Origin of the sequence: Sphingomonas jatrophae (genome assembly GCF_900113315.1) — a bacterium.
Lineage (GTDB): Bacteria > Pseudomonadota > Alphaproteobacteria > Sphingomonadales > Sphingomonadaceae > Sphingomonas_P > Sphingomonas_P jatrophae.
In genome coordinates this window covers 1-226,984 of sequence record NZ_FOZG01000002.1, presented here as the reverse complement: position 1 = coordinate 226,984, position 226,984 = coordinate 1, and the positions used below count along the sequence as shown (strand labels likewise).

The following is a 226,984-nucleotide window of genomic DNA, read 5'->3' as shown; positions in this document are numbered from 1 at the left end:
CGCCGCGCGGGCACGTCGGATGAGGTCGCGGCGCTGGTGCTGTTCCTCGCCTCGCCGGCCGCCTCGTACATCACCGGGCAGAATTTCGTCGTCGATGGCGGCATGATGGCGCATACCGGCCAGCCGGACTTCCTTGCCGCTGTCGGCATGTAGGCAGGCAGCGAGCGTCCGCCTAAATGCGGATCGGATGGCCAAGAAGAAGCGCTACCTGACCGCGATGATGGCGGACGGCTATGTGAAGACGATCGGCCCGACCGCATCGCCTTTCACGCATTACTGGCGGATCGTGGCCCATCTGGAGGATGGCCGGACCGAGGTGTTCTGGGGCCACGCCAAGTCGCTGAAGGAGGCGACGGGCAAGAAGGCCGCCACCGCCGATGCGGCGCGGCAGCGCGGCTGGCGACGCTATGACTTCGAGGTGGTGGAACTGGTGGAGACGTCGGAACCGCCGTCCGATTGATGGAGCGATGCGCTCGCGCACCCGCGCGCCGTTCCACTAGCGGGCTGCGCATGCCGTTGGAAGAATGTCACTTCTCTCCGCCAGGGCCATCGCTACACAGGCGGCAAAGGGAAGAGGGTTTCACATGTTCAAGGCGTCCATCCGTTCCACGCTCGCCATCGCGCTGATGACGCCGCTGCTCACCGGCGCGCAGGCGCAGGTTCCGACGGTAGCCGCACCGGCGGAGGATGCGCGGCTCTATGCGTTTCTCGACCGGGAGTTCGCCGAGGATCTCCGCCAGCGGCCGCAGCTTGCCACGCAGCTGGGTGAGAAAGAGGGGCAGGACCGGCTGGACGACATCAGCGACGCGGCGATGCTGAAGCGCCTGGAATGGCGCCGCGCCAGCGTCGCGCGGATGAAGGCGCAGTTCGACCGTGCCAAGCTGTCGCCCGAAGCGCAGACCAATTACGACATCTGGGCGCTCGAGCTCGACCGGGCGGAGCTCGGCTATCGCTTCCGCCGCTGGGCGCCGCCGCTCTACTCCTTCCTCTACTCGGCCCACGCGCAACTGCCGAACTTCCTGATCAACACGCACACGGTGCAGGATGCCGCCGACATGCGTGCCTTCGCCGCCCGCGTGCGGGGGATCCCGACGGTGCTGGACGAAGCCATCGCACAGAGCCGCATGTCGGATGCCGCGGGCGTGCGCGCGCCGCGCTTTCAGATCGAGCGGGTGATCGAGGGCAGCCGCGCGATCATCACCGGCGCGCCGTTCGACAACGGCCCTGCCTCACCGCTCTGGGCGGATGCGCAGACGAAGGTCGAGCGCCTGCGCGCGCAAGGCAAGATCGCCCCGGCGGACGCGCAGGCGCTGCTGGGGGAGACCCGCACGGCCCTGCTGTCGATCAAGCCGGCTTACGAACGCGTCATCGCCTGGGCGCAAGGGAACCTCGCGACCGCGCCGAGCGGGCGGGTAGGTGCGATCTCGCTGCCGGGCGGCGCGGACTGGTATGCGGCGGCCCTCCGCCTCAACACCACGACGGACCTCACCGCCGATCAGATCCACCGCATCGGCCTGGACGAAGTGAAGCGGATCGAGGGCGAGCAGGATGCGCTCGCGCGGCAGGCCGGGTTCAAGGACCGTATCGCTTTCTATGCCGATCGCGCCCGTCGCAATCCGCCCAAGCCGTGGACCGACGCGCTCCGCGCCGATTACCTGCGCGATGCCAATGCCGCGATCGCGCGCAACCGCACGCTGCTGCCCCGCTTTTTCAACCAGCTGCCTGCCTACAAGATGGAGGTGGTGCGCGAGCCATCATTCAGTGAGGTGGCGGGCGGCGCCGCTCACGCCGCTGCGCCAAGCCGCGACGGCGTGCGGCCGGGGCGCGTCTACGTCCACCTGCTCGGGACGACGGACGATCCGTCGCCGGACGCGCTCGTCGACCTGATGTGCCATGAGGGCGTGCCCGGGCATGTCATGCAGGGCGACATCCAGGTCCGCCAGAGGGGCGGCCCACGCTTCCGCCAGGCGGCGCGCTACGTCGCGTTCGGCGAAGGCTGGGCGCTCTATGCGGAGGCGCTATGCAAGGAGATGGGCGCCTTCCCGGACGTAACGGCCGACTTCATGCGGCTGGAGGCGGAACTGTTCCGCGCCGCCCGGCTGGTGGTGGATACCGGCATCCATGCCAAGGGTTGGACCGAGCAGCAGGCGATCGACTATATGGTCGCCACCGGCCGCGCCTCGCCGGACCAGGGGCGCTCCGAGGTGCGGCGCTACATCACGCTGCCGGGGCAGGCGACCGGATACAAGATCGGCATGCTCAAGATCATGGAGCTGCGCCGCAGCGCCGAGCGGACGCTTGGCGATAAGTTCGACATCAAGGCGTTCAACGATCTGCTGATCGGCTCCGGCTCGCTGCCGCTCTCCATCCTGGAGCGCCGCGTGAACGACTGGGTGGCGCGGCAGCGTTAGTCCGTCGATCGGACGAGCGGGGCTGCCGCTCGTCCGATCCGGCCTGGATCAAACCTGATCCGGCGTCCGAATTACCGCCGCTCCGCGGTGTTATTCGGCTGCTGCCTTGTTGGTGCCATCTGCCGCGGCGCCGGCGACCAGCGCGTCGAGCGTTCCGCCGTCGAAGCCCAGCTCCTTCATCAATCCGTCGATCACCGGGGCCTGCGCGCGGTAACGCAGCGCCGCTGACACCGCCGAGCTTGCAAGATTGCCGTCGTTCGCGACGACCTGCGAGCCGCCGGCCCCGCCACCGCCACCCAGCCCGTCGACCTGCACGATGCGGATGCTGTCGATCGCCTCCATCGGCTTGGCCGCCTCGCGGATCAGGTCCGGCATGACCTTCAGGAGCGCGAGCTTGGTCTGGAGGGACACCTGATCGGAGGAGAGCAGGTTCGCCGCCTCGTTCACGGCGCGCTGGCCGGCGGCTTCCACCTCGAAGCGGACGCGTGCCGCCTCGGCGCGCAGCTTCTCCGCCTCGGCTTCGCCCTCGGCGGCGGCGCGCAGCGCGGCGGCACGGTCGGCCGCAGCCTGCTTTTCGGCCTCCGCCTGCACCCGCACACCGATAGCGGCACGCTCCGCTTCACGCGCGGCGTCGATCAGTTCGATGCGCTTCAGACGCTCGGCCACCTCGGTCTCGCGCGCAGTGCCGACGCGCTCCTCGGCTGCGACCGCTTCGGCGCGGGCCTGATCCGCTTCCGCCTTGGCCTGGCTTTCCTCGCGGCTCTTGTTCTGCACCGCGATCTGCTGCTCCTGACGGGCGATCTCGATCGCCTGTGCCTGGGCGATGCGCGCCTGCTGGATCGCGCGGTCGGCCTCGATCTGGGCGGAATCGGTCTGCTGCTTGGCCACGATGCGCGCCTGATCTGCCTCACGCTGCCGCTCGGACTGCTGGCGGGCGACCTCGGACGCCTGCTCGGCACGGCGAACTTCCAGCTCGCGCTCCTGCTCCAGCCGTGCGAACTCGGTATCGCGGGAGATCAGGAAGGACTGCCGCGCCGCCTCCAGGTTCTTGGTCTCGATCTGGACACGGGTATCCTGCTCGATGTCGTTGCGCGCCTTCTTCCGCAGCTCGATCTGCTCGGTCAGCTTGGTCAGGCCTTCGGCGTCGAAAGCATTGTTGGCGTTGAAATGCTCGATCGAGGTCTGGTCGAGGCCGGTGAGCGAGACGCTTTCCAGCTCCAGCCCGTTCATCGCGAGATCGGCGGACGAGACCTGCTGCACCTTCTGGACGAAGTCGCTGCGCTGCTCGTGCAGCTGGTTCATGGTCATGCCGGCCGCGACCGAGCGGAGCGCATCGACGAACTTGCCTTCGACCAGTTCCTTCAGCGCCTCGGGATGCATCGTGCGCTGGCCGAGCGTCTGCGCCGCCGTCGCCAGCGCCTCGCGATCAGGCCGCACGCGGACGTAGAATTCGGCGCGCACGTCGATGCGCAGCCGGTCGAGCGTGATCAGCGCATCGCCGTTGCGCCGCTCGACCGCCAGCCGCACCGTGTTCATGTTCACCGGCATCGTTTCGTGCAGCACCGGCAGCACCAGCGCGCCGCCGTTCATCACCACCTTTTCGCCGCCGAAGCCCGTGCGGACGAAGGCGATCTCCTTGGATGCGCGCTTGTACAGCCGCGCCATCAGGATGCCGATGATGACCAGCGCGAGCAGCGGCACGCCCGCATAGAGCACAACGCTCGTCAGGCCGGCAGGAATGATGTCGTTCATCGGTCGATCCAGTTGGAGAAGGGGGCGGGATTGTGGGGGATCGCACGAAAGATCCCGTTTTCACGGCGGACGAGGAGCACGATTTCGCCTTCGTTGAGCACGGTGGCGGGTGCATCGGGCTCCACCATCACGTTGTGCGCCTGGCCATGCGGATCGATGACGCGGGCGCGAGCGGGGGAGCCGCGCTCGGCCCGACCGACCAGAATGGTGCCGGATAGCCCGGCTAAGGCCTCGACGGGAAAAGCCGTGGTCTCGTCATGCGGCAGGATGCGGGCAAGTCCGCGCGCGGACAGGGCGGTTGCGGGCAGCGCGAGCATTAAAGCCGCAGGAATGCCGAATGAGGCAGGCAGCATCATCCCGTACATCGCCGCGATCGTCTGCTGGCCGGCGAGGCCGATGACGCCGAAGCAGGCGAGAAAGGCGATCAGCAGAACGATGAAGGGCACGCGACCCACGCCCAGCCAGCCGAGCGGGCCATCATGATCGACATGCAGGCCGAGATCCACGTCGAGCCCGCTCGCACCGAGCCCGACGGCCTCGACGATGCCGATCAGCAGCATCAGCATGAGTGCCGCCGTGAAGGCGATCACCTCCGGCGCGAACAAGACCCCCAGCACGCGACTCTGTCTCCCCCGCACCGGAGCCTAGAGGGAGACGGCCGCTGGTCAACTGCTGCTGACCCGCTCGCGTCCTGCCGGCCTATTCGGGCCGAAGCGAAGCGCGTCAGTCGATCGCCACCACGGCCGACATCTCGACCAGCAGGCCGCTGAGCGCCAGCCGCTCGACGCCGATCACCGCGGAGGCGCAGCTCGGGAATGGCTGGCCGCCCAGCGATGTCGCCCATGCCTGGGCGAACTGCTGAAAGCGCTCGTCCGACAGGCCGACGATGTAGAAGGTCATGTGGACGACATCATCGGGGGTCGCGTTCAGCGCGTCGAGCGCGTGGATGACGTTGTCGACGGCATGCTGGACCTGCTCGGCAAAACCTTCGGCCTGGATCTGGAAGCCGGCGTCGAGCGCGGTCTGCCCGGCGACGAAGGCGAGGCGCTTGCCTGCGGGCGGAATGGAGATCTGGCCGAAGCCCGGCAGCTTGAACAGGGTATCCGGATTGACATGCTCTACGCTCATCGACCCCTCCGTCAGATGATCATTGTTATGCCGCAAGGCGGCCGAGGATCGACAATATCGACCGCCCGGTCCAGCGGGTGAGGCAAGTGCGGGATCTACGAGCAGGTGGAACGCAGCCGATCTTGAGTGGCGCGTCGCGAGGCATGATCGCGCAGCTTGCGACAGCGGCCCGTTCGCGACAGAAATGCCCTGAAGGGATGCAGTGATACGCTCCCGCTCAGGAGGATTGTCGTGACTGTGCATCTCGATCGCTTCGCCGGCCGCCGCATCATCGTCACGGGCGGGGGCTCGGGCATCGGTCAGGCGACCGTTGCACGCCTGCTGGCGGAAGGCGGCATCGTCGTGGCGGCGGACGTCAACGAGGCAGGGCTGGCGGCGACGCGCGAGCAGGCGGAGGCCGCGGGCACGAGCGAGCGGTTGAGCCTGGTGGCGGTGGATATCGCCAGCGAAGCTTCGGTGCAGGAGGCTATCGGCGGCGCGATCGAGCGGCTCGGCGGGCTGGAGGTGCTGGTCAATGCGGCGGGCATCCTGCGCTCGGCCCACACCCACGAGACGACGCTGGAATTCTGGAACCGCATCGTCGGCATCAACCTGACGGGCACCTTCCTCGTCACCCGCCAGGCGCTGCCCGCGCTGCTGGCGTGCGGGAAGGGCGTGGTCGTCAACTTCAGCTCGACCTCAGCCGCCTTCGCCCATCCCTATATGGCGGCCTATGCGGCCAGCAAGGGCGGCATCCAGGCGTTCACGCACACGATCGCGCTCGAATATGCCAAGCAGGGGCTGCGCGCGGTGGCGGTGGCGCCGGGCAGCATCCAGTCCGGCATGACGAGCGATCCGGGCATCCCGGCGGATGCGGACCGATCGCTGTTCATGAAGATGTCGCCGGCGCTGGGCGAAGGGTTCGCGCCCGCTGCGGCTGTGGCCGGCATGATCGCCGCGCTGGCGTCGGACGATGGCTTCTTCGTCACGGGGACGGAACTGCGCATCGACGGCGGCACGCATATGTGACGCCGGTCAGGGCTTCGGGAAGAACACCGCCGGCGCACCGGGAGACCATGGCATCTCCCGCTGCATGATGCTGGCGAACAGATCCGAGGCGAGATGACCGGACAGCCAGCGGTGGAGATGCGGCAGCGGCTGCGCCTTGAACCAGGTGGCGTCTACCGCGGCGAACTGCCGCACGAACGGCATGATCGCCGCGTCCGCCAGCCCGCGCCGCGCCCCGCACAGCTGGGCGGAGCCGCTTAGGCGCTCATCCAGCCGGCGCAGGAAGGCCAGCCCGCGGGCGCGATGCTCCAGCGGATCGCCGCCATGCCGCTCGGGATATTTGTACCGGTCCAGATCCGACTTGAACCCGGCATCGTTCGCGCTGATCAGCGCCGCGTCGTCGCGTTCCAGCCAACCTTCGGGATCGTGGCGCATCAGTGCGTAGCGCATGATGTCGAGGCTCTCGTCGATCACCGCTCCAGTCGGTAGCAGCAGCACAGGCACCGTGCCCTTGGGCGATGCCGCCAGCATTGCTGCGGGCTTGGCACGCAGCACCACCTCGCGCAGCTCACATCGCAAGCCGGCCACCGCCACTGCCAGCCGCGCCCGCATGGCGTAGGGACAGCGGCGAAAGCTGTAGAGGATCGGATCAGACGTCCGTATCATCCGGCCGTCCCGGCAACACCGCTCCGACATGCACGCGCCCTTCGGCTGCGGCGAGCGCTTCCTGGCGGTGACGCTCGCGATAGGAGGCGCGCTGATCGTCCGACCGCTCGGCATGGCACGCGGCGCAGCTGACCCCGGCCTCGTAGAGCGGGTGGAGCGTGTCCGCCGCGCCGACCGGGCGGCGGCAGGCGCGGCAGAGCGTGTAGCTGCCGGGCGTCAGCCCGTGTCCGATCGCCACGCGTTCATCGAACACGAAGCACTCCGCCTGCCACAGGCTCTCCTCCGCCGGCACCTGTGCCAGATAATTAAGGATGCCGCCCTTGAGGTGGAAGACCTGCTCGATGCCCTCCTGCTTGAGGAAGGCGGTCGATTTCTCGCAGCGTATTCCACCGGTGCAGAACATCGCCACCTTCGGCGGGCGACCCCGCCCGAGCAGATCCTCTCGCCTGCGGCGGAACCAGGCGGGAAAATCGCGGAAGCTGTCCGTCTGCGGATCGATCGCACCGGCAAAGCTGCCCACCGCCACTTCGTAGCGGTTGCGCGTGTCGATCACGATCGTGTCCGGATCGGCGATCAGCGCATTCCAGTCCTGCGCCTCGACATAGGTGCCGACGCTGGCGCGCGGATCGATGCCGGGCTGGCCCATGGTGACGATCTCGCGCTTGAGGCGCACCTTCAGCCGATGGAACGGCATGGCCGTGGCCGAGGAGAGCTTGACGTCGAGATCGGCACAGTCGGGCAGCGCGCGGATATGGTCGAGCACCGCGGCGATGCCGTCGTGCGGACCGGCGATCGTGCCGTTGATCCCCTCCGCCGCCAGCAACAGCGTGCCACGTATGCCCTGCGCGCGGCAGATCCGCTCCAGCGGCGCCTGGATGGCGGCGGGATCGGCGAAGCGGGCAAAGCGATAGAGCGCAGCCACGCTCAGCGCGGGCTGCGATGAAGCCGGATCGTTCATCGCCCGTGCCATAGCGCCAACGGGCGGAGGGGTCAGCAGCCGATTAGTCGTCGGGATGGGTGGTGCTCCACGCAGTCTCGGGTGGCGTGAGGCACGCCGCCAGACCCGCCGCAGCGGCCTTCTGCCAAACTGATCGGAAAAGGCTTGCGAGCGATTTGCATTAGCAGGGAGGTGGGCATAAGCGGCTCCCGTCGATGATCGGGGGCAGCATTGAAGGCGATTTGGAAAGCAGGCAGAACGGCAGGATGGATGGCGTTCGCCACGTTGGCGACGCCGGCAGTCGCTCAGGCATCCCAAGACAAGGCTTCTGACGAGATCGTCGTCACTGCGCAGCAGCGGCAGAAACAGGTCGTGAGCGACGGCAGCGTCGGCGTGCTTGGCGATAAGAGTGCGCTTGAGACGCCGTTCAACGTCACCAGCTACACCGCCCAGCTCGTGCTGGATCAGCAGGCTGAAACGCTGGGCGATGTGCTTGAGAACGAGCCCTCGGTGCGCACAACCCAAGGCTTCGGCAATCAGGCCGAGTTGTTCGTGATCCGCGGCTTCGCGCTTAACGGCGACGATGTTGCGATGGACGGACTGTTCGGCATCACCCCGCGCCAGCTCGTCTCACCGGAGCTTTACGAACGGGTCCAGGTGCTGAACGGTGCCAATGCCTTCCTGTTCGGTGCGGCGCCGGGTGGCTCGGGCGTAGGCGGCAGCATAAACCTGATCCCAAAGCGTGCGACGAAGACGCTGCTCCGCGCTACCGCCAGTTACAGCCAGGAGAGCGTGTTCGGTGGGAATGTCGATCTCGGCACCCGCTTCGGCGACGAAGACACGTTCGGCATCCGCGTGAACGGAGTCTATCGCAGCGGTGATTCCCCGATCGACCGCGAGCGTCGCCGTGTCGGTGTGGCGGGTGCCGGCTTCGATGTTCGCCGTGGCCCGGTCCGCTTCACGCTGGATTTCGGCTATGAGGATCAGCGCGTCCATGTGCCGCGTCCGCAGGTCCGGCTGGCGAACAGCGGCGTCGCTGTGCCTCGGGTGCCGGGTTCGACCGCGAACTATGCGCAGAACTGGGCCTTTACGAAGCTTCGCGACGTCTATGCGCTGGCGCGAGTTGAGGCGGATCTCGCCCCGGGCTTGCTGGCCTACGCGTCGGGCGGCTTTCGCGACGGCCGGGAGGAGGGCGATTACGCGACCATCACGCTGACCAATGGCGCCACCGGTGCAGGTACTCAGTCGCGCCTCTATGTTCCCCGTGAGGATAATAATGAGGCGGGGCAAGCGGGCGTTCGCGGCAGCTTCGAAGCGTTCGGCGTTTCGCATGAGGTGAACGCCGGCGGCTCGGCGAACTGGCAGGAAAACCGCAACGCTTTCGCATCCGGCAGCTTCCCCGCTGCTTCGCGAACGCCGTGCGGTGCGGCCGCGACGGCCTTCTGCACCAACCTCTACAATCCGGTGCTCGTGCCGCGTCCTGCCGACTCCGGGGCGCAAGGAAACTTCAGGGATCCGCCGCGGGTCTCGCGGACCGTGTTCAAGAGCCTGTTCCTTTCGGATACGCTCGGCTTTGCGCAAGATCGGGTGCTGCTCACGGTCGGCGCGCGACGCCAGTGGTTGGATATAGACAGCTACGCACGGCTAACAGGCCTGCGAACTGCCCGCTACGAAAAGGCGGCCACCACGCCAGTGATCGGCATCGCGGTTCGTCCGACTGAAACCTTCACGGTCTACGCGAACCGTATCGAGGCGTTGGTGCAGGGACCGACCGCGCCCAACAACGCCAACACGCTGAACGCCGGCGAGATCTTCGCGCCGTTCCGCTCGAAGCAGTATGAGGTGGGCGGCAAGCTTGCGGTCCGCGGCCTTACCGCAACCCTGGCCTTCTTTCAGACCCGGCAGCCGAACAGCTTCAATCAGCCCACGCCAACGGCGACCAACCCGGCCGCGCTGACTTTCGTGGTTGAAGGACAGCAGCGCAATCGGGGTATCGAACTCAGCCTCAATGGCGAGCCCGCCGAGGGCGTGCGCATCATCGGCGGCCTCGCGATCAACGATGCGAAGCAGGTTCGCACCCTGAACGGCACGAATGACGGCAACAAGGCGATCGGCGTGCCTGATTATCAGGCGAATGTCGGCGTCGAGGTCGTTCCGCCGTTCCTCAAGGCTGCAACGCTGACCGCCCGCATGGTGAAGACGGGGGAACAGTTCGTCGACGTTGGCAACCTTCAGCGGCTCCGGGGTTGGACCCGCTTCGATCTCGGCGCGCGCTACGTGGTGGTGGCAAACGGCCATCCGGTGACGCTGCGGCTCTCCGCCGAGAATATCGACAATCGCCGGTTCTGGTATTCAGCGTTCGGCGGCTATCTGGTCCAGGGCGGCCCGCGGACGATCAAGGCCTCTGCGACCTTCGAGTATTGATCATGAGAGCCGGGACGATCAAGGCTTGGTATCTCGTCCACAAGTGGACGAGCCTGGTCTGCACGGTTTTCCTGCTCATGCTGTGCGTGACAGGCCTGCCGCTGATCTTCAGCGACGAGATCGATCGACTGAGTGGTGAGACGCGGCAGTTCGGCATGCCGGGGGTTGGCTCGTCCAGCAACGCACCCGGCCTGCTGCCCCTCGATACAATGATGGCGAGGGCACTTGCAGCCCGGCCGGGCGAGGTGCCGCTGTTCATGGCGTTCGACAACGACCAGCCGTCAATGACGATCACGACGGGTCCAAAGCCGGACTCTCCCGGGTCCGAGATGACCATCCAGCTGTTCGACCGGTCGACGGGCAAGAGCCTCGGTAAGGAAGAGGAGGGCGGGGTGATGCACTTCCTTCTCGACCTCCATACCGACATGTTCCTGGGTCTGCCCGGCATGCTCTTCTTGGGGGCGATAGGCCTGCTGTTCACCGCCGCGCTGGTGTCTGGCGTGGTGCTCTACGCACCGTTCATGCGGAAGCTCGCCTTCGGCACTCTGCGGACGTCGCGAAGTTCGCGGCTGAAATGGCTCGATTATCACAACCTGCTCGGCATCGTCGCGCTGGCCTGGATGACGGTCGTCGGCGTCAGCGGCGTCATCAACACGTTGGAAAATCCGATCAACAAACTTTGGCAGCGCAACGAGCTCGCCGCGATGACGCGGGCCTATACAGGCAGGAAGGCGCTGGATCCGTCACGCTACGGCTCACTCGACAAGGCGATGGCAGAGGCGCGCAAGGCCTTGCCCGGCTACAATCCGCAGTTCATCGGCTTTCCAGGCGGCCGCTTCAGCTCGAAGCAGCACTATGCGGTGTTTTTCCAGGGGGACACGCCGTTGACCGAACGGTTGCTCACGCCGGCGCTGATCGATGCCGAAACCGGTGCCTTCACCACCGCGCGGGCGATGCCGTGGTACAACAAGTCGCTCTCGCTCTCCCGACCCCTGCACTTCGGGGACTATGGTGGGTTGCCGCTGAAAATCCTCTGGCCGTGCTTGATGTCTTCGCGATCGTGATCCTGGGAAGCGGGATCTATCTGTGGCTCGGGAAGCGCCGGGCCTCCACCGCAGCCCACGTACGTGAGGTGGAAACGGGCGGGACCGTGGTCCCGAGCGTATGAGGCAACTACCCGCTGGGCGCAGCTTGGGCGCGATCTTCGCCGTGCCTCTGGCGATCACAGCACTGAGCGCGGTGGCTCTGGTCGCCGCGCTCACGGGAGACGGATGGCGTGACGCCCTGGCTTGGGTGGGACTCGCCGCGCCCGTGGCTGCCGTCGCATGGGCGATGGCGGTCCGCCGCTCTTGAACGAACAGCCAGCTGTGACTTCACCGGTCCGGATTGAGCGAGCGCACGGTCGAGGCAGTTGCGCGCCGAGGCAAGCTATATCCACAGCCACCGAGACCTAATTCAGCAGGCATCCCGACAGGATCGTTGTGCCACCAAGGCTGCGCACCGACTGACAAGAGACGGTGATGAACTGGCCCTTCGAGAGCAGCGCGAGCTGCTCGCGATAGCCCGCAGGGAAGTTCACGACCATGTAGTTGAAGCGCGTACGTCCCTCCATCGACAAAGCGGGCGTCGGACCGGGTTGGACCATGGTGGCAATCGTGCCCGCTACCCGGATCGGCCCGGCATAGCGCATCGCTGCTCCGTCGGGATTGCTGAAAAATGCCGAGTCGAGGACCGGTGCCGAGACCGTTCTCGACGCCGCGCGCGCTTCCGCCGCAGCGGCATCTGCAGCCTCGCGCGCGATAGCGGCGCTGCTGGCTGCGTCGGACTTCGTGCGATCACCGCCATCCGCATCGGATGCCTCGGGAACCGCCTTGTCCTCGGATATGGCACCACTCGAAACATTATTGCGCAACGGCCTCGGCGCGAGAAGAAGATAGGCGATTGCCAGCGCTGCGATGCCAATCAGAACCGGCAAGATCCAGCCAAGCCCTCCTCGGGTGCCGCTTGCGATCGCCTGCTCGCCGGGGTGCTGAACCGACGGGGAAGGGGGTGGCGCGGGACGGGCCTGCGTTGCGCTTGCGGTCGAAGCGCCGGCACCAACCTGGGCGCCACATGCGGCGCAGAATTTGGCGCCTGAGGGAAGCTCGGTACCGCACTGGTCGCAGAAGGCCATCGCTGTCTCTCCTTTGTCGCAAAGACGACGCGCGTCATCCGCGCTCGTTCCTCTGCTGTATCGATTTTCGCGGCTGCACAATAATGATCACTGTTCAGATACCGTTAATTGAGCGGCGCATATTTAATCTGTGTGGCCGGTCGCAGGCCGCAGGGCGGCCCTTCTCGAGATCGTCAAACCAGGAGAATGATCATGAAGCGGATGACCCTGATCGCCGCCGCACTCGTCGCCTCCATCGGCGTCGCCGTTGAACCGGCCGCAGCCTACGAGATTGCGACGACCGGACGGACCCTCGCCACGCCGCGGCTCGCCGTCGATGTCCTTCGGGACATTTCGGCATACTCGAAAGCGACCGGCGGTTGCTCGTTCATCTATTCGGCCGCGATGCGGATCGAGCCGCAAAGCTTCACGCCGAACGGCGGCCATGCGGAAATCTGGACGTTGAACGTCTGCGCCGCCAAGCAACGGTTCCGCATCACCATGCGGCCGTCGCCGCGCGGCGGAAGCGACTACACCATCCAGCCGATGACCGGCCGCATGCCGCTCTACGTCCAGTGAGCGCAAAGCCCTTCCAGAACGTTCCTCATTAGCACTGTGGGAGACTTGTCATGTTGAAGTCGATCATCAGCACCGCCGCGCTCGCCTCGGCATTCCTCGCGCTGATCGCTGCCAGCCCCGCCGCCGCGCAGGGCATTGCCACCTGGCGCGGCACCTATGTGTGGGAGGAGCCGCTCGGCCGAATCGGCGGCGAAGGCGCGGACGGCGTGGCGATCTTCGTCACCCATACGCTGACGCTCGGGCCCGGTGCGGGGAGCACCGGCTGCCGCCTGGATGCAGAGGGCTACCAAACCAACATGCACGTGAAGTGCACCGCGACGCCCGAGCCCGGACGGGTCATCATCAAGCTCTACAAGTTCCGTCCGACCGACCCCGGTCAGGGCCCTTCGGGCACCCGCATGTTCCGCATGGTTCGCACCAATTCCGGGCTCACCACGGCGCTTGAGGCGTATGGCCCGACTGGCGACCTGACCCCGCGCGTCGGCAGGCTCTTCCGCCAGGTCGGCTAATCCGCCATCCAGGTGCGGTCGCTTCCGATCGGGAGCGGCCGCCCAATCGACGTCGGGCGGCCCATGATGAGCAGACGATCAGCCCTGAGGCGCGATCAGTTCACCGCGAGGGTCTCTCTGGGCGTTGCCGCTAGGTCGAACGCAAGCCGGCACGACCCGGACACTGCCGCGCTCACCTGTGTCCGCCAAGCCTTCACCGTCACCCGCGAGCACGGCCGATAGGAGCCCCATCATGGCGACCACTGCTCAGTTCCGCCGCCTTCACCGCCGCGTCGGCATCGACCGCGTCGCCGGCCTGCCGCCGCAGTTCGAGCGATCCGGCGACACCTGGCTGTTTCGCCGTCACGGGCACGGCCCGGCCGTGCGGATCAGCGACGACGAGTTTCAAGCGTCAATGCGTGCAGGGCTGCGGGCCGTTCTCGTCCACGCGCTTGTGCTGCCGTTATTCGCTTGGCTTGGCTGGCTGGTGCTTGAGCGGCTGCTGCCCGACGGGAGCGTCAACGCGCTGGCCGCGCTGTTCGGCGTGGTCCTCTCGGTCATCGGGCTCGCACTGTTCGGCTCGCTGCGCCACTATGCCGACGCGCCAGGACGCGCGTTTGCCGGCAGGCCGCAGGTTGCGCCCGCCCGTGATCCTAGCGACGCCACGCAGCCCGGCTGGACGACCATCGTCGCTCTGACCTTCATTCTCCTGACCGCGGCGGCACTCGGCACGCGCCAGCCGGCCGCTTTCTACATCGCCTTCGCTACAGCGTCGGTGATGCTGGGGCTGATCCTCGCCGTTCGCCGGCTTCGGTTCGATGCTGCGCTGACCGTTGTCCAACGGGAGCGCCTGCGCGAGCAGCGCGCCGTCGAGCGGCAGCGGGAGGTGGCCCGCCTCGGCAGGCAGCCCGACGTCCACTGGTGGCAGTTGCCGCTGCTGGTGCTTTTCATCCTGCTTCAGCTCGCTTTCCTCGCGCTGGGCGTGATCGTCTGTGTCGGCGTCGTCCTCGGGATCACCGGCGAAACGTCGACCGGAATGTCCTTCGGCCAGTTCATCGCGGGGTTCCTGCCGGGCCTTGCTCTCGGCTACGTCCTGTTCATCCCGCTCGAGCGGCTGTGCAAGCGCTGGACCGGCGTCTCCGCCGTGCATGCGTTGGACTGGCTTCCGCCAAGTTGGTAATCCGCAAGGATCAGCAGCCGTCTCCCGCGGTGATCGAGCGGATCAGTGCGCGATCGCCAACCCTGGTGGTGCGCACGGTGGCACGTCCGTTGCAGCGGATGCCGGTGCCTGCGTAGCGATACGTGACCCGGTACGTGTCATCTTCAAGCTGGCGGATCCCGGTCAACTGCAGGGGATCGGACAAGCGGCCGTAGAAGCGGGAGATCGCGTCCGCGGAATAGGTACGGCTGGATCGCTTGGCCGGGATGATCTGCGCCGAGGCGAGCGCACCATCACCCGCGCCGAGGGCCTCGTAGAAGGTGCGGACCGTCTGCTCCCCCGCATGCTCGGTGTCTGCATGGTCAAGCGTTCCTCCACGCGTCCCATCCCGGTTTGAGCGCGGCGTCGGTAGCGTCGCATCGTGTGGTTGAGTGGCGGGGATGTCAGGCGGAGCCGCCAGCGGATCGTCTTCGGCGCTCGCGAGCAGGGTGGCCGAGGGTTCGGCGTCGAGTGCGGGCAGGGGGCGGTAGGTTGCATCAGGAAGATCGAACGCCGCCAGCTTGCTGACGATCGGCTCGGCCCCGGTGAGGACATAAACCAAACCGCTACCATCCGCGGCAGCCTGTGCGGTGTAGGTGATCTCGGCGATCAGGCGGCGCTCGCCGCCGAGCGCCCGTTCGGAACCGGGTGGAACGTCGAGAACCAGGCGGCCCTTGCAGCGCGTTATGTCGAGCGCCGGATCTCGGCCGATGACGACGGGATCCTCCATCCTGATGAATGAGAAGGACTCGAGCGTGTCGAGATTTGTGCGGTGGCTGCTCCGGTCGCTGCGGGCTTCGTTGAAAAGAACCCGCTTCAACCGGTCATACGCGCTGCTCGACGCACATGCATCCTTGTAACGTCTGGCCTCCGCACGAGTTTGCGCCGTTTCTTCGGGCTTGTTCTGCTTGATCTTACCGCAACCACTGAGTGTGAGCGCGACCATAATAAAAGCCGTGGGGCCGTATCTGGTCGGTCGACGCATGATCACTCCCGAAGCTGCATGGCAATCGCTCAACTGCCTTCAACGGGTTCTGGTTCACCCGAGGGGTTCAGCGCCGAGCCTCGTCCGCGCTGCTGCTGAAAGAGCCAGCCTTCCTTATCGCGCCTGAGGAACGAGGAGCGTTAGCCTTGTTGGGGCGCGACGGTAACGACGTCGGCAGGTCCGGATGCAGCGAATAGGCCGCTTTGAACGGCGGTCTGTAGCCCATGAAAAGCAGCGCGACCTTGAAGCTGGGGTTGATTGGCAGAAGCGATCAACCTCATTGCGTCACTTCGTTTCGGTACGCCTGCCACTCCCGCTAGGCTTCGTTGGAAGTTCGGCGATGGCCGATTATCTGCGTGAGCACCGACGAGAGGAGAGACAATCATGGCTGACCGCGATCCCACAGGCTGCCCGATGCACGCGGGCGCTCCCGGTGTCACCGAGGCTCGCTCGCTGCTCGGGCGAACCAACAGGGATTGGTGGCCTGAGGCGCTGCCCGTCGATGTGCTGCACCAGCATGGCGTCTCCCCCGACCCGATGGGTCCGGACTTCGATTATGCCGAAGCGTTCAGCCAGCTCGATTATCAGGCGATCAAGGCCGATCTCACCGCGCTGATGACCGACAGCAAGCCGTGGTGGCCGGCCGACTTCGGCCACTATGGCCCGTTCATGATCCGCATGGCGTGGCATGCCGCAGGCACGTACCGCGTCACCGACGGCCGCGGAGGCGCCAACTCCGGACAGCAGCGGTTCGAACCGCTCAACTCCTGGCCGGACAACGGCAATCTCGACAAGGCACGCCGGCTGCTCTGGCCGATCAAGCAGAAATATGGCCGCAACATCAGCTGGGCGGACCTGTTCATTCTGGCCGGCAACGTCGCGATCGAGAGCATGGGTGGGCCGGTGTTCGGCTTCGGCGGCGGGCGCAAGGATGTCTACCAGTCGGAAGGCGACACCTTCTGGGGTGCCGAGGAGATCTGGGTCGACGAGGGCGCCCAGACCCGGATCACCGACGATCTGCCCGAACTCGAGGGCCCGCTCGCCGCGATCCAGATGGGTCTCATCTACGTCAACCCGGAGGGGCCCGGCGGCGATCCCAATCCGCTGCTCTCCGCACGCGACATGAAGGCGACCTTCTCGCGCATGGCGATGAACTCGGAGGAGACGGTTGCGCTCACCGCCGGCGGGCACGCCTTCGGCAAGGCTCACGGGGCGAAGCCGGCCGAAAATTTCGGTAAGAACCCCGCCGCCGAGGCGGTGCACATGCAGGGGCTCGGCTGGCTGACCGATCAGGAGGAGATCGGCCGAGGCCACATCACCACCTCGGGGATCGAGGGTGCATGGACGAACAATCCCACACGCTGGGGCGGCGACTATTTCCGCCTGCTGTTCAAATATGATTACGAGCTGACGACGAGCCCGGCAGGCGCCAAGCAGTGGACGCCGGTCAACCCCGATCCGGAGGATATGGCGCCCGACGCGCGCGATCCGAACAAGCGCGTGCCGACGATGATGACGACGGCGGACATGGCGCTGAAGATGGACCCCGAGTTCCGCGAGATTTCGCTGCGCTTCAAGGACGATCAGGCCGCCCTCGACGATGCCTTTTCGCGGGCGTGGTTCAAGCTCACCCACCGCGATCTCGGGCCGAAGATCCGCTACCTCGGCAACGACGTCCCGGCCGAGGACCTGATCTGGCAGGATCCCATCCCAGCCGGCGTCGCCCCGTCCGACGCGGAGGTCGCTTCGTTCAAGGGGCGGGTGCTGGCGAGCGGCCTGAGCGTGTCCGAGCTGGTCAGGACGGCGTGGGCCTCCGCCTCGACCTATCGCAAGTCGGACCATCGCGGCGGGGCGAATGGCGCGCGGATCGCGCTGGAGCCGCAGCGCAGCTGGGCGGTGAACGAGCCCGACCGGCTGGCGACGGTGCTGGCCAAGCTGAACGAGCTGCGCGGCTCGATCAGCCTTGCCGATGCGATCGTGCTGGCCGGCTCGGCCGCAATCGAGCAGGCAGCGGCAGCGGCCGGCTTCACGGTGGAGGTGCCGTTCACCGGCGGTCGCGGGGATGCGACGCAGGAGATGACCGATGTCGACAGCTTCGTCTGGATGGAGCCGCAGGCCGATGGCTTCCGCAACTATCTGAAGTCACGCCAGCGGGTGAAGACCGAGGAGCTGCTGCTCGACAAGGCGTCGCTGCTCGGTCTCTCGGGGCCGGAGATGACCGTGCTGGTGGGCGGTCTGCGCGTGCTGGGCGCCAACCACGGCGACCGTCCGGAAGGCGTTCTGACGACCCGTCCGGGTCAGCTCACGAACGACTTCTTCGTCAACCTGCTCGACAACGAGACCTTCTGGGATCTGGTCGATGCATCCAGCGACGAGGAGTTTATCGGCTATGATCGGGGTGGCCGGCACGAGAAGTGGCGGGCGACGCGGACGGATCTCATCTTCGGCTCGAACAGCCAGCTTCGCGCGACTGCGGAGGTCTATGCCGAGCGGGGTCACGAGGAAAAGTTCGTCCGGGACTTCGTCAAGGCCTGGGTCAAGGTGATGAACGCGGACCGGTTCGATCTGACGGCCCGCCGGTCGGAGGACGTGATCGACGACGTCGCCTGATCCGCTGCGAGGGACTGAGCCAGGCGGCTCAGTCCCTCGTGGACTGTCTGCAAAGCGGAGCAGGGCGGGGCTGAGAAGGTCCTCGGGCGGCTTGGCTTCATTTGGATGTAGCTCTTTACCGGCGGTCGGCTACGGTGGTGCCAGAAGGCGCCCATTCGTCGCGGAGGGGCCGGTAAAGGGGGATGTGATGAGCGAGACGCCGGCTGCTGCAAAGGCGAGGAGCCTGCATCGCACCATCTGTGCTCTATTGGCGATCGGTCTGGCCTCGCCGGCTCTGGCCCAACCCGCGGCGGTATCGGTCGATCCCGTGCGCGTGCTGGTCAAGCGCCTCGATCTCGAGCGCTACAAGGCCACCATCAAGGCTCTCACCAAGTTCGGCGATCGCCGTCAGGGCACCGCGCGCAACCGCGCAGCGACCGACTGGATCGAGGCGCAGCTGAAAAGCTACGGCTGCACGAACACGGAGCGGTTGAAGTACACGTTCGGCGAGGAGCCCGTGCACCGGGTCGCGCCGGCGAAGGCGGTGGTCGCCGCCGGCTCAGAGGAGCCGGGCTTGTCCGTCGGCGGCGGGCGTTCGCGCGGTTTCACGCGCCCGACCGGCGTGAACAGCGATCCCGCCGCTCAGCCCGATGCCCGGCTGAGGGCGCTGAATGCTCCGCCTGCGGTGCCGGGGATGCGTGAGCAGGTTTATTGCACCAAGATCGGGACGGCCCATCCGGAGGAGATGTACATCGTCAGCGCCCATATGGACGGGATCGGCTTTGGCGAGGCGGCCAATGACGACGGCTCCGGTACGGCGCTGGTGATGGAACTGGCGCGCGTGTTCAGCAGCCCCGACGTGCAGACGGACCGGTCGATCCGCTTCATCTTGTGGAACAACGAGGAGACGGGGCTGAACGGCGCCAAGGCTTATGTCGAGCAGCGCGCCGCGTTGCAGGGCCGGGAGTCGCCCGCCGGATCCGGCCGCTATCCAGAGCCCAAGTGGCTTGGCGTCATGCAGCACGACATGATGCTGTTCGATCACGGCATGCCGGGGGCCGACGGCAGCCTCAGCCCGGTGCAGCGTCCGGAAGCGGACGTGAACATCGAGTACCAGGCCTCATCGAAGCTCGCGGCTAGGTCGCAGGAGCTGGCCTGGGCTCTGCAAGCGGCGAACGAGCGCTATGCCAGCGACTATCCGGCGGCCGTTGGGCGGCACATGACCAACACCGATTCCACGCCGTTCATGGATCTGGTGCCGGCCGTGAGCCTGCGCGAGAATGAGCGTGGCGCGCAGGTGGGAAGCGGCTGGGATCCGCAGTGGCACCAGCCGACTGATCTCTACGCCACCTACAGCGACAAGGATTTCCTGCTCGGCCTGAACGCGGCGCAGACCACACTTGCCGCGACTGCGAGGCTGGCGGGCGCGACCCTTCGGTAATTGCGCCCGGCTACCCCGCGTATCACAGCGCGCGGGGGGACGCCCCAGGCTCGATGATCGTCCATGGCCTGGGCTGGCCGCATAGCGCGTCCGGAGGTCATTCTCGTATCTGCCGCCGGGCAGCATCCGATCGTCGCGCTACCCGTTCTGTGGCTTCCTATCGCTCGATCAAGGCACATCATGAAGCGCAGTGCGGCCGCCTCCGAGATGCATCGGCATGAGTTCGTCGCGTTCGTCGCGGCGGTGATGGCCGTGAACGCGCTCGGCGTGGATCTGATGCTGCCGGCGCTTGCGGACATCGGCCGCGATCTCAGCGTGACGACCCCCAACCATCGCCAGTGGATCGTCACCATGTACCTGGTCGGCTTCGGTGCCGGCCAGTTGATCTACGGTCCGCTGGCGGACCGATTTGGCCGACGCCCGATCCTGATCGCGACGCTCGCCGGCTTCGTTGCATCGAGCATCTTCGCTGCCGGCTCGACGACCTTTGCTGCCCTGCTGGGTGCGCGTGGGCTGCAAGGCCTCATGTCGGCATCCACGCGCGTGCTGGCGGTGGCGATCGTCCGTGATCGCTTCTCGGGTCGGCAGATGGCGCGGACGCTGTCTGTCGCGCAGATGATCTTCTTCCTCGTGCCGATCCTCGCGCCTACGATCGGGCAGGGTCTGCTGGTAATCGGTCCCTGGCGGTTCATCTTCTACGCACTGGGCGCTTTTGCAGCGCTTGTGCTTGCATGGACGTTCGTGCGCGTGCCGGAAACGCTACCGCCTGAACGGCGCGTGCCGCTCTCGCTCACCGAGCTGAAGCGATCCTATCGGCAGACGCTCACCAATCGCTTCTCGGCGGGCTACGCACTGGCGGCGTCGCTCACGTTCGGCGGCATCGTCGCGTTCGTCGCCTCCGCCCAGCAGATCTTCGTCGACGAGTTCGGCGCCGGCAGCCGCTTCACTTTGTTGTTCGGCGCATGCGCCTTTGCCATGGCATGCGCATCCTTCGCCAACAGCCGGCTTGTCGAGCGCCTGGGCACGCGCCTCATCTCGCAAAGTGCGGTTATCGCCCTGATCGGCTTGTCGGTGGCGCATCTCGGCGTGATCGCCGCCGGCGCGGAGTCGCTGTGGACCTATGTCCTGTTCCAGGCCCTGAGCATGACGTGCATCAGCCTATGCGGCTCCAACTTCGGTGCCATGGCCATGGAGCCGGTCGGCCATATCGCCGGCACGGCCTCCTCGGTTCAGGGCTTCATCACCAGCGCCGGGGCGGTGGCGGTCGCCTCCGTGATCGGGCAATCCTACAACGGCACGACCTATCCTCTTGCCATCGGCTATCTTTGTATCGGGATTGCCGTCGCGGTGATCGTCGCCTTCGTCGAGGGTGGGCGGCTGTTCCGGCCTCGCCTGATCGACGGGTGATCGGCGAGTTCTCAGTCCGCAGCGCACCTCGCTGAGGGCTGTGTGACACGCCAGCTCAGTTCGTATGTGACCAGAAAGCCGTCATGATCGGATAGGGCCGGGCCGCTCGGCCCGCCGTCGAACAGGGCTTCGACCTTGATGGGGCGGATCGTCACGCCTCGCCCGCTCTGGAAGAACTGCAAGTCTTGCGTGTCCTTCCACGGCTCATCGCCGTCCCATGACATCCGCACGTCGCACTGCCCAGCAGGCGTGGCGCAGATGCGGTGAACGAGCTTGAGCTGGAGGCTTCGCGAAAAGTGCTCCCAGCGGCTGTCGGAATGCTTCATATTGAAGTCCCCCGCCAGGATCGCTGCACCTGCATGATCGCGCGTCCGCCCGACGAATGCGGCGATGGCGCTGGTCTGTCGCTCATGTGCTGCGATCCGCCGGGCCTCTGGCGCACGCGATGCCGCCTGCGAATTCATATGCGTGTTGTAGATGTCGAGAGGCGCAGGCAGGCCGGGCACGTAGACTCGCGCCAGAACGACTCCCTTGTTGCTGAGGCAGTCAATGCCGGCACACGCCCGTGGGCCGAAGGCGCGTCGCGTGGTAAAGGTGATCGGGTAGCGCGAGGCGGTGACCAGACCGCTGCCAACAAGGTGCAGGCCCAGCTCTCCCCGCTTGAGCTTCGGTTTTCCGGGCAGCGGAGCCGCAGGAGCGTCAGCGGAGGCGCGCGTCGTCCGGCCCGGCCCGGGGATCATAGCCGGATAGCCGGAACGATGGACAGCGCGCTGCGCGGCGCCGCTGAACACCTCTTGGAACAGGACGATATCTGGAGCGGCGCCTGCCTCCCGAAGCGCTGCGAGACGCGTGCCGATCTCGCGCAGCTTGGCGGCCCTGCCCGTGCGCGCAGGCCAGCCAAGCCCTTCGACGTTGTAGGTGAGGACCGACAGGCGTGTTCGCGCTGTCCCATGATCCGCCGTGATCGCCACGGAGGGGGAGGGCGCTGCGCTGCACGACAGCGCCCGATGCGGAGGTGCTGTGGTGCAGGCAGAGGCCAGTAGCACAGCGATCGACATTGGCGCGCCCGCTCGTCTCACTCCGAACCCCTTCACCTCCGCTTCCCGCGCCAACGCGGCACCGCTTGCGATGATTCTCTCAGCGTCGTTGTGTGGCACTCTGCGTTCTTACGGCCTTGAACTCCGACCCGTCGCGCCACTCCGGCCATGTGGTGCCATTGGCGAGATCGAAGCCGATCCGACGAAGAAGCTCCACATCCGCAGCCGCACCTCGCAGGTCCCAGTCCGCCGACCAGGTGTCGCAGGTCTGGTGATAGCAGCGCATGTACCCGTCCAGCCACGCCTGCCCCGCGGCACGTCTCCCGGTGACGAGGTCCGGAGCGCCGCTGATCGCCATCAGCAACAAGGTCGGGACACCCCGTCGTGCGAGCGAAAAGTGGTCGGCACGGTAGAACAGGCCGCGCTCCGGCAGCGCCTCCGGCGTAACCACGCGCCCTTGCGACTGCGCAGCGGCGGCGAGCGCATCTTCCAGCGCATTCTGCCCGGCGCCGACCAGCAGCACGTCTCGCGCGGGTCCGGCGGTCTGGAGAATGTCGAGCGTGAGGTTGGCGACGGTTTTCGCGGCCGGATAGATCGGGTTCGCCGCATAGGTTTCGGACCCCAGCAGCCCACGCTCCTCGCCGGTCCAAAGCGCGAAAACCTGGGTGCGGGCCGCCGGCGGCGCCTTTGCGGCGGCGCGCGCAATGGCAAGGACACCGGCCGTGCCCAGCGCGTCGTCATTCGCACCCGGCCGCGTGCGCCGCCCCTGTGCGTCGGGTGCGCCCTCGCCGTAGGCATCCCAGTGCGCCCCGTACATCACGACTTCGTCGGGGCGGGTCATGCCCGGCAGTTTTGCCAGCACGTTGCGGCTCTCCGCGCGCTCGACGGTGACCGGCAGGTCGGCGGAGAAGCCGTCGCCCTTAAGCGGGACGGGGCGGAAGTCGGCCCGGCGCGCCGCGACCCGTTGCTGCGCCAGATCGAGGCCGGCGTCTGCGAAAAGGCGTGTCGCGGCCTCGACCGCGATCCAGCCCTGCAGCATGACCCGCGGGGCAGGCGGCTTGGCCACGTCGTAATTCTCGCCGGCGGGCGCAGTGACGGTCGCCCAGCCATAGCCGGCACCCGGCGTATCATGGACGATCAGCGCGGCCACTGCGCCGCGGCGCGCCGCCTCTTCAAATTTGTACGTCCAGCGGCCGTAATAGGTCATGCGGCGGTCGCCGAACTTGCCCTTCGCATCGTCGCCGGCTTCCGCCTCGAAGTCGGGATCGTTGACAAGGAAGACGGCGACCTTGCCCTTCAGGTCCACGCCCTTGAAGTCGTCCCATCCGCGCTCGGGTGCGGTGACGCCGTAGCCGACGAAGACCATCGGCGCGTTCGTTATGCTCGCGCGATTCACCGGGCGGACGGTGGAGAGATAGACCTCCTTCCCCTGCGTCCAGTCGCCTCCGTTCGCACGGATCTGCCCCGACCCGAGCTGCGTGCGGACGAGCGGCACGGCCTGCGTCCAGCTGCCGTTCGCACCGCCCGGTTGAAGGCCTGCCGCCTTGAACTGCGCGACGAGCCAGTCGACCGTCTTCTGCTCGCCCGGCGTACCGGGCGCGCGACCGCCGAAAGCGTCGCTCGCGAGGATCTTCACGTCTGCCGACAAGGCCTGCGGCAACAGCGGGTCCGGCGCGGCCGCTGCTGCGACAAAAGGGAGAGCCACGAGGGCGAGAAGGGGTTTCATGGATTCGGGCTCCTCAGTGGCAGGCGTCTGCAACTCCTAGCGTCGAGGCGGCTCGTTGACGATGTCGCTTCGGAACCGGCCCGGTGAGGAGCGCCGGCCTGTTATCTGCCCCGCCTATGTCTCGCTCGGACCTGAGGCTGAGTGGATCGCTGCGCCTATCGCTTCGGGACGAATGGCTGCCATCATGCGGCGAACCGCCCCACCTGCTCTGGCCGCAGCGCGTCGGCGCGTGCACGGCAGCGGGCAGAAAAAAGGGGAAATGCGTGTTGCGTTCAGCCGTGTTGCGTTCGGCCGTCATCATCGCCGCCAGTGGAGCGGTAACCGCCTGCGTCCCATCTGCGCGCCCCCCGGTCGAGCGCCCGCGCGTGGCGCCGCCAGCCGTCGTGCGTCCCGCGCCTCCTCCGCCACCGCGGGTGAGGGCCCAGCCGACGACCGAGTTCCTCAACAGCATCCAGGCGCTGGGCAGCGGCTTCGCAGGCGATGTCGGGATCGCGATCCGCGATGTCGATGAGGGCTGGACCGTGGCGTTCAACGCCGACACCCCGATGCCGCAGCAGAGCGTGAGCAAGCTGTGGGTCGCGATCACGGTCATGGACGCGGTGGATCGCGGTACGCTGTCGCTGAACGAGACGGTGACGGTGCGCCGGTCCGATCTCACCGTCTTTCACCAGCCGATCCGCGCGCTGATCGGCCCCGACGGCTATACCACGACGCTGCACGAAATCCTCGAGATGGCGATGACGCGGAGCGACAATACCGCGAACGACGTGCTGCTGCGCCGCGTCGGCGGGCCGGCGGCGATCCGGCGGATGCTGGCGGACAAGGGGATTGCCCGCGTGCGCTTCGGCCCTGGCGAGCCGCGCCTGCAGGCGAACACGGCGGGGCTCGAGTGGCGGGACTCGTGGGCAGGTGGGGCGGGCTTCCTCCAGGCACGCGCCGCGCTCAGCTACGAGGCGCGGGCCAAGGCGTTGAAGCGCTATCTCGCCGATCCGGAGGATGGCGCGACCGCCAGCGGCATTGCCGACGGGCTAGCGCTGCTGGCGCAGGGCCGGCTGCTCTCGCCGATGTCGACCGCCAACCTGCTGGGTCTGATGCGACGCAGCAAGACAGGGCCGCTGCGGCTACGCTCAGGGCTACCCGCGGGCTGGTCGCTCGCGCATAAGACGGGCACGGGGCAGGATCTCAACTCTTGGTCGACCGGCTATAACGACGTCGGGCTGGTCGCCGCACCCAACGGACATCGCTACGCGGTGGCGGTGCTGATCGCGAGCACGCGCCAGCCGATCCCTGCCCGCATGCGCCTGATGGGCAACGTGATGCGCGCACTTGTTCGTGCAGTGGGGTAGTGGCCGCGAACCGACGGAGGGGCGCTCGGCGGTGCGCTTCGCGGCTGATAGTTGCTCCAAAGACGGTGCGCCCGCTCGACGTGACATATGACCCGACAAGAGCCGATCTTGATCTACGCTAACAAACTTGGCGCCTAGTCCGAATGGGTGATGGCGGCGCTGCCGCCCCGCGGTAGGCGCATGAGGCCTCCTGATGACCTCGGGGCAAACCCGCGCGATCAACAGGGAGCCGGCATGAGTGGTGTAGAACAGGTCGACATCCTGATCATCGGCGCAGGCTTTTCCGGCCTGTATGCGACCTACCGTTTCCGTCAGAGCCACAATGTGATCTGCCTTGAGGCTGGCGATGGTGTAGGCGGCACCTGGTATTGGAACCGCTATCCGGGTGCCCGGGTCGACATCGAGAGCGTCGAATATTCCTATGGCTTCGATGAGGAGCTGCAGCAGGAATGGAGCTGGCCTGAATATTTCTCGGCCCAGCCCGATCTCGAACGCTATGCTAACCACGTCGCTGACCGGTTCGACCTGCGGCGCCACATCCGCCTGTCCACCCGTGTCGAGCGGATGACCTTCGACGAGGCGGCGGATCGTTGGCACGTTCACACCTCGCGCGGCGATCATATCGTCTGCCGCTATGTCGTGGCCGCGACCGGCAGCCTGTCGGCTGCCAATACGCCGCCCTGGCCCGGTCGCGAGACGTTCCGCGGCGAGATCTACCACACCACGGAATGGCCGCGGGACGGCATCGACTTCACCGGCAAGCGCGTGGGCCAGATCGGCACAGGATCGACCGGTATCCAAGCCGCCCCGATCATCGCGCGAGAGGCCGAACATCTCACGATCTTCCAGCGTACTCCGGCGTTCAGCATGCCTTCCGGCAATCGGCCGATGGATCCGGAGCATGAGCGCGATTGGAAGGCCAATTACGCTGGCCGCCGCAAGCAGATGCTCGAAAATTACGGCGCATCGCTGATGGTGCGGCCGGAACAGTCGATCCACGACTGTTCACCCGAAGAACAGCGCGCGGTGCTGGAGAAGGCGTGGAATTCCAAAAGCGCGTTCCAGCTGATGCTGTCCTTCAACGACATCATGTCGGACAAGTCCGCCAACGACATCGTGGCGGATTTCGCCCGCGAGAAGATCCGCTCGATCGTCAAGGATCCGGTGACCGCGGAGAAGCTCTGCCCCAAGACCTACCCGATCGGCGGCAAGCGGCTGTGCATCGATGCCGGCTATTTCGAGATGTACAATCGCGACAACGTCTCGCTCGTCGATGTCGCGGCAGCGCCGATCGTCGCCTTCACCGAGAAGGGGCTGCGCACCACCGACGCGGAGTATGAGCTGGACATCATCATCACCGCAACCGGCTTCGATGCGGTGACCGGCGCGATGTCCCGCATCGCGATCGAGGGGCGGGATGGCGTCATCCTTGCTGATAAGTGGGCGGACGGGCCTTCCGCCCATCTCGGCCTGATGGTGGCGGGCTTCCCGAACCTGTTCATGGTCCACGGCCCGCTGACACCTGCCGCGCAGGCGCAGATGATCACGACGGGCGAGTGGCAGGTGAACTTCATCGGCCGGATTATCGATGAGCTGGATCGCGACGGCCTCACCCGCATCGATGCTACGCCCGAGGGGGAGCAGAGCTGGGCAGACGAGGTGGAGGCGGTCTCGCGCTTCACCGTTCACCGCCTTGCCGACAGCTGGTACAATGCCAAGAACATCGAGGGGAAGAAGGGGGGCTTCATGATCTACGTCGGCGGCTTTCCTCGCTTCGCACAACTCTCGATCGAGGCGCTCGACCAGAATTACAGGGGTTTTGTCCGCAGCTGAGCCGCTACGGTGCGCCTTAGCGAACGGCTCAGCTGGCCAGCACAGCGTCGGCCGCGCGCTCGGGATCCGGGCTGCGGCCTGCGTAGCGTTGAGCGATTGCGGCGCAGGCGAGCAACTGGAGTTGGTGGAAGATCATCAACGGCAGGATGATCGCGCCAACCTGTGCGGCGGGGAACAGGACACCGGCCATCGGCACCCCCGATGCCAGGCTCTTCTTCGATCCGCAGAACACGATCGCGATCTCGTCAGGCTTGGAGAAGCCTGAGCGCCGCGCGATCATCGTTGCACCCACCATCACGACTGTCAGCAGCATCGCACACAGCAGGATGATCGCGGCCAATTGCCAGCCCGGCACCGCGCTCCATAAGCCTTCGACCACCGCCGCGCTGAAGGCAGTGTAGACGACCAGCAGGATCGATCCACGATCAACCAGCGACAGCACCGCCTTGTGGCGCTCAACGGTGCAGGCGGTGACCGGGCGGGAAAGGTGGCCGAGCAGGAATGGCAGCAACAATTGCAGCGCGATCATGCGCACCTCGGCGCCGCTGACGCCGCCGCTCCCGCCTCCGTCCATCAGAAGCGCTACCAGCAGGGGCGTGAGCGCGATCCCGATCAAGTTGGAAGCGGATGCGCTGCACACGGCGGCGGGCACGTTGCCGCGGGCGATTGCGGTGAACGCGATGGAAGATTGAACCGTCGACGGCAGGAGCGTGAGGAACAGCATCCCCGCAGCGAGGGACGGCGCCACCACCCACGTCGCCAGGCTGTGGAACGCGAGGCCAAGGACCGGGAAAGCCGCGAACGTCAGCGCCAGCACCACGAGGTGCAGCCGCCAATTGCCCATACCCGCCAGGATTGCGGCGCGTGACAGTTTCGCACCATGCAGGAAGAAGAGCAGGGCGATGGCCGCCATGGTCGTCAGATGAAAGGCGTCGGCTACGCTGCCCCTGCATGGCAGCACCGTGGCGACCAGCACGGTGCCGAGGAGCATAAGGCTGTAGCGATCGATCCGCCGGACGATGTTCAGCATGCGGTTCCTTTCGTGCGCCCTGTCCCTCTCCAGTGAGGATGGTCGCAGGCGTGCGCAACTCCGATGGAGCGAGGCTCCGCTCCGTCGGCTGATCGCCCGACACGGTGAGCTTCAGCGCTTCACCGGTGCCCAGCTGCCCGTGGCAGTTTTGCTCCCGGCAGCCGACCTCCGGAAAAACCTTCAGGGCTCCGGGGAATAATCGTCGCGGCGCAGCGTACACCCCTTGTGAAATCGAGACGCCCCCTTGATGTAGCCAGGCACCTGCCGGCGCTGTTGCGGTACGCGCGGTCGCTGACGCGGGACGATGCGGCGGCGGAGGACCTCGTCCAGCAGACGTTGGTCCGCGCGATCGAGCGAAGCGACAGCTTCCGCCGCGACGCGGCGCTGGAGCCATGGCTGATGGCTCTACTGCACAACCTGTTCGTAGACGGCACCCGTCGCGTCGCACGTGAACGCCGCGCTATGGACGGGTTGGAGGGTGCGACGCCAGCAGGCGCCTCCCTGCTGCCGCAGGAACAGCAGCTTTACCTCGACCAGATCGCGTCACGGTTCGACGCATTGCCTGAGGAGCAGCGTGCGGTGCTGCACCTCGTCGCCATCGAGGGTCGAACTTATGCCGAGGTGGCGGGCACGCTGAACCTGCCCATCGGCACCGTCATGTCGCGGCTGAGCCGCGCACGCGCCGCCTTGCGCGACGCTGCGCTGGATCGTGCCGCCGATCCGAAGCTGCGGATCATCGGAGGAACGGATGCAGGGTGAACCCGTCAGCGCTTTCGAGCTGGACGCCTATGTCGATGGCGAGCTGGATCTGGAGCGGCGGCTTGTCGTCGAGGATCATCTCGCCCGCAATGCTGACGCCTCCATGCGGGTGATGGCCGACCTGCGCGCGAGGACGGCGCTCCGGCTCATCGATGCCCAAAGGTCCGAGCCTTCGGCAGAGGCGCAGGCTCTGGCCGCACGGCTGACTGCGCACCTTGCCGGACGTGGCCGGATGGGTTGGTTCGGGCGCGGCGGCCTCATCGCGGCGACCTTCGCGGCGAGCATCGGGCTGGCCACGCTGCTGCCGACGCGCGAGGTGCAGGCAAGCCCTCCCTCCTACATTGCCGACGCCGTCATGTCTTACCGCACCAGCCTGCTGCGGATGGCGATGGCTTCGCAAGCCGAGAGCCGCGTCCTCGATGCGAGGGATGTGCGGCGCTTCACCCGCATCCGCGTCCCGACCTTGCCGGACGGCTGGCAGATCCAGGACGTGCAGATCTTTCCCTCGGACGAAGGGCCTGCGCTCCAGTTGCTGGTGCGCACGGCAGACGCGCAGACCGTATCCATCTTCGCCGTGCGCTCGAACGAGGCCGCGCCTGTGCGTCCGACCACGATCCGGCGCGGCAACACGTCCGTCGCCTACTGGCGACACGGCCCCGTCGCATACGCGCTGACCGGCCTCGAAGCGCCGGAAGCGCTCGACGTCGCGGCCGAAGATCTCGCGGACAATCGGCTGCACTGAAATCATGCACATCGACCTGAATGAGATTGCACCCGTGCGGCTGCGCGCAGACGTGGCGGTGATCGGCGCAGGCGCCGCCGGCATCACGGCGACGCGTCGGCTGCTGTCGCATGGCCTTAGCGTCATCCTGCTGGAGAGCGGGGGGCTTGACTATGAACGCGATACGGCCGCGCTGAACGACGGCGACGTGGTGGGCGAGCCCTATTACGACCTGGAGGATGCGCGCCTGCGCTTCTTCGGCGGTACGACGGCGATCTGGGGTGGCCGCTGTGCCGAGTTGGACCCGATCGATTTCGAGCGCCGTTCCTGGATACCGCATTCCGGCTGGCCAATCGCCTATGACGAAGTGCGGCCCTACTATGCCGAAGCGAGCCAGGCGCTCGGCCTTGCGCCTGGGCTGCGCACGCCCCCGCCACTCGCCTTCGACGACAGCGAAATCGCGACGCCGCGCTGGCTGTTCGACGAACAGTTCGATCGTTTTGCCTTCACCCGCTGCCGCGACGTGGTGGAGCATCCACGCTGCACCATTCTGACCCACGCGACAGTGCGCGAGATCGTTGCCGCGCCGTCCGGCCGTGGGATCACACGATTGGCGGTCGTGAACCACAATGGGCGGTCGGTCGACGTGCAGGCGGCGGATTATGTCCTGGCGGCGGGCGGGATCGAAAATCCTCGGCTGTTGCTCGCCTCGCGGTCTCTGATGCAGGCCGGGCTCGGCAACGACCGGGATCTGGTCGGCCGGTTCTTCATGGAGCATCCCCATGCGCGCGGCGGGCGGATCGTCGGAAAGGCGGCGTGGCAGTGGCTCTCCGCCTTCGGCTTCAAGCGCGCGGCGGACGGCAGCAGCTACGCGCACCTGATCGCGCCTTCCCCCGCACTGCAGCGGCGCGAGGGGCTGCTCAACACGTCGCTGACCATCGCCGGCCGGCGCCCGGCCATGGGCAAGGAGGCGCTGCTCATGCGCGCCTATCTGCACGCCAAGCACAGCGCCGCGCCGACACGGTCGGGCAGGGCCTTGTGGAAAGCGACCAAGAAAACGGTACGCCGGGTCCAGAGTTTAAGCGAACCGCTCCGCCCTTGGCTGCTGCACAAGACGGGGCAGCTGGACGTGGCGCTGGTGGTCCGTGCGGAGCAATCGCCAAATCCCGACAGCCGCATCCGCCTCTCCAACGACAAAGACGCTTTGGGCATGCCGCGCGTGCAGCTCGACTGGAGGTTGAACGAGCTGGATGTACGCAGTGTCGCGGGGCTCGTCGGGGCACTCGGCCGTGAGGCGGAGCGGCTTGCGCTCGGCACTGTCGAGGCTGCCGAGTGGCTGAGCCGACCGGAGGCGGGATGGCAGACCGATCCATTGATCAGCGCGCATCCGATCGGCGGCTTCCACCATCTCGGCACCACGCGGATGGCGGACGATCCGGCGCAAGGCGTCGTGGATCGCGACGGGCGCGTTCACGGGATCGGCAACCTTCATGTCGTCGGCAGCTCGACATTCCCGACCGGCGGTTGGGCGAACCCGACACTGACCATCGTCGCACTCGCGATGCGGACCGCGGATCGGCTGGCGGCCTGCCGCAGCAGCGCTGCGACCATCCGGGCTCAGGCAGCTAATGCGAGTGCGAAGGGTGCGATGGACGAAGCCGAGCACGTCAAGCTGCGACGGGTGAGCCGGGGCTAGGTTTGTCGTTCACCCCGCTTCGCGCGCCTGATCGTACGCGACAACAGCCGCCGCGAACGCCGCCTCGTGATCCAGTGCCCACGAGCAGAGAGCTTCGAACGGTCCGCGGAGTGAGTGACCCAGCGGCGTAATCGCATATTCAACGCCGATCGGGCTCGTCGGCAGCACCGTGCGCGTGATGAGCCCATGGCGCTCAAGGCGCTTCAGCGCGTCGGCGAGCGACTTGTGGGTGATGCCATCCAACCGCCGCTTGATGTCGTTGAAGCGCGCGGGTCGAGGGCACAGCACCGTCAGGATCATGATCGTCCACTTGTCCGCGATCTTATCGAGCACGGGCCGGATGCGAGGCACGTCCATCATCGCCTTGCATGACAGCGCCTCGAGGTCGGTATCGGTCGCCATATCTACTCACTTCCAGGTGCGTTCTTGATAGCAGATATGCTTCATATATCTGAAGCGCCATCTTGAACGAGAGGACGGATAATGGCTCGGATGGCAGGCAAGGTCGCACTGGTGGTCGGCGGCGCGAAGGGTATCGGTCTCGCGACGGCCCGTGCGCTCGCCGAGGATGGGGCGACCGTGCTCCTGACCGGGCGGAGGGCGCAGGAGGTTGCCGCTGCGGCTGAAGGCATCGGTCCCCTGGCGCAGGGCATCGAAGCCGATGCGGCCTTGCAGGCCGATCTGGAGCGTGTCGTCGCCGAGGCGAGGCGCCTGCACGGCCGTGTCGATGCGCTCGTGCTGAACGCCGGATTGTCGGAGCCGGCGACAATCGCCGAGGAGTCCGCCGAGCATTTCGACCGGCATTTCGCCGTCAACGTGCGCAGTGCGCTGTTCGGGATCCAGGCGGCCTTGCCCGTGCTGAGCGATGGCGCGTCGGTGGTGCTGGTCGGGTCGATCGCCGACGTCATGGGAGTGACGCCCTTCAGCACCTACGCCGCAACTAAGGCGGCGCTGCGCTCCTATGCGCGCAGCTGGGCGGCGGAACTCGCGCCCCGCAATATCCGCGTCAACGTCGTCGCGCCGGGCCCGACGGACACGGACATGATGGCTGCCGTCTCGGACGAGATGCGGCAGACGCTGATCGCGCCCATTCCGCTCGGCCGCATGGCGCGAGCTGACGAGGTCGCAGCCGCTGCCCTGTTCCTGCTCAGCGACGCCGCCAGCTTCGTCACGGGTGCCGAGCTCTGTGTTGACGGCGGTATGCGGCAGGTTTGACGAGCTCCGACGCTCGGGACAACAACGACGCGCCAGACATCCTCTGGAGCACGCGAGTTAAACTCAAGCGATCTGCACTTCGAAGGCGAACCATGCCCCGTGCGCGTGATCGTACAGCTGCACCAGCCGCTCGGTCACGTTGGCGGTGAAGTGCCCGGCCGAGCCCCTGTCGAAGCCGTTCGCCGTTGCGCCTTCGATCTGCATGTGGACGGACGCGTCGGCGGCACGGAGCTCGGGAAGCGTGCCGCCGAATCTCACGTCATGATCGCCGTCATAGCCCTGCAGATGCTCACCGCGGGCCTCGGCCGCGATCCGAAGGTGCCGACCTGCCGTGTGATCGTACAGGCCGGCGACCTTCTTGCCCGTGACGAACGCGTGGGCGGAAGCGGCGATGATGGCGCGGACTTGTGGCTGCATGGCTCCGCGTGACATCTGCTCGACCGCGGATCAACCCTCTCCCGCATCGCCGCGTGCAGGCCGGTCGGGCCGGTGTGTGGCTCAGCTTACCGTCACGCCTTTCCAGAAAGCGATGCGGCCGCGGATGGTCTCCGCTTCCGGCTTGGGCTCCGGATAATACCACGCAGAGTCGATGTTGTCGGCGCCGTCGACATGCAGGCTGTGATAAAGAGCGACACCCTTCCACGGGCAGATTGTGGTCGTGTCGCTCGGCCGAAGGAGTGCGGCGTCCACGGCATCAGCTGGGAAGTAGTGGTTGCCCTCGACGAGGACGGTATCGTCACTGCGCGCGACCAGCTGGCCGTTCCATCGTGCCTCAACCATCCTTGTATCTCCTGAGCAGGTTCGTCTCACCGCGGCTCGGCATACGTGCCGACGATCTCCCCGGTCGCGAGCACATGGCCGGACGTGGCCGCCAGCAACTGGTCGCGCGTCGCGCCGAGCGGCAGGGTCAGCATGCGATCGAGCGCCAGCACCTGGAAATGATAGCGGTGCGGCCGATCGCCCTTCGGCGGCCGCGGACCGTACCAACCGACCGAGCCGCGTCCGGTCACACCCTGCATGATGCCGTCCAGTTGGGTGCCACTCAGCCGGTCGCGCTCCTGCAGGCCCGCGGGCAGGCGCGTTGTGCCGGCGGGGATGTTCCAGGCGACCCAGTGGATGACCGGCTTGGCGGCGCCGTCAGGATCCTCGACGACGATCGCGTAGGATGCCGCGCCCGGCACCGCCGACCAGCTCAGGCCGGGCGAGATGCCGAGGCCATACTCGCTCTGCTCGCGTGGGATCGTGCCACCGGCCCTGAAGCCGTCAGCAGTCACCGTCAGCCGCGTAGCGCCGGTGGCGAGTGCCTCCGGCCTGGTGAGCGCCAGCGGCACGTTGTTGCCGCGTGCCGCCTGCTCAAGCATCGGGCCGGCGGGTGGCGCCAGTGGCTCAGCCTGACCGGCCGCGCCGTCATAGGTGATACGGTAGATGATGCCGTTGGCGTCGTCCGACAGCAGGATCGACCCGTCGCGCATCACCGCGACGCCGCAGGGGCGGCCATAGTGGCCGCTGCCGTCCCGGTTCATGAAGCCGCTGACGAACGGCTCGATGCGGGTCGGCTGCCCGCTCGCGTCGAAGCGAATCCGCGCGAGCTCGTAACCGGATGCGGGCTTGCGGTTCCAGCTGCCGCGCAGTGCGATGAAGGCGTCACCACCCGCATCGGGGCCGAAGCCACCGCCCGGATGGAACGCCATCTGCATGCCGGCGGAATGCGCGACATGCATCAGCACCGGGTTCGTAGATGCGGCTGCCCATTGCGCGCCGGTGATGCCGCCGGGCGGTTCATCCTGCGGATTGAGCTTCCCGTCCTCGAACACGTATGGCCAGCCATAACGCTTGCCGCGCTCGATCTTGTTGACTTCCTCGCGCTGCAGGTCGTTGCCGAGCCAGTCGATGCCCTGATCCCAGCCCCACAGTTCTCCCGTGCGTGGGTGCCAGCCGAAGCCGATCGTGTTGCGCAGACCGGAGGCCCAGATGCGCCGGCTCTTGCCGTCCAGGCTGGCCCGGATCAGCGTCGCATTCTCCTGGCTCGATTCGTCGCAGGCGTTACAGGTCGAGCCTGCGCTGATGTAGAGCATCTTGTCCGGCCCGACCGCGAGCGTACGGTTGAGGTGCTGGCCAGCATCCGGCAGGTCATCCATAAGCGTCTCGACCGCACCGATGCCGCCATCGGGGCGAAGCGGTGCGCGAAACACCTCCCGCGCGGTCATGAAATAGAGCATGCCCTCGTGGATCGTCAGACCATGCAGGCCCGGCCGGTTGACGATCACGGTCGGCGGTCCATCCGCGCGCCCGTCGCGATTGGCGTCGACCAGACGGATGATGTCCGCCTCCGAGCGCCGGCTGACATAGACGGCGCCGTCGGGCGCAACCGCCATGACGCGCGTATTGCCAAGATCGCCCGCCCACACGGCCGCACGGTAACCGCGTGACAGCTTCAGCGAAGCGGCGAAGCTCGGCCCCGGCTTGAGCGGCGTCAGCTCATTGAAGTAAGCCTCGACCTTGCGCTTGTCATTGTCCTCGGGACTGCTCTGCGCAGCGACGCCAGTGGCTGATAGAAGCAGCGTCGATGCGAGCAGGGCTGCCTTCACGTATGTTCTCCCGGTTCTTGCGGGAGGTGAAATGCGCGACCTTCCTTCACGGGCCCAAGGGGCGGAAACCAGCAATCATCGTGCTTCCGCAGGCTGCATCACGGGGTGCTCAGCGGCGGCCCGTTCACGACGAACGCGATCTCGCTCGAACGCAAGGATGGGAATGCCGCCACGCTCCATCATGCCGGCGATCGCCCGTGTCGAGACGCGTCAGTGCCGGCTGGCGCCTACCGCACCAATGCCCGTTTCCGCCCGCACCCGCTGCGCGGCGTAACGTTGCCGGTCCACGATCGCCCTCCCGCTTCGATCGAGGCGGGACACGATCCAGATCACCAGGAGCGCCGCGGGCATCGAGAACAAGGCTGGCGAGCTAAAGGGGAACACCGCCTCCGCGTGGCCGAGGACGGTGACCCAGATGGCTGGCGACAGAAATGTCAGGACGAGCGCGAGGGTGAGGCCGACGGCGCCACCGGCAACCACGCCGCGGGTCGTGCAGCCCGGCCAAAGCAGTGAGAGGAGAAGCACCGGGAAATTGGCCGAGGCTGCAAGCGCGAAGGCCAGGCTGACCATGAAGGCCACATTCTGCCGCTCGAACAGGATGCCGAGGCCGATCGCGATACCCGCCAGCACGACCACGGTGACGCGCGAAACGAACAGCTCCGCGCTCTCGTCGGCGCGTCCGCGGCGCCAGACGCTCGCATAGAGATCGTGGCTCACCGCCGATGCGCCCGACAAGGTCAGGCCGGCGACGACCGCCAGGATGGTGGCGAAGGCGACAGCCGACACGAAGCCCAGGAACAGGTCTCCCCCGATCGCATGCGCCAGGTGCACCGCCGCCATGTTGCCGCCGCCGCGCAGCGCCCCGGCAGGGTCGAGATAGGCTGGCTCGGTGCCCACCAGCACGATTGCGCCGAAGCCGATGACGAAGGTCAGCAAGTAGAAATAGCCGATCCATCCTGTCGCCCAGAGCACGGATGTTCGCGCAGCCTTCGCATCGGGCACGGTGAAGAAGCGCATCAGGATGTGCGGCAGCCCCGCCGTACCGAACATCAGCGCGAGCCCGAGCGAGATCGCGGAGACGGGATCCTTGATGAACCCACCGGGTGCCATGATCGCGCGTCCTGCCGAGGCGGCGGCAGCAGGGGGCGCGCCGGCCTTAGTTGCGGCAGCGCTCTTCACGTCAACCGCGCTGGCGAACAGCGCCTCCGGGGAGAAGCCCAAGCGCCACAGCACCGCGCCGGCCATGAAGCTGGCCGCACCCAGCAGCAGCACCGCCTTGACGATCTGCACCCATGTGGTGGCGAGCATGCCGCCGAACAGGACGTAGAACGTCATCATCACGCCGACGATCGCGACGGCATAGGGGTAGGGCAGGCCGAACAGCAGCCGGATCAACTGGCCGGCGCCGACCATCTGCGCGATCAGGTAGAACAGGACCACCATCAACGTCGACACCGCAGCCAGCGTGCGGACCGGTGTGGGTGCGAAGCGGAAGGAGGCGACATCGGCAAAGGTGTAGCGGCCGAGATTGCGCAGCCGTTCCGCCATCAGGAACAGCAGGATCGGCCAGCCGACGAAGAACCCGATCGAGTAGATCAGCCCGTCGTAACCGTCGGCGAAGATCTGCGCTGAGATGCCGAGAAAGGATGCGGCGGACATGAAGTCTCCCGCGATCGCCAGGCCGTTCTGGAACCCGGATATGCCTCCCCCGGCAGCGTAGAAGTCGTCTGCGGTGCGCGTGCGCCGCGCGGCCCAGCGCGTGATGCCGAGCGTCAGCAGCACGAACGCTGCGAACATCGCCAGCGCGGGCCATCCGGTCCCCGCCGTCATGCGCTCGCCTCCGCCACGATCGCGGCGATCTCCCCATCGAACTCGCGGTTCGCCCGCCACACGTAGAAGCCGGTGAGCGCAATCGCGAGCAGGATGACGCCGAAGCCCACCACGATGCCGACCGAGGTCGCTCCGCCGTCAAGCGAGCGGCCGAGCCAATCCTTCGCGAAGGCGACCAGCAGGATGTAGCCGAGATAGACCACCAGCATGATCGTCGTCAGCACCGCTGCCAATCGCCCGCGTCGCTTCACCAGGCGCCGATATCTCGGGCTCTGCGCGACAGCCTCGAGCTGATCGTCCCCCATGGTCGTGGCTCCTCCCCGCACGGACCATAGGAGATGGCGCAACATTGGCCACCCCGGTTGACGCGATGGCCAACGGGTGGCGTCAGGTTCGCCCGCCGCACCTCTCACTTGTGGAGCAAGGCCGGCGTCATCGCCCAGGTATCAGGAGGCAGACAGGCCGATGTTCGGGCGAACGCCGCAGGTCAGCGGCGTGCGGCGAGAAGGTCGCGCTGCTGCTGACCCTGCCGCTCCTGCATCCAGCCAGGATACTCGCTCGCCAATTTGCTCGCTGTGTCGAGCGAGGCGAGCTCTTCCCCGGTCAGGTCGATCTCGGTCGCGGCCAGATTGTCGGCCAGCTGGTCCGGCCGCTTCGCGCCCACGATCACGCTTGTCACCGCCCGCTGGTGCAGCAGCCAAGCGAGCGCAATGCGTGCGACCGAAACGCCGTGCGCCTCGGCGATTGGGCGCATCGCTGCAATTACGCGGTCGCCACGCTCCTGATCGACCGGCGGAAAGTCGAACCCCGCGCGGCGACCATCCGCTGCCCCGCCGTCACTATATTTCCCGGACAGGAACCCGCCTGCCAACGGGCTCCACACCATCAAACCGACATCTTCCGACAGGAGCATGGGCGCGATCTCGCGCTCCAGTTCGCGTCCCACCAACGTGTAATAGGCTTGCAGCGAGGCGAAGCGGTGCAGCCCGAGACGCTCGGCGATGCCGAGCGCCTTGGCGATCTGCCACGCCGCCCAGTTGGATACACCGACGTAGCGGACGTGGCCGTGCTGGACGAGCGTATCGAGCGCGCGCAACGTCTCCTCGATCGGCGTCGCCGGATCGAAACCGTGAATCTGGTAGAGATCGACGTGGTCGAGCTGCAGCCGCTTCAGGCTCGCCTTGCAGGCATCCAGCAAATGGTAGCGCGAGGCGCCGCGCCCGTTCGGACCCGCGCCGGTTGCGCCAAAGCCCTTGGTCGCCACCACGATTTCGTCGCGCTTGACGCCCAGGTTGCGGATAGCCTGACCGGTAATCTCCTCCGATCGGCCCTCGGCATAGACATCGGCCGTGTCGATGAAATTGACTCCCTTCTCCATGGCAAGGCCGAGCAGCTTGTCCGCCTCATCTTGGCCGAGCTGTCCGATCTTGCTCCACATGTCTTCATCGCTGCCGCCGAACGTCATCGTCCCCAGGCAGAGTTCGGAGACGAACAGGCCAGTGCGGCCGAGCTTGTTGTAGCGCATGAGCGGAGAACTTTCTGTCGATGGGCAGGCAGCGGTAGAACGCGCTTGAGCGGCTTATGGCGCAATGCTCTCGGAGGTGGGCTTGGCGTGGCCGGGCGCATGGGTGCAGATGGCCCGGTCAGCCGGAGAGGGATGCGAACATGCTGCGCGAGATGATCTTGGCCCTCCTGGTTCTGGCCGCGGCCACTCCCGCGCAGTCCGGCACGGCGGCGGACGTCGATCCGTTCATCGGCACGGGCGGGGAGGGGCATACCTTCCCCGGCGCTGTGGCCCCGTTCGGAATGGTGCAGCTGTCGCCCGACACCGACACGCGCTGCGTGCTTCGCGACTGCTACAGCCATGCCGCAGGGTATCGGCACGAGGACCGGACGATCGAGGGGTTCAGTCACACGCACTTCTCGGGTGCGGGCCACTCGGATCTTGGCGACCTCCTCATCATGCCAGTGGCCGGCGACGAGGTGCCGTTGAACCCCGGCACCCCCGACAAGCCCGGCTATCGCTCTGCTTTCCGCCACGCGACGGAGCAGGCGCGTCCCGGCTACTATGCGGTGACCCTTGACGGGCCGGGCGTGCGGGCAGAGCTCACCGCCGGCACGCGCGTGGGCGTACATCGCTACGCCTTTCCGGCCGGCAAGGCGGCGCACCTCGTCGTCGATCTGCGATCGTCGCTCTACAATTATCCGGGCAAGATCCTCTGGTCCGGGCTCCGGCTCCGCCCCGGCGGGATCCTGACCGGGTTCCGCGAGACACGCGGCTGGGCGCCGGGGCGCAAATTCTACTTCGCCATGCGCTTCTCCGCGCCCCTCGTCGGCCACGCGCTGCTGAACCGCGAAGGCGAGGTCCCGTACAAGGGATTTCAGGCGCCCGGGCGCGGGAGCGACGCGGTCGCGCAGCTTCTAGGGCGGGCGCTGGTCGCGCGGCTGGACTTCGGCAGGATCGACCGGCCGCTGGAGGTGAAGGTCGCGATCTCGGGCGTGGACGAGGAGGGCGCGATTGCCAACCTCGCGAGCGAGCCGGGAGACTTCGGTGCGATCCGCCAACGGACCGGCGAGGCGTGGGACAAGGCGCTGGGCGCAGTCGAGATCGAGGCCGCGCTGCCGATGCGCCGGATGGTCGCGACCGCCCTCTATCACTCGCTGCTCGCGCCAAGCGTCTGGAGCGACAGCGATGGCCGCTATCGCGGTCCGGACGATCAGGTGCATCACGCAGACGGCTTCACCTTCCGCTCCACCTTTTCCCTGTGGGACACATTCCGCGCGCAGCATCCGCTGCTGACGCTGATCCAGCCCGAAGCGGTCAATGCGGAGATCGTCCGCTCTTTGTTGGCGAGCCGCGCCGAAAGCCCCGACGGCATCTTGCCGGTGTGGCAATTCCATGGCCGCGAGACGTGGACGATGATCGGCTATCACGCGGTTCCGGTCATCGCCGACGCTTATCTGAAAGGCATCAAGGGGTTCGACGCGGATGCAGCGCTCGACGCTATGATCGCGAGCGCCAGCTATGCGCCTTACGGCGGTCTCGGCGACTATATGCGTCTCGGCTACGTTCCGATCGATCGCGAGCCCGAGGCCGCATCGAAGACCGTCGAATATGCCTATGACGACTGGACGATCGCCCGCATGGCATCGGCGTTGGGGCGGCGGGATGTGGCTGCGACGTTCGCGAAGCGAGCGGGCAACTGGCGCAACAGCTTCGACGCGGGCACCGGCTTCCTGCGGGCGCGCAAGGTCGACGGCAGCTGGCGCACACCGTTTGATCCGACCGCGATCAACTATGGCTCTGACTATACGGAAGGCAATGCCTGGCAATATAGCTGGTTCGTGCCGCATGATCAGGCCGGTCTGTTCCGGATCATGGGTGGCGATGCCGCGGCCGTGGCCAAGCTGGACCGGATGTTCGATTACGATAATTCAAAGATCGACTACAGTCACGCGGAGGACATTGCAGGGCTGATCGGGCAGTACATTCACGGCAATGAGCCGAGCCACCATGTCGCCTATCTCTACAGCTATGCCGGCCAGCCATGGCGGACGCAGGAGCGGCTGAAGCAGATCGTCGACAGCCAGTACAAGGCGGTGCCCGACGGCCTCTCCGGCAATGACGATCTGGGTCAGATGTCCGCTTGGCTGAGCTTCACCGCGCTGGGCTTCTACCCCGTCGCGCCTGGAACGAACGAATATGTCATCGGTCGGCCGTTCGTGAACCGGGCCGCGCTGAATCTGCCGAACGGAAAGCGCTTCATCATCACCGCGTCCGGGATGAGCGACACCAACCGCTATGTCGGATCTGTGCGCCTGAACGGACAACCGCTGACGCGCGGTTATATCCGCCACAAAGAGATCATGGCCGGCGGCACGCTCGAGTTCCGCATGACCGCGCAGCCCAATCGCACGTGGGCGACGGCAGAGCGTGATCGGCCTTTTTCAGAGACGCGATGATGCGGGGCTGCCTGCGAAGGGACGCAGGCAGGGATCACCGTGCCTGATCATCGATGCAGAGCGCTCCCACGCGGCCGATGGCGGACATGGCGACGGGATAGAGCCGCGATATCGTTGATGCCTGCAAGCATCAGGGTGCGCTCGAACTCCTGCCTCATTAGCGTCAGCAGGTGATCGACGCCCGTTTCGCCGGCCGCTGCCAAGCCGTAAAGATAGGGGCGGCCGATCGAGCAGGCCGTCGCCCCGAGTGCAAGCGCCTTGACCACGTCCGAACCCCGCCTGATCCCGCCATCGCAGATCACGTCGGGAGCGTCGCCCACGGTGTCGCGCACGGCTGCGATCTGATCTATCGGCGCGGGCGCGCCGTCCAGCTGACGTCCGCCATGATTTGAGATCATGACACCGGTCGCCCCGGATGCGATCGAACGGTGAGCGTCCTCCGGCGTCATCACGCCTTTTATCGCGAGTGGCCCGTTCCATTCGCGTGCGAGCCATTCCACATCGCGCCAGCTGACCGACCGGTCGAACTGGCCTCCGATATAATCGAACAGGCTCATCGGCCCCGCCGCCAGCGCATCGACCTTGTGGCTGACATTGGCAAGATCGAACTTGGATCCGGTCAGTGCCGGAATCGACCAGGAGGGATGGAGCGCGAAGCTGAACATCGATCGAAGCGTCAGCTTCGGCGGCAGCGAAAGGCCGCTGACCCGATCACGTTCCCGGTTGCCGGCGACGGGGGTGTCGACGGTCAGGGCAAGGCCGTGGAAGCCGGCCTCTCGACAGCGCGCTACGAACTCGGCGGTCAGACCGCGATCCTTGAAGATGTAGATCTGGAAAACTTTCGGTCTGGCGAACGCCTGCGCGAGATCTTCCAGCCGTGTCGTGCCCATGGTCGACAGGCTGTAGAGCAGGCCATGTCGTGCTGCCGCGCGGGCAACGGCGAGCTCGGCATGCCCGTGGAACATGCGGGTGAGCCCGGTCGGCGACAGCATTAATGGCCAACGCGACGGCTGCCCGAAGATCGTCGTTTCGGTGCGCACGTCGGAAACATCGTTCAGGACGTCAGGAACGAGCTCATAGTCCTTGAACGCAGTCACGTTGCGACGCAATGACACTTCATCATCAGCGCCGCCATCGATATAGTCGAAGATGGGCCGCGGCAGCCGGCTACGCGCCAGCAGGCGCAGGTCGGCGACATTGTGCGCCCGTTCAACTCGCTTCATCGAATTTGTGTAACTTGGCGGTCGGAGACCGTCAAAGCTGTCTTCTCCAAGATTCTGCGGTGAAGACCTGGTGCAAAGCCAAATTGCTGCAGGGCACATGCGGCACCCTGGTCGCCAAATGGCTTACAGATGACGGCGTGCGCTCTCGAAGCACATCGAACAAGCGGCTCAACGCTCGAAGCCGAAGCGATGCATCAGCTCCGCCCGGGTCGCCCGCTCGGCTTGCGCGGCTGGGGCGCCGCGACCGCGAACCTGTTCGAACAGGTCCGGTCCGATCTGGCGCCACCAGGGCAGATCGATCGGCCCGGCGCGCTGCTTCAGATGGGCAAGATAGGCGTCGAGCGTCGCGAAGCGCTGGCCGAAAGCGTAGGGCAGGGGCGCATCGTTCATGGGGGCTTGCACCTCCGCCTTGTCCGACCGACCGGGCTGCGTGCGCGGCACGTACGGCTCCGCCGGAAGCGGTCGAAACGGCGACAGTGCGGCAGCCGCCGCAATAGTGAGCAGGCCGGCTATCATGCGGTGAATGATGCCGAATTCGCGTCCGGCTGTCTAGCCAATGCCGGAGCCCTATGATCTTCTGACCTCAATAGATAAGGATTGGAGGATCCTCATGGCATCGCCGCTCGTGCGCTTCGATTCATACGGCTCCATCCTCGATGAAGGCGCGCAGAAGGGGCGCCCGGTCGAGGGTTTCAACCTGACGGCACCGCCCAAATCCGCGGCGCCGCGCAACGTCATCGCCGCCGATGCGGACGCCGTCGTCCCGGGCAGCCTGTCCGGCACGGAGGGATATGACCTGATCGCGGTCGAGCTGGTCGCGGGGCAGACGTACAGCTTCGCCTATCGTGGCACGCCGACCGGCGGGATCGAGGACCCCTATCTCGCGCTGTTCGACACGACGCTGAGCACGGTGCTGGCGGAGGATGATGACGGCGGCGCGGGGCGCAGCTCGCTGATCACGTTCACCGCGGCGACCACCGGCACCCACTATCTCTATGCAACGTCCTTCTACACGCTGGACACGGGCGATCCCTCGATCGACACGGGCAACTATACGATCGACGTCTGGTCGGCCGATCCTGCGAAAGACGCGCCGGCCACCTTCGCGGGTGCCGAACTCATCGGTGCAGGCACCACCTTCGGCTTTCTCGACTCGGCGGCGGACGTCGATACCTACCGGATCGACGCGAAAGCGGGGCAGCTCTACACCTTCACCTATGCCGGCGGGATCGCCGGATCGGCCGAACTTGCCGATCCGATCCCGGGCGACAATATCGGCGTGATCGACATCTTCGACGCGCGCGGCACGCTGGTCGCCTCCGCGGTCGATTACGAGACGGGTGCCAGCTTCTTTGCGGAGCAGGCGGGGACCTACTACGTCCAGGTCTCGCCCTACGATCCCTCGCTGCTGGGTGGCTACACACTCGACGTGAGCGAGATCGATCCGGCCGACTATGATCCGCTGGATTCGATCGATTGGCGCGACGCGGACAACGTGCCGTTCGTCGACGTCAACGGCGTGCCGACCGCCTATGTCTATTTCGCGCCGGCAGGCGAGAATTTCGGTGAGACAGGCGATGACGGCGTGACGCCGATGGAGACGTTCGGTTGGCAGCAGTTCCAGATCGACGGCGTGATGAACGCGCTGAACGAATATGAGAAGATCCTCGGCGCCAATTACGAAATCACCACGGACCCGAGCAAGGCGACCTTCCGCCTGCTGACCACCGAGTCCGAGCAATATGGCGCCTTCTTCTACCCGCGGGATCCTGCCTACGGGACGCAGCAGGGGATCGGCGCATTTAACCTGCTGAGCGGTGGCTTCACTTTGCCCGAGAGCCTGCAGCCGGGTGGCTATTCCTATGGCGTGATCCTGCACGAATTCGGCCACGCCCACGGCCTTGCCCACCCGCACGATACGGGCGGCGGATCGGACCTGATGCTGGGCGTCTCGGGGCCGGACTCGCTTGGCGTCTACGATCTCAACCAGGGTGTCTACACCGTCATGTCCTATAATGACGGGTGGGAGACGCATCCGGACGGCGCCTTGCCGTTCACCCGCGCGACCGTCGGCTATGGCTGGTCCGGCTCGCTGAGCGCATTCGACATCGCTCAATTGCAGGAACGCTATGGCGTGCACGAGGCGGCCACGGGCAACACCACCTACACGCTGGACGATGTCGATGCCGCCGGTACCTTCTATCAGACGATCTGGGATACGGGCGGCACCGATACGATCCGTTATGACGGCGCCCGTGATGCGCGGATCGACCTGCTCGCCGCGACGCTCGACTATACGCCGACCGGTGGTGGTGTCGTTTCCTACGTTGACGATATCCACGGTGGTTACACCATCGCCAACGATGTCGTCATCGAGAACGCCACGGGGGGCGCGGGCAATGACGCGCTACTCGGCAACAGCGCCAAGAATGTGCTGACCGGCAATGCCGGCAACGATGCGCTCCTCGGACGTGAGGGCAATGACCGGCTGTACGGCGGCGCAGGCGAGGACACGCTGACCGGCGGCACCGGGCTCGACCTGTTGTTCGGCGGCGCCGGCAACGATGTGTTCCTGATGGAACTCGACGAGCCGGCGAACAAGCGCAAGTTCACGCTGGATGTGATTGGCGATTTTGCCAAGGGCGACCGCATCGATCTGAGCGGGATCGATGCGAACCTGAACCGCGACGGCGACCAGGCCTTCACCATGGCCGGCAAGTTCCAGCTGCTGCCGCAGATCGGCCAGATCAAGACGGTGTCGTTCGGCAGCGTCAGTGCGGCGGAACGCTCGCTCGGCTTCGATCTGGGCGATCAGAAGGCCGCAGCGGGGCACGGCGCCGTCACCGTGCTGCTGGGCGAGGTGGATGGCGACATCCTGCCGGACTTTGCCGTGCTGATGTTCGGCTCCAGCACGGTCGGCGTGTCGGACCTGATCCTCTAGGAAGGCGCCGGCAGCGATGCCGGCCGATGATCAGAAGCGCAGCATCGTCTCCGCCCCGACCATGTGAATGGGACGGGCGGGGCCGGTCTCGCGCAGGAATTGCCCGGCGGTGAACAGCGAGGCGCTGAGGGAGAAGGACAGGATCGTGTTCGCCTGCCAGCCGACCAGCAACTCGATCTGGTTGCCGATGTGGCGCGCGTTGCTGTCTCCCGGAGCCCGGATCAACTGTCCGGGCACATCGTAGAGGCCGTCCCTCCGGCTTGCTCGCCAATAGGCGATGCCGGCCAGTTCGGCGGTGAAGCCGCGGCCGAGGTCCACGTCCACGCTTGGATGCAGATTGACGATGTTGCGCGGGCCGATCGGCGACAGCTCTCCAAAATATTTGCCCTTTGGAAAAAGCGCGTTGAACGTGCCGAGCCGATCGTCATTCCGGTCGCGGTCGCCGCTGGCCATGTTGGCGCGAAGCCGGAAGCGCGGGGCGAGCGGCGCGGAGAAGGCGTAACTCGTCTCGCTGGCGATGGACCATGCGCGGATGGTCGCCGAGCCGAAGCGTCCGCCCTGCAGCATGGCTTCCCAGTTCCAGCCAAGGGCACCGCGCCGTCCGAACAGGCGCAGGCCGTAGGTATCGCGCCGCTCATGCGCTGGCGCAGCGCCAAACCGGGCGCGGTCGTCACGATAGCCCAGCCAGTAGAGATCTGCGGCGGCGCCGTCGGCGAGCGGCACCGTCGCGTAAACGCCGTTCAGGCGCTTGGTCGGGGAGGTTCGATCATCGAAGTCGCCCGGGCGCACCGAAACGGGGCGCGTGTGCAGCGCCTCCACGCGCACACCGCGTTGCTCAAGCGAGAGGCGCACGCCGTCGAACGGCTGCGGGATGTTCGGGCCATAGCGCAGCCCGACCAGCCGCTCCGAGCCGAGGCCGATCAACTCGCGCCCACCGCGTAGAGTCAGCGCTGCATCGTCGCCGAGGGGCAGGCGGACATCCGCGAAAGCCTGCAGCACATCCAAGCCTGTCGCATCCGCGGGCCCAGCGCCGGGCCGGACGCCGCGTGCATAGCCGGCAATCCCCTGCACGAAGGCGCGCACCGGCCCGGCATGCAGGTCGGCCAGCGGCATGAAGCGCAGCCAGAGATAGCCATCGTCGGGTGCAGGCGGTTGCCCCCAATTATTGTTGTCGAACCCCTCGTACCGAGCCCGCGCTTCGGCGCCGAGCGTCACATAGACACTGCGGTCGGCGGAGAGCGGTCGATCCTTAAGCCGCTCCCACCAGTGGGCGTCCCGGTTCGGCAGGCCGCGAGCGGCTGACCAGTCCTCGTCATAGCGCAGGTTGGTCTGTGCGACCTGCGCCCCCGCGGGCAGCGGCAGCGCCAGCAGCAGCGCGCCGGTCAGCCGGGCGATCACCGCGCGACCATGTGTCGCACCAGCGGCGGGGCGGCGTCCTGCTGGAAGGCGCGCAACGCCTCCTGCTGCACCCGATCCGCGTTGGTGACGCGATCGTGCTGGCGCAGATGCTCAAGCCAGCTTTCGACGGTGAACGTCTCGGTGACGCGGCCGGGCTCGGCGACATCCTCGTACAGCCCCCAGTGGATCGCGCCGTCGCGGCGGCGGATGCGGCGCATTCCCTGCATTGCGTCGAAGAAGGCGGGCACGCGTGCCGGATCGACGTGATATTCGATGGTTACGAGCACCGGGCCGCGATCATGCTCGATCTCGGTTTCGAATACAGGCGCCGGCCAGTGCAGCGACGGCGCGAGATCAAGTTTGGCCATGCCGTCCAGCGGGCGAGCCCATCCGAGCAGCAGCGTGGCGGCGGCCAGCAGCGCGGCTGCGAGCACCAGCGTGGCGGGTACGCCGATCGCGCCGGCGACACCGCCCCACAGGGTCGAGCCCGCCGTCATCGATCCCTGGAAGACGAGCAGATAGATGGCGAGCGCGCGCGCCTTCACCCAGGCGGGGGAACTCGCCTGCGCACCGCCGTTAAGAGATGCCATCATTGCAATCCATGCGAAGCCGCCAGCCGCCAGTGATGCCGCCGCCGCGGCAAAGCTATGCGACGCTGCGAGTGCGACCATCGCGCCCGCCAGCAGCAACGAGGCCACCACCGTCGTGCGATTGGCCCCGAGGCGAGCGCGCAATCGCGGCATCAGCATCGCCCCCGCAATGGCACCCAGCCCCATGAAGGTCAGCAGCCCGCCATAGCCGGCGGGCCCCAGCCCGAGGTCACGGCGTGCGACGATCGGCAGCAGCGCCCACAGCGCACTAGCGAACAGGAAAAAGCCGATCGAGCGAACGAGCACGGCCTTCAGCTCGGGGGCACGCAGGGCGAAGCGGACGCCCGCGCGCATCGCACCGACGAAGTGCTCCGCCGGCAGGTGGCGTTGCGGCACATCCCGTCGCCAGCGCGCGATCACGGCGATCACGCCGACTACCGACACCGCATTGAGCGCGAACACCGCACCCGTTCCCGCGGCCGCGATGATCACGCCGCCCAGTGCCGGGCCGATCGCCCGCGCGATGTTCACCCCCAGGCTGTTGAGCGCCACCGCCTGCTGCAAAGCGGGGGCAGGCACCAGCTCCGGCACGATCGCCTGGAAGGTCGGCGCCGAAAGCGCCGCACCGATCGCGATCGCGGCGGTGAGCGCCAGTAGCAGAGGTGCGGTGGTGATCCCGCCGAATGTAGCCAGCGCGAGCAGCGCGGTCGCGACAAGTCCGAACAGCTGTGCGCCGATCAGCATCCGGCGGCGATCGACGATGTCGGCCAGCGCCCCGGCGGGCAGCGCCAGCGCGAACATCGGCAGCGTCGTCGCCGCCTGCACCAGCGCGACCATCAGAGGATTTGTCGAGAGCGATGTCATCAGCCAGCCCGCCCCGACATCGTGCATCCAGGTGCCGATGTTCGACACGATGGTGGCGATCCACAGCGCGCGGAACACGGGGCTGGAAAGCGGCTTGGCGGTGTCGGTCATCGTCTTGCCTCCCGCACGATCGCCGCGAGCATCAGCCCGCCGACCAGACCGGCATGTTCAAGGAAGGTGTTGCGCTCGTGAAAGCGCGCGATCGGATCGAGCACGCGCCAGAACGGGTGTGCGATCAGCGTAGCGAGAGCGGTGAAGACACCCAGCGCGCCGGCACCGAGCCACGCCCAGCGTCCGGCAATCAGCAACAGCGAGCCGCCGATCTGGACGAGGATCGTCAGGCCGACGACCGCCGCGGCTGGCTGGAGACCGAAATGCCCCGCCTCTGCCAAAGCGCCATCAAGATCGAAGAGTTTGCCCAGCCCGCTCGACCAGTAGGGCAGCGTCAGCAGGAGGGTTGCGGTGATCGCGAACCGCTCATCGCGAAGCAGCGTGTGGACGGGGTTCCGCATCGCTCAGACTGCCCAGCAGCCGCAGCCGAACGCACCCCAGAAGCTCTGGACGTCGGCCGCGGGAACGGCGGCGCCCAGTGCGGCCGCATGATCGTGGCCATGCACGCCGCAGGCGGAGACGCAGCCGCAGGCGGACGCCATCTTCCGCGCCGTCTCGGGTTTGCGGTGATAGCCGCCGAAGGTTGCGACCGGCGACCAATCGGGCATGGGCCGGGGCAGGGCAGGGGCGATCCCGGCGAAGTCGCCCTCGCCATGAACCACCCGGCCGCCGAGCAGCGTCAGGACGGAGCGCAACTGGGCGATCTCTCGCTCAGGCACCGCGAAATAGTCATCGGAGAGCAGCGCCAGATCGGCGAGCTGCCCCGCCTTGATCTGCCCCTTCTTTCCTGCCTCGTTGGAGAACCAGGTGTTCCGCTCGGTCCAGAGCCGGAGCGCCGTCTCCCGATCCATGCGGTTGCGCACCGGGTAGAGCGCCAGGCCGCCGAGCGTCCGTCCCGTGACGAGCCACGACAGCGACACCCACGGATTGTAGCTCGCCACCCGCGTCGCATCGGTGCCCGCACCGACCGGCACGCCCGCCTCCATCATGCGGCGGATCGGCGGGGTCGCCTCCGCTGCCTTGACGCCGTAGCGCTCGACGAAATACTCGCCCTGGAACGCCATGCGGTGCTGCACCGCGATCCCGCCACCCAGCGCGGCGATGCGGTCTATGTTGCGCGCGCTGATCGTCTCGGCATGGTCGAAGAACCAGTTGAGCCCTTGCAGAGGCACGTCGCGGTTGACCTTCTCGAACACGTCGAGCGCGCGGCCGATCGTCTGATCGTAGGTCGCATGCAGGCGCCACGGCCAGCGCCGCTCCGCGAGCAGGCGAATGACCGGCTCCAGATCGCCTTCCATGGACGGCGGCATGTCCGGCCGCTCGACGCGGAAATCCTCGAAGTCCGCCGCCGAATAGACCAGCATCTCGCCCGCGCCATTGTGACGGTAGGTGTCGTCACCATCGCCGGGTTTCACCTTGGTCGACCAGGTGGCGAAATCCTTCAGCTCTTCCTTCGGCTTCTGCGTGAAGAGGTTGTAGGCGATGCGCAATGTCAGCTGATCGTCGGCGTGCAGCTTTTCGATGATCGCATAATCGTCGGGGTAATTCTGATAGCCGCCACCGGCATCGATCACGCTGGTGACGCCGAGCGAGTTGAGCTCGCGCATGAAGTGGCGGGTCGAGTTGAGCTGATACTCCTCTGGCAGCTTCGGCCCCTTGGCGAGTGTCGCGTAGAGGATCGTCGCGTTGGGTTGGGCCAGCAGCAGCCCGGTCGGGTTACCGGCCGCGTCGCGCACGATCTCGCCGCCCGGTGGATTGGGCGTGTTCCTGGTATAGCCGACCGCCCGCAGCGCCGCGGCGTTCAGCAACGCCCGATCATAGAGGTGCAGGATGAAGACCGGCGTCTCCGGCGCGGCCGCGTTGATCTCGTCGATCGTCGGCAGGCGCTTTTCGGCGAACTGATGTTCGATGAAGCCACCGACGACGCGCACCCACTGCGGTGGCGGCGTGTTCCGGGCCTGACGCTTCAGCATGGCCATCGCATCGGCAAGGCTCGGCACGCCTTCCCAGCGCAATTCCATGTTGTAGTTCAGCCCACCGCGAATGACATGGATGTGGCTGTCGATCAGGCCCGGGATCAGGCGCCGGCCCTTGGCGTCGATCACCTGCGCGTCAGGGCGGGCGGCGGCCCGCGCCTCCGCTTCGCTGCCGACGGCGAGGAACTTGCCGTCGCGGATCGCGACGGCGGCGGCGACCGGATTGGCGCGGTCCAGCGTCGTGACCTTGGCATTGGTGATGACGAGGTCGGGTTGCGTCTGCATGGCGAGGCCTTCGCTGGCGACGGCGAGTGCAGTGCCAGCGGCACCGGCGAGCATGCCGCGGCGGGTTAGATCGATCATAAGCGGGTCTCCGGTCGCGCGATCGCGGTGCGATCGGCGAACCGCTTGGCGAGCGGGACGATCTGCTCACCAGCCAAAATGCCGGTGAGCCCGATCAGCGCGACGATCGGCGGGGCGGGGGAACGGACGCCGAGGAGGCTATAGACCATGCCGATCAGCAGCCCGGCCCCGAGCGAGAGGATGTAGGGCTTCACGGTGCCGTTCCCTTCGCGCTCAGCCGCGGATGAACGCGAGCAGATCCGCGTTCAGCACGTCCGCATTGGTGGTGAGCATGCCGTGCGGGTAGCCCTTGTAGAGCTTCAGCGTGGCATTCGGCGCGATGTCGGCCGAGAGGACGCCGGCATTCTGATACGGCACGATCTGGTCATCATCGCCGTGCAGGACGAGCAGCGGGACGGTGATCGCCTTCAGATCATCGGTCTGGTCGGTTTCGGAAAACGCCTTGATGCCTTGATAGTGCGCCAGCGCGCCGCCCATCATGCCCTGGCGCCACCAATTGTCGATCACCGCCGATTTGACGTCGGCGCCGTCGCGGTTGAAGCCATAGAAGGGACCGGCGGCGAGATCGCGGTAGAATTGCGCGCGATTGTCGGCGAGCGATTTGCGCAGGCCGTCGAATACCTCGATCGGCAGGCCGCCGGGATAGCGCTCGGTCCTGGCCATGATCGGCGGCACCGCACTGACCAGCACGGCCTTCGCGACCCGGTCCGCCGGGATGCCGTGCCGTGCCACATAGGCCGCCACTTCGCCGCCGCCGGTCGAGTGGCCGATGTGGATGGCGTTGCGCAGGTCGAGATGCTCGACCACCGCAGCCGCATCGGCGGCGTAATGCGCCATGTCGTGCCCGAAATCGACCTGGGCCGAGCGGCCATGCCCGCGGCGATCATGGGCGATCACGCGGAAGCCGTTGGCCAGGAAGAACAGCATCTGCGCATCCCAGTCGTCCGCGGACAGCGGCCATCCGTGATGGAACATGATCGGCTGGGCGTTCTTCGGCCCCCAATCCTTGAAGAAGATCTCGGTGCCGTCCTGCGTGGTGATCGTGCTCATCGGTCGTTCCTTCGCTCTTGAGTATTTGGCCGGGCGGTTGCACCCGGCCGGTGCGTGGACGAAATCAGTGGCCGCCCTCGGAAGCGCCGAACATCGTCTTGGCGTAAGTGATGCCGAGGCCGTATGCGCCGCCCCACTTGCGGGCGATGCCGGTGGTCATGTCGTAGGTCTCGCCGCGCGCCCAATCGCGCTGCAGCTCGAGCAGATATTGAAGCGCGGTGATCGGCCGCGCTCCGGCCTGCACCATCCGCTCGACGGCACGCTCATGCGCCTCGGGCGAGATGTCGCCGCTCGCGTCGGTGATGACGTAGACCTCGAAACCCTGATCGAGCGCCGAAAGCGCCGGGCCGACGATGCACACCGACGTCCACAGCCCGGCGAGCACGATGCGTCCCTTGCCGATGCGATTGACCTCGGCGATCACGCCTTCGTCTTCCCAGGTGTTCATCGACGTGCGGTCGAGCAGCTGTTGTCCGGCGAAGGGCGCGGTGATCTCGTCGAACATCGGGCCGGAGAAGCTCTTCTCCGCCACGGTCGTCAGGATCGTCGACACGCCGAAACCCGCGGCGGCGTTGGCGACCAAGGCGGCATTGTTGCGCAGCAACTCGGGCGCGATCGACTTGGTGGCGAACGCCATCTGCGACTGGAAGTCGATCAGCACCAGCGTGTGATCGGTCGGCGTCAGCAGCAGCTTGCCGGGAGTGGCGGTAGCATTGGGCATGGTCAATTCCTTCATGAGGGGGCGCGTTGTCGTTGGTGCGAGTGGATTAGCGGAGGCCGATCGTTCGACGTATCCCGATAAGATCGTCGGGATTGTTCGACGGAGTAGAAAAGTCGGGATCAGCCGGCGCGAGCAGCAGTCTGAGCACCACCGCCAGCCAGCCGAGATAGAGGACGATCCCGCCCGTGATCGCTCCTGCGGTTCCCAGCGAAATGCAGAGTGAGGCGGCGAGGAGGACGCCGCCGGCAGCGCCCCGCAGCCGCGGAACACGGCCCGGCCGGCGGCTGGGCCGTGGCATGATGTCGAACGGTGTGAGCATGCGGCGAACTCCCTTTCGATCGGGCGGACCGCGTCTCCGCGATCGGCAGGGAGGATGATTAGGCAGGCCCACCGTGAGACGGCACACTAGGCCGGGGGGCGGTGCGATCCCTCATTCGGGTGAGCCAAGCGCCGCCCGATCCGCTACGCTCACGCAGATGGGGGCAAGCACGTTGCAGCATCGGTGGCGCAGGATGAGGGCGCTTGCGTCATTCGTGTGCGTGCTGGCGCCGACCGGTGTCCGGGCGACCGGGATCGAGGGGTTCAAGCATAACAGCTGGACGTCCGAGCAGGGCGCGCCCGGCAACGTCGTCGGTCTGACGCAGACACCGGACGGCTATCTCTGGCTTGCGTCGGCGGAGGGCGTGTTCCGCTTCGACGGACTGAGCTTCGAGCATATCGCCCCGCCGCCTGATCCGCGCTTTGCCAGCGCGATCCCGACAGCGGTGTTCGCCGACCGGCAAGGGCGGCTATGGGTAGGCTTCAATCAGGCCGCTGGAGCCGCGATCTACCGCGACGGTGCCTTGCACGCCGTGCCGATGACGAAGGCGCCGCCATCGCTCCTGAAGTTCGCGCAGCGCCGGGACGGGGCGGTGTGGGCATCCTGGGGCGGCGGCGGCGACCGCCTGTTCCGCTATGCGCAGGGACGCTGGCAAGTGATGGATCGCGCGCTCCGTCTGCCCGCCGGCGAGATCGCGTCGCTCGCGGTGACCCCCGATGACAGCCTCTGGGTCTCACTCGGGCGGAGCCGCGAGGCGGGGATGCTCGCCCGGCTCTCGCCCGGTGCCGCACGCTTCCAGATCGCGCCTGACCAGGTCGGCTTCACCATGCTCGCACGTGCGCCGGACGGCGGGCTCTGGGTGTCGGATCAATATGCGACCCGGCAGGTGAGGGACGCGGGGGGCCGACTGCCGGAAGTGCCGAGCCGTTTTGCGCCCGTATCCGGGGCCGCCGTACCAACGCTCGCCTTCGACCGGCGCGGTGGCATCTGGGGCACGACCCGCGGCGTCGGCCTGTTCCGCGCCGTTCGGCACGCTGGAACGGCGAATGTCCAGCGATTGGGGGAGGGGCGGCTCCTCTCCTCGGATGCCACGATCGAGACGTTCACGGATCGTGAAGGCAGCATCTGGGTCGCGACCGATGCCGGCCTCGATCGCTATCGCCCCGCCCCGGTCGCGCGCCTGTCCTCGGTGCCGCCGGACGTGCAGGATGGCCTCAAGCTGGCGCGCGCGCCGGGCGGCGCCGTCTTCGTCGCGTCGGCGCACCAGCTGTTCCAGACACGGCCGGAGGGTGCGCGTCGCATCGGCAGCGGGCTCGGCCGTGTCGGCGCATTGTGCAGCGCGTCGACCGGTGTCTGGGCGGTTCATGGCGGCCGGATCACGCGCCATGGCCACGGAAGCGCAAGCCTGCCGCTCCCGCCGGATTCCGTCACGCCGACCGCCTGCGTGGAGGATCGCGCCGGCCGCCTGTGGCTGAACGGCGCGGATGCGGTCTGGCTGCGTGATGCGGGCAAGTGGCGCCGTCACCCCGCCAACCTCGACGGCAGCGCGCTGGACCTCGTGCGCGATCCCACGGGTGAGGGCATCTTGGTCAACACGGGCCGCGACGCCCTTCTCCGCCTCACCCCCGCGGGCTCGCAGCGCGTCGGCGCATCGCAGCTTGGATTGGGAACGCTGACCGCGCTCTGGACGGTCGGCGATGCGGCTTTTGTCAGTGGCGCCACGGGCGTGGCTCGGGTCACTGCCACCGGCATCCGCCGCCTGTCATCGGTGCGCAATCCCTGGCTCGTCGGGGTGCGCGGGATGGCGCTCGATCGCCGCGGCGATGCCTGGTTCCTCGTCCGGCTCGGCATCGCACGGGTAAGCGCGCGCGAACTCGCCCGCGGCTTCGCGACGCCCCATGCCACTCTGCGCCACCGGCTGTTCGGCGCGCCCGACGGTTACGACACGCGCGGCCAGGCCGTCAGCTTTCGCGGCGCGCAGGTCGCGTCCTCCGCCGATGGCCGCATCTTCTTTGCGACCCGTGCCGGGACGCTGATGGTGGATCCGGCGCTGATCGCCCGCAACCTCGTGCCCCCGCCCGTCACCATCCGCATGGTGACGGCAGGCGAGCAGAGCCGGCGCGATCCCCCGGCAATGCTTCGCTTGCGCGAAGGGCTGCACGACATTCGCATTGCCTTCGCCGTCAACAGCCTCGCCGTCCCATCCCGCAACCGGACTTTCTTTCGCCTCGAAGGGCAGGATTCCGGATGGACTGCCGCGGGATTGCGTCGCGAGGCGAGCTACACCAACCTCAAACCCGGCCGGTACTTGTTCCGCGTCATCGCTGCCAATCCGGACGGCGTGTGGAACCGTACCGGCGCCTCGCTCGCAATCGAAGTGCCGCCGACCTTTGTCGAGCGCTGGCCGTTTCGCCTGCTCTGCGCCGCTGCCGCTGCGGTGCTGCTCTGGCTGGCCTATCGCATCAGGCTCCGCTTCGTCGCGCGGCGGATCAGGAGCCGGCTGCTCGATCGCCTCCGCGAGCGTGAGCGCGTCGCCCGCGACATCCACGATACCCTTCTTCAGTCCATCCAGGCGCTGATGCTGCGCTTCCAGCTGGCCAGCGACGCACTGCCGCCCGACCACGCGGCGCGCCGCGACCTGGAGGCGGCGATGGACCGTGCGGACGAGGTCGTCGCCGAGGGGCGTGACCGCCTGCGCGACCTGCGCCGCAGCGACGGTCTCGAGGATCCGGAAGCGGCGCTGCGCGAGATTGCCGGTCGGCAACTCGTGGGAAGCGCAGTCGCCGCGACGATCCGGTCCAGCGGCACACGCCGGCCCTTGGACGCGGGCGCGTGGGACGAACTGGCCAGCATCGCAGCGGAAGTGTTGTTCAACGTGGCTCGCCACGCCCATGCATCCGAAGTCCTTGTGGAACTCGACTATCGGGGCAGCGGCCTGACTTTGCGGGTCGAGGACGATGGCGTCGGGATTCCGGCCGATGTCGCGCGGGACGGGCGGCGGGGGCATTTCGGAATACCGGGCATGCGCGAGCGGGCAGGGAGGATCGGCGGCACCTTCCGCATTGGCGCGCGCCGTGAAGGTGGCACCTCCGTCATCGTGACAGCGCCGGCTGCAATGATATACCGGGGGGGCGGCGGCACGCGCTGACAGGGGGTTGGCGTGGCCGCGCTGCCAGCCGGTGACAGATGGAGCCCACCCGCCAACCGATCCGCGTGCTCGTCGTCGACGATCACCCGATGATGCGCGACGGCATCTGCGCGTCGATCGAGCGACAGGACGACCTTGTGGTCGTGGGCGAGGCGAGCGACGGGCAGGAAGGTCTGGCGCTGTTCCGCGAGCTACGGCCCGACGTGACGTTGATGGACATCCAGATGCCGGTTCTGGGCGGGATCGAGGCGCTGGAGACGATCCGTGCCGAGCGCCCCGACGCGGTCGTGCTGATCCTGACGACCTATCCCGGCGACGCGCAGGCTCATCGTGCGCTGCAGGCGGGGGCGGCGGGCTATCTGCTCAAATCCTGCCTGCGCAAGGATCTGATCGACACGATCCGCGCGGTCCATGCCCGCCGTCGGGTAATCTCGCCTGACGTCGCGCAGGAGCTTGCACTCCATGCACCGCAGGAGCGGCTGAGCGACCGTGAAGTCGCCGTCCTGCGCCTTGTCGCGGACGGCCAGTCCAACAAGCAGATTGCCTGGGCGCTCCAGCTTTCGCTGGAGACGGTGAAGTCGCACCTCAAGACGATCTTCGAAAAGCTCGCCGTGGACGATCGCACCCACGCCGTCACCGTCGCAACCCGGCGGGGTTATCTCAGCTAGCGCTGCAGGGGGGAACTCGCGCCGATCAGGTGCGCTCCGATGTGCAGGTTTCAAGGGGAGGGCCATGGACGATTTCGCACGCATGATGAGCATGGAGGGTGTGCGTCCGCTCGAACGAGCCAAGGTGAAGCAGCGACAGCCGGGCCGGGAGGCGCAGCCCACGTCTGGCCAGCATGCCGCTCCGGCGCCGCAGATGGTTGCCGGTGGACATGCGTGGGTCGAGGGCCCTCGCGCACGCACCGCGCTTGAGACGGCGCTTGAGCGGCTCGCTGCCGACAGCCGCAATGGACGGCGGGGCTGGGCGACCGGCATCCGGCAGGATGGCACAACGGTGTCGTTGCCGTCCTCCTCAGGAGCGGCAGCGATCCTCGGCGCCGCGGATCGCCAGTCCTTGCGGCTGATGATCCTCGGGGGTGACGGCTGGACCTTCGTCATGCATCCGCTGATGGGGGTGGCAACGCTCGATGAGGATCCTGACGGCGCGGAATGAGCGGACTGAGAGCAGGGGTTGAATAAGGCGCCCCTTGAGCCGATCCTGGAAGCGGCGTTTGGCAGTCGCCAAACTCCCGCGCAGCGATCGGCTCGCCTTCCGGCTGGCGACACCGACGTAGCTCGCCGACAGTAGGTCCGGCACGTGCGCGAGCGGCGGAACGTCGCCGCAGTGTCCCGCTTCGGCAGGTCAGGGAGATCGGCAGCAGGCGGACCAGCCTTGCGCCGACCGTCCGAAGTAAATGGAGTGCTAGTATTGGAAGTCGTGTCGATCAGCCTGTTTCTGCTGCTGGCGGTGGTCGTCAGCGGCGCGATCGCACGCATGCTGCCCGTGTCGGTGCCCACCCCGCTCGTGCAGATCCTGTTGGGCGGGCTCATCGGCCTGTCGACCTCCTACCGGGTCGAGCTCGATCCCGAGCTGTTCCTGTTCCTCTTCCTGCCGCCTTTGCTGTTTCTGGACGGCTGGCGCATCCCGAAGGACGAGCTGTTCATGGATCTGCCCACCGTGGTCGAGCTGGCGCTGGGGCTGGTGCTGCTGACCGTCATCGGCATGGGCCTGTTCATCCACTGGCTGCTGCCTGCCATGCCGCTGGCGGTCGCGTTCGCGCTTGCGGCCGTCGTTTCGCCGACCGATCCGATCGCCGTGTCCGCCATTGCGGCGCGCGTGCCCATTCCGCGCCGGATGATGCACATCCTGGAGGGCGAGTCGCTGCTCAACGATGCATCCGGCCTCGTCTGCCTGCGCTTCGCCATCGCGGCGGCGCTAACCGGCAGCTTCTCGGCCGGTAATGCCGCGTTGAACTTCCTGTGGGTTGCCGGCGCGGGCCTGGCGGTGGGCGTGCTCTTCACCCTCGCCGTCACGCGGGCAAAGGCCTGGGTGACGCGGGGCTGGGGCGAGGATTCGGGCTCGCAGGTTCTGGTCAGCCTGCTGATCCCGTTCGGCTCCTACCTGCTGGCCGAGCATCTCCATGCCTCGGGCATCCTCGCCGCGGTGGGAGCGGGCGTCACGATGAGCTTCGCCGAAATCTCCCGGCAGGCGCTTGCGGCTACGCGGATGCGCCGCAACTCTGTGTGGGACACGATCCAGTTCGCCCTGAACGGCATCATCTTCGTGCTGCTCGGCGAACAGCTGCCCGCGATCCTCGCCTGCGCGCGGCAGACCGTGGCGGTGACCGGGCATGCATCGCCCCTGTGGCTCGGGCTCTACGTGCTGGCGCTCGTGTCCGGGCTCCTGGCACTGCGCTTCGCCTGGGTGTGGGTGTCGCTGCGCCTGACCATCCTGCGCAAGCGCCTGCCGGGCGCTGCCGGCAGCCCCGACTGGCGCCTCGTTGCCGCGACCTCGTTTGCGGGGGTGCGCGGGGCGATAACGCTGGCCGGCGTGCTGACCCTGCCGCTCGCCATGAAGGACGGTTCGCCATTTCCCGCGCGCGATCTGGCGATCTTCCTTGCCGCGGGCGTGATCATCGTCTCGCTCATCCTTGCGACCGTTGCGTTGCCGATCCTCCTGAAAGGGCTGACGCTGCCGGCCGAGCCGTCGCGACAGGCCGAAGAGGATGCGGTGCGGATCGCCACGGCCAAGGCGGCGATGCGGGCGATCGAGCGCCATCAGCACGCGCTGGCCGAGCAGCATGACGATCCGGATCTCTATGCCGCCGCAGGGGCACGAGTGATGGATTTCTATCGTGAGCGGATCGACGGCCTGTCGGGCGAAGGCTCCGACATGATGCGGGCGCAGGATCGGCTGGTGTCCGAGTTCAGGCTGGTTGGCGTCAAGGCCGAGCGTGAGCGGCTGCGGGCGCTGCTGCGGGAGCGGGCAGCCGGCAGCGAGACGGCGCGCAAACTCACGCGCGAGCTCGACCTGGCGGAAACGCGGCACCGCGCCTGAGGACCGCCTCTCAGCCGGCGACCGTCTCGACGAAGCGCCGGTTCACCCATCCGTGTCGACACGGCCCCGCATAGCGGAGCGGCTTCCCCGTGGGCACGGGAATGGCGCAATCGCCGCCGCCGCCCGGCTGTATGATGACGGCGATCCAGTCCGCCTTTTCGCTGCAGGCGATCATGGACGTTGCCGGTCGCAGGCGGGCAATTTCGGGCCATGCGGTGCCCGGTCCGGCACGCAGCGACAGAAAGCCTTCGCGGCCACCCTCGGGCAGCTTGACGCGCAGGAAGGATGGGCAGGCGTCCACGTTCGGATCGGCCCGCAGCAGCACGGGCACCGGCTTCGGCGTGGCGGCCGCAGCGGCAGCCGCGCTGACGGGGATCATGCAGCACACCAGCAGCGCAAAACGTCGCATCTTCCATCTCCTGCAAGCTGAGCGGGCATAGCCGCCCATCGGGGACAGATCGACGCCCAAGGCTTTCGCGTCGCCTTCGCAGCCGCTAGCTTCTGCGGAAAAGGGGAGCTTGCGATGCGGCGGTCGTGGATCTTGGGCGCGGCGGTGTGGCCGGCGACAGCGCTGGCGCAACCCGCGCAGGGCGATGTCCAGATCACCATCTACAATAGCGGCGTCGCGCTCGTGCAGGACGCGCGGACGCTGACGCTGCCGCAAGGTCGCAGCCGGCAGGAATTCCCGGACGTGTCCGCGCAGATCCGCCCCGAAACGGTGACGCTGAGCGGCCCCGGCATCGGCATCGTCGAACAGAATTTCGACTTCGATCTGCTGTCACCCGACAAGCTGATGGAGAAGGCTGTCGGCCAGACCATCACCATCGTCCGCACCAACCCTGCAACGGGTGCGGAAACACGCGAACAGGCGCGCGTGCTGGCGGCGAATGGCGGCATCGTGCTGCAGATCGGCAACCGCATCGAGGTGCTGCGCGACGACGGCCTGCCCGTGCGCGTGGTGTTCGACAAGGTGCCCGACAATCTGCGCGCACGGCCGACGCTGTCGGTCACGGTCGATGCGGCACGCGGCGGGGCGGTGCCGATGCGACTATCCTACCTGACGCCGGGGCTCGGCTGGACGAGCGATTATGTCGCGCTGTTCGACGAAAAAGCGGGGTCGATCGACGTTCAGGGATGGGTGACGCTGAACAACAATACCGGCACCACCTTCACGAACGCGGGCACGCTGCTGGTGGCCGGCACCATCGGCGGTGCGGCCAACCGCTTCGCCTCGCTGGATGACAATGCGGCGATCGAGCAGGCCGGCACCGAGACGGGCACGCGCCAGCGGCTGGGCGATTTCTACCTCTATCCGCTGGCCGAGCGGACGACGATCGCCAATGCGCAGCAGAAGCAGGTCAGCTTCCTTGATGTAAAGGCGGCGGCGGCCCGCAAGGCCTATGAATTCAGCAATGGCTGGCTGGGCGGCAACGATGTCCCGCGCAGTGCCGCGACCGCGATCAAGTTCTCGACCTCGCGTGCGGGGGGATTGGGCGATCAGCTGCCGGCCGGAACGGTGCGCGTCTACATGCGCGACGCACGCGGCGATCCGCAGTTCATCGGCGAGAACCGCATCCCGCACACGCCGATGGGCTCGTCCATGTCGATCCGCACGGGCGAGGCCTTCGACGTCAAGGTGAAGGTCGTCGTCGCCGAGCGGACGCGCTTGTCGAACCGGCGCTGGCGCACCCGCATGGCCTACACAGTCAGCAATGCGCGCGACGTGCCGGTCACGGTGGATCTCGCGCAGGACGGGCTATGGGGCGATGTCAGGATCACCGAGCAGAGCGTGGCGGGCGAGCGCGTGTCGGCTGATCGGGTGGAATGGAAGGTGCCCGTCGCCGCGAACGGTACGACGGATCTGACGGCGACGTTCGACTCGCGGTATTGATCGTCGTGCGCTGGATCCGGCTGGTCATGGCGCTGGCGACGCCCGCGCTCGCGTCCGCGGCGCCGCAGGTCGTCGTCTCGCGGGGCGTCGCCGACGTCACTGTGACGGTGTACCGCGATCCTTACCGCATGGGTGCGATGAACCCCAATTGGCCGGGCGGCTATGCGCTGATCACCGAAACGCGGACGATCAGCGTGCCGAAGGGGGAGAGCCAGATCCGCTTCGAGGATGTGGCCGAGGGCCTGCTCCCCGAAACCGCCATCGTCACCGGCCTGCCGAGTGGCGTGCGCGAGAAGAACCGCGATGCCCGGCTGATTTCGCCGGCCGGGCTGGTCGATGCCTATCTCAAGCGCCGCGTGCTGCTGCGGCGGACCGATCCCGCCACGGGCAAGGTGCGGGAGCAGACCGCCATCGTTCAGGCGGGCCCGGATGGCGGTGTCATCCTCCAGACCGCGGACGGCGTGGAGGCGCTGCGCTGTTCGGGATTGCCCGAGCGGATCCTCTACGATGGTGTGCCCGGCGAGTTGACGGCGCGGCCGACGCTCTCGATCCTGACCCGTGCGGAGCGCGCGACGACGGCGACCGTCCAGCTCACCTACATGGCGCAGGGGTTCGACTGGTCGGCAAACTATGTCGGGCACGTGAAGGGCGACGGCAGCAAGATCGGGCTGTTCGCCTGGCTGACCGTGGCCAATGGCGGTCAGCAGAGTTTCCGCGACGCGCGGCTCCAGGTGATCGCCGGCAAGCCCAGTAAACGCGAGAACGTGCTGCCGCCACCGCCGCCGGCCGCGTGGCTCGACCTGCAATGCTGGCCGGCCGACGTGACGAGCACGCATCCCAGCCGCGTGTTCGCGCCCCTGCCGCTGCCGAAGGGGCCTGACCTGAGTGCGTTCAACGCCGTAGGCACCAATGCGCCGGGCAGTTTCGAGACGCGCAAGCAGCGTCGCGCGCGCGAAAAGGCCGAGCGAGAGGCTGCGCTCTATGCGGGGGATGCAGGCTCGGAGATCATCGTGACTGGTGCCTCGGTGCGTGCATCGTCACGCCGGCGGGAGCGCCTGCAATTCGCAGCGCTGCCGGCTCCGCCGCCCCCGCCACCGCCGCCGCCCCCTCCGCCGCCGGCACCGGTGATGGCGCCGGTGAGCGCCGCGGAAGGCACGCAGGCGAAGGTCGAGGCTCTCGGCGACCTGAAACTCTACCGCGTGCCGATGCGCGTGACCGTTGCGGCCCATGCACAGAAGCAGGTGGCGATGCTCGTGCAGCCTGCCGCCACGTTCGAGCGGATCTACGAGATCGACCTGACCGCACGCTATCTGCCCGTGCCCGCGGCACAGGCGACGCCGTTCGAACTGCGGGCGCGGAACGCGGCTGGGGCGGGGCTGGGCGTGCCCTTGCCGGCGGGAATGGTGGCCCTGTTCGCCCGCGGTGCGGGGCGCGACCTCTATGCAGGCGAGGCGCCGATCGACGATCTGGCGGTAGGGGAGGATGTCACGCTGCGGTTCGGCGACAGTCCGGACGTGACGTGGACGCTGGTACGCACCATCGACACCGAGAGGCGCGAGCAATGGCGCGTGGACGTCAGCAACGCGCAGGCAGCGGCGGTGCAGGCCGAGGTGACGCTGCCGCCCGGGCTGGACGACAAGCCGGCCAATGCCAGACAGGGAGCGCGAGGCTGGATCGTGCCCGTCAAGATCGCGCCGAACGCGACGGCCAGCCTCACGTACACGATCAAGCGCTAGGTGGTGGAGCCGCGCTCGTCAGGCCCGCTTGCGGCACCGCACGAGGCGTTCAGGTTGCGCGGTCGCCCATCTTTTCGCCAAGGCGCACGGCGCCTTCCGGCGCCCAGTCCTGGTTGAAGACGATCGTTCCCTGCTGGAACAGCATGACGATGGTCGACCCGAGCAGGAAGCGACCCATTTCCTCACCCTGTCGCAGCACGATGTCCCGATCAGTGTAGGTCCATTCGGACAGCCGCCCGGTGCGCCGTGCATTGACCACGCCGTGCCAGACCGTCGCCATGCTCCCGACGATGGTGGCGCCGACCAGCACCATGACGAATGGGCCATGCACGGGGGACTCGAAGACGCACACGACGCGTTCGTTGCGCGCGAACAGGTTGGGCACGCCTCGCGCGGTGACGGGGTTCACCGAAAAGAGCGCGCCCGGCACGTAGATCATGCGGGTGAGCCTGCCGTCGCAGGGCATGTGCAGGCGGTGATAATCCTTGGGCGACAGATAAAGGTTGGCGAAGCTGCCGTGGCGGAACCGAGCCGCGAGCGTTGCGTCGCCGCCGACCAGTTCGGTGGTGGTGAAGCGATGCCCCTTTGCCTGCAGCATGTGGTGATCGTCGATCGCGCCGAACTGGCTGATCGCACCATCCACCGGGCACACGAAGTCAGCGGTGGCCAGCGGACGGGCGCCGGCCCTTAGGGGACGGCTGAAAAAGTCGTTGAAGCTCGTGTAGCTGGAGATATCCGGATCTGCGGCTTCGCTCATGTCGACCGCATATCTGCCGACGAACCAGCGGATCAGCCGCGTCGTGAGCCGCCCGCCCCGCGCGCCGGCAACGCGACCGGCCAGCATCGTCAGGCGCTGCTTCGGCAGTATGTACTGGAGCGCGACCTTCAGGCGATCTGACATCGGACTTGGAACCTCGACAGCGCTTTCCTGGGGATCGGGGACCTTCCGGCCGATCCCGAAACATGCGTTCGATGACGAGGCACGTTGATGCGCTGGAGTTCTACGGTCGCTTCCGGGCGGCTGCAACAGGCCTGGAACTGGCGAGCTTCCGGTCAAGGTGCGCAGAGCAACCGGTTCGGGCGGAACGCTGCCCCGCTTCAATCCCCGAGGAGGTGCAGGACGATCTCACGGCGATGTGGTCGCCTACGATGCTCGAACAGGTAGATGCCCTGCCATGTCCCCAGCGCCAGCCGGCCACGCAGCACGGGTATCGACAGGTGCACCTGCGTCAGTGCGGTGCGCAGGTGGGCGGGCATGTCGTCGGGGCCTTCATCGTCATGCGCATAACCCGCCCCCTCCGGGGCGATCTGCGCGAAATAGCGCTCGATGTCGTGGCGCACCTCGCGCGCCGCATTCTCCTGGATCAGCAGCGAAGCGGAGGTGTGGCGACAGAAGATCGTGAGCAGCCCGGTTCCGACGCCCTGCGCCGAAATCCAGGCTGCGATTTCCGTGGTGACCTCCACCAACCCCTGGCGGCTTGTATCGATCGTCAGTGTCTCGGTCGCCTGTCTCATGCCTGCTTCTAGCCCATGTTGCGGCAGACCAAGAAGGGGCATCCCACACACGTCCGACAGGCTGCGGCGTGGCGGATCGGCTAACCGCGTGGGGAACTGGCTCACCGGCGGCGCGTCCCGTGGCAGATGGCTGCCGAGGGATGATGCGCCGATGGATGACACGCACAAGCCGGCGAAAGGTGGATGGCGGGACAATATCGTCCTGTTCGGTGCGCTCGCGGCCAACCTCGGCATCGCGGTTGCCAAGTTCATCGCGGCTGCGATCACCGGTTCCTCGTCGATGCTGACAGAGGGCGTGCATTCGGTCGTCGACAGCGGCAACCAGGTGCTGCTGCTCTACGGCCAGAAACGGGCAAAGCGTCCGCCCGATGCAGCGCGGCCGTTCGGCTATGAGCGGGAATTGTACTTCTGGTCGTTCGTCGTGGCGATCCTGATCTTTGCGGTCGGTGCCGGCGTCTCGATCTACGAGGGCTATCTGCACATCATCGATCCCGAGCCGCTGAGCGACCCGTTCATCAACTATGTCGTTCTCGGGATCGCCACGCTGCTGGAGGGCTCCTCCTGGCTCATCGCAGTGCGGGAATTCGGCAGGACACGGGGCGATACGGGCTGGTGGCAGGCGATCCACGAGTCCAAGGATCCGCCAGGCTTCATCGTGCTGTTCGAGGACAGTGCGGCGCTGATCGGCCTGATCGTGGCGGCGGTGGGCGTGTGGGCAAGCCACTGGTTCGCCGACCCGCGGCTGGATGGCTATGCCTCGATTGTCATCGGCCTGATCCTGGCGGCGGTGGCAATCGTGCTGGCGCGAGAGTCGAAAGGCCTGCTGATCGGCGAGCGCGCGGATCCGGCCGTGATCGAGTGCGTGCGCGCGCTCGTGGCGGCAAGGCCGGAGATCAGCTCGGTCAATCACGTCCGCACGATCCATACCGGACCGCAAAGCATCTTCGTGGCGATCAGCGCCGACTTCGCTGACAGCCTGACGATGGGGGAGGGCGAAGTCCTGATCGGGCAGATCGAGGATGAACTGAGGGCCGCCGTGCCGCAGCTCAGCTCGATCTATATCCGTCCAGAGAGGAAGGAGGATGCGGTCCTGTCTGCATCATGACGCGCAGCAATCGATTGAAAGGCTGCCTTCAGCTGCCCACCCGGACGAGCACCTGTCGAAGCCGGCCCTTCGCCTTCACTCTGCGGCCGCAGCAAGACCTTGCGCCGCCAGCGCCGCCGCAGGATCGTGCCCGATCAGGCGATCGTAATTATGGTGCATCCGCAGCACGTTCTGCTCGCGTCGGCCGAGAATGATCGACGGCACCGCGCCGGCTTCCATCATCACCTGCGAGTTGGATTGGACGCGCATATCCTCTTCCATCGCCACCTTGATCAGCATGTCGGCGACATAATTGTCCTTCGCCAACTGCTCCTCGCTCGGGTTCTTGCCCCAGCCATAGAGGCGGAAGATGTAATTGCACTTGCCCGGCTCGTCGGCGGGGTCGCTCCGCTGGAAGATGCCCATCGCCTCGCCCGCAATGACGATCGAGTTGGGGAAGATCGCGTTGGAGCAGGAGAATTCGCAATATTCCGGCCATTCCTCCTCGGGAATGTCCTTGAGCTTCAGGATGTCGGGGCCGACCGTCACCAGCGTGTGATGCAGCCCCCAGTCGAGATGCAGGAATTGCGGCAGCGTCATCGGGCCGACCGTCTGGGGATGCAGGAAAGGCACGTGATAGCCCTCCACGCCGCCATCCACCGCGTGTTTCCAGTTGATCCGCGCGATCGTCTTGAACTCGCGCACCAACCTCAGATTCTCGTAACGATAGCCGGCGAGGTGATCCTTGATCGGGCCGAAGAACTCGTCGACATCGACGTGCCCGTTCGGCTGTGGGTGGACGAGGATGAAGCCAATCGCTTCCGCGCACGGCAACTCGATCAGCCCGCGATCCTTGAGCAGCCCGTCGAATGCGGCGCGGCCCGGCACGCCGATCAGGTCGCCGTTCAGCCCGAACGTCCATGCGTGATAGGGGCAGACGAACGCCTTGGCATGGCCGCAGCCTTCCGCAATCTGGACGCCGCGGTGGCGGCACGCATTGAGGAAGGCACGCGCCACGCCATCCTTGCCGCGAACGATCAGGATCGGCCGACCCGCCACTTCCGTCGCGTAATAGTCGCCCGGCTCGGGCAGGTCGGCGGTGAAGGCGAGCAGCTGGGTGCGGTTGAGGAAGAAGGCCTGTCGCTCCTTCTCGAACCGCTCGGGATCGATGAAGCGACCGACGTCCAGCTCGACCGCGGGCTCCTCTGCCGTCTGGATTTCGTTACGGTCGATCATGTCGAGAATCTGCTTCGCGATTCTCACCCGCGCGTCCCGCTGCATCGTGACACTCCCTCTCCGGTACGCACTCTGTAGGCCTGATCCATGCCGGCCTATCGCTTGCGTATTGGGTACGACTATTCGTCATGCCGGGCGGGTCGTCAACACAGGCGGGCCGAAGATGCGAGGTAGCGCCTCTTTGGCGCTAGGCGCGGGCTATAGGTCAGGGTGATCTGCACACTTCGCTGATGCTGGCCCTGAACATGGCGGAAATCACATGTTTCAGCCATTTGGCCACAAGCCGCAGAAGGCATGAGGCACCCTCCAACAGAGGAGCCTTTCCATGCCAAGTCGCCGCGCCAACCTGCGCATGCTCGTTCCCGGTGCCGCCCTCGCTTTGTCCGCCTGCGGCGGCGGCGGGGACGGCATCAACTCGGTCGGGACTAATCCCGCGGCGCCGCCGGCCGCCGCCGGCAACGAGACGCTGACGAACCTCGTCGCTTCGCAGACCTTCGACACGGCGTCCACGACGCTGACCGGCACCTTCACCGATCCGCGCGACGTGCCAAGCGGCGTGACGACGAGCCAGAGCGCCGGCTTCGGCAAAGGCGTGTCGCTCAGTTACGACGCCGCCGCGAAGAGCTACACCATCTCCATCAACCAGGGCGGGATCGCCGACAGCGTCTCCTACACCGAGGCACAGCTCGACAAGGATCCCGCCCGCGGCTTCACCGAATATGAGCGGCATGCCGCAAACGGCGACGATACCGAACTGACGCTCCGCACCGCGGGCAGCGCCGGATCGAACCTCAGCTATGTCAGCTACGGCCTGTGGGAGCGCGACGTCGATCAGCCGGGGGATGCGGATGTCGAGCGTTGGGCAACCTTCGTCTACGGTCTGCGCACGCCGGGTACCGCGCTGCCGACCACCGGCTCGGCCAGCTATACGGGCAGCGTCGATGGCCTGTGGACCTCAGCGACTGCGAGCTACCGCCTGAGCGGCACGGCGGCGATCACCGCCAATTTCGCCGGCAATCAGGTCAATGGCACGCTCGACATCAGCGGGCGCGATCGCGAGACGAACGCTGTCGTCGCGATGGATCGGCTGACCGGCGCGGCTGCGCTCAACCGCACCGATGCGAGCTTCGCGGGCACGGTGGCGGGGGCGAATGGCTTTGCCGGCAACTGGCAGGGCGGCCTGTTCGGGCCGGGCGCACAGGAGGTCGGCGGGACGTTCAGCGTGTCCCGCGGCGCCGATGAGGCGGTCGGCGTGTTCGTCGGCGGCCGATGAGGGGGAGGGGTCAGCGAGCAGGTGCCGTCCTGCTCGCCCTCTTCGGCACGGTCGCTGCAGCTGCACCGGCGGCGGAGGTCCGGCAGGTCCGCACCGATGCCGCAGGCGTGGTGCAGGTCGCCGGGCGATTGGCGCAGGCCGGCAAGGTCGCGGAGGCGCTCGCCCTGCTCGACGCGCTGGACCCGGTCGATGCGCGTCGCCGCGACGTGCGGTTCGCCCGTGCGGTCCTGCTCATCGATCTCGGCCGTGCCGCGATGGCCGAGCCGATCCTGGCCAGGCTGGTGACCGAGGAGCCGCACGCGACGCGCATCCGTCTGGAACATGGCCGTGCACTGGCAGCCACCGGCGACTTCGGCGCGGCGGAGCGAGAGCTGCGCCGCGCGCTGGCGGACGATCCGCCGCGTGCGGTGGTGGCCAGCGTCGATGTCGCGCTGCGCGGCATCCGCGCGCAGCGTCGCTTCTTCGGCAGCTTGGGCTTCGGCCTTGCGCCAGACAGCAACATCAATGCCGCGACCGGGGCCGACAGCGTGGACCTGTTCGGTCTGCCCTTCACGCTCGATCGGGAGGCACGCCGCCGGTCCGGCATTGGGGCGGTCGTCAATGCCGAGGTGGGCTGGCGCCAGCCATTGTCGCCGCGTGTCGCCGGCGTCGTGAGGCTGAACGGGTGGGGGCGGTTTTACCCTTGGGCAGACATGAACGTCGATGACGTCGTCGCCGATGTCCGCGGCGGGCTGGAGCTTGCCCTGCCGCAGGGGCGGCTGACGCCGGAGGTCACCTATCTGCGCCGCTGGTTCGGCGGGCACGGCTATGCGCAGGGTGCCGGCGTCGGCCTGCGGGCGGATCACCGGCTCGGCAAGACCTGGTTCGGCAGCGTCATCATCGATGCCCGCCGTCTCGACTATGATCGGGTGCGGAGCCTCGACGGCTGGGTGTCATCGGCGCGCGTGCAGGCCGATCACCAGCTGGGGGCGGCGACGACGCTCTCCATCGCAGGAACACTCAGCAGGACGGACGCGCGCGACAAGGGCTACGCCTCCTGGCTCGGCGAGGGGGACGTGTCGCTCTATTGCGACTGGAAGGGGGGGTGGACGACGGGCATCTCCGCAGGCGGCGGGCGGCTGCGCGGCGACGAGCGCATCGATGCCTTTGCGGATCGCCGCCGCGACTGGCGGTGGCGCGCCGGGCTGTCGCTGGCGAACAGGCGTGTGTCCGTCGCCGGCCTGATGCCGACGATCCGGATCAGCTATGATCGGATCGACAGCTCGATCCGGCTCTACGATCTGGAACGCCGCCGCGTCGACCTGCTGCTGACCCGCACCTTCTGAGGCCGGATGCCCGCAATCTCACGCACTTGGAGCGTCTTTCGTGGCCAAAATCAAACGTGTGGTCGGCCGCTGCTTCGGGCAGAAGGCAGTCGATAGACCCATTTCGGATCCCGGAACCGTGCGCTTCTTCCTCCCCGTGCTCACCCTGCTCGCGTCGCTCGGCGTCGCTGCGCCTGCAAGCGCATCGGACCAACTGGTCGGACTGGCGCGTGCCGTCGAGGTGGCGGAGCACCAGCTCGCCGCCAACGCCATCGATGCCTCGCTCGACACCCGCAAGGGGCGCCTCGTCTACGAGGTCGAGCTGGTGCGGGCGGATACGCTCCATTCGGCGCAGATCGATGCCCGCACCGGTCGTCTGGTTTCGGTCAGCAAGCCCCGTCTCGTCGGCCTGTACCGCCGCTACCTTGAGGCCGGCCGCGTGCATCATGGCAAGCGCGTGCGGCCCATGTCTTCGGTGCTGAACGAGATCGAGGCGACCCCCGGCCGCACCGTGCACGAAGCCACGCTGAAGGCGGACAACGAACGGCTCGTCTATGAGATCGAGGTTGCCACCGCTGCAGGCGTGGCGAAGGTGCGGCATGATGCGGTGACCGGGCGACGGCTGTCGGTCGCCATCGGTCAAGACTGACGAGGGCATCGACGTGCAACTGCTGCTGATCGAAGACGATGCGCGGGTGGCGGATCACGTCGCCAAGGGGCTGCGTGAGGCGGGTCATCTTGTCGATCATCAGGCGGATGGACGCGCCGGCCTCTACCGCGCGGCGGCGGAGCAATTCGACGTCATCATCCTCGATCGCATGCTGCCGCACGTCGACGGACTGACCATCCTCACCGCGATCCGTGCGGCGGGGGATCAGACGCCCGTGCTGATCCTCAGCGCGTTGTCCGAGGTGGACGAGCGGGTGCGCGGCCTGCGCGCCGGCGGCGACGATTACCTTGCCAAGCCCTTCGCCTTGTCCGAGCTCATCGCGCGGGTGGAAACGCTCGGCAGGCGCGCACCAGCCACAACGGAGCCCGCCGGCCTCGACCTCGGCGACCTGCGCCTCGATCTGATCGCCCGGCAGGTGACGCGTGGTGGTCGGCGGATCGACCTGACCACGCGCGAATTCCGCATCCTCGAATATCTGATGCGCAATTCAGGGCGGGTGGTCACCCGCTCGATGCTGCTGGAAAGCGTGTGGGATTATCATTTCGATCCGCAGACCAACATCATCGACCAGCATGTCAGCCGGTTGCGGCAGAAGATCGACCGGGGCTTTGATCGTTCGCTGATCCATACCGTGCGGGGTGTCGGCTACGTCATACGGCTCGATCCTTGAAGCTGGTCTGGCCGGTTCCGCTCCGCAGTCTATCGCTGCGGCTGACGCTGCTTTTCGCCCTGTTCTTCTCGCTCACGGTCGGGCTGCTCTACGCCATCGCCCACTGGATCGCGGTCGATCGGCCGATCGCGGCGGTGGAGCGGCAGATCGAGCAGGACGAGGCGGAGGCGGCCGGCATCTACGTGCTCGACGGGCAGGCCGCTCTGCTCAAGCGGCTCGAGCAGCGAGCGCATTTGAGGACGACGCGCAAGAACTTCCACTTCTTCGCCGATGCGAGCGGCCGGGTGCTTTCGACCAACCTCTCGACGTGGCCGCGCGCGCCGGTGACCGGCTGGCGCCGCATCGAAGCCGATATCCACCGGGACGGCGAGGAAGACGATTACATGGCTCTGGTCCTCGGCCGCGTCTTCCCCGATGGCGCGCGGCTGATGATCGGCCGCGACGTGGAGGAACTCGATCTCATCCACGAGACCAGCCAGCAGGCTGCATGGTCCGTGCTCGGGCTGACCGTGCTGCTCGGCCTGACGGGCGGGCTGCTGATGAGCCGCGCGATCGGCAGCCGGCTGGATGCGATCACGCGCACGGCGAACACCGTGCTCGCCGGCGACCTGGCCGGCCGGGTTCCCCTGCGCGGCACCGGCGACGATTTCGACCGGTTGAGCGAGACGCTGAACGCGATGCTCGCCCGGATCGAGACGCTGTTCGAGGCCGTGCGCCGCGTGTCCGACAGCATCGCGCATGAGCTGCGCACGCCCTTGGCGCGGCTGCGCGCCAGCATGGAGCAGATCCCCTCGGCGCCGCAGACCGAACGGGTCGATCTGCTGACCGAGGCGATCGGTGAGGTGGATCGCCTGCAGGCGACCTTCGACGCGCTTCTTCGTATCGCCCGCATCGAGAGCGGGCGGCATGGCTTTGCGCCGGAGAAGGTGGATCTCTCGGCGCTGCTGCACGACGCCGTCGATTTCTATACGCCCGAGGCGGAAGATAGCGGCCTTTCGATCCAGACGCACATCGACGATGGCATCGCCGTCCTCGGTGATCGGGACATGCTGTTCCAGGCGATCCTCAATCTCCTGGACAATGCGATCAAGTTTTCGAGGGAGGGTGGCGAGATCGTCATCCGTGCCAAGGCCGACGGCCAGGCGCAGATCGAGATCGCCGATCGCGGACCCGGCATCGCCGAGGCGGAGCGCGAGCGCGTGTTCGAGCGCTTCTATCGCGGGCAGGAGACGTCTGCTGTGCGGGGGACGGGATTGGGCCTGTCGCTGGTTGCGGCGGTCGCCGCGCTGCATGGCGGACGATTGCAGCTCCTGTCGAACGAGCCCGGCCTGCTCGTGCGGTGGGCGCTGACAAAGGCCTGACGGCCATCGTAACGCATCTTTGCTCCAACGTGGGCGAAATGACATGATGCCGTGATCGTGGCGTCACGCACGTGCGGTAGCCGGTCACCATGATGACTGGCCCGTTCGACGAAGCAGCTCGCGCGACGCCAATGCCGCGCCTCTGCATCCTTGTGCATGACCTCTCCGCGACGGGCGTGGTGCGCAACGCGCTCGCCTTGTCAAAACATCTCGCTCGAACGATGGATGTGGAGCTGGTGACGATCCGCGGCGGAGGCGTGTTGGCCGGCGAGGTCGATCCGGCGGTCGCCACCGTCTCGCTCTCCGGCAATATGATCGGCCGCGTGCTGCGCTTGCGTCGCCGGTTGCGGAATGCAGACGTGCTGCTTTCCGCCGGCAATCGGGGGCATCTGTTCGCGTGGCTGGCAAGCGCCCGCCTGGCGCGATTGCGCCGCGTCTACCGGCTGAGCAACAGCTTCGCCCACGAACGGGCTGGTAACGCCTTGCGGCAGCGTCTTCGCTCCGTCGGTCGCTGGTTGACGCTGTCGCTGATCGGCCGGCAGGCGGACCAGCTCATCGCAAACTCTCCCTCGCTGGCGCGCGAGCTCCGGCAGCGCCTGGCCGGGCCGGCGCGCCTTGCGGTCATCCCGAACGGGGTGGATGTGGCGACGGTGCGGCGCCGCGCCGGGGAGCCCTGTGCGGCGATCAACCGGAAGGCGCCCGGTGTGCCGTTGGTCCTGGCAGTCGGACGCCTTGTCGAGCAGAAGAATCATGAGACGCTGGTCGATGCGCTGGCCGTTGCCAACCGCACGCGCCCGGTCGATCTCGCCATTCTTGGCGCAGGCACTGCCGAGGCCCGCCGCCGGCTCGAGCGGCGTGCGGCGGCGGTTGGGATCGCTGATCGGCTCTACCTGTTGCCGCCGACCAGCAATCCCTTCGCGATCATGCGGCAGGCGAGCTTGTTCGCAATGCCGTCCTGGTGGGAGGGATCGTCCAACGCCCTGCTCGAAGCCATCGCCTGCGGGCTGCCCGTCGTGGCATCCGACCGGGCCGGCAGCGCGCATGAGGTGCTTGGCTTCGGCCGCCACGGATTGCTCGTCGATCCGCGCGATGCGGAAGGGATGGGCGCGGCGATGCTGGTGCAGCTGAGCGACGAGGCAGTCCTGCCGGGCGAGCAGGCCTCGCGCTATGACAGCGCCGTCATGCTGGCGCGTTACGAGGCGCTGATCCGGCGTGTGATCGCGGATCCTGTCGCCGTCCAGCCCCGCCCGCGTATCCGCCTGCCCGAGGCTGCGCTTACGCCGCCGGTCTGAACGACATGCTGGCACAGCGCCGCTCGGCGATTGCCGTCGTCGTGCTGGCAGCCGCGTGGATCCTGCTGCAATCGCTTGCGCAGAAGCCCGATCATGACGAGAGCCAGTATGTCGCGGGCGCCGTGCTGGCACTGCAAGGCATGCCGTTCCGCGATTTCATGCTGCTGCAACCGCCGCTCCACGCATGGCTGCTCGCGCCGCTCGCCTGGGCTTGGCCGACCGACATGTTCATCGCGATGCGGCTGGCGACCGGACTGCTGGCGCTTGCCACACTGGCCATCGTTTATCGTACGCAGAGGGCAATCGCTGTCCAAGGCGAGGCGGCGTTCGCCTCGACGCTGCTGATGGGCTGCTGCGCGAGCTTCCAATTCTGTGCAGGCGTGGTGCGCAACGACATGGCGGCCGTGCTGCTGATGAGCCTCGGCATCTGGGCGATGGTCTTGAAGACGCAGGACTGGGACGGGCGGAGCCTTGTCGCAGGATTGGCATTCGGTCTTGCCGTCGCCACCAAGCTCTCGATCGCTCCCGTCGCCGCAGCCGCAGGGCTGCATCTGCTGCTCGACCGGCGCGAGCGTCCGCGCGCCTTGCCGATGTTCGCGGTCGGGAGCGCCATCGGCCTTGCGCCCGCTGCGTTCGCATTCGTGCTGGCGCCGGAGGCGTTCCGCTGGGGTGTCTTCACCTTCGCGGCTACCGCTCCTTTCGACTGGTATGGCCGAATCGGTGCAGCCGACGAACTGACCATGGCCGAGAAGGCGTCGGACCTTGTCGGCTACATGCTGGTCGGCCCCGCACTGATCGTGTTGCTGCTGGTAGCCTGCTGGGCGCATCGGACCGGTGCGGTGCGGGCGGGGCAGGGGCGGCTCCTCATTCTCCTGATCCTTGGCGGCATTGCCGGGGCCGCATTGCCGACGCCGACCCACAAGCAATATCTCCTGCCGATCCTGCCCCCGCTCTTCATGGCACTGGGTCTGGTGCTGGCAGACGGCAGACGCGCAGCCGTCTGGCAACCTTTGATGCTCGTCTCGGCGCTGATCGGACTGGCACCCGCGGCAGTCGGCTTCGCGCTTGCCGGTGCGGCCGGGCTGCCCGCCCTTGCGGTGGACGATACGGGCGATTGGGTCGGCAGCGTGATGCGGGCGCGCGGCAGTGCGGGCGTGGTCGCCTCATTGTCGCCCGAGCGGGCGGCGGATAGCGGCTTCCCGCTCGATCCGCGCTTCGCCACCGGCCCCTTCGTCTTCAGGAGCGGCGCGCTCCTGTCGCACCAGCGCGCCAGACGCCTGGCGCTGCCGACGCCACGCTCGCTCGAGGCGATCCTTCGCGCACACCCGCCCGCCGCCATCCTCGTCGGCTATGAGCGTGTGCAGCGCCGTGAAGAGCGCGCCCTCGATCTGCAGATGGCGGCTGTGGCTAGGCGCATGGCGTGGCGGCCGGTGCGCCTGCCCGACGGCCAGGGAACGCTGTGGCTGCGGCCCAAAGCGGCCTCCTGATGTGTCCATGCCTGGCAGATTGATCGCGACTTAGGCTTATTCACACGCCGTCGGGCGATAAGCTATGGCGGTGGCGGGTTCGCCGTGCCGGTGGATCGACAGGCCGGATGCGGAAAGCCGTTCGCCTGATTGGGAGAGAGACATGTCGCAGGGTGTGACCATCACGTTGGTGTTGCCGCTGAAGCCGGAGGCGGTGGACGGCTTCTGTTCCGGCATGGCGGAAGCGATCAAGGAAACCGCCAAGCGGCCGGGCTTCGGCAGTATCCGTGTCGTGCGCGAGGGAGCGAAGGTCGCGCTGATCGAGACGTGGGAGAGCGAGGCTGCCTACGACGCCTATATTGCCTGGCGCACCGAGAGCGGATCGATGGACACGCTGGCGCAGGCGCTGGCCGGTCCGCCCGAAAAGACCGTGTGGCCGACGCTGGTGGCCTCGATCTGAACGGGATGCGGGTGTCGCGCGCAAGCGCGGCGCCCCAACCCAATCTTGTCAAAAGCATCGATGCGACATCGCGCGCCTCCGTGTGAAAGGATGGCGTCGCGATGGTTGAGCGTCCAATGCTAGGCGGCAGCTATCCCTCGACCGAGGCGTTGCTGGCTGCGGCGGCGCAGCGCACCGGATTGTCCGATTTCGGTCCCGGCGATTTCGTCGAAGGTCTGGACGTCCTCCTCGACAGTCTCGCCCGCGGCGTGCCTTACGCTGCGCCGGATCGCGAGAAGGCGGTCGCGCTGATCGGCCGTCGTCTCGACAATCGGCTGAAGATCGAGGCGTGGTTCAAGGCCAACCCGGCGGCCGAGCAGGCCACGATCGACGCGCCCATCTCCGTCGTGGGCCTGCCGCGGACGGGCACGTCGGCGCTCGGCAACATGCTGTCGCGCGATCCCCAGTTCCGTTGCCTGCGGCCCTGGGAGCAGGAGCAGCCCTGTCCGCCGCCCCGCATCGGGGAGGAGGCGGCTGACCCTCGCCGCATCGCCTACGCCGCCTTTGTCGAACGGTTGCTGCGCGAGCAGCCCGATCAGGCAGCGATGCACCTGTGGGATCCCGACGCCACGATGGAGGATACCGAGGTGCTCGGCCTTCAATTCCGTGCGCAGCAGATGACGATGCCGGTCTTCTCCTACCACGCCTGGTGGCGCGCACAGGACATGCGCCCGACCTTCGCCTATCACGCCCGAATCGCCCGGCTGCTCCAGTCCAGCCGTCCGCCGAACCGCTGGCTGTTCAAGGCACCGCACCACAAATTCCATCTCGACCACATGGTGGATGCCTATCCCGACATCCGCTTCATCTTCACCCACCGCGATCCGGCCAAGTCGGTGCCATCCTATGCCAGCTTCGTCGCCTCGCTCTACCCGCGCGACGTGGTGGAGCGGATCGGGCGGGTGACGATCGGCCGGCACATCCACAATCATCTGCTGACCGGCATGCACGCCGCGATGGCAGCGCGCACGAAGCTCGGGCCGGGGCGCTTGCTCGACGTTCACCACGCCGATTTTCTCGCGGACCCGATGGCGGTGATCGAGCGCATCTACGCCTGGCTGGGTCTGCCGCTCGGCGACGACGTGCGAGCGTCGTTTGCAGCATGGCATTCGGAGAATGCGTCGGGCGCTCACGGCACCCATCGCTACGCCGCGGCGGACTACGGCCTGACGGACGAGGCCATCCGCGACGATTACCGCTTCTACACCGAGGCTTTCGGCATCGATCCGGAGCGCAAGAGGATCGCTGCATGAGCGAGCACAAGCTCAGCCTGCCCGAGTGGGATGCCGTGCTGGAGACGCTGAAGCCGGTCGGCGATCAGCTGGTCGCTCGCTGGGGCCGGGCTGATCCATCCAGCGACGATCGGCGCGATCTGCTCCGCCTTGCCTTGTCAGCGGTCGCCAACGGCTATCTCGGTCACGTCGCGCTCGATCCCCGGGCGCCGACGTGGACGCCGTGCTGGAACATCGCGATGAACATGGGCGGGCCGTGCCCTGATTATACCTACCGCACGACCGACGTTGATCCACGCGGCATCTACCGCATCTCGGGCTTTCGCGGCACCAACCGCTTCGTCGAGGTAGGCCAGCACAGCTACGAACTTCTCGGGCATGAAGGTCCGACATCGGTTGCGCCGCTCCAGAACAGCCTGGACGACCTGACCCTGGGCGCGGACGGAGCGTTCAGCGTCATCCTGAGCCCGGAACGGCCGCTCGGATATGACGGTGACTGGTGGCCGCTCGCCCCTACGACCGTTCGCCTGCTGCTGCGCCAGTGCGCCGTCGACTGGATCGGCGAGGTGGATGCGCGTATTGCGATCGAGCGGCTGGACGAGGGGCCGCCGACATCGAGGGAGGAGATTGATCGGCGCATCGCCAATCTCGGCCGCTGGGCGGAGGGGATGGTGCGCTTCGACATCGATCTGGCGCGGTGGTACCGCGACCATCACGGGATCAACGTGCTCACGCGATCGAAGAAGATTGAGAGCATCGGCGGCATGCCGAACCAGGTCTATTATGACGGCGCCTACGAGATTGCGGACGATGAGGCGCTGGTGGTCGAAACGGCGCTGCCGCAAACCTGCCTGTATTGGTCCATCCTCGTTGCCGACGATCGCTTCAGCACGATCGACTGGGCCAACCATCAGTCGAGCCTGAACGAGGCGCAGGCGCGGCTGGACAGCGACGGCAAGCTGCGCGCGGTGATCTCACGGCAGGATCCGGGCGTGCAGAACTGGCTCGACAAGGCCGCCAATCCGTGGGGCATCATCCAGCTGCGCTGGAAGGTGCCGAGCGACGCGCCCGATCCCGTCGTCGTCAGATGCAAGGTCGCTGACGTGCGACGGCACCTGCCTGCGGACACGCCCGCCTACAGCGCGGATGAGCGCGAGGAGGCCATTCGCAAGCGGCGGGTGGGATACCAGATGCGCACGCATTGGTGACCCGCCGCTAGCAAGCCAAAGCATGGCGCTGCCTACAGCAGATCAGTCCGGCGATGGCGTTCCCGACAGCTCATAGCCCCGCTTGAAGGCGGCGGCGGCGGCGCCGCCGCGAAGCTGCTGATGCCGCGACGTGTGCAGCTCGATCTGCACGGCCGCCTTGCCGCGCAGGGTGAAGCCCTGCTTCACCGCCTCTGCCGCCAGCGCCTGCGGCTCCAGCATGTCCAGCGTGGCGGCGATCGCGGCGTTGGCGCCGGCGGCGATCCCCGCCAGATGCTCCGCCAGTTCGACGAAGGAGGCGCGGACGGCATCCTCACCCACAAGAAAGCCGCCTTGCTTCACGCGCAGCAGATCCTGCGCCAGCCGCCGGGGCGCGGTCCATTTCACCGGGTTGTTTCCCTCGGCCGAGACACTGGTGCGGTCGAGATCCTGCGCCTGCTTCATCGCGGTGCGCTGCGCCATCAGCGAGGTGAGGCCGAGAACGGTCTGTTGATAGATGGCGCCCAGGCGGCGCATCAGCGCCACCGGATCCTCGTCGGAGAAGGTGGAAGCATCGAAGCCGGCACCCTCGCAGAACGCCTCCAGCAAGGAGGCATCGGGATGCGGCGCGGCGACGGGTGCAGCGGCCTCGGCCCACCTGGCGGGTGGCGTCGCAGGCGGCAGGTGGATGGTCGTCGCCTCCAGGTTCCTCGTCTCCGCCGGACGATCGACCATCAGCAAGAGCGCGCCCATGCGGATCGTCTGGTGCACATCCAGGGGCACCGCCACACCGCGTGGCGCGCGCGTGTCTCCGTCGATGAATGTGCCGTTGCTGCTGCTGTCGCACAGCTCGAGTTTGCCGTCGGCCAGCGACAGGGTGCAGTGGACGCGTGACAACAGTCCTTCGGGGTCGTCGAGCGGCCAGTCGGTGGTGGGATCGCGACCAAGGGTCAGCGCTCCGCCCGCGATCAACCTGGCGTCGATCTGTTCGGAGGGCCGATCCCGGTGAAACAGGCGACAGACGTACATCTTCTACCCCCTCGCCCCGACGACCAGCCGTGGCGTGGTGATGGGGGCGGCCGCACCGGTCGGCGGGCCCGTCTCGACGATCGTCTCGGCCAGGGCGCGCGGGCGGCCGCTCGGCCGCTCGGTTGCGGCAAGGCGTTCCTGCATCGCCGTCGCGAACAGGTTGAAGCTGTCGAACAGCTCGCCGAACTCGCCCCTGTGGCGGTGCGAGATGCGGAAATCGAGGTCGCCCATCGCCCCGTCGCGGAGCGCGCCCTTGAGGCGCCCCAGCGGCTGCGCGACCAGCCGCGCGACGGTGAAGCTGACCACCGCGACCACCGCCAGCACCAGGGCGGCCAGCGCGATGAGCAGGTTGCGCGACGTGGCAGCGGCGGTCAGCAGCTCGGTCTTGCTGATGCTCACCTCGATCGTGCCGAACTTGCGCCCGGCATAAAGGATCGGATGAACGAAGCGGAAGCCCGGCCGCCCATCGTCGAGCTTCAGATCGGTGACGGTGACATCCGCCTGGCGGTGCACCACCGTCTCCCCCTGGGGCACGCGATAGCGCGTGCCGAGCAGCTTCGGATCGCTTGCGCCGCGGATGATGCCGTCGCCGTCGACCATCGTCATCCACCGGACGGAATCGTCCTTGGCGGCGGCGGCGATGAAGGCTTGCACGGGCAGCCAGTCGCGCTCCTCAGGCGGCAGCGTGGCATTGTCGACCGACGGCATCGCGGCATTGCTGGCGACGAAGGACGCGATGGACGAGCCGGAGGCAAGCGCCATACGCTCCATTGCGCGATATTGCCGGTTCAGCACGGCACCCAGGCTCAGTGTCAAAGCGATCGCCGTCACCGCGACCATCGCGAGCGTGATGCGGACGGGCAGCGGCAGATAGCGGTTGCGCGTCGACGCATCCGCTTTCACCGCCTCATAGGCACGCCCCTCACGAGAGAGCGCCCGGGAAAGCTCGGTCCCATCGGCAAACCGCTTCTCGGGTCGCTTGGCGAGCAGCTTCTCGATGATGAAGCGCAACCCACCGGGGCAGGCCGGGGCGATGCTGCCGATCGCGGCGGGATCGGCCTGCGTGATCTGGAGCGCCAGCACTGCGGCGCTGGCGCCATCGAAGGCGTGACGGCCGGTGACGATCTCGTACAGCACGGCGCCGACGGAGAAGAGGTCGGACCGGCCGTCAAGCGGTCGGCCGATCGCCTGTTCGGGGCTCATATACCGGGGGGTGCCCAGGATCTGGCCATATTGCGTCTTGAGCTGCTCGTCCGCCTCGCGTCCGTCGGCGACGCGGGCGATGCCGAAATCGAGGATCTTGATCGACTCGCGGTCGCGCCCGAGCATGATGTTCGATGGCTTGATGTCGCGGTGCACGACGCCCGACAGATGCGCATAGCTGAGCGCTGACGCCAGCTGCGCGCCGATTGCCAGCGCCTGCTCGATGCTGAGGCTGCCTTCCTCCTTCAGCACGGCATCCAGCGGCCGGCCTTCGAGCAGTTCCATCGCGATATAGGGGAAGCCGTCCGCCTCGCCGACGTCGTAGATCGTCACGATGGCCGGGTGGGACAGCGCGCCCGCGGCCTTTGCCTCGCGCAGGAAGCGCGCCGCGCTTTCCGGCTGCGCCCGCAATTCGGGCTTCAGCAGCTTGATCGCGAGCACGCGGTCGATGCTGGGGTCGTGGGCGCGCCACACCTCGGCCATCGCACCCTCGCCGATGCGCTCGCGCAGTTCGTAGCGGCCAATCTGTCGCATGCGATCCCAAACCGTCAGTATCGACGGCAAGGATCCTAGCGCACGACCGGTTAAGGGGAGGTTCCGTGTTTTACGTCAAGGCTTGAGCGTGCGCTGGATGCGTTCGGCACGCTCGAGGTCGCGTCGCACCAGCGGATTGCCGGGGCTCGCCTGATCCGCCTGCCGCAGCAGCGAGACGGCGCGGTTCACCTGGCCGCGGTTCAGCTGCTCCAGCGCCGCGGCGCGCAGCCTGGTCGCACGCGCAGGGTCTGCAGTCGGCGGCGCGGCGGCGGGGCGAGCGGGCTCCGCATTGATCGTCGGCTTGGCGGGGCGGGCGGCACGCGGCTTGTCGGCCGCCGGGCGCGGCCGCGCGACCTTCGCCTCTCCCGGGATCCGCAGCACCTGTCCGGGGGAAAGCGAAACGGGGAAAGACAGGCCGTTGTAGCGGCCGAGCGCGTAGAAGGACGTCGGATTGCCGAGGAACCGCCCGGCCAGATCGGCCAGCGTCTCGTTCGGCTTGACCGCATAAGCGAAGCTCTCGCGGCCGAGCAGCGCCACCGGATCGCGGTCGATCTGCGCGAGCAGGCCCGTGGCGATCGGATCGTTCGGCTGACGCTTCAGCACCTTGGTCAGCACGCTGCGGGCGCGGTCCGTCTCGCCCTTGTTGAGCAGCTCGATCGCGCGACCGACATCCTCGCGCCCCTTCCAGCTGTCCTTGGCCGGAGGAGCCTTGTCGCCGACGCTCAGCGGCCCGCCGCCACAGGCGCTGAGCGCAAGCAGCAGCGCGACGGCGGCCGCGTTCCGGCGGCGATAAAGGTGACGGATCATGCGGAGAGACGCCCTTCGAGATGGTCGAGCTGCGCCAGCACGGGCGGCCCGAGCGCGGGGATACGGGTGGGATCGCCGGCAAAGGCGACAAAGGCCTGCCCTGTCAGCGGCCGGGAGAAGTAATAACCCTGGAACAATGTGCAGCCGAGCCGGGCCAGCATGTCGACCTCCGCGCGGCACTCGACCCCTTCGGCGAGAACGCGAAGGCCAAGCCCGCGTGCGAGATCGATCAACGCCTTGCAGATCGCCTGGCTGTCACTCCGCTCATGCACGGCGGTGACGAACTCACGGTCGATCTTGAGTTTGTCGAACGGCAGATTCTTCAGGTAGATCAGGCTGGAATGGCCGCTGCCGAAATCGTCGAGCGCGAGGGACACGCCGAGGTCGTGAATCTCGCGGAACAGGCGCAGCGTGCGGCCCGCATCCGCCATCGCCGCCGTCTCGGTCAGCTCGAGTTCCAGCACCTGCGGCTCCAGATGATGCCGCGCCAGCGTCCGCTCGATCTTTTCCTGCAGCTTCGGATCGGCCAGCTGGCAGGCAGACAGGTTCACCGCCACGCGAAGGCCATGCAGCCCCGCCTCGCGCCAGCGCCGCATCTCGCGGCAGGCGGCATTCAGCACCCACGCGCCGAACTGGTCACTCAGGCCGATCGCCTCGACGATCGGGATGAAGCGGGCAGGGGAGATGTCGCCCATGGTCGGGTGCTGCCAGCGCAGCAACGCCTCGGCTCCGACCACGCAGTGTTTGTCGAGATCCACCAGCGGCTGGAACAGCATGGTCAACTGCTCGCCATGGATGGCCTGCGCGAGATCCTGCTCGATCACGAACGTCTCGCGGGCAAGATCGAGCGAGGCGGGCTGCGCCAGCAACAGCGACCCGTCAGGCGCCTGCTGCGGCCGCGTCCGCGTCGTGAAGGCCAGAGTCAGGAGCGGGGCCATCGCGCGTCCATCCGTCGGATAGGTCGCCAGACCGACCTCGATCGTCGGGCTGAGCGTGGCGGACGGGCTCGGCAGCTCCTGCATCATCAGATAGGCGAGCGCGCGCAATTCCCCGAGCGCGGCGTCGAGATCGGCTTGGCCCGCAAACCAGATGGCGAAGCAATCGCGATCGACTTGTGCCAGCAGGTGGTTGCGCCCGGTCGCATCTCGGATGCGTTTCGCCAGCCCGCCCAGCGCGTGGTGCGCCAGCCCCTGATCGAAGGCGGCGATGCGGTCGAAATCGGCATAGCGCAGCACCGCCAGCAGCCGTGCTTCGTCGGCTTCTGCATCATGCGCCTCGATCGCGGCGACCAAAGCCTCACGCGTCGGCAATCGGGTGACCGGATGGAGCGAGCTGCTGCGATGGGCCTGCGCGCCCGTGCGGGCAGCCATCAGGTCGATGGCGGCCGTCAGGGTCTGCGGACGGCGATCCGGTGACGCCAGACCTTGTGCCCGCACCATGGCGCGACGCGCCTCATCAAGCGCGAGAAGCGGCACGAGCGCCAGCACGGCCAGCCCGAGCGCCAGCGCCCAGCTGCCGCCCGCCCACAGGCACCAGCCGATCGCGAGCACGGGGCCGAGCACCGCCGCGAGCAGCGCCGTCTTGTGGTCGCGAAGCACAGCCTTTCCCTTCGCGAGCAGCAGACCCTCCATGGCGAAGCCTCGTCAGCCCGCCATGCCGCAGACGTCTTAACTTTCCTTGCTCATGCGGGTCGCACAGGCTGCGGTCAGGATGCCGGCAACGATGGCGGGGCGGGCTGCGCCGCTGACTTGCTGACGACACCATCCTTCATGACGAACTCGACCCGCTCCAGCCGGCGCACATCGTCCAGAGGCGATCCCGTGACGGCGATCAGGTCGGCTGCCTTGCCCACCTCGATCGAGCCGACGCGCTCGCTCTGTCCGATCAGTTCGGCGGCATCGACCGTGGCAGCGCGGATCGCGCGTGCGGGGGTCATGCCGGCCTCGACCAGCAGCGCGAACTCCCGCGCATTGCCGCCATGGACCGAAACGCCCGAATCCGTGCCGAACGCGATCTTCACGCCGCTGGCGATCGCACGCTTGTGATTGGCCATCGCCACCGCGGCGGCCGCTTCCGCCTTGGGCAGCACGGCAGGCGGCAGCTGGCCGGCGCGGGCCTGTTCCAGCGCGGCGCGGAAGGCCAGCATCGTCGGAACCAGCCAGACGCCCTTCGCCTTGAACATCGCGATGGTGTCGTCGTCGAGGTAGGATCCATGCTCGATCGAATCGACGCCCGCGGTCAGCGACGCCCGGGTGCCCTCCAGGGCATGGCTGTGGGACGCGACCTTGCGGCCGAACCCGTGCGCCGTCTCCACGATCGCGTCGAGCTCGGCCGGCGTCATCATCCGGCCGAGTCCGCCGGCGATGTTGTTCAGCACGCCGCCTGTCGCGGTGATCTTGATGACGAGCGCGCCCAGCTTCACCTGCTCGCGCACCGCACGCCGGCAATCGTCGGGTCCGTTGCAGACGCTGCTGGCATGATCGTGCATCGCCTCGGCAAACTGCTCGGCCATGCCCGTGCTCAGATCACCCGACCCGCCGGTCGTCGAGACGTGCAGGCCGGCATTGACGATGGTCGGGCCGGCGACGTCGCCGCGCGCAACGGCATCCCGCAGCGCCCGCATGCCGCGCGGATCGCCGCCCAGATCGCGGACGGTGGTGAAGCCCGCGGCCAGGGTCGTGCGGGCATTGACGACGGCGGTCATCAGATTGTCGCCCGTGTCGCGCGTCAGCATCTCCAGACGCTTGCGCATCGGATCGCCACCAATGCCCCAGAGATGGACGTGCGTGTCGATCAGGCCTGGCAGAACGAAGCGGTTCTTAAGGTCCACCAGCTGCGCACCCGCTTCTGGCGCCACGAAGCCGTCGCGCACCGCGTCGATCCTGCCGCTGCGGACTATGATGGTGCTGGCGCCGCGCGGGGCCTGGCCCGGTCGGTCGAGCAGGGCGCCCGCGTGGATATAAGTCGCTGGCCCCTGCGCGCCCGCAGCGCTCGCCAACATCGCCAGACCCACGGCAGCGATCGTCTTCATGTGCGTTCCCCCTCGCTCAACGAACCGGACGAGAACCGACCTTGGCCGCGTCGGGCGCAAGACGATCGATCAGCGCGCGGCTCGGCGTCAAGCGGTAGGGTTCGGCCGTCGGAGCGGCGGCTACTCGGCGTCCGCCCGATTATCCTCTGGCGGATTGGCCGGGGGTGCGACAGGCGTCCGCTCGGACCGGTCGGCAAGGCGCTGTTCCGTTAGGATCTGCCACGCCGTGATGAACAGCGCACCCGCCAGTGGCCCGACGACGATGCCGCTGAGACCCACCAGATCGATGCCGCCCAACGTCGTCACCAGGACGAGCCAGTCCGGGATACCGGTGTCCCGCCCGACGAGGATCGGGCGCAGGATGTTGTCGGCAAGACCGATCAGCAGCACGCCCGAGGCAACGACGACGACGGCCTGCCAGATCGATCCCGTTGCCAGCAGATAGACCGCGACCGGGCCCCAGATGATCGCCGGGCCGATGGCCGGCAGCAGGGCAGCGATTGCCATCAGCATGCCCCACAGCAAGGCGGCGGGCAGCCCGACGATCCAGAAGGTGATCGCGCCGAGGGCACCCTGAACCAGTGCGACCACGCCCGATCCCTTGATCGTCGCCCGGACGACCGCCAGAAACTTCGTGCTCAGCCGCTCGGCAACGGAAGGCTCCAGCGGCATCGCCCGCACGATGGCGGGACCGATCTGGTCGCCGTCGCGCAGCAGGAAGAAGGTGGCGTAAAGGCCGACCCCGAAGGCGAGCAGGAAGGCGGCGGCATTCGCGCCGATCGAGAAGGCGCGCTGTGCAAGCACGCTGGTGCTGCTTGCCACGGCCCGCGTGACGCGCGCCTGCACCCGATCCAGCGTGCTCAGTCCGGAGGAGTCGAGCAGCCGTTGCAGGCGGCCGGGCAGCGCATCGTGCACCTGCTGGAAATAGGCGGCGAAGTTGATCTGGCCCGTGCGGATCTGCGTGTAGACGCCGGCCGCCTGATCGACGATCAGACTGGTCAGCACCATGGCGGGGATCACCACGGCCACGGTGATGACCAGCATGGTCATTGCCGCGGCCAGATTGCGCCGCCCCGGCCAGCGCGCGACGAAGCGCTGGAACAGCGGCTGGAACAGCAGCGCGGCAAGGGCGGCCCACAACAAAGCGCCGATGAAGCCCGACACGATCAGCGTGAGCGCGACCGTGATGAGGAAGAGGAAGAGGATCAGCCCGCCGGTTTCTACACGGTGGCGGGCAATGGTCATCGCGATGATCCTCGAAGAAAGCTGCGCAGGGGCTCGTTGAGGGGAAGAAACAAGTCTGGCGCCGCTTTGCTCCACCCGCCGACATGGCGGCTCGCGCTGGCCGACCAGAGACCGTGCCACTGCCCCGCCCGCCGCATTGTTGTGGGGGAGGAACGAGCTGAGCGGACCATTGTTGTGGCGCCATGGTCGACTCAGCAACACTTGCGGCACGGGCAACGCTGCTCGCACGGCTCGGCTTTGCGGCGCGGGGGCTGGTTTACGTCCTTGTCGGTTGGTTCGCCATCGATGCCGCGCGTGGAGGCGGGCGCCCCTCCGACAATCAGGGAGCGATTGCCAGCCTCGCCGCGCAGCCGCTCGGCCATGTGCTGCTCGCTTTAATTGCGCTCGGGCTCGCCGGCTACGCCGTGTGGCGCTTTGCCGAGGCAGCGTGGGATCCCGAAGGGATTGGCCGCACGGCCAAGGGCGCGTTCGAGCGCGCAGGGCACGCCGTAAGCGGCGTCGCGCACGTGGTGCTCGCCATCTTCGCCGCCCGGCTGGCGCTGCGGGACGGGCCATCGTCGCAGGCGACATCGGGCGACGAAAGTGCGCGCGACTGGTCGCAGTGGATCATGGAGCAGCCGGCCGGTCCGTTCCTCGTTGCCCTGGTCGGCATCTGCCTCTTTGTCGTGGCTGCGGTTCAGGCGCGCAAGGCGGCGACGGCAAGCTTCGTCAAGGAGCTGAGCGGCAATGTGCCCGCGCCCGATTATGTCCGGACGGCGGGGCGCATCGGATATACGGCGCGCGCCATCGTCTTCGCCATCGTCGGCTGGTTCTTCGTCTCCGCAGGCTGGGCATCGGACGCGGACCGTGCGGGCGGGGTGGCGCAGGCGCTGCGCCGCTTGCAGGCGCAGGATCATGGCAGCCTGCTGCTTGGTGCGGTTGCCGCCGGGCTGTTCCTTTTCGGGCTCTACAGCTTCGTCGAGGCGCGCTTCCGGACGTTGCGGGTCAAGCTGCCGCACTGACGCGACGGGCCCGGGGCGCCGCTCAGGCGATCCGCTGCCGCAGATCCCGCTTCAGGATCTTGCCGCTGGCATTCTTCGGCAGGCTGTCGACGAAATGATATGCTTTCGGGCGCTTATAGCCGGCCAGTCGTGTCCGGCAGAAGTCCGTCAGCTCGTCCGCACACACCGAAGCGCCGTCACGTAGGACGACGATCGCGGTGACGGCCTCGATCCAGCGTTCGTCGGGCACGCCGAACACCGTGACCTCGGCTATGGCGGGATGGCCGAACAGCACCTCCTCCACCTCGCGGCTGGCGACATTCTCGCCGCCCGACTTGATCATGTCCTTTTTGCGATCGACGACATAGAGGTAGCCATCCGCATCGAAGCGGCCGAGATCGCCGCTGTGGAACCAGCCGCCGCGGAATGCCTCCGCGGTCCTTGCGGGATCCTCATAGTAACCGAGCATCGCCTGCGGGCTGCGATGCACGATCTCGCCGACCGTGCCCGCGGGCACCGGCCGATCCTCTTCATCGACCACGATGGTCTCGACATTGAGCGCAGGGCGGCCGGCGGACCCGAGCCGGCTCAGCTGATCCTCGGGCTTCAGGATGGTCGCGATCGGTGCCATCTCCGTCTGGCCGTAGAAGTTCCACAAGCGAAGGTTCGGCAATCGCCCAAGAAGCTCCTCGATGATGGCGGTCGGCATGATCGAAGCGCCGTAATAGCCCTTGGTCAGCGTTGAGAGATCGCGCGTCGCGAAATCCGGATGGCGCAGAAGGGCGATCCACACGGTGGGCGGGCAGAACAGCTTGGTGATGCCTTCCCGCTCGATCGCCGCCAGCATCGCCGCCGGGTCGGGAGCCCGCAGCAGGATGCTGCGCGCGCCGAGATAAAGGTCGACCGAGAGAAAGCAGTCGAGCTGCGCGCAATGGTAGAGCGGCAGGCAATGCAGCTCGACATCGTCCGCCGCCATGCCGCCATCGACGATGCAGCTGACATATTGCGACAGCAGCCCGCGCGAGCTGAGCAGCACACCCTTGGGCCGAGCCTCGGTGCCGCTGGTGTACATCATCTGCACGGGCTCGTCCTCGCCGCGGAAGACGGGCGGCGGCGACGCGTCCGGATGTGCGAACCAGTCCTCCGCATTGCGCCAGCCATCGGGAGCAAGGCTGCCGGCATGCGGCAGATAGGCCTTGAGCATCGGCGGCACAGCGAGATGCGCGATGGCGGCGTCTGCGGTGGCGCACAGCGCATCCTCCACGATCACCATGCGCGCACCGCAATGATCGAGGATGTAGGCGATCTCCTCGGCGTTCAGCATGAAGTTGAGCGGCGTGAAGATCGCCCCTGCGCGGATGATCGCGAACCGCAGGATCACAAAGGCGCGGTTGTTGTGGGACAGGATGGTCACGCGGTCACCCTCGCCAATCCCGTCTGCCCGCAATGCGTTGGCGGTACGCGACACCAGCTCGTCCAGCGCGGCGAAGCTGTCGTGCCGCCCTTCGTAGGAGAGCGCGATCTTCGCCGGAGCGCGCTGCGCCTGCAGCCGTAGGATGTCCGCAACGGTACGCGTCCGCGCCCGCGTCACGTCGTCAGGGATGGCTGTCACCGTCCTTCTCCTCGGCCGCGAGCCATGGTTCGGCGGGTTCGGCGCCTAAGCTGTCAGAAGCGCTCACCGACCAGCTCTTCGCTCCTCGCCCAGAGTGCCGCTGCCCGCTCCGGATCGAGCGCCGTGGGGCGGACACCGTCGCGCAAGCCCTCCGCATTCTGTAATGCGGCAACGTGGCAATCCTCGCAGTAACGGCCACCAACTTCGGCCGCGTCAGCGACGATGCCCGCCCAGATCGACGTTGCCGCGCCCTGGGGTACAGTTTTGTACTCGAACAGGAGCTGGCCAGCCGCGGCGTTGGCGGCATCGATGTTGGCGATCAGGGCCTTCTCGGTCTCCTCGCTCATGTATCGCCCGAGCTCGGTCTGGATCGCGCCCGGGTGGACTGCGGTCGCCCGAACGCCGCGCCCGCGATGGCGGCGATCGAATTCGACCGCGAAGAGGATGTTCGCTGTCTTGGACCGGCCATAGGCGATCCATGGATCATAAGCGGTCCGCTCGAACTTCGGATCGTCGAGGTCGACGTCGGCGAAGCGGTGACCGGCGGACGACAGGCTCACCACACGGCCGCCGTCGGGCAGCAGCACGGCGATGCGGTTGATCAGCACGAAATGACCGAGATGGTTGGTGCCGAACTGCGTTTCGAAGCCATCCGCCGTCCGGCCGAAAGGCGGCGCCATCACGCCCGCATTGGCGATGATCAGATCGATCTTCCGCCCGTCCTCCAGCAGCCGGTCGGCGCACCTGCGCACGCTGGCAAGCGAGGCGAGATCCAGCTCGATCAGCGTGAAGCTGGCGCCTGCGCGCTCCGCCGCGGCCCGCACGCTCGCCGTGGCGGCCTCCGCCTTTTCCAGGTCGCGAGCGGCGCCCACCACATCGGCGCCGTGTGCTACAAGCGCCCGCGCGGTCTCGACGCCCAGGCCTGCCGACGTGCCGGTCACGAGCACGCGCCGTCCGCGCAGATCGATGCCGGCCAGCACCTCGTCGGTCGTCGATGTCGCTCCGAATTGCTTGCTCATGGATGCGGCTCCCTCCCCCGTGCAGGGCCATCTGCGCCCGCTGACCTGATCTTTTTTGCTGCCTTACCATTCCCACCGGCAGGGCACGAAATGGAAGCGTCAGCTGAGCTTGGCGATCACCTCGTCGGCATAGCGGTACGTATCGTCCACCATCACCTGCGGATCCTGCGTGCCGGGGTGATAGACCATCCACGGCTGCATCAGGATGTGGGTGACGCCCTGATCCTCCAGCCGCCGGTAGCCATCGACATCGAACACGTCCATCGGCGAGGCGAGCACGGCCAACGGCTCGTTCTCGCGGCCATATTCGCGGCGAAAGGCGCGAATCTTGTCGATGGAAGCGACGATCTCGGCGGCAGGCTGGAGATCGGACAGCCAGCCATCGCCGATCCGCCCGACCCGTTTCAGGGCCGCGTCCGAAATCCCGCCGAACCAGAACGGAATGGGCGCGACAGGCCGGGGATTCATCTCCAGCGGCGGAAAATCATAATATCGGCCATGATATTCGACATAGTCGCCGCTCCACAGCAGCTTCATGATCTCGACCATCTCATCGGTGCGCTTGCCGCGGGTGGAGAAATCCTGACCGACAATCTCGAACTCGTCGCGTGACCAGCCGACGCCCGTCGTCAGCACCACCCGACCACCCGACAGGACCGAGATGGTCGCGAGCGCCTTGGCGACCATGTAGGGGCTGCGCATCGGCAGCACGAAGGCGTTGGTTGTGAACTGGATCTTTTCCGTGATGGTCGAGAATGCGCCCATCGTCACCAGCTGGTCGGGCCAGTCCGTCTTCTCCGGCCAGCGACGTGATCCGTCGGGCGTGTAGGGATAGGGCGTCTTCAGCTCTTTCGGGTTCACGACATGATCGGACATGGTGATCATCGCCCAGCCGGCCTTGTCGGCGGCGACAGCGATCTGCGGCAAGGCGGTGACGGGTGTGAACGCCGTCGAAAGCGCGAACTTCATGTCGTCTCCACCCCAAGCTTCAAGTCTGCACATTTCTGGCCGCAGATGACGAGTGCCGCAAGGTCCGGCGCTGGCGCGGCTGACAGGTCTCGCTTAGCGTCGTTGGCAACGAAAACCGGTGAGGAGAGCGGAGCCGATGCCGAGCAAGCAGCAGATCGAGCATGCCATGCAGACGCATTTCGATGCCTGGAACGCCAGGGATCGCGCCCGCTGGGAGGCGAACTTCGCCGCCGGCATCGTCTTCGAGGATCCGGTCGGCGGGCCGACCAAGACCGGGGCGGAGGCCGTCCGGCTGAGTTGGGACAATTCGTTCAAGGATGGCCAGATCTGGCATATCGAACCGGTGCTGATGCAGATCTGCTCGGATCAGGCGGCGTGCCACGTCCGCAGCACAGGCGTGGTGTCGGGCGAAACGATCGTGATCGACGGGATCGAGTTGTACACGATCGATGACGAGGGCAAGGTCGCCTACATCCGCACATGGTTCACGCCGCCACCGGGCATGACGCTCGACCCCTATTTCATGGAAGCGCATGGCGGATAGCGGCCGGGCGGGTGCGCGGAGCGTCGGGTGCGACTAGGAGCAGGCCGAACCTTCTAATGGAAGTGCGCCGATGACCCTGCTTTTCGACCTGCCCGTTCAGCCCGTCGTTCCCGTCGCGGGCTCCGAAGCGCTCTATCCGGTGCGCCGCATCTTCTGCGTCGGCCGCAACTATGCCGCGCACGCGCTCGAACTGGGCAATGCGGTCGACCGGGAGGCGCCGATCTGGTTCACCAAGGCCCCGGCCGCGCTCTGTCGCTCGGGTGGGACGATCCCCTATCCGCCGGGCACGTCGAACTGCCATTACGAGATGGAACTGGTGGTGGCGATCGGCGCACCCGCTTTCCGCATCGACGCCGCAACGGCTTTCGACGTGGTCTTCGGCTACGCCTGCGGCTTGGACATGACGCGGCGCGATCTCCAGAATGCGGCCAAGGCGAAGGGCTATCCGTGGGACACGGGCAAGGACTTCGAGCACGGCGCCGTGATCGGCGAACTCACGCCGGCGGCCGCCTTCACTCCGCGGGACCAGCCGATCCGCATGTCTCAGAACGATGCGCTGAAGCAGGACGCCATGGTGTCCGACATGATCTGGACGATCCCGGAGCTGATCGCCGATCTCTCGCGCCTCTACCATCTGGCACCGGGCGATCTGATCTACACGGCGACGCCCGCGGGCGTAGGCGCCATCACCGCCGGCGACCGGCTCGAAGGCACGATCGACGGCCTGTCTCCCGTCACGCTGACGATCGGTCCGGCCGAGTGACCGGCTAGCCGTTTTCGCCCATCGCAAACGTCCGTTCGATGCCGATTGCCTCAAGGAAGCGGGTGTCGTGGCTGACGACGAGCAGGGCGCCGTCGAACGTCCGCAGCGCGCGCTCCAGCACCTCGATCGATTCCACATCGAGATGGTTGGTCGGCTCGTCGAGGATCAGCAACCAGGGCGGTTGCGGTCCGGACAAGGCGGCGGCGAGCCCGGCGCGAAGGCGTTCGCCGCCGGACAGGCTGCCGACCATCCGCTCGGCATCCCGGTTGCGAAACGCGAAGCGCGCGCAGGCGGCGTAGGCGTCCTGAACGCCGAGCATCGGGTGGCGGCGGCGCAGATTGCCGAGGATCGTGTCATCAGGGTCGAGCAGGCCGACATGCTGGTCCAGCATGGCGATCTGCCCGCTGCGCCGCCGGATGGTGCCGGCGGCCGGCAGGAGATCGTCGTTGGCGAGGTGGAGCAGCGTCGATTTGCCCGCGCCGTTCGGGCCGGTGATCGCGACGCGCTCGGGGCCGCGGATCGCGAAGGTCCATGGGCCCAGCCGGCGATCGCCGCGACGCGCCGTCACCTCGTTGAGCGCCAGCACCTCGGCATCCGACGGCAGGCCGACCCGCGGCAGGTCGATCGTCAAGGGGGTGAGCACTTCGATGCGGGCATGCGCTTGGTCGCGCGCGCTGGCGGCGTCGCCAATCTGGCGCTCGGCGAGGCGTCTTGCGTGTCCGCCGCTATTCTCCGCACGCTCAGCCCGCGCGCCGAGCAGGATCTTCGGCTCGGACCCTTTGGCCGCGAACATGCGGCCCGCCTTGTCGCGACGGTCCTTCGCCTCGCGCGCGGCCTGCGCTGCGATGCGGGTGCTGCGCAACGCGGCATCGGCCCGGTCCCGCTCGGCCTCGGCACGGGCCCGCTCTGCGTCGCGAACATCGGCAAAGGCGGACCAGCCGCCGCCGACGATGCGGATCTCCACCGGGCTCAGCTCGACGATCCGGTCCATCTGCTCGAGCAGCGCGCGATCGTGGCTGGCGACCAGCAGGCCGCCTCGCCATCCCGCCACCAGCGCCTCGATCGCCGCGCGGCCTGCGCGGTCGAGATTGTTGGTCGGCTCGTCCAGTAGCAGCAGGTCAGGCTGCTCGATCGCGAGTCGGGCGATGCCGATGCGCGTCCGCTCGCCACCCGATAGTGAGGCGATGCGGCGGTCGACATCCATGCCGTCCAAGCCGACCTCGGCGAGGGCGGCGGCAAGCGTGCCGGGCAGCGCCCAGTCGGCGTCGTCGAAGTCGTCGGTCGTGCCATCGCCGGCTTCGATCCGCTCAAGGATCGCCAGCCGCTCCGCCACGCCGAGCGCCTCAGCGACGCTGTCGGCGTCGTGCCAGTGCTGGACGAGCATGCCGACCGAGCCGGTGTGGCGCACACTGCCACCTGCCGGCGCAGCGATCCCGGCGGCGATATGCAGCAGCGTCGATTTGCCCGATCCGTTGCGCCCGACAAGGCCGATGCGCTCGACCCCGACCGACAGGGTCAGATCGTGGAAGAGCGTTCGCCCATCAGGCGTGGCGGCGGAGACACCGGAAAAGGTAAGGAAGCTGGACATGGGCACCGTGGCAGTCGGGGAGGGCAAAGCGGGTTGCGCTGGTCGTCCGGATGTCCACGGCGAAAAGTCCTTCGTTGGTGTGGCGGATCATAGGGGCAGATCGTGCGATCGCCAAATGCTGACGCGGAGCAATCCCGCGCTCGATCCGATCCGCTCAGGCCGCGGGAGATGGGCGCAGATAGGCGAACATGTGCGCGGCATAGTCGGCCTTGCCCAGCTCGATCCCCTGCGCCCGCAGGATCGCGTAGGCGGCCATGATGTGAAAGTAGAACTGCGGCAGCGCCCAATCGCGGGCGTATCGCTCCGCGGTGAGGTCGAGGATCATGCCGTTGGGCAGTGCGTGCGCGATCGGCGTCGCCGGATCGATCGCGATCCCCGCCGCAGCGGCATCCTGCACCACCGCCAGCGTTTCCGCGATCCTGGCTTGTGCCTCTGCCAGCGTGCCCGGCCGCTCGCCGCCATCCCGTCCCTCGGCAAGCAGCGTGTCCAGCGCCGGCGGGAAATCCTGCTGCATCAGCCGGAACACGCCCTCCTGCGCCTGCCGGCAGGCGAAGCGGACCTGTGTCGCCAGCGGGAACATGTCCGGTGCCAGCCGCGCCGACAGCAATGCATCCGCCTCGCCGCCGGGCCGCTGCCCCTCCGCCTTGGCGAGCCACTTCGACAGCGCCTCCAGCATCTGGACGTATGTCGGCACGAGGATGTCGGGCAGCAGCATCGGGCTCACTTTCGATGAGGGATCGAAGGGCGTTTCAAGCCGGTGCGCGCACCAGCGTCAAGCGATGGCGACGCCCCCTTGTCACGCCGCCCAGATCGCGGGATCGGGCTCCCCGCCGATCAGCGCGAGGCCGTGCGCGATCGAGGTCAGCTCGCCGCCCGTCGCGATCCGCTCGTCGCCGAAGCGGCGGTCGAACAAGGCACGGATTGCGGGGATGAGCGACGAGCCGCCCGTCAGGAACACGCGGTCGATCGCTTGCGGCTCCATCCGCGCGACCGCGAGCGCGCTCTCCAGCGCCGCCTCGATCCGGCGCAGGTCGTCCGCGATCCAGCCCTCGAAGTCGCTGCGGCGGACCTCGGCGGTGATCTCGATGTCGCCACCCTCGAAGTGGAATTCCGCCTGATCCTCGGCCGACAAGGCACGCTTCAGCCGCCCGACCGCATGATAGAGCGGAAAGCCCTGCTCATGCTCGATCAGCGCGATCATGCGCCCGATCGGCTCGGGATCGAGCGCGCTCCGCTGCAATTTTCCGAGTTCGTTCAGCGTCCGCGGATTGCGCATCTGCGCGAGGCGCGACCAGTCGGAAAACTCCGCGAACCAGCCGCCCGGAATGTCGAGCGTCTTGCCCATCGACCGATATTGCCCGCCTTTGCCCAGCATCGGCAGCACGAGGCGATCGACGATGTGCCGGTCGAACCGATCCCCGGCGATGCCGACGCCCGAGGAGGCGAGGGGCACGCAGCGGCGCTCGGCCCCGGGCTCGGCGACGCGTACGATGGAGAAGTCGGTCGTGCCGCCGCCGAAATCCGCCACCAGCACCGTCGCCGGCTCCGTCAGCCGCGAGGCATAGCTGAACGCCGCCCCCAGCGGTTCGTAGACGTAATGCAGCTCGGCCCCGAACTCCTTCAACATCAGGTCGTAGCGCTCGCGCGCGAGCGCCGGATCGGGCCTTGCGCCGGCATATTCGACGGGCCGCCCGACGATCACCCGGCCGGGCCGCGCGTCCAGCCGTCCGCCCGCATGCGCGACGACCCGCTGCAGGAACAGCCGGCCGAAATCCTCGAAGCGGAACGGCTTGCCGAAGATCAGCGCCCGCTCGAACGTCGGCGATGCGGCAACCGACTTGAACGACTGGACGAAACGGCTGTCGAGCGGCGACTGGAGATATTCGGCGATCGCCCACGGACCGCCTTCGCAGGCGATTCCGTTCCAGGCACGCTCCTCCTCCCAGAAGCTCAGCGCCGAGCGGAACACCGCACCCGTCGCTTCCGCACCGGCAAACTCGACGAGCTCCGAGCCGCCCGCCCCGTCGGCGAGCGCGACCACCGTGTTGGTGGTGCCGAAATCGAGGCCTATCGCGCCCTCAGCCGATCTGCCGTTCACGAATTACGCTCCCATCGAGAAGCCCGCCGCGCGCGGGGCGGGCCCTATGGCAGCTGTCCACAGGCCGGACAACGCGTGTGGCCGACGAGCGCGCTTGCTCCGAACGACCTTTGGCGGGTCGGGACCGCCCCGGTCGCCCCGCCGAGTTGCTTTGACATCGCCGTGCCCCACGGCACGAGGCGCGCGCTCCGCCTCCTCGGCAAGCCTGCCACCGCTGCCTCGCGCAGCCCGGGCGACCCCGATCCGCTTAGCTTCGCGTGAACGTAGGAGCGCGGAAGTCGACCATGGCGCGCAGCTTGTCCACGTTGAGGAAAGTCACCCAACCGCCACGTATCTCCACCAGGCCTTCGCGGCGCATGGTCTGGATCGTGCGGTTCACATGGACGCTGGTAAGGCCTAGCGTGTCGGCGATCAGTTCCTGCGTGACCGGCAGATGGATGGCATTGCCCGACACGAGCCCGACGGCCAACAGTCGCTCGCGCACCTCCAGCAACCAATCGGCAATACGCTCCAGCGCGCTCATCCGGCCCAGACGTACGATCTGTTGCAGCAGGTAATGCTCGTTCAGCGCGGCACTCACCGCGTAAGCCTCCTCAAGGCCGGCAGTGTTGCCGGTCCGGTCCGCGGCCGGAGCGGCCGACAGGACCACGTCGGTCAGAGCCACGGCAGACGAGAGCGCGACCGGGCCTCTATGCTGCTGGTGGCAGAGCAGTTCTCCCGGCAGCACAACACCAAGGATCTGCCGCCGCCCATCCATGAGGAGGCGGTAGCGAGCGGCCCAGCCAGACAGCAGAAGCATCGGCGCCTCGACCACCGCGCCTTCCGACAGAATCTCCCGCCGAGCCCGCACCACTTGCTGCGGCTGCACGTCTCGCAACAACTGGATCTCGGCAGCCGAAACCGGCGCGAGGGACATTATGCGGAGAAGCACGGGCTCCACGTCATCGGCAAGTCTTGGCTTTGGCCTCATTCGGAAACGCCCTGGCTGGCCGCGTTTACGGCATTTCCATGATGATCCGCGCTGGGGCGCAGCAGCTCAATGATGCAGATTAGGGTGCCTGCACTAAGCTTAATTAAAGTATGCGCATTTTGTCGAGAAGGCGGGGAATGCTGGATGAATTCACGGACGGAGCTTCACTTCGCCGGAACGGGCGCCGAGCTTGGCCAACTGGCTGTCGAACCCCTAGAAATCGACCTTGCCGAGGCTGCATCGGTCCGGACGTGAAGGCGACGAAATTGGAAGTTCGGATGGGTGTCTCGCACCACGCCGGATGGATGCGCTGCGGCACCATGCGGCGAAAGCTGCGATCGTGAGTTGATCGGGAGTGCGTTTCCACTTGTTGTGTGCGCGACGCATCTGCTGCGTTGCCGCCGATGCGGTCTGCTGCACTGTCGGACGCATAGTGGCGCAGGCTTGAGAGAATGTTCGGACGATGAACGAGAACAGCTTGAGCGGCCGTTATATCCTCATCGTCAAGGATGAGTATCTCCTTGCCGACGATCTGCGTGCGGCGATGCACCGCGCCGGTGCCGAGGTGCTGGGACCTTTTCCGACGCTTGCCGACGCGGCCGCGTGCATCGACACCGGCTCTGCGCTCGACGCGGCGGTGCTTGACGTGAACCTGCAGGGAGAGATGGTCTTCTCGCTTGCCGATATGCTGGTCGCGCGCGGCGTGCCGTTCATCTTCTCGACCGGCTATGATCAATCGGCTCTGCCCGCCCGGTTCGCCTCTGCGCCACGGCTTGAGAAGCCGATCAAGATGCAGGCGGTCGCGACCTTGCTGATGCCGCTGTTCGACGCTGCGTGACGATCCTGCCCGGTGCCGGCGTTGCCGATGACCGCGACAACGCATCGGACGGGTGAGCATCAGACTTCCACAAATTTGTCTCTCTGGCATGCTCCTGCTTGCGGCCACATGACACGACGTGCTCATGCGCGTGCCACTTGCCGCCGCCTCGCGGATCATGGCTCTGAAGACCGCGGCCCGCAGGATGTGGTGACGCTCGCACGAACAATTTGACACCGCTCAGAAAAGGCGACATTGGGACGTAACACCTCCGGACAGGTGGTGAACCCGTGACGGCGCGGGACGGAGGATCCAGGCCGGCGTGCATGCCGGAAGGCGGCACCGCCGGGCGCAGGTGAGATCGGAAGGGGAGGACGGATGACGCAGCACCGTGGCCCGATCGAGGCGCTCCGCCACGATCTTCAGGCGCCGATGGCGGTGCGCGGCTTCGGCAGCGGCTGGTTCGCCGGCTTCTTCGCGCTGGTGCTGGCGATCGCCGGCTGCGCGATGGTGATCGCGCTCCGCTGGCCGGGCTGGTTCGCCATGCCCGAGCTGGCGATGGTCCGCGAGTGGCGGAGCTTTCGCATCGTTGTCCACGGCGTGCTGCTCGCCAGCTATGCGCTGGCGCTGCTCAGCCTGCTGCTGCGTCCACGCAAGGTGCTCGGCTTCACCGCGCTTGGCATCGGCATATTTGCTGCTCTGCTGGGCGGCGCGAACGTGCAGCCGTCGGAAGCAAAGAGCTGGGGCATTTTCTTCGGGCTCGACTTCTTCGTCGTGAACCTCGCCGTCACCGGGCTGATGTTCGCGCCTGTCGAGCGGCTCTGGCCGCGCCGGCCGGACCAGCGCCTGTTCCGCGTCGAGTGGCGTGAGGACCTGTTCTATTATCTCGTCAGCTCGATGATGGTGCAGGCGATCACCTTCCTGTCCATGGCGCCGTCCCGCGCGATCAATGCGCATAGCGGCGGCTTCGATGCGGTCCGCGCCGCGATCGGTGGGCAGCCGTGGCTGCTCCAGCTGATCGAGATCATGCTGGTCACCGACTTCGTGCAATATTGGTTCCACCGCGCTTTCCACCGCGTGCCTTTCCTGTGGGGCTTCCACGCGGTGCACCACTCCGCCAAGTCGATGGACTGGCTGGCGGGTTCGCGGATGCACTTCTTCGAAATCGTGGCGCTGCGCGGCATCACCGGGCTGCCGCTGCTGACGCTCGGCTTCGCGCCGTCGGTGATGCAGGCCTATGTCGCCTTGGTCTACGTCTATGCCTCGCTGGTCCATGCGAACCTGGGCGGCGATCTGCCGCGGCTGGGGCGCTGGCTGGTCACGCCGCGCTTCCACCACTGGCATCATGGTCTCGAGGCGGAGGCGGTGGACGTCAACTTCGCCATTCATTTCCCGTGGCTGGATCGGATGTTCGGCACCTTCCACCTGCCCGATCGCCGCTGGCCAGAGGCCTATGGCGTGCCGGAGGCGGTGCCCCAGGGCTATCGCCGCCAGTTCCTCTACCCCTTCCGGCGGCACCGCATCGTCAACCAGCCCCCTGCCTGAGCGCCAGCTGACCGTCTGAGCGGACTCCGCCTGCCGGCGATATCGAGGAAGTGCGTGCCATGCGGATGTGGACTGCGATCGCCGGTGCGCTGGCGGGCTGGGTGCTGGACGATTTCGACGTCGGCGGCTTCATGCTGGGCGGCCTGCTGGGCCTGCTGCTCGGCTGGGCGGCGCGGCGGACGATCCGTGCGGAAGTGGCGGCGGCGGTCGCGCCCCTCGCCGAGCAGATCGAGCTGCTGCGCGCCGGCGCTCCTGCGGTCCAGACATACGCCGTGCCCGAGCCGGCGACCGTCCCGCAGCCCGCCAGCGAACCGCATCCCGTCGCCGTCCTCCCGCCTGAGCCGGTGGAAATGCCGGCACCGCCGGCCAGCGCGAGCGAGCGGCCGGGCCCGCCCGCACCCCGCACACCGGGCATCGTCGAGAGCGCCATCGCCGCGGCCCGCCACTGGTTGCTTGGCGGCAACACGATCGTGCGTGCGGGTCTGGTCATCCTCTTCGTCGGCCTGTCCTTTCTCGCAAGCTGGGCCGCATCGGCAGGCCTGTTCCCGATCGAGTTGCGGCTGGCGCTGGTCGGGGCGGTCGGCATTGCTTTGCTGGCGGCAGGGTTCCGCACGCGGCACGCGCGGCCGGGCTTCGGCCTGGCGCTGCAGGGCGGCGGCATCGCGACGATCTACCTGACGCTGTTCGCCGCCGGGTGGCTGTTCGGCGTGGTGCCGATCCTTGCCGCCTTGCCGCTGATGATCCTGGTGTGCGCCTTCGGTTGCGCACTGGCGCTGCTGCAACGCTCGCAGGCTCTGGCGGTGACGGCCTTCGCCGGCGGCTTCGCGGTGCCGATGCTGTTGTCCGGCGGGGGAAGCGCGGCGCCTGTCTTCGCCTATTTCACCATCCTCAACCTCGCCATCCTGTTCATCGCCCGGCACCGCGGCTGGCGTCTGCTGAACCTGACGGGCTTCGTCGCGACGTTCGGCTTGGCCGGCATCTGGGGCGCGACCGCTTACGCGCCGGGCGATTACCCGGCCGCGCAGATCTTCCTCATCGCCAATGTGCTGATCTACGTCGCCACCGCCGTCCTCTACACACGGGTGACGCCGGGGCGGACGGGCCTGGCGATCGATACAACGTTGCTGTTCGGCCCGGCCCTTGCCGGCTTCGGCTTGCAGGCGGGGCTGGTCCACGATCGGCCGTTCGCCACGGCCTTCTCGGCACTCTGCTTTGCCGCCATTTACGTCGGCACGGCCTTTGCCGCGTCGCGCAGCCGGCGCGAGAGTCCGCGCGTGATGATCGAGACGATGCTGGCCATCGGCATCGGCTTCGTCACGCTCGCTGTCCCGCTGGCGCTGGGCGCGCGCTGGACGTCGGCTGCGTGGGCGCTGGAAGGCGCAGGCGCCCTGTGGGTGGGCATGCGGCAGGCGCGGTGGATGCCGCGGCTGTTCGGCCTGGCGTTGCAGGGAGTGGCGACACTGGTCTTCCTCACCACGCTGGAACCGGTCGTCTCGTCGCTCCCGCTCGTCCATGGCGGCTTCGTCGGTGCGCTGCTGATCGCGCTGGCCTGGGGGGCAAGCGCATGGTGGCTGCGCGGGGGCGCGCTGGCGCATTCGGGCTCTCGCGCGGCCACCGCTTGGGCCAAGGTCGAGGCGGAACTGGGCCGGCCGCTCTTCCTGCTCGGCTTCGGCTTCTGGTGGCTGGCCTGGACGCTGGAGGCGGTGCGGGCGTTGCCGACCGCGATTGCCGGCAATCTGCCGGTCCCCGTCGTGTCTGATGCGACGCGGGTGCTGCTGTCGATGCTCGCCTACCTGCTGAGCGCCGCCGCCGCGCAATGGCTTGCCCGGAGTCGCCAGTGGGATGTCGCCGCATGGCCGAGCCGCGTCAGCCTGGTGGCGTTGGTCCTGGGCTTCGTCGGGCAGATCGGCTTCGCGCCGATGCTCAGCTTCCCCAGCTGGCTGCTCTGGATCGCCGCGATCGGCCTGCACCTCACCATGCTCTACCGCAACGATCGTGATGCGGCAGGCGACGTCGCTGCGCGGGGGCTCCGGCGTATCGCCCATGTCGGCGGCGTGTGGCTGGCAACCGCGATGCTGGCCGACATGCTATGGTTTGCGATCCTCCGTGCGGACCTGTGGGGCACGTCCTGGGCGGGCGTCGCCTTCCTGGTCAGCGCCACGGCGATGCTGGTCGGCCTCACGCTGTGGGCAGCGCCGGCGCTGCGAGGCGGCCCCGCGCGGTGGCCGCTGGATCGCCATGCGGCGGATTATGGCTGGATTGCCGGCGCGCTGATCGCGGCACTGGTGTTCGTCGCGGCGGTGGGAGCGGCGCTGTTCGCCTCCGGCCGCGTCGATCCGCTGCCCTATCTGCCGCTGCTCAACCCGGTTGATCTCGCGCTCCTGCTCGCACTCGGCGCGCTGCTGCTGTGGCGGCGGACCATGCTGGCGGTCCGACCGGCGCTGCCTGCCTCGGCGCTGCTTGAGAGTGCGGGGGCGCTGGGAGCTCTTGCGGGCCTGACCTTCCTGATCGTCAACATGATGTGGCTGCGCGCGGCGCACCAGCTGCTCGGCGTCGGCTGGAGCGGCGATGCGCTGTTGGGCAGCGCCGTCGTTCAGACGGGGCTGGCCATCCTGTGGACGGTGATCGCGCTCGGCCTGATGGTGCTCGCCACCAATCGCGGCTGGCGGCGGCCGTGGCTGGTCGGCGCGGCGCTGCTGGCGCTGACTGTCATCAAGCTGCTCCTGATCGACATGGATGCGGCCGGCGGGGGCGCGCGGATCGTCACCTTCATCGGGGTCGGCGTGCTGATGCTGGTGGTGGGCTATGCCGCGCCGCTGCCGCCCAGGGCCCGACACGAGGAGGTGCCGGCATGATCCTGATCCGACGCATCGCCGCTTCCCTCGCTGCCTTCGCCGCGCTGGTCGGGGCCGCGCCGCCCTTTGGCGACGATCCCGCCAGATACGCGCTTCGCCTGCCGGTCGAGCTGTCGCCCGGCGGCGGCGTGCAGCGGCTCGATTTGCCTGGCGCCGTGCTTGCCGCCGCCAAGACGACGGACCTGTCCGACGTGCGCATTTTCGATGCGGACGGCCGCGCCATGCCGACCGCGCGGGCGGATGTGGCGGCAGCGCTGCGGCGTGACACGCTGCGCCCCATGCCGATCCTCGCCCCCGCCGACACGCTGCGCGTCACGGGCATGGCGCTGCGGCTGGACGCGTCCGGCCGCCCCCGCTTGGCAGCGCTGGCCGGGACGCCCGGTGAAGCCGGCGCGCCGACGGTCGCGGCCTATCTGTTCGACGCGCGCGCCGTGGCGGGGGATGCGGTGCGCCTCGTGCTGGATGCGGACCTGCCGGCGGGGCAGGCCATCACCTTTACCGTCGAGGCCAGCGCCGATCTCGCCCGGTGGCGTGAGGTCGGCCAGACGGTGATCTACCGCGCACCTGGCGACACACCGGCAGAGGCGGTGCTGCCGCTTGCCGGCGCGGCGATCGAGCGCGACTATCTGCGCGTGAGCTGGCAGGCCGGCACACGCCTGCTCGCCCCGGTGGCGATCCGCAGCGCCAGCTTGCTCAGCCGGGCCAGTGGCGGCGTGCAGGCGACCGTCGTCGATGCTGCGCTCCCTGCGTTGGCCGCGAATGGCTCGATTGACGTGGCGGTGCCGTTCGCCACGCCCATCGCTTGGGTGGATGTCAGGCCCACTGCCGGCGAGGCGCTGGTGCCCGTCCGCATCCTTGCCCGCGACGATGGCGAGCAGCCGTGGCGCGTGCTGGGCGCGGGGGTGAGCGGCGCGTCCGCACCGATCATGCTGAACGGTGCCGCCACCACGATGCTGCGGATCGAGGCGACCAGCGCCGCGTTCCGCGCCGCGCCCGCGCTCCGGATCGGCTTCACGCCCCGCGCCTTGCTGTTCCTCGCGGCCGGGCGCCCGCCCTACACGCTCGCGGTCGGCCAGCCGAACGCCGCCGACACCTATCTGCCTGCTGCCACGCTGGCCGGGCAGGGCGTCGCGCCGCGTGAGGCACGGCTGTCCGCTCCGCCCGCACGGCTCAGCCTCTCGCCACCCGCTTCGAGCGGCAATGGTCGCAAGCTGCTGCTCTGGGCGGTCCTGCTCGCAGCCACGGCGGCGCTCGGCGCCATGGCCTGGGCGGTGTGGCGGAAGCAACCGGCCGCGCCGCCGCAAGACTGATACGCCGCGCGCGACCCGCTGGTCCTTCAGAATCAGGCCCGCGTCACCGCACCCCCAATGCCGCTTCGCACGTTGCAGGCATGGCCTCGTGAGTTGGGACGGATGCTGGAATTCGACACCGTCACGCACACTTATCCCGATGGCACGCATGCGCTCGATCGCGTGAGCCTGTCGATCGGGCGGGGGCTGTTCGGCTTGCTCGGGCCGAATGGCGCGGGCAAGTCCTCGCTGATGCGGGTTGCGGCGACGTTGCAGCGGCCGAGTGCGGGTGGCGTGCGCTTCGACGGGATCGACGCGCTGGCACAGCCGCGATCCCTGCGCGCGCGACTGGGCTATCTGCCTCAGGATTTCGGCGTCTATCCCGGCGTGTCCGCACAGCTGCTGCTCGAACAGATCGCCGTCCTCAAAGGCTTCACAGATCGGGGCGACCGCCGCGCGACTGCCGAGCGCCTGTTGCGGCTGGTCAACTTGTGGGACGTGCGGGATCGCGCCGTCTCCACCTTCTCCGGCGGCATGCGCCAGCGCTGGGGCCTCGCCCAGGCGCTGATCGGTGAACCCGATCTGCTGATCCTCGACGAGCCCACCGCCGGCCTCGATCCGGCCGAGCGCAACCGGCTCCACGATCTGCTGTTCGGCCTTGGCGAGCGGGCGACGGTGATCGTGTCGACGCACATCGTCGAGGATGTGGCGGATCTCTGCACGCAGCTGGCGGTGCTCGCCCGCGGGCGGATCGTGGCGCAGGGCAGCCCGGCAGAGCTTGCCCGCGCGCTCGACGGACGCGTGTGGCAGGGCCCGGCGGAGGCGGCGGGTGCCGGCGCGGTCCTGCTGTCGCGGCGCCTGTCGGTCGGACGGCGCGTTTCGCGGGTGCTGGCGGATGATCGCCCCGCTCCCGGCTTCGTCGGCGTGCCGGCAACGCAGGAGGATGCCTATTTCGCCGCGATCCAAGCAGCGGGGGGAACGCCGGGGTGATCGCGCGTCTTGCCTGGCTCGAACTGCGCCAGCAGCTCGGCGGCCGCGTCTTCTGGATCGTCTTCGCCGTATCGGTGCTGATGGTGACGGGCGCCATGGCGATCGACGAGCTGCGCGTCGGCTTGCCCCGATCGGGTGCCCTTACCGGTGCCGCGGCAATCGTGCGGACGCATCAGGTGTGGAGCCTGTTCTTCCTGTTCACCGCCGCGGCCATGGTCGGCGAGGCGGTGCTGCGCGATCGGACGAGCGGTTTCGCCGAGCTGGTCGGCGCAACACCGGTGAACCCGCGCGCATACGCACTTGGCCGTTTCGCGGGGGCAACCGGCGCGCTGCTGCTCTGCTTCCTGTCCGTGCCCGCCGCGCTGGCCGCCGGCGGCGTGCTGCTGGGCGCAGGACCGGGCTCCGCCGCTGCGTACGTGCTCGGCTGGGGTGCGTTGGCGATGCCCAACCTGCTCCTGTCCGCGGCCCTGTTCTTCGCGCTGGCGCTGGCGACGCGGTCGATGGCCGGTTGCCTGATCGGTGCGGCGGCGGTGCTGACCCTCTACGGGCTGGCGGGAGAGAGCGGGCCCGAGTGGGCCGCGCTGGCCGATCCGTTCGGCTTCGCGGCAGTCGCGCAGGTGACGTCCGGATGGAGCGCCGCCCGGCTGGACGCCGCGGCGCCGCCCTTCGTCGGCGTGGTACTGGCGAACCGGGTGTTCTGGCTGGGCGTAGCCATCGCCCTGCTGGGCTTGGCGGTGTGGCTGGCGGGGAGGGGCGGGCGTCCGACGCGGCGCCCGGCGCCCGCCGCCATCCTGGTGAATCGTAGCGACGCCGCCTCTGAACAGCCCCGTCTGCTGCGGTCAGCGGCACCATGGCGCGTCACGCTTAGGCAAATCCTGTGGCAAGCCCGGTTCGAGAGCGCGCGGATCATCCGCACGCCGGTCTTCGCCGTGCTGCTGCTGCTCGGGCTGGCGAATGCCGTCGCTGCCGCGGCGCGCGTGACGGGAACGCCGGCGACTGTCGAGGCGCTCACGCGATCGTTCCAGCTCGTGCCGGTCGTGGTCGTCCTGTTCTTCGCCGGCGAGCTGTTCTGGGCGGAAAGCGAGCACCGGGTGGCGCCCCTGATCGCGGCGACGCCGGCGCGGGCGTCGGTGCCCGTTCTGGCCAAGCTGGCGGCGCTCGCCCTCATCCTGGTATCGCTGGCGGTGGCGAGCGGTGCGGCGGGTGCAGCGACGGAGGTGATTCAGGGCGGCACGCCTTCAGCTGTGGCCTATCTCTCCTGGTACGTCCTGCCGCGATGGTATGACTGGCTGCTGCTGGGCGTGCTGGCGCTGTTCCTGCAATCGCTGGCGGCGAACAAGATCGCCGGCTGGGGCTATATGGTCTTCTACCTGATCGGCTCGCTCGCGCTGAACAGGCTCGGCTGGCAGGATCCGCACTATCGCTATGGGAGCTATCCCGGCGCCCCGCTGCCGCCGGCGCTGAGTGGTGCTCCGGGTGTCGGATGGTATCGGCTCGGCTGGGGCCTGGTGGCGCTGGCCATGGTCGTGTTGGCCTGCCGCCGCCCGCGTCGCCCGGTCTAAGTCCCCCCCGCGCGGTCTGCTTGCTTCAGCTTTCGCCGGCGTCACGCTTGGGCAGGTCGAAGACGAGCAGGGTGGAGGTGGCGGATGCGCACAAGCGCCCTTGGCCGTCGTGCAGCGTCGCCTCCGCAAACGCCACGCGCCGCCCCATGGAGACGACCCGTCCCTCCGCGCGCACCCGGCCGCTCCGGTCGGACAGGCCGCGGTGATAGGCGACCTTCAGCTCCAGCGTCGTATAGCCCTGACCAACGCCGAGTTGTGAATGCACCGCGACTCCGCACGCACTGTCCAGCAGCGTGGCGGCGTATCCGCCATGCACGGAGCCGATCGGATTATAAACGCTGCGATCAGGCTCGCCTTCGAAGACGGCATGGCCACGATCGAGTGCAACCAGCTGGAAGTTCAGCGTTTCGCCGATCGGCGGCTGCCGCCCCTCGGCACGCATGGCGTTGAGCTGGGCCAGGCCATCCAGCCCCTCCGGTGCGTCCGTCATCGTCGTCCTTCCTTGAAGTTCAGCCCCGTTACGAGGGCCGCGACCATCGCTGACCGACGCGGATGGGCGCGGCAACGAACCATTATAACGGTTCCGAAAACAGGTTTGATGCGGTAGCGCTATGCTATGGCCAATGCGCTGACTCCGACTGGCCCGACCGGCCGTGACAGCGCGACGATCCTCGAAGTGATCGACACGACGGCGAGCAATCGAGGCTCGGGCGCTCCGTCCTTCCTCAGCAATGGCGGGCATTGCGGAGCGCTGATCGGGACGAAGGACTGGGCGGGGACGACGCTCGGGCCGTGCGACGGTTGGCCGCAGAGCCTGAAGATCGCCACCGCCATCCTGCTCCGCTCCCACGTGCCGATGGTGGTGTTGTGGAGCGAGGACGGCATCGTCCTCTACAACGACGCTTACTCCACCTTCGTCGGCGCGCGGCATCCCGCGCTGCTCGGATCGAACATTCGTGAGGGCTGGCCGGATGCGGCCGCCTTCAACGATCAGGTGATGCGCTCCGGTCTCGCGGGCGAGGCGACGAGCTACCGCGATCAGGAGCTCCTGCTGCACCGGGATGGCCGGCCCGAGCAGGTCTGGGTCGATCTCGATTATTCGCCCGTGCTGGGCGAGGCGGGCGCGCCGGCGGGCGTCATCTGCATCCTGTCGGAGACGACCGAGCGCGTCGTGGCGGAGCGGCGCACCGCCTTCCTGCTGTCGCTCTCCGATGCCATGCGATCGCTCACCACACCGGCCGAGATCATGGCGCTCGCCGCTGCCCGACTGGGCGAATTGCTCGGCGCCAGTCGCGTCTTCTACGCCGAGATTGTCGGATCGCTGATGACGGTGGAGGCGGATCACGCGCGCGGCGTCGCCTCCATCGTCGGGCGCCACTCGCTGGAAGCGTTCGGACCCGATCTGCTGAAGGCGTATCGCACCGGCATGCCCGTCGTGGTGCACGACGTGCCGGGAGACGACAGGCTCAGCCGGGCGGCGCGCGACGGCCTCGGCTCGCGCGAGGTGGGCGCCTTCGTCGACGTCGTGCTGTTCGAGGAGGAGGCGTGGGTCGGCCTGCTGGCGGTGCAGAATGCGAGCCCGCGTGTCTGGACGGAAGCCGAGCAGAAGCTCGTCCAGGAAGTCGGCGTGCGCATCAAGCCGGCGATCGAGCGGGCCTATGCCGACGTCCGGCTGCGCGAGGCGAACGGATCGCTTGAGGCTCAGGTCGCCGAGCGGACGGAGGAGCTGCGCCGCTTTCACGACATCGTCGAGGCGACGGCTGCGCCGATCTGCGCCTTCGACTGCGACTATCGGCTGATCGCCTTCAATCGGGCGCACAATGACGAGTTTCGCCGCGTCAACGGCTTCGACACGCGCATCGGCGACATCTTCCCCGATCTGTTCGTGCCGGACCAGGCCGAGCGAATGCGCAGCCTGATGGGCCGGGCACTCGCCGGGGAAAGCTTCACCGTCGTCGAGGCGTTCGGCCGGCCGGAATATGGCACGCCCTGCTGGAAGATCAGCTACACGCCGCTCCGCGACGCGGCGGGCCGGGTCGTCGGCGCTTTCCATTATGCGACGGACATCTCCGCCCACCTGCTGGCCCAGTCGGAACTGGAGGCGGCGCAGGATGCCTTGCGCCAGAGCCAGAAGATGGAGGCGATGGGTAGCCTGACCGGCGGCGTCGCGCATGATTTCAACAATCTGCTCACCCCCATTATCGGCTCGCTTGACATGCTGATGCGCAAAGGCGTCGGCACCGATCGCGAGCAGCGGCTGATCGGCGGGGCGCTGCAATCGGCGGAGCGGGCCAGGACGCTCGTTCAGCGCCTGCTCGCCTTTGCGCGGCGCCAGCCGCTCCAGCCCGTTGCCGTGGACCTCGGGCAGATCGTCGGCAGCATGGTCGACCTGATCGGATCGACGCTGGGGCCCACCATCGCCATGCACGTCACCGTCGCGCCGGATCTGCCGCCGGCAAGGGCCGATGCCAACCAGCTCGAAATGGCGCTGCTCAACCTGGCGGTGAATGCCCGTGACGCGATGCCCGCCGGCGGCACGCTGACGATCGTGGCGGAGCGGTGCACTGTGTCCGCGGACGAGGCCCCGGGCATCGCCGCAGGCGATTATGTCTGCCTCGAGGTGAGCGACAGCGGCACGGGCATGGACGAGGCGACCCTGGCGCGCGCGATCGAGCCGTTCTTCTCCACCAAGGGTGTCGGGCAGGGCACCGGCCTCGGCCTCTCCATGGTGCACGGCCTGCTCGCGCAGCTTGGCGGCGGGCTGACGATCGACAGCGCCGTCGGGCGGGGGACGAGCATCAAGCTGTGGTTCCCGATCAGCGCCGACGATCTCCCCCGTGTCGAACAGGTGCGTCGGCAGCCGCGCGCAGGCGAGGCGAAGGGCGTGGTCCTGCTCGTCGAGGATGAGGAGCTTGTCCGCATCAGCACGGCCGACATGCTGACGGATCTCGGGTTCGAGGTGGTTGAGGCCCGCTCCGCCGAGGAAGCGTTGCGGTTGATGCAGGAAGGCTTGCGGCCCGACCTGCTCGTCACCGATCACCTGATGCCCGGCCAATCGGGCGCGGCGCTGGCCCGTCGCGTCATGGCGGACCGGCCCGACATGCCCGTGCTGATCGTCTCCGGCTATGCCGAGGCGGAGAGCATCGATCCCGCCATCCCGCGGCTGACCAAGCCGTTCCGCAGCGATGAACTGGCGGCCAGCCTGGCCGATCTTCCCCGCGCTGCCACCGCGCGCAAGGGCAGCGGCGGCGAGTAGACGCTATAGCGACGCGGTCCCGGCGGTCAGCGCGTGCACGCGCAGGCGCGGAAAGACCTCTTCGAGCGGCTTGGTGTCGGGCAGGACGTAGACGTAGCCGCCCTTCTTCTGGAATACCGGACGCAGCTTCGCACCATAGAAGGCGTGGGGCACGTTGATGCAGCCGAAGGTGATGCGGTTGTCGTCGGCGGCCGGGGACAGCATGCGTTCGCGGCGCTGCTCCGTCTTGGCGGCATCCGCCGGGATCGCGTGGATCGCGACACTGTTCGTGTAATCGACCCACAGCACCCGCTGGCGCCCTGCCGCATAGCCGAACTTGGCCAGGAAGCGGCCCGCCGGGGTCGTCTTCTCGGCCGGGCCGATCTCGCCCAATTTCTTGCTACCGACGCCGGGCGTGGCGTCGTCGCCGGGTGCGATGCCGATCAGCACGGGCACCTGCTCCAGCGGCTTGCCCTTGGCATCGTAGAGGATCAGCGAGGCGGCCTGCTTGTCGATGACGGCATAAGGCAGCGCGCGATTGTCGCCCGACGCGGCGATCCAGTCGGCGACGAGCTGCGCCTGCGCCGACGCGATGACGGGCGCCGCGACGACCGGTGCCGGGGCAGGGCGCGGGGCCGACTTGGCAGCCCGCGCCTTGGCGCTGGCCCGCGGCTTGGCGGGGGCGGCATGGACTGCGCCGGCGGCGATCAGCGCGAGACCGGCCAAGGGTGTAAGGATCTTGATCATCGGGTCCGATAGCGAAGGCGGCCGCCCCCTGCCGGGAACGGCCGCTACGGTCACTTACAAAGAGACGGGCACTTATGTGCCTGCCGCATCAATGACGCGGCCGCTTGCCCCGCCGCTCCTGCTCCTGCAGGCGCTGCTCGACGCCGTCCATCCGGCCGCTCACCTGCTCTAGCCGCTGGCCGTTCTGCTGCGCCTGCGCGGATGCGGCCTGCGCCTCCGCCAGCGCCTGCTTGGCGGTGCCGTCGGTGGCCTGCAGCCGCGTCTCGATCGCGTCGACGCGCTGGCTCACCGGCGCGATCTGCTCGCGCACATAGGATTTCGTCGCACAGCCACCGAGGGCCGTGGCGGCAACCAGCACCACAAACGCAGGTGCAAGGTTCGTCAGAGATGGGCGCATCGCTCTCTTCCAGTTGTTACTCAGCCGCGCGAAGGAGCCTGCGGGCTGTGGTTCCGGCAATAGGTGTAACGGCAAAGCGTGCCTGTTGCGCGTTCAACCGGTGCGCCAGTCCACTTCGGCTACCCTGCTGTTATTGCTACGGTTCTTCTTAAAGCTGCCTTGTCGAACAGGCTGAACAACTGCTGAACCGGTGCGCTGCGACTCGCTACTTTCGGGATTTGCGCGATGTATCGCTGGCGAACGGGTCGAGCGGGATCCTGCTCTTGCCGGCCTTGGACGGCGCGGCCGGCGCAGGCGCGCCGCGATAGACGTCGACGCATTTGCGCAGCTCCGCCACCGCTGCGCCGCTTCCCTCTAGGCTGAGCTCCTCCACCGGCACGCTGCCCCGCGTGATGTGCAGGAATCTGGACGCGGCGAAGGTGCTCGGAAACGCCGCGCCGAAGCTGGTGACGAAGCCCTTCTTGCCATCCGCCGCAATGCCGACCGCCAGATGCCGCGGGAAAGAGGCGTTGGAGAGCCGGTAGGTCAGCTTAATCTGCTCCTTCGCACGGATCGACCAGTTCGGGTTGAGGATCGTCAGCCGGTTGCTGCCATCGACATCGAGGCCGAGCAGCAGCGTCGTCTCTCGCGGTCCATCGAAGCTGCGCGTGAGGAAGCAGCCCTGCCGGTCGCTGCTGGCGGACACGGTCCACTCGCCGACATCGCGCGTGGCATAGTCCTTGGCGAAAGACGGCGTGGCGAGGAGGAGGCTGGCAGCTGACGCGGCAATGGGTAGAAAACGACCCACCGGACGCCGCGATCTCCGCCCAATCGCCTGTTCCACTGCCGGTTCGAGACGCTCGGCAGCGTGGAGGCTCGTCGGCCAGCCCCGGTGGCCGGACGCAGGATCGAACAGTCTGAAGCTCATCCGCGATGCTGTAGCGAATGTGGCGCGGCATGTCGTGGCTCTGCGATCGCCGGGCCTGACGGGTGGCGCGACGAAGCGACTCCCGCATGCGGCGGAGGGAAGAAGCTGCATCTTTGCTCGCTCGGGGGCCTCGCCTATGCCGCTGCCGATGAACGAGGAACCGGCCGTGCGCGGGGGCGCGGACCGAACGCTGCTGGACATGCTCGACGCCGAAAGCGCGCCGAAGGGCCGCATCTGGACGCCGGCCGTCTCGCTCGTCGCGCTGGGCATGATCGTGCTCGTTCTGCTGGTGTTCGCCACCATCGGGCGGTCCTACACTGTTCGTGCAGCGCCCCAGGTGACGGAGCCGGCGCCGGCCCAGGCCGCCATCGTCGAGGTCGCCTCGCAGGGGCCGTCGCGCAACGGCGTCGATTATCGTCGCATCGACTCGCGCCTGACCCAGTTGATGGACCGCAAGGACATGGTGGGGCTCGGCGTCGCCATCATCGAGGATGGCCGGCTCAGCTTCGTCAAGGGCTATGGTCGCACCACCGAGGGCGGCGAGGCGGTGACGCCGAACACCGTCTTCCGCTGGGCCTCCGTGTCGAAGGGTGTGGCCGGCACGCTGATGGCGGCACTCGCCGACCAGAAGCGCCTGTCGCTGTCCGATCCGATCGCCAAGTTCGGCACGTCGCTCCGCCTGCCGAATGGCGGCGAGCGGATCGCGACCGTCGCCGATCTGCTGTCGCACCGGACCGGCGTGGTGAAGAACGCCTATGACGACAAGCTGGAGGAGGGGATCGACCCGCGCGAGATCCGCCGCCTGCTCGGCGATCTGCCGCCTTATTGCCCGCCCGGCAAATGCTTCGCCTACCAGAACATCGCCTATGATGCGGCGAGCGAGATCGTTCAGCACGTGACCGGCAAGAGCTATGCCGAGGTTGCGCGCTTCCGCCTGTTCCTGCCGCTCGGCATGACCAGCGCCAGCCTGACGCGCGCCGGCCTGCTGTCGAGCGCCAGCTGGGCCCGCCCGCACCGCGGCCAGCGCGAGCTGCCCGTGCAGGAGGCCTATTACCGCGTGCCGGCGGCCGGCGGCATGAACTCGTCCACCTTCGATCTGGGCCTGTGGATGCGCGCGCAGATGGGGCTGGCGCCGGGCGTGCTGTCGCAGGCCGTGCTGGACGTCGCGCACAATCCGCTGACCCTGTCGGTGCAGACCCGCCGCAAGAGCGAGGCGGACCAGCAGCTCAAGGAAGCGAGCTATGCACTCGGCTGGCGCGATTATCGCTACAACGGCCATCGCCTGATCGGTCATCGTGGCGCGGTGTCGGGCTATCGCTCGCTCATCCTGTTCGATCCCGATCGCAAGGCGGGCATTGCCATGTTATGGAATTCGGAAAGCCCGAAGCCCGTGGGTATGCAGCTCGAATTCTTCGACATGCTCGATCGCGCCGCGCCGCGCGACTGGATGAAGCTCGATACGAAATAGCGGCCCAAAGCGTCCGCTACGTCACTAAATTGCTGGCGAGTGACTTCAACCAGGGTTAATGCGCGCCATCGTGACCGAGCCCCGCACCCTCTACCAGAAGATCTGGGACGCGCATGTCGTCGAGCGCCGCGACGATGGCACGTGCCTGCTCTATATCGACCGCCATCTCGTCCATGAAGTGACGAGCCCGCAGGCGTTTGAAGGGCTGCGCGTCGCTGGCCGCCGCGTCCGCCGGCCGGACCTGACGCTGGCGGTGCCCGACCACAATCTGCCGACCACGCCGCGCGTCGATGCGGCGGGGCGCCGCCTGCCCATTGCGGACGCCGAGAGCGCGCAGCAGCTCGCCGCGCTGGAGGCGAATGCGCCCGAATTCGGCATCCGCCTGATCGATGCGACCGCGCCCGAACAGGGCATCGTCCACGTCGTCGGGCCGGAGCAGGGTTTCACGCTGCCGGGCACCACGCTCGTCTGCGGCGACAGCCATACCGCCGCGCACGGCGCGCTGGGGGCGCTGGCCTTCGGCATCGGCACCAGCGAGGTCGAGCATGTCCTCGCCACGCAGACTCTGCTGCTCAAGCAGTCGAAATCCATGGAGATCCGCGTCGATGGCGCGCTCGGCTTCGGCGTCGATGCCAAGGACGTCATTCTCGCCATCATCGGCCGCATCGGCGCGTCGGGCGGCACCGGCTATGTCGTCGAATATACCGGCTCCACCATCCGCGGCCTGTCGGTCGAGGGGCGGCTGACCGTCGCCAACATGGCGATCGAGCATGGCGCCCGCTCCGGCCTGATCGCCCCGGACGAGACGACCTTCGCTTACCTGAAGGGTCGCCCGATGGCACCCGCCGGTGAGGCGTGGGGCCGCGCCGTCGCATGGTGGCGGACTCTGCCGTCCGATCCTGGCGCGCGCTACGATCGCACCGTTACGCTCGATGCGGGCCAGATCGCGCCGAGCCTGACATGGGGCACCAGCCCCGAGGATGTCGTGCCGATCACCGGCGCGGTGCCCGATCCCGACAGCTTCGCCGATGCCTCCAAACGGGCCGCCGCGCGCAAGTCGCTCGATTATATGGGTCTCGCGCCCGGCATGCGGATGCAGGATGTCGGCGTGGACAACATCTTCATCGGCAGCTGCACCAACAGCCGGATCGAGGATCTGCGCGCGGCCGCTGCGGTCGCCAAGGGACGGCGCGTCGCCTCGGGCGTGCGGCAGGCTTTGGTCGTGCCCGGCTCGGGCCTCGTCAAGCGCCAGGCCGAGGCCGAGGGGCTGGACCGCATCTTCATCGAGGCCGGTTTCGAATGGCGGGAGCCCGGCTGCTCGATGTGCCTCGCGATGAACCCGGACAAGGTGCCGCCGGGCGAACGCTGCGCCTCCACCTCCAACCGCAATTTCGTCGGGCGGCAGGGGCCGGGGGCGCGCACGCACCTCGTCTCCCCCGCGATGGCCGCCGCCGCGGCCGTTACCGGGCGGCTGACCGACGTGCGCGAATTGATGCACCAACAAACAGGGTCGCTTTAACCATGAAGAAGGTCATGCTCCTCCTCGTCCTCGGGGCCGTCGGTGCCGGTGTCGCCGCCTGGGCGGCGCCCGCGCCCAAGAAGCCCGGCGTCACGACGACGCGGTCGAACTGATGGAGCCGGTGCGCGCCGTCGAGGGGCGCGCCTATCCGTGGGGCGCGAAGAACGTCGACACCGACGTCATCATCCCCGCCCACTGGCTGAAGACGATCACGCGCGCAGGCCTCGGGCGCGGCGCGTTCGAGACTGTGCGCGCCGAGCCCGGCAACATCTTCGACGATCCGGCCTATGCCGGTGCGCCGATCCTGATCGCGGGCGACAATTTCGGCTGCGGCTCCAGCCGCGAACATGCCGCCTGGGCGCTGGCCGACATGGGCGTGCGCGCGGTGATCGCGCCATCCTTTTCCGACATCTTTTCGGGCAATGCGTTCAAGAACGGCATCGTGACGGTCGTGCTGTCGCAAGAGGCGGTCGACCGCCTGATCGTGGTCGCGCGCGACCATCCGATCGCCGTCGATCTGGAGACCCAGACGGTGACGACGCCGTTCCAGGATCGCTTCGCCTTCACGCTCGATCCCTTCCGCCGCGATTGCCTGATGCAGGGCCTCGACGAGGTCGGGCTGACGCTGGCGCGCGACGCGGCGATTTCCGATTATGAGACACGCGTCGCAGCGGAGCGGCCCTGGCTGTAGCGCGCCGCCCGTTGCGCCCCGGGCACGGCCTGCCTATCTGGACGCATTGACGGCAGCCGGGGACGCCACATGACCATGTTCGACGATCGCGAGCGCGCATTCGAGACCAAGTTCGCGCACGACGAGGAAATGGCGTTCCGCATCAACGCCCGGCGCAACCGCCTGGTCGGCACGTGGGCGGCCGAGCTGATGGGCCTCAACGCCGCCGAGACCGACGCTTATGCCAAGGCCGTCGTCCAGGCCGACTTCGAGGAAGCGGGCGACGAGGACGTGATCCGCAAGCTGCTCGGCGATCTCACCTCCGCGCAGGTGACGGTGGACGAGAGCGCGATCCGCGCCCGGCTGGAGGAGTGCACCATCGAGGCACGCCGCCAGCTGCTGGAGCTGAAGTAACGTCATGCCGATGGCGGCCGAAGAGATCGAGGCGCTGATCCGCGCCGCCATCCCCGACGCGGCGGTGGAGATCACCGACCTGGCGGGCGACGGCGATCATTATGCCGCGCGCGTCGTCGCCGAGAGTTTCCGCCCGCTCACCCGCGTGGAGCGCCAGCGCCGTGTCTACGACGCGCTCGGCGGCCGTATGGGCGGCGTGCTCCACGCGCTCCAGCTCACCACCGGGCTCCCCAGCCAAGGATGACGATCATGACCGACGACACGCAGGCCCGCATCGCCGAGGTGGTCAATTCCGCCGACGTTCTGCTGTTCATGAAGGGCACGCCGCTCTTTCCGCAGTGCGGCTTCTCCAGCCGCGCCATCGCCATCCTCGACCGCCTCGGCGTCGAATATGCGACGGTGGACGTGCTGCAGGATCAGGGCATCCGCCAGGGCATCAAGCAGTTTTCGGATTGGCCGACCATCCCGCAGCTCTACGTCAAGGGCGAGTTCATCGGCGGCTCGGACATCATGATGGAGATGTACGAGGAGGGCGAGCTCGCCCAGCTGCTCGAGGACAAGGGCGTCGCCAAGGCGGCGTGACCCGTTTCTTCGTCATGCTGAACGCGTTTCAGCATGACGATGGCCCTTGAAGGTCCGTGACCTTCGTCGCCCGCTCCATGTCGTTCGTCGAACCACTCTCGCGATTACAGCCGTAATCACTCACGACTACACCCGTAATCGGGAGAGGAGTCGCGCGTGGCCGAGCGGATCAGCGATGCCGAACATGCGGTGATGGAGGTGCTGTGGCGCGAGGCGCCGCTCGCCGCCGCGGACGTGGCGCAACGGATCGATCCCGCGCGCGGCTGGAGCGAGCGGACGGTCAAGACCCTGCTCGGCCGCCTGCTCGCCAAGGGCGCGCTCGTCCATGAGGAGGAGGGGCGCCGCTATCTCTACCGCCCCGCCGTCGCGCGGGACGATCATGCCGCCACCGAATCCCGCCGCCTGATCGACCGGCTGTTCGGCGGCCGCGCCGCGCCGCTCGTCGCGCATCTCGCCGCCAGTGACGGGCTCAGCGACGAGGATCTCGCCGAGCTCGAATCCTTGGTGCGGGAGCTGCGCAAATGATCGGCTGGCTCGTCTCCACGCTCGCCGCATCGACGGCGCTGATGCTGCTCGTGCTGGCGATCCGCCGGCCGGTCGCGCGCCGCTTCGGCCCGCGCGCCGCTTATGCGCTCTGGCTGCTGCCCGCGCTCCGCATGGTGCTGCCGCCGCTGCCTGCGTCGGTGACGCCGGTCGCGCCGCAGCTGCCGGCGAACCTCGATCTCGCCGCATTGCTCGCCGCCGTGCCGGCCTCGCCCTCGCCGACGGCCGCCCCGGCGACGAGCTGGCTCGCCTCGCTCGACTGGCTCGCCATCGCGGCGGGCGTGTGGCTCGGCATCGCCGCGATCCGCTTCGCGCTGCCCTTCGTTGCCTATCGCCGCTTCATGCGCGGGGCGCTGGCCGGCGGCCGCCTGCTGGCGCGCGAGCGGGGTGTGGCGGTGCATCTCAGCAGCCGCCTGGCCGGGCCGCTCGCGGCAGGCGTGATCGCGCGCCGCATCGTCCTGCCCCGCGATTTCCACAACCGCTTCACCGCGCAGGAGCAGCAGCTCGCATTGGCGCACGAGACGGCGCACCATGCCCGCGGCGATACCGTCGCCAACATGGTCGGGCTGGCGGTGCTCGCGCTCCACTGGTGGAACCCGGTCGCGCACATGGCATGGCGCGCCTTCCGCGCCGATCAGGAGCTGGCGTGCGACGCGATCGTGCTGAACGGCGCCGATGCCGATGCGCGCCACGCCTACGGCTCGGCGCTGGTCAAGGCGGCGTTTGGCGGCACCCCGGTCGCTGCCTGCGGCCTCGGCCGGGTGGCGGAGCTGAAGACGCGGCTGCGCGCACTGGCGCAGGAGAAGCAGGCGTCGCGCGCCGGCACGTGGCTGGCTGCCGCGCTGGTGGTCGGCGGGCTGGCCGGCACGGCCTCGGGCGGCGCTGCGGCGGAAAAGGTGCGCGCTTTCGGCGAGCAGGTCCGTCACGCTCTGCCCGAGGTGCCCGCGCCGCCGACGCCGCCCGCCGCGCCCGCCATCCCCGCGACGCATGCGGCTCCCATGCCGCCGGTGCCGCCGCAGGTCACCGTCGACGGCATGCCCTATGTCCCCGCGCCGCATGCCGGTCAGCTGGCCCCTCTGGCGCCGCTCGCCCCGGCCGCTCCGCTCGACATGCTGGCGCCGCCGATCCCGCCCGTACCGCCGCTACCTCCGATCGCAATCGACGGTCGCGCGCTGAACGAGGCGCTCGCCGCCTCGCAGGTCACCCGGTCCGAAGCGCTGCGCGAGGCGGCCCTTGCGCGCGGCGAGGCGCTGCGTGAGGCCGCCGAGGCCCGCCGCGAGGCGATGCAGGAGGCGAAGGCGGCTCGCCGGGAGGCGCTGCAGGCCGCCGTCGAGGCCCGCGCGGAGGCGCAGCAGCAGCTTCGCGAGGCGATGCGGCAGGCGCGCGCGCAGGCGGATGAGTGCCGCGACAGCGGTGCGGCCGCGCGTGAGGAATGCGACCGCGAGGTTCAGGCCGAGGTCCGCCGCGCCATGGCCGAGGCACAGCGCGACATTGCGCGGGCACATGCGGAGATGGAGCGGGATATGGCGCGGGCCATGGCGGAGATGGGCCGCCGCTGATCCGGTTCCGGGTGGGCGGGCCGCCGAGGAGACGACCCGCCCGGAACTTCGGAACGGGAACACTCCATCACACGCACGCATCGTGCCAGCTGCCCCGGCTCATAGTTTCTCGCCGGTTACAATGATTGATGCGGTCTTTACCAAGGACGCGGGTGTAAAGTCCGCCGACACCGCCTTCACAAGCTGGGGGCGCGATGCCACATCCCGGCCATGACGCCTGAACCCGCCGGCACCGTCCAGACGCTCGGGCCCCTGGTCCGCCGGCTGCTCGCGCCCAACCCGTCCGCCTTCACCTATTGGGGCACGCAGACCTACATCGTCGGCCATGGCGACGTGGCGGTGATCGATCCCGGCCCCGATCTGCCCGAGCATGTCGATGCGCTGGCTGCGGCGCTGGCGGGCGAGCGGGTGATCGCCATCGTCTGCACGCACACGCACCGCGATCACAGCCCGGCCAGCCGCGCGCTCAAGGCGATCACCGGTGCGCCGATCGTCGGCTGCGCACCGCTTGCGCTCAGCGACGATGGGCCCCGCGCCGATGCCGCCTTCGATACCGACTACGTGCCCGATCGCGTGCTGGCGGATGGCGAGCGGATCGAGGGCTCCGGCTGGACGCTGGAGGCGGTGGCCACGCCCGGCCACACCTCCAACCACCTCTGCCTTGCCTTGCCGCAGGCGAATGCCTTGTTCACCGGCGATCACGTCATGGGCTGGTCCACCACTGTCGTCTCGCCGCCGGATGGCGATATGGCCGCCTATATGGCGAGTCTCGAGCGGCTGATGGGCCGCGACGATGCGGTCTATTATCCCGCCCACGGCGATCCGGTGACGAACCCGCAGCGCTTCGTCCGCGGCCTGGCCGGGCACCGCAAGCAGCGCGAGGGCCAGATCCTGCGGCTGCTCGGCGAAGGCGAGGGCGCGATCCCGGCGATGGTCGGCCGCATGTATGTCGGCGTCGATCCGGGCTTGCATCCCGCCGCCGGCCGCTCGGTGCTGGCGCACCTGATCGATCTGGAGGCGCGCGGCCTTGTCACGCGCGCGGGCGAGGACTGGCGGTTGGCCGCCTGAAAGTCTGGCTTGCTGGACAAGTCGCCCGATCCGCGTAGGACGCGCGGCGACCAAGGAGCAGAAGTGATGGGTTATCGGGTGGTGGTCGCGGGTGCGACGGGCAATGTCGGCCGCGAGATGCTGAACATCCTGGCGGAGCGTGAATTCCCGATCGACGAGATTGCCGTCGTTGCCTCGTCGCGATCGACCGGCGACGAGATTGAATATGGCGAGACCGGGCGCATGCTCAAGGTCAAGAATATCGAGCATTTCGACCCCGCCGGGTGGGACATGGCGCTGTTCGCCATCGGCTCCGAGGCGACCAAGATCCACGCGCCCCGCTTCGCCGCGGCCGGCTGCACCGTGATCGACAATTCGTCGCTCTACCGCATGGATCCGGATGTGCCGCTGATCGTGCCCGAGGTGAATGCCGACGCCATTGACGGCTTTCGCGCGAAGAACATCATCGCCAATCCGAACTGCTCCACCGCGCAGATGGTCGTCGCCTTGAAGCCGTTGCACGATCGCGCGCGGATCAAGCGCGTCGTCGTCTCCACCTACCAGTCCGTCTCCGGCGCGGGGAAGGCGGGGATGGACGAGCTGTTCGAGCAGAGCCGCAACATCTTCGTCGGCGATCCGGCCGAGCCGAGCAAGTTCACCAAGCAGATCGCGTTCAACGTGATCCCGCACATCGACACCTTCCTGGATGACGGCTTCACCAAGGAAGAATGGAAGATGGTGGTCGAGACCAAGAAGATCCTCGATCCCAAGGTGAAGGTCGTCGCCACCTGCGTGCGCGTGCCCGTCTTCGTCGGCCACTCCGAGGCGATCAACATCGAGTTCGAGGAGGAGCTGTCGGCCGAGGAGGCGCAGTCGATCCTGCGCGAGGCGCCCGGCATCATGCTCGTCGACAAGCGTGAGGACGGCGGATACGTGACCCCCGTCGAGTGCGTCGGCGAATTTGCGACCTATGTCAGCCGTGTGCGCGACGATCCCACGGTCGACAACGGCCTCGTCCTGTGGTGCGTCAGCGACAATCTGCGCAAGGGTGCGGCGCTGAACGCGGTGCAGATCGCCGAATTGCTCGGCCGCCGGCATCTGAAGAAGGCCGCCTGAACCTGCGAGGGAGCCGCCGGACATGACGATGATGACCGGCGGCTGCCAATGCGGGCGCGTCCGTTACGAGGCGGAGATCGCGTCCGACGACGCCTATCTCTGCCACTGCAAGATGTGCCGCCGCGCGACCGGCGGTGCCTCCATCGCCTTCGTCAACGTGCCCGTCGGCGATGTGCGCTGGTTGAGCGAGCCGGACTGGTATCGCTCCTCCGCCATCGCGCAGCGTCCGTTCTGCTCGGCCTGCGGCACGCCGCTCGGCTTCGCGTTCGTCGAGGCGGGCGAGAATATCGACCTGACGCTCGGCTCGTTCGACGATCCGTCGCGCTTCAGGCCGGTCCATAACTACGCGTCCGAGAGCATCCTGCCCGCATGGCTCGACGCATCGCACCTGCCGGGCGAGCGTTCGGACGAGAACAAGAATGTCGTCGATCGCTGGATGAAGACTGTTGGCAAACTCCCCGACTGACCTGAAGTCGCACCGTTTCACCGCGCCCGACGGCGTCGGCCTCGCCTGGCATGAGCTGGGGGAGGGGTGGCCGGTGATGCTGATCCACGGCCTCTTCTCGAACGCCTTAACCAACTGGGTGCGCTACGGCCATGCCGCCGCCATCGCCGCGCGCGGCTTCCGCGTCATCATGCCCGATCTGCGTGCGCACGGGGCAAGCGACAAGCCGCACGATCCTGCGCTCTATCCGGCAGACGTGCTGACCGCCGATCAGGAGGCGCTGATCGCGCATCTCGGCCTCACCGACTTCGATCTCGGCGGCTATTCGCTGGGCGGCCGCACGACGACGCGGCTGCTGGTGCGGGGGAGCCGGCCCCGCCGCGCGATCCTTGCAGGCATGGGGCTGGAAGGGCTGCTCGATCTCGGCAGCCGCGTCGACCATTTCCGCCACGTCCTGCGCAATCCCGGCACGTTCGAGCGCGGCTCGCCCGAATGGATGACGGAGGCGTTCCTCAAGACGACCAAGGGTGATCCGAAAGCGCTGCTGCCGCTGCTCGACAGCTTCGCGCCGACGCCGATGGCCGCGCTCGAGGCGCTCGACACGCCGATGCTGGTGGTGACGGGCGTCGACGATCAGGACAATGGCTCTGCCGCCGCGCTCGCCGACGTGCTGCGCAACGCCCGCTTCGCCGAGGTGCCGGGCGGGCATATGAGCGCGGTGACGCGGCCCGAACTCGGTCAGGAAATGGCCAACTTCCTGGGCGGCTGAGCGGGGGCGCCGTTCGCGATCAGCGGAACGGCGGCTCGTTGAACGCGCGCAGCTTGCGGCTGTGCAGCCGTTCTCCCGTCGCGCGCAGCGCGTCGATCGCGGCGATGCCGATCTTGAGATGCTCGGCGATCGCCCGCTCATAAAAGCGGTTGGCCTGCCCCGGCAGCTTGATCTCGCCATGGATCGGCTTGTCCGACACGCAGAGCAACGTTCCATAGGGCACGCGGAAGCGATAGCCCTGCGCCGCCAGCGTCGCCGACTCCATGTCGATGGCGACGGCGCGCGACTGGTTGAAGCGCAGCGCCGAGCGCGTGTAGCGCAGCTCCCAGTTGCGGTCGTCGGTGGTGACGACGGTGCCCGTCCGCAGCCGCGCCTTCAACTCCTCCACCGACTGGCCCGACACCGCCTCCGCGCCGGCGTAGAGCGCCTGCTGCACCTCGGCGATGGGCGGGATCGGGATTTCCGGCGGCAGCACGTCATCCAGCACATGGTCGTCGCGCAGATAAGCGTGCGCCAGCACATAGTCGCCGATCCGCTGCGAGGGGCGGAGACCTCCGCAATGGCCGATCATCAGCCACGCCTCCGGCCGCATCACGGCCAGGTGATCGGTGATCGTCTTGGCGTTGGAGGGGCCGACGCCGATGTTCACCAGCGTGATGCCGCTGCGATCCGGACCGATCAGGTGATAGGCCGGCATCTGGTGCCGCCGCCACGCGCTGTCGGTGATCGCCTCGTCCGGATCCGCGCCCGCGCCGTGCAGCTCCAGCCCGCCCGCGCAGGAGAGCGTGCGATACGGCCCGTCATCGCTCAGCTGCGCCGCGCCCCAGCGGACGAACTCGTCGACATAGCGATGGTAGTTGGTGAACAGGATATAGTTCTGGATGTGGGACGGCGGCGTGCCCGTATAGTGGCGCAGCCGCGCAAGGCTGAAATCGGTGCGCTGCGCATCGAACAGCGCCAGCGGCCGCGGCTGGTCCACCCCCATCCAGAAGCCGTCGGCCACCTCGTCGCCGATCTGCGCCAGCTCGGTCGCGGGGAACAGGCGGGCGATCTCCGCCGCCGCCGTGCCCGTCAGGTCGAGATTGTGGCCCGCATCGAGGACGTAAGGGTAAGGGATTTCCTTGCGCCCGCGGCCAATCTCGATCTCCGCGCCATAATCCTCGACCAGCAGGTCGATCTGCTCGGCCAGGTAATCGCGGAACAACGCCGGCTGCGTCACGTCGATGGCATAGTCGCCGGGCGCAGTGAGGCGACCATAGGCGCGTGGGGAATGCGCGCGGGCCACGCCGCCCCCATAACGCAGCCGCATCTCGGGGTAGCAGAAGGCGCCCGCCGCCCGCGCTGCATCGTCCGGCCGCTCGCCATGGTCGATATAGCGGCCGAGCGCCGCCCGCAGCGACGCGACGGAGGCGCGGTAGAGCTTGTCCAGCTCGTCGATGATGGCATAGCTGCGGGCGCTTGGCATTGGTTTCGATCCTGTTCCGGTCGCGGTCGGCCTCAGAGCTGACCGAGCATATGCTCGGCTGAACTCACGCGATACTCGCCGGGTGCCTCGACGTTCAGCTGCGTCACGACACCGTCCTCCACCACCATGGAGAAGCGCTGCCCACGCCGGCCGAGGCCGAAGCCCGAGCCGTCCATCGTCAGCCCGAGCGCATCGGCGAAATCGCCATTGCCGTCCGCCAGCAGGGTCACGCGGTCACCCACGTTGCCGCTCTTGCCCCACGCACCCATGACGAAGGCGTCGTTCACCGCGGTGCCGACGATCTCGTCGATGCCCTTGGCCTTCAGCTCGTCCGCCCGCTCGACGAAGCTCGGCAGGTGCCGCGCCGAGCAGGTCGGCGTGAAGGCGCCGGGGACGGAGAAGAGGGCGATGCGCCGGCCCTTGAAATAGTCACCCGTCTGCACCGCCTCCGGGCCGCTGTCGGTCATCCTGACCAGCTTCACGTCGGGCAGGCTGTCGCCGACCTGGATCGCCATGGCATATCTCCTTAGGGGCGCCGGTTATTCGGGGCAAAGGCCCCCGCCGGCTCCGGGCCGCGGGATCTAGCCCAGCATCGTTGCCTGCGAAAGGCACCGCGCGGCGCGGGCGATCCGCCAGCGCATCGTCGCAGGCGCCAGCCATGGGGCAAGCTGCATCCCCAGGAGCAAGGCGCGCCAGGAGGGCGACCGCGTGCGCGGCCCCGCCTCGCGCAGCCGCCGCACGCCTTCTCCCACGCGTCCTGCCAGCACCAGCGCCTCGCCCTCTTCGAACGCGATGGCATGTTCCGCGCGGCACAGGCCCGCATGCGCGGCCGCCTGCTCGGGCCGCCCGGTCAGCCGCCGCTCGGCCGCGGCATAGAGGCGCTGCTCGGCGCGCAGCATCGGCAGCGTGGCGGCGGACAGGGAATCCGGCCGGCGGCGGTATCGCAGCAGGGGCTCGGGCACGAGCACGGCGCGCCACCCCGCCTCCAGCAGGCGCACCCACAAGTCCAGATCCTCGGCCGAGCGCATCGCCTCGTCATAATAGCCGACCTGCGCCAGCGCGCTTCGCCGGATGGTGCAGGATCCGAACACGTTGAACGTGCGGCTCAATACCCGCTCCAGCGTGATCGGCTCGGCCTGCGCGGCGAATTCGGAGAAACGGCGCCCGTCGCGTGCGGGCAGGCCGAACAGGATCGCGTCGCACGTGACGAAGCCGATCTCGGGATCGGCCGCCAGCGCCGCCAGCATCCGCTCCAGATAATCGGGCATGTACAGGTCGTCGCCGTCCAGCAGCGAGATCGTGTCCGCCGTGGCCGCGGCGATACCGCGATTGCGCGCCGCGGCCAGCCCGCCGTTGGAGGTGGCCAGCAGCCGCATCCTCGGATCGTCTGCGAAGGGCGCGAAGGCGGCGGCGACGGCGGCGGTATCGCCATCGTCGATTACGATGGCCTCCCAATCGCGGTGGCCTTGCGCCTGCAAGGATTGCAGCGCCTCGCCCAGGTAGGGCGCGACGCCATAAGCAGGGATGATTACGGAAACGGCCGGCATCCCCTTCGCCTTGCACGGTAATCGCTGAAGATATGGTGACTGTCGCGGCTGGACCGGATCGGTCAAGCTCCCCATAATCGGGAGATGGAGACACCGCCCTTTCTCAGCGGCCAGCTGCTGCTGGCGCTCCCCGGCATCGGCGATCCGCGGTTCGAACGCGCGGTGATCGCGGTATGCGCGCATGATGAGGAAGGCGCGCTCGGCATCGGGGTCGGCCGCGTCGTGCCGGGCCTGACGCTGCACGAATTGCTGCGCCAGCTCGACATCGAGCCGGGTGCCGCACCCGACGTGCCGGTGCATCTCGGCGGCCCGGTCGAGCCACAGCGCGGCTTCGTGCTGCACGGGCAGGACTGGTCGGGCGAGGAAACGGTCCATGTCGGCAAGCGCTGGGGGCTGACCGGCACGCTCGACGTGCTGCGCGCGCTGGCGGCCGGGAAGGGGCCGTCGCGCTGGCTGGTCGCACTCGGCTATGCCGGGTGGGGCGAGGGCCAGCTGGACGAGGAACTGACGCGCCACGGCTGGTTCGCGACGCCGGGCAGCGATGACGTGCTGTTCGACACTTTGGTCGATGAACGCTGGTCTTCCACCTTCGCCGGCGTAGGCATCGATGCCAGGCTGCTCGCGCCGACGACCGGGCACGCCTGACGGGTTCAACGGGGAGGTCGAGAGTGCGTATTGCGGGGATCGGAATCGTGGCGTCGATGCTGCTGGCGACGACGGCGATGGCGGGGCAGGAGCCGAAGGGCAACGACGCGCCCGAGCGTGCGGCGGATCCCGGCAGCCGCATGATCTGCAAGCGCTTCATCGAGACCGGTTCGCTGGTGAAGGGCTATCGCACCTGCAAGACCAAGCGCGAATGGCAGAACGAGCGCGACGATCGCCGCACGCCGGCGGTGACGGGCGGCGCGTGCAATTCCGGCGGCACGGGCCTCTGCGTCCCGAATTGAGCGCGGGCGGCAAACGGCTCGCTTTGTCGGAAATCGCCTGATACGAACCCATCTGGCTCGCACCCGGGGCTGTCCTACAGCTACCGGGGCGCGTGTCGGAAAAGGGCGTCTGAGTGTCACCTTTGTCAACTTAACGGTCCGCGCGCGGCCGGCCTGCCGTCGCTGCGTCACATATAAAGACATCTTTATATTTGCATCTGTCACATGCGGCGGCTAGGAGAGGCGCCTGTTCGCGCCGCTCGTCCGCGGCATCCGGGAGCTTGAATCGTGGCCACCGCCGCAATCGAAGACACGTTCACCGACTATCTCGTCCGCGACATCTCGCTCGCCGGCTTCGGCCGCGCCGAGATCAAGATCGCCGAGACCGAGATGCCCGGCCTGATGGCGCTCCGTCAGGAGTTCGGCGCCTCCAAGCCGCTGAAGGGCGCGCGCATCACCGGCTCGCTGCACATGACGATCCAGACCGCCGTGCTGATCGAGACGCTGGCCGATCTGGGCGCCGACATCCGCTGGGCGACCTGCAACATCTACTCGACGCAGGATCACGCCGCCGCCGCGATCGCCGCGCGCGGCATCCCGGTGTTCGCCGTCAAGGGCGAGACGCTGGCCGAATATTGGGACTATGTCGGCAAGATCTTCGACTGGGGTGACGAGCCCTGCAACATGATCCTCGACGACGGCGGCGATGCGACCATGTTCGCGCTGCTCGGCGCCAAGCTCGAGGCCGGCGGCACGCTGTCCGAGCCGGAGAATGACGAAGAGGTCGAGTTCCAGCGCGCGCTGAAGGCGTTCATCGCCGCCAAGCCGGGCTATCTCACCCGCACGGTGCAGGCGATCAAGGGCGTCTCCGAGGAGACGACCACGGGCGTCCACCGCCTGTACGAGATCGCCAAGAAGGGCGAGCTGCCTTTCCCCGCGATCAACGTGAACGACAGCGTGACCAAGTCGAAGTTCGACAATCTCTACGGCTGCAAGGAATCGCTGGTCGACGCGATCCGTCGCGCGACGGACGTGATGCTGGCCGGCAAGGTCGCCTGCGTCGCCGGCTTCGGCGATGTCGGCAAGGGTTCGGCCGCGTCGCTGCGCAACGGCGGCGCGCGCGTCATGGTCACCGAGATCGATCCGATCTGCGCGCTGCAGGCCGCGATGGAGGGCTATGAGGTCGTGACGATGGAAGAGGCGGTCGAGCGGGCCGACATCTTCTGCACCGCGACGGGCAATGCCGACGTCATCACCGCCGAGCACATGGCGAAGATGAAGCCGATGAGCATCGTCTGCAACATCGGCCACTTCGACAGCGAGATCCAGATCGCCGCGCTGTCCAACTACAAGTGGACCGAGGTGAAGCCGGGCACCGACCTCGTCGAGTTCCCCGACGGCAAGCAGATCATCGTACTCGCCAAGGGCCGGCTCGTGAACCTCGGCTGCGCGACCGGCCACCCGTCCTTCGTGATGAGCTCGTCCTTCACCAACCAGGTGCTGGCGCAGATCGAGCTGTTCACCAAGGCCGACCAGTATCAGAACCAGGTCTACGTCCTGCCCAAGCATCTCGACGAGAAGGTGGCCGCGCTCCACCTCGAGAAGCTGGGCGTGAAGCTGACCAAGCTGACGCCGAAGCAGGCCGGCTATATTGGCGTCTCCACCGAGGGGCCGTTCAAGCCGGATCACTACCGCTACTGATCGATCCTTGCCGGATCGGCACGGGCGGGCGCGGAGGGCAACAGCCTTCCGCGCCCGTTCGCGTCAGGCGGCCTCCGCCAGCGGCACGGCGAGGTCGTCATTCGCCCCGCTGAGCGGCGCCGCCACCACGCTCTCGCGCACCGAAGCCGGCCAGACGAACCGGGTCAGCGCGATCACGCCGGCGAGCAGGACATAGCCGACCAGCGCAGCGACCGGCGTCAGCGCCAAGGCCACGCCGAACGCGATCCGCAGCAGGTTCGCCGGCACCCGCAGATCCTCACCCAGCGTCTCGCAGACGCCGAGAAAGGTGTCGCTGCGGGCGACGAGGCCGGGGTTGGTAGCGGTCATGATCTCACATCCTTCTGCATGGCGAGCGCATGGCGGTGACTTTGCAGGAGGCGTGCCAGGCGGATTGAAGCGCGGGACCGCAAGAAATTGGCGGCTTGCACGACCATCGCTGCGACGAAGGTGCGGCGAAACCTGCCAACAGGTGGTGTCGTGCGCCAAAGGTGCGCGACGCCATGGGGCGAGCCAGCATCACGCGGGCGCTGCTGAGCCGAAATCTTGGCCATCCTTGCACCTGTGGCTTGAAGCGGCATCTTTCCCCTGCCGCAGTCGCAAACCTCGCGCTAAGACCCCCTTCATGGCCACCCCGCGCTGCCTCGCGTGACCCTTTCGCCGCTTGTCCTTGCGCTGCTCGGCGTCGTTGCCGCGCTGTGGCTGATCGCAGGCGTCTGGGCGGTTGCGTGGGGGCTGCGCCGCGGCCTCGCCGCGCGCGCGGCGGAAAGTGAGGCGGCGCGGCTTGCGGCTTTGCTGCGAACCGGTCCGGCGCTCCTGCTCGAGCTGGCGTCGGATGGCCGCTGTACGGCCGATCTGCGGCTGTACGATCGGCTTGGCATCGAACGCTTCCCCCGCTTTCTCACCGATCTGCCGCCGGATACCTTCGAAGAAGGCGAGGCATCCGCCTTGCTGGCGCTGGCGCAGGCGGCGCTGCGGGGCGCACCACCGGAGGCGCGCACCATGCATGTCGCCGGATCGTCCCGCGTGCTGCTGGTGGAAGCGCGCGCCGCCCCGAATGGCGGGGCGAGCCTGTGGTGGTTCGATCTGACCGAGCGCGCGCGCGCCGAGGAGCGGCTGGCCCGCGAGGTTGAGCGCCTGTCGCAGACACTCGACGCCGTCGCCGCGCTGATCGAGGCGGCACCCTTCCCGATGTGGTATCGCGGGCCGGATCTGAAGCTCGCGCTGGTCAACCAGGCCTATGTCCGCGCCGTCGAAGCGGCGGACGCGGAGGATGCCATCGCGCGGGGGCTGGAATTGGTCGAAGGGAGCGCGGGCAAGGGGCCGCTGTCCGCAGCGGCGGCCGCGCGCGAGAGCGGCCAGATCGCCGAGCGCACCGCGCCCGCCACTATCGCCGGGCAGCGTCGCACTGTCCGCATCGTCGATGTGCCGCTCGGGCCGACCGGCGTCGCCGGTTATGCCGTCGATGTCGGCGATCTGGAGGAGGCGCGCGGCGACCTCGTCCGCTTCGCGCGGGCGCAGCGCGATGCCTATGATCGGCTGTCCGCGGGTGTCGCTCTGTTCGGTGCCGACCGGGGCCTCGCCTTCTACAACCAGCCTTTCCTGCGCCTGTTCGCGCTCCAGCCCGACTGGCTGGCGGACCGGCCCGAGTTCGATCGCGTGCTGGACCGTTTGCGCGAGACCGGCCGCGCGCCCGAAAGCCGCGACTTCCCGCGCTGGAAGGCCGAGCGGCGGCAATGGTTCACGGCCGAGGCGGTGGCGGAGGAAGCATGGCTGCTGCCCGGCGGGCGGCACATCCGCGTCGTGCCCCAGCCGACGCCTGATGGCGGGCTGCTGCTGATCTTCGAGGATCGGACCGAGCAGGTCCAGCTTGCGTCGGCGCGCGATACGCTGTTGCAGGTGCGCAATGCCACGTTCGACAGCCTGTTCGAGGCGGTCGGCGTGTTCGCGGCAGATGGCCGGCTCAACCTGTGGAACCGCCGCTTTCGCGACGTCTGGGGCTTGAGCGAGGCGGAGCTTGCCACGCATCCCCGCGTCGATGCACTGGTCGACGCGATCGGCGCGCGGCTGGCGACGCCGTCGCGCGCCGGGCTGCTGCGCGAGCTGGTCCGCATCGCCACGGTGGAGCGGCAGGCGCGGTCGGGGCGGGTGTCGCTCGCCGACGGACGCCATTTCGAGTTCGCCGCGGTGCCGCTGCCCGATGGCAATGCGCTGTTCACGATGCTCGACATCACCGCCGGACGGCAGATCGAGGAGGCGCTGCGCGGTCGCACCGAGGCGCTGGAGCAGGCGGACCGGCTGAAGACCGCGTTCGTCGCCAACATGAGCTACGAACTGCGCGTGCCGCTCACCTCGATCGGCGGCTTCGCCGAGATGCTGGCGGGCGGCTATGCCGGGGACTTGAGCGAGACGGCGGGCGATTACGTCCAGGCGATCCTGCTCTCGGTCACGCGTCTGTCCGGCCTGATCGACGACGTGCTGGATTTGACGCAGAGCGACGCGGGCACGCTGGCGCTGGCGGAGGAGGCGGTGGATCTCGCCGCCGTTGCCCGCGCCGCTGCTGATGAAGCGGCGGCACGCGCGAAGGAGCGGCGGCTGGATTTCGTGGTGGACGTTGATGGCTCGGTCGGGGTTTCGCGCGGGGACGAGCGGCGGCTGAAGCAGGCGATTGACCATCTTCTGCGCAACGCCGTCGGCTATACCCAGCCGGGCGGCCGTGTGCTGTTCCGTGCGCGCGGAGACGAGCGCGAAATCGAGATTGTCGTATCGGACAACGGCCCCGGCATCCCGGAGGCGGAGCGCGCGCGCGTGTTCGATCGCTTCCACCGCGGCAGCAGCGCGCCGGGCGAGGGCCGCGCCGCCGCCGGGCTCGGCCTGCCGCTCGCCCGCCGCTTCGCCGAGGCGCATGGCGGCACGGTGGAGCTGATCAGCGAAGTGGGGGAGGGGACGGCAGTGATCCTGCGCCTGCCGCGCCGGGCGTGAGCCTCTATCTCGCCGATGCGGAGGCGACCGAAGCCGCGGGCCGCGCGCTTGGCGCGGTGCTGCATGCGGGCGATGTGGTGACGCTCTCCGGGCCGGTTGGCGCGGGCAAGACCAGCTTCGCACGCGGCGCACTGGCCGCGCTCGGGCTCGATGGCGAGGCAGCGAGCCCCAGCTTCCCCATCGTCATCCCTTACGCAACGCCCGAGACACGGCTGCCGGTGGCGCATGTCGATCTCTACCGCATCGACGATCCAAGCGCGCTGGAGGAGCTGGGCCTCGACGATTACCTGTTCGATGGCGCGCTGCTCGTCGAGTGGCCAGAACATGGCGGCCGCGCGCTGCCCGGCCCCGCGCTCCGCCTGACGCTCTCGCCCGATCCGGGTGGTGGCCGCCGCTTGACTTGGCAGGCGCCGGCGGCTTGGGGAGCGCGATGGCCGCTCCGATGATTCCGCCCGTGGCGGCGCCCGCTTTCCTCGCGTCGGCGGGTTGGGGCGGCGCCGCGATCCTGCCGCTTGCGGGCGATGCCAGCTTCCGCCGCTATTTCCGCGTGGTGGGCGAGCGTGGCCGCGCCGTCCTGATGGATGCACCGCCCGAACATGAGGATTGCGGGCCGTTCCTGCGCGTGGCGGATCACCTCCGCATGCTCGGCTTCCGCGCACCCGCGGTGCTGGCGCAGGATCTCGCGGCGGGCCTCGTGCTGCTGGAGGATTTCGGCGACGCGCGGATGAAGGAAGTGGTGGAGGCAGATCCGGCGCGCGAGCGGCCGGTCTACGCGCAGGCGATCGACCTGCTGTGGCAGTTGCACGCGCATCCCGCCGCGCCGGTGCCGGCCTATGACATGGCGGTGCTGCTGCGCGAGGTAGGCCTGTTCCCCGAATGGTATGCCCCGGCGCTCGGCATTGAGGTGGACGCAGATGGCTATACCGATGCCTGGGGCAGCGTGCTGGGCGATGTCGCGCAGAGCCGTGCCGTGACGGTGCTGCGCGACTATCATGCCGAGAACGTCATGCTGCTGGCCGACGGCAGTCTCGGCCTGCTCGACTTCCAGGATGCGCTTGCCGGCCACCCGGCCTACGATCTCGTCTCCCTGCTGCAGGATGCGCGGCGGGACGTGTCGTCCGATCTGGAGGCCGAGATGCTCGATCATTATGGCGAGCTCGACCGGACCGCTTATGCGCTGCTCGGCGCACAGCGGAATGCCAAGATCCTCGGTATCTTCACGCGGCTCTGGAAGCGCGACGGCAAGCCGGCTTACCTCGGCTATCAGCCGCGGGTGTGGCGCTATCTGGAGCGTGATCTGGCGCATCCGGCGCTCGCGCCTGTGCGCGCCTGGTTCGATGCGAACGTGCCGGTGGCGGCGCGTGCCGATGCGTGGAGTGCCTTTGCATGAACCGCTTTTCCGCGCCCCTCTCGCTTCGCCCGGCCAGCCATGCCGCGCCCTTCCGCACCGCGATGGTGCTGGCGGCGGGCCTCGGCAAGCGGATGCGCCCGCTCACCGCGACCCGGCCAAAGCCGCTGGTCGAGGTGGCCGGGCAGCCGTTGATCGACCATGTGCTCGATCGCCTGCGCGCCGCCGGCATCCACCGCGTGGTGGTCAACGTCCACCACTTCGCCGACGCGATGGAGGCGCATCTCCGCTACAAGGCCGCCGATCTGGATGTCCTCATCTCCGACGAGCGGCGCATGCTGATGGAGACGGGCGGCGGCATGGTGCAGGCCGAGGCGCTGATCGGCGACGACACCTTCCTCGTCGCCAACAGCGACAATCTCTGGATCGACGGGCCCGTCGATGCGATCGGCCTGCTGAGCGAGCGGTGGGACGAGGAGCGCATGGATGCGCTGATGCTGGTCGTGCCTCTCGCTCGGGCGAATTGCCACGGTGGGCCGGGCGACTTCCACATGGATGCGCTCGGGCGGCTGACCCGGCGGCGCAGCGGCCGCGTGGCACCGTTCGTGTTCAGCGGCGTGCAGGTCGTCTCGCGCCGGTTGCTCGCCGATGCGCCTGCCGGCCCCTTCTCGACCAACATCCTGTGGGACCGTGCGATCGCCGCGGGACGGGCCTATGGCGTGGTCCATCAGGGGCTGTGGTTCGACGTCGGAACGCCCCCTGCGATCGGGCGGACCGAGGCGCTGCTGGCCGAGGCATAAGGCCGCGCCACTGGCACCCGTTCCACCCTTGTTCTAAAGGCAGGGCGTGTCCGGTCCCGCCATCTTCTCCGTTCCCCCGCACCGCGCCTTTGCCGACTCGCTCGCGGCGGGGCTGATCGATCGCTATGGCGGCGATCCGCTGGGGTTGGCCCGCGGGCTCGTGCTGCTGCCGAACAATCGTGCGGTGCGGGCAATGCAGGATGCGTTCGTTCGACGGGCGGAAGGCGGGCTGCTGCTGCCGCGTCTCGCCGCCATCGGGGACGAGGCGTTGGACGAGCGGCTGGGCCCGATGCTCGATCCGCTTGATGATGCGGCGCCGATCCCGCCGGCAATGGAGCCGCTGGCCCGGCGGCTGATCCTTGCGCGGCTGGTGCAGGAAGCACGCGAGATTGCCGGCGAGCCGGTGGATGCGGGGGAGGCGGCACGGCTTGCCGCGGATCTCGCCCGCACGCTCGATCAGCTGCATGGCGAGGAGATCGATCCCGCCCGCCTGCGCGATGCCGTGGCGGAGGCGGATGGCGGTGGGGTGCTGGCGCTCCACTGGGAGCGTTCGCTGGCGGTGCTGGAGCTGATCCTCGCCCGTTGGCCTGCCGAGCTGGAGAAGGCCGGCCGGATCGATCTGGCGGAGCGGCGTAACCGATTGCTCGCGCGCGCGGCGGAGCGGTGGACGGTGACGCCGCCCGCGGGCTTCGTCGTCGCCGCGGGCATCACCGGTTCGGCACCGGCCGTCGCGCGGCTGCTCCGCACCATCGCCCGCCTGCCCCAGGGGATGGTCGTGCTGCCCGGGCTCGACCGGCTGATGCCGGAGCAGGAGTGGCGCGCGCTCGGGCCGCACGCGCCCGATCCCGTAACAGGCATCGCAGCGCCATCGCTGGAGACGCACCCGCAATATCATCTCAAGCTGCTGCTCGACCGCATGGATGCGACGCGGGAGGATGTGCGCGGCTGGCGGCGGGGCAGCGGACGCGATGCTCCGGCAGCGCGGGCACGGGCGATCAACAATGCGATGACGCCTGCCGCCTTCACCGCCAAGTGGCGGACGCTGAAGCCTGCGGAGCGGCGGCTGACGGGCGTGCGTGCGGCAGACTTCGCGCATCCGGCGGAGGAGGCGCAGGGCATCGCCGTCGCCATCCGCGAGGCATTGGAGGTGCCTGCACGCACCGTCGCGCTGGTGACGCCCGATCGCACGCTGGCTCGCCGTGTCGTCGCGCATCTCGCGCGCTGGAATATCGAGGCGGACGATTCGGCGGGCGTGCCGCTCACGGCGACGCCGCCCGGCACCTTGCTGCTCGCGCTGGCGGAGGCGGTGGCGGAGCGGTTCGCGCCGGTGGCGTTGCTCGCGCTGGTCAAGCATCCGCTGGTCCGTGCGGGCGAGGGCAGGCTGGCGTGGCTGGAGGGTGCGCGCGCGCTCGATCGGGCGCTGCGCGGGCCGCGGCCCGGGCCGGGCTTGGCCGGGGTGACGACGCATCTCGCTGCGGCCCGCTGGCACGTCGCCGCGCGCTGGTGGGACGGGGCGGTGCCGCTGCTCGCACCGCTGGAGAGTGTGGCACCGGGGGCGCTCGGTCCTGCGTTGGCGCTGCTGCGCGAGGCGATCGAGGTGCTGGCCGGGGATGCGGCGTGGGCAGGGCCGGCGGGACGCGCCATGGCGGAGCTGTTCGAGGGGCTGGAACGCTGCGCCGCGGCAGGGCCGCGGACGGTGCGCGCGGATGCGTTGCCATCGCTGCTCAAGGTGCTGATGGACGATGTCGCGGTGCGGCCGCCGCAGGGCGGGCACCCACGCGTCGCCATCTACGGCCTGATCGAGGCACGGTTGCAGCAGGCCGATCTCACCATCCTCGGCGGCCTGAACGAGGGCGTGTGGCCATCCGTGCCGCAGCCCGATCCCTGGCTGGCGCCCGCCATCCGCCGCCTGCTCGGCCTGCCGGGGCTGGAGCGGCGGGTGGGGCTCGCCGCGCATGATTTCGCACTCGGCCTGGGTGGCCCGCGTGTGCTCGTCACCCGCGCGCGGCGGGATGCACGCGCGCCCACCGTCGCATCGCGGCTGTGGCTGCGGCTGGAGGCGATGACCGGCGGCATCACGCGCGCGCCGCTCGTCTGCCGGTGGGCCCGCGCGCTCGATCCAGCGCCCGAGCGGCCGGCCTACGCGCCCCGCCCGGCGCCGCGCCCGCCCGTCGCAGATCGCCCGCACCGGATCGCCGTCACGCGGCTTGACCGGCTGAATGCCGATCCCTTCGCCTTCTACGCGCAATCGATGCTGCGCCTCGGTGCGCTGGAAGCGGTGGACGCGGACCTTGCCGCAGCGTGGCGCGGCAGCGCGGTTCACAAGATCTTCGAGCAGTGGATCCAGGAGGATGATGGCGACCCCGCCGCTCTGCTCGGTCGGGCGGAGGCCTTGCTGGAGGGCATCGCCGCGCACCCGGTGCAGCGCGCGCTGTGGACGCCGCGTCTGATGGAGGCGGTCGCCTGGGTGGCGGAGCGGATGGGCGCGGATGCGGCGGCCGGCCGGCGCCCGCTGGTGGCGGAGCTGAAGGGCAAGGCGCAGGTGGGCGAGATCCTGCTGGAAGGCACGGTCGACCGGATCGATCGGCTCGAGGACGGCAAGCTCGCCATCGTCGACTACAAGACCGGCCAGCCGCCCTCGAAACGCGCCGTTGCGGAGGGCTTTGCCATGCAGCTTGGCCTTCTCGGACTGATCGCGGAGCGCGGCGGGTTCGAGGGGGTGGAAGGTCGGGCGGCGGCGTTCGAATATTGGTCGCTGGCGCAAAAGGATGGGCAGCTCGGCCATGTCGCGCGGATCGAGCCCGGCAGGGATGGGCAGGGGCCGGACCCCGCCGAGATGACCGCGCGTGCCGCGCGCCAGATTGAGGCGGCGGCGGCACGCTGGCTGACGGGCGACGCGCCTTTCACCGCTTTGCTCCATCCCGAATATGCGCCTTATGGCGATTACGATCAACTCGCCCGCAAGGACGAATGGTATGGGCGCGAAAGCTGATGGCGCGGCTGAAACCCCTCATCCGCCTGCAGGGCGCGCAGCTCGCCGCATCGCATCCGGGCTCGCTCGTCTGGCTGTCCGCCAGCGCGGGTACTGGCAAGACGCACGTGCTCACCGCGCGCGTGCTGCGGCTCCTGCTCGCGGGTACCGATCCGGGCGCGATCCTGTGCCTCACTTTCACCAAGGCGGGCGCTGCCGAAATGGCGCAGCGGCTGAACGAGCGCCTGGCTTACTGGGTGCGGCTGGAGGATAGCCGGCTGCGCGAGGAGTTGTGGGCGCTGGGCGAGGACCCCAACGACCCGCGCCTGCTCGCCCGCGCGCGCACGCTGTTCGCGCGCGTGCTGGAGGCGGGTGGCGGGGGTCTGCGCATCCAGACCATCCACGCTTTCTGCCAGACCCTGCTCGCCGGCTTTCCAGCGGAGGCGGGGCTGGCACCCGGCTTCCGCCCGCTGGAGGGGCGGGAAGAGGCGGCGCTGGCCCGATCCGTGCTGGCGGAGATGCTGGTTGCGGCGGAGGCCGGTGGCGATCTGGGGCTCGGCGACGATGTCGCGCGCCTCTCCCGCCGCTTGGGTGAGCAGGGGGCGGAAGCCTATCTCGTCACCTGCGCCCGCGATCCGGAGGCCATGGCCGCGCTCGGCAGCCGTGAGGGGATCGGCGCGCGGTTGCGGCATGCGCTCGGCCTGCCACTCGGCGATATCGACGCCACGATCCACGCTCGCTGTGGCGCGTTCGACGAGGATTTGCTGCGCAGCATCGCCGCTGCGAATGCCGCCTGGGCGACGAAGCAGGGGCTGGCCCATGCCGATGTGATCGCCGCCTTCCTGGCCGCCGACGCGGCGGGGCGGGCGCTGCTGCTAAGCGATCTGCTCAGTGTCGCCTGCGTCAAGACGGGCGAGCCGCGCAAGCATTCGCCCAAGCTGGTGGCGCACACCGCCGACTATGGGGACCTGTGCAGCCGGCTCGGCGATGCCTGCCGTGAGATGCTCGACATGGCGGCGCAGGCGGCGCTGGCCGATCTGCTCGGCGCGGGGCTGCGCGCGGGGCAGGCCTATGCCGCGGCCTATGATGCGGCGAAGCGGGCGGCCGGGCTGGTCGATTTCGACGATCTGATCCGCACCGCGGTTCGTCTGCTCGGGCAGGACGGCATCGGCGACTGGATCCGCTACAAGCTCGATCAGGCGACCGATCACATTCTTGTCGATGAGGCGCAGGACACCAATGCGCGGCAATGGGCGATCGTCGCGGCGCTCGCCTCCGATTATTTCGCCGGGGAGGGCGCGCGCGGCGACCCGGAAACCGGAACTCGTCGTACGATCCGCACCATCTTCACCGTTGGTGATTTCAAGCAGGCGATCTTCGGCTTCCAGGGCACCGATCCGCAGGCGTTCCGCGCCGCCCGCCAGCATTTCGAGCGGCTGGCCGAACAGGCGGACCGCCCCTTCCAGCGGCTCGGCCTCAGCCAATCCTTCCGCTCGACCCCTCCGGTACTGGAACTGGTGGACCGTCTGCTAGACGATCTCGGCGCGGATACGCTCGGCATCGCCGACGAACTTGAGGCGCATCGCAGCGCCAAGGGCGGGCCCGGCACGGTGACTTTGTGGCGGCCGTTCATCGGCGCGGCCGAGCCGACCGAGGAGGGCGAAGAGGGCTGGGTTGACGATGCCGCCCGCCTCTATGCCGCGACGCTCGCCCGCCAGATCGCCGAATGGTTGAAGGAAGGGCTGATGCTGGAGAGCCAGGGTCGACCGCTCCGCCCGGAAGACGTGCTGGTGCTGGTGCGCAAGCGCGGCGATCTCGCCTCGCTGCTCGTTGCGCGGCTGCATGCGGAGGGCGTGCCCGTCGCGGGTGTCGACCGGCTGCGGCTGGATGCGCCGCTGGCGGTGCAGGATCTGCTCGCGGCGATGCGCTTCGCGGTGCAGCCGGAGGACGATCTGACGCTGGCGGCGTTGCTCGTGTCGCCGCTGTTCGGCTGGGACCAGGACCGGCTCTACCGCGTGGCATTCGGACGACCCGACACGCTGTGGCGGGCGGTGCGCGAGGCAGCACACGAAGCGGAGACGGCGGGACAGCTGCGCGATCTGCTCGCCCGCGCCGATCTGCTCACGCCGCACCGCTTCCTCGAACATATCCTGTCGGGCCCGCTGGAGGGACGCCGCCGCATCCTTGCGCGGCTGGGGGAGGAAGCGCGCGATCCGGTCGAGGAACTGGTCAGCGCCGCTGTCGGCTTCGAGGCGCAGCAGGCGCCGTCGCTCCAGCGCTTCCTGCAATGGTTCGACGGCGGCGAGGTGGAGATCAAGCGCGATCCCGCCGCGCCGCTCGATGCCGTTCGCGTCATGACGGTGCATGGCGCCAAGGGATTGCAGGCGCCGCTCGTCATCCTCGCGGATGCCACCTCCGATCCCGATGCGGCACGCGCCAAGCCGATCCGCTGGCCGGTGGGCGACGCCGCCGTCCCCGTCTTCGCGCCGCGCAAGGAGGAGCGGGCCGGCAGCCTTGCCGATGCGCATGGCGCGCAGGCCCGGCTGGAGCGCGAGGAGCATTGGCGGCTGCTCTACGTCGCGGCAACGCGGGCGGAGGAGCGGTTGGTGGTCGCAGGCGCGCTCGGCGCAAGGGCGCGGGCAAAGGGCGAGGCACCGGCGGACAGCTGGTGGGCGGCGGTGGACCGCGCGCTCGCCGCACTTGGCAGCGAGTGGGAGGAGGACGCGCGCTGGTCGGGAGCGCGCCATCATCGCGGCGGCACCGCCAAGGTGCCTGCGCGCGCACGCACGCGGCCGGTGGTCCGGATTGCCGCCGATGCGCCCGAATGGCTGCGGCGTCCCGCTCCGGTCGAGGCGCGGCCGCCGCGTCCGCTCGCCCCATCCGCCATTGGTCCTGACGATGTGGCGGCACCGCCGCCGGGGCCCGCCGCACGTGCAGCCGCCCGCCGCGGCACGCTGCTTCACGCCCTGTTCGAGAGGTTGCCCGCTTTGCCGCCCCAGCGGCGCAGCGAGGCGGCACAGCGCTGGCTTGAGACGAGCGGCGGTGTCGACGATGCGGCGGAGCGCGCTGCGCTCGCCGCGGATGCCTGTGCGATCCTTGGCGATCCGGCCTTCGCCGCGTTGTTCGCACCGAACGCGCTGGCGGAGGCGCCGATCGCGGCGGTGCTGGCGAACGGGCATGTCGTCTCGGGCACCGTCGATCGCCTGCTGGTCGAGCCCGACCGCGTCCGCGTGGTGGATTTCAAGACCGGGCGGCGCGTGCCTGCGGATGCGGCGGCTGCGCCGGCGCACCACCTGCGGCAGATGGCCGCCTATGCCGCCGCCCTCGCCGTGATCTTTCCCGACCGCCGGATCGAGGCGGCCTTGGTCTACACCGCTGCACCCGTGCTGCTGCCGCTGCCGCCGGAACTACTCGACGCGCACAAGCCCAGCTTCGTGGCCGAGGAGCAAAAGCCCGTTCGAGTCGGTTGAGGGCAGGCCGCCGCCTGCCTACATCGGCCGGCAACCGCTATCCGCAGGAGTTCCCATCCATGGCGACCAAGAAAGTCACCGATTCCAGCTTCCACGCCGACGTCATCGCCGCCGACAAGCCTGTCGTCGTCGATTTCTGGGCCGAGTGGTGCGGGCCCTGCAAGATGATCGGGCCGAGCCTCGAGGAGCTGTCGGACGAGCTTGGCGAAAAGGTGACGATCGCCAAGATCAACATCGACGAGAATCCCGACGCGCCGGCCAAGTATGGCGTCCGCGGCATCCCGACGATGATCCTGTTCAAGGATGGCGCGCCCGCTTCGACCAAGGTTGGCGCGGCCCCGAAGAGCCAGCTGAAGGGCTGGATCGAAGGCGCGCTGTAAGACTTCCGTGCCCCGGCCTGCAGAAGGCCGGGGTGCTTCTCAGTCATAGCGCGCCGTGACGAAATAGAGCCCGTCCGGTGGCGCATTCAGGCCAAGTGCCTGCCGGTCGCGCGCCTCCAGCGCCTCAAGAAGATCTGCGCGGCTCCAGCGCCCCTGACCCACCAGCGCCAGGCACCCCACCATCGAGCGGACCTGATGGTGCAGGAAGGACCGCGCCGCCGCCTCGACCAGCACCGCATCCCCGTCCCGCCGCACCGCAAGCCGGTCGAGTGTCTTGACCGGGCTGGCCGACTGACAGGCAACCGAGCGGAAGGTCGTGAAATCGTGCAGGCCGACCAGCGCCTGTGCTGCATCGTGCATCGCGTCTGCGTCGAGCGGGGCGGCAATGCGCCACGCGCGCCCGGCCTCCAGCGTCAGCGGTGCGCGGCGGTTGACGATGCGGTAAAGATAGGCACGGCCGATGCACGAAAAGCGTGCGTGCCAGTCGTCCGCCACCGTCTCGCACGCAATCACCGCGATCGGGTCTGGGCGCAGGTGCCAGTTCAGCGCCTCCATCAGCTTGAACGGCGTGATGTCGCGGGCGAGTTCGACGTGCGCGACCATGCCGAGCGCGTGAACGCCCGCGTCCGTGCGCCCAGCGGCGTGGACCGGCGCGGTCTCGCCGGTGATGCGCGTCGCCGCCCGCTCGATCGCCTGCTGCACCGAGGGACCGTGCGACTGACGCTGCCAGCCCATGAACGGGCGGCCGTCAAACTCGATCGTCAGGCGGAAGCGCGGCATCGCTCGATCAGAGCCGCGTCCCTGCGGGGATCGGCAGCCCACGCAGCAGTTCCGCTGTAGCCACGGGGCCGCGGCCGGCGCGCTGGACCTGCGTCGGCCGGATCGCGCCCTCGCCACAGGCGATGATCAGCCCCCCGTCGAGCACCTCGCCCGGCAGGCCTCGGCCGTCCGCCAGCTCGGCGGCGAGCACGCGGATCCGGTCCTCGCCGAACGCGAACCATGCGCCGGGCGCCGGATTGAAGGCGCGGACGCTCCGCTCCAGCGCTTCGGCCGGCTGGGTGAAGTCGAGCTGTGCTTCAGCCTTGTCGATCTTGGCGGCGTAGGTCACGCCGTCCTCCGGCTGCGGCGTGGATGGAAAAGCGGTGAGATCGCCCAGCACCTGCGCCATCAGGGCGGCGCCCGCTGCTGCAAGCTCGGCGGTCAGCAAGCCTGCATCCTTGTCCGCCACGGGCACGCGCACGGTCGCGCGCATCGGCCCGGTATCGAGCCCTTTCTCCATGTCCATGATCGTCACGCCGGTTTCCACGTCTCCCGCCAGGATCGCGCGCTGGATCGGCGCCGCCCCCCGCCAACGCGGCAGGAGCGACGCATGCACGTTGAGGCAGCCATGGCGCGGAGCTGCCAGGATCGGCACCGGCAGGATCAGCCCGTAAGCCGCGACCACCGCGGCATCGAGATCGAGCGCGGCGAAGGCGGCCTGCGCGGCGGGATCGCGCAGCGACACAGGGCTGCGCACCTCCAACCCAAGCGCCTCCGCCCGCGCCTGGACCGGCGAGGGGGTGAGCACACGGCCGCGGCGACCGGCGGGGCGGGGCGGCTGCGTGTAGACGGCGGCGATGTCGTGCCCCGCGGCGGCGAGTGCATCGAGCGTTGGCACGGCGAAGTCCGGCGTGCCCATGAAGGCGATCCTCATGGGGCACGCTTTAGGGCAGGCTTCACTCCGCCGCTACCGGCTCCGTCGGGCGCTGCTCGCCGGGGCCCGCGCCGAGCAGGCGGCCGAGGCGCGGACCGATCCACTGTTCGAACCCGACCGCCAGGCTGAAGGTCGCGGGCACGATGACCAGCGTGAGCAGGGTGGACATGATAAGCCCACCCATCACGGTGATGCCCATGGGCGCGCGCCACGATCCGTCTCCGCCGAGCGAGAGCGAAACGGGGACCATGCCCGCCACCATCGCGACGGTGGTCATCACGATCGGCTGCGCGCGCTTGCGGCCCGCGTCGATGATCGCAACCGTCTTGTCGATGCCCTTGCCCATCTCCTCCAGCGCGAAATCGACGAGCAGGATCGAGTTCTTGGCGACGATGCCGAGCAGCATCAGCAGGCCGATATAGACGGGCATCGAGATGGGCTCGCCCGCAATGTGCAGCGCCAGCGCTCCGCCCAGCGGCGCCAGCAGCAGCGATCCCATGTTCACGAATGGCGGCAGCACGCGCTTGTAGAGCAGCACGAGCACGGCGAAGACCAGCAGCACGCCCGAGACGACGGCGACGACGAAGTTCGTCATCATTTCCTGCTCGAACTTCTTGTTGCCGGCATTCACCTCGGCGACGCCCTTGGGCAGCGCCTTCATCGTCGGCAGCCCGCGGATCTTGGCGTTGGCGGTGCCCGAGACGACACCGGGGGCGAGATCCGCACCGATCACCATGCGACGCTCCTGGTTGAAGCGGCGCAGCTGCGAGGGGCCCGCGCCGAAGCCGATATCGGCGACGACCTTCAGCGGCACCGAACCACCGCTGGCTGTCGGCACGGGCAGGTTCTCGATCGTCGACAGGTTGCGCCGCGCGCCCTCGTCCAGTGCGACGCGAATCGGGATCTGGCGATCGCTGAGCGAGAATTTGGCGGCATTCTGGTCGATCTCGCCCAAGGTCGCGATGCGGATCGTCTGGCTGAGCGCGGCCGTGGTGACGCCGAGATTTGCCGCGAGATCCAGCCGCGGGCGGATGGTGATCTCCGGCCGGGGCAGATCGCCCTCGACGCGGGCGGCGCGAAGCTCGGGAATCTGGCTCATCTCGCCGACCAGCTTCTGTGCGGTCTGCTGCAGCAGCGCCGGATCCGAGCTGGCGAGCATGACGATGATGTCGCGGCCGAAGCCGCCGCCCTGCTGCGACTGGAAATTCACCCGTGCATCCGCGATGTCGCGCAACTTGCCGGCATAGGCGCGCTCGAACTCGGTGCGCGTGCGCTCACGCTGGTCGCCATCTTTCAGCGTCAGGAACAGGTTGGCGCTGCCCACCTCGACATCCTCGAACACCTGCGACACTTCGGGGGCGGCAGCGAGGATGCGCGCCGCCTGATCCGATACCGCTTGCGTCTGCGCCAGCGTGGTGCCGGGCACCATCGTGACCGTCACCTGGCTGTCGTTCGAATCGACGTCGGGCATGAAGGTGCTCGGCAGCGTCATGAACGCGACCACGGTGGCCGCCAAGGCCAGCGCGCCGACGCCCACCGTCTTCCAGCGATGCCGCAGGGAGACCTGAAGGAGCGAGAGGTAGAGCCGCATCAGCCAGTGATTCTCGACATGGTGGCCGAGCTTGCCTTCATCGCGGAGGAAATAGGCCGCGATCATCGGCGTGATCAGGCGCGCGACCGCGAGGCTGAGCAGCACCGCGACGACGACGGTGAGGCCGAACTGCTTGAACATCTGCCCGGTCATGCCCGGCATGAGGCCGACGGGCAGGAAGACGGCAACGATCGCCATCGTCGTCGCGAGCACTGCCAGCCCGATCTCGTCCGCCGCATCGATCGACGCCTGGTAGGGCGTCTTGCCCATGCGCATGTGGCGGACGATGTTCTCGATCTCGACGATGGCATCGTCGACCAGCACGCCCGCAACCAGGCTGAGCGCCAGCAGCGACAGGTTGTTCAGGGTGAAGCCCATCAGGTCCATGAACCAGAAGGCCGGAATTGCGGAGAGCGGGATGGCAACCGCCGAGATGACGGTCGCGCGCCAATCGCGCAGGAAGAGGAAGACGACGAGAACCGCCAGCACCGCGCCTTCCCACATGGCGGAGATGGCGCTGTGATATTGCGACTTGGTGTATTTGACGCTGGTATAGAGCAGGTCGAACTTCAGGCCGGGATGCTCCTCCTGAAGCTTCTTCAGCACCTTCTCGGATTCGTCGTAGACGGTAACGTCGGACGCGCCCTTGGCCTTGTTGAGCGCGATCGACAGCACCTGCCGCCCGCCCATCAGCGAAACGTTGCGCTGCTCGGCATAAGCATCCTTGACGGTCGCGATGTCGGCGAGCTTCACCGCCCGGCCGCCGGGAAGCTGGATCTGCTTCTCGCTCAGCATCAATGCGTTGTCGGCATTGCCAAGCACGCGCACTGCCTGCTCGGCGCCCGCAATCTCGGCGCGGCCGCCCGCGGCATTGACGTTGGTCTGGCGCAGCTGCGCATTCACCTGCGCCGCGGTGACGCCCATCGCCTGCATGCGCGCGGGGTCGAGAATGACGCGGATCTCGCGATCGACGCCGCCCCCGCGCCTCACCTGCGCCATGCCGGGGATGGACAGGAGCCGCTTGGCGACAGTGTCATCGACGAACCAGCTGAGCTGTTCGAGCGTCATGTCGACGGCGCTGACCGAGAAATAGGCGATCGGCCCACCTTCCACGTCGACGCGGTTGACCTGCGGCTCGAGGATGCCCTCGGGCAGCTCGCCACGAATGCGGCTGACCGCATCGCGGACGTCGTTCGCCGCGCGGTCCACCGGCGTGCCGATCATGAACTGGACCGCGACGCGGGTCGTCCCCTCGCTGATCCACGAGGTGATCTCATCCACGCCTGAAACGCCGCGGACCGCCGCCTCAACGCGTTGCGTGATCTGCGTCTCGAGTTCGGTCGGCGCCGCGCCGGGCTGATTGACGATCACCTCGATCAGCGGAAAGCTGACGTCGGGCTGTTGGTTCACGTCCATCTTCATGAAGCTGACGATCCCCGCCAGCGACAGCGCGATGAACAGGACGATCGGGGCAACCGGATTGCGGATCGCCCAGGACGAAATGTTGCGGAAGTTCACGGCCGCGCGCTCACGACCGCGCGGCGGGGAGGGCGACCCGCTCAGGCTTGATCTGGTCACCGGGGTTGAGGAAGGCGCCAGCGGAGAGCACGACCTGCTCGTCGCCCATCAGCCCGCCGACGATGGCGATGCCGTCGTTCGAGACCTGGCCGGTTCGCACGTCGCGCCGGGTGACGCGGCCGTTGCTGCCGACAACATAGACGAAGTTGCCCTTCGTATCGCTCAGCACGGCGCTCTCCGGCAGCACGGGCGCCTGCACCGCACCGCTGGTGATGCGTGCCGCGGCGAAGCCGCCGGGCCGCAGCGCCGGATCATAGGCGATCTGGATGCGCGCGGTGCCCTGACGCGTCGCGGCGTCGATCACGGGGGAGAGCTGCCAGATGCGGCCGGTGAAGCTGCGGGTCGAGCCGACCGGCGTCACCGCGGCGGGGCGGCCGATGCCGAGGCCGGCGAGATCCTGTTCCGCCACCTGTGCGCGCAGTTCCATCTCACCGCCGCGCGCCAGGCGGAACAGCGCGCCCGAGCCCGAGCTGACGATCTGCCCCGGCTCCACCGCGCGTTGCAGCACCAGTGCCTCGGCCGGCGCACGGATGACCAGCCGGCCCATGCGCGCCCGCATCTCGTTCGCCTGCGCGCGCGCCAGCGCCACGCGCGCATTGGCGGCATCGCGCGTCGCGGTGCGGCGCTGGATGTCGGCCTGGCTGATGAAACCGCGGTCCACCAGCTTGCGTGCGCGCTCCAGTTCCGACTGGGCCAAAGCGGCGTCGGCCTGCGCGACGCCGATCGAGGCAACGCTCTGGTTCGTCTGCTGTGCTGCCACTTGGCGGTCGATGATGGCGAGCGGCTGGCCGGCCCGCACCCAATCGCCCGGCTCTACCAGCACCTCGGCCACCATGCCGCCTTCGCCCGCGACGCCGACGGGCATTTCGCGCTTGGCTGCGAGCGTGCCGGTGGCGGTGACGACGTTGGTCACCGCGCGCATGCCCGGTACGACGACGCTCACCTTCGGTATCGTCTTGGTCGGTGCGGCGGCGGGGGCCGGATCCTTGCCGCCGCGCATCACCATCCAGGCGCCGGCGAGCACCGCCAGCACCGCGACGATGGCGGCGATACGCAGCCAGCGCCGCCGCCCGGCCCCCGCCGCATCGTCGTCGCCACGCAGCGCCGCGATCTTGCCGGCGAAGCCCGATTCCATATTCATCACGCGCCTTGGTCTTTCCGCCCCCGCACGGCCTCGCTGAGCCGCCACCGGACTGTATTACAGTTATAGAGCACCTGTCTCAAGGTCCGTTCGGCCCGCAACGGGCTTTCTGCGAACGTGGCAATCCGTCCGACAAACGGGTTGCGGCCGGTGACCCGTCGCGGGCAGACACGCGATCCTCGGGATTGTGGGAGATTGGCACTATGGACCGCGGCTTCATCGGCTGGATCGTGATCGGGCTCGTCGCCGGGCTGCTGGCGAAGCTGATCACGCCTGGGCGCGATCCGGGCGGTTGCCTGCTGACGATCCTGCTCGGCATCGGCGGCGCGCTGGTCGCGGGCTTCATCGGGCAGGCGACGGGCTTCTACCGGCCCGGCCAGCCGGCCGGGTGGATCGCGGCGACGCTGGGTGCCGTCCTCATCCTCCTTGTCTGGCGGTCGATCAGCGGACGCCGTCGTTCCTGAACGGATTGCACCGCCAGCGTTCAGCGCGCGTGCAGCACGCGGCGGCCAATCCGCCGGGGTGCGACAGCAGGAGGAATTTGCACGATGAAACGTTTGTTCGCGCTGGCTCTCGCGGCGGCGCCGCTTGCCCTGCAGGCGCAGGTTCCGGTGGCACCCCAGCCTGCTGCGGTCACCGGCACCCTGCTCGCCATCACCGCAGATGGGGAAGTGGTGCGGACGCCGGACCTTGCCGTCATCGGCGCGGGCGTGGTGACGCAGGCGGCGACGGCGGAGGCCGCGATGCGCGACAATGCCACCCGCATGGCAGCGACCTTCGCGGCGCTCCGTCGAGCCGGAATTGCCGAGCGGGACGTGCAGACGGCCGGCATCGGGCTCCAGCCGCAGTATCGCTACGCAGAGAATCAGCCGCCGGCGATCACCGGCTACCAGGCGACCAACCGCGTCACCGTCCGCTTTCGCGATGTGAAGAAGGCCGGATCGGTGTTGGATGCGCTGGTCGCGGCGGGTGCCAACCAGATTGACGGTCCGAACCTGACGGTCGACCGGCTCGACGAGGCGCTCGATGAGGCTCGCGCGCAAGCGGTGGCGAAAGCGCGCGCCCGGGCCGAGCTCTACGCCAAGGCATCCGGCCTGCGCGTCGGACGCATCGTGACGATCAGCGAAGAGAGCGGCGGCCCGAATATGCCAATGCCGATGGTGCGCATGAGCGCGGCCAAGATGGAGGCCGACACGGCGATCGCGCCCGGTGAGCAACGGCTGACGGTGACGCTGCGGCTGACCTTCGAGCTGCAGTAGATTCGAATGAAAAGGGCCGCTCCGGCTTCCCGGAGCGGCCCATTCAAACCGTAGAGGTGAGTGCGATTAGCGCACGCGACCACGACGGAACAGGTTGACGATCCCGAGCAGGATCACCGCGCCCAGCAGCGACGCCAGGAACGAGTAGAGGTTGAGCGGCGCGTTGTTGATGCTGCCGCCGCCGACGATCAGGCCGCCGATGAATGCGCCGACGATGCCGACGACGATGTTCAGGAAGATGCCCTGCTGCGCATCGGTGCGCATGATGATGCTCGCCAGCCAGCCGATAACACCGCCGACGATCAGCCAAAGAATAAGGCCCATATCACTTCCTCCGTTGGCGCCGCGGACGACCCGTGTGTCCGATGCGGCAGACGGAGCAATTACGCGCGGGCGGCGCACCGGTTCCTGTTGATTTGCCGAAACGAAAAAGAGCCGCGCACCCGATGGTGCGCGGCCCCGCCTGCGACCGCCAAAGAAATCTGTGTTCAGTATTTCTGCTGGCGCTCGTACAGCGATTTATAGTGCTGGATGCGGGTCACGCGGAGGCCCGGCATGCCCGAACGATCGATCGCGCGCTGCCAGCTGGCGAATTCCTCCGCCGACAGGCTGTAGCGGTTGCACACCTCGTCCACCGTGAGCAGCCCACCGTTCACGGCCGCGACCACTTCCGCCTTGCGGCGAACCACCCACCGCGTGGTGGATGGTGGGGGCAGCGTCTCCAGGGTCAGCGGCTCTCCCAGGGGACCGATCACCTGGGCGGGCCGGATCTTCTGATTTTCGATCATTTCTAACCTCAAGGTCGGCGGTACATTGCCGGGCTTGCTCTCGATGTCCCCACCTAATCGAGTGGCGTTGAAGGAAGGTTGAAGTGCCACGGTAAAGCCGACGGTTACGATTGGGGCCCGCGCCCGAGCGGCGGTTCCGCACGGAACCGCCCCCCCAGCGAAGCTGCCGCGGCGGTCCATCCGCGGCGCCCCTCAACGATATCGGCAAGCGCGCCGGCAGCGGCATCGGCCGGGCGATCAAGCCCGGCAACCCGCATCGCAACCTGCGCGGTGCGCGTCGATGCCTGATAGGCGGTGAGCGCGGCAAGCAGCCGGGGCCAGTCGAGCGATGCGGGGGCGGGCGAGGCCCTTTCCCGCACGAAACTCTGTGGATCCTGCTGCATTCACGCTCCTCGCCCCACCAGATTTCGGCGGCACGAGAGAGCTTTAGACCTCTCCGGATGAAAGCGGCGTAAAATGGCGGGTAAGAAGCTCTTCACCTTGTTTGCCGGCCCTCGCCCCCGCGCGCAGACGGGTTTATGAAGCCACCATGCTCCCCGATTTCCAGCTTTCCCGGCCGCTCGCCGGTGCGCGCATCGTTGTCGCAATGTCGGGCGGGGTCGACTCCTCCGTCGTCGCGGCACTCGCCAGCCGGACGGGCGCCGAGACAATCGGTGTGACGCTCCAGCTCTACGATCATGGCGAGGCGGTCGGCCGTGCGGGCAGCTGCTGCGCTGGGCAGGACATTCGCGATGCGCGCGCGGTGGCCGACCGGCTCGGCATTGCTCACTACGTGTTCGACTATGCGAGCGCGTTCCGCTCTTCGGTGATCGACACCTTTGCCGATGATTATGCCCGCGGGCGCACGCCCATTCCCTGCGTGCGCTGCAATCAGAGCGTGAAATTCTCCGACCTGCTCGGCCTGGCGCGCGATCTCGGCGCGGATTGCCTGGCGACCGGGCATTATGTCCGCCGCATGATCGGGAGCGAGGGGCCGGAGCTGCACCGCGGCGCCGATCCCGCGCGCGACCAGAGCTATTTCCTGTTCGCCACCACGCGCGAGCAGCTGGATTACCTGCGCTTCCCCCTTGGCGACCTGCCGAAGCCGCGCGTGCGCGAGATTGCCGCGGAGCTCGGCCTGGGTGTGGCGGCAAAGCCCGACAGCCAGGATATCTGCTTCGTGCCCAATGGCGATTATGCCTCCGTCGTCCGCAAGCTGCGCCCGGAGACCGCGACCGAGGGCGAGATCGTCGATGAGGGCGGTCGCGTGCTCGGCCGGCACAAGGGGCTGATCAATTTCACCGTCGGCCAGCGCCGGGGACTGGAAGTGGGGGGATCGCCTTACCCGCTCTACGTCCTGCGGCTGGAGCCCGGGCAGGGCCGCGTCGTCGTCGGTCCGCGCGAGGCGCTCGCCGTATCTGCGGCGCGGCTGTCCGACGTGAACATTCTCGGACCGCTGGATGGGGCGCTCTCCGCCAAGGTCCGCTCGATGGCAAAGCCCGTGCTCGCGCGGTTCGACGGGGACATGCTGCGCTTCGACGCACCGGAATATGGTGTCGCGCCGGGGCAGGCGGCCGTCTTCTACGCAGGCGATCGCGTGCTGGGCGGCGGCTGGATCGAGGAGACGGTGAGCGCGATGGCGCTCGCCTGACACGGCGCCTGCCGTCACGTCCCGGTTGACACCCGCTCATGCGTCATTAAACGCGCCGGCGGGCCACGCCGTCCCAACGCGGCGCGTGCTCTCTGTGAGGAGAGTCTGACATGGTTGGTACACCAAAGCCGACGCGCAAGCCTGCGCGTCCGCATTTCTCGTCCGGTCCCTGCGCCAAGCCGCCGGGCTGGTCCGCCGCATCGCTGGCTACCGAAAGCCTCGGCCGCTCGCACCGTTCGAAGCTGGGCAAGGCGCGGCTGCAACGCTGCATCGACCTGATGCGCGAGCTGCTCAAGCTGCCTGACACGCACCGCATCGGCATCGTGCCGGGCTCCGACACGGGCGCGTTCGAGATGGCGATGTGGACGATGCTTGGGGCTCGCCCGGTCACCACGCTGGCGTGGGAGAGCTTCGGCGAGGGTTGGGTGACCGACGCGGTCAAGCAGCTGAAACTCGATCCGACCGTGCTGCGTGCCGATTACGGCCAGCTTCCCGATCTCTCCGCCGTCGACTGGTCGAACGACGTGCTGTTCACCTGGAACGGCACCACCAGCGGCGTGCGCGTGCCGAATGGCGACTGGATCGCCGAGGATCGCGAAGGCCTCTCCTTCGCGGATGCCACCTCCGCGGTGTTCGCCTACGATATCCCGTGGGACAAGATCGATGTCGCCACCTTCTCCTGGCAGAAGGTGCTGGGTGGGGAAGGCGCGCACGGCGTGCTGATCCTGGGGCCTCGCGCGGTCGAGCGGCTCGAAAGCTATACGCCCGCCTGGCCGCTGCCGAAGGTGTTCCGCCTCGTCTCAAAGGGCAAGCTCGCCGAGGGCGTGTTCAAGGGCGAGACGATCAACACGCCGTCGATGCTCGCGGTCGAGGATTGCATCGCCGCGCTGGAATGGGCGCAGAAGATCGGCGGCGCCGATGCACTGATCGGCCGTTCCGATGCGAATGCCGCCGCGCTCGACGCCATCGTCGAGGCGCGCGACTGGCTGAACCATCTCGCCGCCGATCCCGCCTCGCGGTCGAAGACCAGCGTCTGCCTGACGGTCGAGGGTGCGGACGAGGGCGTCATCAAGAAGATGGCGGCGCTGCTGGAGGCGGAAGGCGCAGCCTTCGACGTTGCCGGCTACCGCGACGCTCCAGCGGGCCTGCGCATCTGGTGCGGGGCGACAGTGGACGCCGCCGACATCGAGGCGCTCGGCCCCTGGCTCGATTGGGCCTATGCCGAGGCGACCTCGAAGGGCGCCTGATCCCTCACCCGTTCGCCCTGAGCTTGTCGAAGGGCTGTTCTTCTCATCACCGACTCAAGAATGGCAGGGCTTCGACAAGCTCAGCCCGGACGGTGTTCCGCATAGGACCAGACACATGCCTAAAGTCCTGATTTCCGACAAGATGGACCCCAAGGCCGCGCAGATCTTCCGCGAGCGCGGCTGCCAGGTCGACGAGATTACCGGCAAGACCAGGGACGAGCTGATCGCGATGATCGGCGACTATGACGGCCTGGCCATCCGCTCCTCCACCAAGGTGACCAAGGAGGTGCTTGCCGCCGCCACCAACCTGAAGGTGGTCGGCCGCGCCGGGATCGGCGTCGACAATGTCGATATCCCTGCCGCCTCCGCCCGCGGCGTGGTGGTGATGAACACGCCCTTCGGCAACTCGATCACCACCGCCGAACATGCCATTGCGCTCATGTTTGCCGTCGCTCGCCAGCTGCCCGAGGCGGATGCCTCCACTCAGGCGGGCAAGTGGGAGAAGAACCGCTTTATGGGGGTCGAGCTGACCGCCAAGACGTTGGGCCTGATCGGCGCTGGCAATATCGGCGGCATCGTCGCGGATCGCGCACTCGGTCTGAAGATGAAGGTGGTCGCCTACGATCCCTTCCTCACCCCCGAGCGCGCGGTGGAGATGGGCGTCGAGAAGGTCACGCTCGACGAGCTGCTCGCCCGTGCCGACTTCATCACGCTGCACACGCCGCTGACCGACGCCACGCGCAACATCCTCAGCCGCGAGGCGCTGGCCAAGACCAAGAAGGGTGTGCGCATCGTCAACTGCGCGCGCGGCGGCCTGATCGACGAGGCGGCGCTGAAGGATGCGCTCGACAGCGGCCATGTCGCGGGTGCCGCGCTCGACGTGTTCGCAGAGGAGCCGGCGACGGCCAGCCCGCTGTTCGGCACGCCGAACTTCGTCTCCACGCCGCATCTCGGCGCCTCCACCAGCGAGGCGCAGGTCAACGTTGCCATTCAGGTGGCGGAGCAGATGGCCGACTTCCTGATGTCGGGCGGCGTTACCAACGCGCTTAACATGCCCTCGCTCTCTGCCGAGGAAGCGCCTCGGGTGAAGCCCTATATGGCGCTGGCGGAGCGGCTGGGCGCGCTGATCGGCCAGCTCGAGGGGGCCGAGATCAGCGCCGTCGCCGTCGAGGTCGAGGGTGCCGCGGCCGAGCTCAACATGAAGCCGATCACCGGCGCTGTGCTCGCCGGGCTGATGGGCGTCTATTCCGACACGGTGAACATGGTGAACGCCCCGTTCCTCGCGCGCGAGCGCGGGTTGGACGTGCGCGAGGTGCGGCATGACCGGGAGGGCGACTACCATACGCTGCTCCGCGTCACCGTGACGACGAGCGAGGGTACGCGCTCGGTCGCCGGCACCCTGTTCGGCAATGCCGCGCCGCGGCTGGTCGAGATCTTCGGCGTCAAGGTGGAGGCCGATCTGGTCGGCCGCATGCTCTACATCGTCAACGAGGATGCCCCCGGCTTCATTGGCCGTCTGGGGTCCACCTTGGGCGGCGCCGGCATCAACATCGGCACCTTCCATCTCGGCCGTCGCGAGGCGGGCGGTGAGGCGGTGCTGCTGCTGTCGGTCGACCAGCCGGTTGAGGAGCCGCTGCTGTCCGAGGTTTGCAGCCTTCCCGGCGTCAAGCGGGTGAAGGCGCTCAAGTTCTGAGGATGCTTGCTCTCCCTTGCTGTCTGCAGCGAGGGGGAGCGTTCCTTGCGACATGATCGACGTTGGGGATGGCCACCAACCGCCACTCGGCTATGAGGCGCGCCATAAGACCGTTCCGGAACGACAAGGCTTCAGCGTGACCTCTACCGGCTTGCTCCCCGAGGGCCTGCGCGATCGGCTGCCGCCACAGGCGGAGGCCGCCTCGCGGCTGCTTCACCGCGTGATCGTCGCGATCGGGCGCAATGGCTATGCCCGCGTCGCGCCGCCGATCGCCGAATATGAGGACGAATTGGTCGGCCGGCTGAAGCGCACCCGCGCGCGCGATCTGTTCCGCCTGATCGATCCGGTCAGCCAGCGCACGCTCGCCTTCCGGCCGGACATCACCGCGCAGCTCGGCCGCATCGCCGCCACGCGCATGGCGCACCGCCCGCGCCCGCTTCGGCTCGGCTATGGCGGGCCGGTGCTGAAGCTGCGCGCCAGCCAGCTCCGCCCCCAGCGCGAGCTGATCCAGGCCGGCGCCGAGCTGATCGGCAGCGATAGCGTCGCTGCCGCAAGCGAGGTGCTTGGCGTCGCCATCGAGGCGCTCGAGGTGGCGGGCGTGACCGGGCTGACGATCGACCTGACCTTGCCCGATCTGGTCGAGGCGCTGGCTGCGGGTCCGCTGCCGCTGCCGCCCGGGCGGATCGAGGCTGTGCAGGCTGCGCTCGATGCCAAGGATGCGGGAGGCCTCGGGCCGCTCGGTGCTGAGGCCTATCTGCCGCTGATCGAGGCGGCAGGTCCGCTGGAGGCCGCACTGGCCCGTCTGCGCGCGCTGCCCTTTGCCGACGTGCTCGCCTCGCGGCTGGACGGGGTGGAGGCGATTGGCCGCGCCTTTGCCGGCCGCGCGGCGCTGACGCTCGACCCGACGGAGCGGCACGGCTTCGAATATCAGAGCTGGCTCGGCTTCTCGCTGTTCGCCGAAGGATTGGCGGGTGAGGTGGGCCGCGGCGGCACCTACGCTATTCACCGCGCGGACGGGCAGGAGGAGCCGGCGGTCGGCTTCTCGCTTTACCTCGATCCGCTGGTGGATGCGGGGCTCGGGCAGGAGGCGCGCCGCCATGTCTTCGTGCCGCACGGCAGCGATCCCGTCGCGGCCGCCGCGCTGCGGACGGCGGGCTGGACGACGCTGGCGGCGCTCTCCCCCGACGACGCCGCGCCCAAGGGCTGCACCCACATCCTGCGCGACGGCGCACCGTTCCCCATCGAAGGTTGAAGCAAGCATGGCCAACGTCACCGTGATCGGCGCGCAGTGGGGCGACGAGGGGAAGGGCAAGATCGTCGACTGGCTGGCGAGCCGCGCCGACGTCGTCGTCCGCTTCCAGGGCGGGCACAATGCCGGTCACACGCTCGTCGTCGGCGATCAGACCTACAAGCTGAGCCTGCTGCCGTCCGGGATCGTCCGCGGCACGCTGTCGATCATCGGCAACGGCGTGGTGCTCGATCCCTGGCACCTGCAGGGCGAGATCGCCAAGCTTGAGGCGCAGGGCGTGCGGATCACGCCCGAGACGCTGCAGATCGCCGAGACCTGCCCGCTGATCCTGCCCTTCCACCGCGATCTCGACGGCCTGCGCGAGGATGCGAGCGGTGCGGGCAAGATCGGCACCACCCGCCGCGGCATCGGCCCGGCCTATGAGGACAAGGTGGGCCGCCGCGCGATCCGCGTGTGCGATCTGGCGCATCTTGACGATCTGGAGCCGCAGCTCGACCGTTTGTGCGCGCACCATGATGCGCTGCGTGCCGGCTTCGGCGAGGCGCCGGTGGACCGGGCGGCGCTGATGGCGGCGCTGCGGGAGATCTCGCCGGTCGTGCTGCCCTTCGCCACGCCCGTGTGGCGGACGCTGGACGACCTGCGCGCACGCGGCCGCCGCATCCTGTTCGAGGGCGCGCAGGGCGTGCTGCTGGACGTGGATCACGGCACCTATCCGTTCGTCACCTCGTCCAACACTGTCGCGGGCACCGCGGCGTCGGGATCGGGCCTGGGGCCAGGCGCACCCGGCTTCGTGCTCGGCATCACCAAGGCCTATACGACGCGCGTCGGATCGGGGCCTTTCCCGACCGAGCAGGACAATGAGACGGGCGAGCGGCTGGGCACGCGCGGGCATGAGTTCGGCACCGTCACCGGGCGCAAGCGGCGCTGCGGCTGGTTCGATGCGGTGCTGGTGCGGCAGGCGGCGGCGGTGTCGGGCGTGACCGGCATCGCGCTGACCAAGCTCGACGTGCTGGACGGCTTCGACGAGATCGCCATCTGCGTCGGCTATGAGCTGGACGGGCAGCGGACCGACTATCTGCCGCCGCATCCGCAGGATCAGATGCGGGTGACGCCGGTCTATGAGACGATCGAGGGTTGGCCCGGCTCCACCGCAGGCGCGCGCAGCTGGGCCGATCTGCCGGCGCAGGCGATCAAATATATCCGGCGCGTGGAGGAGCTGATCCGCTGCCCGGTCGCGCTCGTCTCGACCAGCCCGGAGCGTGAGGACACGATCCTGGTCCGCGATCCTTTCGCCGACTGATGATCGCGCTGGCGCTGCTGCTGGCGGCAGCGGCGGTGCTGCACTGGGGCGGGAGCGACACGGCGGCGCTGCTTGGCGCGGTGGCGCTAGCGGCGGCGGCGGGCACGACGCTGCCGGACATCGATCAGGTGCTGCCGCTCGGTGGGCATCGCAGCGCGCTCAGCCATTCGGTGCTGCCCGCCTGCCTCTGCCTCAGGCGGCGCTGGTGGCCGGTTGCGGCAGGGCTGGCGCTGGGCCTGGGGCTCCATCTGGCGGCGGACGTGTTTCCCCGCTCGATGCGCGGCTTTGCCACGGTCAAGCTGCCGTTCGCCGGCGGCATGGGCGCGGGGGCGAGCCGGGCGTGGCTGGCGCTCAACATGGCGGCCGCACTGGTGCTCGCGGTGGCGCTCGGGCGGGCGCTGATGCCCGGCGGCCCTGCGCGGTGGGCGGCGGCAGCGCTCGCCGGTCTGGCTGGGCTGCTCTACCTCATGCGCGTGCCGGGCGGGGTTCAGGCGATGCTGCTGCTAGGCGCCTGTGGCTGGCTGGCGCTCAGCGCCCGTCGTCACTTGGGCGGCTGATCGTCGCTGCTGTTCATCGTATTGACGGCTGCCGCGGCGGGTGTCTCCGCGTCGACCGAGTTGGCTGCTTCCGCTGCGACATTGCCTTCGCCCGCGGGCATGGTGTGCGTGCCCTGATGGTTGGTCGTCGCCTGATTGGCGGGCTGGGCAAAAGCGAGCTGACCTGCGCCGACGATCGGGGCGACGCCGAGCAGCAGGGCGATCATGTGCCGGTTGCGCATATTGTCCTCCTATCCATGTGCCGGCAGAACGCGCGGCGCGGCGGTTAAGTTGACAAAGTTGACACTCAAAGGCCCTTTTCCGACACGGCCCGGGTAGGACATAGGACGTTCGCGATGAGAATGAACCGATCAGGTTCGTAGCACGCGATTTCCGACAAGGCCAGTGGGGCGTCTCAGCGCCCCGTCTGTGCGCGGTGGAGCAGTTTCTGGTCCGCCAGCACCAATGCGACCATCGCCTCGACGACCGGCGCGGCGCGGATGCCGACGCACGGATCGTGGCGGCCCTTGGTCGCGATCTCGGCCGATGCGCCGTCGCGACCGATCGTCTCGACCGGGGTCAGGATCGAGGAGGTAGGCTTGAGCGCCACGCGGACGACGACTGGCTGGCCGGTCGAGATGCCGCCCGCGACGCCCCCGGCATGGTTGGCGAGGAAGGCCGGCGCGCCGTCCCCCGGGCGCATCGGATCGGCATTCTGCTCACCCGTCAGCCGCGCCGCGGCGAAACCGTCGCCGATCTCGACGCCCTTTACCGCATTGATCGACATGAGCGCGGCGGCAAGTTCGCTGTCCAGCTTGGCATAGAGCGGCGCGCCCCAGCCTGCGGGCACGCCCGTCGAAACGCATTCCACCACCGCGCCGACCGACGAGCCGGCCTTGCGCGCGCCGTCCACGATCGCCTCCCACCGCGCGGCGGCAGCGGCATCGGGGCAGAAGAATGGATTGCGGTCGATCTCCGCATCGTCGAACGCCGCCGGGTCGATGGCATCGCCGCCGAGTTCGACGAGATAGGCGCGTATGGCGACCTCCGGGATCACCACGCGGGCGACGGCGCCGGCGGCGACGCGGGCCGCCGTCTCGCGGGCGGAGGAGCGGCCGCCGCCGCGATAGTCGCGGAAACCGTATTTCGCGTCATAGGCGTAATCGGCATGGCCGGGCCGATAGGCGACGGCGACCTCGGAATAGTCCTTGGAGCGCTGGTCGACATTCTCGATCATCAGGCTGATCGGCGTGCCCGTGGTGCGGCCCTCGAACGTGCCGGAGAGGATGCGCACCGCGTCCGGCTCACGCCGCTGCGTGGTGAAGCGCGACGTGCCGGGGCGGCGCTTGTCGAGGAAAGGCTGGATGTCCGTCTCGGTGAGCGCCAGTCCGGGCGGGCAGCCATCCACTACCGCGCCGAGCGCAGGCCCGTGCGATTCCCCCCAGGTGGTGAAGCGGAAGACGCGACCGAAGCTGTTGTGGCTCATGGGGCCTCCCTCTCCCGTGCCGGGAGAGGGGTCAAGGGTCAGGCCAGCGCGATGTCCGGTGCGTCCTCGGCCTTCATGCCGATGACGTTGTAGCCCGCATCGACGTGGTGGATTTCGCCCGTCACGCCGCTGGCGAGATCGGACAGCAGGTAGAGCGCGGCGCCGCCGACCTCGTCGATGGTGACGTTACGGCGGAGCGGGCTGTTGAGCTCGTTCCATTTCAGAATGTAACGGAAATCGCCGATGCCGCTCGCTGCCAGCGTCTTGATCGGCCCGGCCGAGATGGCGTTGACGCGGATTTTCTCCGGCCCGAGATCCATGGCGAGATACTTGACGCTCGTCTCCAGCGCCGCCTTGGCGACACCCATGACGTTGTAGTGCGGCACGACCTTCTCTGCGCCGTAATAGGTGAGCGTCAGCACGCTGCCGCCCTCCGGCATCATCGCCCGCGCGCGCTTCGTCACCGCGACGAAGGAGTAGGCCGAGATGTTCATCGTCTGGAGGAAGTTGTCGAGGCTGGTATCGACGAACTTGCCGCGCAGCTCGTTCTTGTCGGAAAAGCCGATCGCGTGGACGACGAAGTCGATCGTCGGCCAGCGCTCGCCCAGCTTGGCGAATGCGGCGTCGAGCGCCGCCATGTCGCTGACGTCGCAATCGATCAGCAGGTCGGAGCCGAGCTGCTCCGCCAACGGGCGGACGCGCCGCTCCAGCGCCTCGCCCTGATAGGAGAAGGCCAGCTCCGCGCCATGTGCGGCCAGCGCCTGCGCAATCCCCCAGGCAAGCGAACGATCATTGGCGAGGCCCATGATCAGACCCCGCTTGCCCGCCATCAGTTGCGACATCCAATCTTCTCCCTCAACCGGCCGCTTGCGGCTCCTTTAGGCCGTGCTCGGGGGTTTCCGCCAGCGCGGCGTTGAGGTGCGCCGCGATCACGATCCCGAGGCCGATCAGCCAGAAGAAGAACAGCGCTACGATAACGCCGGCAAGGCTGCCATAAGTCAGATCATAACCGCCGAGTTTCGACAGCGCCCAAGGCAGCAGCGCGGTGATCGACGTCCACCAGAGCGTGGTGAAGGCGGCGCCCGGCCATTTGCGGCAGCCCGCCACGCGATATTTCTTCGGCGTGACCGAGATGAACAGCAGGTAGAGCGCGCCGAACATGACGAGGCCGGGGATCAGGCGCGACAGGCCGATCCAGCCGGCAATGTCCTGCGCCCAAGGCACCAGCCGGTAGAGGAATTGCTCCGCCGCGGTGAGCACGCCCTGCGCGAGGAAGGACAGCAAAGCGAGGATGACGGAGCAGACGATGACGAAGACCGAGCCGAGCCGGTAGCGCCAGAAGGGGGCGGAGAAGGTGGTGCCGTAGGCGCGGCGGAAGATGTCGCGGATCGTTTCGATGAACGAGCCCACCGTCCACAGACCGACCAGCCCGCCCAGCCACAGGAGCGAGCCGGTGCGCGCCAGCAGCACATCGGCGATGGGCTTGCGCAGCAGATCGGCGACGTCGGCCGGCAGCGTTTGGAGGAAGGAGGCGACGGCGCGCTGCGTCTCGGCATTCTGGCCGAACAGCGAGGCGATGGCGGCGGCGACGATGAAGAAGGGGAACAGCGTGAGCAGCGCGAGATAGGCGAGGTTGCCCGCGTGGATGAAGCCGTCGCTGTAGACGCCGACGGCGACACGCTTGACCACTTCGAACGGGTAGGTGCCGGGCTTTACCCGATCGATCTGGCGATGAAGGTGGCGGCGGCGGGCGCGGGCCTCCGGGCTTTCCGGCGAGATGCCGGCCGGCTCGCCGCTGGCGCTTGCTTCCTCCTCGTCCGCATCGGCGGCGCCGGGGGCGAGCGCAGCGGGAAGGGGATCGTCGGACAAGCAGGCCTCCGTCTCGCGGTCGGGCCGCGGACGCGTCCCCGCGGCGCTATACGCCCAGTGCCGCGCGGGGGTTGCGTGAGGATGGCGCGCGAGCCTCGGCAAAGGCGCGCAGATCGGCATCGTCGGCCGGCAGATCGACCAGCAGGCGGACATATTGATCGCCTCGGCCGCCCGTCCGCTTGTGGAAGCCGCGCTCCTTCAGGCGGAGCGTGCGGCCGGAGGTGGAGCCGGCAGGAACGGTGAGCATCACCGCGCCATCCACCGTCGGCACCTTGACCGGGCCGCCCAGCACCGCCTCCTCCAAGGTCACCGGCAGATCGAGACGGATATCGTCGCCGTCGCGGGTGAAGAAACGGTGCGGCCGGACGTCGGGCGTGACGATCGCATCGCCGCGGCCGCCGGGGCCTTCCTCACCCTTGCCGGCGAGGCGCATCGGCTTGGCATCGGGCGCGACCGTATCGGCGGTGAGCTTGAGATCGATCGCCTTGCCGTCTGCCAGCGTGATGCGCTGGGCCTTGAGCAGGGCTGCATCCTCGAAGCTGATGGCGAGGCGATAGGCGACGTCCGCGCCCTTGGGCGGCGGGCCACGGCGCTGCTGGAAGGGGCCGCCCGCGCGCGATCGGCCGCCGAACAGGCCTTCGAAGATGTCGCCGATGTCGGGGTTGGCGCCGCTCGGCTCGAACTCGAAGTTCATGCCGCCAGGGCCGGTGCCGGGATGAAAGCCGCCGCCGCGGGCGCCGCCGCCGAACGGGCCGCCGCCCGAGAAGCCGGCGAACTTCGGCTGGCCGTTCTCATCGATCTCGCCGCGGTCATATTGCGCGCGCTTGTCCTTGTCGGACAGCAGATCATAAGCCTGCGTCACCTCGGCGAAGCGATCCGCCGCCTTGGGATTGTCCTTGTTGCGATCCGGATGAAGCTGCTTGGCGAGCGTGCGATAGGCCTTCTTGATCGCCGCATCGTCCGCGCCGCGCGCCACGCCCAGTCGAGAATAAAGGTCCGCCATTCACTCCCTCTCGCGCAATGCGGCCGCCTGGCCAACTGTTGCCCGAATGCAACAGTGCAGATGAGGGCTGATGGCGGATTCGGCAAGGGCACTTTTGCGCGATCGGGCCGTTTGGCGACCGAAATCCTTGATCAGCATCAACCTGTTTCCAGCGAGGCTCCCTTGGCTCCCTTCGCATGCCCCAACTGCACCCGGCTCCTTCACTTCGAGGCGCGGGTCTGCCCGAATTGCACCTTCACGCTGGGCTATGATCCGGCGAGCGACCGCTTCCTGTTCCTCGCCGACAATGCGACCAAGTGGCGCGACGGCGACGGCGTGGAGCATGAGCTGGTCGTCTGCGGGAACAACAACCAGTATGAGATCTGCAACTGGCTGATCCCGGAGGAAGCGCAGGGCGGCCTGTGCCTTGCCTGCCGCCACAATCGCACCATCCCCGATCTGACCGGCCCGCAGGTGCCCGAGCGCTGGGCCAAGATCGAGGCGGCCAAGCGGCGCATGTTCCACACGCTGCTGAAGCTCCGTCTGCCGATCGAGACGCAGGCCGAGGCGGCGGAGCTGGGCACGGAGCCGGGCCTCGCCTTCGACTTCCTCTACGATCCGGTGGGGGAGGAGACGGGCACCGTCCAGATCACGACGGGGCACGAGGCGGGGCTGATCACGCTCAACCTGCTGGAGGCGGACGACGCACAGCGCGAGAAGATGCGCAACGCGCTGAACGAGCCGTATCGCACCCTGCTCGGCCACTTCCGCCACGAGATCGGGCATTATTACTGGGCTCGGCTGGTGGAGCATTCGGACGACCTGCAGCGCTTCCGCGACCTCTTCGGCGACGAGCGGATCAGCTATGAGGAGGCGATGCAGAAGCATTATGGGTCGGGCGGCGGCTGGACGACGGACTTCGTCTCGTCCTACGCGACGATGCATCCGTGGGAGGATTTTGCCGAGACGTTCGCCCATTATCTCCACATCGTCGATGCGATGGCGACGATGCGCGGCCTTGGCATGAGCATGGACAACTTCCCCGGCCGCGACGAGGTGTCGGTCGATTTCAACCCGTACAAGGTCGGCACGCGGCAGCTGGTAAGCGAGTGGCTGCCGTTTGCCTTCTCGGAGAATGCGGTGAACCGCTCGATGGGGTTGCCGGACCTCTATCCCTTCACCCTGTCGCCCGCGATCGAGGCGAAGATGGATTTCATCAACCGCATGCTCCACGCCAATCAGGAGCGGCTCAACGCGGCCGCGCTGCGGCGCGAGGACGGGGCGGAGGAGGCGTTGACCGCCGCCTGACCGGTCAGGCCAGCGGCTCGACGTCCACCGAGACCTCGATCCGCTGGCCGTCCTGCCCCATGAAGATGCCGTCGATCGGCGCAACATCGCCATAATCGCGTCCGATCGCAGTCACGATATGGTCGGCGCCGACGGTGCAGCCGTTGGTCGGATCGAAGCCGAGCCAGCCGAGCCTGTTGCCGCACCACACGTCCACCCAGGCGTGCGTCGCATCAACACCCACCAGCCGCGGCTTGCCCGGCGGCGGGATGGTGCGGAGATAGCCGGAGACATAGGCCGCCGGCAGGCCGAGGCCGCGCAGGCCCGAGATCATCACCTGCGCGAAATCCTGGCAGACGCCGTGCCGCTTGGCAAAGGCATCCGCAGGCGGCGTATCGAAGGCGGTGGCATTGCCGTCGTAGCGGAATTCGGTCCGGATCCGGCGGGTGAGCGCCAGCACCGCATCGACGACGCCGCGCGCCTCGCCCACATCCTGCGCGGCATAAGCGGCAATGGCGGGGTCGAGCGGGATCAGCGGCGAGGGGTAGAGATAATTGGCCGGCGCGTGCGCATCGAGGGTGCGGCACGCCAGCGCCTCCGCCGCGACGGTGGCGACGCTCGCATCGTCTTCCGCCGGTGCAGGCGCGACGCGGCCGACCGACAGCGTGGCGCGGCTCTCGATCACCAGATCGCGCGCGGGCGTGTCGATGACGACGCGGCGCACCTCGACCGGATAGCCCGGATCGATGGCGGGGCGGCTGTCGGCCGCGGGCGTGATCGTCAGCGCGTGGCTTTCGAGCGTCTGGCCCGCGGCCGCGACGGGCTTCAGCCGCAGGTTGCAGCGGGCGAAGCGCACGGGATGCTCATAGCGGAAGCGGGTGCGGTGGGTGACGGCGTAGCGCACCGGCGGGCGATCCTCAGGCAAGCGTCATGCCCCCGGCCCGCAGCGTCTCTGCACCCTGGAGGAAGAAGCGCGCGCCGATCGCATCGGACAGTGCGTAGAGCCGGTTCTCCAGCGCCAGCACCGCCTTCGGCCCGAGCGACTCCGCCCGCGCCGTGGCGATGGCGGCGGCAAGCTCGGTCGCCTGCGCCTGCTGCGCCTCGGCCATACCGTCATCGCGCAGGACGGGCAAAGCGGCGAGATGCTCACCGATGCGGGCGACCTGATAGGCCAGGCTGCGCGGATTGAATGGATCGAGGCCGACGAGATCGCGCACCGGCACCAGCGCCAAGCCGGCGAGATAGCGCGCGCGGTAGCTGATCTGGCTGTCGGTCAGATCGAGGAGGGTAGCAAGATCGTCGGCATCGGCCGCCTCGCTGGCGAACAGGCGGAGCAGCCGGCAGGTGACGACCGCGCGTTCCAGCCGCCGGCCGAGATCGTGGAAGCGCCATCCCGCGGTGCGGCCCATATTCTCGGCCGCGAGGCCGGCGAGCGCGGAGAAGCGCGCCTGCACCGCCTGCGCGCAATCGAGCGTGCCGGCGGGATCGTAACGCTGGGCGAGCGCGGGGGCGGGCATGTCGATGATGCGCCAGACGTCCGCCGACAGGCGATCGCGCGTGCCCTCGCCAATGGCGCGGACGATGGCGAGCAGCGACACGACGCTGGCGCCGCCCGGCCCGACCAGCGCGGCCTCGGCCAGCTCCGCAAGGTCGTGGATCGCACCACCTTCCTCCTCATCCTCCTCGTCCTCGAGCACGGCGGCGCCCGACGAGCGGAGCAGCCCGGCGATGCGATCGAGCGTTTCCGCGCTCAGCCCCGCGCCGCCCGCATCGAGCGTTCCGCCAAGCGCCGCGCGGACGAGCCGCAGCGTCGCCTCGCCCCGCTCCAGATAGCGGCCGAGCCAGAAGAGATTGTCCGCGGCGCGGCTGGGCAGGGTGCCCGGATTGCGGCGGACGGCGAGATTGGCGGGCAGCAGCGTGACGGGCTTCGGCGTCGGCTTGTGCGCGACGACGCACGCGTCGGCGGAAAAGACGCCCTCGCCGATGGCGGCGGCGCGAACGTCCGCCTCCACCCCCAGCCGGACGAAGCCGCCCGGCATCACCGTCCACTCGCCCGCCGCATCGCGCGCGGCGAAGACACGCAGCGTGAAGGGCCGGGGCACCAGCGCTCCGCCGGTGGCGGACGGCATGGTGGAGAGCTGCACCACCTCCTGCCCGACATAATCCTGCGGCCGGCGCGCCATGCCCGCCAGCACCGCCGCGCGCGCCGTGCCCGACAGGCTGGCGCCGAGCTGCGGCTGGAGATCGGCGAAGCCCGCAGGCGGCGCGGTGAAGGCCGGGCCGATCAGCAGATCGTCGAAATCCGCCGCGACGTAGCCGCGCTCGGCCGCGCCGCCGCACCACCATGTCGCGATGTTGGGCAGCTTCAGATCCTCGCCGAGCAGGCGGCGGGCGAGGCGCGGCAGGAAGGCGGCCATGGCCGGGCTTTCCGCCACGCCCGCACCCGGTGCATTGGCGAGCACCGCCGATCCGCTGGCGAACGCATCCATCAGCCCCGGCACGCCGATGGCGGAGCGGCTGTCGAACGTCAGCGGATCGAGGAAACGCGAATCCATCCGCCGCCACAGCGCATCGACGCGCTTCAGCCCCTCGATCGTGCGGACGTAGAGCTGGCCGTCGCGCACCGCCAGATCGCCGCCCTCAACCAGCAGCAGCCCGAGATAGCGGGCGAGATGCGCCTGTTCGGGATAGCTCTGATTGTAGCGGCCGGGGGTGAGCAGGCCGATGCGCGGATCGTCGCGCCGGCAGGCGGCCGCGAGCCCGCCGCGCAGCGCCGAGAAGAAGGGGGCCAGCCGCTCGACATTGAGGCGCGTGTGCAGCGCGCCCATGACGCGGCCGGCGGCGATGCGGTTCTCCAGCGCATAGCCGGCGCCCGCGGGGGTGCGCGCATGATCCGCCAGCACGCGCCATTCGCCGTCAGGCCCGCGGCCGAGATCGGCGGCATAGACGTGCAGCCGGCGCCCGCCGGGCACCGGCCGGCCGATCATCGCGCGGACGAAATGGCGGCTGCCCGCGACGACTGCGGCGGGCAAGGCTCCCGCGGCGATCAGCGCCTGATCGCCATAGATGTCGTCCAGCACCCGCTCGATCAGGGCGGCGCGCTGGGTGATGCCCGCGGCGATATCGCGCCACTCATCCTCGCCGATCAGCAGCGGCAGGCCGGATTGCGGCCACGCCCGTTCCTTGGCCTCGCCCGGCAGGCGGAAGGCGGTGCCGATTTCGCGCACCTGGCGGCCGACGCGTTCCTCGACGCGTGCAAGGCGGCCGTCGGAGAGGTTGGCGACGCCATCGAACAGGGTCCGCCACCAGCGCGCGCCGCGGCCGAGATCATCGCGCAGCACATCGCCCGGGCGCGCCTGCGACAGGTAGGATTCGACCCAGCCCTGGCCCCAGCTTGGCAGGCCGGGGAGCTGGGGCATGGCGGTGGCAGACGGCGTCAGTGGCACAAGCTTGCGGTTCCGTTCGCCCTGAGCCTGTCGAAGGGCCGTCCTGCCCCAATGGAAGAAGAACGATGCTTCGACAAGCTCGGGACGAGCGGGGAGGGCGGTGTCACCTCATCGCATCGGGGCCCTGAGGTCCAGCGTCATCGGATATTCGCGCGCACGCTCCTCGGGCGGCATCTCGACCCGGCCGGGGCTGTGGCCGTGCGGCTGGAAGCGCGCCTTGCGCCGTGCCTCCGCCTCATAGTCGTTGACCGGCACGCTGTCGTAATTGCGGCCGCCGGGGTGTGCGACGTGGTACATGCCGCCGCCGAGCGAGCGGCCGTTCCAGCGATCGAGCAGGTCGATCGTCAGCGGCGCGTTGGCGGGCAGCAGCGGGTGGAGGCTGTTGGCCGGCTGCCACGCCTTGTAGCGCACCCCGCCGACCGCCTCGCCCGGCGTGCCGGTCGGTGTCATCGGCACGCGGCGGCCGTTGACCGCGACGATGTGGCGATCCGCGACCAGCCCCGTCGCGCGGATCTGGAGGCGTTCGGTGGAGCTGTCGACATAGCGGACGGTGCCGCCGATCGCGCCCGTCTCACCCAGCACGTGCCATGGCTCCAGCGCATGCGCGATCTCCAGCCGCACGCCGCCCGCCGCGATCTCGCCATGGACGGGAAAGCGGAACTGGCGCTGTGCCTCGAACCACGAGGGGTCGAAAGCGTAGCCGGCGCTGCGCAGATCGCCCAGCACGTCGAGGAAATCGCCCCAGACGAAGTGCGGCAGCAGAAAGCGATCGTGGAGCTGCGTGCCCCAGCGGACGAAATCGCCCTCCTGCGGCGTCTTCCAGAACCAGGCGGTGAGCGCGCGGATGAGCAGTTGCTGCGCGAGGCTCATCTTCGCCTCGGGCGGCATTTCGAACCCGCGAAACTCGACGAGGCCGAGGCGGCCGGTGGGGCCATCCGGCGAGAACAATTTGTCGATGCAGATTTCGGTGCGGTGCGTATTGCCCGTCACGTCGACCAGCAGATTGCGGAACAGCCGATCGACCACCCACGGCGCGGGCGCCTCGCCCTCACCGGGCCGCGGTACCTGCGCCAGCGCGATCTCCAGCTCGTAGAGGCCCTCGTGGCGCGCCTCGTCGATGCGCGGCGCCTGGCTGGTCGGGCCGATGAACAGGCCGGAGAAGAGATAGCTGAGCGACGGGTGGCGCTGCCAGTAGAGGACGAAGCTTTTCAGCATGTCCGGCCGGCGGATGAAGGGCGAATCGTTTACCGAACGGCCGCCGAGGACGAGGTGATTGCCGCCGCCCGTGCCGATGGCACGGCCGTCGATCATGAACTTGTCCGCCGTCAGCCCTTCCTCGCGGGCGAGGCGGTACAGCTCCTCGGTCAGCTCGCGCGTCTCGGCCCAGGTGGAGACGGGGTGGATGTTGACCTCGATCACGCCGGGATCGGGCGTGACCTTGAGCACCTGCAGTCGCGGATCGGGCGGCGGCGCATAGCCTTCGATGCGAACGGGCACGCGCAGCGTCTCCGCCGCTGCCTCGGCTGCGGCAAGGAGACCGAGATAGTCCTCCAGCCGCTCGGTCGGCGGCAGGAAGACGGAGACGAAGCCCTCGCGCGGCTCGACCGTGACGGCAGTGCGGACCGCACCCTCGATCGCGACCTGCTCCTCACGGCCCTGCTGGGGGGCGGCGGCGGCTTCGACCGCGACGGTCTGCTGCTCGCGGATGTCGGGCAGGGGCTCGACCGGCTCCGTCGTGTCGCGGACGTTGAGATAGGGGTAATCGGACGGGGGCACGTAAGGCAGCGACGAGAGCGGCAGGCGATAGCCGAGCGCCGAATCGCCCGGCACCGCGAACAGCCGCTTGCGCCGCAGCCGCCACCGCTCCGAGCGCCAGCGGCGCGGCTCCGCCGCCTGCGTCGCCTGCCATGCCTGGATTGGCAGAACGAAGCCGACCGGCTGGGTCAGCCCCCGCTCGAACGCGCGGACCATGCGCTGCCGCTCCTCCGGATCCTCGATCTTGGGATCGAGCGGATCGGTGTTGGCGGGCAGCTCCGATTCCTTGATCGACCAGGCGATCGGATCCTCGAAGGCGGGCTCGATATAATCCTCGGGCACGGCGAGGCGCGCGGCCATGGTGGCGAGGAAGCGCTCGGCCAGATCGGCGTCCAGCCGCGCGGGCGCCTCGCCCTCGCGGGGCGAGGGGGCGATCAGATCGGCGTCGCGCCACACGGGCACGCCGTCAGCACGCCAATAAACCGAATAGCCCCAGCGCGGCAGGCTTTCGCCAGGATACCATTTCCCCTGGCCGTGATGGATCAGCCCGCCAGGCGCGAAGCGTTCGCGCAGGCGGCGGATCAGCCGGTCGGCATAGGCCGCCTTGGTGGGGCCGACGGCGTCGCCATTCCATTCGGGCGCCTCGGGATCGTCCGCGGCGACGAAGGTCGGCTCGCCCCCCGTGGTCAGGCGCACGTCCATGGCGGTGAGATCGCGATCGACCTGCTCGCCCAGCGCATCGAGCGCGGACCAGCGCGCCTCGGTGAACGGCTTGGTGATGCGCACCGCCTCGGCGATGCGCTGCACATCCATGGAGAAGTCGAAATCGACCTTCGCCGGCTCGAGCAGCGAGCCCGAGATCGGCGTGGCGGAGCGGTAATGCGGCGTCGCGGCGAGCGGAATGTGCCCTTCGCCCGCAAACAGGCCCGAGGTCGCGTCCATGCCGATCCAGCCGGCGCCGGGCACGAACACCTCGCACCAGGCGTGCAGATCGCACACGTCCTGCGCGACGCCCTTCGGCCCTTCCACCGGGATCACGTCGGGCACGAGCTGGATCGAATAGCCCGAGACGAAGCGCGCGGCGAAGCCGAGCCGGCGGGCGAGATTGACCATCAGCCACGCCGAATCGCGGCACGATCCGGTGCCGATCTCCAGCGTCTCCTCCGCCGTCTGGACGCCCGGCTCCATCCGGATGACATAGCCGACGCGCTCGTTCAAGCGGCGGTTGAGCTCGACCAGAAAGTCGATCGTGCGGCCCTGATAGGCGTCCAGTTCGGCGAACAGAGCGTCGAACAGCGGACCCTGCGGCTCCCACTCGAAATAAGCGGACAGATCCGTGGCGAGATCGGGCGCGTAGGTGAAGGGCCGGCTCTCGGCATAATCCTCGACGAAGAAGTCGAACGGATTGATGACGACGAGGTCGGCGATCAGGTCCACCTCGATCGTCAGGTGATCCGCCGGCTCCGGAAAGACGATGCGCGCCAGCCAGTTGCCGTGCGGATCCTGCTGCCAGTTGATGAAGTGGTTGGCGGGTGAGATCTTTAGCGAATAATTGGGCACCGCGGTGCGGCTGTGCGGGGCGGGGCGAAGCCGGATCGTCTGCGGCCCGAGCATGACGGGCCGGTCGTAGCGGTAGCTGGTGATATGGTGGAGAGCAGCCTGGATCACGGTTGCGCTTTCATCATGTTCGCTGCCGCACCGCAATATCGCGGCAGAGCGGCAGAGGGTTGCGTGCCGAGCGTTCGGGCGTTCGACGAAGCAGGCGGCCAAGCGTTCCTCTGATCCGCGCAGCCCGCTAAGGAGAGCCCATGACCGACGACCCTTATGCCCTGTTCGACGCCTGGCTGGCCGAGGCCGAGAAGGGCGAACCCAATGATCCCAATGCGATGGCGGTCGCGACGGTGGATGCAGGTGGGCGCCCGTCGGTGCGGATGGTGCTGCTGAAGGGGCATGACCGCCGCGGCTTCGTCTTCTACACCAACCGGCAGAGCCGCAAGGCGGACGACGTTGCCGGCAACAGCCAGGCAGCCTTGCTGTTTCACTGGAAGTCGCTGCGTCGGCAGGTGCGCGTCGAGGGCGCGGTGGAGCAGGCGAGCGACGCCGAATCGGACGCCTATTTCGCCAGCCGCAGCCGCGTGTCGCAGCTGGGCGCGTGGGCATCGGACCAGTCGCGCCCGCTCGACAGCCGCGAGACGTTCGAGCGGAGCTTCGCTGTGGTGGAAGCGCGGTTCGAGGGCGGCGCCGTGCCGCGGCCGCCGCACTGGGGCGGCTACCGCGTGATCCCGCGCGCGATCGAGTTCTGGGAGGACCGGCCCGGCCGGCTGCATCACCGCCGCCTGTTCCTGGCGCAGGATGGCGGCGGCTGGATCGACGGCCTGCTCTACCCGTGAGTGCGCTGCCGCTCCGCGCGGCGCTGGCGAGCGTCGGCACCGCCGCCTTCCTGCTCGGCCTGAAGGGCGTGGCGGCGATCGCCACCGGATCGGTCGCCATGCTGGGCAGCCTTGCCGACACCGCGCTCGATCTGGTCGCCAGCCTGGTGACGCTGGCGGGGGTGCGCTATGCCGCGCGGCCGGCGGACTGGGATCACCGCTTCGGCCACGGCAAGGCGGAGGCGCTGACCGCGCTGTTCCAGGTGGTGCTGATCGCCGCCTCCGCCGTCGCGATTGCGTGGCAGGCGGTGAGCCGGCTCGGCACGGGCGCGGTGAGCGTGAATGCGGAATTTGGCGTCGCCGTATCCGCGCTGTCGATCACCGTCACGCTGGTGCTGCTGCGCGTGCAGCGCCGTGCGATCAAGCGGACCGGCTCGGTGGCGATCACCGCCGACCACCTCCACTATAAGGGCGATGTCGCGCTGAACGGCGGCGTGATCGCGGCGCTGCTGCTGGAGCAGATGGCGGGGCTGCACGGCGCCGATCCGCTGTTCGGCATCGCCATCGCGGCATGGCTGCTGTGGGGCGCGTTCCGCTCCGCAACGCTCGCGATCGACCAGCTGATGGACCGTGAATGGCCGGCGGAACGGCGCGAGGCCTTCCTCCGCGCCGCGGCCCGCCACCCGCAGCTGCGCGGCGTCCACGATCTGCGCACGCGCAGCGCCGGCACGCACGATTTCGTCCAGTTCCACGTCGCGGTCGATCCGGACATGACGGTGGCCGAGGCGCACCGCGTGATGGACGAGGTGGAGGCGCAGCTGGCACAGCAATTTCCCGGTGTGGAAATCCTCATCCACCCCGACCCCGAACCCAAGCAGGAGAGTGCGACGTGACCCGCTTCGTCCAGGTCGATGCCTTCACCGATCGTCCGTTCGGCGGCAATCCCGCGGCCGTGATGCCGCTGACCGCGTGGCTGGACGATGCGGTGCTGCAGGCGATCGCGGCGGAGAACAATCTTTCGGAAACCGCCTTCCTCATCCCCGATGCGAGCGGCGCGGCCGATTACGAACTGCGCTGGTTCACGCCCGCGGTGGAGGTGGCGTTGTGCGGACATGCGACGCTGGCGAGCGGACATGTCATCCTGTCCGACTTCCCCGAGCGGGCGCGGGTGACGTTCCGCACGCGGCAGGCGGGCATCCTCGAGGTGGCGCGGGCGGGTGACGGCTATGCCATGTCGCTGCCGGCCTGGGCCACCCAGCCCAAGCCGCTGCCGGAGACGGTCGCGGCGCTGGGCGTCGCGGCGGTGGAGACCGAGTGGCGCGACAGCGGCTATGCGATCATCCTGCTGGAGGATGCGGCGGCGGTGCGCGGGCTTGAGCCCGATTTCGCAGCGCTGCGGACGCTCGGCCGCACGCTCGTGATCGCGACCGCGCCGGGGGACGAAACGGACGTGATCAGCCGCGTGTTCGCCGCAGGAGCCGGCATCGACGAGGATCCGGTGACGGGATCGGCGCATGCGCTGCTGACGCCGTTCTGGGCGGCGCGGCTCGGGCGGGCGGAGTTCACCGCCTTCCAGGCGTCGCGCCGGGGTGGGCGGATCGGCTGCCGGCTGGAGGGGGACCGCGCGGTGCTGACCGGGCAGTGCGTGACGGTGATCGAGGGGGCGTTCCGGTTCTGAACGTCTTCTCCCTTCGTCACCCCGGACCTGTTCCGGGGTCCACGGCGACGCCTGACCGGCGGCTGCTGGATGTGCCGCCCGGTGGATGCCGGACCAAGTCCGGCATGACGAAGAAAGGGGTGGCTGCCCTCATCCTTCCCGCCCTGCTCTCCGCCTGCATCCCCGGCGGGCGCGGGCGGCCTGTCGTGCGCGATCTCTCGTCGCGCGATTTCGGGCGCTGCCTGAGCGAGTTGCGCGCGATGGGGGTCGAGGTGACACCCCTCAAGGATCGCACCTTCCCGAATGGTTGCGCGGCGCGGCAGAGCCTGAAGCTGGTCTCCTTCGGCATCCCGACGACGAACCTGACGGCGATGCGCTGCCCGCTGGTGCGCGCCTTCGTGCTGTGGTCCCGCGATGCGCAGGCATTGGCGACGGCGGAGCTGGGCAGCCCGATCCGCAAGCTCGAAAGCTATGGCAGCTTCGCCTGCCGCCCCGTCAACAACAAGGCGGGCAACCGCCTGTCGGAGCACGGTTTTGCCAACGCCGTGGACATCGCCGCCTTCCAGCTGACGGATGGGCGGCGGATCACCGTGCGGGGCGGCTGGGGCGGGCCGGACAGCCAAGTGCGGGGTTTTCTGCGCGCGGCGCACCGGGCGGGCTGCCGGCGCTTCGGCGTGGTGCTGGGGCCGGATGCGAACGCGCTCCACGCCGATCACTTCCACTTCGATATGGGCAAGGGGCCTTATTGTCGCTAATCTGGTTCGTTTCCGGCTCGGCGGCATGGGTGCATGTCACGAACCGAGAACAGAGAAAGCGCATACGACCCCGATGAACGAGAAGGACATTCCCAAGCGCGTCTTCGCCAAAGCCAAGGAAGACGCCGCCGTCGCCCGCACGCAGACCGGCACGCCGCAGACGCAGGATCCCGCCTACAAGCTCGCCTTCCAGGACAATGACTTCCTGCTGCGCGACGATCTGCGTCCGGTGCGCTTCCAGCTCGAGCTGATGAAGCCCGAATTGCTGCTGGACGAGGCGAAGATCGGCTCCACCTTCGTCTTCTACGGGTCCGCGCGCATCCCCGAGCCGGAGCGGGCGGAGGCGGTGGTCTCAGCGGCGCGCACGCCCGAGCAGAAGCTGGTGGCGGAGCGGCTGGCGGCAAAGTCCCGCTATTATGACGAGGCGCGCAAGCTCGCCGCGCTGGCCAGCGCGACGCCGCTGGACGAAGAGGGCAAGCGCCATTTCGTCGTCTGCTCCGGCGGCGGGCCTTCGATCATGGAGGCGGCCAATCGCGGCGCGGCGGATGTCGGCGCGGAATCGATCGGGCTGAACATCGTGCTGCCGTTCGAGCAGGCGCCCAATCCCTATGTCACGCCGTCGCTCAGCTTCCAGTTCCACTATTTCGCGCTCAGGAAGATGCACTTCCTGCTGCGGGCGCGGGCGGTGGCGGTGTTCCCGGGCGGGTTCGGCACGTTCGACGAGACGTTCGAGCTGCTGACGCTGGTCCAGACCGGCAAGATGGCGATGCTGCCGATCCTGTTCTACGGGCGGGAATTCTGGGAGCGCGTCGTCAACTTCGAGGCGCTGGTGGAAGAGGGCGTGATCGGCCCGAACGACCTCGACCTGATCCGCTTCGTCGAGACGGCGGAAGAGGGCTGGGAGAAGGTGCAGGATTATTACGCCCGGAAGCAGCGGGTGCTGCGCCACGCTTAAATCTCCCCGTTCGCCCTGAGCCTGTCGAAGGGCTGCCTTTCTTCTAAGAAGGACGGTGCTTCGACAAGCTCAGCACGAACGAGCGGGTAGTATTCCTCAGCGCACCACTTCGCCGTCGATCGTCGCCGTGGCGGGGTGGTGGCGATCGAGGTGGCGGCGGATAATGCGCAGGTTGCGCGTATTCGAACGGAAGGCGAAGTCGAACACGTCGCCCACCAGCGGCACCGCGCCGAGCAGCGTATCCACGCCGACATTGCCCGCCATGCGCGCGAGCTGGAACTTGGACATGCCGAGATTCCGCGCTTCCCACACCAGCCACGCGCCCATCGCCGCGGTGATCACGTCGCCGATCACCGGCACGAGGCCGACGATCGAATCGAGCCCGACCGGACGATTGAGGCCGGGGACGACGAACATCCGCTCCAGCAGCGCTTCCGCCGCCTCGATCCGGCGGCGCACGGCGGCCGGATCCCGGCCGAGGCCGGGGATCGCCTCGGCATAGCGATCGAACTGGTTCGGAGACACGGCCATGCCGGCACATCGCGCGGGCAGTGGCTTGGTTCCCTCACTCCGCCCGGCGGAGCGTATAGAGCGGGTGGACGGCGCGCGGATTGTCATGCCAGCGGCGCAGCGCCGGGGCGACGAGCGACCAGCGGAGCGGCGTCGCCAGCGGGATGAAGGGCGCCGCGGTGGCGAGCGCGGCATCGGCCTGCGCGATGAGACGCAGCCGCTCGGGGATGGAGGGCGTGATACGCGCGGCTTCCAGCGCCTGATCGGCGGTCTCGCTGCAGATGGCGGCGCGGCCGCAGGCGAACCGGCGCAGATACCAGGTCGCGAGATCACCGGGCGCAACCTGATCGACAAGGCGGAGGTCCGCAGGTGCATCCAGCGGCACCGCCTCCGCCTCGACCCCGATGTGGCGCCAGTCGATCGCGAGCAGCGTGAACAGCAGGCGCGATCCGGGGCCGGGCGGCAGCGCGACCCGGAGCCGGGGCGCAGGCCCATCCGCGCGCCACGCGCGGACGGTGGCGGCGGCCTGGGCGGCGCGCTCGGGCAAGGACAACGGCTCCCATCCCGCCACCGCCGGGACGGCGATCTCCGTGCCGGTCGGCAGCAAAGTCGTCGTCGCGCGCCAGCCGTCGCGGGCGAATGCGGTGACGATCCGCTCCCGATCGATCGCCATGGCCAGTGCGCGGCGATTCTCGACCGGGCGGAGGAAGGGCACGTCGCGCGCCACCTGCAGCCCGAACAGGCCGGGTGCGGGATCGAAGCGCAGCACGCGGTCCTCCGGTGCGGCAGCGCGGGCGAGCGCCAGATCGGCGAAGGTGCCGCCGGTCACCACCGCCGCCGCACCCGCGCGAAAGCGGGCGAGGGCCAGCGCGGCGGGTTCTCCGCGCAGAAGGATCTCGTCTCCGGCGGAAGGTGGCGGCACATCCACCGTGTCGGCATCGGGCACCGGCAGCAGGCGCATGACATCGGCCGCGCCCGCGACGATCCGCATCGGCCCACCGGTGGCGCCGCGGGGCGGGCGGATGGCAAGATCGGGCTGGGCGAGCAGTTGCAGCAGGTTCGGCCGGGGTGCGGCGAGGCGGATCTCGAGCACCTCGGGCGTCACCGCCACCACCTCGTCGACGGCGAGCAGGACGGGGCGCAGCGGATTGCGGCTGCGTGCGGCGACTGCGGCGCGCAGGCGGCGCGCGGCATGCTCCGCATCGATGCCGCTGCCGTCGCGCAGGCGGAAGGTGTAGTAGAGCCCGTCGTCGGACACGTCCCAGCGGATCGCCAGGCCCGGTTCGATCTGGCCATTGCCGTCGAAGCGGACGAGCCCCTGCGCGGTTGCCGAGAGGAGGGAGGCGGTGGGCGCGGTGAGCGCCTGCCGATCCGGATCGATGCCGGTCTGCGGCGCGGGGCCGACGATGCTCACCGCAAGCGGACGCTCGTCACGCACGGCTTCGCTGCCGCAGGCGGAAAGCAAGGCGGCAAGCAGGGGGGCGAGGGGGCGCCATCGCATCGCTCGCCCCGCCTACCGTGTGATAGGCCGTGGGGAAAGCGCCATGGCCTCCGCTCAGACGTCGAGAATGTGCATCAGCAGCGGCTTGCCGGCGAGGCTCTGCGATCCCTCCAGCCGGGCGAGCGCGTCGGTGACGCAGCGCTCGGCACATTCATGCGTCACCATCGCGACGAGCACGCTGCCATCGGCTGCCGCGCCGCGCTGGATCAGGCTGGCGATGGAGACGCCCGCATCGCGCATCGCGGCGGCCAGCTCCGCCAGCACGCCTGGACGGTCGGCGACGGTGAAGCGCAGATAGGCGCGGCCGCGGCGCTCGCCCCGCGGCGCGGGGGCGCGCTCGTCGAGGCTGTCGACCGGCATGGCGAAGGGGGCGCCATATTCGCGCCGCGCAATGTCGATCAGGTCGGCGACGACGGCGCTGGCGGTCGGCCCTTCGCCGGCCCCGCGGCCCTCGAAGAACAGGCGGCCGACGAAATTGCCCTCCGCCACCACCGCGTTCATCGATCCTTGCACATGCGCCAGCGGATGATCCTGCGGCACGAGGCAGGGGTGGACGCGCTGGAGCAGGCCCTTCGGCCCCGCCTCCGCCAGCCCGACGAGGCGGACGCGGTAGCCGAGCGCGGCGGCCTCGGCGATGTCGGCGGCGAGGATCGGGCGGATGCCGGCGATGGCGACGGACGCGAAATCGAGCGTGGTGCCGAAGGCCAAGCTGGCGAGGATCGCCAGCTTGTGCGCGGCATCGACCCCGTCGATGTCGAAGGAGGGGTCCGCCTCCGCATAGCCGAGTGCCTGCGCCTCGGCGAGCACGCCGGCGAAGTCGCGGCCGGCGGCTTCCATCGTCGTCAGGATGTAATTGCAGGTGCCGTTCAGAATGCCATAGACGCGGCCGATCTCGTTCGCCGCGGCGCCCTCGCGCAGGCCCTTGATGACAGGGATGCCGCCCGCCACCGCCGCCTCATATTTGAACGCGGCGCCCGCGGCCTCGGCGGCGCGGGCCAGTTCGATCCCGTGATGCGCGACCATCGCCTTGTTGGCGGTGACGAAGGCCTTGCCCCGCGCGAGCGTTGCGCGCGCCAGCGTCAGCGCCGGGCCGTCCGCCCCGCCGACGAGTTCGACCACCACGTCGACATCGTCCCGCGCGGCGAGGCTGCCGGCATCGTCCGCCCAGTCGAAACGGGAGAGATCCACGCCGCGATCGCGGTGCCGATCGCGGGCGGAGACGGCGACGATCTCGATCGGTCGCCCGGCGCGCCGCTCGATAAGCGCGCGATTGGCGTCGAGCAGCTTGACGACGCCGCCGCCGACGACGCCGAGCCCCGCCAGCGCGACCCTGAGCGGCTGCACCATATTTCGTCTCCCTCCGGCCCGATCCGGCTGAGCCCTTAAGTGGCGTCACCCGGAGCGACAAGCCCGAGGGAACGGAGCGGCCGCCCGGACGCTGGACAGGGATCATAGCGAGGAGACGATCATGGCCGAGCAGCAAAAGCCCGACACGCAGGCGCCGACGACCCCGGCAAACCCCGCCGGCGGCGCGGGCGACAGCCAGCCCGGCACGGACACGGGTCAGGCCGATTACGGCTCGGCCGGGCAGCAGGCGGCGGACGGCCAGCAGGAAGCGGAAGCGCATCCTTCCTGAACCAGCCATCCGGCAGGAGAGTGCGGCGGCGATCCGTGCTCCCCTGCTGACAATCCTCTCCGCGGCGCCTATCTGCTGCTCGCGCCTGAGAGGAGCCACGCATTGAACGCCACCGTCGAGAGCCTGAAGGGTGTGGACCTGCGCGCCGAGATCGACCGGCTGCGCAAGGAGCGGAACGCCGTCATCCTGGCGCATTACTACCAGGCACCAGAAATCCAGGATCTGGCCGATTTCGTCGGCGACAGTCTCGATCTCAGCCGCAAGGCGGCGGAGACGGATGCGGACGTGATCGCCTTTTGCGGCGTGCGCTTCATGGCGGAGGTGGCGAAGATCCTATCGCCTGAGAAGATCGTCGTGCTGCCCGATCTCGACGCCGGATGCAGTCTGGAGGACAGCTGCCCGCCGGAGCAGTTCGCCGCCTTCCGCGCGGCGCATCCGGATCATATCGCGCTGACCTACATCAACTGTTCGGCGGCGGTGAAGGCGCACTCGGACATCATCGTCACGTCCAGCTCGGCCGAGAAGATCCTCAGCCAGCTGCCGATGGATCAGAAGATCATCTTCGCGCCCGACAAGAATCTCGGCGGCTATTTCAACCGCAAGACCGGCCGCGACATGCTGCTGTGGCCGGGTGCGTGCATCGTCCACGAGGCGTTCAGCGAAACCGAGCTGCTCAAGCTGAAGGCGCTGCACCCCGAGGCGCCGGTCGCCGCGCATCCGGAATGCCCGGCCTATATCCTCGACCATGCCGATCAGGTCGGCTCGACCCGCGCGATCCTTGATTTCGCGCTGGCCAGCCCGGCCGAGACGATCATCGTCGCGACCGAGCCGCACATCATCCACCAGATGGAGAAGGCGGCGCCGCACAAGAGGTTCATTGGCGCGCCGGGTGCGGACGGGAACTGCAATTGCAACATGTGCCCGTACATGGCGCTGAACACGATGGAGAAGCTCTACATCGCCCTGCGCGACCTGGCGCCGCAGATCGAGGTGGACGAGCCGACGCGCGTGAAGGCCAAGACCGCGCTCGACCGCATGCTGGCGATGGCGAGCGCGACGGTCGGCGCGGGCGATCTCGGCGCGCCGAAGGTGACGGGGGACTGAGCGGTCGACGGCGGTCGCCGGTCGTTCCCGGGCGTAGACTGGCTTCGATTTACCCGGACGTGTCACCTTGTTAGCAGCGGTAGATGCTTGGTGCGGAGCCAGAGATCGACAGCGCCGGCAAGACAAGGATTAGCCGCTTCGGTGTGAGATGGCTGATCGGTCTGGCGAGCATGACCGGGCTGGGCCTGCTGCTGAGCTTCTTCGACACCGCGACCGACGACTTCACTGCACCCTTCGCACGATCCGAGCCGCCGATCGCGCTCGTCGCTATGATTGGCGCCACCGCGACGGCAGCGATCATGTGGCGAGCCGTACGCGACTGGCCTGATGAGCCGGCGAGATGGCACAACGATGGCCCTTGGACTGTCGTGATCGTCGCCACAATCTGGAGCGCGATTGCTGCCGCGCTGGTCGTGGCGCACGCGACCAGCTTAATCGAGGGTCAGCGCAATTTCCCGCCGTCGCGGACGATCACCTACAGAAACGTGCTGTTCGGCATTGCGCGGGCGAGCAACGTCGCGCGAGGTGGCGCGCGTGCCGAGCTCCAGTCGATCGGGGTGAGCGTCGGCATTGCGCAAAAGGATTATGACTTCATGCTCGGCAAACGGTCCCGCGGGCCGTCCGTCGTTCGCAGCGCGGGCCGCTTCTGTCTGCGCGCCGACCTTCAGCGATCAGGACCGCATTTCCGTCTGACACGCCGAAGCCTGCCGCGGGGGCATGTCGTGCGGTGTCCGCGGGTTCAGGGCCGCATCCTGTCGGTGCCCGCCAGATAGCGACCGGACTTCACCGCACGATCGCGATGCCCACGCGTAGCCGTGTCTGGCGGCGATTGTAGTCGAGCAGGTTCTCGCCCCAGCCGGTGAAGGCCTGGCCCATGAGGTAGAGGTTCGGCCCGCCGCCGATCAACGCGTCGAGCGGGTAGGAGAGTTCGGTGTCGATCGCGGCGCGGCCGGTCTGCGCGCTGATCCGGGTTTCCGCACTCAGGCGGAAGCCGCTGGCATGGTCGATATCGGCACGCAGGCCGAAATTGCCGCGGTACCGCTCGATATCCGGATTGTCGGACGTGCTGCCGAGATAGGCCCAGGCGCGCGGCCCCGCGAGGATGCGCCAGTCGCCCGAGGTGACGGTCGCCGTAGGTTGGAGATAAGCGAGGTTGAAGCTGCGCGAGGCATCGCCGCTGCGGCCGTTCGACATGTGCTGGAAGCCGGCCTGGCCACCCAGCAGCACGCCGCGGCCGACCGCGCGCTCCGGCACGAGATAGAAGATCTCCGGCATGTAATCGACGGTGCGGAAGGGGGAGGAGTTGCGCCCCAGATCCCAGAACATGCGCTGCGTATAGGCGAAGCGCAGGCCGTCGAGCAGGCCGCGCTCGGCGGGCGGCGTCGCCGGATCGCCGAACAGTTGATACTGAAAGCTGATCTGGAGGCGGGCGTCGGTGGACGTGCCCGGACCATAGACGGCGTAGATCGGGCGATAGGCCGAGAGGCGGCCGAGAAAGTCGTTGCCGCGCGCAACCTGCGGCGGCGTGGCGGCCGCGGGCTGCGCTGCCGCCAGGGCGATGGGTGGCGCAGCGGCGGGCTCGGCGGCCATCTGCGTCGGCTCCGGCGCCGCGAGCGCCGCCTGCGCGATGCCGAGTTCGGGCAGGGAGAGCATGGCGGTCACGCCGGTCGGCAGCGTCTCCGCGGCACGATAGCGCAGCCGGGCGAAGCCGCCCGGTGCGATCTCTCCCGCGGCGGGCCCGATCCGCTCCAGCACGATCGCGCGTGCCGGTGCGCCCGCGGGCGTCAGTCGACCGATCAGCCGGGCGGGCGGGGCGGCTGAGGCTGATGCGCCTTCGTTGAGCGCGACGATCTCCACCTCCCGCCCATCGGCGGCGACCGCGCCGACGAGATAATGGAGCGGTGCCGCAGGGGCGGGCAAGGCGGCGGGCGGGGGTGCGAACATGGGGCAGGGGACGCGCGCGGGCGCCCGCGGGTTCCGACAAGGCTTGCATGGCGGCGCGCGTGCGATCAACGCGGGCGCCATGACCTCGCTCGACATAGATGGATTCGATCTCGACGCGTTCGTCCGCGCAACGCTGGCGGAAGACCTGGGGGAGGGGGGCGACATCACCTCCGCCGCCGTCATCCCCGCCGACGCGATGTTCGACGGCGTGATGGACAGCCGCGATGCGATCACCGTCGCCGGGCTGCCGATTGCCGCCGCCTTCTTCCGCGCGCTCGACCCGGAGGCGGTGCTGGAGCCGCTGGTCGAGGAGGGCGCGCGCGTGACGCCCGGCACCGAGCTGATGCGCCTGCGCGGCCGCGCGCGTGCGCTGCTGACGGCGGAGCGGAGTGCGCTCAACACGGTGCAGCACCTCTCCGGCGTGGCGACGCTGGCGCGGACCTATGCCGATGCGATCCTCGGCACCGGCGCGATCCTGCTCGACACGCGCAAGACCATCCCGGGCCTCAGGCGGCTGGAGAAATATGCGACCCGCATGGGCGGCGCGCAGAACCACCGCATGGGCCTGTGGGATGCGGCGATGATCAAGGACAATCATGTCGCGGTGGCGGGCGACGTCGGCGAGGCGGTGCGCCGCGCAGTCGCCGCGGGGATCGCGCGGATCATCGTCGAGGTCGACCGGGTCGACCAGATCGAGCCGGCGCTGGCCGCGGGCGCGACGCACCTGCTGCTCGACAATATGGACCCGGCGACGCTGCGCGGGGCGGTGACCCTCGTCGGCGGGCGCGTGCCGACGGAGGCGTCGGGCGGCGTGCGGCTCGACACGATCCGGGCGATCGCCGAGGCGGGGGTGACCTATATCTCGGTCGGCCGGCTCACCCAGTCGGCGCCTGCCGCGGACATCGGACTGGATTTCGCCGCGGCCTGACTGCCGGGGCTTCATGGTCTGCAATGGGGAGGATGGGATGAGCGGGCTGCTGCGGGTTGTGGGCGTGATCGGCCTTGCGCTGCCGGGCGTGGCGACGGCGCAGGCGCTGCAATGCGACGTGCCCGCCCGTATCGCGGCCCCGCGGCCCGATCTGCCCGATGCGCGCCAGCCGAAGCGCGTGCTGCCGATCGGCAGCTATACGCTGGCGATCAGCTGGTCGCCCGAGTTCTGCCGCTCACGCCGCGGGGACGAGCGCGCAGCCTTCCAGTGCGGCGGCGGCAACCGCTTCGGCTTCGTGCTGCATGGCCTGTGGCCGGACGGCGAGGGCAAGGACTGGCCGCAATATTGCGCCCCCGCCTCGATCCTGCCCGAGCGGCTGATCCGCGCAAACCTGTGCGCGACGCCATCGCCGCAGCTGCTCCAGCACGAATGGGCCAAGCACGGCACCTGCATGACCCCGCGCGATCCTGCCCGCTATTTCGCGCAGAGCCGGCGCCTCTACGATCGCCTGCGCTTCCCCGACATGGATCGCCTGTCGCGCCGCCGCCTGACGGTGCGCGCGCTCTCCACCGCCATCGCCCGCGCGAACCCCGGCTGGCGGGCGGACATGATGCGGATCACCACGACGCGCGGCAACTGGCTGGACGAGGTGTGGATGTGCCTCGACAAGGGCCTCCGCCCGGCGCGGTGCCCGGCGCATCAGGGCGGGGCGAAGCCGGGGCAGGCGGTGCGAATCTGGCGCGGGCGGGCTTGAGGAGCGCTTCAGAGGGTAGGATCCAACCATGAGCGACCGTCTTCTTCGCCATGCTAAACTTAGTCCGGCATCTACCGTGCGGCGCATCATGCGGCCGCTATCCTCGGCACGACGGTGGACCCCGGACCAAGTCCGGGGTGACGAAGAAGGTATGTCCGCTTTCGACCAAGAGCGGACGCTCAGAGATTGAGCTTAATTGGCCTGATGCGCTGCTATTACGTCTTTGTTCACGGCAAGCTGGAGTGGCTTGTTCCCGCGACGAACCCGGAAGAGACCTCACAGCCTCGCGGTTTCTACTGCCACCGACATGTGCTTGCCGCCGATGAAGAAGCCGCCGTTCGCAAGGCATTTAAGCGTGTCAGGAGCAATCTTGACCGAGGTTGCACGTGGGTAACGAGTGGCCGTGCAATCCTGTCACTTGAGGCCGATGAGGTCTCCGAAGATGCCTTCCACAAGCTGCTGAAACCCGACATGCGTGGTCACGTCTTTTACGACGTAGAGGATTGAACGTCCGCTAACCACCATCACCGAACATTCCGGCGCGGGACACCTCGGACACTTGCGTTCGCCCGATTACCCGCGCCGACCTGCAGCCTTACCAACCCCAAGTGCGAGGAGGATATCGTGCCGCAGGCGATCACCGATGTTGCGGAGTTTCGCGCCGACCGCGCTTGGGGAGCGCGAGACCTGGTCGAAATAGACGGGGCCAGTGTGCGGCTCCACTGGACCGATCAGCCCTACCGCTGGCACGTCAACGACGGCGCTGAAGCCTTCGTTGTCCTTGCCGGAGAGGTGGATATGCACTTCAGGCGCGACGGCCGAGAAGAATGTGTCCGTCCCAAACCATCGGATATCTTCATCGCGGAGGTGGGCGATGAACACGTCGCGCACCCGATCGGAGAGGCCCGCATCCTCGTTGTCGAACGGAGCGGATCGGTCTAGCTCCGCCAACCATCAAGACCTGGCGGTCGCCCCTCGCCTGCACGACTGCGCACCGTGGCTGCCGCTCCACGGTTGCGATCCGGGAAGCGGTGCTGCCCTGACGCCGCAAGCATGCTCGGGGCCAAACAGCAAAGGGGCGCCGCGGTCCTCCCGCAGCGCCCCGATGCGTGGCTCAGCCGAGCGGGTCGCCCCGCCCCGAAGCTCAGTGCTTTTCCTGCGCGCTCGTGCCGGAGGTGGCGGGGGCGGCTTCGCCCTTGATGTTGCCGACCGGCTGCTTGGCGGCCTGCGCCTCCGTCTGCGCGGGAACGGCGCCGGCGACCGGTGCGCCCACCGCGCCTGCGGGCTGCGTCGGGGCGGCGGCGCCTTCGGCCGGGGCGGCCGGCATCGGCAGCGGGCTGTCGCTGGTCGAGTTGAGATACGCGATCACGTTGGCGCGATCTTCGGGCTTGGACAGGCCGGCGAAGGTCATCTTGGTGCCGGGCGCATACTTCTTGGGGCTGGTCAGCCAGCTGTTCAGCGCGGTCCAGTCCCAATTGCCGGGGACGGACTTCAGCGCATCCGAATATGGGAAGCCGGCGACGTGGCCGTGCGGCTTGCCCACGGTGCCCCACAGGTTCGGGCCGACGCCGTTCGCGCCGCCCTTCGTGTCGGTGTGGCAGGCCGCGCACTTCTTGAACACCTCGGCGCCCTTGGCGACATCGGCCGAGGCGAGATAGAATTCGATCGGCTTCTCGGCCTCGCCGCCGCCTTCGCCGCCCTCGGCCTCGACGCCCTCGACGACGTAGCCCATCTTCTCGGGCCGCTCGCCGTGGAAATATTCGCCCGTGACGAGCGTGAGTCCGAGCGCGGCGATGCCGCCCATCAGCACCCAGCCGGCAATCGTGTTCGCGCGATCGTCCATGTCGTCTTTCCGAGGCTCCCTGCTTCCCCTTGACGGGCAAGTCCCCCCTTGGGGCGGCCACCTCTTAGGGTCGGTGTCCGCGCTCCGCAAGCCGCTTGCCCGCGCTTCATGGCGGCCCTAAGCGCCGCGTGTCCGATGGAAAACTATCCTGTCCCCGCCCGCGCACGCGTCGCCGCGATGGATGCCGCCGCCGCCGCCGAGCCTGCGCGCGCCATCGCCTTCCAGGGTGCGCCCGGCTGCAATTCGCACATCGCGGTGACGGAGGCCTTTCCCGATGCGCTGCCGCTCGCCTGCTTCTCGTTCGAGGACGCGATCGACGCGGTGAAGGACGGACGGGCCGATCGTGCGCTGATTCCGATCGAAAATTCGCTGCACGGCCGCGTGGCGGACATCCACTTTCTGCTGCCCGAATCCGGCCTGGCCATCACGGGCGAGCATTTCATGCCGATCCGCTACTGCCTGATGGGGCTGGATGCCGGCGCGACGATCACCGAGGCGCTGAGCCATCCACAGGCGCTGGGCCAGTGCCGCCGCTGGCTGCGCGCGCGCGGGATCAAGCCGGTCAGCTATCCCGACACGGCGGGCGCCGCCGCGCGCATCGCCGAGATCGGCGAGCCCTCCTTCGCCGCGCTGGCCCCCCGGCTGGCGGCCGAGATGTACGACCTCGCCATCCTCGAGGAGGGGCTGGAGGATGCGGACCATAACATGACCCGCTTCGTCCTGCTCGCGCGCGACGCGCCGGCGGTGGCGGGGCCGGGTCCGTTCGTCACCACCTTCACCTTCGAGGTGAACAACGTGCCCGCCGCGCTCTACAAGGCGCTGGGCGGGTTCGCCACGAACGGCGTCAACATGACCAAGCTGGAAAGCTATCAGAGCGGCGGCAGCTTCGCCGCGACCGGCTTCTTCTGCGACATCGAGGGCCATCCCGACGAGGCGCCGGTGCGGCGCGCGCTGGAGGAACTGGCCTTCCATACCAAGTGGGTGCGCCGGCTGGGCACCTATCCGCAGGCCCGCGCGCGCGGCGTCTAAAGGTTCGATCCGATCAGGGCGGGGGTGGCAGCCACTCCGGATCGAGGGTGAGCGGGTAATCGGCGTAGAAGACGGGCAACGCATCCGCGCCGCCAAGCTCGGCCCGGCCGAGCACGTCGGTCAACCAGCCCGCATAGGCCCAGTCACAGCCATCGCCCTTCTCGACGAGGGCAGGGAAGCGCTGGATGAAGCGCACCGCCAGTTCGCGGGCGGACCGGCCCGGCGCATCGTCCCACCCGAAATAGCGATCGCCCGCACCGGACGAGTAGCTGGCCACCTCGCCCTCCAGCCCCGGCGTGCGGAGCGACCAGCCATTCTCCGCGATGTTCCCCGCGTGGGTGATGGAGCAGCGCCAGTACATGCCGCTCGGCGCCAGCCCGGGTGAGACGCGGAGGCGCTGATAGCCCGCCTTGTGCAGCTCGTGCACCATCGCCAGCAGCCGGGTGCTGCTGCGCACGTGCGGCGTGGTCGATGGCTTGAGCGAGATCAGGCGGGCCATGCGGACTGCCTCAGGCGCCCGCCAGCCACCGCTCGAACAAGGTATGCGCGATGGCGTAGGGCGGCGGCGCGAGGAAGGGGGCACCCTCGCTCTCCGCCAGCGCGCCGGCGATGCCGGCGCGATCGACCCACAGGGCCGATTCGATCTCGTTCGCGTCGAGCGTCAGCCGTGCATCGTCCACCGTTGCGATGCAGGCGATCATCAGCTGCGACGGGAAGGGCCAGGGCTGGCTGGCGACGAAGCGCACGTCGCCCGCGCGCACGCCGGCTTCCTCGAACAGCTCGCGAGCGACCGCTTCCTCGATCGATTCGCCGACCTCGACGAAGCCGGCCAGCGCCGAATAGCGGTTCGGCGGCCAGCTCGCCTGACGGCCGACCAGCACGCGGGCATCGTCGCCGGTGCCATGTTCGGCCAGCATGATGACGACCGGGTCGGTGCGCGGATAATGTTCGGCGCCGCAATCGGGGCAGCTGCGCGCCCAGCCGGCCCGGATCGCCGCGGTCACGGCCGAGCAGTTGGCGCAGAAGCCATGGCGGGCATGCCAATCGATAAGACTGCGCGCGGCGGCATAGGTGGCGGCCTCGGCCGGCGGCATCAGCGCCAGCGCCGCCTCCAGCCCGCGTGTGCGGCGCGTCGCGGGCGGCACGGCCCCGAGTGCGGCGAAGCGCGGCGCACCGTCCAGCATGCCCAGGAAGGCGAGCGGCGTCGGATCGGCGGGGAGCGGCGCCCAGCCGAGCGTCCCATCCGCTTCCAGCAGCGGATCGAGCCCGTCCAGCCTGAGCAGGCGCGCGGCAGGATCGGCGAGGAGGGCGGCAAAGCGCTCGGGATCGCCGCGCCATGCGTCCGCGCGGTCGAGTCGCGATCCCGTGAAGCCGGCAGGCGTCATGTATCCTCCCTGAAACGCGCTGCGGCGCGGGCGAACAAGGTCGGCAGGCCCGCCTCGTCGATGCGATCCGCCTGCCACCAGATCGCGTCGGGCGCCAGCCCGTCCGATGGAGCCGCCGCGGTGGCGAGCGCGAGCGTCAGGCGGAAATGCGTGAAGACATGCTGGACCGTGCCGTCCAGCAGCCGCCAGCGCGCGGCGGCGGGGGCGCCGTCCAGCCCGGGCGCCGCATCGCTCCACGGGCCGGTCGGCAGCGCGAGCAGGCCGCCGAGCAAGCCCTTGGCGGGGCGGCGGACCAGCAGCACCTTGTCTCCGCGGGTCAACCAGAAGGCGGTGCCGAGACGTTGCGGCTTGGCCGCACGCGGCGGCTTCACCGGATACGCCTCCGGCCGGCCGGAGGCGAAGCCGGCGCAACCCTCGCGCAAGGGGCAGAGCGCGCAGGCCGGGGCGCGGGGCGTGCAGATGGTGGCGCCCAAGTCCATCATGCCCTGCGCGAAATCGCCCGCGCGCAGATCCGGCGTGATTGTATCCGTGAGGCGACGGATCGTCGGCCTGGCGCCCGGCAGCGGCTGTTCGAGCGCGAACAGGCGGGCGACGACACGCTCGACATTGCCGTCGACCACCACCGCGCGCCGGCCGAACGCGATCGAGGCGATGGCCGCCGCCGTGTAGTCGCCGACGCCCGGCAGCGCGCGCAGGCCCGCCTCGGTGTCGGGGAAGCCGCCTGCGGCCGCGACAGCCTGGGCGCAGGCGTGGAGATTGCGCGCGCGGGCATAATAGCCGAGCCCCGCCCATTCGTGCAGCACATCGTCGAGCGGGGCTGCCGCCAGGGCCGCGACCGAGGGCCAGCGTGCCAGCAAGCGGGCGAACCGCGGCGCGACCGCCGCCACCGTCGTCTGCTGCAGCATCACCTCGGACAGCCAGACGCGATAGGGATCGGCGGGCGGGGTGCCGGGCGGGCTGCGCCACGGCAGGCGGCGCGCGTGGCGATCATACCAGGCGAGCAGGCGCTGGGGCACGGTGGCGGTTGCCGCGCGCATGGCGGCTTCGGCGCTGCCGGCGCCATCGACGAGCATGGGTCGGCTATGGCATGAGCGCGAACGATGAGCAAAGCCCGCGCCCCCAAGGTCGAGCCGCAAGCCGTGCGCAGCAACCGTGCGCGCGCCGTCGGTGACATGCTGCCGAGCGTCGGCGGCACCTGTTTCCGCCGGTTCGGCTTCGTCCAGCACACGGTCGTCAGCCGCTGGCCCGAGATTGTCGGCGATCGATTCGCCCGCGTCTCCACCCCCGAATCGATCCGCTTTCCGGCCGGCAAGAAGGCGGAGGGCACGCTGTGCGTCGCGGTGGAAGGCGCGCACGCGCCGATGTTCCAGCATGTCGCGCCGGCGATTGTCGAGCGGGTGAATCGCTTCTTCGGCTATTCCGCGGTCGCCAAGGTGGCGATCCGCCAGGGCGCCGCGGCACCGCGGCCGGCACCGCCGTCGCTGCGGCCGGTGCAGCTGGCGCTGTCGGACGAGGTCGGCGGATCGGTGCGCGACGTGGCGGATCCGGAGCTGCGCGCCTGTCTGGCCGCGCTCGGGGCCGCGGTGGAGGCGTCCGCCGCCCCCGCCCGCGCGGCGGCGATCCCCGTGCTCGGTCGGGTGCGCTGATGCGGGCCGTTCTTCTCTCGCTCGCGCTGCTTGGTCTGGCCGCGCCGGCCGTGGCGGCACCGCGCAAGCCCGCCGCGCCTGCCGCGCGGGACTGGACGCGCATGCTCGTCCAGCTGCCCGACGGCGCCTATCGCCTCGGCAACCCGGCCGCGAAGGTGAAGCTGACCGAGTATCTCTCGCTCAGTTGCTCCCACTGCGCGCATTTCAGCCAGACGGGCCTGCCCGTGCTGATGCGCGATTATGTCCGCCCGGGCCGCGTCTCTATCGAGTTCCGCCATGCGGTGCGCGACGGCTTCGATCTGGCGGCCAGCCTGCTCGCGCGGTGCGGCGGGCCGGCGCGCTATATCGGCGACATGGACGCGCTGTTCCGCGCGCAGCCGCAGTGGATCGCCAAGGCGGAAGGCTTCACCCCGCCGTCGCTGCCGCAGGCGGAACTGCTCGCGGCCTTTGCCGACGCGACGGGCATGACCGCGCTGATGGCGCAGCGGGGCCTGCCGCCCGCCAAGGCGCGTGCGTGCCTGCGCGATCCGGCGGGGCAGAAGCCGCTCCTGGCCATGGCGGAAGACGCCTTCGGCGCGCGGCAGCTGAAGGGCACGCCCGGCTTTGCGATCAACGGCCAGATGACGCCCGTCTTCGCGTGGGAGCCGCTGAAGCCGCTGATCGACGCGGCGCTGCGCTGAACAACCTTTTTCGTGCTGGAGTGATTCGATGCGTTCTGCCGCCCTGTTGACCCTGTTGGCCACCGCCGCGCTCGTCTCCGCCTGTGGCGACAAAGGCGGCGAAAGCGGCACCGGCGCCACCGCGCCGACCGCGGCTGCGGTCAAGGCCCCAGCGGGCAAGGACTGGACCGAGGTGGTCAATGTCTCGCCCACCGGCGGCTTCGTCATGGGCAATCCGGATGCGCCGGTGAAGCTGGTCGAATATGCCTCCTTCACCTGCCCGCACTGCGCCGAGTTCGAGGAGAAGGGCGTACCGACGCTGCGCGACACCTACATCAAGTCCGGCCGCGTCAGCTGGGAATTCCGCAGCTTCCTGCTGAACGGCATCGACGCGCCGGTCTCGATCCTCGCACGCTGCCAAGGGCCGGAGCCGTTCTTCAAGATCGCCGAGCAGCTTTATGCGACGCAGAATGACTGGGTCGGCAATTTCCAGAAGCTGACCGAGGCCGATCAGGCACGGCTCCAGTCGCTGCCGCCGCAGCAGCAGATGGTGGAGCTGGTGAAGCTTGGCAAGCTCGACGCCTTTTTCCGCCAGCGCGGTCTGCCCGAGGCGAAGATCAACCAGTGCCTCGCCGACAAGGGCCAGCTGGATACGCTGCAGAAGATCATGAGCGCCGGCCAGGCGGACAATATCACGGGCACGCCCAGCTTCGTCATGAACGGCGCGCTGCTCGACAACGTCTTCAGCTGGGAAGCGCTGGAGCCGAAGCTGAAGGCGGCCGTCGGCGACTGACCGCGCACGGGAGGGGCAGGATGAGGACGATGATGGTGCTGGCCCTGCTGGTGGCCGGGGCTGGGGCGACGGCGCAGGTTCCGACAAGCGGTGCGGCAGCCGATGCGCTGGCGCCGTTCGACGGCGAATGGCGCGGCCCCGCCACGCTGACCATGCCCGGCGGCACCACGCGCACGCTGATCCAGACGGAGCGGGTCGGCCCCGCCCTCGGCGGCGACGTGCGGCTGATCGAGGGGCACAGCTATAATCCGGACGGCAGCGAGGGCGGGTTCAACGCGCTCGCCGTCATCTCCGCCGGGGCGGACGGCGCCTATGAGTTCCGCTCCTATGCCAAGGGGCGCGCGGGCACCTTCCCGCTGAAGGTCACGCCCGGCGGGTTCGAATGGGCGATGCCGGCAGGGCCGGACGCGGTCGTCCGCTATACCGCCGCGGTGACGGGCGGCCGCTGGCACGAGGAAGGCTGGTATGAGCGCGGAGGCAAGCGCCTTGCCCGCGTGTTCGACATGACGCTGAACCGGGTGGGCGACAGCGCGTGGCCGGCAGGGCGGGCCGTCGCGCCGAAATAGGCACGCACCCCGGCCTGTCGAGGCAGGCAGCGCCGTCCAGCCACCTGGAGGCCCATCGCGCTCAAGGCCATTCCGCTCTAGTCTCATCCTGCCATGCGCATCCGCCGCCTTCGCCTTGCCGGCTTCAAGTCGTTCGTCGAGCCGGCCGAGCTGCGCATCGAGAGCGGCCTGACCGGCGTGGTCGGCCCGAACGGCTGCGGCAAATCCAACCTGCTCGAGGCGATCCGCTGGGCGATGGGGGAGGGCAGCCCCAAGTCGCTGCGCGGCGGCGGCATGGAGGACGTGATCTTCGCCGGCACCTCCGCGCGCCCGCCGCGGGATTTCGCCGAGGTGACGATCGTCGTCGATGGCGAGGACGGCGAGACCGAGGTCGTCCGCCGGATCGAGCGGGGGGCCGGCTCCGCCTACCGGATCAACGGCCGCGACGTGCGCGCGCGGGACGTGGCCTTGCTGTTCGCCGACGCCGCGACGGGCGCGCATTCGCCGGCGCTCGTCAGCCAGAACCGGATCGGGGCGATCATTACCGCCCGCCCGGCCGAGCGCCGCGCGATGCTGGAGGAAGCGGCGGGGATTGCCGGCCTGCACGTCCGCCGCAAGGAGGCGGAGATGCGGCTGCGCGCGGCGGAGGCCAATCTCGCGCGAGTGGACGAGCTGCTGGCGGAGAGCGGCACGCGCGCGGCGGCGCTGCGGCGGCAGGCGCGCGTGGCGGCGCGCTACGAGGATCTGAGCGCGCGCATCCGCGTGGCCGAGGCGCAGCTGATCTGGGCGCGCTGGCGCGATGCCGCCGCCGCCGCCACCGCTGCGCAACAGGAGGCGGAAGGGGCCGGCGCAGCGGTGACGGCCGCGGAGTCGGCTGCGGCGGACGCTCTCTCGGCACAGGCGGCGGCACGCACCGCGCTCGCTCCGGCACGTGCCGCCGCGGAGGCGGCGCGCGAGGCGGCGCGCACGGCCGAGGGGATGCTGGCCGGGCTGAAGCAGGAGGCCGAACGCGTCGAGCGGCGGCTGGCCGCGCTGGAGCGGGCACGCGAATCGCTTGCCGGCGACCGGGCGCGCGAGGATCAGCTGGCGCTGGATGCGGCGCAGGCGCTCGAACGTCTGGCGGCGGAGGACAAGGCGCTCGGCCTGACGCTGGCGGAGACGGAGGCAGCGCGGGCGCCTGCCGCCGCTGCGGTCGGAGCGGCGGAGGCGGTGGCGCGCGATGCGGAGCTGGCGCTGGCGCAGGCGCTCGGGCGGCTGGCGGCGGAGCAGGCGGAATTGCGCGTTGCCGACGCCGCACTCGCCACCGCGCGGCAGCGGCGCGCGCGGGCGGAGGCGGAGATTGCGCGACTGGAGGCCGAGGCGGCAGGCCTCGGCGATCCCGCGCCGCTGGAGGCACGGCGCGAGGCGGCAACGCTGCGCGGCGAGACGGCGGCGCAGGGGGCCCGCAATGCCGCGGCCGCGCTCGACCGCGAAGAGGCGGCCCGCGATGCCGCCGCGGCCGCCCGCGCCACCGCCGAGGAGCAGGCGGCGCGCGCGCGGGCGGACCTGTCTGCACTGGACGGCGAGCGGTCGGCACTGGCGCGGGCGGAGCCGGCCAAGGCGACAACGCGGCTGCTCGATCGGATCACCTGCGCCCCCGGCTGGGAACGTGCGCTCGCCGCAGCGCTCGGCGACGAGCTGGAGGCGGAGGTGGGGCCCACCCGCGGCTGGACGGGCGCCGCGCCGCAGGCGGGCGACCCTGCGCTGCCCGCCGGCGCGATCCCGCTCGCTGACATGGTAGAGGCGCCGGCCGAACTCGCGCGGCGGCTGGCGCAGGTCGGGCTGGTCGAGGTGGATGACGGTGCCGCGCTGGCGCCCGGCCAGCGGATCGTCACGCGCGACGGTCGGCTGCGGCGGTGGGACGGCTATCGCAGCGAAGGTGAGGGCGCCGGGGCTGCGGCCCGGCTGGTCCGGCGGAACCGGCTGGCCGAGCTGGATCGCCTGCTGCCACCCGCGCGCGAGGCTGCGGCACAGGCGCGCGCGGCCGTCGATGTGGCGGCAGCGACGCTCACCCAGGCGGGACGCGCGATCGAGGCGGCACGGCGTGCCCGACAGGAGGCGGAGGCGGACGGCCGCGCAGCGATGCGCGAGGCGGAGGCGGCGGCAACCGCGCTCGCCCGGCTGGAGCTTCAGCGCAGCGCCGTCGAGGATCGTCGCGTGCGGCTGGCGGGGGACGTGGCCGAGGCGCGCATGGCCGAGGTGCAGTCGGCGGAGGCACGCGCAGCCCTGCCCGACGGCAGCGAGGCGCAGGCCGCCGTGGCCCGGCTGCGCGGCGAAGGTGCGGCGGCAGCGGCGGCGCTGGCGGCGGCGCGCGCGGAGGCGGCGGCGATCGGCACCCGCATCGCCACGACGCGCGAACGGCAGGAGGCGGCCCGTGCGGAGGCGCGCGGCTGGCGGGCGCGGGCGGGCGATGCGGCGAAGCGCGTGGCCGAGATGGGGCGGCGCCAGGCGGAGGCGGAGGCGGAGACGGCGTCGCTGGCCGATCGGCCGGCCGCGCTGGCGGCTGCGGCGGCGGAGGCTGCGGGCAAACTGACCGAGCGGCGCGAGCAGGCGGCCGCGCAGACCGCCCAGGAGCGCGCCGCCGAGGCCGCCGCCACCGCCGCCGACGCGCAGGCGCAGGCGGCGCAGGAACGCCTCGCCGCCGCGCGTGAGGTGCGCGCGGGCGCCGCGGCGCGGGCGGAGGCGCAGGGCCTCAGGCGCGTGGAGCTGGGCCGTGTCTCGGGCGAGCGGTTCGGCTGCCCTGCGGTGCTGCTGCCCGAGCGGCTCGGCTTCGATCCCGAGCAGGTCGGCGCGGCGGAGGCGCAGTCGGGCGGGCTCGACCGGTTGACGAACGAGCGCGAACGGCTCGGCCCCGTCAATCTCGTCGCCGCGGCCGAACTGGCGGAGCTGGAGAGCGCGCAGGCCGCCTCCGCCGCGGAGCGGGAGGAGATTGGCGAGGCGGTGAACCGGCTGCGCGGCTCGATTGGATCGCTCAACCGCGAGGGGCGGGCGCGGCTGCGTGCCGCGTTCGAGGCGGTGGACGGCCATTTCCGCCGCCTGTTCGCCACCTTGTTCGGCGGCGGCGAGGCGCATCTCGCGCTGATCGATTCGGACGATCCGCTGGAGGCCGGGCTGGAGATCATGGCGCAGCCGCCGGGCAAGCGCCTGTCCGCCTTGACCCTGCTGTCGGGCGGCGAGCAGGCGCTGACCGCGGTGGCGCTGATCTTCGGCCTGTTCCTGACCAATCCCGCCCCCTTGTGCGTGCTGGACGAGGTGGATGCGCCGCTGGACGACGCCAATATCGAGCGCTTCTGCGACCTGCTCGACCGGATGGCGGCGGAGACGGACACGCGCTACCTGATCGTCACGCACAATCCGGTGACAATGGCGCGGATGCATCGCCTGTTCGGCGTGACGATGGTGGAGCGCGGGGTCAGCCGGCTCGCCTCGGTCGATCTGCGGGCGGCGGAGGATCTGCTCGCGGCGGAGTGAAGCTTGCTGTCACCACCGCGTCATCCATAGCCGCCAGCATGGTGGAACGAGGCGGCGGATGTCGCATTGTCCACCGCTTGTTCAGGGTGACCGAGAGACCATCGCCGCGCCATGCTGACCACCATCGACTTCGAGGCGTCGTGCCTGCCCGTGCACGGCCGCTCCTACCCGATCGAAGTCGGCATCTGCGACGAACGGGGTGCGCGCGCGTGGCTGATCCGGCCGGCGCCCGACTGGGCCGGGTGGGACTGGACGGCCGAGGCGGAGGCGCTGCACGGCATCACGCGCGAGCGGCTGGCGGCGGAGGGGCTGCCTGTGGCGCGCGTGCTGGGTGAACTGGCGGCGGCCGTGCACGGGCGGCGGCTGGTGGCGGATTCCTATCTCGACGCGCGCTGGCTCGACACGCTCGCCGCGGCGGCGGGCGAGCCTGCGCCGGCGCGAATCGAGCATGTCGAGGCGATCCTGTCGCGCGGCGGCCATGGCGACGCGGCCTTGATCGAGGCGTGCCGGATCGCCGACATGGCCGTGCCCCGCCGCCATGCCGCAGCGGCGGACGCAACCTGGCTGTTCACCCTGCTGGAGTCGCTCGGCGCGACGACGGAGGCGCCCCTGTTCGCCTGGGCCCCGGCCGCGATGCCCGCCGCGTCCGCCCTGTCCTGAGCTTCAGCTCCCCGCGCGCGCCTTGCGGGCGAAGTCGTTCAGCTGCGTCAGCGTCTCGTCGAAACGGCCCTCGGCCTCGGCATTGCGGAAAGGGCGCACGCGCTCGACGAGGATCTCCGGCGGCGTCGGCACCTGGGCGAACAGCGTCATCACCTCGTCGGCAAATTCGTCGAGCGGCTGATAGGCGGTGCGATTCGCCTGTCCCGGGGTGAGATCGGTCTGCACGCCGGGCGGGGCCAGCTCGATCACCTCGACGCGGCCCTTCAGCGCCTCGCGCAGCGATGCGGTGTAGCTGTGGATCGCGGCCTTGGTCGCGCTGTAGGCAGCGGCATCGATCAGCGGCACGAAGGCGAGGCCCGACGTCACGTTGACGATCGCCGCATCGGGCTGGCCGGAGAGATGATCGACCAGCGCGTTGATCAGGCGGATCGGCCCCAGCAGGTTGGTGACGATCGTCGCTTCCGTCGCGGCCAGATCGCGGCGCGTGTCGGCGGGCTCCAGCCGCATGATGCCGGCATTGTTGAACAGCACGTTAAAGCCCGGCTCCTGCGTCAGCAGGCGCTGCGCGAAGGCTTCGACCGCGGCGGCATCGTCGATGTCGAGCTGCATCGCCGCCATGTTGTCGCGCCCGGCGCACGTCTCCTCCAGCGCCTCCAGCCGCCGCCCGGCGACGATCACGCGATTGCCGAGATCGTGAAAACGCTGCGCCAGCGCGGCGCCGATGCCCGATCCGCCGCCGGTGATGAGGATCGTGTTACCCGTCTGCTTCATGGTGTCTCCTGCCTTTCGTCGGCGATCGCTCAACCCGTGAGCGCGGCCAGACGCTGCTTCACCGCGGTCAGATCCTCGACGAAGCGGCCATATTCGTCGTCCGCCTGCGCCTTGTCCTGGATGCGCAGCAGGAAGCTCGGGTGCACCGTCACCCAGCATTCGCCACCGTCCGCCAGCGTCTGCGCGCGCCCGCGCGTGGCGGAGATGGTGACGACCTTGCCGAGCAGCGAACGCGCGGCGGTGGCGCCGAGCGCGACGGTGAGGGGCGGGCGGATCAGCACGCGCTCCTGCTCGATCCACCAGCGGCATGCGTCGATCTCGGGCCCGCCGGGCTTGGCGTGGATGCGCCGCTTACCGCGGGGCTCGAACTTGAAATGCTTCACCGCATTGGTGACGTAGGTGGTGCCGCGATCGATGCCCGCCGCCGCCAGCGCGCGGTCGAACAGCTGGCCCGCGGGGCCGATGAAGGGGCGGCCCGCCAGATCCTCCTGATCGCCCGGCTGCTCGCCGACGAACATCAGCGATGCATCGACCGGGCCTTCGCCGAACACGGTCTGCGTCGCGGGCTTGTAGAGAGGACAGCGGGTGCAGCCGGCCGCCTCCTCGCGCAGCGCCTCCCACGCGATGCGGGCATTGCCGCCGATTTCCGCGTGCGATGCCTCGACCATGCCGCTCTCCCGTGCCTGTGCGCCTGCGATCAGGCCGGCCACCAACGCGGTCTCGGGCATGTTTTTCCAGTATTTCTTCGGCATCTCCTTCGTCATCGCGCCCACCTTCAGGCGGGCGGGATTGAAGATGGAGGCGTAATAGGTCTTCCACGTCTCCTCCAGCGGATCGCCGGCGGGGGCGTCCGCCCTGGTGGCGGCGGGGCCGAAGGACAGAGCCTCGCCGTCCCAGTGCACCGACAGGTCCGGGGTCAGGATCGACCACGCCATGCCGGCGAAGCGGCGCGCGAAGAAATCGGCATTGGCGCGAACGATATGATGCTCGGGCTCGAACCACGCGACATAGCGCGGCGCGGCGCCGGCTTCGTCCAGCTCGCGGAAGCGGACAAAGGCGCGCATCTTGTGCATGTCGCGCCGCACCGCCTTGGCCATCTCCTCCAGCCGGCGGACGAGCGGATCGGCATGGTCGTCGATCAGCCGCGGCTCGGTGAGCAGGCGGACGAGCAGGGTATAAAGCAGGGCGAACCGCTCGGGATCGCGGTGCAGGATGGCGGTGCGGGCGAGATCGACGAAGGCGCGCGGCACGTTGAAGCGGGCGCCCGGCTGCGCATCGGGTTCCGCCTCGTCACCGAACAGGTCGGCCGGCGTCTCGCCCACCTGCCAGACGATGTCGGCCGGGGCGATGCGGGCGAGCGCCAGCGACCGCGCCGCATCGCGCCAGCCGTCGAAATCGTCCTCCGTGGCCAACGTCGCGACGCGCAACCGCTCAGCCCGCCGCGCCGAGGTAGAGGAGCAGCAGCGAGAACAGGGTCGCCGCGATGGTGACGAAGACGAGCAGCAGCATCATCCGCACCGCGGCGCCGATCCGGCCGAGCGCATAGCCGTAGCGCAGCTGCTTATACATGTGGATCGGCGGGATGATGGCGAGCGCCGCCCATGACAGCGGCACCGCGATGCCCGAGCCATAGCTGGCGAACGGGCTGACCACCACCGTCAGCAGCGACATGAACGCCAGCGAGTAGGTCGCGAAGATGGCGTGATCGTAAAGGCCGAAGCGCCGCTTCCAGAAGAACATCAGCCAGATGAAGGGCAGGGTGATCGGGATCAGCGCCCAGCTATATTTATAGCCCGCGCTCTTCATCTTGTAGAGGAACAGCTTGGGGTTCTCGCGGACGTGCTCGATCCTCTCCTGGAACCAGCTGTTGACGTCCGCGGGTGCGGGTCGTCCGCCCATCTGCACCTTGGTCGTCAGCCTGGGGCTGGCCTCGCCGCGGCCGGGCAGGACAGCCTCCGCGCTCTCGATGCCCTTCAGGTCGGTGCGCGCCTTGGCCAGCCGGCGATCCACCGCATCGGTTGGCGCGCCGGTGGAGGCGAGCGCGGCGCGCGTCTGCTCGAGCCGCGCGATCAGCCGGCGCTGGTTGGCGGCACCTGTCGCCATCTGCTCGCGCGCCTGACCGAAGCCGGTGGAGAGGCCCTCGGCCATGCCCTCCGCCCCCTTGATCGCGGGCAGGCTGGCAACCACCGCGAACAGCAGGAAGACGGAGAAGAGGAACAGCGCCATCGGCCCGACGAACTTGGTCCGCTCACCATCGATGTAGCGGCGGGTGAGCTGGCCGGGGTGGAAGGCGAGCATCGGCAGCGTCCGCCAGATCTTGCCCTCGAAATGGAAGACGCCGTGCAGCAGCTCATGCGCGAAGCCGCCCATCGTGCTGTGCAGATGCCCTGCCTGCCCGCAGACGTGGCAATGCGGACCGATCAGCTGCGTGCCGCAATCCAGGCAGGCGCCGTGCGCGTGATGATCAGACTCATGCGCAGTCGCCTTGGCCCGGGTCGGACGCCACCATGGCTTCCTCTCCACCGCGCCTGCGACGAGCCCGCCCGTCACCGCATCGCCCGCCGCCTCGAGATCCATGCCCATGCACGCCACGCTATCAGCGCCTTGCCGTTTGCGGTAGCGGGAAGCGCATGGCCGACCGTGACCCCATCGATCCCGCCGCGCTGATCGCCACCATGGGCAAGCGCGCCCGTGCCGCCGCCAGCATCCTCGCCACCGCACCAACCGAGGCGAAGGCGGCCGCGCTGACCGCCGCCGCCGCGGCGCTGCGCGCGCAGGCGGATGCGGTGCTTGCCGCCAATGCCGAGGATGTGGCGCGCGCGGAAGCGGGCGGCCTGTCGGGCGCGATGCTCGACCGCCTGCGGCTGACGCCTGCGCGGCTGGACGGCGTCGCGGCGGCGCTGGAGACGGTGGCCGGTCTGCCCGATCCGGTGGGGCAGGTGATCGACCGCTCGGTGCGGCCGAACGGCCTCGCCTTGTCGCGCGTGCGCGTGCCGGTCGGCGTGATCGCGATCATCTACGAAAGCCGCCCGAACGTGACGGCGGATGCGGGCGCGCTGGCGCTGATGGCGGGCAATGCCGCGATCCTGCGCGGCGGCAGCGAGGCGGGGGCCTCCAACCGCGCGATCCACGCCTGCCTGGCTGCCGGGCTGGCGGCGGCCGGCCTGCCCGAGGATGCGGTGCAGCTGGTGCCGATCGCGGACCGTGCCGCGGTTGGCGCGCTGCTCACCGCGGCGGACACGATTGACATGGTGGTGCCGCGCGGCGGCAAGAGCCTCGTCGCGCGCGTGCAGGCCGAGGCGCGCGTGCCGGTGCTGGCGCATCTCGACGGGATCAACCACAGCTTCGTCCATGCCGCCGCCGATCCGGCGAAGGCCGAGGCGCTGGTGGTCAATGCCAAGATGCGCCGCACGGGCGTCTGCGGCGCGACGGAGACCGTGCTGATCGACCGGGCTTATCCCGCACCCGCGCCGCTGGTGGCGGCGCTGCTCGACGCTGGCTGCGCGCTGCACGGCGCGGACGAGGTGCGTTCGCTCGACAGGCGGGTCGCGCCGCTCGGGGATGAGGATTACGACACCGAATGGCTCGATGCGGTGGCAAGCGTCGCCTTCGTCGATGGGCTGGACGGCGCGCTGGCGCATATCGAAGCCCACGCCTCGCACCACACCGACGCCATCATCACCGAGGATGCGGCCGCGGCCGAACGCTTCCTCGCAGAGGTCGACAGCGCCATCGTCATGTGGAACGCCTCCACCCAGTTCGCCGATGGCGGCGAGTTCGGCCTGGGCGCCGAAATCGGCATCGCCACCGGCCGCCTGCACGCGCGCGGGCCCGTCGCGCTGGAAGGACTGACCACCTACAAGTGGCAGGTGCGCGGCGACGGCCAGCTGCGGCCTTGATGCGTGGCAGGGCAGGGCATAGCTTGGCGGGCATGACGAAGATGGTTTCCATCGCTGCCCAGGTTGATGACGGCGTCGCCGGCAGGTTGGACCGTCTCGCTGCGCGCAGCGGCCGCGCTGCCGGCGAGATTGCGGGCGACATCCTGCGGCAATATGTCGAGGAACAGGAAGCGTTCTGGCGTGACCTGGACGAGGCGGACGCCGCCGTCGCGCGCGGCGATTACGTGACGCATGAGGAGATGATCGCGGAGTTGCGGGCGATCGTCGCGGGCCGGCCAGCCGATTGAGCGACATTCTCTGGGCTGCGCCGGCGCGCAGGGCTCTGCGGGAAATCGTGACCTATTATAGCCGCGTCGATCCGGGTTTGGCTGAACGGATCATTGCGGACATCTTCCAGGCGCCGTCCGGGCTGCTCGACTTTCCTGAAATGGGATCACCGACTCCTGCGCCGTCTGTCCGCCGGTGGCGTATTCCCAAGCTGCCGTTCCGCCTCACCTATCGCGTCACCCGTGATGGCATCACCATTCTCCAGGTGCACCACACCGCGCAGGACCGCGCATGACCCGCCGTGTCGGCCTGCTCGGCGGATCGTTCAACCCGGCGCATGGCGGGCATCGCGGGATCAGCCGGTTCGCGCTCGAGGCGCTCGATCTCGACGAGGTGTGGTGGCTGGTGTCGCCGGGCAACCCGCTGAAGCCCAGGGCCGGCATGGCGCCGCTGGCGGCACGCTATGCCTCGGCGGTCAGGGCGGCGCGGGGATTGCCGATCCGGCCGACCACGATCGAGGCGCGGCTGGGCACGCGCTATACGGTGGAAACGCTGACGCAGCTCGTCCGCCGCTATCCCCACGTCCAGTTCATCTGGCTGATGGGGGCGGACAATCTCGCCCAGTTCCACCGCTGGCGGGACTGGCGCGGCATCGCGCGGCGGCTGGCGGTTGCGGTGATTGCGCGTCCGGGTTATGATGCCGCCGCTCGTCGTGCGCCCGCGATGGGCTGGCTGCGGCGCTATGTCCGGCCCGCCGCCCGTGCGGATCAATGGGCGAGATGGAGTCTTCCGGCGCTCGTGCTGCTGCACTTCCAGCCCGACCCCCGATCCGCCACGTCCTTCCGCGCGCGCCATCCAGACTGGCACGAACAAGCAACCCCCAAGGCCCTGCGCGATCGGGTGACGCGCCGGACCATCATCTAGGAGAGTCCTTCTGCCCGTTTCCCCTTCCGCCGCTCCCGACGCCTCCCAGGCGGCCGAGCCGGATTCCGTCGAGGCGCTGCACCGGCTGGTGCTCTCCTCGCTCGACGACGATCAGGCGATGGAGGTTGTCTCGATCCCGCTCGCCGGCAAGTCGACCATTGCCGATCACATGGTGATCGCCTCCGGCCGCTCCACCCGGCAGGTCGCCTCCATGGCGACCAAGCTGGTCGAGCGGATCAAGCAGGAGTGCCGCCGCACCGCGCGGATCGAGGGCCTGCCCGCGGCCGACTGGGTGCTGATCGATGCGGGCGACGTGATCGTCCACCTGTTCCGGCCCGAGGTGCGCTCCTTCTACAATCTGGAGCGGATGTGGGCGTTCGGCGAGGCGCCGACCCCGACATCGACGGCGCACTGATCCCCTGACGCTGCCCGCGTGCTGCTCCACATCGTTGCGCGCGGGCGCCTGCGGGGCGGGCCCGAGGCGGAGCTGGTCGATCGCTATCTGAAGCGCATCGCCTGGCCGACGCGGCTGACCGAGCTGCCCGACACCGGCGGGCGGATGCCGCCGCTAGACCGCGATGCGCGCATCGTCGCGCTGGATGAGGCGGGCGAGCAGCTCGGCTCCGCCGCCTTTGCCGAGCGGCTGGGCCGCTGGCGCGATGCGGGCGCACGCGAAACGCGCTTCCTGATCGGCGCCGCCGACGGGCATGATGCCGAGACGCGGGCGGGTGCGGACATGCTGCTGGCGTTCGGCCGCGCGACCTGGCCGCACATGCTGGCGCGGGCGATGCTGGCCGAGCAGTTGTTCCGCGCCACCGCCATCCTCGCCGGCCATCCCTATCACCGCGAAGGCTGATGCGCCGCGCCGCCGCCCTGTTGCTGCTGGTCGCGGCGCCCGCGCTCGGCCAGACCATCGCGGAGCAGGCGCGCGCGTTGATCGCGGCCAAGCGCGCGGCGGCAGCGGCGCAGCAGCGCTCGGCCGAGCTTGAGCGGGAGGCCCGTGCGGCCAAGGGCAAGGCCGCACGGCTCGCCGCGCAGGTCCGGGCCGTCGGCGCGCGGATTCGTTCGGCCGAGGCGGAGATCGATGCGGCGCGTGCACGCGTCGCCATCGTCGAGGCACGGCGGGCGGCGCAGCGGGCGCGGCTGGCGCAAGGGCGTGCGCCGCTCGCCAGGCTTGCCGCGGCGTTGCAGACGCTGGCGCGGCGGCCGCCCGGCTTTGCGCTGGTGCAGCCGGGCTCGGTCGACGACGTGATCCACGTCCGCGCTTTGCTGTCCGCCAGCCTGCCGGTGGTGGAGGCGCGCACTGCGGCACTGCGGGCGGAGGTGGCGGAGGCGGACCGCCTCGCCATGCAGGCGGCCGCCGCCGCGGCGACCTTGGGTGCAGGGCAGGCGCGCCTGGGCGAAGAACGCGCCGCGCTCGCCAGGCTGGAGGCCGGCGCGCGGGCGCGGGCGGTGCAGTTGGCCGATGGTGCGTTGTTCCAGATCGATCGTGCCACCGCGCTCGGCGAAAAGGCGCGCGACATCGTCGATCTGATGGAGGAACTGGGCGTGCAGGCGGAGGTGCGCGCGCGCCTGCGCTCGTTGCCCGGCCCCGCGCTGCGGCCGCCTCTGCCGGGTCTGGTGGCGCTCGCACCCGCGCCGGCCGGCCCGCCCGGGGGCTATCGCCTGCCGGTCGCGGGCCGGGTGGTGACGGGCTTGGGCGAGACGGCGCGCTCCGGCGTGCGCGCCAAGGGCATCACCATCGCCACCGCACCCTCCGCCCGCATCGTCGCGCCCGCCGCCGGGCGCGTCGCCTTTGCCGGGCCGTTCCGCGGCTACGGCGCCATCGTCATCCTCGATCATGGCGGCGGCTGGACCACGCTTGTCGCCGGACTCGCCTCCGCCAGCGTGCGGGCGGGCGGCCGGATCGCCGCGGGTGCCCCGCTCGGCCGCGCGCCGGCGGAGGAGCCGCGGATCACGCTGGAGCTTCGCCGCCATGATCGCCCGGTGGACGCGCTGGCGCTGGCAGCGGGGTGAGTTGCCCGCCGTTCAGCCGCCGCTCAGGCGCGATATGCTTGCCCTGCCACGGCAAACTCCGATAGCCTCGCCCGATACCCCTCTCCCGAAAGCCGTTCGTCCCATGGCCAAGCCGCTCAAGCCGTACTTCCGGTCGCTCATCAAGCCGGCGATGCTCGTCACCGCGGTCGCCCTCGTGCCCGCCGCCACCGCCTCGTTCGGCGCGATCGAGGATACGACGCGCGAGCTCGATCAGTTCATGAACGTGTTCATGAAGGTGCGGGCCGATTACGTCGACAAGGTGGACGACAAGACGCTGATCAAGGGCGCGATCGAGGGCATGCTCTCCAGCCTCGATCCGCACAGCTCGTATCTCGACGCCAAGGATTTCACCAACCTGCGCACGCAGACGGACGGCGAATATGGCGGCCTGGGCCTCACCGTCGGCATGGAGGATGGCGCGGTGAAGGTGGTGACGCCGACCGAGGATACGCCCGCATTCAGGGCAGGGATCAAGGCGGGCGACTATATCACCCATCTCGACGGGCAGCTCATCTACGGCGGTACGCTGGACGAGGCGGTCGAGAAGATGCGCGGCCGCCCCGGCACGAAGCTGCGCATGACCATCGTCCGCCCCGGCCGCGACAAGCCGTTCGATGTCGAGCTGACGCGCGAGATCATCACGCTGAAGCCGGTCAAGTGGGAGATCAAGGACAAGGTCGGCATCATCAACATCAACACGTTCAACAAGCAGACGGGCGAGGCGGTGCGCTCGGCGCTGACCGCGATCGACAAGGCGAATGGCGGCCAGCCGCTCGGCTATGTCGTCGATCTGCGCTCCAACCCCGGCGGCCTGCTGGATCAGGCGATCGAGGTGGGCGATGCCTTCCTCGATCATGGCGAGATCGTCTCGCAGCGCGGGCGCGAGAAGGGCGACATCGAGCGTTATTATGCCAAGCCCGGCGACATGGCGCACGGCCTGCCGATGGTGGTGCTGGTCGATGCCGGCTCCGCCTCGGCCGCCGAGATCGTCGCCGGTGCGCTTCAGGATCATCGCCGCGCGATCGTGATGGGCGAGCGGAGCTTCGGCAAGGGATCGGTGCAGACGCTGCTGCCGCTCAGCGAGGAGACGGCGCTGCGGCTGACCACGGCGCGCTACTACACGCCGTCGGGCCGCTCGGTGCAGGAGGGCGGGATCGATCCGGACATCATCGTGCCGCAGCTGTCCGATGCCGACTACAAGTCGCGTCCGCGCCTGCGCGAGGCGGACCTCCGCCGCCACTTGATCAACGAGGCGAAGGTCGACGACAAGGTGCTGGAGGATGACGCCAAGCCCGATCCCCGCTTCGCCGGCACGCCGGAGACGCTGAAGAAGGCGGGCGTGGAGGATTTCCAGCTCAACTATGCGATCAGGACGATCGCCCGCCTCGGCCAGCCCGCGGCGCAGGCGGCGCTGGCGAAGGTGAGCCGCGGCGGCGCGCGTTGACCCCTCATCTCGTCATGCCGGACTTGGTCCGGCATCCACCGGTCGGTTGCGCCCGGTGGTTGCGGGTGCGCGAAGCGAGCGACGCGCTCGCCCTCAGAGGCTGAGGCGGGCAGAGGGGTGGATGCTGAAACAAGTTCAGCATGACGAGGATCTCACGGCCGCATGAACCCCTCTCTCCGCACCGCCCGCGCGCTGGCGCTGATCCTCCCTGCCGCCCTGCTGGTCGGCGCGTGGGGATCGCAGCTGATCGGCGGGCTATATCCGTGCGAGATGTGCCACTGGCAGCGCTGGCCCCATTATGCCGCGGTGGTGCTGGCGCTGGCCGCCTTCGCCCGCCCGCGTGCCGCCCGGCCGCTGGTGCTGCTCGCCGCCGTCGCCATCCTCGTCTCGGGCGCGATCGGCGTCTTCCATGCGGGTGTCGAATATCGCTGGTGGGAGGGGATCACCCGCTGCGCCCGGCCGGCCGCCGCCGGGGGCGACCTGCTGCGCGAGATTCTGGCGACGCCGCTCGTCCGCTGCGATACCGCGCAGTGGACTTTGTTCGGCATCAGCCTTGCCGGCTTCAACGCCCTCTTCTCGTTGGGCGGCGGGATCGCCATAGTGGTGGCATGGATCCGAAGCTTCCGCTGAGCCCCGCCGCCCGCGCGCGGATGCTGCGCGTCGATCAGGCGGGCGAATATGGCGCGACGCGCATCTATGCGGGCCAGCTGGCCATCATGGGCGATCGCACGCCGGCCGCGCGTGCCATCGCCCGCATGGCCGCGCAGGAGGAGCGCCACCGCCGCCATTTTGACGCGCTGCTGGCCGAGCGGCGCGTGCGGCCGACCCTGTTGCAGCCCTTGTGGAACGTCGCGGGCGTGGCGCTGGGCGCTGCCACCGCGCTGATGGGGCCGGAGGCGGCGATGGCCTGCACCGCGGCAGTGGAGACGGAGATCGACCGGCATTACGCCGCGCAGCGCGAGGAGCTGGGCGACGAGGATCCTGATTTCGGCGCCACCATCGCCGAGTTCCAGGCCGAGGAGCTGGAGCATCGCGACACCGCCATCGCCGCAGGGGCGGAGCGGGCGCCCGCCTACGCGCTGCTGTCCGGCATCATCCGGCTCGGCTGCCGCGCGGCAATCGCCGTGTCGCAGCGGATTTGACGCCGGCGGCGGATAGGATCGGGGTTCCCAAGCGTTTGCGCGGTCGAGGAGAGATTGAGATGACGTTCGTTCGTGCCTTCGCCATGCTGGGCCTCGTCGCCGCGCTGCCCGTGCTGCCTGCCGCCCCGGCGCTGGCGCAGAACCAGCGCATCGTCGAGGTCTATGGCAACGATCCCTGCCCCAGCTCGGCCGGCGAGGAGATCGTCGTCTGCCGCCGCCTGCCGGCGCGCGAGCAGTTCCGCATTCCCGAGCAGCTCCGCCGCGCCGAGGTGACTCCACGCGAGCGGAACAGCGGCGTTGCCCTGGCGGAGACGGCGCGTGCCGCCTCCAGCGCAACGCTGCCGAACAATTGCTCGCCCGTCGGCGGCATGGGGATGACCGGCTGCCACAAGCGCGACATGGATGCCGCCCGCGCCGAACGCCGCGCGCAGGGCGAGGCCGCGACCGTGATCGAATCCGCCATCGACGACTGAGAAGGCACGGGCGCACGGTCCGTTCAGGTGGGCGCAAGCGGGACGCGCGCCTGATCGGGCCGCCGCCGCGCGAAAGGTCCACCATGCTGCTGCCCGTCCTGCTCCTTCTCGCCGCTGCCGAGCCGGAGGTGCCCGTCGATCCGCCGCAGCGCATCTCCACCCTCGTCGTTTTCGGCGACGATCCCTGCCCGACCGGCAGCAATGGCGAGATCGTCGTCTGTGCGCGCCGGCCCGAGGGCGAGCGCTATCGCCTGCCCAAGCGGTTCCGCGAGAGCAAGCCGGCGGCGGGGGCGCTGAGCTGGTCCGGCACCGCCGCCTCGCTGGATCAGGTCGGGCGCACGGCCGCCGGCACGCCCGACAGCTGCTCGCCGGTCGGCTCGGGCGGGCAGACGGGCTGTCAGCGCGCCTTCCTCCGCCAGGCGCGCGAGGAGCGGCGGATGGCCGAGGAGGAAGCGGGCCGCGTGCCCGGACGCTAGGCCGCCTTGCGGCCGAAGCTGCGCACCCGCGCGGCGGCGCGCGCCTCGGGCGGTGGCGCGGCGGCGTCGGTCTGCAATTCCACCAGTCGCTGGGCAACGCGAGCCTCGAAATTGCCATGACCGGCCGCCACCGTGTCGGGATCGTCGCGGCCGGGGGCGAACAGCGGTGCAATCACCTTCGCCGCGCCGCGCACGTGCCGGCGGATGCCGAGCACGACCAGCCCGGCGATGACCATGAAGGCGAGGAACAGCGCGCCAATCGCGCTGCTGCCGCTCTTGCGGGTCTGGCCCGCGGTCGGATCGCCGGGAATGTTGCTCGACGCGTTGGAGCCGTCCCAGCTTGCTGCCGCGCGCGCCGCATCCCGCCGCGCCTCGCGCGCCTCGGCCGACAGCGGCGCGCGTGAGCGGGCGCCGGGCAGCTGCGTCACGCCGGCGGGGGCGAAGCGATCATGGCCGGCGATCGGATCGTAGCCGAGTTCCGAGACGAGCAGGCTGCGCATCCGCGAGTCGAGCGCGACATAGCTGTCGCCATGATAGAGGACGTAGGTGCCGCCCCCGCGATCCTCACTCTCGACGCGGCCGCTGCTCAGCGTCTGCGAATATTTGAAGCCGACGTCGAGATATTCGCCGTCCTTCTGGAAGGCGGGCGTATCCGGCAGATCCTTGACCCGGTCGATCACCTCGCGCGTGCCGCTGGCGCCACTCGAGCCGTGGCCGCCGACGAAGATCGGTATGCGGAAGCGGCGCGCATCCGCCGGTGCGGTCAGCGCGAACGCGACGGTGACGATCAGCGCCACGCGGCGCAGCAGAGTGCGAATTCCAGCCGACATGACGTGCCCCTCGCCTGTGGTCGGGGCGACGCCATAGCGACGCGATGTTTCAGTCGCTTGAAGCGTCTTGCTTAACGCGCGCGATCCACGCGTCCACCTGCGCCGCCACCCGGCCGAGCGGCACGGAGCCCTGACCCAGCACCGCCTGGTGGAAGCCCGGCAGGTCGAACCGATCGCCCAGCGCCGCTTCCGCCTTCTGGCGCAGGCGCACGATCTCCAGCTCACCCAGCTTGTAGCCGAGCGCCTGGCCCGGCCAGCTGATGTAGCGGTTCACCTCCGCCTCGATGTTGGCGTCCGACAAGGCGGTGTGTTCGCGCATGTAGGCGATGGCTTGCGCCTTGCTCCATCCCTTGTGGTGGATGCCCGTATCCACCACCAGCCGGCAGGCGCGCCACATTTCGTAGGAGAGGCGCCCCATCGCCTTGGCGGGCGTATCATACAGGCCCATCTCCTCGCCCAGCCGCTCCGAATAGAGCGCCCAGCCCTCGACGAAGGCGTTGAAGCCGTCGCCGAAGCGGCGGAACGGCTTGAGATCCAGCTCCTGTTGTAGCGCAATCTGAAGGTGATGGCCGGGCACCGCCTCATGCGCGGTCAGCGCCGGCAGTTCGTAGAGCGGCCGCTGATCGAGGCGCGAGGTGTTGACCCAATAGGTGCCGGCCTTGCCCGCCTGCGGGTTGCCGGGGCCGTAATAGGCGGTCGTGGTGCCCTCCGCCGTCTCCGCCGGGATCGGCTTGATGCCATAGGGCAGGCGGGGGAGGGTCGAGAACCAGCGCGGCAGCATGCCGTCAATCGTCTTGGCCTGCAGCGCCGCGGCGGCGAGCAGGTCGCGCTGCGTGGCGACAATCTGGCTGCGATCGCTGCGCAGCGCCGCCTTGAACGCCGCCGCTTGCGGATAGCCGGCGCGCTTCGCCGCCACCGCCATCGCCGCATCGATCCGGGCGACTTCACCCAGGCCGATGGCGTGGATCCGCTCGGCGTCCAGCGTGGTCGTGGTCTGGCGGCGGATGGCAAAGGCATAAGCGGCGCGGCCATCGGGGGTCGCTTCCGCGGCCAGCGTCTTGCGACAGTGCGGCAGATAATCGTCGCGATAATAAGCGGCGAGGCGACGATTGGCCGCGGTGACGGGTCCCGCAATCAGGCTTTTCGCACGCGCCTGCATGGCTTCCCATGGGCCGGCCGGGATGGTGGCCGGCCGCGCTGCTGCAAACGGCGCATAATAGCGGGAGGTCTCGGGCGTCGGCGTGATCAGCCCGGTGATCGTGTTCTCCATGTTGCCGAAGGCGGCGCAGGGCTGGGCATAGCCCGCCGCGACACCGGCCCTGGTTGTGGCGATCCCTTGCGCGACATAGTCCGGATAAGCGGCCAGCCGCTTCAGCCAGCTTTGATGGTCGGCCGCGGTGCGGAAGGGCAGCTGCCCGGCATATTCGGTGAAATCCTGGTGGAAGGACGCATAGCTCGTCCACAGGATCATCCGCTCGCCATAGCGGTTGGCCTCGACCTGCTCGTCGAGGAGGTGAAGCAGGATCGCCTTGTCCGCCTGTTCGGCCGGCGACAGCCCGGCATCGGGCACCGCCCGCAGATCACGCGCGAGGCCTGAAGCGGTGGCAGCGGCGCGGTCCATGCCGGCCAGCGACAGATCGGGCAGGCGATCGTCCCACCGCCGCTCACCCAGCGATGTGGCGAGGATCGGATGCTGTTCGAGATACCAGGCCCAGTGTCGCTCGATCAGCGAAGCGAGGTCGGTGGAGGGCGTCGCGGCGGCAGGCGCGGCGAGCAAAGCCAGGGGTAGGATCAGGCGCATCGGCTCTTCTCGCCGCTCGTGTGACGGCTTGCAATCGCATGGCTGGCGGATCGATGCCGTGGCTGGTAGGTGCGCCGCCATCGCCGGCATCGTGCAGCAGAAGCGCCCGCGGCTGGGAGACGGACGTGCTCCCGCTTGCAATGCGGAGCCGGTGCTTGATCCTCGATCCTACTCCCGCGCCGGCGGGGCTGATGCGCGCGAATGCGACCATGATCCGCGGCGTCGATTCTCTCTCCGGCCGCCTCGCGGGGGCACGGGAGGCTGACAACCTCATCTCCGGCTATGCGCAGGCGCGCCTGTTCGGCAACAATCTGCGGGAGCTGGATGCCTTTCTCGCCGTGCTGCTGGACCAGGCGGCATCGTGCCTCGGGGCAGGCGTGGTCGACCGGCGGCGCATGGCGCAGCGACGCAACACGCATGGCCGCCTGTCCGCCATGATGGACCTGCTCGGTGCCGACTCGCCGTTCGATCCCAGGCTCTGTGCGGTGGGCGCGGTGCGCGATTGCCTGCACGCGCGGGGCGGGCGCGTCTCTGGAGGCGGCCACCCGGCGCCTGCGCTCGCCCTGCACCGGCTGGGGGCGGGCATGCAGGATGGCGCCATCCTGCTGTCGGCTGGTTCGCTGCTGTCCATCTACGCCATGTACCGCGCCGTATCTGAGCAGTTGGTCGACGCGGTCGGTGCATGGCGCGGTGGCGACATTGACTTCTCGCGCCGCAACGCCCATCTCTCCTGTGCGATCGTCGCCTGCGACGGATTCTGACGCGTATCTGCGCGACGTTTTCCCTTTCACGCTGCCAGCCTGCATCGGCCCTTCGCCGCTGCGTCATTCGTCTGTCGGCATGCGTCTTTCCGGCGTGCGCCGCGTTCATGTCACGTGGGAAGGGTCGGTGCCGGCCCGGCTGGATGGCCGTCCGATCGGCATGACGCCTTAATCGGGCTGTCCGCCGACGATCGTGCGAGCCCGCTGGGCCCGTGTCGCTCGTTGCGACGTTGGTACTCAATAAGAACACCCATGCCCCCAAGATGGCGGCCGAAGGATCAAATGCACCTGAATATCGTCTCGACGCCTCGTAGCGTTTCCAAGTTCGTCCCCTCCAACCCGCCACGACCCCGCCGTGCGGCATCGCCGCTTTCCCCCGGCGAAATGCGGCGCATCGTCGCGGAAATGCTCGGCTGAGCCGGGCACCCGCCTGATCCCTGATTTACGGAGCGTAGCCATGTCGACCACCAGCGACTTCTATACCGCCCAGGCCGATGCCTGCGCCCGTGACGCCGCCGCCGCCACGCTCGGCAACGTGCGCGATCGCTGCCTCCGCTCCGAAGCCGCCTGGCGGACGATGGCGGAGCGGCTGCAACGCGGCCAGACATTGGCGGCTGCCCGCGCCTCCGCGCAGGTCTGACGGGCGGCGCCCTCGACAGGGCGCGCACCCGAACATATATCGAACGCATGGCCCAGCTCGATACCCGCGCCAAGCTGGCGATCCTGGCGGACGCCGCCAAATATGATGCGTCCTGCGCCTCGTCGGGAACGGTGAAGCGCAGTTCCGAGGGCAGCAAGGCCATCGGATCGACCGAGGGCATGGGCATCTGCCACGCTTACGCGCCGGATGGCCGCTGCATCTCGCTGCTCAAGATCCTGCTGACCAACAGCTGCATCTTCGACTGCCATTATTGCATCAACCGCAAGAGCAGCAATGTGCGCCGCGCGCGCTTCTCCGCGCAGGAAGTGGTGCAACTGACGCTCGCTTTCTATCGGCGCAACTATATCGAGGGCCTGTTCCTCTCCTCGGGCATCATCCGCTCGCCCAATTACACGATGGAGCAGCTGGTCGAGGTCGCGCGGTCGCTGCGCGAGGATCACGATTTCCGCGGCTACATCCACCTAAAGACCATCCCCGATGCCGATCCCGAACTGGTCGCGCAGGCGGGCCTGTTCGCCGACCGTGTGTCGATCAACGTCGAGCTGCCGACCGATCGCGGTCTCCAGCGCCTCGCGCCCGAGAAATCGTCAGAGCGCATTGCCGGCGCGATGGGCGAGTTGAAGGGCGCGATCGAAGAGGGGCATGATGCGCGCAAGCGGTTCAAGTCCGCGCCGCGCTTTGCGCCCGCCGGCCAGTCGACCCAGATGATCGTCGGCGCGGACAGCGCGTCGGATGGCGAGATCGTCACGCGCGCCGCGGGGCTCTACGATCGCTTCGCGCTTCGCCGCGTCTATTATTCCGCGTTCAGCCCGATCCCGGATGCGTCGGCGGTGCTGCCGCTGCAGCGCCCGCCGTTGATGCGAGAGCACCGGCTCTACCAGTCCGACTGGCTCATGCGCTTCTACGGCTTCAAGCCCGCCGAGGTGGTGGAGGCGGCCGACGCCTCGGGGATGCTGCCGCTCGATATCGATCCCAAGCTCGCCTGGGCCTTGAAGGCGCGCGATCAGTTCCCGGTCGATGTCAACCGCGCGCCCAAGGAGGCGCTGCTGCGCGTGCCGGGGCTCGGCACCAAGGCGGTCAAGGCAATCCTCGCCAGCCGTCGCTGGCGCGCGCTCAGGCTCGACGATATCGGCCGGCTGACCGTGTCCGTCGCCAAGGTGCGCCCCTTCATCGTCACGGTCGACTGGCGCCCTACCGCGCTGACCGACACGATCGACCTCAAGACCCGCGTCGCGCCCAAGGTGGAGCAGATGGAGCTGTTCTGATCGGAACGGCTCCGTTTGTGTCGGAGCCTTGCCGGCGCCGCCTCGTTCCTGCGCTGCCGCTCACGATGCGGCACCCCCACGCAGAGGATGATCCATGGCTCTCAAATTCGCCGCGACGATGAACGCGATCAATCGCGGGCTCGAATCGACCAAGCCCGCCCGCGGCGCCACCATGATCGAGGATTGGGAAAGCGCGCTTGCCGATCTCGACCTGCCGGGCACCAAGGGCATCCTTCGCGACCTCGCTTCGCTGCGCAAACAGCTCGAAAAGGACGAGCCGGATGCCGACCGGGTGCACGCTCTGCTCCACCGCCTCGGCGAGGCGACCGTCAAGATCAGCGAGCGCGCCGACAAGAACCAGGAGAAGATCAAGTCGCTCGGTGAGGCTCTGACCGAAGCCGGTGAAGAGGAAGGCGACGAGGAAGAGGACAAGGAAGCCGCCGCAGCGCCGAAGCGTGCCCGCAAGAAGAGCTGAGAAGGCAAGGCCGGTTCGCGAGGAAAGCGGGCCGGCCTTTCCGCCGGGCGCGTGCGGCTATCGAAGGATCTGCCAAGCGCTGCCGATATAGCCGACACGTGCGGTGAACTTCGCCACGTCCCCGTCCGCATCCGGACGTCGCAGCCATGGGTCGCCGTCCGCGGCAGACAGGTCGATCAGCCGACCCTGGCCGCATGGCCGGACGACCAGCGGCGGAAGTCGGCGTGCCGCAGGCGGCAGCGGCCCCATGCCGGTGATCCACGCATCCAACTGCGTCGCCATGGCGGAGGCAGGACGGGTGCGGAAAGCCTGTTCGGAATCGGTGAACCGCATCGCGGATGCCGACAGGAACGGCGCCGGATCCCCGTCGAACCATGCTTGCGCCAGGCGCTGCACGAAAGGCTGGAAGCCCTTTTCGACCAGCATCTCGGGCGAGGTCGGCTCGGCCGCCTGCCACGGCCAGCTGGCGGGCCCCTCCTGGCTGTCGAACGTCGTTCGAACAGGCTCCGTGCCAGGCAGATCGAGGGACGCGATCGTGTCGCCGCCACCGTCGAACGCGCGCTCGCCATCGGCGAAGCGGGCCAGCCGGGCGGTTGCGAACGGACGCGCCGGATCGATCGGCCGGGTGGGCGCCGCCCAGAACCGCAGCTCCAGCATGTTCCGGCCGCGCACCAGATCGAGCGGCACCGGGATGAAGCCGCTGAACTTGGCATGGCCGCCGAAGCGCGCCTGCGGCACGTCGTTCAGCAGCAGCTCGGTCGCGGCCTCGTCGCTGACATATTCGACGTAGAAGAGGGGGCGGCTGGTGCTGCTCATCACTAGGCGCCCTTGAACCATTTGCCGGAGACGCTCTCCGCCTTGTAGATCACCGCCGTCTTCTCCACCCCGGCATCCTGTGCCCGGTAATTTGCGGTCAGGGTGAATGGATCGATCTTCCAGTCGATCGGCTGCGGTCGGAACTCGCTGTCGAGGATCAGGTCGCTCTGGACGGTGAACTTGATCTTCGCTTCCATGCTGACGGACGCGATCTCGTAATAGGCCGCCGTCGCGCGCGCCTCGGCAGCGGCGGTGATCGCCAGCTCTCCCTTCAATCGCGTGGTCAGCGCGGGATCATCGACGAAGACCTTCTCCACCTCCACCATCAGCTTGCCGCCGAAGGTCAGCGTGAAGGTGGCCTCGATCCCCGTGCCGAGCACCATCTTGCCCGCGACTGCCGAAAATTGCCCTTCGGCCGAGAAGAAGGTGCCGACGAAGCGGAGATACCACTCACGATCCACCGCTTGATAGCGTTCGCCCCGCGGCCGGACGAAGGCCGCGCGCGCAAAGGTCAGCTCTCCGATGAACGCCTTCAGTGTGACGGTCATCTTCGGCTGGATGGGGGCGGGGTTAAGCGACGTCAGGAACGCCAGCGCGCCGCTGAGATCGTCGGAGACGGACTGGGCCTTCTTCAACAGATCATAGATCGCCTTCAGCTCTTTCCAGCCGATCTCGCGATCGTCCCGGATCAGGCGGGCATCGACTTCGGGCAGCTCGAACTTCCACGGCCCCTTCGGCAGGCCCGATTTTCCAAGGAAGGATTTGTTCTGGAATGTCTTGAGGTCGGCATTCGCCTGGCCGCGCTGCCTGTCCACGGCAGCGCGCCGATCCTTCCACGCTTTCAGTTCGGCGGCATAGGCAGGGGATGATTTCGGCTTGTTCGATGCGCCCTTGGGTTTGGCTTCGTCGAAGGTTGCGTCGGCGATCGCCTTTTCCAGCCCCTTGCGCTGCTTGTCCGCCTCGCTCGACGAATCCCACTTCGACTCGCCGGCGAGCGAATTATAGGGGCTGGCACCGACCAGCATGATCCCGTTCACGCCCTTGGGGTGGACGCGGATCAGCGCCTTCAGCTCGTGATTGCCGGCGCCCTTGGGCGGCGCGGCGCAAGAGTGCGCGACCCACTCGTAGGTGGCGACCCGCGGCTCCTCATCGGCGAGCAGGTTCCTGAAGAGGTTCCAGATGCTGTCATTCTTGGTCGGGGCGAGCGAGAATAAAGGATGCTCGTCGGCGGCGCCCGGCCAAGTCGTATGCTGGGTGTCGATGCCGCGCAGCAGCGTTCCCTCACGCACGCGAAGCGACTGATGCTCGGGCTTTGCGCACTGCGGTCCCCACGCTGCCTTCACCTTCGCGAATTCGGTCTGCACGGGTGAGGAGCGGCTGAGCGATCCCTTGTCCTGGCGGTTCGTCAGGTCGTTGAACTTGCGCACCTGCGCCGAGCCCATGCCGCGGCCATGCTCGGTTGAGATCGTCTCGATGACGAGGTCATAGTCGCGTAGCGGCCCGCGCAGCCGATCCGGCACGTTTTCCGCCAGCGGATCGCCACGCATGTTGCGGGCGGCCGTGAAGGTGGTCTTGCGCCCGTTATGATCCTTGATGTCTACCGTCAGCGGTGTGACGTTGCAGTAGACCGCCTGCTCGCGCGCCAGCCGTGCCTTCTTGGCCTCGGCGCATTCGACCACCGGCTTCGTGAGCGAGACGCCGGCTTGCGGCGGGGCAGGCTCGGGCAGAGCGAGGGGCGGGGGCGTGGTGCCCGGTCCGGGGGGGAGCAGCGGCCACTGCCCAGGCGGCGGCGCGGGGTTGCGCGCCAAGGGGCCGCGATAATCGCTCATGCCGACCTCGCCGGGCCGTGCTGCCACTCCATGCGGATCTGGAAGACCTTGAGGCGGCCCTCCGCGCCCGCCTCGGCCAGCCGTTCGGCGACGAAGGGCGGTCGTCCTCCCGCCCAATGCATCTCGGCAAACAGGGTGCACAGGTCCGACACGTCGAGCGAATCGTCCACGCCGAAATGCATCGCCTCGTTCACCCAGGCCCGCACCTGATCGACCGGGATCGGCGCCCGGCGCTCGGCTTGCGCGCGCGCGTTCAGCCGGCCGGCAATCTCCTCGATCGCCGCCTCGCGCGGCACGACCGCGACCGCGTCAAACTGCCGGTCCGTAATCCGAAGCACGCTGCCTCCCCCGAGATGACGATCATTCCCGACCGACGATTATCCCCTGAACGCAGCGTACCACAGGCGCGACCGTCCTCCGACGAGCAGCGCGCTTCGCTAGACGGCGCGATGGAAGTGCGTGCTCGAACGACGAAGCCGCTTACTCCTCGCCCATCCTGAGTGCCGCGATGAACGCCTCCTGCGGGATGCTCACCGAACCATATTCGCGCATCCGCTTCTTGCCCTCCTTCTGCTTGTCGAGGAGCTTGCGTTTGCGGGAGGCGTCGCCGCCATAGCATTTGGCGGTCACGTCCTTGCGCATCGCCGCGATCGTCTCGCGCGCGATCACCTTGCCGCCGATCGCCGCCTGGATCGGGATCTTGAACAGGTGGCGCGGGATCAGGTCCTTCAGCCGCTCGCACATGCCGCGGCCGCGCGTCTCGGCGGTGCCGCGGTGGACGATCATGCTGAGCGCGTCGACCGGCTCCTCGTTGACGAGGATGCTCATCTTGACGAGGTCGCCCTCGCGGTAGCCGATCTGATGATAGTCGAAGCTGGCATAGCCGCGGCTGATGCTCTTCAGCCGATCGTAGAAATCGAACACCACCTCGTTGAGCGGCAGTTCATAGGTCAGCTGCGCACGGCCGGAGACATAGGTCAGGTTCTTCTGGATGCCGCGGCGATCCTGGCACAGCTTCAGGATCGAGCCGAGATACTCGTCGGGCACGTAGATGGTGGCCTCGATCCACGGTTCCTCGATCATCTCGATGCGATTGGCATCCGGCATGTCGGCTGGATTGTGCAGCTCGATGACCTTGGCTTCCTCGGTCTTCGAGTGACTGAGCGCAATGCGGTAGACCACCGACGGCGCGGTGGTGATCAGGTCGAGATCATATTCGCGCGTCAGCCGCTCCTGGATGATCTCCAGGTGCAGCAGGCCGAGGAAGCCGCAGCGGAAGCCGAAACCGAGTGCGGCGGAGGTCTCCATCTCGAACGAGAAGCTGGCGTCGTTCAGGCGGAGCTTGGCGAGACTGTCGCGCAGTTTCTCGAAGTCCGCGGCGTCCGTCGGGAACAGGCCGCAGAACACCACCGGCTGGACTTCCTTGAAGCCGGGCAGCGCCTGCGCCGCGGGCTTCTTCGCGTCCGTGATGGTGTCGCCGACGCGCGTCTCGGTGATCTCCTTGATCTGCGCGGTGATGAAGCCGATCTCGCCGGGGCCGAGATCGTTCAGCTGCTCGATTTTGGGGCGGAAGCAGCCGACGCGGTCGACGAGGTGCGTCGTGCCCGCATTCATGAAGCGGATCTGCTGCCCCTTCTTCAGCACGCCATCCACCACGCGGACGAGGATGACGACGCCGAGATACGGATCGTACCAGCTGTCCACCAGCATCGCGGTCAGCGGCTTGTCGACATCACCCTTGGGCGGCGGGATGCGCGTGACGATCGCGTCGAGGATCTCGTCGATGCCGATGCCCGACTTGGCGGAGGCGAGCACCGCATCGTCGGCGGGCAGGCCGATAATGTCCTCGATCTCGGCCTTGACCTTGTCGGGCTCGGCGGCGGGCAGGTCGATCTTGTTGATGACGGGCACGATCTCGTGATCATGCTCGATCGACTGGTAGACATTGGCCAGCGTCTGCGCCTCGACGCCCTGCGCCGCATCGACGACCAGCAGCGCGCCTTCGCACGCGGCCAGGCTGCGCGACACCTCATAGGCGAAGTCGACATGGCCCGGCGTGTCCATCAGGTTGAGGACATAGCCCTTATAGTCGAGGCGCACGGTTTGCGCCTTGATCGTGATGCCGCGCTCCTTCTCGATATCCATGTTGTCGAGCACCTGGGCCGACATTTCGCGCTCGGTCAGGCCGCCGGTGCGCTGGATCAGCCGATCCGCCAGCGTCGATTTGCCATGGTCGATGTGCGCGATGATGGAAAAGTTGCGGATCTTGTCGAGCGGGGTCATGGCCGCGGGCCCTAGCAGGCGGGGCGCCGAATGGGGAAGGGGGCGTCAGCGGCCTTGGGGCACCAGCTTCGCCGTCGCCACCACCTTGCGGGCGCCCTCGATCCCGGCATCGAAGAAATGCAGCGCGGGTGCCTCGAAGCTGGCCATGTAGAGCCTGCGGTCGATCACCGCGGCCCATGCCTCGCCGCGGCGGCGCACGTCGTCGGCCGGGTTGGTGAAGCTGTAGGTGAAGTGCACGCCGCTCGCGCCGGCAAAGGTCGTCGGTTCGACGGTGCCGATCTCGACCAGCGGGGTGTCGAGCGAGATGCGGTAGCTCGCCTCCAGCAGCGCCGGCAGGTCGGTTGGCAGCATGGTGGAGGAGAAGTGCGGCAGCGGCTTCGATTTGCGCGAAACCTCGCGGACGATCGGCTGGCCCGTCTCGATCCCGCCATAGAAGGTGAGATCGTTCAGCGTGTCGCCGTCCAGCGTCCACGTCTCCGCCGCCCGCCCCGGCCGCGCGCCGAGGCGGTTCCATTCGGCAGCGGGCGTAACGGTCAACGTCGACTTGGCGACGGCGGCGGGCACGCCTGCGGGGACAAGCGTGTTGCCGGCGATTGCGGGCGTGGCGAGCGCGATCAGCGCGGCGGCGGTCACGGTGCGGATCATGGCGGGCCTCATTGTGCGGCGGCGAGGCTGCGGAGCATGGCCGCATCCTCGCAATCGGGGCGGAGCGTGAGATAGTCGGTCAGCGCCTGCCGCCCGGCAGCGGCGTCGCCCGAGCGGAGCAACGCAAGGCCCAGCCCGCGCTGCGCCAGCGGATCGGCATCGCCCTTGGCGATCGCCTCGCGGTAGAAGCCGGCGGCACTGACCAGATCGCGCGGATTGCCACGCTGGCGGTAAAGCTCCCCGCGGGCGAACAGCAGGTCCGGGGTCCAGCCATCCTTCGCCAACTGGGCGAGCAGATATTCGGTGCCGCCAAAATCGTTCAGCTTGATCTGGTCGGTCAGGAATTGCGGCCGCCACGTCGCCAGCGCCGCCGCATAGGTGTCGGTGGCGTCCTCCCCGTCGTCGCCATCCTTGCGCGCCAGTTCGCGCAGCGTGACGGTCCGCTCAAGCGGGGCGGGGTGGGAGGCGAAGAAAGCCACCTTGTCGTAGCGCTGGCTGCGCTGATGGCGACCGAGCGAGGTTGCGTCATTCTCGTCCATCACGCGCGTCCACACGTCCGCCGCTGCGCCCGGGCGATAGCGCGATGCGGCGGTGTAGCTGAAGGCGAGACGGTCGGCCGCACGCTCCTGATCGCGACCATAAGCATAGAAGTTGCCTGCGATGGTGTGGCTGGTCGCTGCCGTGCTGACCGCGGCATAGCCGCCCGCGAGCGTCAGCCACGTTGTCAGGTCGGTCGCGGTGCGCGCCGCCCGGAACCCGGCGAGAACGTGGCGCTCCTCGAAATGACCGAATTCGTGTCCCAGCACCGCCGCCAGTTCCGCCTCGCTGCGAACGCGCAGCAGCAGGCCGGTATAGACGCGCATCGTCCCGTTGGCCGACATGCTCGCGTTGAAGACGGGCACGCGCAGGATGTAGATGCGGACGGATGCGCAGCGATCGTCGCCGACGGCGTTGCACAGCACGCGGCGCACATAGGCGTTCAGCGCCGGATCGGTCACCACGGCTGCCGAGTCGCGCAGCTGCCGCTCATCCTCGTCCGCCTCGGCCCACTGGCCTCGCTCATCCACCGTCTGTGGCTGGTACGCGCCGGCATAGGGGGGTAGGGCGGCCAGCTTTGCCTTGGGTGCGGCGAGCGCGGGCGCGGCCAGGGCCAGCATGGCCGCCAGCGCCGCGCGCGCGATCACTTGGCCGCTCCCGCCGCGGCGACCTTCACCGCCGGCACGCTTCCCGGGAAGTCCTCAAGCAGCTGCGCCATCCGCTTCGCCGCACCGGCCGCCTCGCGCACGTCGCCGCCCATCTGGCGGTCGGCGTTGAGCCACAGCAGATCGCCGGTGCGCGCATCGACGAGGCCGGCAAAGCCGCTATGCACGCCGGAGGTGATCCCGACGCCGAGACCCGCGGCGAAGAGCTGCGCCACCTTGCGGCCGGTCGATCCGAACTGGTCCTCCGTATCGAGGAACAGGATATAATCCGCATCCGCCGCGCCCGGCACGTCGCGCACGCCGGGGCCGAGCGTCCAGGCAAAGGCCGCGCCCTTCCGCTTCTTCGTCGGTAGACGGTTGCCAGGGAAGAATTGATAGGTGATCACCGCATCCGCGACGGTGGCGAACAGCGCGCGATAGGCGGCGAGCGTGGCCGCTGCGGGGCCGACCGGCTCATCCGCGGTGACGATCGTGTGGCCGAGCTTGTTCTGCGCCGCGCCGAGCGCCGTCACGAGGTTGCGCTTCGACTGCTCCGTCCAGTCGGCATTCGGCTCGAACATGCCGCCGGTCGATTGCGAACCGACGCGCACGCGCGGGCGGAACAGCAGGATGCGTGCCTTGGCCGATGCGGGCAGGGTGAAGCCCTCGCGCGTCGCCGATTTCTCCTGCGCCATGGCCGGTGCAGCGAAGCCGAGCGCGCACACCCACAGCGCGGCCGCAACCGGCCGCTTCAACCGCCTTGTCATGAACATCCCCCCGATGCCCGCCGGATCCCCATCCGGGCAGGCCATCGAGGGGAAGGTTAGGTGGCGTGAGCGGCGGCCGTCAAGCCGCCGCTTCTGCGCAGTTTATCGGCAACGGACGTTGTTGCGGTCGATCTGCCGACCGAGCAGGCCGCCGCCCGCCGCACCCAGCACGGTGCCCAGCAGGTCGCTGTTGCCCGGCGCGATGACGTTGCCCAGCACGCCGCCGCCCAGTGCGCCGATCAGCAGGCCGGTGGTGCCGTCATTGCGGCGGCAATAATATTGCCCGTTCCGCCCACGGTAGATCCGGTCGTTGGCCGACAGGCGGCGCGGCTGGTAGTAGCGGCCATCGCGGTAGTAATTGTCGGCATAATAGCGCCCGCCATTGCCGGGGCGGTTCCAGTCATAGTTGCGATAGTTGCGCCAGTTCTCGCGACGATCCTGGCGGGCATCGCGCACGTTGTCGCGATAATCGCGTCGCGCCTCGCGCACGTCGCGGCGGCTGTCGGCATTGCGCAGGTCGCGGCGATACTCCTGACGGGCCTCGCGCATGTCCTGGCGATATTCACGGCCGGGCTGCGCTTCCACCGCGATCGCGGGGGTCACCGTGGCGAGGGCGGCGGCGGCGAGAATGAGCTTTCGCATGATGTCCTTCTCCTGTCCGTGATGGACGACGGCGACAGAACGGGGCGGTGCCCGACCGGTTGCGTGAACGGGAAACTACGTCCCGTTCACGTTGCCGCCATGTCGGCGGCCTTTCGCATGTGGTTCCCCCTTGCTATGCGCCCCCGCGACAACGCATTTGCAGCATGAGGCCCAGCCATGACCGCCGTCGGACAGGACACGCTCTCCACCCGTTCAACGATGGAGGTCGGCGGCAAGTCGGTCGCCTATTATTCGCTGGCGAAGGCCGCCGAGCAGCTGGGTGACATCTCCCGCCTGCCCTTCTCGATGAAGGTGCTGCTGGAGAACATGCTCCGCTTCGAGGATGGCAAGACCGTCTCGGTCGCCGACGTGCAGGCGATCATCGACTGGGTGAAGGATCGCACCAGCGAGCGGGAGATTCAGTATCGCCCGGCCCGCGTGCTGATGCAGGATTTCACCGGTGTTCCCTGCGTCGTCGATCTGGCGGCGATGCGCGATGCGATGAACAAGCTGGGCGGCGACGCGCAGAAGATCAATCCGCAGGTGCCCGTCCACCTCGTCATCGATCACTCGGTGATGGTCGACGCCTTCGGCACGCCGCAGGCGGCGCAGGAGAATGTTGACCTCGAATATGAGCGCAACATGGAGCGCTACGAGTTCCTGCGCTGGGGCTCCAAGGCGCTCGACAATTTCAAGGTGGTGCCGCCGGGCACGGGCATCTGCCACCAGGTGAATCTCGAGAATCTCGCCAAGACGGTGTGGACCTCGAACGATGCCGATGGCGCCATTGTCGCCTATCCCGACACGCTGGTCGGCACGGACAGCCACACCACGATGGTCAACGGCCTCGGCGTGCTCGGCTGGGGCGTCGGCGGCATCGAGGCGGAAGCGGCGATGCTCGGCCAGCCCGTCTCCATGCTCATCCCCGAGGTGGTCGGCTTCCAGCTGACCGGCACGCTGGCCGAGGGCATCACCGCCACCGACCTCGTGCTCACCGTCACGCAGATGCTGCGCGCCAAGGGCGTCGTCGGCCGCTTCGTCGAATTCTACGGTCCCGGCCTCGATTCGCTCAGCCTCGCGGACCGCGCGACGATCGCCAACATGGCCCCCGAATATGGCGCCACCTGCGGCTTCTTCCCGGTCGATCAGGCGACGATCAACTATCTGCGCCTCACCGGCCGTGACGAGTGGCAGATCGATCTGGTCGAGGCCTATGCCAAGGCGCAGGGCTTCTGGCGCGACACGTCGCTGCCCGATCCGGTGTTCACCGACGTGCTCCAGCTCGACATGAGCACGGTGCAGCCGTCGCTCGCCGGCCCCAAGCGCCCGCAGGACCGCGTGCTGCTCGCCCACGTCGACGACAATTTCAATTCGGAGCTGGCCAAGGGCTACAAGAAGTCGGGCGAGAGCGACCAGCGCGTCGACGTCGACGGGCTCGGCCATGACATCGGCCATGGCGACGTCGTCATCGCCGCGATCACCAGCTGCACCAACACGTCCAACCCGAACGTGCTGGTTGCCGCCGGCCTCGTCGCGCGCAAGGCCAATGCGCTGGGCCTGAAGCCCAAGCCCTGGGTCAAGACCTCGCTCGCGCCCGGGTCGCAGGTCGTCACCGATTATCTCAACAAGTCGAAGCTCTCGGACGATCTCGACGCGGTCGGCTTCAACCTCGTCGGCTATGGCTGCACCACCTGCATCGGCAATTCGGGCCCGCTCGCCACGCCGATCAGCAAGGCGATCAACGAGAACGACATCGTCGCCGCCTCCGTCCTGTCCGGCAACCGCAACTTCGAGGGCCGCGTCTCGCCCGACGTGCGCGCCAACTTCCTCGCCTCGCCGCCGCTCGTCGTCGCCTATGCGCTGAAGGGCACCGTGCGCGACGACATCACCACGGCCCCGATCGGCGAGGGTAAGGACGGCAAGCCCGTTTTCCTCAAGGACATCTGGCCGACCAACCAGGAGGTGACCGACATCATCACCTCGGTGATCGACAGCGAGATGTATCGCACGCGCTACGCCAACGTCTTCGAGGGCGATCGCAAGTGGCGCGCCATCGCGGTCGAGGGATCCGACACCTACAACTGGTCGTCGGGCTCCACCTACGTGCAGAACCCGCCCTACTTCGTCGGCATGGAGATGACGCCGAAGCCCGTGTTCGACATCACCGATGCTCGCCCGCTCGCCGTCTTCGCCGACTCGATCACGACGGACCACATCTCGCCGGCCGGCTCGATCAAGGCGGACAGCCCCGCCGGCCGCTACCTGAACGAGCATCAGGTCAGCCGAGCGGACTTCAACAGCTACGGCGCGCGCCGCGGCAACCATGAAGTGATGATGCGCGGCACCTTCGCCAACATCCGCATCAAGAACGAGATGATCCCCGGCATCGAAGGCGGCATGACCAAGCACATTCCGTCGGGCGAGGTGATGGCGATCTACGACGCGGCGATGAAGTATAAGGACGAGGGCACCGCGCTCGTCGTCGTCGCGGGCAAGGAATATGGCACCGGCTCGTCGCGCGACTGGGCGGCCAAGGGCACGATGCTGCTCGGCGTCCGCGCCGTCATCGCCGAGAGCTTCGAGCGCATCCACCGCTCGAACCTCGTCGGCATGGGCATCCTGCCGCTCCAGTTCGCCGAGGGCATCGATCGCAAGACGCTGAACCTTGACGGCACGGAGACCTTTTCCATCTCCGGCGTGGCAGGCCTGCGCCCGCGTCAGGAAGTGCAGGTCACGCTCACCCGCGCCGACGGCACGAGCGAGACCTTCGCCACCCGCTGCCGCATCGATACGGTGAACGAGCTGGAATATTTCCTCAACGGCGGCATCCTGCCCTACGTGCTGCGCAAGCTGGCGGCCTGATCGGGCAAGGGGAGGGCGGCGATGAGCTTGTCTCTCCCCTTCGCCACCTGTGTCGCCGTCGTCGGCTGGGCGGCGGCGGGCATGATCCTGCTCAGCTACGTGCTGCTGACGCTCGGCCGCGTGACGGCGCGGTCGGCCAGTTATCAGTGGCTCAACCTCGTCGGTGCGGCCGGGTTCGTCCTCAACTCCGGCTATAATGGCGCGATGCCGTCCGCCGCGCTCAACGTCCTCTGGGCTGGTTTCGCGCTGTTCGGCCTGTGGCGTATCGCTGTTGATCGGCGCACGCCGTCGCAAGAACTACAGCCACGCTGGGCCCCGGAACGGGGTCCAAGGCTCGCTGGTTCTCCCGATGAAGGAGAATCGAAATGACGGACAAGGTGAAGATGCCGGTCGATGGCGGCGGCAATCAGTCGGGCGACGGCAAGGACGTCGACAGCCAGATGGCGAGCGGCGGCCAGTCGCAGGGCAAGGCCTATCCGAACGACGCGGGCGGCGAAGGCTTTGACGGCGGCCAGAGCGGCAAGGCCTATCACGGCGCCAACCAGCTCGGCGACGAGACGGCCGACGAGGCGCGCGACCGGAAGGACTGATCGCCTGCCGACGCTCCCCGCCGGGTCAGGCCGGCTCGGCGGAGAGCGCGGCGTCCAGCCAGTCGGGCCGCACCAGCGCCGCCTCGGCCCTCAGCGCCTCGACGCGGCGGTGGACGACCGCCAGCCCGAGATCCGGATACCAGGCGCGCGCATCCTCGGGCGCGGCGTCCACCCGCAGCACGGCGATGCGGCGATTGACCTTCTGCCGCCAGTTCATCCGCGCCGTATTTTCCTGGCCGACATAGCAGCCCTTGCCGAAGCTGACGCCGCCCAGCTCCGCGGCATTCGCCTCCAGCCATAAGGTCTTGTCGGAGCCGAGCTCGGCGACGCCCTCGGCCACGCCCAGCGCCAGCCTGTGCGCGTCCCAGCCCTCCGCCGCCGCGCCGCCGGGCGCCAGCCAGCGCCGGCCAAGCGCGGGCAGCCGCGGATCCGCGCTGCCGACATTGCCGTCGGCCGACCAATGCACCGCCAGCGTCTCGTCCCGTGCGATCGCGATGGCGCGGCGCAGGCGATAGAGCGTCAGCCGCCGCGCAAGCGCATCGGCCTGCGGGGCCTCGCAGTCGATCAGCACGTCCTCGCCGCCCTCGGGATCGCTCCACACGAGGAAATCGAACAGCGCCTTGCCCTGCGCCGTCAGCAACCCCGCCCAGACGGGCAGCGGCCCGGCCACATCGTTAGTGACGAGGCCCTGGAGGAAGCCGCGCACATCCTCTCCCGAGAGACGGAGAAGGGCGCGGTCGGGGAGGGTGGTGCCGGTCATGCCGCGGAGGTAGGGAGCGGGGCCACCGAAAGGAAGCGTCGATGCCGACCTATGATCTCCTCCTGAAGAACGGCACCGTGTGGACGCCGGGTGGCCCGGTCGAAACCAGCGTCGGCGTGCGAGGCGGGCGGATCGCTGCGATCGGCGTTGCCGGCGATGCGGGCGAGACGATCGACTGCGCCGGCCTGATGGTGCTGCCGGGCCTGATCGACAGCCAGGTCCATTTCCGCGAGCCGGGGCTGGAGGCGAAGGAGGATCTGGAAAGCGGCAGCCGTGCCGCGGTGCTGGGCGGCGTTACTGCCGTGTTCGAGATGCCGAACACCAAGCCCAACACCGACAGCGCGGACGCCGTGAACGACAAGCTCACCCGCGCGCGCGACCGCATGTGGTGCGATCACGCTTTCTACGTCGGCGCCACCGCCGCCAATGCCGAGCAGCTGGCCGAGCTGGAGCGGCTGCCCGGCACTGCGGGCGTCAAGATCTTCATGGGCGCGTCCACCGGCGATCTGCTCGTGTCCGAGGATGCCGCGCTGGAACGCGTGCTGCGCTCGGGCCAGCGCCGCGTTGCCATCCATGCCGAGGACGAGGCGCGGATGCAGGCGCGGAGCGGCGAGCGCGTCGCGGGCGATCCCTCCAGTCATCCCGTCTGGCGCGACGATGAGAGCGCGATGCTCGCCACCCGCCGCATCCTCGCGCTCGCGCGGAAGACGGGGCGCCGCATCCACGTTCTCCACGTCACCACACCGGCCGAGCTGGAGCTGCTGGCGCAGAACAAGGACATCGCCACCTGCGAGCTGACTCCGCAGCACCTGACGCTGGCCGCGGAGGACGCTTATCCACGCCTCGGCAGCTTCGCGCAGATGAACCCACCGATCCGCTCCGCCGCACACCGGGACGGGCTGTGGCACTGGTTGGGGCAGGGCGCCGCCGACGTGCTCGGCTCCGATCACGCACCGCACACGCGCGAGGAGAAGGCAAAGCCCTATCCTGAGTCGCCGTCCGGCATGCCGGGCGTGCAGACCATCGTGCCGCTCATGCTCAACCATGTCGCCGAAGGCCGCCTCACCCTCGCCCGGCTTGTCGACCTGATGGCGAGCGGGCCGCAACGCATTTTCGGCCTCGTCGGCAAGGGCCGGATCGCGGTCGGCTATGACGCCGACTTCACCGTCGTCGACCTGAAGGCTCGCTGGACCGTAACGGGTGACTGGCTCGCCTCGCGCTGCGGCTGGTCCCCGTTCGAGGGCATGCCGCTCACCGGCCGCCCGATCGGCACCATCCTGCGCGGCCACCGTGTCATGTGGGACGGCACGCTGGCTACGGCCGCCACCGGACGGCCGATCCGCTTCGAATCGACCTACCGGCCTGCCTGACGCTTGCTGCCCGCTGCGGGCACATCGCTCGGCGCACTTGCGGGATATCGGCAGTGGCGCCTACCATCCGCCATGGCCGTACAGGGAAGCTGCCACTGCGGAAACGTGCGGATCGAGCTTCCGCACAGGCCCGAATGGGTGGCCGACTGCAATTGTTCGCTCTGCCGGCGACTTGCCTGGCGCGTCGCCTATTTCCCGCCAGATGATGTAAGCATCACGGGCGAGACGGTCGCTTATGTCTGGGGCGATCGCATGATCGGCATCCATCATTGCCCGACATGCGGCTGCGGCACGCACTGGGCCACGCTTGGCGAAGACTTCGGCAGGATGGGCGTCAACGCACGCCTGCTCGACGGCTTCGACGAAGCGTCCGTCGAAATCCGGCGCTTCGACAATGCGGACTGAGGAAGTGCGGGTAACCCGTTGTAGACAAAAGAGATAGGGGCCGCCCACCAACTAGTCGGAAAAGGGCCTCTAAGTGTCAACTTTGTCAACCTAAGCGTCGCCGGCCCGGCTCAGAACGGCGACACCTTCGCCTTCCGGCTGAACCGCATGTAGCCGACATTCGCGCCGAGCCGCCATCCGACGCCGAGCCGGATCGGGATCAGCACGATATCGCCGCGGCGCAGATAGCTCGCGGTGAAGCCGCCGACGATATAGGCGGCGCCCTCCGCCTGCGGGAAGCGGTTGAAGAGGTCCGCCGTGTCATAAAGGTTGTAGACCAGCACGAACGACTTGGCGCCATTACCGCCAAAGTCGAAGCCGAGCGACGGCCCCGTCCAGTAGACCGGCATGTCGCCTTCCACCTTATGGTGCAGCGTGCCCGATCCATAGCGCAGCCCGGCGACGAACGCGCCGCCCACTTCGCGCCCGCCGATGTAGGCGGAGGGCTGCCCCTGCTTCTTCAGGATGTCTTCCAGAATGCGAGCAAGCCCCTCTGCGCCCTTCCCGAACACGCCCTCCGCCGCGGAGAGGAGGTCGTCGCGCTGATAGGTGCGCGTGGGATCGTCCGCCGCGGCGGAGGCCAGCGCCTCCTGCGTGGTCATCCGCTCGCTCTCGGCGGACGCGCTGCCGGCGACCGTCGCGGCGGGCGGCTCGCTAGAGAAAGCGGGCTCGGGCGCAGTCTGTCGGGTCGGCTCGGCGGAAACCCCTTTGGTGCCATAGGCAGCCTCACCAGCCGGCACCGGCGCCAGATCGCCGCGCATCGCTGCGTTCGGATCCACCGTGCGAACCTGCGCTAGCGCCGGCGCTGCGATCAGCAGCGCGGCAGCGGCTGCGGCACGGACGAACTTGGCAGTCGGCATCGCTTCCCCCCGGAAGACCCTGGAACAAGAGCGGATAGCGCGCCCTTGCCTTGCCCGTCCATGAATGCGCGCCGGCTTGAGTCCTTTTCACGTCCGTCCGCCCGTTGATCCCGCCGCCCGGCGCTGCTAGGGCGCTGCGACGCCGACCCGGAGACGTGGGTGAGTGGCTGAAACCAGCGGTTTGCTAAACCGCCGTACGGGGTTAACCCGTACCGAGGGTTCGAATCCCTCCGTCTCCGCCAGCCGATCGGCACCCCTCACAGCTGCGCTCTTATCTAGGCCGGACGGCTGGCAAATCTTCGCGCCCGATCGTGGCTCAAGCAACACCGCCGTGCTTGCGAAGGCAAGCTATGCGTTTGGCGTAATGCGAGTTGCTGAACGGTGGTCAGCAAACCACTGAACTCGGCCGTGGCACCGATCACAGTCTGGTTTGTAGAGGCGGAAGCAGCGGCTGCCGTCTTGGTGCGTGCCTGCTCCGGAGCTTTGCCCGCTAATGTGAAGGTTGTGGCACGCTCCTCGGCACTCGCCGACAAGGCGCAGAGTTATACTCTCAATGCAAACCGCCGCCCGTACCATGACGGCCCGGGCGGCGGCTGTTTGCGGGTCAGCGGAGGATCCCGCTTCAGGGCTGCCGGCTCAGAACTTGAGCCGGATCCCCGCGCGGCCGCCGCCGCCCTTGTAGTTGCCGCCCGCGTTGCCGAAGCCCTCGACGAAACCGCTGACGCCGCCTGCACCGCCGATGCTCACGCCCAGCTTGCCCTGCCCGTAATCACCGATCGGGCGATTGCGGAAGCTGAGCGGGGCGCCACCGGTCGAGAAGGCAATGCCGTCCTTGCCCTTGAACTCGTGGACGTAATTGCCCTGGGCGTAGACGATCGCGGTCGCTCCGTTGCCGAAGTCGATCCTGCTGCCCACGCGCAGACCAGCCTTACCGCGGAGGCCATCGAACCGATCGAAGTCGATCGTCGCGCCCGGGACACGGAAGTCGTTCAGGTCGGTGCGCACGTAGGCGAGCGTGGCAACCGGTTCGGCGTAGAAGCGATCTCCGCCGATCCGGAACCCGGCCTCTCCCTGCACGCCGTAGCTCTCGCCGCGGAACTTGTCGCCTATGCCGGCAGTGATGCTGTTCGCTTCGATCCAGTAGTAGTCATACTTGCCGAGCACGTTGGCGAACAGGCCACCCGACTGGAAGCTGGCATAGGCGCCGACGTTCACCGCATCGAAGCGCGCCCGATCCGAGGAGAAGGCGAACTTCACGTCGGAGCTCTGGTAACCGCCGGTGACACCGAAGGCGATCGCGCCATCGCCGCCCGCACCGATACCGAGCCCGATCTGCCCGCCGAACGTATCCTGTTTGTAGCTCAGATCGACCGTGCGGGTGAGGCCGAAGGCGGTGACCGACTGGCCGCCGTCGCGATAATGGGACTGGCCATACATCTGGAGCCAGAGGCGCCCACCATTCTCGCTATACCCGCCGAACTTGGCATCGCGCAGCTCCGCCAGCTGGGCGCCGACCGCATCGGCGGAACGATGCCACAGCTGTTGCGCTGCTTCGCCGATCCGGAGCGTGCGATACACCGTGTCACCCGGCGTACCGACCAGCGCGAAGCTGTTATCCGCCGCGTTGAAGCGGATGTCGTAGCGCACCAACCCGATGTTGAACGTCGACTGCGGCGCGTTGAAGGCTGTCGCCGAGGTGCCGGCACCACCCTGCGCGAAGATCAGCCCGGAGGTGAGCGCCGGCGTCGATCCGTTGAGGTTGAGCTGCAGCTGGGTGACGCCGGTCAGCGCGCCGCCCACGTTGAAGCGATCGGCGGCAGAAGAAGCACCGTTGATCGTGATGTCGATCCCCAGCGTGCTGTTGCCCGTGCCGGTGAACGTACCCGAGGTGGAGAGCACGTCGCCCGCGCGGCCGTTCCGCAGATCGATCAGACCGGAGTTGTTGAACGTTTCCAGCCCGGTCAGCGCCACCGTGCCTGGCGCGGTCGCGCCTGGCAGCACTAGGAAGGTGCCGGTGTTGGTGAAGCGATCGGTGCCGGCGCCGAAATCCTGATTGAACAGAGCGCGGTAGGTGCCCGAGTTCACCAGGACATCGTTGCCACCGGTGAAGCCGATCGTACCGGTGAAGTTGCCGCTATTGTTGAAGGTCAGCGGGCCGCCCACTGCGGTCACGATCGGGCCGGTGGCATTGCCGGTGATGGTGCCGCCATTGTTGACGGTCGAACCCGTCGCCGAGGTCAGGCGAGCGCCGCCCGTGCCGCTCGCCAGCGAACCGCCGCTGCCGAGCGTCAGGTTGGCGGTAGTGCCGCCGCTGACGAGCACTGCATTGCCCGTTCCGGTCGTCGCCGCGCCGTTCAGCGTCACCGACGCCGCCCCGCCGCTGCTCGTCGCCTCAATGGCCGGCACGTTGACCGCGGACGCCGCACCGGAGGTGACGTTCACCGCCTGTACGCCCGTGGCCACGATGCCGCGCGAGCCGGCGCCGGTCGCCCGTACGCTCTGTGCCGTCACCGTTACCGGGCCGGCGCTGCTCGTGGCGCTGATCGCCGGCGTATCGACGCCAGCGGTGGTGACCGCACCGGCAGTCACTGTGACTGCCTGCGGGCCGGCTGCAAGGATGCCGGTAGATCCGGCACCGTTGGTCGTAACGGCCCCGGTCGTCACCGTAACCGGTCCGCGAGCGGAAGTGGCACGAACAGCAGCTGAATTGTTGCCGGTGGTGGAGATCGTGCCGTTCGCCGCAACGCTCACCGCATCGCCGCCCTGCGCCAGGATCGCGCCGGCATCGGTGCCGGCCGTCATCACCGCGCCGGTGGTCACCTGCACCGTCTGACTGCCGGTCGCCGAGACACCGATCGAGCCTGCACCGCGGGTCGAGACAGTGCCCGTCCTGATGGCGAGGGGCCCGGTGGCAATAGCCTGCACGCCTAGGCTGTTCGCCCCCGTGGTCGCGATCGCGCCGTTTGCCGCGATCGTCACCGGGCCGCCTTCGGCGACGATACCGGACGCAGTTGCACCGGCGGTGGTGATTGCGCCGCTGGTCACGCTGACCGCCTGGGGGCCACTCGCGAAGATGCCGGTGCCGCCATCGCCGGCGGTCGTGATCGCTGCCGTCGTCACCGCGACAGGGCCGCCCGTGGAGAAGGCACGCACGCCGCTGGCATTCAGGCCTGCCGTCGTGATCGGGGCGGACGCGTTGACGGTGACATTGCCCGTGCCGCTGGCGAGGATGCCGTTACCGGTCTCACCGCGCGTGCTGATCGGGCCTGTGGCGACGACCTGAACCGGGCCACCAGTCGAGGTCGCACGGATGCCGACGCCGTTGAAGCCGGCGGTCGAGATCGCACCGTTGGCGGTGACCGAAACAGCGGTCCCGCCGTCCGCAAGGATGCCGGACGAGCTCGCGCCGCTGGTGGTGACCGCGCCGCTGGTGACGGTCACTGCCTGCGGACCGGTTGCGATGATGCCGGAGGAGACATCGCCGGTGGTGGTGATCGCGCCGGTCGCAACGGTCACGTTGCCCGCGGTCGAGACCGCGTTGACGCCCTGCGACTCTGCGCCGGCGGTGGTGATCGGACCATTGGCCGTGATGGCGACGTCGCCGGCGCCAAGCGCCAGGACGCCCGTGGAGGTCGCACCGCGCGTCGTGATCGCGCCGCTGCGCACCGTCGTCGATCCGCCGGTCGAGGCCGCACGGATGCCGTTGCTCGCGACGCCCGTGGTGGAGATCTCGCCCGTGGTCACCGCCACAGCGTCGCCGCCGCTCGCGACGACACCCTGCGCGTTGGCCCCACCTGTGGTGATCGCACCGCCGGTGACGGTGACCGCCTGCGGCCCAGCCGCGAGGATCCCGGTCGCGCCGTCACCCCGCGTGGTGACCGCGGCGGCCGATACCGTCACGTTGCCGCCCGACGAAGCTGCATCCACGCCGAGTGCATTCGCGCCGGTGGTCGAGACCGGCCCCGTGATCGCGACCGCCACATCGCCGGTGCCGCGGGCGAGCACCCCCGTCGCGCCCAGTCCCGTGGTCGTGACCGGGCCGCCGATGGTCGTGGTGGTGGCGCCGGTCGCGCTGGTGGCACGGATGCCGACGCTTCCTTGGCCCGACGTGGACACGCCACCCGTGGTGATCGAAAGCGGACCTGCAGCTGCATTGGCATTGATGCCGTCTGCCATCATCCCGGTTGTCGCGACGGTGCCATTGCCAGTGATGGTGACAGTGTCGCCGATCGCCAGGATGCCGGTTGCACCTTCACCGCTGGTGGCGACGCTGCCGCTGTTCGCGACAGTGACGTTCGCGCCCGCCGGCGCCGTCGCGCGGATCGCTTCTGCGTTGAGGCCGGCAGTCGTGATCCGACCCGAGTTGGTGACGGTGGCGCCCTGCGTGCCCGTCACGTCGATGCCGCGTGCGCCTTCGCCCGTCGTGCTGATCGTGCCCGAGTTGGTGACGCTGCCGGTGCCGTTGGTGCCGGT

General features: G+C 68.6%; 210 protein-coding genes and 1 tRNA gene (1 of these 211 cut by a window edge). 119 read left to right on the top strand and 92 right to left on the bottom strand.

Going from position 1 to position 226,984, the window contains the following annotated elements; genetic code table 11:
* The 3 genes from budC to BM360_RS10240 form a co-directional block, all read left to right on the top strand.
* Positions 1–153, top strand: the 3' end of a protein-coding gene (budC, locus tag BM360_RS10250) for a meso-2,3-butanediol dehydrogenase (RefSeq protein WP_093314331.1). 624 nt of this gene lie to the left of the window's left edge; the window shows 153 of its 777 coding nt (coding positions 625–777); its start codon lies beyond the left edge, outside the window; it ends in the stop codon at positions 151–153.
* Positions 154–187: 34 nt separating this feature from the next.
* Positions 188–460 (top strand): hypothetical protein, encoded by a 273-nt coding sequence (locus BM360_RS10245; RefSeq protein WP_093314329.1) that lies wholly within the window; start codon positions 188–190, stop codon positions 458–460.
* A 124-nt stretch (positions 461–584) separates the two neighbouring features.
* The gene (locus BM360_RS10240; protein WP_093314327.1) at positions 585–2,411 is read left to right on the top strand and encodes a DUF885 domain-containing protein; all 1,827 of its coding nucleotides are present in this window, start codon (positions 585–587) and stop codon (positions 2,409–2,411) included.
* A 90-nt stretch (positions 2,412–2,501) separates the two neighbouring features.
* Here BM360_RS10240 and BM360_RS10235 read toward each other — a convergent pair whose 3' ends face one another.
* The 3 genes from BM360_RS10235 to BM360_RS10225 all read right to left on the bottom strand — a co-directional run bounded on the left by BM360_RS10235 (position 2,502) and on the right by BM360_RS10225 (position 5,291).
* Positions 2,502–4,163: a flotillin family protein gene (locus BM360_RS10235; protein WP_093314325.1), complete on the bottom strand. Its 1,662-nt coding sequence runs from the start codon at positions 4,161–4,163 to the stop codon at positions 2,502–2,504.
* On the bottom strand, positions 4,160–4,780 hold the full coding sequence (locus BM360_RS10230) for a YqiJ family protein (protein ID WP_093314323.1): 621 nt from the start codon (positions 4,778–4,780) through the stop codon (positions 4,160–4,162). Before BM360_RS10230 ends, BM360_RS10235 begins: the two co-directional genes overlap by 4 nt.
* A gap of 106 nt (positions 4,781–4,886) precedes the next feature.
* The gene (locus BM360_RS10225) at positions 4,887–5,291 is read right to left on the bottom strand and encodes a RidA family protein (RefSeq protein WP_093315978.1); all 405 of its coding nucleotides are present in this window, start codon (positions 5,289–5,291) and stop codon (positions 4,887–4,889) included.
* Positions 5,292–5,522: 231 nt separating this feature from the next.
* On the opposite strand from BM360_RS10225, the gene BM360_RS10220 reads away from it, so the two are divergent.
* Positions 5,523–6,299: an SDR family NAD(P)-dependent oxidoreductase gene (locus BM360_RS10220; protein WP_207544577.1), complete on the top strand. Its 777-nt coding sequence runs from the start codon at positions 5,523–5,525 to the stop codon at positions 6,297–6,299.
* A gap of 6 nt (positions 6,300–6,305) precedes the next feature.
* Here the strand turns inward: BM360_RS10220 and BM360_RS10215 are convergent, their stop codons facing one another.
* Both BM360_RS10215 and trhO read right to left on the bottom strand, forming a co-directional pair.
* Positions 6,306–6,944 carry a glutathione S-transferase gene (locus BM360_RS10215; protein ID WP_093314319.1) on the bottom strand — a complete coding sequence of 213 codons (639 nt, stop codon included), beginning with the start codon at positions 6,942–6,944 and terminating at the stop codon, positions 6,306–6,308.
* Entirely contained in the window at positions 6,928–7,902 is a 975-nt protein-coding gene (trhO, locus tag BM360_RS10210) for an oxygen-dependent tRNA uridine(34) hydroxylase TrhO (RefSeq protein WP_242653441.1), read from the bottom strand. The genes BM360_RS10215 and trhO overlap by 17 nt, the downstream gene beginning before the upstream one ends.
* A 249-nt stretch (positions 7,903–8,151) precedes the next feature.
* Between trhO and BM360_RS10205 the strand changes: the two genes are divergently transcribed.
* On the top strand, positions 8,152–10,305 hold the full coding sequence (locus BM360_RS10205; RefSeq protein WP_093314315.1) for a TonB-dependent receptor: 2,154 nt from the start codon (positions 8,152–8,154) through the stop codon (positions 10,303–10,305).
* A gap of 2 nt (positions 10,306–10,307) precedes the next feature.
* A complete protein-coding gene (locus BM360_RS10200) occupies positions 10,308–11,369 on the top strand; it encodes a PepSY-associated TM helix domain-containing protein (RefSeq protein ID WP_242653440.1) in 1,062 nt (353 codons plus the stop codon).
* A 386-nt stretch (positions 11,370–11,755) separates the two neighbouring features.
* On the opposite strand, the gene BM360_RS10190 is transcribed toward BM360_RS10200, so the two are convergent.
* On the bottom strand, positions 11,756–12,478 hold the full coding sequence (locus BM360_RS10190; protein WP_093315977.1) for a zinc ribbon domain-containing protein: 723 nt from the start codon (positions 12,476–12,478) through the stop codon (positions 11,756–11,758).
* Between the two features lie 192 nt (positions 12,479–12,670).
* Between BM360_RS10190 and BM360_RS10185 the strand changes: the two genes are divergently transcribed.
* The 3 genes from BM360_RS10185 (at position 12,671) to BM360_RS10175 (ending at position 14,704) form a co-directional block, all read left to right on the top strand.
* On the top strand, positions 12,671–13,036 hold the full coding sequence (locus BM360_RS10185; RefSeq protein ID WP_131819238.1) for a hypothetical protein: 366 nt from the start codon (positions 12,671–12,673) through the stop codon (positions 13,034–13,036).
* A gap of 53 nt (positions 13,037–13,089) precedes the next feature.
* On the top strand, positions 13,090–13,545 hold the full coding sequence (locus BM360_RS10180) for a DUF5991 domain-containing protein (protein ID WP_131819237.1): 456 nt from the start codon (positions 13,090–13,092) through the stop codon (positions 13,543–13,545).
* A gap of 232 nt (positions 13,546–13,777) precedes the next feature.
* A complete protein-coding gene (locus BM360_RS10175) occupies positions 13,778–14,704 on the top strand; it encodes a hypothetical protein (RefSeq protein ID WP_093314307.1) in 927 nt (308 codons plus the stop codon).
* Between the two features lie 10 nt (positions 14,705–14,714).
* Here BM360_RS10175 and BM360_RS10170 read toward each other — a convergent pair whose 3' ends face one another.
* Positions 14,715–15,707 carry a hypothetical protein gene (locus tag BM360_RS10170; protein WP_131819236.1) on the bottom strand — a complete coding sequence of 331 codons (993 nt, stop codon included), beginning with the start codon at positions 15,705–15,707 and terminating at the stop codon, positions 14,715–14,717.
* Positions 15,708–16,091: 384 nt separating this feature from the next.
* On the opposite strand from BM360_RS10170, the gene katG reads away from it, so the two are divergent.
* From katG to BM360_RS10155, 3 genes are all read left to right on the top strand, one after another.
* Positions 16,092–18,317, top strand: a complete 2,226-nt coding sequence (gene katG / locus BM360_RS10165) for a catalase/peroxidase HPI (RefSeq protein WP_093314303.1) — start codon at positions 16,092–16,094, stop codon at positions 18,315–18,317.
* Between the two features lie 187 nt (positions 18,318–18,504).
* Positions 18,505–19,737 carry a M20/M25/M40 family metallo-hydrolase gene (locus tag BM360_RS10160; RefSeq protein ID WP_093314301.1) on the top strand — a complete coding sequence of 411 codons (1,233 nt, stop codon included), beginning with the start codon at positions 18,505–18,507 and terminating at the stop codon, positions 19,735–19,737.
* Positions 19,738–19,944: 207 nt separating this feature from the next.
* Complete coding sequence (locus tag BM360_RS10155) at positions 19,945–21,144, top strand: multidrug effflux MFS transporter (RefSeq protein ID WP_093315976.1); 1,200 nt, start codon at positions 19,945–19,947, stop codon at positions 21,142–21,144.
* 11 nt (positions 21,145–21,155) lie between these two features.
* On the opposite strand, the gene BM360_RS10150 is transcribed toward BM360_RS10155, so the two are convergent.
* Positions 21,156–22,115, bottom strand: a complete 960-nt coding sequence (locus BM360_RS10150) for an endonuclease/exonuclease/phosphatase family protein (protein WP_242653439.1) — start codon at positions 22,113–22,115, stop codon at positions 21,156–21,158.
* A gap of 166 nt (positions 22,116–22,281) precedes the next feature.
* Complete coding sequence (locus BM360_RS10145) at positions 22,282–23,907, bottom strand: M28 family peptidase (protein ID WP_093314297.1); 1,626 nt, start codon at positions 23,905–23,907, stop codon at positions 22,282–22,284.
* 413 nt (positions 23,908–24,320) lie between these two features.
* Between BM360_RS10145 and bla the strand changes: the two genes are divergently transcribed.
* Entirely contained in the window at positions 24,321–25,253 is a 933-nt protein-coding gene (bla, locus tag BM360_RS10140; RefSeq protein WP_242653438.1) for a class A beta-lactamase, read from the top strand.
* A gap of 234 nt (positions 25,254–25,487) precedes the next feature.
* Positions 25,488–27,086 carry a flavin-containing monooxygenase gene (locus tag BM360_RS10135; protein ID WP_093314293.1) on the top strand — a complete coding sequence of 533 codons (1,599 nt, stop codon included), beginning with the start codon at positions 25,488–25,490 and terminating at the stop codon, positions 27,084–27,086.
* Between the two features lie 28 nt (positions 27,087–27,114).
* Here the strand turns inward: BM360_RS10135 and BM360_RS10130 are convergent, their stop codons facing one another.
* Positions 27,115–28,116, bottom strand: a complete 1,002-nt coding sequence (locus tag BM360_RS10130; RefSeq protein WP_207544576.1) for a bile acid:sodium symporter family protein — start codon at positions 28,114–28,116, stop codon at positions 27,115–27,117.
* Positions 28,117–28,341: 225 nt separating this feature from the next.
* On the opposite strand from BM360_RS10130, the gene BM360_RS10125 reads away from it, so the two are divergent.
* Genes BM360_RS10125 through BM360_RS10115 form a run of 3 tightly spaced genes read left to right on the top strand, consistent with a single transcriptional unit; the run spans position 28,342 to position 31,292 of the window.
* Positions 28,342–28,875, top strand: a complete 534-nt coding sequence (locus BM360_RS10125; RefSeq protein WP_093314291.1) for a sigma-70 family RNA polymerase sigma factor — start codon at positions 28,342–28,344, stop codon at positions 28,873–28,875.
* The gene (locus BM360_RS10120; RefSeq protein WP_093314289.1) at positions 28,865–29,617 is read left to right on the top strand and encodes an anti-sigma factor family protein; all 753 of its coding nucleotides are present in this window, start codon (positions 28,865–28,867) and stop codon (positions 29,615–29,617) included. The genes BM360_RS10125 and BM360_RS10120 overlap by 11 nt, the downstream gene beginning before the upstream one ends.
* 4 nt (positions 29,618–29,621) lie before the next feature.
* Positions 29,622–31,292: an FAD-dependent oxidoreductase gene (locus tag BM360_RS10115; RefSeq protein ID WP_093314287.1), complete on the top strand. Its 1,671-nt coding sequence runs from the start codon at positions 29,622–29,624 to the stop codon at positions 31,290–31,292.
* A gap of 9 nt (positions 31,293–31,301) precedes the next feature.
* On the opposite strand, the gene BM360_RS10110 is transcribed toward BM360_RS10115, so the two are convergent.
* Positions 31,302–31,694, bottom strand: coding sequence for a winged helix-turn-helix transcriptional regulator (locus BM360_RS10110; RefSeq protein ID WP_093314285.1), 393 nt, complete (start codon positions 31,692–31,694; stop codon positions 31,302–31,304).
* 81 nt (positions 31,695–31,775) lie between these two features.
* On the opposite strand from BM360_RS10110, the gene BM360_RS10105 reads away from it, so the two are divergent.
* A complete protein-coding gene (locus tag BM360_RS10105) occupies positions 31,776–32,507 on the top strand; it encodes an SDR family NAD(P)-dependent oxidoreductase (RefSeq protein ID WP_093314283.1) in 732 nt (243 codons plus the stop codon).
* A 63-nt stretch (positions 32,508–32,570) separates the two neighbouring features.
* Here BM360_RS10105 and BM360_RS10100 read toward each other — a convergent pair whose 3' ends face one another.
* The 6 genes from BM360_RS10100 to BM360_RS10075 form a co-directional block, all read right to left on the bottom strand.
* Entirely contained in the window at positions 32,571–32,924 is a 354-nt protein-coding gene (locus BM360_RS10100; RefSeq protein WP_093314281.1) for a hypothetical protein, read from the bottom strand.
* Positions 32,925–33,005: 81 nt separating this feature from the next.
* Positions 33,006–33,287, bottom strand: a complete 282-nt coding sequence (locus tag BM360_RS10095; protein WP_093314279.1) for a DUF427 domain-containing protein — start codon at positions 33,285–33,287, stop codon at positions 33,006–33,008.
* 26 nt (positions 33,288–33,313) lie between these two features.
* The gene (locus BM360_RS10090; protein WP_093314277.1) at positions 33,314–35,095 is read right to left on the bottom strand and encodes a YbhB/YbcL family Raf kinase inhibitor-like protein; all 1,782 of its coding nucleotides are present in this window, start codon (positions 35,093–35,095) and stop codon (positions 33,314–33,316) included.
* Between the two features lie 210 nt (positions 35,096–35,305).
* Positions 35,306–36,925 carry a cation acetate symporter gene (locus tag BM360_RS10085; RefSeq protein WP_093314275.1) on the bottom strand — a complete coding sequence of 540 codons (1,620 nt, stop codon included), beginning with the start codon at positions 36,923–36,925 and terminating at the stop codon, positions 35,306–35,308.
* On the bottom strand, positions 36,922–37,230 hold the full coding sequence (locus tag BM360_RS10080) for a DUF485 domain-containing protein (protein ID WP_093314273.1): 309 nt from the start codon (positions 37,228–37,230) through the stop codon (positions 36,922–36,924). The genes BM360_RS10085 and BM360_RS10080 overlap by 4 nt, the downstream gene beginning before the upstream one ends.
* A gap of 182 nt (positions 37,231–37,412) precedes the next feature.
* Positions 37,413–38,450, bottom strand: a complete 1,038-nt coding sequence (locus BM360_RS10075; protein ID WP_093314271.1) for an aldo/keto reductase — start codon at positions 38,448–38,450, stop codon at positions 37,413–37,415.
* A gap of 152 nt (positions 38,451–38,602) precedes the next feature.
* Here BM360_RS10075 and BM360_RS10070 point away from each other — a divergent pair, with 152 nt between their 5' ends.
* On the top strand, positions 38,603–40,888 hold the full coding sequence (locus tag BM360_RS10070; RefSeq protein ID WP_242653434.1) for a GH92 family glycosyl hydrolase: 2,286 nt from the start codon (positions 38,603–38,605) through the stop codon (positions 40,886–40,888).
* Between the two features lie 47 nt (positions 40,889–40,935).
* Here BM360_RS10070 and BM360_RS10065 read toward each other — a convergent pair whose 3' ends face one another.
* Positions 40,936–42,111 carry an alpha-hydroxy acid oxidase gene (locus tag BM360_RS10065; RefSeq protein WP_093314267.1) on the bottom strand — a complete coding sequence of 392 codons (1,176 nt, stop codon included), beginning with the start codon at positions 42,109–42,111 and terminating at the stop codon, positions 40,936–40,938.
* A 168-nt stretch (positions 42,112–42,279) separates the two neighbouring features.
* Positions 42,280–42,501 (bottom strand): hypothetical protein, encoded by a 222-nt coding sequence (locus tag BM360_RS19335; protein ID WP_131819235.1) that lies wholly within the window; start codon positions 42,499–42,501, stop codon positions 42,280–42,282.
* Between the two features lie 220 nt (positions 42,502–42,721).
* On the opposite strand from BM360_RS19335, the gene BM360_RS20030 reads away from it, so the two are divergent.
* Positions 42,722–45,052: a M10 family metallopeptidase C-terminal domain-containing protein gene (locus tag BM360_RS20030; RefSeq protein ID WP_165611274.1), complete on the top strand. Its 2,331-nt coding sequence runs from the start codon at positions 42,722–42,724 to the stop codon at positions 45,050–45,052.
* 30 nt (positions 45,053–45,082) lie between these two features.
* Here BM360_RS20030 and BM360_RS10050 read toward each other — a convergent pair whose 3' ends face one another.
* The 8 genes from BM360_RS10050 to BM360_RS10015 all read right to left on the bottom strand — a co-directional run bounded on the left by BM360_RS10050 (position 45,083) and on the right by BM360_RS10015 (position 52,444).
* On the bottom strand, positions 45,083–46,450 hold the full coding sequence (locus BM360_RS10050) for an alginate export family protein (protein WP_242653433.1): 1,368 nt from the start codon (positions 46,448–46,450) through the stop codon (positions 45,083–45,085).
* Positions 46,447–48,015: an MFS transporter gene (locus tag BM360_RS10045; protein WP_093314261.1), complete on the bottom strand. Its 1,569-nt coding sequence runs from the start codon at positions 48,013–48,015 to the stop codon at positions 46,447–46,449. The genes BM360_RS10050 and BM360_RS10045 overlap by 4 nt, the downstream gene beginning before the upstream one ends.
* On the bottom strand, positions 48,012–48,416 hold the full coding sequence (locus tag BM360_RS10040) for a DoxX family protein (RefSeq protein ID WP_093314259.1): 405 nt from the start codon (positions 48,414–48,416) through the stop codon (positions 48,012–48,014). Before BM360_RS10040 ends, BM360_RS10045 begins: the two co-directional genes overlap by 4 nt.
* A 3-nt stretch (positions 48,417–48,419) precedes the next feature.
* Entirely contained in the window at positions 48,420–50,354 is a 1,935-nt protein-coding gene (locus tag BM360_RS10035; RefSeq protein ID WP_093314257.1) for an amidohydrolase, read from the bottom strand.
* Positions 50,351–50,548, bottom strand: a complete 198-nt coding sequence (locus BM360_RS10030) for a DUF1427 family protein (protein ID WP_093314255.1) — start codon at positions 50,546–50,548, stop codon at positions 50,351–50,353. Before BM360_RS10030 ends, BM360_RS10035 begins: the two co-directional genes overlap by 4 nt.
* Positions 50,549–50,567: 19 nt before the next feature.
* Positions 50,568–51,404 carry an alpha/beta fold hydrolase gene (locus tag BM360_RS10025; RefSeq protein ID WP_093314253.1) on the bottom strand — a complete coding sequence of 279 codons (837 nt, stop codon included), beginning with the start codon at positions 51,402–51,404 and terminating at the stop codon, positions 50,568–50,570.
* Positions 51,405–51,468: 64 nt separating this feature from the next.
* Entirely contained in the window at positions 51,469–52,140 is a 672-nt protein-coding gene (locus BM360_RS10020; RefSeq protein ID WP_423228898.1) for an isochorismatase family protein, read from the bottom strand.
* A 31-nt stretch (positions 52,141–52,171) separates the two neighbouring features.
* Positions 52,172–52,444, bottom strand: coding sequence for a hypothetical protein (locus BM360_RS10015; RefSeq protein WP_093314252.1), 273 nt, complete (start codon positions 52,442–52,444; stop codon positions 52,172–52,174).
* Between the two features lie 193 nt (positions 52,445–52,637).
* On the opposite strand from BM360_RS10015, the gene BM360_RS10010 reads away from it, so the two are divergent.
* The 4 genes from BM360_RS10010 (at position 52,638) to BM360_RS09995 (ending at position 58,634) form a co-directional block, all read left to right on the top strand.
* Positions 52,638–55,592: a sensor histidine kinase gene (locus BM360_RS10010; RefSeq protein ID WP_165611273.1), complete on the top strand. Its 2,955-nt coding sequence runs from the start codon at positions 52,638–52,640 to the stop codon at positions 55,590–55,592.
* A 38-nt stretch (positions 55,593–55,630) separates the two neighbouring features.
* Positions 55,631–56,260 carry a response regulator transcription factor gene (locus tag BM360_RS10005; RefSeq protein ID WP_093314248.1) on the top strand — a complete coding sequence of 210 codons (630 nt, stop codon included), beginning with the start codon at positions 55,631–55,633 and terminating at the stop codon, positions 56,258–56,260.
* A 64-nt stretch (positions 56,261–56,324) separates the two neighbouring features.
* On the top strand, positions 56,325–56,750 hold the full coding sequence (locus BM360_RS10000) for a hypothetical protein (protein WP_093314246.1): 426 nt from the start codon (positions 56,325–56,327) through the stop codon (positions 56,748–56,750).
* A gap of 255 nt (positions 56,751–57,005) precedes the next feature.
* A complete protein-coding gene (locus tag BM360_RS09995; RefSeq protein WP_207544614.1) occupies positions 57,006–58,634 on the top strand; it encodes a Na+/H+ antiporter in 1,629 nt (542 codons plus the stop codon).
* A 10-nt stretch (positions 58,635–58,644) separates the two neighbouring features.
* Here BM360_RS09995 and BM360_RS09990 read toward each other — a convergent pair whose 3' ends face one another.
* Positions 58,645–59,043, bottom strand: a complete 399-nt coding sequence (locus BM360_RS09990; RefSeq protein WP_093314244.1) for a hypothetical protein — start codon at positions 59,041–59,043, stop codon at positions 58,645–58,647.
* A 114-nt stretch (positions 59,044–59,157) separates the two neighbouring features.
* Here BM360_RS09990 and BM360_RS09985 point away from each other — a divergent pair, with 114 nt between their 5' ends.
* A complete protein-coding gene (locus BM360_RS09985) occupies positions 59,158–60,525 on the top strand; it encodes a DUF4139 domain-containing protein (RefSeq protein WP_093314242.1) in 1,368 nt (455 codons plus the stop codon).
* 5 nt (positions 60,526–60,530) lie between these two features.
* On the top strand, positions 60,531–62,261 hold the full coding sequence (locus BM360_RS19765; protein WP_207544575.1) for a DUF4139 domain-containing protein: 1,731 nt from the start codon (positions 60,531–60,533) through the stop codon (positions 62,259–62,261).
* 49 nt (positions 62,262–62,310) lie between these two features.
* On the opposite strand, the gene asd is transcribed toward BM360_RS19765, so the two are convergent.
* Both asd and BM360_RS09970 read right to left on the bottom strand, forming a co-directional pair.
* Complete coding sequence (gene asd / locus BM360_RS09975) at positions 62,311–63,162, bottom strand: archaetidylserine decarboxylase (protein WP_093314240.1); 852 nt, start codon at positions 63,160–63,162, stop codon at positions 62,311–62,313.
* 197 nt (positions 63,163–63,359) lie between these two features.
* Entirely contained in the window at positions 63,360–63,776 is a 417-nt protein-coding gene (locus tag BM360_RS09970) for a secondary thiamine-phosphate synthase enzyme YjbQ (protein WP_093314238.1), read from the bottom strand.
* Between the two features lie 151 nt (positions 63,777–63,927).
* Here BM360_RS09970 and BM360_RS09965 point away from each other — a divergent pair, with 151 nt between their 5' ends.
* Positions 63,928–64,881: a cation diffusion facilitator family transporter gene (locus BM360_RS09965; RefSeq protein WP_093314236.1), complete on the top strand. Its 954-nt coding sequence runs from the start codon at positions 63,928–63,930 to the stop codon at positions 64,879–64,881.
* A 75-nt stretch (positions 64,882–64,956) separates the two neighbouring features.
* On the opposite strand, the gene BM360_RS09960 is transcribed toward BM360_RS09965, so the two are convergent.
* The gene (locus tag BM360_RS09960; protein ID WP_242653431.1) at positions 64,957–66,096 is read right to left on the bottom strand and encodes an aromatic ring-hydroxylating oxygenase subunit alpha; all 1,140 of its coding nucleotides are present in this window, start codon (positions 66,094–66,096) and stop codon (positions 64,957–64,959) included.
* Positions 66,097–66,421: 325 nt separating this feature from the next.
* Between BM360_RS09960 and BM360_RS09955 the strand changes: the two genes are divergently transcribed.
* The 10 genes from BM360_RS09955 (at position 66,422) to BM360_RS09910 (ending at position 77,071) form a co-directional block, all read left to right on the top strand.
* Complete coding sequence (locus BM360_RS09955; RefSeq protein ID WP_093314232.1) at positions 66,422–67,369, top strand: transferrin-binding protein-like solute binding protein; 948 nt, start codon at positions 66,422–66,424, stop codon at positions 67,367–67,369.
* On the top strand, positions 67,366–68,694 hold the full coding sequence (locus tag BM360_RS09950) for a porin family protein (RefSeq protein WP_093314230.1): 1,329 nt from the start codon (positions 67,366–67,368) through the stop codon (positions 68,692–68,694). Before BM360_RS09955 ends, BM360_RS09950 begins: the two co-directional genes overlap by 4 nt.
* Before the next feature lie 118 nt (positions 68,695–68,812).
* The gene (locus BM360_RS09945; protein ID WP_165611272.1) at positions 68,813–69,322 is read left to right on the top strand and encodes a PepSY domain-containing protein; all 510 of its coding nucleotides are present in this window, start codon (positions 68,813–68,815) and stop codon (positions 69,320–69,322) included.
* Between the two features lie 13 nt (positions 69,323–69,335).
* A complete protein-coding gene (locus tag BM360_RS09940) occupies positions 69,336–70,013 on the top strand; it encodes a winged helix-turn-helix domain-containing protein (RefSeq protein ID WP_093314226.1) in 678 nt (225 codons plus the stop codon).
* Complete coding sequence (locus BM360_RS09935; RefSeq protein ID WP_093314224.1) at positions 70,010–71,374, top strand: sensor histidine kinase; 1,365 nt, start codon at positions 70,010–70,012, stop codon at positions 71,372–71,374. Before BM360_RS09940 ends, BM360_RS09935 begins: the two co-directional genes overlap by 4 nt.
* 89 nt (positions 71,375–71,463) lie before the next feature.
* The gene (locus tag BM360_RS09930; RefSeq protein WP_093314222.1) at positions 71,464–72,666 is read left to right on the top strand and encodes a glycosyltransferase; all 1,203 of its coding nucleotides are present in this window, start codon (positions 71,464–71,466) and stop codon (positions 72,664–72,666) included.
* A 5-nt stretch (positions 72,667–72,671) separates the two neighbouring features.
* Complete coding sequence (locus BM360_RS09925) at positions 72,672–74,153, top strand: ArnT family glycosyltransferase (protein ID WP_093314220.1); 1,482 nt, start codon at positions 72,672–72,674, stop codon at positions 74,151–74,153.
* 142 nt (positions 74,154–74,295) lie between these two features.
* A complete protein-coding gene (locus BM360_RS09920; RefSeq protein WP_093314218.1) occupies positions 74,296–74,592 on the top strand; it encodes a putative quinol monooxygenase in 297 nt (98 codons plus the stop codon).
* A gap of 101 nt (positions 74,593–74,693) precedes the next feature.
* A complete protein-coding gene (locus BM360_RS09915) occupies positions 74,694–75,884 on the top strand; it encodes a sulfotransferase family protein (protein ID WP_207544574.1) in 1,191 nt (396 codons plus the stop codon).
* Positions 75,881–77,071, top strand: a complete 1,191-nt coding sequence (locus BM360_RS09910; RefSeq protein WP_093314214.1) for a DUF1214 domain-containing protein — start codon at positions 75,881–75,883, stop codon at positions 77,069–77,071. The genes BM360_RS09915 and BM360_RS09910 overlap by 4 nt, the downstream gene beginning before the upstream one ends.
* A 42-nt stretch (positions 77,072–77,113) precedes the next feature.
* On the opposite strand, the gene BM360_RS09905 is transcribed toward BM360_RS09910, so the two are convergent.
* The 6 genes from BM360_RS09905 to BM360_RS09880 all read right to left on the bottom strand — a co-directional run bounded on the left by BM360_RS09905 (position 77,114) and on the right by BM360_RS09880 (position 84,896).
* Entirely contained in the window at positions 77,114–78,076 is a 963-nt protein-coding gene (locus BM360_RS09905) for a type VI secretion system-associated FHA domain protein (RefSeq protein WP_093314212.1), read from the bottom strand.
* A 3-nt stretch (positions 78,077–78,079) separates the two neighbouring features.
* Entirely contained in the window at positions 78,080–79,813 is a 1,734-nt protein-coding gene (locus tag BM360_RS09900) for a serine/threonine-protein kinase (RefSeq protein WP_093314210.1), read from the bottom strand.
* A gap of 75 nt (positions 79,814–79,888) precedes the next feature.
* Positions 79,889–80,620, bottom strand: a complete 732-nt coding sequence (locus BM360_RS09895; protein WP_093314208.1) for a LysM peptidoglycan-binding domain-containing protein — start codon at positions 80,618–80,620, stop codon at positions 79,889–79,891.
* Positions 80,617–82,251 carry a putative bifunctional diguanylate cyclase/phosphodiesterase gene (locus BM360_RS09890; RefSeq protein ID WP_093314206.1) on the bottom strand — a complete coding sequence of 545 codons (1,635 nt, stop codon included), beginning with the start codon at positions 82,249–82,251 and terminating at the stop codon, positions 80,617–80,619. Before BM360_RS09890 ends, BM360_RS09895 begins: the two co-directional genes overlap by 4 nt.
* A gap of 74 nt (positions 82,252–82,325) precedes the next feature.
* Positions 82,326–83,651: a metal-dependent hydrolase family protein gene (locus BM360_RS09885; RefSeq protein ID WP_093314204.1), complete on the bottom strand. Its 1,326-nt coding sequence runs from the start codon at positions 83,649–83,651 to the stop codon at positions 82,326–82,328.
* Between the two features lie 120 nt (positions 83,652–83,771).
* Positions 83,772–84,896 (bottom strand): AI-2E family transporter, encoded by a 1,125-nt coding sequence (locus BM360_RS09880; RefSeq protein ID WP_093314202.1) that lies wholly within the window; start codon positions 84,894–84,896, stop codon positions 83,772–83,774.
* Positions 84,897–85,078: 182 nt separating this feature from the next.
* Here BM360_RS09880 and BM360_RS09875 point away from each other — a divergent pair, with 182 nt between their 5' ends.
* Positions 85,079–85,897, top strand: coding sequence for a DUF1206 domain-containing protein (locus BM360_RS09875; protein WP_093314200.1), 819 nt, complete (start codon positions 85,079–85,081; stop codon positions 85,895–85,897).
* Positions 85,898–85,919: 22 nt separating this feature from the next.
* Here BM360_RS09875 and BM360_RS09870 read toward each other — a convergent pair whose 3' ends face one another.
* The 3 genes from BM360_RS09870 to BM360_RS09860 form a co-directional block, all read right to left on the bottom strand.
* Positions 85,920–87,488, bottom strand: coding sequence for a fatty acyl-CoA synthetase (locus tag BM360_RS09870; protein WP_093314198.1), 1,569 nt, complete (start codon positions 87,486–87,488; stop codon positions 85,920–85,922).
* Between the two features lie 53 nt (positions 87,489–87,541).
* Entirely contained in the window at positions 87,542–88,507 is a 966-nt protein-coding gene (locus BM360_RS09865; protein ID WP_093314196.1) for an SDR family NAD(P)-dependent oxidoreductase, read from the bottom strand.
* Between the two features lie 99 nt (positions 88,508–88,606).
* Positions 88,607–89,476: an LLM class F420-dependent oxidoreductase gene (locus tag BM360_RS09860; RefSeq protein ID WP_093314194.1), complete on the bottom strand. Its 870-nt coding sequence runs from the start codon at positions 89,474–89,476 to the stop codon at positions 88,607–88,609.
* Positions 89,477–89,612: 136 nt separating this feature from the next.
* Here BM360_RS09860 and BM360_RS09855 point away from each other — a divergent pair, with 136 nt between their 5' ends.
* Together BM360_RS09855 and BM360_RS09850 are read left to right on the top strand one after the other, a co-directional pair.
* Positions 89,613–90,020, top strand: a complete 408-nt coding sequence (locus tag BM360_RS09855; RefSeq protein ID WP_093314192.1) for a nuclear transport factor 2 family protein — start codon at positions 89,613–89,615, stop codon at positions 90,018–90,020.
* A 70-nt stretch (positions 90,021–90,090) separates the two neighbouring features.
* On the top strand, positions 90,091–90,783 hold the full coding sequence (locus BM360_RS09850; protein ID WP_093314190.1) for a fumarylacetoacetate hydrolase family protein: 693 nt from the start codon (positions 90,091–90,093) through the stop codon (positions 90,781–90,783).
* Between the two features lie 4 nt (positions 90,784–90,787).
* Here BM360_RS09850 and BM360_RS09845 read toward each other — a convergent pair whose 3' ends face one another.
* The 4 genes from BM360_RS09845 to BM360_RS09830 all read right to left on the bottom strand — a co-directional run bounded on the left by BM360_RS09845 (position 90,788) and on the right by BM360_RS09830 (position 95,385).
* Positions 90,788–92,371, bottom strand: coding sequence for an ABC-F family ATP-binding cassette domain-containing protein (locus tag BM360_RS09845; protein WP_093314188.1), 1,584 nt, complete (start codon positions 92,369–92,371; stop codon positions 90,788–90,790).
* Between the two features lie 154 nt (positions 92,372–92,525).
* Positions 92,526–93,086 (bottom strand): DUF1993 domain-containing protein, encoded by a 561-nt coding sequence (locus BM360_RS09840; RefSeq protein WP_093314186.1) that lies wholly within the window; start codon positions 93,084–93,086, stop codon positions 92,526–92,528.
* Positions 93,087–93,167: 81 nt separating this feature from the next.
* The gene (locus BM360_RS09835) at positions 93,168–94,469 is read right to left on the bottom strand and encodes an Hsp70 family protein (RefSeq protein ID WP_093314184.1); all 1,302 of its coding nucleotides are present in this window, start codon (positions 94,467–94,469) and stop codon (positions 93,168–93,170) included.
* A gap of 247 nt (positions 94,470–94,716) precedes the next feature.
* Complete coding sequence (locus BM360_RS09830; RefSeq protein WP_165611271.1) at positions 94,717–95,385, bottom strand: Crp/Fnr family transcriptional regulator; 669 nt, start codon at positions 95,383–95,385, stop codon at positions 94,717–94,719.
* 517 nt (positions 95,386–95,902) lie between these two features.
* On the opposite strand from BM360_RS09830, the gene BM360_RS19565 reads away from it, so the two are divergent.
* The 6 genes from BM360_RS19565 (at position 95,903) to BM360_RS09800 (ending at position 104,497) form a co-directional block, all read left to right on the top strand.
* Complete coding sequence (locus tag BM360_RS19565) at positions 95,903–96,277, top strand: response regulator (RefSeq protein WP_093314181.1); 375 nt, start codon at positions 95,903–95,905, stop codon at positions 96,275–96,277.
* Positions 96,278–96,634: 357 nt separating this feature from the next.
* Positions 96,635–97,801, top strand: coding sequence for a sterol desaturase family protein (locus tag BM360_RS09820; protein ID WP_093314179.1), 1,167 nt, complete (start codon positions 96,635–96,637; stop codon positions 97,799–97,801).
* A gap of 59 nt (positions 97,802–97,860) precedes the next feature.
* The gene (locus BM360_RS09815; protein ID WP_093314178.1) at positions 97,861–100,656 is read left to right on the top strand and encodes a DUF2339 domain-containing protein; all 2,796 of its coding nucleotides are present in this window, start codon (positions 97,861–97,863) and stop codon (positions 100,654–100,656) included.
* Positions 100,653–101,966, top strand: coding sequence for a DUF3999 family protein (locus tag BM360_RS09810; RefSeq protein ID WP_093314176.1), 1,314 nt, complete (start codon positions 100,653–100,655; stop codon positions 101,964–101,966). Before BM360_RS09815 ends, BM360_RS09810 begins: the two co-directional genes overlap by 4 nt.
* A 102-nt stretch (positions 101,967–102,068) precedes the next feature.
* Positions 102,069–102,935, top strand: coding sequence for an ABC transporter ATP-binding protein (locus BM360_RS09805; protein WP_093314174.1), 867 nt, complete (start codon positions 102,069–102,071; stop codon positions 102,933–102,935).
* A complete protein-coding gene (locus tag BM360_RS09800) occupies positions 102,932–104,497 on the top strand; it encodes an ABC transporter permease (protein WP_093314172.1) in 1,566 nt (521 codons plus the stop codon). Before BM360_RS09805 ends, BM360_RS09800 begins: the two co-directional genes overlap by 4 nt.
* 25 nt (positions 104,498–104,522) lie before the next feature.
* Here the strand turns inward: BM360_RS09800 and BM360_RS09795 are convergent, their stop codons facing one another.
* The gene (locus BM360_RS09795) at positions 104,523–104,987 is read right to left on the bottom strand and encodes a PaaI family thioesterase (RefSeq protein WP_093314170.1); all 465 of its coding nucleotides are present in this window, start codon (positions 104,985–104,987) and stop codon (positions 104,523–104,525) included.
* 126 nt (positions 104,988–105,113) lie between these two features.
* On the opposite strand from BM360_RS09795, the gene BM360_RS09790 reads away from it, so the two are divergent.
* Positions 105,114–107,753, top strand: coding sequence for a GAF domain-containing hybrid sensor histidine kinase/response regulator (locus BM360_RS09790; protein WP_093314168.1), 2,640 nt, complete (start codon positions 105,114–105,116; stop codon positions 107,751–107,753).
* A 3-nt stretch (positions 107,754–107,756) separates the two neighbouring features.
* Here BM360_RS09790 and BM360_RS09785 read toward each other — a convergent pair whose 3' ends face one another.
* The 3 genes from BM360_RS09785 to BM360_RS09775 all read right to left on the bottom strand — a co-directional run bounded on the left by BM360_RS09785 (position 107,757) and on the right by BM360_RS09775 (position 109,663).
* Positions 107,757–108,479 carry a L,D-transpeptidase gene (locus BM360_RS09785; RefSeq protein ID WP_093314166.1) on the bottom strand — a complete coding sequence of 241 codons (723 nt, stop codon included), beginning with the start codon at positions 108,477–108,479 and terminating at the stop codon, positions 107,757–107,759.
* 88 nt (positions 108,480–108,567) lie between these two features.
* A complete protein-coding gene (locus BM360_RS09780) occupies positions 108,568–108,876 on the bottom strand; it encodes a hypothetical protein (protein WP_093314164.1) in 309 nt (102 codons plus the stop codon).
* A gap of 205 nt (positions 108,877–109,081) precedes the next feature.
* Positions 109,082–109,663 carry a hypothetical protein gene (locus BM360_RS09775; RefSeq protein WP_093314163.1) on the bottom strand — a complete coding sequence of 194 codons (582 nt, stop codon included), beginning with the start codon at positions 109,661–109,663 and terminating at the stop codon, positions 109,082–109,084.
* Positions 109,664–109,931: 268 nt separating this feature from the next.
* Between BM360_RS09775 and BM360_RS09770 the strand changes: the two genes are divergently transcribed.
* The 12 genes from BM360_RS09770 (at position 109,932) to BM360_RS09715 (ending at position 119,915) form a co-directional block, all read left to right on the top strand.
* On the top strand, positions 109,932–111,251 hold the full coding sequence (locus BM360_RS09770) for a serine hydrolase domain-containing protein (protein WP_165611270.1): 1,320 nt from the start codon (positions 109,932–109,934) through the stop codon (positions 111,249–111,251).
* Positions 111,252–111,321: 70 nt separating this feature from the next.
* Positions 111,322–112,770 carry a 3-isopropylmalate dehydratase large subunit gene (gene leuC, locus BM360_RS09765; protein WP_207544573.1) on the top strand — a complete coding sequence of 483 codons (1,449 nt, stop codon included), beginning with the start codon at positions 111,322–111,324 and terminating at the stop codon, positions 112,768–112,770.
* A gap of 112 nt (positions 112,771–112,882) precedes the next feature.
* Positions 112,883–113,461 carry a 3-isopropylmalate dehydratase small subunit gene (leuD, locus tag BM360_RS09760; protein WP_093314159.1) on the top strand — a complete coding sequence of 193 codons (579 nt, stop codon included), beginning with the start codon at positions 112,883–112,885 and terminating at the stop codon, positions 113,459–113,461.
* A gap of 69 nt (positions 113,462–113,530) precedes the next feature.
* Positions 113,531–113,854 carry a DUF1476 domain-containing protein gene (locus BM360_RS09755; RefSeq protein WP_093314157.1) on the top strand — a complete coding sequence of 108 codons (324 nt, stop codon included), beginning with the start codon at positions 113,531–113,533 and terminating at the stop codon, positions 113,852–113,854.
* Positions 113,855–113,858: 4 nt separating this feature from the next.
* Positions 113,859–114,098, top strand: coding sequence for a BolA/IbaG family iron-sulfur metabolism protein (locus BM360_RS09750; protein WP_093314156.1), 240 nt, complete (start codon positions 113,859–113,861; stop codon positions 114,096–114,098).
* A 5-nt stretch (positions 114,099–114,103) separates the two neighbouring features.
* The gene (gene grxD / locus BM360_RS09745; protein WP_093315970.1) at positions 114,104–114,436 is read left to right on the top strand and encodes a Grx4 family monothiol glutaredoxin; all 333 of its coding nucleotides are present in this window, start codon (positions 114,104–114,106) and stop codon (positions 114,434–114,436) included.
* A gap of 156 nt (positions 114,437–114,592) precedes the next feature.
* Positions 114,593–114,961 carry a BlaI/MecI/CopY family transcriptional regulator gene (locus BM360_RS09740; RefSeq protein ID WP_093314154.1) on the top strand — a complete coding sequence of 123 codons (369 nt, stop codon included), beginning with the start codon at positions 114,593–114,595 and terminating at the stop codon, positions 114,959–114,961.
* Positions 114,958–116,538 carry a M56 family metallopeptidase gene (locus BM360_RS20025; RefSeq protein WP_093314152.1) on the top strand — a complete coding sequence of 527 codons (1,581 nt, stop codon included), beginning with the start codon at positions 114,958–114,960 and terminating at the stop codon, positions 116,536–116,538. The genes BM360_RS09740 and BM360_RS20025 overlap by 4 nt, the downstream gene beginning before the upstream one ends.
* A gap of 210 nt (positions 116,539–116,748) precedes the next feature.
* The gene (locus BM360_RS09730) at positions 116,749–117,606 is read left to right on the top strand and encodes an MBL fold metallo-hydrolase (protein WP_093314151.1); all 858 of its coding nucleotides are present in this window, start codon (positions 116,749–116,751) and stop codon (positions 117,604–117,606) included.
* A gap of 66 nt (positions 117,607–117,672) precedes the next feature.
* On the top strand, positions 117,673–118,701 hold the full coding sequence (locus BM360_RS09725) for an aspartate-semialdehyde dehydrogenase (protein WP_093314149.1): 1,029 nt from the start codon (positions 117,673–117,675) through the stop codon (positions 118,699–118,701).
* Positions 118,702–118,729: 28 nt separating this feature from the next.
* Positions 118,730–119,167 carry a GFA family protein gene (locus tag BM360_RS09720; protein ID WP_423228912.1) on the top strand — a complete coding sequence of 146 codons (438 nt, stop codon included), beginning with the start codon at positions 118,730–118,732 and terminating at the stop codon, positions 119,165–119,167.
* Positions 119,148–119,915, top strand: a complete 768-nt coding sequence (locus tag BM360_RS09715; RefSeq protein WP_093314145.1) for an alpha/beta fold hydrolase — start codon at positions 119,148–119,150, stop codon at positions 119,913–119,915. The genes BM360_RS09720 and BM360_RS09715 overlap by 20 nt, the downstream gene beginning before the upstream one ends.
* A gap of 19 nt (positions 119,916–119,934) precedes the next feature.
* On the opposite strand, the gene BM360_RS09710 is transcribed toward BM360_RS09715, so the two are convergent.
* The 3 genes from BM360_RS09710 to BM360_RS09700 form a co-directional block, all read right to left on the bottom strand.
* Complete coding sequence (locus BM360_RS09710; protein WP_093314143.1) at positions 119,935–121,380, bottom strand: AMP nucleosidase; 1,446 nt, start codon at positions 121,378–121,380, stop codon at positions 119,935–119,937.
* A gap of 32 nt (positions 121,381–121,412) precedes the next feature.
* Complete coding sequence (locus BM360_RS09705) at positions 121,413–121,895, bottom strand: peroxiredoxin (RefSeq protein ID WP_093314141.1); 483 nt, start codon at positions 121,893–121,895, stop codon at positions 121,413–121,415.
* A 66-nt stretch (positions 121,896–121,961) separates the two neighbouring features.
* Positions 121,962–122,927, bottom strand: a complete 966-nt coding sequence (locus BM360_RS09700) for a glycosyltransferase family 2 protein (RefSeq protein ID WP_165611269.1) — start codon at positions 122,925–122,927, stop codon at positions 121,962–121,964.
* Between the two features lie 84 nt (positions 122,928–123,011).
* On the opposite strand from BM360_RS09700, the gene BM360_RS09695 reads away from it, so the two are divergent.
* The 3 genes from BM360_RS09695 to ahcY all read left to right on the top strand — a co-directional run bounded on the left by BM360_RS09695 (position 123,012) and on the right by ahcY (position 125,554).
* Positions 123,012–123,572 carry a YqgE/AlgH family protein gene (locus tag BM360_RS09695; RefSeq protein ID WP_093315969.1) on the top strand — a complete coding sequence of 187 codons (561 nt, stop codon included), beginning with the start codon at positions 123,012–123,014 and terminating at the stop codon, positions 123,570–123,572.
* 23 nt (positions 123,573–123,595) lie between these two features.
* Positions 123,596–123,874: a hypothetical protein gene (locus BM360_RS09690; RefSeq protein ID WP_131819231.1), complete on the top strand. Its 279-nt coding sequence runs from the start codon at positions 123,596–123,598 to the stop codon at positions 123,872–123,874.
* 267 nt (positions 123,875–124,141) lie between these two features.
* Positions 124,142–125,554 carry an adenosylhomocysteinase gene (gene ahcY, locus BM360_RS09685; protein ID WP_093314135.1) on the top strand — a complete coding sequence of 471 codons (1,413 nt, stop codon included), beginning with the start codon at positions 124,142–124,144 and terminating at the stop codon, positions 125,552–125,554.
* A 63-nt stretch (positions 125,555–125,617) separates the two neighbouring features.
* On the opposite strand, the gene BM360_RS09680 is transcribed toward ahcY, so the two are convergent.
* Both BM360_RS09680 and BM360_RS19760 read right to left on the bottom strand, forming a co-directional pair.
* Positions 125,618–125,902, bottom strand: coding sequence for a PspC domain-containing protein (locus BM360_RS09680; protein ID WP_093314133.1), 285 nt, complete (start codon positions 125,900–125,902; stop codon positions 125,618–125,620).
* Positions 125,899–126,126 (bottom strand): hypothetical protein, encoded by a 228-nt coding sequence (locus tag BM360_RS19760; protein ID WP_131819230.1) that lies wholly within the window; start codon positions 126,124–126,126, stop codon positions 125,899–125,901. Before BM360_RS19760 ends, BM360_RS09680 begins: the two co-directional genes overlap by 4 nt.
* Positions 126,127–126,220: 94 nt before the next feature.
* On the opposite strand from BM360_RS19760, the gene BM360_RS09675 reads away from it, so the two are divergent.
* Genes BM360_RS09675 through trxA form a run of 7 tightly spaced genes read left to right on the top strand, consistent with a single transcriptional unit; the run spans position 126,221 to position 137,523 of the window.
* Positions 126,221–128,554 (top strand): sensor histidine kinase, encoded by a 2,334-nt coding sequence (locus tag BM360_RS09675; RefSeq protein WP_093314131.1) that lies wholly within the window; start codon positions 126,221–126,223, stop codon positions 128,552–128,554.
* Entirely contained in the window at positions 128,551–129,000 is a 450-nt protein-coding gene (tsaE, locus tag BM360_RS09670) for a tRNA (adenosine(37)-N6)-threonylcarbamoyltransferase complex ATPase subunit type 1 TsaE (RefSeq protein WP_093314129.1), read from the top strand. Before BM360_RS09675 ends, tsaE begins: the two co-directional genes overlap by 4 nt.
* On the top strand, positions 128,985–129,944 hold the full coding sequence (locus BM360_RS09665; RefSeq protein WP_242653429.1) for an aminoglycoside phosphotransferase family protein: 960 nt from the start codon (positions 128,985–128,987) through the stop codon (positions 129,942–129,944). Before tsaE ends, BM360_RS09665 begins: the two co-directional genes overlap by 16 nt.
* Positions 129,941–130,702 carry a nucleotidyltransferase family protein gene (locus tag BM360_RS09660; RefSeq protein ID WP_093314127.1) on the top strand — a complete coding sequence of 254 codons (762 nt, stop codon included), beginning with the start codon at positions 129,941–129,943 and terminating at the stop codon, positions 130,700–130,702. Before BM360_RS09665 ends, BM360_RS09660 begins: the two co-directional genes overlap by 4 nt.
* A gap of 46 nt (positions 130,703–130,748) precedes the next feature.
* Positions 130,749–133,694 carry a double-strand break repair protein AddB gene (gene addB / locus BM360_RS09655; protein WP_093314126.1) on the top strand — a complete coding sequence of 982 codons (2,946 nt, stop codon included), beginning with the start codon at positions 130,749–130,751 and terminating at the stop codon, positions 133,692–133,694.
* Positions 133,694–137,143: a double-strand break repair helicase AddA gene (addA, locus tag BM360_RS09650; RefSeq protein ID WP_093315967.1), complete on the top strand. Its 3,450-nt coding sequence runs from the start codon at positions 133,694–133,696 to the stop codon at positions 137,141–137,143. The genes addB and addA overlap by 1 nt, the downstream gene beginning before the upstream one ends.
* Positions 137,144–137,202: 59 nt before the next feature.
* The gene (trxA, locus tag BM360_RS09645) at positions 137,203–137,523 is read left to right on the top strand and encodes a thioredoxin (protein WP_093314124.1); all 321 of its coding nucleotides are present in this window, start codon (positions 137,203–137,205) and stop codon (positions 137,521–137,523) included.
* 39 nt (positions 137,524–137,562) lie between these two features.
* Here trxA and truA read toward each other — a convergent pair whose 3' ends face one another.
* From truA to BM360_RS09625, 4 genes are read right to left on the bottom strand one after another with little or no spacing between them, the layout of a single operon-like run.
* Complete coding sequence (gene truA / locus BM360_RS09640; protein WP_093314122.1) at positions 137,563–138,303, bottom strand: tRNA pseudouridine(38-40) synthase TruA; 741 nt, start codon at positions 138,301–138,303, stop codon at positions 137,563–137,565.
* A gap of 7 nt (positions 138,304–138,310) precedes the next feature.
* Positions 138,311–139,216: a methionyl-tRNA formyltransferase gene (gene fmt / locus BM360_RS09635; RefSeq protein ID WP_093314120.1), complete on the bottom strand. Its 906-nt coding sequence runs from the start codon at positions 139,214–139,216 to the stop codon at positions 138,311–138,313.
* 22 nt (positions 139,217–139,238) lie between these two features.
* Positions 139,239–142,325 (bottom strand): efflux RND transporter permease subunit, encoded by a 3,087-nt coding sequence (locus BM360_RS09630; protein WP_093314118.1) that lies wholly within the window; start codon positions 142,323–142,325, stop codon positions 139,239–139,241.
* A gap of 10 nt (positions 142,326–142,335) precedes the next feature.
* A complete protein-coding gene (locus BM360_RS09625; RefSeq protein ID WP_093315966.1) occupies positions 142,336–143,526 on the bottom strand; it encodes an efflux RND transporter periplasmic adaptor subunit in 1,191 nt (396 codons plus the stop codon).
* A gap of 203 nt (positions 143,527–143,729) precedes the next feature.
* Between BM360_RS09625 and BM360_RS09620 the strand changes: the two genes are divergently transcribed.
* Both BM360_RS09620 and BM360_RS09615 read left to right on the top strand, forming a co-directional pair.
* Entirely contained in the window at positions 143,730–143,990 is a 261-nt protein-coding gene (locus BM360_RS09620; protein ID WP_093314117.1) for a GlsB/YeaQ/YmgE family stress response membrane protein, read from the top strand.
* 84 nt (positions 143,991–144,074) lie between these two features.
* Complete coding sequence (locus tag BM360_RS09615) at positions 144,075–144,785, top strand: SIMPL domain-containing protein (protein WP_093314115.1); 711 nt, start codon at positions 144,075–144,077, stop codon at positions 144,783–144,785.
* Positions 144,786–144,851: 66 nt separating this feature from the next.
* Here BM360_RS09615 and BM360_RS09610 read toward each other — a convergent pair whose 3' ends face one another.
* From BM360_RS09610 to BM360_RS09600, 3 genes are all read right to left on the bottom strand, one after another.
* Positions 144,852–145,109, bottom strand: coding sequence for a GlsB/YeaQ/YmgE family stress response membrane protein (locus tag BM360_RS09610; protein ID WP_093314113.1), 258 nt, complete (start codon positions 145,107–145,109; stop codon positions 144,852–144,854).
* Between the two features lie 164 nt (positions 145,110–145,273).
* The gene (gene sciP, locus BM360_RS09605) at positions 145,274–145,573 is read right to left on the bottom strand and encodes a CtrA inhibitor SciP (RefSeq protein ID WP_093314111.1); all 300 of its coding nucleotides are present in this window, start codon (positions 145,571–145,573) and stop codon (positions 145,274–145,276) included.
* Between the two features lie 104 nt (positions 145,574–145,677).
* The gene (locus BM360_RS09600) at positions 145,678–145,956 is read right to left on the bottom strand and encodes a hypothetical protein (protein WP_093314109.1); all 279 of its coding nucleotides are present in this window, start codon (positions 145,954–145,956) and stop codon (positions 145,678–145,680) included.
* Positions 145,957–146,102: 146 nt separating this feature from the next.
* On the opposite strand from BM360_RS09600, the gene mnmA reads away from it, so the two are divergent.
* The 6 genes from mnmA (at position 146,103) to BM360_RS09570 (ending at position 153,249) form a co-directional block, all read left to right on the top strand.
* Positions 146,103–147,203 (top strand): tRNA 2-thiouridine(34) synthase MnmA, encoded by a 1,101-nt coding sequence (mnmA, locus tag BM360_RS09595; RefSeq protein WP_093314107.1) that lies wholly within the window; start codon positions 146,103–146,105, stop codon positions 147,201–147,203.
* A 110-nt stretch (positions 147,204–147,313) separates the two neighbouring features.
* Complete coding sequence (locus BM360_RS09590) at positions 147,314–148,450, top strand: phosphoserine transaminase (RefSeq protein WP_093314105.1); 1,137 nt, start codon at positions 147,314–147,316, stop codon at positions 148,448–148,450.
* A gap of 115 nt (positions 148,451–148,565) precedes the next feature.
* Positions 148,566–150,143 carry a phosphoglycerate dehydrogenase gene (gene serA, locus BM360_RS09585; RefSeq protein ID WP_093314103.1) on the top strand — a complete coding sequence of 526 codons (1,578 nt, stop codon included), beginning with the start codon at positions 148,566–148,568 and terminating at the stop codon, positions 150,141–150,143.
* Between the two features lie 136 nt (positions 150,144–150,279).
* Positions 150,280–151,395 carry an ATP phosphoribosyltransferase regulatory subunit gene (locus tag BM360_RS09580; RefSeq protein WP_242653427.1) on the top strand — a complete coding sequence of 372 codons (1,116 nt, stop codon included), beginning with the start codon at positions 150,280–150,282 and terminating at the stop codon, positions 151,393–151,395.
* A gap of 7 nt (positions 151,396–151,402) precedes the next feature.
* A complete protein-coding gene (locus BM360_RS09575; protein ID WP_093314099.1) occupies positions 151,403–152,692 on the top strand; it encodes an adenylosuccinate synthase in 1,290 nt (429 codons plus the stop codon).
* Positions 152,692–153,249 (top strand): hypothetical protein, encoded by a 558-nt coding sequence (locus BM360_RS09570; protein ID WP_093314098.1) that lies wholly within the window; start codon positions 152,692–152,694, stop codon positions 153,247–153,249. The genes BM360_RS09575 and BM360_RS09570 overlap by 1 nt, the downstream gene beginning before the upstream one ends.
* Here BM360_RS09570 and BM360_RS09565 read toward each other — a convergent pair.
* From BM360_RS09565 to BM360_RS09545, 5 genes are all read right to left on the bottom strand, one after another.
* Positions 153,234–153,470 (bottom strand): hypothetical protein, encoded by a 237-nt coding sequence (locus BM360_RS09565; RefSeq protein WP_093314096.1) that lies wholly within the window; start codon positions 153,468–153,470, stop codon positions 153,234–153,236. The two genes, BM360_RS09570 and BM360_RS09565, sit on opposite strands and share 16 nt — an antisense overlap.
* 173 nt (positions 153,471–153,643) lie before the next feature.
* Positions 153,644–154,714, bottom strand: coding sequence for a chorismate synthase (gene aroC / locus BM360_RS09560; protein WP_093314094.1), 1,071 nt, complete (start codon positions 154,712–154,714; stop codon positions 153,644–153,646).
* 38 nt (positions 154,715–154,752) lie between these two features.
* A complete protein-coding gene (gene fabI / locus BM360_RS09555) occupies positions 154,753–155,556 on the bottom strand; it encodes an enoyl-ACP reductase FabI (protein ID WP_093314093.1) in 804 nt (267 codons plus the stop codon).
* A 13-nt stretch (positions 155,557–155,569) separates the two neighbouring features.
* Positions 155,570–156,439, bottom strand: coding sequence for a YihY/virulence factor BrkB family protein (locus BM360_RS09550; RefSeq protein WP_423228911.1), 870 nt, complete (start codon positions 156,437–156,439; stop codon positions 155,570–155,572).
* Between the two features lie 190 nt (positions 156,440–156,629).
* Positions 156,630–157,586, bottom strand: a complete 957-nt coding sequence (locus BM360_RS09545) for a DnaJ C-terminal domain-containing protein (protein WP_093314090.1) — start codon at positions 157,584–157,586, stop codon at positions 156,630–156,632.
* 162 nt (positions 157,587–157,748) lie between these two features.
* Here BM360_RS09545 and BM360_RS09540 point away from each other — a divergent pair, with 162 nt between their 5' ends.
* A complete protein-coding gene (locus BM360_RS09540; protein ID WP_093314088.1) occupies positions 157,749–158,873 on the top strand; it encodes a zinc-binding metallopeptidase family protein in 1,125 nt (374 codons plus the stop codon).
* Between the two features lie 4 nt (positions 158,874–158,877).
* Here BM360_RS09540 and BM360_RS09535 read toward each other — a convergent pair whose 3' ends face one another.
* From BM360_RS09535 to BM360_RS09525, 3 genes are all read right to left on the bottom strand, one after another.
* Positions 158,878–159,756 carry a transglutaminase family protein gene (locus BM360_RS09535; protein WP_093315965.1) on the bottom strand — a complete coding sequence of 293 codons (879 nt, stop codon included), beginning with the start codon at positions 159,754–159,756 and terminating at the stop codon, positions 158,878–158,880.
* 13 nt (positions 159,757–159,769) lie between these two features.
* Positions 159,770–162,271: a circularly permuted type 2 ATP-grasp protein gene (locus BM360_RS09530; protein ID WP_093314086.1), complete on the bottom strand. Its 2,502-nt coding sequence runs from the start codon at positions 162,269–162,271 to the stop codon at positions 159,770–159,772.
* Between the two features lie 135 nt (positions 162,272–162,406).
* Positions 162,407–165,721: a transglutaminase family protein gene (locus BM360_RS09525; protein ID WP_093314084.1), complete on the bottom strand. Its 3,315-nt coding sequence runs from the start codon at positions 165,719–165,721 to the stop codon at positions 162,407–162,409.
* 140 nt (positions 165,722–165,861) lie between these two features.
* On the opposite strand from BM360_RS09525, the gene pdxH reads away from it, so the two are divergent.
* The 5 genes from pdxH (at position 165,862) to BM360_RS09500 (ending at position 169,789) form a co-directional block, all read left to right on the top strand.
* Positions 165,862–166,443: a pyridoxamine 5'-phosphate oxidase gene (gene pdxH / locus BM360_RS09520; RefSeq protein ID WP_093314082.1), complete on the top strand. Its 582-nt coding sequence runs from the start codon at positions 165,862–165,864 to the stop codon at positions 166,441–166,443.
* The gene (locus tag BM360_RS09515; protein ID WP_093314080.1) at positions 166,440–167,315 is read left to right on the top strand and encodes a cation diffusion facilitator family transporter; all 876 of its coding nucleotides are present in this window, start codon (positions 166,440–166,442) and stop codon (positions 167,313–167,315) included. Before pdxH ends, BM360_RS09515 begins: the two co-directional genes overlap by 4 nt.
* Positions 167,312–168,100 (top strand): PhzF family phenazine biosynthesis protein, encoded by a 789-nt coding sequence (locus BM360_RS09510; protein WP_093314078.1) that lies wholly within the window; start codon positions 167,312–167,314, stop codon positions 168,098–168,100. Before BM360_RS09515 ends, BM360_RS09510 begins: the two co-directional genes overlap by 4 nt.
* A 104-nt stretch (positions 168,101–168,204) precedes the next feature.
* The gene (locus BM360_RS09505) at positions 168,205–168,834 is read left to right on the top strand and encodes an extensin family protein (protein ID WP_093314076.1); all 630 of its coding nucleotides are present in this window, start codon (positions 168,205–168,207) and stop codon (positions 168,832–168,834) included.
* A gap of 73 nt (positions 168,835–168,907) precedes the next feature.
* Positions 168,908–169,789 (top strand): LOG family protein, encoded by an 882-nt coding sequence (locus BM360_RS09500; RefSeq protein ID WP_093314074.1) that lies wholly within the window; start codon positions 168,908–168,910, stop codon positions 169,787–169,789.
* Between the two features lie 96 nt (positions 169,790–169,885).
* Here BM360_RS09500 and BM360_RS09495 read toward each other — a convergent pair whose 3' ends face one another.
* From BM360_RS09495 to BM360_RS09485, 3 genes are read right to left on the bottom strand one after another with little or no spacing between them, the layout of a single operon-like run.
* Entirely contained in the window at positions 169,886–170,320 is a 435-nt protein-coding gene (locus BM360_RS09495) for a DUF4112 domain-containing protein (protein WP_093314072.1), read from the bottom strand.
* A gap of 34 nt (positions 170,321–170,354) precedes the next feature.
* On the bottom strand, positions 170,355–171,800 hold the full coding sequence (locus BM360_RS09490) for an ABC transporter substrate-binding protein (RefSeq protein WP_093314070.1): 1,446 nt from the start codon (positions 171,798–171,800) through the stop codon (positions 170,355–170,357).
* A 54-nt stretch (positions 171,801–171,854) separates the two neighbouring features.
* Positions 171,855–173,147: a homoserine dehydrogenase gene (locus BM360_RS09485; RefSeq protein ID WP_093314068.1), complete on the bottom strand. Its 1,293-nt coding sequence runs from the start codon at positions 173,145–173,147 to the stop codon at positions 171,855–171,857.
* A 121-nt stretch (positions 173,148–173,268) separates the two neighbouring features.
* Between BM360_RS09485 and BM360_RS19560 the strand changes: the two genes are divergently transcribed.
* From BM360_RS19560 to BM360_RS09475, 3 genes are all read left to right on the top strand, one after another.
* Entirely contained in the window at positions 173,269–173,436 is a 168-nt protein-coding gene (locus BM360_RS19560; protein ID WP_165611268.1) for a hypothetical protein, read from the top strand.
* 102 nt (positions 173,437–173,538) lie between these two features.
* Complete coding sequence (nadA, locus tag BM360_RS09480; RefSeq protein ID WP_093314067.1) at positions 173,539–174,540, top strand: quinolinate synthase NadA; 1,002 nt, start codon at positions 173,539–173,541, stop codon at positions 174,538–174,540.
* A gap of 143 nt (positions 174,541–174,683) precedes the next feature.
* A complete protein-coding gene (locus BM360_RS09475; protein ID WP_131819229.1) occupies positions 174,684–175,313 on the top strand; it encodes a hypothetical protein in 630 nt (209 codons plus the stop codon).
* Positions 175,314–175,323: 10 nt separating this feature from the next.
* Here the strand turns inward: BM360_RS09475 and BM360_RS09470 are convergent, their stop codons facing one another.
* Positions 175,324–176,484 carry a phospholipase A gene (locus tag BM360_RS09470; RefSeq protein ID WP_242653426.1) on the bottom strand — a complete coding sequence of 387 codons (1,161 nt, stop codon included), beginning with the start codon at positions 176,482–176,484 and terminating at the stop codon, positions 175,324–175,326.
* A gap of 79 nt (positions 176,485–176,563) precedes the next feature.
* Between BM360_RS09470 and nadC the strand changes: the two genes are divergently transcribed.
* The 4 genes from nadC to BM360_RS09455 all read left to right on the top strand — a co-directional run bounded on the left by nadC (position 176,564) and on the right by BM360_RS09455 (position 179,108).
* Positions 176,564–177,412: a carboxylating nicotinate-nucleotide diphosphorylase gene (gene nadC, locus BM360_RS09465; protein ID WP_093315963.1), complete on the top strand. Its 849-nt coding sequence runs from the start codon at positions 176,564–176,566 to the stop codon at positions 177,410–177,412.
* Between the two features lie 37 nt (positions 177,413–177,449).
* Positions 177,450–178,166, top strand: a complete 717-nt coding sequence (locus BM360_RS09460; protein ID WP_093314064.1) for a ribonuclease T2 family protein — start codon at positions 177,450–177,452, stop codon at positions 178,164–178,166.
* Positions 178,167–178,352: 186 nt separating this feature from the next.
* Positions 178,353–178,673 carry a hypothetical protein gene (locus BM360_RS19320; RefSeq protein WP_131819228.1) on the top strand — a complete coding sequence of 107 codons (321 nt, stop codon included), beginning with the start codon at positions 178,353–178,355 and terminating at the stop codon, positions 178,671–178,673.
* Between the two features lie 117 nt (positions 178,674–178,790).
* Positions 178,791–179,108, top strand: coding sequence for a cupin domain-containing protein (locus BM360_RS09455; RefSeq protein ID WP_093314062.1), 318 nt, complete (start codon positions 178,791–178,793; stop codon positions 179,106–179,108).
* Between the two features lie 202 nt (positions 179,109–179,310).
* On the opposite strand, the gene BM360_RS09450 is transcribed toward BM360_RS09455, so the two are convergent.
* Complete coding sequence (locus BM360_RS09450) at positions 179,311–180,009, bottom strand: c-type cytochrome (protein ID WP_093314060.1); 699 nt, start codon at positions 180,007–180,009, stop codon at positions 179,311–179,313.
* A 135-nt stretch (positions 180,010–180,144) separates the two neighbouring features.
* Here BM360_RS09450 and BM360_RS09445 point away from each other — a divergent pair, with 135 nt between their 5' ends.
* Complete coding sequence (locus BM360_RS09445) at positions 180,145–181,038, top strand: prephenate dehydratase (RefSeq protein WP_093314059.1); 894 nt, start codon at positions 180,145–180,147, stop codon at positions 181,036–181,038.
* Between the two features lie 13 nt (positions 181,039–181,051).
* Here the strand turns inward: BM360_RS09445 and BM360_RS09440 are convergent, their stop codons facing one another.
* Genes BM360_RS09440 through mutY form a run of 3 tightly spaced genes read right to left on the bottom strand, consistent with a single transcriptional unit; the run spans position 181,052 to position 183,460 of the window.
* The gene (locus tag BM360_RS09440; RefSeq protein ID WP_093314057.1) at positions 181,052–181,537 is read right to left on the bottom strand and encodes a hypothetical protein; all 486 of its coding nucleotides are present in this window, start codon (positions 181,535–181,537) and stop codon (positions 181,052–181,054) included.
* A 10-nt stretch (positions 181,538–181,547) separates the two neighbouring features.
* Entirely contained in the window at positions 181,548–182,423 is an 876-nt protein-coding gene (nudC, locus tag BM360_RS09435) for an NAD(+) diphosphatase (RefSeq protein WP_093314055.1), read from the bottom strand.
* Positions 182,420–183,460 (bottom strand): A/G-specific adenine glycosylase, encoded by a 1,041-nt coding sequence (mutY, locus tag BM360_RS09430; RefSeq protein ID WP_093315962.1) that lies wholly within the window; start codon positions 183,458–183,460, stop codon positions 182,420–182,422. The genes nudC and mutY overlap by 4 nt, the downstream gene beginning before the upstream one ends.
* Positions 183,461–183,523: 63 nt before the next feature.
* Here mutY and BM360_RS09425 point away from each other — a divergent pair, with 63 nt between their 5' ends.
* From BM360_RS09425 to BM360_RS09400, 6 genes are all read left to right on the top strand, one after another.
* Positions 183,524–184,069 (top strand): DUF721 domain-containing protein, encoded by a 546-nt coding sequence (locus tag BM360_RS09425; RefSeq protein WP_093314053.1) that lies wholly within the window; start codon positions 183,524–183,526, stop codon positions 184,067–184,069.
* The gene (locus BM360_RS09420) at positions 184,069–184,749 is read left to right on the top strand and encodes a DsbA family protein (RefSeq protein WP_093314051.1); all 681 of its coding nucleotides are present in this window, start codon (positions 184,069–184,071) and stop codon (positions 184,747–184,749) included. The genes BM360_RS09425 and BM360_RS09420 overlap by 1 nt, the downstream gene beginning before the upstream one ends.
* Before the next feature lie 28 nt (positions 184,750–184,777).
* The gene (locus BM360_RS09415) at positions 184,778–185,521 is read left to right on the top strand and encodes a thioredoxin domain-containing protein (RefSeq protein WP_093314049.1); all 744 of its coding nucleotides are present in this window, start codon (positions 184,778–184,780) and stop codon (positions 185,519–185,521) included.
* Between the two features lie 20 nt (positions 185,522–185,541).
* Entirely contained in the window at positions 185,542–186,087 is a 546-nt protein-coding gene (locus BM360_RS09410; RefSeq protein WP_093314047.1) for a hypothetical protein, read from the top strand.
* A gap of 93 nt (positions 186,088–186,180) precedes the next feature.
* A complete protein-coding gene (locus BM360_RS09405) occupies positions 186,181–189,576 on the top strand; it encodes a chromosome segregation SMC family protein (protein ID WP_093314045.1) in 3,396 nt (1,131 codons plus the stop codon).
* Positions 189,577–189,687: 111 nt separating this feature from the next.
* Positions 189,688–190,236, top strand: a complete 549-nt coding sequence (locus BM360_RS09400) for a 3'-5' exonuclease family protein (protein ID WP_207544572.1) — start codon at positions 189,688–189,690, stop codon at positions 190,234–190,236.
* Positions 190,237–190,239: 3 nt separating this feature from the next.
* Here the strand turns inward: BM360_RS09400 and BM360_RS09395 are convergent, their stop codons facing one another.
* Genes BM360_RS09395 through BM360_RS09385 form a run of 3 tightly spaced genes read right to left on the bottom strand, consistent with a single transcriptional unit; the run spans position 190,240 to position 193,590 of the window.
* Positions 190,240–191,007 (bottom strand): SDR family oxidoreductase, encoded by a 768-nt coding sequence (locus BM360_RS09395; RefSeq protein ID WP_093314043.1) that lies wholly within the window; start codon positions 191,005–191,007, stop codon positions 190,240–190,242.
* A 29-nt stretch (positions 191,008–191,036) separates the two neighbouring features.
* Positions 191,037–192,434, bottom strand: coding sequence for a UdgX family uracil-DNA binding protein (locus BM360_RS09390; RefSeq protein ID WP_093314040.1), 1,398 nt, complete (start codon positions 192,432–192,434; stop codon positions 191,037–191,039).
* A gap of 4 nt (positions 192,435–192,438) precedes the next feature.
* Positions 192,439–193,590, bottom strand: coding sequence for a DUF3667 domain-containing protein (locus BM360_RS09385; protein WP_093314038.1), 1,152 nt, complete (start codon positions 193,588–193,590; stop codon positions 192,439–192,441).
* A gap of 47 nt (positions 193,591–193,637) precedes the next feature.
* Between BM360_RS09385 and BM360_RS09380 the strand changes: the two genes are divergently transcribed.
* From BM360_RS09380 to BM360_RS09325, 12 genes are all read left to right on the top strand, one after another.
* The gene (locus tag BM360_RS09380) at positions 193,638–194,906 is read left to right on the top strand and encodes a glutamate-5-semialdehyde dehydrogenase (protein ID WP_093314036.1); all 1,269 of its coding nucleotides are present in this window, start codon (positions 193,638–193,640) and stop codon (positions 194,904–194,906) included.
* A gap of 32 nt (positions 194,907–194,938) precedes the next feature.
* Positions 194,939–195,193, top strand: coding sequence for a CopG family ribbon-helix-helix protein (locus tag BM360_RS09375; RefSeq protein WP_093314034.1), 255 nt, complete (start codon positions 194,939–194,941; stop codon positions 195,191–195,193).
* Positions 195,190–195,468 carry a type II toxin-antitoxin system RelE/ParE family toxin gene (locus tag BM360_RS09370; RefSeq protein ID WP_093314032.1) on the top strand — a complete coding sequence of 93 codons (279 nt, stop codon included), beginning with the start codon at positions 195,190–195,192 and terminating at the stop codon, positions 195,466–195,468. Before BM360_RS09375 ends, BM360_RS09370 begins: the two co-directional genes overlap by 4 nt.
* Positions 195,465–196,097 (top strand): nicotinate-nucleotide adenylyltransferase, encoded by a 633-nt coding sequence (locus tag BM360_RS09365; protein WP_093314030.1) that lies wholly within the window; start codon positions 195,465–195,467, stop codon positions 196,095–196,097. The genes BM360_RS09370 and BM360_RS09365 overlap by 4 nt, the downstream gene beginning before the upstream one ends.
* A 10-nt stretch (positions 196,098–196,107) precedes the next feature.
* Positions 196,108–196,512 (top strand): ribosome silencing factor, encoded by a 405-nt coding sequence (gene rsfS / locus BM360_RS09360; RefSeq protein ID WP_093314029.1) that lies wholly within the window; start codon positions 196,108–196,110, stop codon positions 196,510–196,512.
* Between the two features lie 18 nt (positions 196,513–196,530).
* Entirely contained in the window at positions 196,531–196,953 is a 423-nt protein-coding gene (locus tag BM360_RS09355) for a 23S rRNA (pseudouridine(1915)-N(3))-methyltransferase RlmH (protein ID WP_093314027.1), read from the top strand.
* A complete protein-coding gene (locus tag BM360_RS20020; protein ID WP_207544571.1) occupies positions 196,953–198,113 on the top strand; it encodes a murein hydrolase activator EnvC family protein in 1,161 nt (386 codons plus the stop codon). Before BM360_RS09355 ends, BM360_RS20020 begins: the two co-directional genes overlap by 1 nt.
* A 103-nt stretch (positions 198,114–198,216) precedes the next feature.
* Complete coding sequence (locus BM360_RS09345) at positions 198,217–199,578, top strand: S41 family peptidase (RefSeq protein WP_093314025.1); 1,362 nt, start codon at positions 198,217–198,219, stop codon at positions 199,576–199,578.
* A 162-nt stretch (positions 199,579–199,740) separates the two neighbouring features.
* Positions 199,741–200,208, top strand: a complete 468-nt coding sequence (locus tag BM360_RS09340; RefSeq protein WP_093314024.1) for a disulfide bond formation protein B — start codon at positions 199,741–199,743, stop codon at positions 200,206–200,208.
* The gene (locus BM360_RS09335; RefSeq protein WP_242653425.1) at positions 200,187–200,720 is read left to right on the top strand and encodes a demethoxyubiquinone hydroxylase family protein; all 534 of its coding nucleotides are present in this window, start codon (positions 200,187–200,189) and stop codon (positions 200,718–200,720) included. The genes BM360_RS09340 and BM360_RS09335 overlap by 22 nt, the downstream gene beginning before the upstream one ends.
* A 59-nt stretch (positions 200,721–200,779) precedes the next feature.
* A complete protein-coding gene (locus BM360_RS09330) occupies positions 200,780–201,193 on the top strand; it encodes a hypothetical protein (RefSeq protein ID WP_093314022.1) in 414 nt (137 codons plus the stop codon).
* Positions 201,194–201,276: 83 nt separating this feature from the next.
* Positions 201,277–201,669 (top strand): hypothetical protein, encoded by a 393-nt coding sequence (locus BM360_RS09325; RefSeq protein WP_093314020.1) that lies wholly within the window; start codon positions 201,277–201,279, stop codon positions 201,667–201,669.
* Here the strand turns inward: BM360_RS09325 and BM360_RS09320 are convergent.
* Together BM360_RS09320 and BM360_RS09315 are read right to left on the bottom strand one after the other, a co-directional pair.
* Positions 201,666–202,499, bottom strand: a complete 834-nt coding sequence (locus BM360_RS09320; protein WP_131819227.1) for a hypothetical protein — start codon at positions 202,497–202,499, stop codon at positions 201,666–201,668. The two genes, BM360_RS09325 and BM360_RS09320, sit on opposite strands and share 4 nt — an antisense overlap.
* Before the next feature lie 49 nt (positions 202,500–202,548).
* Positions 202,549–204,300, bottom strand: coding sequence for a DUF885 domain-containing protein (locus tag BM360_RS09315; protein ID WP_093314017.1), 1,752 nt, complete (start codon positions 204,298–204,300; stop codon positions 202,549–202,551).
* 155 nt (positions 204,301–204,455) lie between these two features.
* Between BM360_RS09315 and BM360_RS09310 the strand changes: the two genes are divergently transcribed.
* The 4 genes from BM360_RS09310 to BM360_RS09295 all read left to right on the top strand — a co-directional run bounded on the left by BM360_RS09310 (position 204,456) and on the right by BM360_RS09295 (position 207,462).
* Complete coding sequence (locus BM360_RS09310) at positions 204,456–205,061, top strand: hypothetical protein (protein WP_131819226.1); 606 nt, start codon at positions 204,456–204,458, stop codon at positions 205,059–205,061.
* A 457-nt stretch (positions 205,062–205,518) separates the two neighbouring features.
* Entirely contained in the window at positions 205,519–205,701 is a 183-nt protein-coding gene (locus tag BM360_RS09305) for a hypothetical protein (protein WP_093314013.1), read from the top strand.
* Between the two features lie 47 nt (positions 205,702–205,748).
* Positions 205,749–206,987 (top strand): putative DNA modification/repair radical SAM protein, encoded by a 1,239-nt coding sequence (locus BM360_RS09300; protein WP_093314011.1) that lies wholly within the window; start codon positions 205,749–205,751, stop codon positions 206,985–206,987.
* A gap of 94 nt (positions 206,988–207,081) precedes the next feature.
* Positions 207,082–207,462 carry a hypothetical protein gene (locus BM360_RS09295; RefSeq protein ID WP_207544570.1) on the top strand — a complete coding sequence of 127 codons (381 nt, stop codon included), beginning with the start codon at positions 207,082–207,084 and terminating at the stop codon, positions 207,460–207,462.
* Between the two features lie 57 nt (positions 207,463–207,519).
* On the opposite strand, the gene BM360_RS09290 is transcribed toward BM360_RS09295, so the two are convergent.
* From BM360_RS09290 to BM360_RS09255, 8 genes are all read right to left on the bottom strand, one after another.
* The gene (locus tag BM360_RS09290; RefSeq protein WP_093314009.1) at positions 207,520–208,278 is read right to left on the bottom strand and encodes a hypothetical protein; all 759 of its coding nucleotides are present in this window, start codon (positions 208,276–208,278) and stop codon (positions 207,520–207,522) included.
* 2 nt (positions 208,279–208,280) lie between these two features.
* Positions 208,281–210,107, bottom strand: coding sequence for a hypothetical protein (locus tag BM360_RS09285; RefSeq protein WP_131819225.1), 1,827 nt, complete (start codon positions 210,105–210,107; stop codon positions 208,281–208,283).
* Complete coding sequence (locus BM360_RS09280; RefSeq protein WP_093314006.1) at positions 210,104–210,445, bottom strand: hypothetical protein; 342 nt, start codon at positions 210,443–210,445, stop codon at positions 210,104–210,106. Before BM360_RS09280 ends, BM360_RS09285 begins: the two co-directional genes overlap by 4 nt.
* 142 nt (positions 210,446–210,587) lie before the next feature.
* Positions 210,588–212,390 (bottom strand): translation elongation factor 4, encoded by a 1,803-nt coding sequence (gene lepA, locus BM360_RS09275; protein WP_093314004.1) that lies wholly within the window; start codon positions 212,388–212,390, stop codon positions 210,588–210,590.
* A gap of 45 nt (positions 212,391–212,435) precedes the next feature.
* Positions 212,436–213,035, bottom strand: a complete 600-nt coding sequence (locus tag BM360_RS09270) for a hypothetical protein (protein WP_242653424.1) — start codon at positions 213,033–213,035, stop codon at positions 212,436–212,438.
* An 8-nt stretch (positions 213,036–213,043) separates the two neighbouring features.
* Positions 213,044–214,219, bottom strand: coding sequence for a M48 family metallopeptidase (locus BM360_RS09265; protein WP_242653423.1), 1,176 nt, complete (start codon positions 214,217–214,219; stop codon positions 213,044–213,046).
* Entirely contained in the window at positions 214,216–214,983 is a 768-nt protein-coding gene (locus BM360_RS09260) for a hypothetical protein (RefSeq protein ID WP_165611267.1), read from the bottom strand. Before BM360_RS09260 ends, BM360_RS09265 begins: the two co-directional genes overlap by 4 nt.
* 102 nt (positions 214,984–215,085) lie before the next feature.
* Positions 215,086–215,625 carry a glycine zipper 2TM domain-containing protein gene (locus BM360_RS09255; protein WP_093314001.1) on the bottom strand — a complete coding sequence of 180 codons (540 nt, stop codon included), beginning with the start codon at positions 215,623–215,625 and terminating at the stop codon, positions 215,086–215,088.
* 177 nt (positions 215,626–215,802) lie between these two features.
* On the opposite strand from BM360_RS09255, the gene acnA reads away from it, so the two are divergent.
* Genes acnA through BM360_RS09240 form a run of 3 tightly spaced genes read left to right on the top strand, consistent with a single transcriptional unit; the run spans position 215,803 to position 219,077 of the window.
* Positions 215,803–218,487, top strand: a complete 2,685-nt coding sequence (gene acnA / locus BM360_RS09250) for an aconitate hydratase AcnA (protein ID WP_093313999.1) — start codon at positions 215,803–215,805, stop codon at positions 218,485–218,487.
* A 21-nt stretch (positions 218,488–218,508) separates the two neighbouring features.
* Positions 218,509–218,856, top strand: a complete 348-nt coding sequence (locus BM360_RS09245) for a CBU_0592 family membrane protein (RefSeq protein WP_242653422.1) — start codon at positions 218,509–218,511, stop codon at positions 218,854–218,856.
* Positions 218,853–219,077, top strand: coding sequence for a hypothetical protein (locus BM360_RS09240; RefSeq protein WP_093313997.1), 225 nt, complete (start codon positions 218,853–218,855; stop codon positions 219,075–219,077). Before BM360_RS09245 ends, BM360_RS09240 begins: the two co-directional genes overlap by 4 nt.
* Positions 219,078–219,102: 25 nt before the next feature.
* Here BM360_RS09240 and ygfZ read toward each other — a convergent pair whose 3' ends face one another.
* Positions 219,103–219,837, bottom strand: coding sequence for a CAF17-like 4Fe-4S cluster assembly/insertion protein YgfZ (ygfZ, locus tag BM360_RS09235; RefSeq protein WP_093313995.1), 735 nt, complete (start codon positions 219,835–219,837; stop codon positions 219,103–219,105).
* Positions 219,838–219,878: 41 nt separating this feature from the next.
* On the opposite strand from ygfZ, the gene BM360_RS09230 reads away from it, so the two are divergent.
* Both BM360_RS09230 and BM360_RS09225 read left to right on the top strand, forming a co-directional pair.
* A complete protein-coding gene (locus BM360_RS09230; protein ID WP_093313993.1) occupies positions 219,879–221,207 on the top strand; it encodes a dihydroorotase in 1,329 nt (442 codons plus the stop codon).
* 72 nt (positions 221,208–221,279) lie between these two features.
* Positions 221,280–221,612, top strand: coding sequence for a GFA family protein (locus BM360_RS09225; RefSeq protein ID WP_093313991.1), 333 nt, complete (start codon positions 221,280–221,282; stop codon positions 221,610–221,612).
* Between the two features lie 110 nt (positions 221,613–221,722).
* Here the strand turns inward: BM360_RS09225 and BM360_RS09220 are convergent, their stop codons facing one another.
* Positions 221,723–222,511, bottom strand: coding sequence for a DUF1134 domain-containing protein (locus tag BM360_RS09220; RefSeq protein WP_093313989.1), 789 nt, complete (start codon positions 222,509–222,511; stop codon positions 221,723–221,725).
* Positions 222,512–222,660: 149 nt separating this feature from the next.
* Here BM360_RS09220 and BM360_RS09215 point away from each other — a divergent pair.
* Positions 222,661–222,753, top strand: a tRNA-Ser gene (locus tag BM360_RS09215).
* A 394-nt stretch (positions 222,754–223,147) separates the two neighbouring features.
* Here BM360_RS09215 and BM360_RS09210 read toward each other — a convergent pair.
* Positions 223,148–226,984: autotransporter outer membrane beta-barrel domain-containing protein (locus BM360_RS09210; protein WP_093313986.1), on the bottom strand; the 3,837-nt coding region annotated here is incomplete at its 5' end.

Bases quoted from the DNA above. Each gene is read 5' to 3' on its own strand.
- trxA (WP_093314124.1), top strand. From the start codon at position 137,203: ATGGCGACCAAGAAAGTCACCGATTCCAGCTTCCACGCCGACGTCATC.
- BM360_RS10235 (WP_093314325.1), bottom strand. From the start codon at position 4,163: ATGAACGACATCATTCCTGCCGGCCTGACGAGCGTTGTGCTCTATGCG.
- BM360_RS09790 (WP_093314168.1), top strand. From the start codon at position 105,114: ATGGCCAATGCGCTGACTCCGACTGGCCCGACCGGCCGTGACAGCGCG.
- asd (WP_093314240.1), bottom strand. From the start codon at position 63,162: ATGTCAGATCGCCTGAAGGTCGCGCTCCAGTACATACTGCCGAAGCAG.
- BM360_RS09930 (WP_093314222.1), top strand. From the start codon at position 71,464: ATGATGACTGGCCCGTTCGACGAAGCAGCTCGCGCGACGCCAATGCCG.
- BM360_RS10095 (WP_093314279.1), bottom strand. From the start codon at position 33,287: ATGGTTGAGGCACGATGGAACGGCCAGCTGGTCGCGCGCAGTGACGAT.
- BM360_RS10105 (WP_093314283.1), top strand. From the start codon at position 31,776: ATGGCTCGGATGGCAGGCAAGGTCGCACTGGTGGTCGGCGGCGCGAAG.
- BM360_RS19335 (WP_131819235.1), bottom strand. From the start codon at position 42,501: ATGAACGATGCGCCCCTGCCCTACGCTTTCGGCCAGCGCTTCGCGACG.
- BM360_RS10215 (WP_093314319.1), bottom strand. From the start codon at position 6,944: ATGATACGGACGTCTGATCCGATCCTCTACAGCTTTCGCCGCTGTCCC.
- BM360_RS09230 (WP_093313993.1), top strand. From the start codon at position 219,879: ATGCCGACCTATGATCTCCTCCTGAAGAACGGCACCGTGTGGACGCCG.
- BM360_RS10245 (WP_093314329.1), top strand. From the start codon at position 188: ATGGCCAAGAAGAAGCGCTACCTGACCGCGATGATGGCGGACGGCTAT.
- leuD (WP_093314159.1), top strand. From the start codon at position 112,883: ATGGAGCCGGTGCGCGCCGTCGAGGGGCGCGCCTATCCGTGGGGCGCG.
- BM360_RS09375 (WP_093314034.1), top strand. From the start codon at position 194,939: ATGACGAAGATGGTTTCCATCGCTGCCCAGGTTGATGACGGCGTCGCC.
- BM360_RS09335 (WP_242653425.1), top strand. From the start codon at position 200,187: ATGGATCCGAAGCTTCCGCTGAGCCCCGCCGCCCGCGCGCGGATGCTG.
- BM360_RS09300 (WP_093314011.1), top strand. From the start codon at position 205,749: ATGGCCCAGCTCGATACCCGCGCCAAGCTGGCGATCCTGGCGGACGCC.
- BM360_RS10145 (WP_093314297.1), bottom strand. From the start codon at position 23,907: ATGAAACCCCTTCTCGCCCTCGTGGCTCTCCCTTTTGTCGCAGCAGCG.
- BM360_RS09260 (WP_165611267.1), bottom strand. From the start codon at position 214,983: ATGACAAGGCGGTTGAAGCGGCCGGTTGCGGCCGCGCTGTGGGTGTGC.
- BM360_RS09290 (WP_093314009.1), bottom strand. From the start codon at position 208,278: ATGAGCAGCACCAGCCGCCCCCTCTTCTACGTCGAATATGTCAGCGAC.
- BM360_RS09805 (WP_093314174.1), top strand. From the start codon at position 102,069: ATGCTGGAATTCGACACCGTCACGCACACTTATCCCGATGGCACGCAT.
- BM360_RS10200 (WP_242653440.1), top strand. From the start codon at position 10,308: ATGAGAGCCGGGACGATCAAGGCTTGGTATCTCGTCCACAAGTGGACG.
- BM360_RS10100 (WP_093314281.1), bottom strand. From the start codon at position 32,924: ATGCAGCCACAAGTCCGCGCCATCATCGCCGCTTCCGCCCACGCGTTC.
- BM360_RS09875 (WP_093314200.1), top strand. From the start codon at position 85,079: ATGGTCGACTCAGCAACACTTGCGGCACGGGCAACGCTGCTCGCACGG.
- serA (WP_093314103.1), top strand. From the start codon at position 148,566: ATGCCTAAAGTCCTGATTTCCGACAAGATGGACCCCAAGGCCGCGCAG.
- BM360_RS09750 (WP_093314156.1), top strand. From the start codon at position 113,859: ATGCCGATGGCGGCCGAAGAGATCGAGGCGCTGATCCGCGCCGCCATC.
- BM360_RS09850 (WP_093314190.1), top strand. From the start codon at position 90,091: ATGACCCTGCTTTTCGACCTGCCCGTTCAGCCCGTCGTTCCCGTCGCG.
- BM360_RS09315 (WP_093314017.1), bottom strand. From the start codon at position 204,300: ATGCGCCTGATCCTACCCCTGGCTTTGCTCGCCGCGCCTGCCGCCGCG.
- BM360_RS09855 (WP_093314192.1), top strand. From the start codon at position 89,613: ATGCCGAGCAAGCAGCAGATCGAGCATGCCATGCAGACGCATTTCGAT.
- BM360_RS09810 (WP_093314176.1), top strand. From the start codon at position 100,653: ATGATCCTGATCCGACGCATCGCCGCTTCCCTCGCTGCCTTCGCCGCG.
- BM360_RS10130 (WP_207544576.1), bottom strand. From the start codon at position 28,116: ATGCTGAACATCGTCCGGCGGATCGATCGCTACAGCCTTATGCTCCTC.
- BM360_RS09340 (WP_093314024.1), top strand. From the start codon at position 199,741: ATGAACCCCTCTCTCCGCACCGCCCGCGCGCTGGCGCTGATCCTCCCT.
- BM360_RS09660 (WP_093314127.1), top strand. From the start codon at position 129,941: ATGAACCGCTTTTCCGCGCCCCTCTCGCTTCGCCCGGCCAGCCATGCC.
- BM360_RS10045 (WP_093314261.1), bottom strand. From the start codon at position 48,015: ATGACCGACACCGCCAAGCCGCTTTCCAGCCCCGTGTTCCGCGCGCTG.
- BM360_RS09615 (WP_093314115.1), top strand. From the start codon at position 144,075: ATGAAACGTTTGTTCGCGCTGGCTCTCGCGGCGGCGCCGCTTGCCCTG.
- BM360_RS09500 (WP_093314074.1), top strand. From the start codon at position 168,908: ATGAACGAGAAGGACATTCCCAAGCGCGTCTTCGCCAAAGCCAAGGAA.
- BM360_RS09705 (WP_093314141.1), bottom strand. From the start codon at position 121,895: ATGGCGATCCAGGTCGGCGACAGCCTGCCCGACGTGAAGCTGGTCAGG.
- BM360_RS09490 (WP_093314070.1), bottom strand. From the start codon at position 171,800: ATGCGATGGCGCCCCCTCGCCCCCCTGCTTGCCGCCTTGCTTTCCGCC.
- trhO (WP_242653441.1), bottom strand. From the start codon at position 7,902: ATGAACGATCCGGCTTCATCGCAGCCCGCGCTGAGCGTGGCTGCGCTC.
- BM360_RS09885 (WP_093314204.1), bottom strand. From the start codon at position 83,651: ATGAAGACGATCGCTGCCGTGGGTCTGGCGATGTTGGCGAGCGCTGCG.
- BM360_RS09915 (WP_207544574.1), top strand. From the start codon at position 74,694: ATGGTTGAGCGTCCAATGCTAGGCGGCAGCTATCCCTCGACCGAGGCG.
- BM360_RS09795 (WP_093314170.1), bottom strand. From the start codon at position 104,987: ATGACGGACGCACCGGAGGGGCTGGATGGCCTGGCCCAGCTCAACGCC.
- BM360_RS09695 (WP_093315969.1), top strand. From the start codon at position 123,012: ATGGAGACACCGCCCTTTCTCAGCGGCCAGCTGCTGCTGGCGCTCCCC.
- BM360_RS09325 (WP_093314020.1), top strand. From the start codon at position 201,277: ATGCTGCTGCCCGTCCTGCTCCTTCTCGCCGCTGCCGAGCCGGAGGTG.
- BM360_RS09425 (WP_093314053.1), top strand. From the start codon at position 183,524: ATGAGCAAAGCCCGCGCCCCCAAGGTCGAGCCGCAAGCCGTGCGCAGC.
- fmt (WP_093314120.1), bottom strand. From the start codon at position 139,216: ATGAGGATCGCCTTCATGGGCACGCCGGACTTCGCCGTGCCAACGCTC.
- BM360_RS09270 (WP_242653424.1), bottom strand. From the start codon at position 213,035: ATGATCCGCACCGTGACCGCCGCCGCGCTGATCGCGCTCGCCACGCCC.
- BM360_RS09965 (WP_093314236.1), top strand. From the start codon at position 63,928: ATGGATGACACGCACAAGCCGGCGAAAGGTGGATGGCGGGACAATATC.
- lepA (WP_093314004.1), bottom strand. From the start codon at position 212,390: ATGACCCCGCTCGACAAGATCCGCAACTTTTCCATCATCGCGCACATC.
- BM360_RS10000 (WP_093314246.1), top strand. From the start codon at position 56,325: ATGGACGATTTCGCACGCATGATGAGCATGGAGGGTGTGCGTCCGCTC.
- BM360_RS09330 (WP_093314022.1), top strand. From the start codon at position 200,780: ATGACGTTCGTTCGTGCCTTCGCCATGCTGGGCCTCGTCGCCGCGCTG.
- BM360_RS09495 (WP_093314072.1), bottom strand. From the start codon at position 170,320: ATGGCCGTGTCTCCGAACCAGTTCGATCGCTATGCCGAGGCGATCCCC.
- BM360_RS09545 (WP_093314090.1), bottom strand. From the start codon at position 157,586: ATGGCGGACCTTTATTCTCGACTGGGCGTGGCGCGCGGCGCGGACGAT.
- BM360_RS20025 (WP_093314152.1), top strand. From the start codon at position 114,958: ATGATCGGCTGGCTCGTCTCCACGCTCGCCGCATCGACGGCGCTGATG.
- BM360_RS09845 (WP_093314188.1), bottom strand. From the start codon at position 92,371: ATGTCCAGCTTCCTTACCTTTTCCGGTGTCTCCGCCGCCACGCCTGAT.
- BM360_RS09320 (WP_131819227.1), bottom strand. From the start codon at position 202,499: ATGTCGGCTGGAATTCGCACTCTGCTGCGCCGCGTGGCGCTGATCGTC.
- aroC (WP_093314094.1), bottom strand. From the start codon at position 154,714: ATGAGCCACAACAGCTTCGGTCGCGTCTTCCGCTTCACCACCTGGGGG.
- BM360_RS09240 (WP_093313997.1), top strand. From the start codon at position 218,853: ATGACGGACAAGGTGAAGATGCCGGTCGATGGCGGCGGCAATCAGTCG.
- BM360_RS09450 (WP_093314060.1), bottom strand. From the start codon at position 180,009: ATGGACGATCGCGCGAACACGATTGCCGGCTGGGTGCTGATGGGCGGC.
- BM360_RS09600 (WP_093314109.1), bottom strand. From the start codon at position 145,956: ATGCAGCAGGATCCACAGAGTTTCGTGCGGGAAAGGGCCTCGCCCGCC.
- BM360_RS10005 (WP_093314248.1), top strand. From the start codon at position 55,631: ATGGAGCCCACCCGCCAACCGATCCGCGTGCTCGTCGTCGACGATCAC.
- BM360_RS09890 (WP_093314206.1), bottom strand. From the start codon at position 82,251: ATGGAGGGTCTGCTGCTCGCGAAGGGAAAGGCTGTGCTTCGCGACCAC.
- mutY (WP_093315962.1), bottom strand. From the start codon at position 183,460: ATGCGCGCGGCAACCGCCACCGTGCCCCAGCGCCTGCTCGCCTGGTAT.
- BM360_RS09785 (WP_093314166.1), bottom strand. From the start codon at position 108,479: ATGATCAAGATCCTTACACCCTTGGCCGGTCTCGCGCTGATCGCCGCC.
- pdxH (WP_093314082.1), top strand. From the start codon at position 165,862: ATGACCGACGACCCTTATGCCCTGTTCGACGCCTGGCTGGCCGAGGCC.
- BM360_RS09625 (WP_093315966.1), bottom strand. From the start codon at position 143,526: ATGAATATGGAATCGGGCTTCGCCGGCAAGATCGCGGCGCTGCGTGGC.
- BM360_RS09295 (WP_207544570.1), top strand. From the start codon at position 207,082: ATGGCTCTCAAATTCGCCGCGACGATGAACGCGATCAATCGCGGGCTC.
- BM360_RS09920 (WP_093314218.1), top strand. From the start codon at position 74,296: ATGTCGCAGGGTGTGACCATCACGTTGGTGTTGCCGCTGAAGCCGGAG.
- BM360_RS09420 (WP_093314051.1), top strand. From the start codon at position 184,069: ATGCGGGCCGTTCTTCTCTCGCTCGCGCTGCTTGGTCTGGCCGCGCCG.
- BM360_RS09725 (WP_093314149.1), top strand. From the start codon at position 117,673: ATGGGTTATCGGGTGGTGGTCGCGGGTGCGACGGGCAATGTCGGCCGC.
- BM360_RS19760 (WP_131819230.1), bottom strand. From the start codon at position 126,126: ATGGCCAAGATTTCGGCTCAGCAGCGCCCGCGTGATGCTGGCTCGCCC.
- BM360_RS10115 (WP_093314287.1), top strand. From the start codon at position 29,622: ATGCACATCGACCTGAATGAGATTGCACCCGTGCGGCTGCGCGCAGAC.
- BM360_RS09730 (WP_093314151.1), top strand. From the start codon at position 116,749: ATGACGCCTGAACCCGCCGGCACCGTCCAGACGCTCGGGCCCCTGGTC.
- BM360_RS10070 (WP_242653434.1), top strand. From the start codon at position 38,603: ATGATCTTGGCCCTCCTGGTTCTGGCCGCGGCCACTCCCGCGCAGTCC.
- BM360_RS09530 (WP_093314086.1), bottom strand. From the start codon at position 162,271: ATGCCCCAGCTCCCCGGCCTGCCAAGCTGGGGCCAGGGCTGGGTCGAA.
- BM360_RS09410 (WP_093314047.1), top strand. From the start codon at position 185,542: ATGAGGACGATGATGGTGCTGGCCCTGCTGGTGGCCGGGGCTGGGGCG.
- nudC (WP_093314055.1), bottom strand. From the start codon at position 182,423: ATGACGCCTGCCGGCTTCACGGGATCGCGACTCGACCGCGCGGACGCA.
- BM360_RS09780 (WP_093314164.1), bottom strand. From the start codon at position 108,876: ATGCGCCCATCTCTGACGAACCTTGCACCTGCGTTTGTGGTGCTGGTT.
- BM360_RS10240 (WP_093314327.1), top strand. From the start codon at position 585: ATGTTCAAGGCGTCCATCCGTTCCACGCTCGCCATCGCGCTGATGACG.
- BM360_RS09770 (WP_165611270.1), top strand. From the start codon at position 109,932: ATGAACGAGGAACCGGCCGTGCGCGGGGGCGCGGACCGAACGCTGCTG.
- BM360_RS09680 (WP_093314133.1), bottom strand. From the start codon at position 125,902: ATGACCGCTACCAACCCCGGCCTCGTCGCCCGCAGCGACACCTTTCTC.
- BM360_RS10185 (WP_131819238.1), top strand. From the start codon at position 12,671: ATGAAGCGGATGACCCTGATCGCCGCCGCACTCGTCGCCTCCATCGGC.
- mnmA (WP_093314107.1), top strand. From the start codon at position 146,103: ATGCTCCCCGATTTCCAGCTTTCCCGGCCGCTCGCCGGTGCGCGCATC.
- BM360_RS09405 (WP_093314045.1), top strand. From the start codon at position 186,181: ATGCGCATCCGCCGCCTTCGCCTTGCCGGCTTCAAGTCGTTCGTCGAG.
- BM360_RS09970 (WP_093314238.1), bottom strand. From the start codon at position 63,776: ATGAGACAGGCGACCGAGACACTGACGATCGATACAAGCCGCCAGGGG.
- BM360_RS09865 (WP_093314196.1), bottom strand. From the start codon at position 88,507: ATGAGCAAGCAATTCGGAGCGACATCGACGACCGACGAGGTGCTGGCC.
- BM360_RS09925 (WP_093314220.1), top strand. From the start codon at position 72,672: ATGCTGGCACAGCGCCGCTCGGCGATTGCCGTCGTCGTGCTGGCAGCC.
- BM360_RS10020 (WP_423228898.1), bottom strand. From the start codon at position 52,140: ATGAAGGAATTGACCATGCCCAATGCTACCGCCACTCCCGGCAAGCTG.
- BM360_RS09955 (WP_093314232.1), top strand. From the start codon at position 66,422: ATGCCAAGTCGCCGCGCCAACCTGCGCATGCTCGTTCCCGGTGCCGCC.
- BM360_RS10035 (WP_093314257.1), bottom strand. From the start codon at position 50,354: ATGATCGATCTAACCCGCCGCGGCATGCTCGCCGGTGCCGCTGGCACT.
- BM360_RS09305 (WP_093314013.1), top strand. From the start codon at position 205,519: ATGTCGACCACCAGCGACTTCTATACCGCCCAGGCCGATGCCTGCGCC.
- BM360_RS09255 (WP_093314001.1), bottom strand. From the start codon at position 215,625: ATGCGAAAGCTCATTCTCGCCGCCGCCGCCCTCGCCACGGTGACCCCC.
- nadC (WP_093315963.1), top strand. From the start codon at position 176,564: ATGACCTCGCTCGACATAGATGGATTCGATCTCGACGCGTTCGTCCGC.
- fabI (WP_093314093.1), bottom strand. From the start codon at position 155,556: ATGTCGCAACTGATGGCGGGCAAGCGGGGTCTGATCATGGGCCTCGCC.
- BM360_RS10160 (WP_093314301.1), top strand. From the start codon at position 18,505: ATGAGCGAGACGCCGGCTGCTGCAAAGGCGAGGAGCCTGCATCGCACC.
- acnA (WP_093313999.1), top strand. From the start codon at position 215,803: ATGACCGCCGTCGGACAGGACACGCTCTCCACCCGTTCAACGATGGAG.
- ygfZ (WP_093313995.1), bottom strand. From the start codon at position 219,837: ATGACCGGCACCACCCTCCCCGACCGCGCCCTTCTCCGTCTCTCGGGA.
- katG (WP_093314303.1), top strand. From the start codon at position 16,092: ATGGCTGACCGCGATCCCACAGGCTGCCCGATGCACGCGGGCGCTCCC.
- BM360_RS09880 (WP_093314202.1), bottom strand. From the start codon at position 84,896: ATGACCATTGCCCGCCACCGTGTAGAAACCGGCGGGCTGATCCTCTTC.
- BM360_RS09860 (WP_093314194.1), bottom strand. From the start codon at position 89,476: ATGAAGTTCGCGCTTTCGACGGCGTTCACACCCGTCACCGCCTTGCCG.
- BM360_RS09700 (WP_165611269.1), bottom strand. From the start codon at position 122,927: ATGCCGGCCGTTTCCGTAATCATCCCTGCTTATGGCGTCGCGCCCTAC.
- BM360_RS09400 (WP_207544572.1), top strand. From the start codon at position 189,688: ATGCTGACCACCATCGACTTCGAGGCGTCGTGCCTGCCCGTGCACGGC.
- BM360_RS10135 (WP_093314293.1), top strand. From the start codon at position 25,488: ATGAGTGGTGTAGAACAGGTCGACATCCTGATCATCGGCGCAGGCTTT.
- BM360_RS09365 (WP_093314030.1), top strand. From the start codon at position 195,465: ATGACCCGCCGTGTCGGCCTGCTCGGCGGATCGTTCAACCCGGCGCAT.
- BM360_RS09720 (WP_423228912.1), top strand. From the start codon at position 118,730: ATGATGACCGGCGGCTGCCAATGCGGGCGCGTCCGTTACGAGGCGGAG.
- BM360_RS09415 (WP_093314049.1), top strand. From the start codon at position 184,778: ATGCGTTCTGCCGCCCTGTTGACCCTGTTGGCCACCGCCGCGCTCGTC.
- BM360_RS09590 (WP_093314105.1), top strand. From the start codon at position 147,314: ATGGTTGGTACACCAAAGCCGACGCGCAAGCCTGCGCGTCCGCATTTC.
- BM360_RS09460 (WP_093314064.1), top strand. From the start codon at position 177,450: ATGAGCGGGCTGCTGCGGGTTGTGGGCGTGATCGGCCTTGCGCTGCCG.
- BM360_RS10225 (WP_093315978.1), bottom strand. From the start codon at position 5,291: ATGAGCGTAGAGCATGTCAATCCGGATACCCTGTTCAAGCTGCCGGGC.
- BM360_RS09445 (WP_093314059.1), top strand. From the start codon at position 180,145: ATGGAAAACTATCCTGTCCCCGCCCGCGCACGCGTCGCCGCGATGGAT.
- BM360_RS09385 (WP_093314038.1), bottom strand. From the start codon at position 193,590: ATGGGCATGGATCTCGAGGCGGCGGGCGATGCGGTGACGGGCGGGCTC.
- BM360_RS09395 (WP_093314043.1), bottom strand. From the start codon at position 191,007: ATGAAGCAGACGGGTAACACGATCCTCATCACCGGCGGCGGATCGGGC.
- BM360_RS09285 (WP_131819225.1), bottom strand. From the start codon at position 210,107: ATGAGCGATTATCGCGGCCCCTTGGCGCGCAACCCCGCGCCGCCGCCT.
- BM360_RS10085 (WP_093314275.1), bottom strand. From the start codon at position 36,925: ATGACGGCGGGGACCGGATGGCCCGCGCTGGCGATGTTCGCAGCGTTC.
- BM360_RS09900 (WP_093314210.1), bottom strand. From the start codon at position 79,813: ATGCGACAGATTGGCCGCTACGAACTGCGCGAGCGCATCGGCGAGGGT.
- BM360_RS09840 (WP_093314186.1), bottom strand. From the start codon at position 93,086: ATGCTGCTGCCCGACATCCTCGTGCCGACATACGTCCAGATGCTGGAG.
- BM360_RS09950 (WP_093314230.1), top strand. From the start codon at position 67,366: ATGAGGGGGAGGGGTCAGCGAGCAGGTGCCGTCCTGCTCGCCCTCTTC.
- BM360_RS10205 (WP_093314315.1), top strand. From the start codon at position 8,152: ATGGCGTTCGCCACGTTGGCGACGCCGGCAGTCGCTCAGGCATCCCAA.
- BM360_RS10015 (WP_093314252.1), bottom strand. From the start codon at position 52,444: ATGCTCACACCGTTCGACATCATGCCACGGCCCAGCCGCCGGCCGGGC.
- BM360_RS10080 (WP_093314273.1), bottom strand. From the start codon at position 37,230: ATGGGGGACGATCAGCTCGAGGCTGTCGCGCAGAGCCCGAGATATCGG.
- BM360_RS09815 (WP_093314178.1), top strand. From the start codon at position 97,861: ATGCGGATGTGGACTGCGATCGCCGGTGCGCTGGCGGGCTGGGTGCTG.
- BM360_RS09220 (WP_093313989.1), bottom strand. From the start codon at position 222,511: ATGCCGACTGCCAAGTTCGTCCGTGCCGCAGCCGCTGCCGCGCTGCTG.
- BM360_RS10075 (WP_093314271.1), bottom strand. From the start codon at position 38,450: ATGCGCTACAACAAGCTCGGCCGCACTGGCCTGTTCGTCTCCGAACTC.
- BM360_RS10025 (WP_093314253.1), bottom strand. From the start codon at position 51,404: ATGAGCACGATCACCACGCAGGACGGCACCGAGATCTTCTTCAAGGAT.
- BM360_RS09985 (WP_093314242.1), top strand. From the start codon at position 59,158: ATGCGGCGGTCGTGGATCTTGGGCGCGGCGGTGTGGCCGGCGACAGCG.
- BM360_RS10010 (WP_165611273.1), top strand. From the start codon at position 52,638: ATGAGGGCGCTTGCGTCATTCGTGTGCGTGCTGGCGCCGACCGGTGTC.
- BM360_RS09665 (WP_242653429.1), top strand. From the start codon at position 128,985: ATGGCCGCTCCGATGATTCCGCCCGTGGCGGCGCCCGCTTTCCTCGCG.
- BM360_RS09895 (WP_093314208.1), bottom strand. From the start codon at position 80,620: ATGATCCGTCACCTTTATCGCCGCCGGAACGCGGCCGCCGTCGCGCTG.
- BM360_RS19565 (WP_093314181.1), top strand. From the start codon at position 95,903: ATGAACGAGAACAGCTTGAGCGGCCGTTATATCCTCATCGTCAAGGAT.
- BM360_RS09610 (WP_093314113.1), bottom strand. From the start codon at position 145,109: ATGGGCCTTATTCTTTGGCTGATCGTCGGCGGTGTTATCGGCTGGCTG.
- BM360_RS09990 (WP_093314244.1), bottom strand. From the start codon at position 59,043: ATGCGACGTTTTGCGCTGCTGGTGTGCTGCATGATCCCCGTCAGCGCG.
- BM360_RS10170 (WP_131819236.1), bottom strand. From the start codon at position 15,707: ATGCGTCGACCGACCAGATACGGCCCCACGGCTTTTATTATGGTCGCG.
- BM360_RS09380 (WP_093314036.1), top strand. From the start codon at position 193,638: ATGGCCGACCGTGACCCCATCGATCCCGCCGCGCTGATCGCCACCATG.
- sciP (WP_093314111.1), bottom strand. From the start codon at position 145,573: ATGATCGAAAATCAGAAGATCCGGCCCGCCCAGGTGATCGGTCCCCTG.
- BM360_RS09575 (WP_093314099.1), top strand. From the start codon at position 151,403: ATGGCCAACGTCACCGTGATCGGCGCGCAGTGGGGCGACGAGGGGAAG.
- BM360_RS10110 (WP_093314285.1), bottom strand. From the start codon at position 31,694: ATGGCGACCGATACCGACCTCGAGGCGCTGTCATGCAAGGCGATGATG.
- BM360_RS09225 (WP_093313991.1), top strand. From the start codon at position 221,280: ATGGCCGTACAGGGAAGCTGCCACTGCGGAAACGTGCGGATCGAGCTT.
- BM360_RS09820 (WP_093314179.1), top strand. From the start codon at position 96,635: ATGACGCAGCACCGTGGCCCGATCGAGGCGCTCCGCCACGATCTTCAG.
- BM360_RS20020 (WP_207544571.1), top strand. From the start codon at position 196,953: ATGCGCCGCGCCGCCGCCCTGTTGCTGCTGGTCGCGGCGCCCGCGCTC.
- truA (WP_093314122.1), bottom strand. From the start codon at position 138,303: ATGCCGCGCTTCCGCCTGACGATCGAGTTTGACGGCCGCCCGTTCATG.
- BM360_RS10040 (WP_093314259.1), bottom strand. From the start codon at position 48,416: ATGCGGAACCCCGTCCACACGCTGCTTCGCGATGAGCGGTTCGCGATC.
- BM360_RS09830 (WP_165611271.1), bottom strand. From the start codon at position 95,385: ATGTCCCTCGCGCCGGTTTCGGCTGCCGAGATCCAGTTGTTGCGAGAC.
- BM360_RS09910 (WP_093314214.1), top strand. From the start codon at position 75,881: ATGAGCGAGCACAAGCTCAGCCTGCCCGAGTGGGATGCCGTGCTGGAG.
- BM360_RS10065 (WP_093314267.1), bottom strand. From the start codon at position 42,111: ATGAAGCGAGTTGAACGGGCGCACAATGTCGCCGACCTGCGCCTGCTG.
- addA (WP_093315967.1), top strand. From the start codon at position 133,694: ATGGCGCGGCTGAAACCCCTCATCCGCCTGCAGGGCGCGCAGCTCGCC.
- grxD (WP_093315970.1), top strand. From the start codon at position 114,104: ATGACCGACGACACGCAGGCCCGCATCGCCGAGGTGGTCAATTCCGCC.
- BM360_RS09620 (WP_093314117.1), top strand. From the start codon at position 143,730: ATGGACCGCGGCTTCATCGGCTGGATCGTGATCGGGCTCGTCGCCGGG.
- BM360_RS09485 (WP_093314068.1), bottom strand. From the start codon at position 173,147: ATGGTGCAGCCGCTCAGGGTCGCGCTGGCGGGGCTCGGCGTCGTCGGC.
- BM360_RS20030 (WP_165611274.1), top strand. From the start codon at position 42,722: ATGGCATCGCCGCTCGTGCGCTTCGATTCATACGGCTCCATCCTCGAT.
- BM360_RS09960 (WP_242653431.1), bottom strand. From the start codon at position 66,096: ATGATCGACCGTAACGAAATCCAGACGGCAGAGGAGCCCGCGGTCGAG.
- BM360_RS09905 (WP_093314212.1), bottom strand. From the start codon at position 78,076: ATGTACGTCTGTCGCCTGTTTCACCGGGATCGGCCCTCCGAACAGATC.
- BM360_RS09345 (WP_093314025.1), top strand. From the start codon at position 198,217: ATGGCCAAGCCGCTCAAGCCGTACTTCCGGTCGCTCATCAAGCCGGCG.
- BM360_RS10120 (WP_093314289.1), top strand. From the start codon at position 28,865: ATGCAGGGTGAACCCGTCAGCGCTTTCGAGCTGGACGCCTATGTCGAT.
- BM360_RS09710 (WP_093314143.1), bottom strand. From the start codon at position 121,380: ATGCCAAGCGCCCGCAGCTATGCCATCATCGACGAGCTGGACAAGCTC.
- BM360_RS10155 (WP_093315976.1), top strand. From the start codon at position 19,945: ATGCATCGGCATGAGTTCGTCGCGTTCGTCGCGGCGGTGATGGCCGTG.
- BM360_RS09470 (WP_242653426.1), bottom strand. From the start codon at position 176,484: ATGTTCGCACCCCCGCCCGCCGCCTTGCCCGCCCCTGCGGCACCGCTC.
- BM360_RS09570 (WP_093314098.1), top strand. From the start codon at position 152,692: ATGATCGCGCTGGCGCTGCTGCTGGCGGCAGCGGCGGTGCTGCACTGG.
- BM360_RS09755 (WP_093314157.1), top strand. From the start codon at position 113,531: ATGACCATGTTCGACGATCGCGAGCGCGCATTCGAGACCAAGTTCGCG.
- BM360_RS10175 (WP_093314307.1), top strand. From the start codon at position 13,778: ATGGCGACCACTGCTCAGTTCCGCCGCCTTCACCGCCGCGTCGGCATC.
- BM360_RS10190 (WP_093315977.1), bottom strand. From the start codon at position 12,478: ATGGCCTTCTGCGACCAGTGCGGTACCGAGCTTCCCTCAGGCGCCAAA.
- BM360_RS09565 (WP_093314096.1), bottom strand. From the start codon at position 153,470: ATGCGCAACCGGCACATGATCGCCCTGCTGCTCGGCGTCGCCCCGATC.
- BM360_RS19560 (WP_165611268.1), top strand. From the start codon at position 173,269: ATGGCCGAGCAGCAAAAGCCCGACACGCAGGCGCCGACGACCCCGGCA.
- BM360_RS09440 (WP_093314057.1), bottom strand. From the start codon at position 181,537: ATGGCCCGCCTGATCTCGCTCAAGCCATCGACCACGCCGCACGTGCGC.
- BM360_RS09245 (WP_242653422.1), top strand. From the start codon at position 218,509: ATGAGCTTGTCTCTCCCCTTCGCCACCTGTGTCGCCGTCGTCGGCTGG.
- BM360_RS09505 (WP_093314076.1), top strand. From the start codon at position 168,205: ATGACGAAGAAAGGGGTGGCTGCCCTCATCCTTCCCGCCCTGCTCTCC.